This window comes from Flavobacterium sp., from assembly GCF_040402895.1.
Taxonomy (GTDB): Bacteria; Bacteroidota; Bacteroidia; order Flavobacteriales; family Flavobacteriaceae; genus Flavobacterium.
Genome location: NZ_JBBALR010000002.1, coordinates 115,343 through 346,028, shown reverse-complemented (window position 1 = coordinate 346,028; position 230,686 = coordinate 115,343). Strand labels below are relative to the sequence as shown.

General features: G+C 30.7%; 215 protein-coding genes, 6 tRNA genes and 1 other RNA gene (2 of these 222 cut by a window edge). 103 read left to right on the top strand and 119 right to left on the bottom strand.

Translation table 11 applies throughout. The features are described 5' to 3' along the window. The 3 genes from ABWP60_RS03665 to ABWP60_RS03655 form a co-directional block, all read left to right on the top strand. On the top strand, window positions 1–27 hold the end of the coding sequence (locus ABWP60_RS03665; RefSeq protein ID WP_353148654.1) for a type I phosphomannose isomerase catalytic subunit. The gene continues 933 nt to the left of window position 1, outside the view; only the last 27 of its 960 coding nucleotides appear in the window; its start codon lies beyond the left edge, outside the window; its stop codon occupies window positions 25–27. Between the two features lie 57 nt (window positions 28–84). Continuing rightward, window positions 85–354 (top strand): hypothetical protein, encoded by a 270-nt coding sequence (locus tag ABWP60_RS03660; RefSeq protein WP_291242188.1) that lies wholly within the window; start codon window positions 85–87, stop codon window positions 352–354. A 75-nt stretch (window positions 355–429) separates the two neighbouring features. Beyond that, window positions 430–503 (top strand) — tRNA-Thr (locus tag ABWP60_RS03655). 102 nt (window positions 504–605) lie between these two features. Here ABWP60_RS03655 and ABWP60_RS03650 read toward each other — a convergent pair. Next, window positions 606–992, bottom strand: a complete 387-nt coding sequence (locus ABWP60_RS03650; protein WP_353148650.1) for a PUR family DNA/RNA-binding protein — start codon at window positions 990–992, stop codon at window positions 606–608. A gap of 70 nt (window positions 993–1,062) precedes the next feature. After that, the gene (locus ABWP60_RS03645; protein ID WP_353148648.1) at window positions 1,063–2,826 is read right to left on the bottom strand and encodes an ABC transporter ATP-binding protein; all 1,764 of its coding nucleotides are present in this window, start codon (window positions 2,824–2,826) and stop codon (window positions 1,063–1,065) included. A 176-nt stretch (window positions 2,827–3,002) separates the two neighbouring features. Here ABWP60_RS03645 and ABWP60_RS03640 point away from each other — a divergent pair, with 176 nt between their 5' ends. From ABWP60_RS03640 to yajC, 4 genes are all read left to right on the top strand, one after another. Further along, window positions 3,003–4,109, top strand: a complete 1,107-nt coding sequence (locus ABWP60_RS03640; protein WP_353148645.1) for a Glu/Leu/Phe/Val family dehydrogenase — start codon at window positions 3,003–3,005, stop codon at window positions 4,107–4,109. Between the two features lie 81 nt (window positions 4,110–4,190). Beyond that, window positions 4,191–5,132 (top strand): transcription antitermination factor NusB, encoded by a 942-nt coding sequence (gene nusB / locus ABWP60_RS03635; protein WP_353148642.1) that lies wholly within the window; start codon window positions 4,191–4,193, stop codon window positions 5,130–5,132. A 10-nt stretch (window positions 5,133–5,142) separates the two neighbouring features. After that, complete coding sequence (locus ABWP60_RS03630) at window positions 5,143–5,577, top strand: DUF1573 domain-containing protein (protein ID WP_353148639.1); 435 nt, start codon at window positions 5,143–5,145, stop codon at window positions 5,575–5,577. Window positions 5,578–5,584: 7 nt separating this feature from the next. After that, complete coding sequence (gene yajC, locus ABWP60_RS03625; RefSeq protein ID WP_353148636.1) at window positions 5,585–5,857, top strand: preprotein translocase subunit YajC; 273 nt, start codon at window positions 5,585–5,587, stop codon at window positions 5,855–5,857. A gap of 110 nt (window positions 5,858–5,967) precedes the next feature. On the opposite strand, the gene pepT is transcribed toward yajC, so the two are convergent. The 5 genes from pepT to ABWP60_RS03600 all read right to left on the bottom strand — a co-directional run bounded on the left by pepT (window position 5,968) and on the right by ABWP60_RS03600 (window position 12,345). After that, a complete protein-coding gene (pepT, locus tag ABWP60_RS03620) occupies window positions 5,968–7,215 on the bottom strand; it encodes a peptidase T (protein WP_353148634.1) in 1,248 nt (415 codons plus the stop codon). A 209-nt stretch (window positions 7,216–7,424) separates the two neighbouring features. Continuing rightward, a complete protein-coding gene (locus ABWP60_RS03615) occupies window positions 7,425–8,828 on the bottom strand; it encodes a hypothetical protein (protein WP_353148631.1) in 1,404 nt (467 codons plus the stop codon). Between the two features lie 60 nt (window positions 8,829–8,888). Further along, window positions 8,889–9,884, bottom strand: a complete 996-nt coding sequence (locus ABWP60_RS03610; RefSeq protein WP_353148628.1) for an energy transducer TonB — start codon at window positions 9,882–9,884, stop codon at window positions 8,889–8,891. Between the two features lie 103 nt (window positions 9,885–9,987). Next, window positions 9,988–11,214, bottom strand: a complete 1,227-nt coding sequence (locus ABWP60_RS03605; RefSeq protein ID WP_353148625.1) for a Glu/Leu/Phe/Val dehydrogenase dimerization domain-containing protein — start codon at window positions 11,212–11,214, stop codon at window positions 9,988–9,990. A gap of 69 nt (window positions 11,215–11,283) precedes the next feature. Further along, the gene (locus ABWP60_RS03600) at window positions 11,284–12,345 is read right to left on the bottom strand and encodes an anhydro-N-acetylmuramic acid kinase (protein ID WP_353148621.1); all 1,062 of its coding nucleotides are present in this window, start codon (window positions 12,343–12,345) and stop codon (window positions 11,284–11,286) included. A 96-nt stretch (window positions 12,346–12,441) separates the two neighbouring features. Between ABWP60_RS03600 and ABWP60_RS03595 the strand changes: the two genes are divergently transcribed. Continuing rightward, window positions 12,442–13,581 carry an acyl-CoA dehydrogenase gene (locus tag ABWP60_RS03595; protein ID WP_353148618.1) on the top strand — a complete coding sequence of 380 codons (1,140 nt, stop codon included), beginning with the start codon at window positions 12,442–12,444 and terminating at the stop codon, window positions 13,579–13,581. Window positions 13,582–13,634: 53 nt separating this feature from the next. Here ABWP60_RS03595 and ABWP60_RS03590 read toward each other — a convergent pair whose 3' ends face one another. Together ABWP60_RS03590 and gldJ are read right to left on the bottom strand one after the other, a co-directional pair. Then, window positions 13,635–14,918, bottom strand: a complete 1,284-nt coding sequence (locus ABWP60_RS03590) for a UDP-N-acetylmuramoyl-tripeptide--D-alanyl-D-alanine ligase (RefSeq protein ID WP_353148615.1) — start codon at window positions 14,916–14,918, stop codon at window positions 13,635–13,637. A gap of 62 nt (window positions 14,919–14,980) precedes the next feature. Beyond that, window positions 14,981–16,696, bottom strand: a complete 1,716-nt coding sequence (gene gldJ, locus ABWP60_RS03585) for a gliding motility lipoprotein GldJ (RefSeq protein WP_353148612.1) — start codon at window positions 16,694–16,696, stop codon at window positions 14,981–14,983. 192 nt (window positions 16,697–16,888) lie between these two features. Here gldJ and porU point away from each other — a divergent pair, with 192 nt between their 5' ends. The 8 genes from porU (at window position 16,889) to ABWP60_RS03545 (ending at window position 28,769) form a co-directional block, all read left to right on the top strand. Continuing rightward, on the top strand, window positions 16,889–20,752 hold the full coding sequence (gene porU, locus ABWP60_RS03580) for a type IX secretion system sortase PorU (protein WP_353148609.1): 3,864 nt from the start codon (window positions 16,889–16,891) through the stop codon (window positions 20,750–20,752). Between the two features lie 91 nt (window positions 20,753–20,843). Further along, entirely contained in the window at window positions 20,844–22,010 is a 1,167-nt protein-coding gene (gene porV, locus ABWP60_RS03575) for a type IX secretion system outer membrane channel protein PorV (protein ID WP_353148606.1), read from the top strand. Between the two features lie 350 nt (window positions 22,011–22,360). After that, window positions 22,361–23,362, top strand: a complete 1,002-nt coding sequence (pdhA, locus tag ABWP60_RS03570) for a pyruvate dehydrogenase (acetyl-transferring) E1 component subunit alpha (protein WP_353148603.1) — start codon at window positions 22,361–22,363, stop codon at window positions 23,360–23,362. A gap of 3 nt (window positions 23,363–23,365) precedes the next feature. Beyond that, complete coding sequence (locus tag ABWP60_RS03565; RefSeq protein ID WP_353148600.1) at window positions 23,366–24,967, top strand: dihydrolipoyl dehydrogenase family protein; 1,602 nt, start codon at window positions 23,366–23,368, stop codon at window positions 24,965–24,967. Window positions 24,968–25,071: 104 nt separating this feature from the next. After that, complete coding sequence (locus ABWP60_RS03560) at window positions 25,072–26,325, top strand: NAD(P)/FAD-dependent oxidoreductase (RefSeq protein WP_353148597.1); 1,254 nt, start codon at window positions 25,072–25,074, stop codon at window positions 26,323–26,325. Between the two features lie 75 nt (window positions 26,326–26,400). Next, on the top strand, window positions 26,401–27,084 hold the full coding sequence (locus ABWP60_RS03555) for an SDR family NAD(P)-dependent oxidoreductase (RefSeq protein WP_353148594.1): 684 nt from the start codon (window positions 26,401–26,403) through the stop codon (window positions 27,082–27,084). Window positions 27,085–27,095: 11 nt separating this feature from the next. Then, window positions 27,096–27,695 carry a SprT-like domain-containing protein gene (locus ABWP60_RS03550; RefSeq protein WP_353148591.1) on the top strand — a complete coding sequence of 200 codons (600 nt, stop codon included), beginning with the start codon at window positions 27,096–27,098 and terminating at the stop codon, window positions 27,693–27,695. Between the two features lie 15 nt (window positions 27,696–27,710). Next, window positions 27,711–28,769 (top strand): mannose-1-phosphate guanylyltransferase, encoded by a 1,059-nt coding sequence (locus ABWP60_RS03545; protein ID WP_353148588.1) that lies wholly within the window; start codon window positions 27,711–27,713, stop codon window positions 28,767–28,769. Window positions 28,770–28,808: 39 nt separating this feature from the next. Here ABWP60_RS03545 and ABWP60_RS03540 read toward each other — a convergent pair whose 3' ends face one another. After that, window positions 28,809–29,153: a hypothetical protein gene (locus ABWP60_RS03540; protein WP_353148585.1), complete on the bottom strand. Its 345-nt coding sequence runs from the start codon at window positions 29,151–29,153 to the stop codon at window positions 28,809–28,811. Window positions 29,154–29,325: 172 nt separating this feature from the next. On the opposite strand from ABWP60_RS03540, the gene ABWP60_RS03535 reads away from it, so the two are divergent. Together ABWP60_RS03535 and ctlX are read left to right on the top strand one after the other, a co-directional pair. Then, the gene (locus ABWP60_RS03535) at window positions 29,326–30,240 is read left to right on the top strand and encodes a dimethylarginine dimethylaminohydrolase family protein (RefSeq protein WP_353148582.1); all 915 of its coding nucleotides are present in this window, start codon (window positions 29,326–29,328) and stop codon (window positions 30,238–30,240) included. Window positions 30,241–30,262: 22 nt separating this feature from the next. Then, window positions 30,263–31,201: a citrulline utilization hydrolase CtlX gene (ctlX, locus tag ABWP60_RS03530; protein ID WP_353148579.1), complete on the top strand. Its 939-nt coding sequence runs from the start codon at window positions 30,263–30,265 to the stop codon at window positions 31,199–31,201. Between the two features lie 84 nt (window positions 31,202–31,285). Here the strand turns inward: ctlX and ABWP60_RS03525 are convergent, their stop codons facing one another. Next, window positions 31,286–31,927 (bottom strand): MarC family NAAT transporter, encoded by a 642-nt coding sequence (locus tag ABWP60_RS03525; protein ID WP_353148576.1) that lies wholly within the window; start codon window positions 31,925–31,927, stop codon window positions 31,286–31,288. Window positions 31,928–32,036: 109 nt separating this feature from the next. Here ABWP60_RS03525 and ABWP60_RS03520 point away from each other — a divergent pair, with 109 nt between their 5' ends. After that, a complete protein-coding gene (locus ABWP60_RS03520) occupies window positions 32,037–32,393 on the top strand; it encodes a CoA-binding protein (RefSeq protein ID WP_353148573.1) in 357 nt (118 codons plus the stop codon). Here ABWP60_RS03520 and ABWP60_RS03515 read toward each other — a convergent pair. Next, window positions 32,377–33,882: a sodium:solute symporter gene (locus ABWP60_RS03515; RefSeq protein WP_353148570.1), complete on the bottom strand. Its 1,506-nt coding sequence runs from the start codon at window positions 33,880–33,882 to the stop codon at window positions 32,377–32,379. The two genes, ABWP60_RS03520 and ABWP60_RS03515, sit on opposite strands and share 17 nt — an antisense overlap. Before the next feature lie 131 nt (window positions 33,883–34,013). Here ABWP60_RS03515 and recR point away from each other — a divergent pair, with 131 nt between their 5' ends. The 3 genes from recR to ABWP60_RS03500 all read left to right on the top strand — a co-directional run bounded on the left by recR (window position 34,014) and on the right by ABWP60_RS03500 (window position 37,095). Beyond that, window positions 34,014–34,634, top strand: coding sequence for a recombination mediator RecR (gene recR, locus ABWP60_RS03510; RefSeq protein ID WP_353148567.1), 621 nt, complete (start codon window positions 34,014–34,016; stop codon window positions 34,632–34,634). Between the two features lie 44 nt (window positions 34,635–34,678). Further along, on the top strand, window positions 34,679–36,067 hold the full coding sequence (locus ABWP60_RS03505; RefSeq protein WP_353148564.1) for a UDP-glucose 6-dehydrogenase: 1,389 nt from the start codon (window positions 34,679–34,681) through the stop codon (window positions 36,065–36,067). 389 nt (window positions 36,068–36,456) lie between these two features. Beyond that, window positions 36,457–37,095, top strand: a complete 639-nt coding sequence (locus tag ABWP60_RS03500; RefSeq protein WP_353148561.1) for a peptidoglycan-binding protein LysM — start codon at window positions 36,457–36,459, stop codon at window positions 37,093–37,095. Here the strand turns inward: ABWP60_RS03500 and ABWP60_RS03495 are convergent. From ABWP60_RS03495 to dnaA, 3 genes are read right to left on the bottom strand one after another with little or no spacing between them, the layout of a single operon-like run. Continuing rightward, complete coding sequence (locus tag ABWP60_RS03495) at window positions 37,092–37,829, bottom strand: SAM-dependent methyltransferase (protein ID WP_353148558.1); 738 nt, start codon at window positions 37,827–37,829, stop codon at window positions 37,092–37,094. The genes ABWP60_RS03500 and ABWP60_RS03495 overlap by 4 nt on opposite strands. A gap of 38 nt (window positions 37,830–37,867) precedes the next feature. Beyond that, the gene (locus ABWP60_RS03490) at window positions 37,868–38,329 is read right to left on the bottom strand and encodes a low molecular weight protein-tyrosine-phosphatase (RefSeq protein ID WP_353148555.1); all 462 of its coding nucleotides are present in this window, start codon (window positions 38,327–38,329) and stop codon (window positions 37,868–37,870) included. Window position 38,330: 1 nt separating this feature from the next. Continuing rightward, a complete protein-coding gene (gene dnaA, locus ABWP60_RS03485) occupies window positions 38,331–39,761 on the bottom strand; it encodes a chromosomal replication initiator protein DnaA (RefSeq protein ID WP_353148552.1) in 1,431 nt (476 codons plus the stop codon). 213 nt (window positions 39,762–39,974) lie between these two features. Between dnaA and ABWP60_RS03480 the strand changes: the two genes are divergently transcribed. Next, entirely contained in the window at window positions 39,975–40,379 is a 405-nt protein-coding gene (locus ABWP60_RS03480; RefSeq protein ID WP_353148549.1) for an acyl-CoA thioesterase, read from the top strand. 114 nt (window positions 40,380–40,493) lie between these two features. On the opposite strand, the gene ABWP60_RS03475 is transcribed toward ABWP60_RS03480, so the two are convergent. The 3 genes from ABWP60_RS03475 to ribD are packed head-to-tail and all read right to left on the bottom strand — an operon-like array spanning window position 40,494 to window position 42,758. Beyond that, window positions 40,494–41,117: an IMPACT family protein gene (locus ABWP60_RS03475; RefSeq protein ID WP_353148546.1), complete on the bottom strand. Its 624-nt coding sequence runs from the start codon at window positions 41,115–41,117 to the stop codon at window positions 40,494–40,496. Window positions 41,118–41,119: 2 nt separating this feature from the next. Beyond that, on the bottom strand, window positions 41,120–41,722 hold the full coding sequence (locus ABWP60_RS03470; protein WP_353148543.1) for an HAD family hydrolase: 603 nt from the start codon (window positions 41,720–41,722) through the stop codon (window positions 41,120–41,122). Next, window positions 41,715–42,758: a bifunctional diaminohydroxyphosphoribosylaminopyrimidine deaminase/5-amino-6-(5-phosphoribosylamino)uracil reductase RibD gene (gene ribD, locus ABWP60_RS03465; RefSeq protein ID WP_353148540.1), complete on the bottom strand. Its 1,044-nt coding sequence runs from the start codon at window positions 42,756–42,758 to the stop codon at window positions 41,715–41,717. The genes ABWP60_RS03470 and ribD overlap by 8 nt, the downstream gene beginning before the upstream one ends. A gap of 37 nt (window positions 42,759–42,795) precedes the next feature. Here ribD and ABWP60_RS03460 point away from each other — a divergent pair, with 37 nt between their 5' ends. Together ABWP60_RS03460 and prmC are read left to right on the top strand one after the other, a co-directional pair. After that, the gene (locus ABWP60_RS03460; RefSeq protein ID WP_353148537.1) at window positions 42,796–43,278 is read left to right on the top strand and encodes a GNAT family N-acetyltransferase; all 483 of its coding nucleotides are present in this window, start codon (window positions 42,796–42,798) and stop codon (window positions 43,276–43,278) included. Window positions 43,279–43,348: 70 nt separating this feature from the next. Beyond that, the gene (prmC, locus tag ABWP60_RS03455) at window positions 43,349–44,215 is read left to right on the top strand and encodes a peptide chain release factor N(5)-glutamine methyltransferase (RefSeq protein WP_353148534.1); all 867 of its coding nucleotides are present in this window, start codon (window positions 43,349–43,351) and stop codon (window positions 44,213–44,215) included. Window positions 44,216–44,288: 73 nt separating this feature from the next. Here the strand turns inward: prmC and ABWP60_RS03450 are convergent, their stop codons facing one another. Further along, the gene (locus ABWP60_RS03450; RefSeq protein ID WP_353148873.1) at window positions 44,289–45,530 is read right to left on the bottom strand and encodes an ABC transporter permease; all 1,242 of its coding nucleotides are present in this window, start codon (window positions 45,528–45,530) and stop codon (window positions 44,289–44,291) included. A gap of 284 nt (window positions 45,531–45,814) precedes the next feature. Between ABWP60_RS03450 and hisS the strand changes: the two genes are divergently transcribed. From hisS to ABWP60_RS03435, 3 genes are all read left to right on the top strand, one after another. After that, window positions 45,815–47,185 carry a histidine--tRNA ligase gene (gene hisS / locus ABWP60_RS03445; protein WP_353148531.1) on the top strand — a complete coding sequence of 457 codons (1,371 nt, stop codon included), beginning with the start codon at window positions 45,815–45,817 and terminating at the stop codon, window positions 47,183–47,185. Window positions 47,186–47,271: 86 nt separating this feature from the next. Continuing rightward, window positions 47,272–48,630 (top strand): MATE family efflux transporter, encoded by a 1,359-nt coding sequence (locus ABWP60_RS03440; RefSeq protein WP_353148528.1) that lies wholly within the window; start codon window positions 47,272–47,274, stop codon window positions 48,628–48,630. A gap of 60 nt (window positions 48,631–48,690) precedes the next feature. Then, the gene (locus ABWP60_RS03435; RefSeq protein WP_353148525.1) at window positions 48,691–48,921 is read left to right on the top strand and encodes a DUF8828 family protein; all 231 of its coding nucleotides are present in this window, start codon (window positions 48,691–48,693) and stop codon (window positions 48,919–48,921) included. A 75-nt stretch (window positions 48,922–48,996) separates the two neighbouring features. On the opposite strand, the gene ABWP60_RS03430 is transcribed toward ABWP60_RS03435, so the two are convergent. After that, window positions 48,997–50,562 carry a protein adenylyltransferase SelO gene (locus ABWP60_RS03430; RefSeq protein WP_353148522.1) on the bottom strand — a complete coding sequence of 522 codons (1,566 nt, stop codon included), beginning with the start codon at window positions 50,560–50,562 and terminating at the stop codon, window positions 48,997–48,999. Window positions 50,563–50,646: 84 nt separating this feature from the next. On the opposite strand from ABWP60_RS03430, the gene ABWP60_RS03425 reads away from it, so the two are divergent. Beyond that, window positions 50,647–52,131, top strand: coding sequence for an aminotransferase class V-fold PLP-dependent enzyme (locus ABWP60_RS03425; protein ID WP_353148519.1), 1,485 nt, complete (start codon window positions 50,647–50,649; stop codon window positions 52,129–52,131). A gap of 34 nt (window positions 52,132–52,165) precedes the next feature. Here ABWP60_RS03425 and ABWP60_RS03420 read toward each other — a convergent pair whose 3' ends face one another. Then, window positions 52,166–53,038: a lysophospholipid acyltransferase family protein gene (locus ABWP60_RS03420; RefSeq protein WP_353148517.1), complete on the bottom strand. Its 873-nt coding sequence runs from the start codon at window positions 53,036–53,038 to the stop codon at window positions 52,166–52,168. Window positions 53,039–53,156: 118 nt separating this feature from the next. Between ABWP60_RS03420 and ABWP60_RS03415 the strand changes: the two genes are divergently transcribed. Next, complete coding sequence (locus tag ABWP60_RS03415; protein WP_353148514.1) at window positions 53,157–53,795, top strand: rhomboid family intramembrane serine protease; 639 nt, start codon at window positions 53,157–53,159, stop codon at window positions 53,793–53,795. 60 nt (window positions 53,796–53,855) lie between these two features. Here the strand turns inward: ABWP60_RS03415 and ABWP60_RS03410 are convergent, their stop codons facing one another. The 6 genes from ABWP60_RS03410 to ABWP60_RS03385 all read right to left on the bottom strand — a co-directional run bounded on the left by ABWP60_RS03410 (window position 53,856) and on the right by ABWP60_RS03385 (window position 58,007). Beyond that, window positions 53,856–54,218 (bottom strand): hypothetical protein, encoded by a 363-nt coding sequence (locus ABWP60_RS03410; RefSeq protein ID WP_353148511.1) that lies wholly within the window; start codon window positions 54,216–54,218, stop codon window positions 53,856–53,858. Between the two features lie 293 nt (window positions 54,219–54,511). Beyond that, window positions 54,512–54,592 (bottom strand) — tRNA-Tyr (locus ABWP60_RS03405). A 147-nt stretch (window positions 54,593–54,739) separates the two neighbouring features. Beyond that, window positions 54,740–55,186, bottom strand: coding sequence for a TlpA family protein disulfide reductase (locus ABWP60_RS03400; protein WP_353148870.1), 447 nt, complete (start codon window positions 55,184–55,186; stop codon window positions 54,740–54,742). Continuing rightward, window positions 55,153–55,893 (bottom strand): DUF4369 domain-containing protein, encoded by a 741-nt coding sequence (locus ABWP60_RS03395; RefSeq protein WP_353148508.1) that lies wholly within the window; start codon window positions 55,891–55,893, stop codon window positions 55,153–55,155. Before ABWP60_RS03395 ends, ABWP60_RS03400 begins: the two co-directional genes overlap by 34 nt. Window positions 55,894–56,055: 162 nt before the next feature. Continuing rightward, the gene (locus ABWP60_RS03390) at window positions 56,056–57,069 is read right to left on the bottom strand and encodes an SIMPL domain-containing protein (protein ID WP_353148505.1); all 1,014 of its coding nucleotides are present in this window, start codon (window positions 57,067–57,069) and stop codon (window positions 56,056–56,058) included. A 26-nt stretch (window positions 57,070–57,095) separates the two neighbouring features. Further along, window positions 57,096–58,007 carry an SIMPL domain-containing protein gene (locus ABWP60_RS03385; protein ID WP_353148502.1) on the bottom strand — a complete coding sequence of 304 codons (912 nt, stop codon included), beginning with the start codon at window positions 58,005–58,007 and terminating at the stop codon, window positions 57,096–57,098. A 160-nt stretch (window positions 58,008–58,167) separates the two neighbouring features. On the opposite strand from ABWP60_RS03385, the gene ABWP60_RS03380 reads away from it, so the two are divergent. The 8 genes from ABWP60_RS03380 (at window position 58,168) to ABWP60_RS03345 (ending at window position 63,645) form a co-directional block, all read left to right on the top strand. Further along, a complete protein-coding gene (locus tag ABWP60_RS03380) occupies window positions 58,168–59,100 on the top strand; it encodes a hypothetical protein (protein WP_353148500.1) in 933 nt (310 codons plus the stop codon). 1 nt (window position 59,101) lies between these two features. Then, window positions 59,102–59,683 carry a hypothetical protein gene (locus tag ABWP60_RS03375; protein WP_353148497.1) on the top strand — a complete coding sequence of 194 codons (582 nt, stop codon included), beginning with the start codon at window positions 59,102–59,104 and terminating at the stop codon, window positions 59,681–59,683. Further along, on the top strand, window positions 59,683–60,225 hold the full coding sequence (locus ABWP60_RS03370) for a hypothetical protein (protein WP_353148494.1): 543 nt from the start codon (window positions 59,683–59,685) through the stop codon (window positions 60,223–60,225). Before ABWP60_RS03375 ends, ABWP60_RS03370 begins: the two co-directional genes overlap by 1 nt. Next, on the top strand, window positions 60,212–60,358 hold the full coding sequence (locus ABWP60_RS03365; protein ID WP_291242906.1) for a hypothetical protein: 147 nt from the start codon (window positions 60,212–60,214) through the stop codon (window positions 60,356–60,358). Before ABWP60_RS03370 ends, ABWP60_RS03365 begins: the two co-directional genes overlap by 14 nt. Next, a complete protein-coding gene (locus ABWP60_RS03360) occupies window positions 60,358–60,582 on the top strand; it encodes a hypothetical protein (RefSeq protein WP_353148491.1) in 225 nt (74 codons plus the stop codon). Before ABWP60_RS03365 ends, ABWP60_RS03360 begins: the two co-directional genes overlap by 1 nt. Next, a complete protein-coding gene (locus ABWP60_RS03355) occupies window positions 60,569–60,952 on the top strand; it encodes a YchJ family protein (protein ID WP_353148488.1) in 384 nt (127 codons plus the stop codon). The genes ABWP60_RS03360 and ABWP60_RS03355 overlap by 14 nt, the downstream gene beginning before the upstream one ends. A 62-nt stretch (window positions 60,953–61,014) precedes the next feature. Next, window positions 61,015–62,121 (top strand): vWA domain-containing protein, encoded by a 1,107-nt coding sequence (locus tag ABWP60_RS03350; protein ID WP_353148485.1) that lies wholly within the window; start codon window positions 61,015–61,017, stop codon window positions 62,119–62,121. A 63-nt stretch (window positions 62,122–62,184) separates the two neighbouring features. Continuing rightward, a complete protein-coding gene (locus tag ABWP60_RS03345) occupies window positions 62,185–63,645 on the top strand; it encodes an AAA family ATPase (RefSeq protein ID WP_353148483.1) in 1,461 nt (486 codons plus the stop codon). A 71-nt stretch (window positions 63,646–63,716) separates the two neighbouring features. On the opposite strand, the gene ABWP60_RS03340 is transcribed toward ABWP60_RS03345, so the two are convergent. After that, window positions 63,717–64,919: an aminotransferase class I/II-fold pyridoxal phosphate-dependent enzyme gene (locus ABWP60_RS03340; protein ID WP_353148481.1), complete on the bottom strand. Its 1,203-nt coding sequence runs from the start codon at window positions 64,917–64,919 to the stop codon at window positions 63,717–63,719. A gap of 159 nt (window positions 64,920–65,078) precedes the next feature. On the opposite strand from ABWP60_RS03340, the gene ABWP60_RS03335 reads away from it, so the two are divergent. The 4 genes from ABWP60_RS03335 to ABWP60_RS03320 all read left to right on the top strand — a co-directional run bounded on the left by ABWP60_RS03335 (window position 65,079) and on the right by ABWP60_RS03320 (window position 68,856). Continuing rightward, on the top strand, window positions 65,079–65,534 hold the full coding sequence (locus tag ABWP60_RS03335) for an Lrp/AsnC family transcriptional regulator (protein WP_353148479.1): 456 nt from the start codon (window positions 65,079–65,081) through the stop codon (window positions 65,532–65,534). Window positions 65,535–65,633: 99 nt separating this feature from the next. Continuing rightward, complete coding sequence (gene lpdA, locus ABWP60_RS03330; RefSeq protein ID WP_353148477.1) at window positions 65,634–67,037, top strand: dihydrolipoyl dehydrogenase; 1,404 nt, start codon at window positions 65,634–65,636, stop codon at window positions 67,035–67,037. Window positions 67,038–67,162: 125 nt separating this feature from the next. After that, window positions 67,163–68,428 (top strand): Y-family DNA polymerase, encoded by a 1,266-nt coding sequence (locus ABWP60_RS03325; RefSeq protein ID WP_353148474.1) that lies wholly within the window; start codon window positions 67,163–67,165, stop codon window positions 68,426–68,428. Then, window positions 68,422–68,856: a LexA family protein gene (locus tag ABWP60_RS03320; protein WP_353148471.1), complete on the top strand. Its 435-nt coding sequence runs from the start codon at window positions 68,422–68,424 to the stop codon at window positions 68,854–68,856. Before ABWP60_RS03325 ends, ABWP60_RS03320 begins: the two co-directional genes overlap by 7 nt. 32 nt (window positions 68,857–68,888) lie before the next feature. On the opposite strand, the gene ABWP60_RS03315 is transcribed toward ABWP60_RS03320, so the two are convergent. Next, window positions 68,889–70,349 (bottom strand): TonB-dependent receptor, encoded by a 1,461-nt coding sequence (locus ABWP60_RS03315; RefSeq protein WP_353148468.1) that lies wholly within the window; start codon window positions 70,347–70,349, stop codon window positions 68,889–68,891. Window positions 70,350–70,614: 265 nt separating this feature from the next. Between ABWP60_RS03315 and ABWP60_RS03310 the strand changes: the two genes are divergently transcribed. From ABWP60_RS03310 to ABWP60_RS03300, 3 genes are read left to right on the top strand one after another with little or no spacing between them, the layout of a single operon-like run. Then, the gene (locus tag ABWP60_RS03310) at window positions 70,615–71,382 is read left to right on the top strand and encodes an MBL fold metallo-hydrolase (protein ID WP_353148466.1); all 768 of its coding nucleotides are present in this window, start codon (window positions 70,615–70,617) and stop codon (window positions 71,380–71,382) included. 8 nt (window positions 71,383–71,390) lie between these two features. Further along, a complete protein-coding gene (locus ABWP60_RS03305) occupies window positions 71,391–71,879 on the top strand; it encodes a hypothetical protein (protein ID WP_353148464.1) in 489 nt (162 codons plus the stop codon). Window positions 71,880–71,881: 2 nt separating this feature from the next. Then, a complete protein-coding gene (locus tag ABWP60_RS03300; RefSeq protein WP_353148461.1) occupies window positions 71,882–72,361 on the top strand; it encodes a hypothetical protein in 480 nt (159 codons plus the stop codon). 103 nt (window positions 72,362–72,464) lie between these two features. On the opposite strand, the gene ABWP60_RS03295 is transcribed toward ABWP60_RS03300, so the two are convergent. Together ABWP60_RS03295 and ABWP60_RS03290 are read right to left on the bottom strand one after the other, a co-directional pair. Beyond that, window positions 72,465–72,860, bottom strand: coding sequence for a hypothetical protein (locus ABWP60_RS03295; RefSeq protein WP_353148458.1), 396 nt, complete (start codon window positions 72,858–72,860; stop codon window positions 72,465–72,467). A 1-nt stretch (window position 72,861) separates the two neighbouring features. Continuing rightward, window positions 72,862–74,637, bottom strand: coding sequence for an AMP-dependent synthetase/ligase (locus ABWP60_RS03290; RefSeq protein WP_353148455.1), 1,776 nt, complete (start codon window positions 74,635–74,637; stop codon window positions 72,862–72,864). A gap of 107 nt (window positions 74,638–74,744) precedes the next feature. Between ABWP60_RS03290 and ABWP60_RS03285 the strand changes: the two genes are divergently transcribed. Both ABWP60_RS03285 and ABWP60_RS03280 read left to right on the top strand, forming a co-directional pair. Then, a complete protein-coding gene (locus tag ABWP60_RS03285) occupies window positions 74,745–76,682 on the top strand; it encodes an LTA synthase family protein (RefSeq protein ID WP_353148452.1) in 1,938 nt (645 codons plus the stop codon). Between the two features lie 42 nt (window positions 76,683–76,724). Beyond that, complete coding sequence (locus ABWP60_RS03280) at window positions 76,725–77,315, top strand: dual specificity protein phosphatase family protein (protein ID WP_353148450.1); 591 nt, start codon at window positions 76,725–76,727, stop codon at window positions 77,313–77,315. Between the two features lie 108 nt (window positions 77,316–77,423). Here the strand turns inward: ABWP60_RS03280 and ABWP60_RS03275 are convergent, their stop codons facing one another. The 5 genes from ABWP60_RS03275 to ABWP60_RS03255 all read right to left on the bottom strand — a co-directional run bounded on the left by ABWP60_RS03275 (window position 77,424) and on the right by ABWP60_RS03255 (window position 81,346). Beyond that, complete coding sequence (locus ABWP60_RS03275; protein WP_353148447.1) at window positions 77,424–78,197, bottom strand: TSUP family transporter; 774 nt, start codon at window positions 78,195–78,197, stop codon at window positions 77,424–77,426. A 70-nt stretch (window positions 78,198–78,267) separates the two neighbouring features. After that, the gene (tpiA, locus tag ABWP60_RS03270; RefSeq protein ID WP_353148444.1) at window positions 78,268–79,017 is read right to left on the bottom strand and encodes a triose-phosphate isomerase; all 750 of its coding nucleotides are present in this window, start codon (window positions 79,015–79,017) and stop codon (window positions 78,268–78,270) included. A 124-nt stretch (window positions 79,018–79,141) separates the two neighbouring features. Further along, window positions 79,142–79,633: a thioredoxin-like domain-containing protein gene (locus ABWP60_RS03265; protein ID WP_353148441.1), complete on the bottom strand. Its 492-nt coding sequence runs from the start codon at window positions 79,631–79,633 to the stop codon at window positions 79,142–79,144. 51 nt (window positions 79,634–79,684) lie between these two features. Further along, window positions 79,685–80,746 carry a MauE/DoxX family redox-associated membrane protein gene (locus tag ABWP60_RS03260; protein ID WP_353148438.1) on the bottom strand — a complete coding sequence of 354 codons (1,062 nt, stop codon included), beginning with the start codon at window positions 80,744–80,746 and terminating at the stop codon, window positions 79,685–79,687. A 60-nt stretch (window positions 80,747–80,806) separates the two neighbouring features. Continuing rightward, window positions 80,807–81,346, bottom strand: a complete 540-nt coding sequence (locus tag ABWP60_RS03255) for a DUF1599 domain-containing protein (protein WP_353148435.1) — start codon at window positions 81,344–81,346, stop codon at window positions 80,807–80,809. 47 nt (window positions 81,347–81,393) lie between these two features. Here ABWP60_RS03255 and folP point away from each other — a divergent pair, with 47 nt between their 5' ends. After that, a complete protein-coding gene (gene folP, locus ABWP60_RS03250; RefSeq protein WP_353148432.1) occupies window positions 81,394–82,215 on the top strand; it encodes a dihydropteroate synthase in 822 nt (273 codons plus the stop codon). 56 nt (window positions 82,216–82,271) lie between these two features. Here folP and rlmH read toward each other — a convergent pair whose 3' ends face one another. From rlmH to ABWP60_RS03235, 3 genes are all read right to left on the bottom strand, one after another. Then, a complete protein-coding gene (gene rlmH / locus ABWP60_RS03245; protein WP_353148430.1) occupies window positions 82,272–82,745 on the bottom strand; it encodes a 23S rRNA (pseudouridine(1915)-N(3))-methyltransferase RlmH in 474 nt (157 codons plus the stop codon). Between the two features lie 69 nt (window positions 82,746–82,814). After that, entirely contained in the window at window positions 82,815–83,531 is a 717-nt protein-coding gene (locus tag ABWP60_RS03240; RefSeq protein ID WP_353148427.1) for a YebC/PmpR family DNA-binding transcriptional regulator, read from the bottom strand. Between the two features lie 83 nt (window positions 83,532–83,614). Further along, the gene (locus ABWP60_RS03235) at window positions 83,615–84,151 is read right to left on the bottom strand and encodes a DUF3575 domain-containing protein (protein ID WP_353148425.1); all 537 of its coding nucleotides are present in this window, start codon (window positions 84,149–84,151) and stop codon (window positions 83,615–83,617) included. Window positions 84,152–84,309: 158 nt separating this feature from the next. Between ABWP60_RS03235 and ABWP60_RS03230 the strand changes: the two genes are divergently transcribed. Further along, window positions 84,310–85,980, top strand: coding sequence for an RluA family pseudouridine synthase (locus ABWP60_RS03230; RefSeq protein WP_353148422.1), 1,671 nt, complete (start codon window positions 84,310–84,312; stop codon window positions 85,978–85,980). Between the two features lie 84 nt (window positions 85,981–86,064). Here ABWP60_RS03230 and hutI read toward each other — a convergent pair whose 3' ends face one another. Beyond that, on the bottom strand, window positions 86,065–87,303 hold the full coding sequence (gene hutI / locus ABWP60_RS03225) for an imidazolonepropionase (RefSeq protein ID WP_353148419.1): 1,239 nt from the start codon (window positions 87,301–87,303) through the stop codon (window positions 86,065–86,067). Window positions 87,304–87,351: 48 nt separating this feature from the next. On the opposite strand from hutI, the gene corA reads away from it, so the two are divergent. The 5 genes from corA (at window position 87,352) to arsB (ending at window position 91,208) form a co-directional block, all read left to right on the top strand. Then, window positions 87,352–88,416, top strand: a complete 1,065-nt coding sequence (gene corA / locus ABWP60_RS03220; protein ID WP_353148416.1) for a magnesium/cobalt transporter CorA — start codon at window positions 87,352–87,354, stop codon at window positions 88,414–88,416. Between the two features lie 89 nt (window positions 88,417–88,505). Beyond that, the gene (locus ABWP60_RS03215; RefSeq protein ID WP_353148413.1) at window positions 88,506–88,829 is read left to right on the top strand and encodes an ArsR/SmtB family transcription factor; all 324 of its coding nucleotides are present in this window, start codon (window positions 88,506–88,508) and stop codon (window positions 88,827–88,829) included. An 18-nt stretch (window positions 88,830–88,847) separates the two neighbouring features. After that, window positions 88,848–89,456 (top strand): arsenate-mycothiol transferase ArsC, encoded by a 609-nt coding sequence (locus ABWP60_RS03210; RefSeq protein ID WP_353148410.1) that lies wholly within the window; start codon window positions 88,848–88,850, stop codon window positions 89,454–89,456. A gap of 6 nt (window positions 89,457–89,462) precedes the next feature. Then, window positions 89,463–90,167 carry an arsenate reductase/protein-tyrosine-phosphatase family protein gene (locus ABWP60_RS03205; RefSeq protein WP_353148407.1) on the top strand — a complete coding sequence of 235 codons (705 nt, stop codon included), beginning with the start codon at window positions 89,463–89,465 and terminating at the stop codon, window positions 90,165–90,167. Between the two features lie 6 nt (window positions 90,168–90,173). After that, window positions 90,174–91,208 carry an ACR3 family arsenite efflux transporter gene (gene arsB / locus ABWP60_RS03200; RefSeq protein ID WP_353148404.1) on the top strand — a complete coding sequence of 345 codons (1,035 nt, stop codon included), beginning with the start codon at window positions 90,174–90,176 and terminating at the stop codon, window positions 91,206–91,208. Between the two features lie 151 nt (window positions 91,209–91,359). Here arsB and ABWP60_RS03195 read toward each other — a convergent pair whose 3' ends face one another. The 8 genes from ABWP60_RS03195 to ABWP60_RS03160 form a co-directional block, all read right to left on the bottom strand. Then, window positions 91,360–91,794: a hypothetical protein gene (locus ABWP60_RS03195; protein WP_353148401.1), complete on the bottom strand. Its 435-nt coding sequence runs from the start codon at window positions 91,792–91,794 to the stop codon at window positions 91,360–91,362. A 190-nt stretch (window positions 91,795–91,984) separates the two neighbouring features. Next, window positions 91,985–92,443 (bottom strand): hypothetical protein, encoded by a 459-nt coding sequence (locus ABWP60_RS03190; protein WP_353148399.1) that lies wholly within the window; start codon window positions 92,441–92,443, stop codon window positions 91,985–91,987. A 310-nt stretch (window positions 92,444–92,753) separates the two neighbouring features. After that, window positions 92,754–93,839, bottom strand: coding sequence for a serine hydrolase domain-containing protein (locus tag ABWP60_RS03185; protein ID WP_353148396.1), 1,086 nt, complete (start codon window positions 93,837–93,839; stop codon window positions 92,754–92,756). Window positions 93,840–93,885: 46 nt separating this feature from the next. After that, window positions 93,886–94,659 carry a nucleoside triphosphate pyrophosphohydrolase gene (mazG, locus tag ABWP60_RS03180; RefSeq protein ID WP_353148393.1) on the bottom strand — a complete coding sequence of 258 codons (774 nt, stop codon included), beginning with the start codon at window positions 94,657–94,659 and terminating at the stop codon, window positions 93,886–93,888. Between the two features lie 182 nt (window positions 94,660–94,841). Further along, entirely contained in the window at window positions 94,842–95,264 is a 423-nt protein-coding gene (locus tag ABWP60_RS03175) for a DUF5606 family protein (protein WP_353148390.1), read from the bottom strand. A 93-nt stretch (window positions 95,265–95,357) separates the two neighbouring features. Then, on the bottom strand, window positions 95,358–95,945 hold the full coding sequence (gene def / locus ABWP60_RS03170; RefSeq protein WP_353148387.1) for a peptide deformylase: 588 nt from the start codon (window positions 95,943–95,945) through the stop codon (window positions 95,358–95,360). Window positions 95,946–95,996: 51 nt separating this feature from the next. Continuing rightward, entirely contained in the window at window positions 95,997–97,187 is a 1,191-nt protein-coding gene (locus ABWP60_RS03165; RefSeq protein WP_353148384.1) for a serine hydrolase domain-containing protein, read from the bottom strand. Beyond that, on the bottom strand, window positions 97,187–97,615 hold the full coding sequence (locus ABWP60_RS03160) for a PH domain-containing protein (RefSeq protein ID WP_353148382.1): 429 nt from the start codon (window positions 97,613–97,615) through the stop codon (window positions 97,187–97,189). The genes ABWP60_RS03165 and ABWP60_RS03160 overlap by 1 nt, the downstream gene beginning before the upstream one ends. A 131-nt stretch (window positions 97,616–97,746) precedes the next feature. Between ABWP60_RS03160 and ABWP60_RS03155 the strand changes: the two genes are divergently transcribed. The 6 genes from ABWP60_RS03155 (at window position 97,747) to ABWP60_RS03130 (ending at window position 103,418) form a co-directional block, all read left to right on the top strand. After that, the gene (locus ABWP60_RS03155) at window positions 97,747–98,586 is read left to right on the top strand and encodes a 1,4-dihydroxy-2-naphthoyl-CoA synthase (protein ID WP_353148379.1); all 840 of its coding nucleotides are present in this window, start codon (window positions 97,747–97,749) and stop codon (window positions 98,584–98,586) included. Between the two features lie 309 nt (window positions 98,587–98,895). Then, a complete protein-coding gene (menA, locus tag ABWP60_RS03150) occupies window positions 98,896–99,807 on the top strand; it encodes a 1,4-dihydroxy-2-naphthoate octaprenyltransferase (protein WP_353148376.1) in 912 nt (303 codons plus the stop codon). Window positions 99,808–99,834: 27 nt separating this feature from the next. Continuing rightward, a complete protein-coding gene (locus ABWP60_RS03145) occupies window positions 99,835–100,512 on the top strand; it encodes a metal-dependent hydrolase (RefSeq protein WP_353148373.1) in 678 nt (225 codons plus the stop codon). 42 nt (window positions 100,513–100,554) lie between these two features. Continuing rightward, window positions 100,555–101,745: a tetratricopeptide repeat protein gene (locus ABWP60_RS03140; RefSeq protein WP_353148370.1), complete on the top strand. Its 1,191-nt coding sequence runs from the start codon at window positions 100,555–100,557 to the stop codon at window positions 101,743–101,745. Window positions 101,746–101,823: 78 nt separating this feature from the next. Next, a complete protein-coding gene (locus ABWP60_RS03135; RefSeq protein ID WP_353148367.1) occupies window positions 101,824–102,858 on the top strand; it encodes an o-succinylbenzoate synthase in 1,035 nt (344 codons plus the stop codon). 68 nt (window positions 102,859–102,926) lie between these two features. Next, entirely contained in the window at window positions 102,927–103,418 is a 492-nt protein-coding gene (locus tag ABWP60_RS03130; RefSeq protein WP_353148364.1) for a CIA30 family protein, read from the top strand. 32 nt (window positions 103,419–103,450) lie between these two features. On the opposite strand, the gene ABWP60_RS03125 is transcribed toward ABWP60_RS03130, so the two are convergent. From ABWP60_RS03125 to meaB, 11 genes are all read right to left on the bottom strand, one after another. Beyond that, the gene (locus tag ABWP60_RS03125; protein WP_353148361.1) at window positions 103,451–103,843 is read right to left on the bottom strand and encodes an SRPBCC family protein; all 393 of its coding nucleotides are present in this window, start codon (window positions 103,841–103,843) and stop codon (window positions 103,451–103,453) included. A gap of 67 nt (window positions 103,844–103,910) precedes the next feature. Next, window positions 103,911–104,324 carry a Holliday junction resolvase RuvX gene (ruvX, locus tag ABWP60_RS03120; RefSeq protein WP_353148358.1) on the bottom strand — a complete coding sequence of 138 codons (414 nt, stop codon included), beginning with the start codon at window positions 104,322–104,324 and terminating at the stop codon, window positions 103,911–103,913. A 115-nt stretch (window positions 104,325–104,439) separates the two neighbouring features. Then, window positions 104,440–105,648 carry a peptidylprolyl isomerase gene (locus tag ABWP60_RS03115; RefSeq protein WP_353148356.1) on the bottom strand — a complete coding sequence of 403 codons (1,209 nt, stop codon included), beginning with the start codon at window positions 105,646–105,648 and terminating at the stop codon, window positions 104,440–104,442. A gap of 11 nt (window positions 105,649–105,659) precedes the next feature. Beyond that, window positions 105,660–106,736: a peptidylprolyl isomerase gene (locus ABWP60_RS03110; RefSeq protein ID WP_353148353.1), complete on the bottom strand. Its 1,077-nt coding sequence runs from the start codon at window positions 106,734–106,736 to the stop codon at window positions 105,660–105,662. Between the two features lie 8 nt (window positions 106,737–106,744). Further along, the gene (gene gldI / locus ABWP60_RS03105) at window positions 106,745–107,293 is read right to left on the bottom strand and encodes a gliding motility-associated peptidyl-prolyl isomerase GldI (RefSeq protein WP_353148351.1); all 549 of its coding nucleotides are present in this window, start codon (window positions 107,291–107,293) and stop codon (window positions 106,745–106,747) included. A 10-nt stretch (window positions 107,294–107,303) separates the two neighbouring features. Further along, on the bottom strand, window positions 107,304–108,326 hold the full coding sequence (locus tag ABWP60_RS03100; RefSeq protein ID WP_353148349.1) for a DHH family phosphoesterase: 1,023 nt from the start codon (window positions 108,324–108,326) through the stop codon (window positions 107,304–107,306). Continuing rightward, window positions 108,326–108,697 carry a fluoride efflux transporter CrcB gene (crcB, locus tag ABWP60_RS03095; protein ID WP_353148347.1) on the bottom strand — a complete coding sequence of 124 codons (372 nt, stop codon included), beginning with the start codon at window positions 108,695–108,697 and terminating at the stop codon, window positions 108,326–108,328. The genes ABWP60_RS03100 and crcB overlap by 1 nt, the downstream gene beginning before the upstream one ends. A gap of 94 nt (window positions 108,698–108,791) precedes the next feature. Further along, window positions 108,792–109,646 carry an ABC transporter permease gene (locus tag ABWP60_RS03090; protein ID WP_353148344.1) on the bottom strand — a complete coding sequence of 285 codons (855 nt, stop codon included), beginning with the start codon at window positions 109,644–109,646 and terminating at the stop codon, window positions 108,792–108,794. A 47-nt stretch (window positions 109,647–109,693) separates the two neighbouring features. After that, the gene (locus tag ABWP60_RS03085) at window positions 109,694–110,590 is read right to left on the bottom strand and encodes an ABC transporter ATP-binding protein (RefSeq protein WP_353148341.1); all 897 of its coding nucleotides are present in this window, start codon (window positions 110,588–110,590) and stop codon (window positions 109,694–109,696) included. 49 nt (window positions 110,591–110,639) lie between these two features. After that, complete coding sequence (locus tag ABWP60_RS03080) at window positions 110,640–111,104, bottom strand: DMP19 family protein (RefSeq protein ID WP_353148338.1); 465 nt, start codon at window positions 111,102–111,104, stop codon at window positions 110,640–110,642. A gap of 57 nt (window positions 111,105–111,161) precedes the next feature. Next, window positions 111,162–112,244 carry a methylmalonyl Co-A mutase-associated GTPase MeaB gene (gene meaB / locus ABWP60_RS03075; RefSeq protein ID WP_353148335.1) on the bottom strand — a complete coding sequence of 361 codons (1,083 nt, stop codon included), beginning with the start codon at window positions 112,242–112,244 and terminating at the stop codon, window positions 111,162–111,164. A gap of 221 nt (window positions 112,245–112,465) precedes the next feature. Between meaB and ABWP60_RS03070 the strand changes: the two genes are divergently transcribed. Next, entirely contained in the window at window positions 112,466–113,869 is a 1,404-nt protein-coding gene (locus tag ABWP60_RS03070; protein WP_353148332.1) for an FAD-binding oxidoreductase, read from the top strand. Window positions 113,870–113,874: 5 nt separating this feature from the next. On the opposite strand, the gene ABWP60_RS03065 is transcribed toward ABWP60_RS03070, so the two are convergent. Next, window positions 113,875–114,264, bottom strand: a complete 390-nt coding sequence (locus ABWP60_RS03065; RefSeq protein ID WP_353148329.1) for a hypothetical protein — start codon at window positions 114,262–114,264, stop codon at window positions 113,875–113,877. A gap of 383 nt (window positions 114,265–114,647) precedes the next feature. Here ABWP60_RS03065 and ABWP60_RS03060 point away from each other — a divergent pair, with 383 nt between their 5' ends. After that, the gene (locus tag ABWP60_RS03060; RefSeq protein ID WP_353148326.1) at window positions 114,648–114,848 is read left to right on the top strand and encodes a hypothetical protein; all 201 of its coding nucleotides are present in this window, start codon (window positions 114,648–114,650) and stop codon (window positions 114,846–114,848) included. A 93-nt stretch (window positions 114,849–114,941) separates the two neighbouring features. Next, on the top strand, window positions 114,942–116,573 hold the full coding sequence (locus ABWP60_RS03055) for an ABC-F family ATP-binding cassette domain-containing protein (protein WP_353148323.1): 1,632 nt from the start codon (window positions 114,942–114,944) through the stop codon (window positions 116,571–116,573). A gap of 42 nt (window positions 116,574–116,615) precedes the next feature. On the opposite strand, the gene ABWP60_RS03050 is transcribed toward ABWP60_RS03055, so the two are convergent. From ABWP60_RS03050 to ABWP60_RS03015, 8 genes are all read right to left on the bottom strand, one after another. Then, window positions 116,616–117,062: a sterol desaturase family protein gene (locus ABWP60_RS03050; RefSeq protein ID WP_353148321.1), complete on the bottom strand. Its 447-nt coding sequence runs from the start codon at window positions 117,060–117,062 to the stop codon at window positions 116,616–116,618. A 55-nt stretch (window positions 117,063–117,117) separates the two neighbouring features. Beyond that, entirely contained in the window at window positions 117,118–117,957 is an 840-nt protein-coding gene (locus tag ABWP60_RS03045; RefSeq protein ID WP_353148318.1) for a phytoene/squalene synthase family protein, read from the bottom strand. Window position 117,958: 1 nt separating this feature from the next. Further along, entirely contained in the window at window positions 117,959–119,419 is a 1,461-nt protein-coding gene (crtID, locus tag ABWP60_RS03040; RefSeq protein ID WP_353148315.1) for a bifunctional phytoene desaturase/3,4-desaturase, read from the bottom strand. A 17-nt stretch (window positions 119,420–119,436) separates the two neighbouring features. After that, a complete protein-coding gene (locus ABWP60_RS03035; protein WP_353148312.1) occupies window positions 119,437–120,336 on the bottom strand; it encodes a MerR family transcriptional regulator in 900 nt (299 codons plus the stop codon). 91 nt (window positions 120,337–120,427) lie between these two features. Next, window positions 120,428–120,509, bottom strand: a tRNA-Leu gene (locus tag ABWP60_RS03030). Window positions 120,510–120,552: 43 nt separating this feature from the next. Further along, window positions 120,553–120,625, bottom strand: a tRNA-Lys gene (locus tag ABWP60_RS03025). 44 nt (window positions 120,626–120,669) lie between these two features. Further along, window positions 120,670–120,742 (bottom strand) — tRNA-Lys (locus ABWP60_RS03020). 44 nt (window positions 120,743–120,786) lie between these two features. Next, window positions 120,787–120,859 (bottom strand) — tRNA-Lys (locus ABWP60_RS03015). A gap of 201 nt (window positions 120,860–121,060) precedes the next feature. On the opposite strand from ABWP60_RS03015, the gene ABWP60_RS03010 reads away from it, so the two are divergent. Continuing rightward, complete coding sequence (locus ABWP60_RS03010) at window positions 121,061–121,576, top strand: shikimate kinase (RefSeq protein ID WP_353148309.1); 516 nt, start codon at window positions 121,061–121,063, stop codon at window positions 121,574–121,576. Here ABWP60_RS03010 and ABWP60_RS03005 read toward each other — a convergent pair. The 3 genes from ABWP60_RS03005 to ABWP60_RS02995 are packed head-to-tail and all read right to left on the bottom strand — an operon-like array spanning window position 121,568 to window position 123,010. Continuing rightward, window positions 121,568–122,065, bottom strand: a complete 498-nt coding sequence (locus ABWP60_RS03005) for a phosphoribosyltransferase family protein (protein ID WP_353148868.1) — start codon at window positions 122,063–122,065, stop codon at window positions 121,568–121,570. The genes ABWP60_RS03010 and ABWP60_RS03005 overlap by 9 nt on opposite strands. Then, window positions 122,066–122,644, bottom strand: a complete 579-nt coding sequence (locus tag ABWP60_RS03000; RefSeq protein WP_353148306.1) for a class I SAM-dependent methyltransferase — start codon at window positions 122,642–122,644, stop codon at window positions 122,066–122,068. It abuts the gene before it with no gap. 3 nt (window positions 122,645–122,647) lie between these two features. Then, complete coding sequence (locus tag ABWP60_RS02995) at window positions 122,648–123,010, bottom strand: RNA-binding S4 domain-containing protein (protein WP_353148304.1); 363 nt, start codon at window positions 123,008–123,010, stop codon at window positions 122,648–122,650. Window positions 123,011–123,098: 88 nt separating this feature from the next. Here ABWP60_RS02995 and ABWP60_RS02990 point away from each other — a divergent pair, with 88 nt between their 5' ends. The 4 genes from ABWP60_RS02990 to ABWP60_RS02975 all read left to right on the top strand — a co-directional run bounded on the left by ABWP60_RS02990 (window position 123,099) and on the right by ABWP60_RS02975 (window position 127,095). Next, complete coding sequence (locus ABWP60_RS02990) at window positions 123,099–124,040, top strand: FKBP-type peptidyl-prolyl cis-trans isomerase (protein WP_353148301.1); 942 nt, start codon at window positions 123,099–123,101, stop codon at window positions 124,038–124,040. 77 nt (window positions 124,041–124,117) lie between these two features. Then, window positions 124,118–124,933 (top strand): 2,3,4,5-tetrahydropyridine-2,6-dicarboxylate N-succinyltransferase, encoded by an 816-nt coding sequence (locus tag ABWP60_RS02985; protein WP_353148298.1) that lies wholly within the window; start codon window positions 124,118–124,120, stop codon window positions 124,931–124,933. Continuing rightward, the gene (locus tag ABWP60_RS02980; protein WP_353148295.1) at window positions 124,933–125,973 is read left to right on the top strand and encodes a glycosyltransferase family 9 protein; all 1,041 of its coding nucleotides are present in this window, start codon (window positions 124,933–124,935) and stop codon (window positions 125,971–125,973) included. Before ABWP60_RS02985 ends, ABWP60_RS02980 begins: the two co-directional genes overlap by 1 nt. Then, window positions 125,974–127,095 carry a glycosyltransferase family 4 protein gene (locus ABWP60_RS02975; RefSeq protein ID WP_353148292.1) on the top strand — a complete coding sequence of 374 codons (1,122 nt, stop codon included), beginning with the start codon at window positions 125,974–125,976 and terminating at the stop codon, window positions 127,093–127,095. Here the strand turns inward: ABWP60_RS02975 and ABWP60_RS02970 are convergent. From ABWP60_RS02970 to ABWP60_RS02945, 6 genes are read right to left on the bottom strand one after another with little or no spacing between them, the layout of a single operon-like run. Further along, the gene (locus tag ABWP60_RS02970; protein ID WP_353148289.1) at window positions 127,061–127,813 is read right to left on the bottom strand and encodes a glycosyltransferase family 2 protein; all 753 of its coding nucleotides are present in this window, start codon (window positions 127,811–127,813) and stop codon (window positions 127,061–127,063) included. The genes ABWP60_RS02975 and ABWP60_RS02970 overlap by 35 nt on opposite strands. Then, entirely contained in the window at window positions 127,803–128,633 is an 831-nt protein-coding gene (locus ABWP60_RS02965; RefSeq protein ID WP_353148286.1) for a glycosyltransferase family 2 protein, read from the bottom strand. Before ABWP60_RS02965 ends, ABWP60_RS02970 begins: the two co-directional genes overlap by 11 nt. Window positions 128,634–128,639: 6 nt before the next feature. Continuing rightward, a complete protein-coding gene (locus ABWP60_RS02960) occupies window positions 128,640–129,422 on the bottom strand; it encodes a polysaccharide deacetylase family protein (RefSeq protein ID WP_353148283.1) in 783 nt (260 codons plus the stop codon). Further along, entirely contained in the window at window positions 129,419–130,351 is a 933-nt protein-coding gene (locus tag ABWP60_RS02955; RefSeq protein ID WP_353148281.1) for a glycosyltransferase family 2 protein, read from the bottom strand. Before ABWP60_RS02955 ends, ABWP60_RS02960 begins: the two co-directional genes overlap by 4 nt. Beyond that, window positions 130,351–131,508, bottom strand: coding sequence for a glycosyltransferase family 87 protein (locus ABWP60_RS02950; RefSeq protein ID WP_353148278.1), 1,158 nt, complete (start codon window positions 131,506–131,508; stop codon window positions 130,351–130,353). The genes ABWP60_RS02955 and ABWP60_RS02950 overlap by 1 nt, the downstream gene beginning before the upstream one ends. Then, window positions 131,505–132,224, bottom strand: a complete 720-nt coding sequence (locus ABWP60_RS02945; protein ID WP_353148275.1) for a lipopolysaccharide kinase InaA family protein — start codon at window positions 132,222–132,224, stop codon at window positions 131,505–131,507. The genes ABWP60_RS02950 and ABWP60_RS02945 overlap by 4 nt, the downstream gene beginning before the upstream one ends. Window positions 132,225–132,299: 75 nt before the next feature. On the opposite strand from ABWP60_RS02945, the gene ABWP60_RS02940 reads away from it, so the two are divergent. From ABWP60_RS02940 to ABWP60_RS02925, 4 genes are all read left to right on the top strand, one after another. Next, window positions 132,300–133,262, top strand: a complete 963-nt coding sequence (locus tag ABWP60_RS02940; protein ID WP_353148272.1) for a WaaS/CpsH family glycosyltransferase — start codon at window positions 132,300–132,302, stop codon at window positions 133,260–133,262. Beyond that, the gene (locus tag ABWP60_RS02935) at window positions 133,259–134,269 is read left to right on the top strand and encodes a WaaS/CpsH family glycosyltransferase (RefSeq protein ID WP_353148269.1); all 1,011 of its coding nucleotides are present in this window, start codon (window positions 133,259–133,261) and stop codon (window positions 134,267–134,269) included. Before ABWP60_RS02940 ends, ABWP60_RS02935 begins: the two co-directional genes overlap by 4 nt. Then, entirely contained in the window at window positions 134,269–135,222 is a 954-nt protein-coding gene (locus ABWP60_RS09570) for a WaaS/CpsH family glycosyltransferase (protein WP_502904802.1), read from the top strand. Before ABWP60_RS02935 ends, ABWP60_RS09570 begins: the two co-directional genes overlap by 1 nt. Before the next feature lie 68 nt (window positions 135,223–135,290). Next, a complete protein-coding gene (locus tag ABWP60_RS02925; RefSeq protein WP_353148263.1) occupies window positions 135,291–136,262 on the top strand; it encodes a glycosyltransferase in 972 nt (323 codons plus the stop codon). Here ABWP60_RS02925 and ABWP60_RS02920 read toward each other — a convergent pair. Beyond that, window positions 136,255–136,905 (bottom strand): hypothetical protein, encoded by a 651-nt coding sequence (locus tag ABWP60_RS02920; protein ID WP_353148261.1) that lies wholly within the window; start codon window positions 136,903–136,905, stop codon window positions 136,255–136,257. The two genes, ABWP60_RS02925 and ABWP60_RS02920, sit on opposite strands and share 8 nt — an antisense overlap. Before the next feature lie 511 nt (window positions 136,906–137,416). On the opposite strand from ABWP60_RS02920, the gene ABWP60_RS02915 reads away from it, so the two are divergent. The 5 genes from ABWP60_RS02915 to ABWP60_RS02895 all read left to right on the top strand — a co-directional run bounded on the left by ABWP60_RS02915 (window position 137,417) and on the right by ABWP60_RS02895 (window position 142,251). Next, the gene (locus tag ABWP60_RS02915) at window positions 137,417–138,496 is read left to right on the top strand and encodes a DegT/DnrJ/EryC1/StrS family aminotransferase (RefSeq protein ID WP_353148258.1); all 1,080 of its coding nucleotides are present in this window, start codon (window positions 137,417–137,419) and stop codon (window positions 138,494–138,496) included. Continuing rightward, window positions 138,490–139,137, top strand: a complete 648-nt coding sequence (locus tag ABWP60_RS02910) for an acetyltransferase (protein ID WP_353148255.1) — start codon at window positions 138,490–138,492, stop codon at window positions 139,135–139,137. Before ABWP60_RS02915 ends, ABWP60_RS02910 begins: the two co-directional genes overlap by 7 nt. A 2-nt stretch (window positions 139,138–139,139) precedes the next feature. Further along, on the top strand, window positions 139,140–139,706 hold the full coding sequence (locus ABWP60_RS02905; RefSeq protein WP_353148252.1) for an L-threonylcarbamoyladenylate synthase: 567 nt from the start codon (window positions 139,140–139,142) through the stop codon (window positions 139,704–139,706). A gap of 74 nt (window positions 139,707–139,780) precedes the next feature. Then, window positions 139,781–141,196, top strand: a complete 1,416-nt coding sequence (locus ABWP60_RS02900; protein WP_353148249.1) for a CCA tRNA nucleotidyltransferase — start codon at window positions 139,781–139,783, stop codon at window positions 141,194–141,196. A 38-nt stretch (window positions 141,197–141,234) separates the two neighbouring features. Continuing rightward, window positions 141,235–142,251, top strand: a complete 1,017-nt coding sequence (locus ABWP60_RS02895) for a COX15/CtaA family protein (protein WP_353148246.1) — start codon at window positions 141,235–141,237, stop codon at window positions 142,249–142,251. Window positions 142,252–142,522: 271 nt separating this feature from the next. Here ABWP60_RS02895 and ABWP60_RS02890 read toward each other — a convergent pair whose 3' ends face one another. From ABWP60_RS02890 to ABWP60_RS02830, 13 genes are all read right to left on the bottom strand, one after another. Then, window positions 142,523–144,481, bottom strand: coding sequence for a DUF349 domain-containing protein (locus ABWP60_RS02890; protein ID WP_353148244.1), 1,959 nt, complete (start codon window positions 144,479–144,481; stop codon window positions 142,523–142,525). An 83-nt stretch (window positions 144,482–144,564) separates the two neighbouring features. Next, window positions 144,565–145,323, bottom strand: coding sequence for a shikimate dehydrogenase family protein (locus tag ABWP60_RS02885; protein WP_353148242.1), 759 nt, complete (start codon window positions 145,321–145,323; stop codon window positions 144,565–144,567). Window positions 145,324–145,328: 5 nt separating this feature from the next. Then, on the bottom strand, window positions 145,329–145,973 hold the full coding sequence (locus tag ABWP60_RS02880) for a VTT domain-containing protein (protein WP_353148239.1): 645 nt from the start codon (window positions 145,971–145,973) through the stop codon (window positions 145,329–145,331). Window positions 145,974–145,981: 8 nt separating this feature from the next. Next, a complete protein-coding gene (locus ABWP60_RS02875) occupies window positions 145,982–147,376 on the bottom strand; it encodes a tetratricopeptide repeat protein (protein WP_353148866.1) in 1,395 nt (464 codons plus the stop codon). A gap of 203 nt (window positions 147,377–147,579) precedes the next feature. Continuing rightward, window positions 147,580–148,770 carry an aspartate aminotransferase family protein gene (locus ABWP60_RS02870; RefSeq protein ID WP_353148236.1) on the bottom strand — a complete coding sequence of 397 codons (1,191 nt, stop codon included), beginning with the start codon at window positions 148,768–148,770 and terminating at the stop codon, window positions 147,580–147,582. A gap of 32 nt (window positions 148,771–148,802) precedes the next feature. Beyond that, complete coding sequence (locus ABWP60_RS02865; RefSeq protein WP_353148234.1) at window positions 148,803–150,497, bottom strand: OstA-like protein; 1,695 nt, start codon at window positions 150,495–150,497, stop codon at window positions 148,803–148,805. A 211-nt stretch (window positions 150,498–150,708) separates the two neighbouring features. Then, the gene (locus tag ABWP60_RS02860; RefSeq protein WP_353148231.1) at window positions 150,709–151,980 is read right to left on the bottom strand and encodes an adenylosuccinate synthase; all 1,272 of its coding nucleotides are present in this window, start codon (window positions 151,978–151,980) and stop codon (window positions 150,709–150,711) included. A gap of 38 nt (window positions 151,981–152,018) precedes the next feature. After that, window positions 152,019–152,456 (bottom strand): Fur family transcriptional regulator, encoded by a 438-nt coding sequence (locus tag ABWP60_RS02855; protein ID WP_353148228.1) that lies wholly within the window; start codon window positions 152,454–152,456, stop codon window positions 152,019–152,021. A gap of 103 nt (window positions 152,457–152,559) precedes the next feature. Beyond that, window positions 152,560–154,779: a RelA/SpoT family protein gene (locus tag ABWP60_RS02850; protein WP_353148225.1), complete on the bottom strand. Its 2,220-nt coding sequence runs from the start codon at window positions 154,777–154,779 to the stop codon at window positions 152,560–152,562. Window positions 154,780–154,962: 183 nt separating this feature from the next. Beyond that, window positions 154,963–155,751: a TrmH family RNA methyltransferase gene (locus tag ABWP60_RS02845; RefSeq protein WP_353148223.1), complete on the bottom strand. Its 789-nt coding sequence runs from the start codon at window positions 155,749–155,751 to the stop codon at window positions 154,963–154,965. 111 nt (window positions 155,752–155,862) lie between these two features. Next, window positions 155,863–157,179: an amidohydrolase family protein gene (locus ABWP60_RS02840; RefSeq protein WP_353148220.1), complete on the bottom strand. Its 1,317-nt coding sequence runs from the start codon at window positions 157,177–157,179 to the stop codon at window positions 155,863–155,865. Window positions 157,180–157,260: 81 nt separating this feature from the next. Further along, window positions 157,261–160,284, bottom strand: coding sequence for an amidohydrolase family protein (locus tag ABWP60_RS02835; protein WP_353148217.1), 3,024 nt, complete (start codon window positions 160,282–160,284; stop codon window positions 157,261–157,263). 96 nt (window positions 160,285–160,380) lie between these two features. Further along, on the bottom strand, window positions 160,381–162,174 hold the full coding sequence (locus tag ABWP60_RS02830) for a T9SS type B sorting domain-containing protein (protein ID WP_353148214.1): 1,794 nt from the start codon (window positions 162,172–162,174) through the stop codon (window positions 160,381–160,383). 126 nt (window positions 162,175–162,300) lie between these two features. On the opposite strand from ABWP60_RS02830, the gene ABWP60_RS02825 reads away from it, so the two are divergent. Genes ABWP60_RS02825 through ABWP60_RS02815 form a run of 3 tightly spaced genes read left to right on the top strand, consistent with a single transcriptional unit; the run spans window position 162,301 to window position 165,650 of the window. Beyond that, complete coding sequence (locus ABWP60_RS02825; RefSeq protein WP_353148211.1) at window positions 162,301–163,284, top strand: GNAT family N-acetyltransferase; 984 nt, start codon at window positions 162,301–162,303, stop codon at window positions 163,282–163,284. Next, window positions 163,281–164,360: a DegT/DnrJ/EryC1/StrS family aminotransferase gene (locus ABWP60_RS02820; RefSeq protein WP_353148208.1), complete on the top strand. Its 1,080-nt coding sequence runs from the start codon at window positions 163,281–163,283 to the stop codon at window positions 164,358–164,360. The genes ABWP60_RS02825 and ABWP60_RS02820 overlap by 4 nt, the downstream gene beginning before the upstream one ends. Further along, on the top strand, window positions 164,361–165,650 hold the full coding sequence (locus tag ABWP60_RS02815) for an O-antigen translocase (RefSeq protein ID WP_353148205.1): 1,290 nt from the start codon (window positions 164,361–164,363) through the stop codon (window positions 165,648–165,650). Here the strand turns inward: ABWP60_RS02815 and ABWP60_RS02810 are convergent. From ABWP60_RS02810 to ABWP60_RS02785, 6 genes are all read right to left on the bottom strand, one after another. Continuing rightward, the gene (locus ABWP60_RS02810) at window positions 165,575–166,165 is read right to left on the bottom strand and encodes a hypothetical protein (RefSeq protein ID WP_353148202.1); all 591 of its coding nucleotides are present in this window, start codon (window positions 166,163–166,165) and stop codon (window positions 165,575–165,577) included. The two genes, ABWP60_RS02815 and ABWP60_RS02810, sit on opposite strands and share 76 nt — an antisense overlap. 844 nt (window positions 166,166–167,009) lie before the next feature. Further along, window positions 167,010–168,155: a glycosyltransferase gene (locus ABWP60_RS02805; RefSeq protein WP_353148198.1), complete on the bottom strand. Its 1,146-nt coding sequence runs from the start codon at window positions 168,153–168,155 to the stop codon at window positions 167,010–167,012. A gap of 87 nt (window positions 168,156–168,242) precedes the next feature. Further along, window positions 168,243–170,711, bottom strand: coding sequence for an endopeptidase La (lon, locus tag ABWP60_RS02800; RefSeq protein ID WP_353148195.1), 2,469 nt, complete (start codon window positions 170,709–170,711; stop codon window positions 168,243–168,245). Window positions 170,712–170,894: 183 nt separating this feature from the next. Next, a complete protein-coding gene (locus ABWP60_RS02795) occupies window positions 170,895–171,476 on the bottom strand; it encodes a hypothetical protein (RefSeq protein ID WP_353148193.1) in 582 nt (193 codons plus the stop codon). 30 nt (window positions 171,477–171,506) lie between these two features. Then, entirely contained in the window at window positions 171,507–172,799 is a 1,293-nt protein-coding gene (locus tag ABWP60_RS02790) for an MFS transporter (protein ID WP_353148863.1), read from the bottom strand. 57 nt (window positions 172,800–172,856) lie between these two features. Then, on the bottom strand, window positions 172,857–173,672 hold the full coding sequence (locus tag ABWP60_RS02785; protein WP_353148190.1) for a M48 family metallopeptidase: 816 nt from the start codon (window positions 173,670–173,672) through the stop codon (window positions 172,857–172,859). A 95-nt stretch (window positions 173,673–173,767) separates the two neighbouring features. On the opposite strand from ABWP60_RS02785, the gene ABWP60_RS02780 reads away from it, so the two are divergent. Genes ABWP60_RS02780 through ABWP60_RS02770 form a run of 3 tightly spaced genes read left to right on the top strand, consistent with a single transcriptional unit; the run spans window position 173,768 to window position 176,517 of the window. Then, a complete protein-coding gene (locus tag ABWP60_RS02780; protein ID WP_353148188.1) occupies window positions 173,768–174,631 on the top strand; it encodes an alpha/beta fold hydrolase in 864 nt (287 codons plus the stop codon). A 55-nt stretch (window positions 174,632–174,686) separates the two neighbouring features. Further along, window positions 174,687–175,535 carry a transketolase gene (locus ABWP60_RS02775; RefSeq protein ID WP_353148185.1) on the top strand — a complete coding sequence of 283 codons (849 nt, stop codon included), beginning with the start codon at window positions 174,687–174,689 and terminating at the stop codon, window positions 175,533–175,535. A gap of 28 nt (window positions 175,536–175,563) precedes the next feature. Further along, window positions 175,564–176,517: a transketolase family protein gene (locus ABWP60_RS02770; RefSeq protein WP_353148182.1), complete on the top strand. Its 954-nt coding sequence runs from the start codon at window positions 175,564–175,566 to the stop codon at window positions 176,515–176,517. A 72-nt stretch (window positions 176,518–176,589) separates the two neighbouring features. Here the strand turns inward: ABWP60_RS02770 and ABWP60_RS02765 are convergent, their stop codons facing one another. The 3 genes from ABWP60_RS02765 to ABWP60_RS02755 form a co-directional block, all read right to left on the bottom strand. Continuing rightward, window positions 176,590–177,453: a bestrophin family protein gene (locus ABWP60_RS02765; RefSeq protein ID WP_353148179.1), complete on the bottom strand. Its 864-nt coding sequence runs from the start codon at window positions 177,451–177,453 to the stop codon at window positions 176,590–176,592. A gap of 80 nt (window positions 177,454–177,533) precedes the next feature. Next, window positions 177,534–179,636: an ATP-dependent DNA helicase RecG gene (gene recG, locus ABWP60_RS02760; protein ID WP_353148176.1), complete on the bottom strand. Its 2,103-nt coding sequence runs from the start codon at window positions 179,634–179,636 to the stop codon at window positions 177,534–177,536. A gap of 140 nt (window positions 179,637–179,776) precedes the next feature. After that, a complete protein-coding gene (locus ABWP60_RS02755; RefSeq protein WP_353148173.1) occupies window positions 179,777–181,375 on the bottom strand; it encodes a family 16 glycosylhydrolase in 1,599 nt (532 codons plus the stop codon). 138 nt (window positions 181,376–181,513) lie between these two features. Between ABWP60_RS02755 and ABWP60_RS02750 the strand changes: the two genes are divergently transcribed. Continuing rightward, on the top strand, window positions 181,514–183,595 hold the full coding sequence (locus ABWP60_RS02750; protein WP_353148170.1) for a M1 family metallopeptidase: 2,082 nt from the start codon (window positions 181,514–181,516) through the stop codon (window positions 183,593–183,595). A gap of 5 nt (window positions 183,596–183,600) precedes the next feature. Here the strand turns inward: ABWP60_RS02750 and ABWP60_RS02745 are convergent, their stop codons facing one another. Then, window positions 183,601–184,125, bottom strand: a complete 525-nt coding sequence (locus ABWP60_RS02745) for a DUF7935 family protein (protein ID WP_353148167.1) — start codon at window positions 184,123–184,125, stop codon at window positions 183,601–183,603. A gap of 157 nt (window positions 184,126–184,282) precedes the next feature. On the opposite strand from ABWP60_RS02745, the gene ABWP60_RS02740 reads away from it, so the two are divergent. Genes ABWP60_RS02740 through ABWP60_RS02730 form a run of 3 tightly spaced genes read left to right on the top strand, consistent with a single transcriptional unit; the run spans window position 184,283 to window position 188,449 of the window. After that, complete coding sequence (locus ABWP60_RS02740) at window positions 184,283–185,395, top strand: hypothetical protein (RefSeq protein WP_353148165.1); 1,113 nt, start codon at window positions 184,283–184,285, stop codon at window positions 185,393–185,395. 60 nt (window positions 185,396–185,455) lie between these two features. Then, the gene (locus ABWP60_RS02735) at window positions 185,456–187,789 is read left to right on the top strand and encodes an ATP-dependent helicase (protein WP_353148860.1); all 2,334 of its coding nucleotides are present in this window, start codon (window positions 185,456–185,458) and stop codon (window positions 187,787–187,789) included. Between the two features lie 39 nt (window positions 187,790–187,828). After that, a complete protein-coding gene (locus ABWP60_RS02730; RefSeq protein ID WP_353148162.1) occupies window positions 187,829–188,449 on the top strand; it encodes an L-threonylcarbamoyladenylate synthase in 621 nt (206 codons plus the stop codon). A 50-nt stretch (window positions 188,450–188,499) separates the two neighbouring features. On the opposite strand, the gene ABWP60_RS02725 is transcribed toward ABWP60_RS02730, so the two are convergent. The 3 genes from ABWP60_RS02725 to prfA all read right to left on the bottom strand — a co-directional run bounded on the left by ABWP60_RS02725 (window position 188,500) and on the right by prfA (window position 192,115). Further along, window positions 188,500–189,432, bottom strand: coding sequence for a LysR substrate-binding domain-containing protein (locus ABWP60_RS02725; protein ID WP_353148159.1), 933 nt, complete (start codon window positions 189,430–189,432; stop codon window positions 188,500–188,502). A gap of 170 nt (window positions 189,433–189,602) precedes the next feature. Continuing rightward, window positions 189,603–190,976, bottom strand: coding sequence for a DUF5723 family protein (locus ABWP60_RS02720; RefSeq protein WP_353148156.1), 1,374 nt, complete (start codon window positions 190,974–190,976; stop codon window positions 189,603–189,605). A gap of 65 nt (window positions 190,977–191,041) precedes the next feature. Then, entirely contained in the window at window positions 191,042–192,115 is a 1,074-nt protein-coding gene (gene prfA / locus ABWP60_RS02715) for a peptide chain release factor 1 (protein ID WP_353148153.1), read from the bottom strand. Between the two features lie 186 nt (window positions 192,116–192,301). Between prfA and ABWP60_RS02710 the strand changes: the two genes are divergently transcribed. Beyond that, complete coding sequence (locus tag ABWP60_RS02710; protein ID WP_353148150.1) at window positions 192,302–194,533, top strand: TonB-dependent siderophore receptor; 2,232 nt, start codon at window positions 192,302–192,304, stop codon at window positions 194,531–194,533. 224 nt (window positions 194,534–194,757) lie between these two features. Then, on the top strand, window positions 194,758–194,928 hold the full coding sequence (locus tag ABWP60_RS02705; RefSeq protein WP_353148147.1) for a hypothetical protein: 171 nt from the start codon (window positions 194,758–194,760) through the stop codon (window positions 194,926–194,928). A gap of 58 nt (window positions 194,929–194,986) precedes the next feature. Here the strand turns inward: ABWP60_RS02705 and ABWP60_RS02700 are convergent, their stop codons facing one another. Then, on the bottom strand, window positions 194,987–197,437 hold the full coding sequence (locus tag ABWP60_RS02700) for a TonB-dependent receptor (RefSeq protein ID WP_353148144.1): 2,451 nt from the start codon (window positions 197,435–197,437) through the stop codon (window positions 194,987–194,989). Window positions 197,438–197,529: 92 nt separating this feature from the next. Continuing rightward, a complete protein-coding gene (locus ABWP60_RS02695) occupies window positions 197,530–197,871 on the bottom strand; it encodes an ArsC/Spx/MgsR family protein (protein ID WP_353148141.1) in 342 nt (113 codons plus the stop codon). 57 nt (window positions 197,872–197,928) lie between these two features. On the opposite strand from ABWP60_RS02695, the gene ABWP60_RS02690 reads away from it, so the two are divergent. Beyond that, complete coding sequence (locus ABWP60_RS02690) at window positions 197,929–198,831, top strand: CPBP family intramembrane glutamic endopeptidase (RefSeq protein WP_353148139.1); 903 nt, start codon at window positions 197,929–197,931, stop codon at window positions 198,829–198,831. Further along, window positions 198,831–199,862 (top strand): AMP-binding protein, encoded by a 1,032-nt coding sequence (locus ABWP60_RS02685; RefSeq protein ID WP_353148136.1) that lies wholly within the window; start codon window positions 198,831–198,833, stop codon window positions 199,860–199,862. The genes ABWP60_RS02690 and ABWP60_RS02685 overlap by 1 nt, the downstream gene beginning before the upstream one ends. A 28-nt stretch (window positions 199,863–199,890) precedes the next feature. On the opposite strand, the gene ABWP60_RS02680 is transcribed toward ABWP60_RS02685, so the two are convergent. The 4 genes from ABWP60_RS02680 to dnaX form a co-directional block, all read right to left on the bottom strand. After that, a complete protein-coding gene (locus ABWP60_RS02680) occupies window positions 199,891–201,516 on the bottom strand; it encodes a M1 family metallopeptidase (protein ID WP_353148133.1) in 1,626 nt (541 codons plus the stop codon). A gap of 66 nt (window positions 201,517–201,582) precedes the next feature. Continuing rightward, complete coding sequence (locus ABWP60_RS02675) at window positions 201,583–203,211, bottom strand: acyl-CoA carboxylase subunit beta (RefSeq protein ID WP_353148131.1); 1,629 nt, start codon at window positions 203,209–203,211, stop codon at window positions 201,583–201,585. Between the two features lie 3 nt (window positions 203,212–203,214). Continuing rightward, on the bottom strand, window positions 203,215–203,742 hold the full coding sequence (locus tag ABWP60_RS02670) for a DUF8439 domain-containing protein (RefSeq protein ID WP_353148128.1): 528 nt from the start codon (window positions 203,740–203,742) through the stop codon (window positions 203,215–203,217). A gap of 116 nt (window positions 203,743–203,858) precedes the next feature. Continuing rightward, window positions 203,859–204,944, bottom strand: a complete 1,086-nt coding sequence (dnaX, locus tag ABWP60_RS02665) for a DNA polymerase III subunit gamma/tau (protein ID WP_353148125.1) — start codon at window positions 204,942–204,944, stop codon at window positions 203,859–203,861. A 210-nt stretch (window positions 204,945–205,154) separates the two neighbouring features. Between dnaX and rnpB the strand changes: the two genes are divergently transcribed. The 4 genes from rnpB (at window position 205,155) to ABWP60_RS02645 (ending at window position 210,557) form a co-directional block, all read left to right on the top strand. Further along, an RNA gene (rnpB, locus tag ABWP60_RS02660) (RNase P RNA component class A) lies at window positions 205,155–205,468 on the top strand. A 109-nt stretch (window positions 205,469–205,577) separates the two neighbouring features. Then, window positions 205,578–206,222: a DUF47 domain-containing protein gene (locus tag ABWP60_RS02655; protein ID WP_353148122.1), complete on the top strand. Its 645-nt coding sequence runs from the start codon at window positions 205,578–205,580 to the stop codon at window positions 206,220–206,222. Window positions 206,223–206,231: 9 nt separating this feature from the next. Further along, on the top strand, window positions 206,232–207,863 hold the full coding sequence (locus ABWP60_RS02650; protein WP_353148119.1) for an inorganic phosphate transporter: 1,632 nt from the start codon (window positions 206,232–206,234) through the stop codon (window positions 207,861–207,863). A gap of 150 nt (window positions 207,864–208,013) precedes the next feature. Then, entirely contained in the window at window positions 208,014–210,557 is a 2,544-nt protein-coding gene (locus ABWP60_RS02645) for a zinc-dependent metalloprotease (protein ID WP_353148117.1), read from the top strand. Window positions 210,558–210,634: 77 nt separating this feature from the next. Here the strand turns inward: ABWP60_RS02645 and prfB are convergent. After that, window positions 210,635–211,730, bottom strand: a protein-coding gene (gene prfB, locus ABWP60_RS02640; protein WP_353148114.1) for a peptide chain release factor 2 whose coding sequence is annotated in 2 segments (ribosomal slippage) — window positions 210,635–211,666 and window positions 211,668–211,730 — 1,095 coding nt in all. Because the reading frame shifts where the segments join, the coding sequence is not laid out codon by codon here. 46 nt (window positions 211,731–211,776) lie between these two features. Here prfB and ABWP60_RS02635 point away from each other — a divergent pair. Then, complete coding sequence (locus ABWP60_RS02635; RefSeq protein ID WP_353148112.1) at window positions 211,777–212,802, top strand: threonine aldolase family protein; 1,026 nt, start codon at window positions 211,777–211,779, stop codon at window positions 212,800–212,802. Window positions 212,803–212,890: 88 nt separating this feature from the next. On the opposite strand, the gene ABWP60_RS02630 is transcribed toward ABWP60_RS02635, so the two are convergent. The 5 genes from ABWP60_RS02630 to ABWP60_RS02610 are packed head-to-tail and all read right to left on the bottom strand — an operon-like array spanning window position 212,891 to window position 216,997. Then, on the bottom strand, window positions 212,891–213,631 hold the full coding sequence (locus ABWP60_RS02630) for an acyl-[acyl-carrier-protein] thioesterase (RefSeq protein WP_353148109.1): 741 nt from the start codon (window positions 213,629–213,631) through the stop codon (window positions 212,891–212,893). Beyond that, window positions 213,615–214,550, bottom strand: a complete 936-nt coding sequence (gene miaA / locus ABWP60_RS02625) for a tRNA (adenosine(37)-N6)-dimethylallyltransferase MiaA (protein ID WP_353148107.1) — start codon at window positions 214,548–214,550, stop codon at window positions 213,615–213,617. Before miaA ends, ABWP60_RS02630 begins: the two co-directional genes overlap by 17 nt. A gap of 16 nt (window positions 214,551–214,566) precedes the next feature. Beyond that, on the bottom strand, window positions 214,567–214,884 hold the full coding sequence (locus ABWP60_RS02620) for a YbaB/EbfC family nucleoid-associated protein (RefSeq protein WP_353148104.1): 318 nt from the start codon (window positions 214,882–214,884) through the stop codon (window positions 214,567–214,569). A gap of 35 nt (window positions 214,885–214,919) precedes the next feature. Further along, window positions 214,920–216,038 carry a GTP cyclohydrolase gene (locus tag ABWP60_RS02615; protein WP_353148102.1) on the bottom strand — a complete coding sequence of 373 codons (1,119 nt, stop codon included), beginning with the start codon at window positions 216,036–216,038 and terminating at the stop codon, window positions 214,920–214,922. Then, the gene (locus tag ABWP60_RS02610) at window positions 216,038–216,997 is read right to left on the bottom strand and encodes a transporter (RefSeq protein ID WP_353148099.1); all 960 of its coding nucleotides are present in this window, start codon (window positions 216,995–216,997) and stop codon (window positions 216,038–216,040) included. Before ABWP60_RS02610 ends, ABWP60_RS02615 begins: the two co-directional genes overlap by 1 nt. Window positions 216,998–217,091: 94 nt before the next feature. On the opposite strand from ABWP60_RS02610, the gene ABWP60_RS02605 reads away from it, so the two are divergent. From ABWP60_RS02605 to ABWP60_RS02590, 4 genes are all read left to right on the top strand, one after another. Continuing rightward, on the top strand, window positions 217,092–217,349 hold the full coding sequence (locus ABWP60_RS02605) for a DUF4834 domain-containing protein (protein WP_353148097.1): 258 nt from the start codon (window positions 217,092–217,094) through the stop codon (window positions 217,347–217,349). Between the two features lie 60 nt (window positions 217,350–217,409). Next, window positions 217,410–219,845 carry a YfhO family protein gene (locus ABWP60_RS02600; protein ID WP_353148094.1) on the top strand — a complete coding sequence of 812 codons (2,436 nt, stop codon included), beginning with the start codon at window positions 217,410–217,412 and terminating at the stop codon, window positions 219,843–219,845. A gap of 6 nt (window positions 219,846–219,851) precedes the next feature. Further along, window positions 219,852–221,159 (top strand): glycosyltransferase family 4 protein, encoded by a 1,308-nt coding sequence (locus ABWP60_RS02595; RefSeq protein WP_353148091.1) that lies wholly within the window; start codon window positions 219,852–219,854, stop codon window positions 221,157–221,159. Between the two features lie 84 nt (window positions 221,160–221,243). After that, window positions 221,244–222,719, top strand: coding sequence for an oligosaccharide flippase family protein (locus tag ABWP60_RS02590; RefSeq protein ID WP_353148088.1), 1,476 nt, complete (start codon window positions 221,244–221,246; stop codon window positions 222,717–222,719). A gap of 47 nt (window positions 222,720–222,766) precedes the next feature. Here ABWP60_RS02590 and ABWP60_RS02585 read toward each other — a convergent pair whose 3' ends face one another. Then, on the bottom strand, window positions 222,767–223,444 hold the full coding sequence (locus ABWP60_RS02585) for a hypothetical protein (protein WP_353148085.1): 678 nt from the start codon (window positions 223,442–223,444) through the stop codon (window positions 222,767–222,769). A gap of 265 nt (window positions 223,445–223,709) precedes the next feature. On the opposite strand from ABWP60_RS02585, the gene ABWP60_RS02580 reads away from it, so the two are divergent. From ABWP60_RS02580 to ABWP60_RS02570, 3 genes are all read left to right on the top strand, one after another. Further along, window positions 223,710–225,452 carry a M23 family metallopeptidase gene (locus ABWP60_RS02580; RefSeq protein WP_353148083.1) on the top strand — a complete coding sequence of 581 codons (1,743 nt, stop codon included), beginning with the start codon at window positions 223,710–223,712 and terminating at the stop codon, window positions 225,450–225,452. 2 nt (window positions 225,453–225,454) lie between these two features. Beyond that, on the top strand, window positions 225,455–227,923 hold the full coding sequence (locus ABWP60_RS02575; RefSeq protein ID WP_353148080.1) for a TonB-dependent receptor: 2,469 nt from the start codon (window positions 225,455–225,457) through the stop codon (window positions 227,921–227,923). Window positions 227,924–228,027: 104 nt separating this feature from the next. After that, window positions 228,028–228,723, top strand: a complete 696-nt coding sequence (locus ABWP60_RS02570; RefSeq protein ID WP_353148077.1) for a hypothetical protein — start codon at window positions 228,028–228,030, stop codon at window positions 228,721–228,723. A 3-nt stretch (window positions 228,724–228,726) separates the two neighbouring features. Here ABWP60_RS02570 and ABWP60_RS02565 read toward each other — a convergent pair whose 3' ends face one another. Both ABWP60_RS02565 and ABWP60_RS02560 read right to left on the bottom strand, forming a co-directional pair. Then, window positions 228,727–230,556 (bottom strand): ABC transporter ATP-binding protein, encoded by a 1,830-nt coding sequence (locus ABWP60_RS02565; RefSeq protein ID WP_353148075.1) that lies wholly within the window; start codon window positions 230,554–230,556, stop codon window positions 228,727–228,729. After that, on the bottom strand, window positions 230,556–230,686 hold the end of the coding sequence (locus ABWP60_RS02560; RefSeq protein ID WP_353148073.1) for a phospho-sugar mutase. Its footprint extends 1,597 nt past the window's final position; 131 of the gene's 1,728 nt are visible here — the last part of the coding sequence; its start codon lies off the right edge, out of view; its stop codon occupies window positions 230,556–230,558. The genes ABWP60_RS02565 and ABWP60_RS02560 overlap by 1 nt, the downstream gene beginning before the upstream one ends.

Here is a 230,686-nt window from a genome sequence, read left to right as displayed (position 1 = left end):
GCGTCTCTATTGGAAATTACAATTTAATTAGCAGCGTATTAATATATTGTTTACTTTTGCATCATAATTTTTAAAAATAAGAAAATGGCAAGCGTTAAAAACTTGAAAAAAGAAATTAACTACGTTTTAGGAGATATCTTAAACATAGTATATATTTGGGAAATGACTTCAACGGGAAAACCAACTGAATCTTCAGAGGCTTTAGTAGGAGACATTTACGATACATTTGATGCATTAATGGTTAAAGTAAACCAAAAAAATGTTGAAAATAAAAAAGCACATTATAAATTAGTTAAAGAAGAATTCGAAGTTGCTGCAAATCAATTTGTTGCAAAAGTGAACGAATTAAACTAAAAAAAATCGCAAAAAAAACAATTATTTTTTTGCAAATTAAATTATCAAGACTATATTTGCACTGCAAAATGAGTCGCCGGTGTAGCTCAGCTGGCTAGAGCAGCTGATTTGTAATCAGCAGGTCGTGGGTTCGAGTCCCTCCACTGGCTCAAAAAGGCAATCGAAAGATTGCCTTTTTTTATTTGTATTTATTGTAATTAAAATTAAAAAATAAAGGATAAAAAAAATGCTTTCCTAAGAAAGCATTTTTTTTAAATATCATCAAAATCTATATCTGTATAACTGTTTGAAGATGTTGAAGTAGGTTCTTCAGAATTTGAATATTCAGCTATTCCAGATTCTTTTTTAAAATCTTTTTGGTGTCTTTCAGAAATTACTTCTTCTCCTTTATGGTTAATAACATAGTTAGTCATTTCGCTTAAAATTTCATTAAAAGAAGTAAAATCTTCTTTATATAAATAAATCTTATGTTTTTTGAAATGATAAGAGCCATCTTCTTCTGTAAATTTTTTACTTTCGGTAATGGTGATATAATAATCGTCGGCTTTTGTAGCTCTTACATCAAAGAAGTAGGTTCTTCTTCCTGCTCTTAATACCTTAGAAAAAATGTCTTTTTCTACTAATTCTTTGTCATTCATAAACCTTCGTTGAATTATTAGTTGTTTTCGTGTTTCAAAAATCTAAAAAAAAACATTACAAAACAATTTTTTAAGCATTTTCTTTTTCAGAAAGTTGTTTTATGAATAAATCTTTATAAAATCCATCTTCATTAACTAAACTTTCGTGGGTGCCTTCCTGAATAATTTTTCCTTCGTCTAAAATTATAATTTTATTTGCATTTTTTGCCGTAGCGGCTCGGTGCGTAACAATAATAGTGGTTTTGCCTTTGAAAATAGTTTTAAAATTGGTAATAATTTTTCCTTCTGTTTCAGTATCTACTGCACTTAAACAGTCGTCCAGAATTAAAATAGGTGCGTCTTTTATGATAGCTCTAGCAATAGAAATTCTCTGTTTTTGTCCGCCAGATAAAGTAATTCCTCTTTCACCTAAAATAGTTTCATATTTATTAGTAAACAATTGAATATTATCATCTACAACTGCCATTTTTGCTGAAGCTAAAATTTCTTCATCAGTTGCGTCTTCTTTGCCGAATTTAATATTATTTTTTATGGTATCCGAAAACAAGAACGGATCTTGTGTGACGATACTCATACTTTTTCTTAAATGATATAAATCGTAATCTGCTAAATCTTTGTCATCAATTTTAATTTTAGAAATTCCTTCAACGTCATGAATTCGGGCTAATAATGACAATATTGTTGACTTTCCAGCGCCTGTTTTTCCTAAAATTGCAATGGTTTCTCCTTTATTTATTGTAAAGCTTATATCGGTTAACGCTTTTATATTGGTGTCATCATAAGTGTAATTTACATTTTCAAAAATTATTTTCCCTTCAATTGGAGTGGTAATTGTTCCTTTATTTTGTATTTCAGGTTGTTCTTTTAAAAATTCATTAATTCTTTTTTGTGACGCTTCCGCTTCTTGGACTAATGAAGAAACCCATCCAATTGAAGCCACTGGCCAGACTAACATTCCAATGTATAATAAAAACTTTGCAATTACACCAATATCTTTTATCTCACCGCTAACATACATTTGTCCGCCAACAAAAATTACAATTAAATAACTTAATCCAATTAATAATATCATCAGAGGACCGAATAAAGCATTTGTCATGGCTAAGGCTAAGTTCTTTTCTTTACTAATTTTAGATAATTTGATAAATTCGTTATTTCTATCTTTTTCAAGTGCATAGGCCTTAATTACTCTAATGCCTGAAAAAAATTCTTGGGTAAACGAAGATAATGTAGACAGGTTTTCTTGATATTCCGTACTTTTTTTATTGATTCGTTTACTTAAAATAAAAATACTATAGGATAAAATTGGTAACGGAAGCAAACAATAAATCGTTAGTTTTACATTTATTGCCGACATACTAATAATTATTGCTGCAAATCGGATACATGTGTTTATTGTATACATAACAGCTGGCCCTACATACATGCGTACTTTTCCAACATCTTCACTAATACGATTCATTAAATCGCCTGTTCTGTTTTTTTTGTAAAAATTTTGAGAAAGATTTTGGTAGTGATTGAAAATTTCATTTTTAAGATCAAATTCAACATAACGAGACATTACAATTAAGGATTGACGCATTAAAAAAGTCAAAAAACCTGCAATTAGGGTACAAATTAATATTAGCACTATATTTTCTAATAAATCTTTTTTTAGTAATGAAGTGTTTTTATTTTCAGATTTTAAGTATAATTCAATTAAAGTTATAGATTTTCCAACTAATTCCGGAGTGTATAAGGCAAATATTTGAGCTACAATAGTAATGACTATTCCAAACAAAAAGTGATATTTATATTTTATGAAATATTTATTTAAATATTGTAATTCTTTCATTTAAAGTAAAGTAATTTAAAGTAATTGTAATTTTGTCAAAAAAACATGCTTTTTTTTTAGTTTATTGTATATCAAGCATTATTATTGTATTCGTAAAAATAAAATAAAAAACAAGAATTATATATAATTTATCCATATTTTTGCGCATTATTATTGATAAAAAGTCAAATATACACATGATAGCAGATATTATAAATACAAATGAACTACATAAAGTAGATCCAGTTTTTGGTCAAATTTCTTTTGACGGACACGAACAAGTTGTTTTTTGTAATGACAAAGATACAGGATTAAAAGCAATAATTGGAATTCATAACACTGTTCTTGGTCCTGCACTTGGTGGTACTAGAATGTGGAACTATGCAAACGAGTGGGAGGCATTAAATGATGTGTTACGATTATCTCGTGGTATGTCGTTTAAATCTTCTATTTCTGGATTGAATTTAGGTGGTGGAAAAGCAGTTATTATGGGTGATGCCAAAACTGAAAAAACACCTGAATTGATGAGGAAATTTGGAGAATATGTGAACTCTTTATCAGGAAAATATATTACAGCCGAAGATGTGGGAATGGAAACTAAAGATATGGATACCGTTAGAGAAGTAACTCCGTACGTTACGGGAATTTCTGAAAGTAAAGGTGGTTCTGGAAATCCTTCTCCAATTACAGCATATGGTGTTTTTATGGGAATGAAAGCGGCTGCTAAGCATAAATTTGGAGTAACTACTTTAGCTGGAAAAAGCGTTTTAGTACAAGGAATTGGGCATGTTGGTGAAGTTTTAGTACAACATTTAACTAATGAAGGTGCAATTGTAACTATTTCTGACATTAATGAAAATAGATTACAGGAAGTGGGTTCAAAATATGGTGCTAAAATTTTTAGTGGAAACGATTTATATAGTTTAGATGTTGATATTTATGCTCCATGTGCTTTAGGTGCAACTATTAATGATGAAACCATTAGCAAAATCCAAGCTAAAGTAATTGCTGGGGCGGCTAATAACCAACTTGCTAATGAAGTAATTCATGGCAAATTATTAAAAGAAAAAGGAATTTTATACGCTCCCGATTTCTTAATTAATGCAGGTGGTGTAATTAATGTGTATTCGGAGTTGGCAAATTTAACATCGGCACAAGTTATGGAAAAGACAGAAAATATTTATAACACTGCAATGGATATCTTTACCTTATCAGATATTCAAAATATTACTACACATCAAGCAGCATTAAATATTGCTCAAAAAAGAATTGATGACAGAAAAAAAGAATTACAAAACAAATAATTCTTTAAAATAAAAAATTGTAAATTTGTCCCGAAATAAAACAATAATTATTTCGGGATAATTTTTTTAAAGTTCTTAGCCATGCTTAACAGAAGACATTTTAGAGTAAAAGTGATGCAAACCATCTATGCCATGCATAGACACGAATCAGATTCATTAGATACAGAGGAAAAATTTTTATTTCAAAGTATAGAAAATTCTCAAGATTTATATTTAGTAATGCTTTCCATTTTCAATGAATTACAACTCAAAGAAAAAGCATATTTAGAACTAGCTTCTAAAAAACATCTGGCTACAAAAGAAGAACAAAATCCTAACTTTAAGTTTGTAAATAATAGCTTTTTTAAAATTTTAGGAACTCATACTGCCTTTTTTGATAAAGTAAAAGAGAGAAAAATTGACAATTGGAAACGTAATGACGATTGTATTATTTTTCTATTAGAATCGATTAAAACTTCCGATTTATACAAAAGATATATGGCAGTTGAAACCTCAGAATTTAAGAAAGATATTTTCTTTATTTACGATGTTTTTAATGAGATAATTGCACCAAATGAAAAACTTTACGATTATTTAGAAGACTATAAAATTACATGGGTAGATGATATTCCTGTAATTAACACCTTACTTTCTAAGCAAATAAAATCGATAAAAAGTTTTGATGATTCTATTGAATTACCAGTTGTTTTTAAAGATTTAGACGATAAAGAGTTTGTTAGAAATTTATTTAGAAAAACAGTTTTAAATGAATTAGAATTCGCTACTGCATTTGAAAATAAAACACCAAATTGGGATAAGGAACGGATTGCTGAATTAGATACTATTATTCTTAAAATGGCCATTTGCGAATTGTTAAAATTTCCTTCAATTCCAGTAAAAGTTACCTTAAATGAATATTTAGAAATCGCTAAAGAATATTCTACACCAAAAAGTAGTATATTTATCAACGGAATTTTAGATAATTTAGTGAAAGATTTTCAAGCCGAAAATAAAATTAATAAAGCGGGTAGAGGATTGTTATAATTTAATGAATATGAAAAACACGATTAAAATTTTTGTTGTAACTACAATGTTAATAACTTTATCATGTAAAAAAGAGATTTCACCAGAAGAAAATTTAATGCTTAATGTGCAAAAAAATGCTGATGCACCAAAAACGAAAGTAGCATTTGATAAAGAGGTTCACGATTTTGGTGAAATTAAACAAGGTGAAGTAGTCTCTACTACTTTTACTATTAAAAATATAGGTGAGAATGATTTGTATGTATTAGAAGCTCATGGTTCTTGTGGTTGTACCGTTCCTGAAGTTACAAAAGAAGCTATAAAGCCCGGAGATTCAGCGCCAATTCATGTGAAATTTGATTCTAACGGAAAGTCTGGTGAAGTAACAAAATCAGTCATGATTACCTGTAACACAGCAAAAATTGTTGAAACTATTAGTATAAAAGCAAGTATAAAATCTAAATAAAAACGATATGAATCCAATGTTAATTGCACAGTTAGTATTAATGATAGGAGTATTTTACTTCTTAATTATTATGCCTAAAAACAAAAAAATTAAATTAGAAAAAGAATTTTTAACCCATTTAAAAACAGGTGATAAAATTATTACTATCGCTGGAATACATGGTAAAGTTTCTGAAATTGCTGAAACAACAATTGTTATGGAAACCATGTCGGGTAAATTAAAAATCGAAAAAAGTTCCATCTCTGCAGAAATGAGTTTAAAACTAAATGAAAAAAAATAGTTTTAAATTACAAAAAATAAATTCCAAATTCCAAACTGTACAACAGTGGAATTTGGAATTTTTATTTTATGCTACATCCATTTTAGGATTTGGAATTTTTAAGTTGTAATTTATTTCTTATTCTGAATCGCGTTTAATTCTGCAATTTTCACAATTACTTCAACCGCTTTTTGCATACTTTCTACAGGAACATATTCATATTTACCATGAAAATTGTGACCACCAGCAAAAATATTTGGACAAGGTAATCCCATATATGATAAACGTGAACCATCAGTACCTCCACGAATAGGCTTAATTAGTGGTTTGATGTCTAGTTCTTTCATAGCTTGTTCGGCAAGTTTTACGATATGCATTACAGGTTCTACCTTTTCACGCATGTTATAATATTGATCTTTTATTTCTAAAACGGCAATAGCTTCGCCAAATTGTTTTTTGTATTTCTTGTTGATTTTCGAAACTACTTCTTCAACATACACCTTTCGTTTTTCAAATTTCTTACGATTGTGGTCTCTAATTATTACTTGCACTAAAGTTTCTTCAATACTACCTTGAATATTTGTAACGTGATAAAAACCTTCGTAATTTTTTGTTGTTTCAGGCGTTTCGTCTTTCGGTAATTTTGCAATAAATTTATTCGCTAAAAGCATAGAATTTATCATTTTTCCTTTGGCATAACCAGGATGCACACTTTTTCCTTTGAACTTTATTTTTACACCAGCCGCATTAAAATTTTCATATTCAAGCTCGCCAATTTGACTTCCGTCCATAGTATATGCCCAATCTGCTCCAAATTTTTCTACATCGAAATGATCTGCACCACGACCAATTTCTTCATCTGGTGTAAAACATACTTTTAAAGCGCCGTGTTTAATTTCTGGGTGTTGTACTAAATATTCCATCGCAGTCATTATTTCTGTAATTCCTGCTTTATCGTCTGCACCAAGCAGCGTAGTACCATCTGTAGTAATTAAAGTTTGCCCTTTATATAGTAACAAATCTTTAAAGTAAGAAGGAGAAAGAATGATGTTTTTTTCTTCGTTTAAAACAATATCGCCACCATCATAATTTCTAATAATTTGTGGTTTTACATCTTTTCCAGTAAAATCAGGTGTTGTGTCAAAATGCGAAACAAAACCAATTGTAGGTACTTCATACTCTAAATTACTTGGTAAAGTTGCCATTACATAAGATTTGTCGTCTATGGAAACATCTGACAACCCTATTTGTTTTAACTCTTCAACTAATTTGTTTGCTAAATCCCATTGTTTAGCTGTGCTTGGAGTAGTGTTAGATTCTGGATCCGATTCTGTATCCACTGTAACGTATCCAATAAATCGGTCAATTATATGTTGCATCTGTTTTGTTTTTTATAGTGATGCAAATATAAATGTTTAAGTTTAAAAGTTTAAAAGTTTAGAAGGTTTATTTGGGTATTCCTAATATTTTGCAGCTAACTTCGGAACTATTTATTTTTTATTAAAGATAATATCTCTTGCGAAAATTAAATGTGAACTTACTACAAAATTCGCAATTGTTTGAAACTGCTGATTTTTGCCTTTTTTTGTCAATATTTGTTTTTTACACTATTTGAAAAACTACCCGAACTTTCTTTACTAGAATAATTGATTTGAATACCATATTCTTTGTCTTTGCTAAGTTTTGAGCATTTTACCAAAAAGGTGTTCAGCCCTATTTTTGATTTTGCATTTTGTGTTCCTAGTACTTTTTCAGTTTCCAAATCGTTGATTTTAAATTCAACGTCTGTTATTTCAGCAAAGTAAATTTGAATTTCAACTTCATAATTAGATTTACTTATAATATCTCTAATATTTGTTTTGTCAGTAATTAATGTTCTTTCTCTTTTTTTGCCTTTCTCAATTCCTTTAATTTTAGAATACGTAATTATTCCTTCTACATTTCCAAATTCTATATATGGCACAGGGAAAAATGGTAAAATATAGTATCTGTAATGGTCATTGCTTTTTGTTTGAATAATTTTGTAAAGTGAATTTTCAGTTTCTTCAATTTTATCCACTCCTTGAAGTGAAAAATGTTTTTCATTATCTAAATCTATGATTTTTAGTTCGGTTGAAAAGTTCTTGTATGGAACAAACTGAGAACCTGAATAGTAACCACTATCCGTAAGATTGATTAAAAATTGTTCCGAATTGTCTTTTGAGCCACTTAAATAATTATAGCCTTCAACTTCCATTACCAAAGATTTTCCTTTGTCAGTTATTGTATCGCTAACATATTTGAAGTTCTTAAATTGTTTGTCCTCATATTCCGCCACATTTGTTGTGTCATTGTACCATTTTCTTCTATAAAACAGTTGTATTTCATCTCCTTTTTTTATTTCAAACTTTGTTGAAGCTTGATAATTGTTTTTAAGACCATCACTAATACTATTATAATTGTCTCCAAATAGTTGTTTTATATAAAATTCACCATTACTATGAACAGCAAGAGTTTTTAGATCTGAAATTAATATTAAGTAAATTTCATTATTTTTTTTATTAAAATATTTTCGTGGAGTTTTTTCTGTTGGAATTAGACTATCTCTTGGTAAATTATTTCGGGTGTCAATAAATTCTATATCAATTGATGTTTTTTTACCAAAAAGGGTCGCAGTTTGTTCCTTGTTAGTTTTATAATTTACATTATGAATTAAGTTTAGTTTATTGTCAAGTAATGTAAAAAATCCGTTTTCAAAAGTTTCGTAATAAATGTTCCTTTCTCTTTTTTGAGAATAATCTGTAAAATCTTCTGTGAGGAATTTTCTATAACTTATATTACTTATTAGAGTGTCTTTTAAATCAGTCCTTGTTTGAAGTCCTATATTTTTATTTACTTTATTAAAATATGTTGCTTTCAAATATATTTTTGAATTCGACAATTCACTTCTCGAACTTTGTCCAAAAGAAAAGCAAGAAATTAATAATGTCAAAATTGTAATTATCTGTTTCATTTTATAGCTTCGATCTAATAATACACATATCTAATTTATATTTGAATTTTATATTAGATATTAATTAGTAAAATTATAAGTAATTGTACCTACTTGTTTTTCTGCAGCGGTATCACTTGGTGTCCATTTTGTTTTTCGAGCAAAGTTTTTAGCTAAAGCAATTAAGCAAGCATCTCCCGTTGTCCCTCTACCATTAGACACTCCAATAGTATTACCAGCTTTATCAACGGTAACCTCAATTACTACTTTTCCAAAAGAATTACATTCGTTACCAACTACAGGTTGACTAATATTTCTTCTTCCAGCTAAACTATAATTGGCACCACCTTTGCCACCACTTCCATTTCCGCCACCTGAGCCAGAACCATTTCCTGCTCCGGTTCCCGTGCCGTTTCCTGTTCCATTTCCACCGCCTGTTCCACCGCCAGAACCACCACCGCCATAGTAGCCGTTGGAATTCGTATTGCCATTTGCGGAACCTTGATTTCCATTAGAATTGCTATTTCCGTCGCCACCTTTATTTTTACCTTTAATCATGTTGCTTAAAGCACTATTGGTCTTTTTTACAGGCGTTTTAGCTGTTTCTACTGGTTTGGTTTCCGTTGGCTTTTTCTCTTTAGGTTTATTTTTTGATTTTGGTGGAGTAGGCACATCGGCACCTACATTATCTTGAGTTAAGATGTCTTCAGGAGTTGATTCTTCTGGTTCTGAAGCTACATCTTTCATATTTACTTCTAAGGTTTCATTTAAATAATCATCACCTTTTCCAAAATCGGTATCGCCATAATTTAGGGTAACGCCACCTCCGCCACCACCTTGTGCAATTAGCATTTGGGTTTTTCCGTAAGGAGGCCAAAATCGCACAAAAAATAGTAAAAGCATAATGCAGACTACAGAATGCGTAGTAATGATAATAGATTTATTTGAATCAGAAAGTGTTGATTTCTTTAAGAAGTGGACTAACAACCAAACAGAACCAATAAAAACAACTAACAATAGCAAGGTGAAATAACCCTGCTCATAGAGTAATTTTAATAATTTTATGATTGATCTCATTTAGGTTTTTTTATAGTAACGATTAAAAGTAATAAAAATTGTTGAAACAAAAAAAACTAGGTTCAAATTAGTTTAAACCTAGTTTTTAATTATTAAGGTATTTTTATACTAATTGTTTTAAAGCAATTTCATAGGCTCTAGCACTAATGTTAGTCTTGCTAGTATTTACATCAAATGTTTTTTGAATGGCTTTTCCTATAATTTCTGAAGCATCCTTAAAAATAGCTTCATCTGTCATTTGTACTTTTTTCTCCATAAAGTAAGCAAAAACTCTTGCCATTCCACAGTTTGAAATAAAATCTGGAATTAAACTTACTTTATTGTCTGTTTCTTCCATAATTGGTCCGTAGAAAATTGCTGCGTCTGCAAAAGGAACGTTAGCACCACACGAAATAACTTCTAAACCATTTGTAATCATATTTTCTACATTGTCTTTAGAAACAATTCTTGAAGCGGCACATGGAGCAAAAATATGTGCGCCAATTTTCCAAATTTTATCATTGATTTCAGCAAATGGAATCATTTGGTCAGAAACCAATTTGTTACCCTCTTTATTTCTGAATAATTCTGTAATTTCTTCAAATGTAAATCCGTTTTCGTTAAGCACACCACCATCTCTGTCAATAATCCCAACTACTTTTGCTCCCATTTTAGCTAAATAAAAAGCGGCTGCAGAACCTACATTTCCAAAACCTTGAACAATGGCTTTTTTTCCTACAACACTTCCGCCATAAATTCCGTAAAAATGCTTCACGGCTTCGGCAACACCATAGCCTGTAATCATATCGGCAACAGTATATTTTTTAGATAAATCTGGAGTAAATTCTCCATTTTCAATTACTTTGATTACACCTTGGCGTAATTGTCCGATTCTATTGATTTTATCTGCTTCGCTTGGTTTAAAATGTCCATTAAAAACGCCTTCTTGAGGATGCCAAACACCACATTCTTCTGTCATAGGGATTACTTCGTGTATTTCATCTACATTTAAATCGCCACCCGTGCCATAATAATTTTTCAATAAAGGAGAAACCGCTTTGTACCAACGCTCTAAAACCCCTTTTTTTCTAGGATCTGCTGGATCGAAATTAATTCCAGATTTAGCGCCACCAATCGCAGGACCAGAAACTGAAAATTTTACTTCCATAGTTTTAGCTAATGAAAGCACTTCGTTTTGATCTAATCCTTTTCTCATTCGGGTACCACCACCTGCGGCGCCACCACGTAATGAATTTATGACCGTCCAACCTTCTGCTTCTGTTTCAGGATCTTTCCAATTGAATACAATTTCTGGTTCTTTATTTTCGAATTTATGTAGTAAATCTTTCATGTTTTGATTTAAGGATTTTGATTTATTTTGCAAATATAATTGTAAAAAATGATTGCGAGAAATTATTAGTTAAAATACTTCGCCTGAGCTATGATTATGTGTAGCACCTGTTACACTTGCTAAAACGTTAATTTCGTTTCGTAATTTTAGCACGCCAAGTAAGGCAAAAATTAAAGCTTCTTTAAATTGTATGGTTTCTTCATCCGGAATAATTACATCAATAGTTGGTAAGTAGTTTTTTATTCTTTCGATTAAAAATTCGTTGTATACGCCACCACCTGTAATTAATAGTCTTCCAGTTTTTTGTTGTAATATTTTGCCAATTTGAAGGGCAATATGCTCTGTAAATGTTCGCATTTTGTCTTCGGTAGAAATAGAATAGCTTTCTAATATTGGTAAAACGGTTTCTTTTACAAATTCAAACCCTAAAGATTTTGGATAGGCTTTTTGATAAAAATCTAACGTATTCAATTCGTCAAATAATGCTGCATTTATATTTCCAGATTCCGAAATTTTACCTTTATTGTCATATTCTAGACCGAAAGTATTGGCATAAAAATTTAAAACGGTATTTACAGGGGAAATGTCAAAAGCAATTCGCTCGTTATTTTTTTCAAAAGAAATATTTGAAAAACCACCTAAATTTAAACAATAATCGAATTCGGAAAATAAAATTTTATCGCCAATTGGAACTAAAGGCGCACCTTGTCCACCAAAAAGTACATCTTGTACTCTAAAATTACAAATTACTTTTTCATTTGTGATTTTTGCAATTTCGGGTAAATTTCCAATCTGAAGGGTGAACCCATTTTCTGGCTGATGCAAGATAGTATGTCCGTGCGAACAAACCGCATCAAGATTTGAAAGGTTGTTTTTGGCAATGAATTCTGAAATAATATTTCCAAGTAAGTTTGTATATTCAATATTTAACTCTGAAAGCTCAGTCTTACTAAAATGAATTCCATTTTTTAGTTTTGAAATCATTTCATTAGAATAAGAAATAGTAGCACATTCAAATATTTGATAGGACCATTTATTATTATTTATTTCAAAATTTACATGCGCCAAATCTACTCCATCTAATGAAGTGCCTGACATTACGCCGATAACGTTATAGTTGTGCTTAAACATGGGTTAAAAATACAATTTCTTATTGAAAATTTCATATTATTTACCTACATTTGACCGAAATTTTTATGATATATTCAATTAACCTATAGTAAAATAATGGATTTTAAATTAAATGAAGAACAATTAATGATTCAACAAGCGGCAAGAGATTTTGCTGTTACAGAATTATTACCTGGTGTTATTGAAAGAGATGAACATTCAAAATTTCCAACTGAGCAAGTTAAGAAAATGGCGGAACTTGGTTTTATGGGAATGATGGTAGATCCTAAATATGGAGGTGCTGGATTAGATAGCGTTTCTTATGTTTTAGCCATGGAAGAAATTGCTAAAGTGGATGCCTCTGCTGCGGTAATTATGTCTGTAAACAATTCATTAGTTTGTGCTGGTTTAGAAAAATATGGTTCGGAAGAACAAAAAATTAAATATTTAACACCTTTAGCAAAAGGCGATGTTATTGGTGCTTTTTGTTTGTCCGAGCCTGAAGCTGGATCTGATGCGACTTCGCAAAAGACTACTGCAATTGATATGGGTGACCATTATTTATTAAATGGTACTAAAAATTGGATCACAAATGGAGGGACAGCTTCTACTTATTTAGTAATGGCACAAACAGATGTTTCAAAAGGGCATAAAGGAATTAATGTTTTAATTGTAGAAAAAGGGATGCCTGGTTTTGAAGTGGGGCCTAAAGAAAAGAAAATGGGAATTCGTGGTTCGGATACGCATACACTATTATTTAATGATGTAAAAGTCCCAAAAGAAAATAGAATTGGTGAAGATGGTTTTGGTTTTGCCTTTGCCATGTCAACTTTAAATGGAGGTAGAATTGGGATAGCTTCTCAAGCATTAGGAATCGCTCAAGGGGCTTATGAATTAGCATTGAAATATTCACAAGAACGAGTAGCTTTTAAAAAACCTATTTTTCAACATCAAGCCATTGCGTTTAAATTAGCTGACATGCATGTGAAAATTACCTGTGCCAGATTACTAATTCATAAAGCAGCAACTGAAAAAGACTTAGGACAAGATATTGCACATTCGGGTGCTATGGCAAAATTATATGCGTCTGAAATTGCTTTAGAAGTAGCTAATGAAGCGGTTCAAATTCATGGTGGTAATGGTTATGTAAGTGAATATCATGTGGAACGTATGATGCGTGATTCTAAAATTACCCAAATTTATGAAGGTACTTCAGAGATTCAAAGAATTGTAATTTCTAGAGGTTTGGTTTCGTAATATTAAAATATAATTATATAATAAAAAAGGCAGCCAGTTGGTTGCCTTTTTTATTATAACATTTCTAAAGTTCTTTCTAAACTCATTCCGCGGGAACCTTTTATCAATAGAAAACTATTTTCTGTTTTTTGATTTATAAATGCGTCTTTAAAAGATTCAAATGTGTCGTTAAACTGCATGTTTGAATTTATATTTTTATGAGCATAAAAATCTTTTCCTATAAAATAAAAATTAATATCTGTTTGATTGGTACAAAAGTCAATTAGTTTTTGGTGTTCCTCGGAACTTTCTGTACCTAACTCAAACATATCTCCTAAAATAGCGATTTTATTTTGCTCTTGTAATTGAAAGAAATTGGTTAACGCTGCTAGCATACTACTAGGATTTGCATTGTAAGCATCCAATATTATTTTGTTTGAATTTTTTTCTATTAATTGGGAACGATTATTATTTGGAATATAATTTTCTAAACCAAATTTTATTTTTTCATTTGAAACGCCAAAATGTTTACCAATAGTTATTGCTGCATTTATATTATTAGCATTGTATAAACCTATTAAATGAGATTGAATAACGGTGTTGTCAAACTCGATTTTCACCATTGGATTGGTTTCTATATTGGAAATGGAAACAAAATTTTCAGGAGTATTTAAACCAAAAGTAATGCTAGTTATATTTTTTGTTTTTTCATTTTGAATGGCATCATCGGTATTTACAAATGCTGCTTTTTTATTGAATAATAAATACTCGTATAATTCACTTTTACCTTTAATGACACCCTCAGTTCCTCCGAAACCTTCTAAATGCGCTTTTCCGAAATTGGTAATATATCCAAAATCGGGTTGGCAAATACCGCAAAGCATTTCAATTTCTTTTTGATGATTCGCACCCATTTCTACTATGCCTATCTCGGTACTTGCATCAAATGAAAGTAGCGTTAAAGGAACACCAATATGATTGTTTAAATTCCCAACAGTTGCTTTGGTATTATATTTTTGAGAAAGTACAGCGTGGATTAGTTCTTTGGTAGTGGTTTTTCCGTTACTTCCAGTTAACCCAATTATAATGATATTAAGCTGATTTCTATGGTAATTTGCTAAATTTTGTAATGTGTCTAATGTGTTTTCTACTAAAATAAAACGTTCGTCTATTTGGTATTCCACTTCATCAATAATTGCAAATTTGGCACCGTTTTCTAATGCACTTAGCGCAAATTTATTACCGTTAAAGTTGTCGCCTTTAAGCGCTACAAACATATTGTTCGAGTTGATTTTTCTGTTGTCAGTTGCAATACCAGTTGATTGCAAAAAGTAGTTGTAAATTGTTGCTATTTCCATACTGCTAAAATAAAAAAAAGCCCTTTAAATATAAAGGGCTTTTGTATATTATTTAAGAAATATTATTTCTTAACGTTTCCTCTTGGTGTTTTCTTGTTAGATTTTGGTCCAACTTTAGACATGGCACATCTAAATCCGATATAGTCTGTTGCCATATCTTGAGGGAAATATCTTCTTGAAGCTGGATCTAACCAATAGGCTCTATCTCTCCAAGAACCTCCTTTATACACTCTAACATTATCGTCTACTAAAGTAGTTCTGTTGTTAGAATCGTCAAATTTTCTTACTTGATTTCCTGCGCTATCTGCTGAAATTTTGTGTATAGGAGATTTGTACATTCTTTGATTTGGATCATCTTTTTTAGATGCTTCTTCATCAGTTGATCCAAAATCAAAATATCTAGTTGATTGTCTGTCTCCATCTCTATAATTTCTGTTATCAGAAGTAGAGAAGTTTTGTCTTAAATACGTTTCGTTTTCATCAACTGGTACTTGAGCAATAGTTCCTGGGAAATTTCTAGCAATTACTTTTCCGGTACTTAATGTATCGTATTTAATATTTTCACTAGTAACCATTTCTACAGTTCCATCTTCACCAATTTTGTTTTTAGTGTAAACGTTACCTCTAAAGTAGTTAAAATCGTTTCCTTCATCATCAATAATTGGTCTGTAAACATCTTGCACCCATTCTGCAACGTTACCAGCCATATCATATAAACCAAAATCATTTGGAGGATAAGCTTTTACGTAGTTTGTGATATCTGCGCCATCATCTGACCATCCAGCGATTCCACCATAATCTCCTTTTCCTTGTTTAAAGTTAGCCAATTGATCACCTCTTAATTGTCTTTTACCTGAACGAGTATATTGGCCTTTCCAAGGGTATTTTTTTTGTCCTTTGTAAATATTGTATTCTCTGTTTCCAACTAACGCTAAGGCTGCATATTCCCATTCTGCTTCTGTTGGAAGTCTGTATTCTGGTAAAATTATTCCAGAACTTCTTTGTGCATACACATTTTTAGCTTCGGTTGTAGTAGCTGCTCCAGACTTTTTACTTGGGGCTTTTTGTCCCATTTGTTTTTTTAATACAATATCTTCTTTTCCGCCAAAAGTTTTTGAAGGCGAATTGATGTAGGCTTCAGTATCAAAGTTTGAATCTGCTGTTACTTCTGCACTGATTTTATTTCCTTTTTTAAGGTATCCTTCTTTTTCAAGGATATTTTCGTTTACACGATTGGTTCTCCATTCACAAAATTCAGTAGCTTGAATCCAATTTACTCCAACTACTGGATAGTTAGCATAAGCGGGGTGTCTTAAGTAGTTATTTGTCATCGTTTCGTTATAGCCTAAACGATTTCTCCATACTAAAGTATCTGGAATTACACCATTATAAATATTTTTGTAATTGTCTTCTGTAGGAGGGTAAACTGATTTTACCCAATATAAGTATTCTGAATACATCATATTTGTAACTTCTGTTTCATCCATGTAAAAAGACTGAACGTGTTGCTTTGTTGGGCTGTTGTTCCAATCATGCATTACATCATCTTCTACTTTACCCATTGTGAATGTTCCACCTTCAATTGAGGTCATTCCAGGAGGGGTTTCTTGCTTTTTAAATTTAGTATTGTATTGGAAACCACCTTTTTTATCGTTGATTTGCCATCCAGTTGCGCTTGAACCACCTTTAGTGCTTCCGCTTTTGCTACAGCTGGTAAAACCTATTGCTACAGTTAACGCTAGCAACAATTTTAAAGTCATAATTTTAGTAACTTTCATACTTTTGTAGGTAAAAATTTAAGTGTCGCAAGATAGTAATAAACCATTAATATGCAACAAAAAAATAAAAAAAAATTAAACAATAATTTTACTTGATATAGTTTGAAACGAAAAATCGTGTTAAATATTGTATAAAGTTATTTAAAAATTCATTATTTGCAATATTTTAGTTTATTTTGCGTTATTATGTGCATGAAAAAAAAATATTTATTATTTCTACTCGCTACTTTTTTGAGTTTTGCTCAAAACACAAAAGACTTTTCATTGGTATGGAATAATAATGCTCCTTTTATTATAGGTGAGTCAAAGTATAATATACCACAATTTCAATCTGAAAATTTTGAATTTAACGAAACCAAAAAAACAATTACCTATGTTAATAATTTTAAAGTTCCAGGATTGGTTTCGGAAGGCGCTGCCTCAATTGAAAATATCCTATATGAAACCATAGATGAATCAAAATTAAGTGGTTTGGATATTTCCAATATTTCCTCGAAAATTGATTTTAAATCGTTTTCATCTTATGCTAGAAATGACGCCATTCTTTCTTTTACTTTTCATCCAATAATTAAAGACAATTTAGGTTATAAAAGGGTAAAATCTTTTACAATAAATTATTCTATATCTAATTTTAATAGGTCTTTTCAAAACACTACTTCTATTCAAAACTCAGTTTTAGCTTCGGGGTCTTGGCACAGATTTTATGTTGAAAAATCGGGGGTTTACAAACTAAGCAAAAGTTTTCTTCAAAGCATTGGAGTAAATGTGGCAGTAGATCCAAGAACTATTAAAATATATGGTAATGGAGGTAGAATGTTGCCTTTGTTAAATAGTATTACTTATCCGATTGATTTAGAAGAAAATGCCATTCAATTTACAGGTGAAGAAGACGGAGTTTTTAATGAAAATGATTATATTTTGTTTTATGCAGAAGGCGTCGATACTTGGAACGAAGAAAGTTTAACACATGTAAATCAATTTGCAAATAGATCATATTATTATGTAACTACTAATGGTTCGGCTGGAAAAAGAATCCAAGCCTATAACGAGCCCGTGGCTTCATCCACTTTATTTCTTTCAAATTACGATGGCTATCAGTTTCATGAAGTAGATTTGTTTAATGCCGGAAAAATCGGTAGAAGATGGTTTGGTGAAAAATTTGATCTAGATGACAACCAGACTTTTCCATTTGTATTACCAAATTATACCTCAGGTACTCCTGTAAATTTATCTGCGAATTTTGCAGCGGTTTCATTTGTTTCCACTTCATTCAAAGTAAAAGCTAATGCGGTTGAAGTTGGAACCGTTCCAATAAACGCAGCTACGGGATCGGCTTTAGGTTATGAAAACATTCTTAATACTACTTTTATTCCAACTTCAAACGCGGTAACCATCGATGTATCATACATAAATAATGGAGTACCTTCTTCAAAAGGTTATTTAGATTATATTATTTTAAAATACAACGCCGAATTGAAAGGGAATGGCAAACAGTTTTTATTTTCTAATCAATTAGTAAAAACAAATATTGGTGTAGGACAATTTACCATTTCTAATGCTTCAAGTGTAAAAGCGGTTTGGGATGTTACAGACATCTATAATGTTACAAAATTAGATAATACCCAAAATAGTTTGTCTTTTAAATTGACTTTAGGTCAAGATAAAAAGTTTGTTGCTGTTGATTATTCTGATGTTTATTTTCCTTCAAAAGAAACAGAAACTAATGTGGCTAATCAAAATTTAAAAGGCTCCATTTTCAAAAACAATCAAGGTGTTTTTCAAGATATTGATTATTTAATTGTAACTCCAACTAGCTTGGTGACACAAGCTGAAACTTTGGCTAATTTCCATAGAAATAATTCAAATATGAATGTTAAAGTAGTTACGCTACCTTTAATATACAACGAATTTGGAGGTGGAAAACAAGATGTTGCCGCAATTAGAAATTTTGTTAAATACGTATACGATAATGCTTCAAATACAGCTAATAAAGTTAAATATTTAAATTTATTTGGCGATGCATCTTACGATTTTAAAGATAGAATTCGAAACAATACTAATATAGTACCTGTTTTTCATGGTTTTGAAGTGTCTCAATCATTAAATCCAAATAATAGTTCAAATTTTTCTTTATTTTCTTCTTTTATGTCGGATGATTTCTTTGCGCTAATGGATAACAATGAAGGAAATATGCAAGCTTCGGCAGATTTAATGGATCTAGCAGTAGGAAGAATGCTTGTTTCTTCAAATACGCAAGCTTCAGAAATGGTAAACAAAGTAATTGAGTATCATGATGAAAAGTCCTATAAACGATGGCGAAATAACCTAGTGTATTATGCAGACGATCCAGACCCTTTTTTATCGGGGGATTATTTGTTGCAAAAGGATTTGAATGAACTTGCGGATGACGTTTCAGTAGCTAATCCTTTTTTTAATAGCGCTAAAATTTTTACTGATGCCTATGTACAAGAAGTAAGTGCTGGTGGACCAAGGTATCCACAAGCCAAAAAAGCATTTATTGACGCCATCGAATCAGGTGCATTGGTGTTAAATTATTACGGACATGGTAATGAAGAGAGTTTTGCGGTAGAACGTATTTTTGAAAAATCAGATGCACAAGTACTTAACAATAGATATAAATATCCACTGTTTATTACGATCACTTGCGAATTTACCCGTTTTGATGATCCAAATCGTCCAACGGGTGGAGAATATATGTATTGGAATAAAGCTGGTGGTGCTATTTCATTATTAGCAACAACTAGACAAATTAGTCAATCACTCGGTATTGAGTTAAATGAAGAAATTTATAATAATTTGTTCACTATGGAAAACAATTCCTATATTTCCATTGCAGAGTCGCTTCGTCGAGCTAAAATAAATATTGGTGGTTCAAATAAAAGAGTCGTTTTTTATATTGGAGATCCCGCTTTAAAATTAGCAATTCCAAAATCAAAAGTAGTTTTAACAAAAGTAAATGGTGAAGACATAAATACTACAACACTTGCTTTGCAAGCTTTGTCTTTTGCGACATTAACAGGTGAGGTTTTGGATGAGAACAATGCCTTGATTGCCAATTATAATGGTGATTTAGCCGTACAAGTTTATGATAAAAATTTGAGTAGAATAACATTAGATAATGATAATGCTTCATTGCCACCCTATAATCAACCTAAACTAAATTTTGTGAGCTTAGGAGAAGTTATATACAGAGGAAATGCATCTATAGTTAACGGAAAGTTTGAGTTTAGTTTTATCGTACCACAAGATATTCAAATTCCTATCGGAAATGGTAGAGTGAGTTTTTACGCAAAAAGTAATGCTCCAACTTTACAAAATCAAACAGGTTATAACGCTCAAATTAAAGTTGGAGGTGTAAATACAGCAGCTCCATCTGATACAATTCCACCTAAGTTAAAATTATATATGAACGATACGAATTTTGTAAGTGGAGGGATTACAAATGAGTCACCAATTTTTTTAGCTTTTCTTGAAGACGAAAACGGAATCAACACAGCAAGCGGAATTGGGCATGATATTGTTGCTATTTTGGATAATGATGAAAACAATCCTTATAATTTAAATGATTATTACGAAACAGAAACAGATAACTATAAAAAAGGAAAAGTTACCTATCCGTTCCGAGATTTAACCCCGGGTTTACATACTATTTTGTTTAAAGCTTGGGATGTATATAATAATTTAGTTACGGCTGAAATTCAGTTTGTGGTCATTGGTGATGGCGATTTAGAATTACAACATGTTTTAAATTATCCAAATCCGTTTGTAAATTATACCGAATTTTGGTTTAGTCATAATCGCCCTTTTGAACCATTGGATGTACAAGTTCAGATTTTAACCATAACGGGCAAATTGGTAAAAACAATTAATCAAACTATTGTAAATGAAGGGTTTACTTCAAGAGATATTAAATGGGATGGAAAAGATGATTTTGGTGATAAAATCGGTAAAGGCGTATATGTATATAAAGTTACGGTAAAATCGGCAATCACAGGTAAAAAAACAGAAAAAATAGAAAAACTTGTAATCCTATAAAAAAAATGTATATTTGTCAAATCACTATAAAAACTTGCATATTGAAATAAAAATACATCTGAAATAAATAACTATTAACTTAATCAAACAGATGAAAAATCTATTTAAATTCTTATCAATTATCGTAATTGCTCAGTTAACTCATGCACAAGATAGAGTTATTACAACTGCAGTCCCTTTTTTATTAATTGCAGCAGACGCGCGTTCCGCAGGTATGGCCGACATGGGTGTAGCCACTTCTGCCGATGCGTATTCGCAACAATACAACCCGTCAAAATATGCCTTTTCCAAACAAAAGCAAGGGTTTTCTGTAAGTTACACGCCTTATTTGACTAGTATTGCAAACGATATTTCTTTAGGGCAAGTAACATATTTTAATAGATTCAATGAACGTATGGCTTTTTCTGGTAGCTTGCGTTATTTTGGTTTTGGAGAAATTCAATTAGCAGATGATGCAGGAACCCTTTTGTCAACTGTAAATCCTAATGAATTCGCACTTGATGGATCATATTCATTAAAACTTAGTCCAGAATTTGCCATGGGTGTGTCAGGTCGTTACATTCGATCTAATTTAAAAATTGCTAATGCAACTACTGATGTTAAACCTGCAACTACATTTGCAGTTGATGTGTCAGGTATCTATCAATCAGAAGAAGAAGTATATGATAGTTTCAATGGGAAATGGAGAGCTGGTTTTAATTTTCAAAATTTAGGTCCAAAATTATCTTACGATAATGATTTATTAAATGAAAATTTTATTCCAGCTAATATGAGATTGGGAGGAAGTTTTGATTTTATTTTTGATGATTATAATAAAGTTAGTTTAATTGGAGAAACTACAAAATTATTAGTACCAACCCCACAAAACGTTACAGATTTAAATAATGACGGTGATATTGATGCAACTGATAAATCAATTAATAATCAAAATTATAGGAATATAAGCTGGACAAGCGGTATATTTAAATCTTTTGGAGATGCACCAGATGGTTTTTCGGAAGAATTAAAAGAATTTACTTGGGCGTTAGGTGCGGAATATTGGTATCAAGATTCGTTTGCTTTAAGAACGGGTTACTTTAGTGAAAGCGTGGAAAAAGGTGCTAGAAAATACTTAACATTAGGTGCTGGTTTTAAATATAATATTGTTAAAATTGACGTGTCTTATTTGTTCTCAGCTTCTAAAGTTAGAAATCCACTTGAAAACACTTTACGATTTTCTCTATCATTTAATTTTGGAGACGAATACGATGATAATTAATAGAGTATAACATTTAATTAAATCCAAATTCAATTTTTTTTGAATTTGGATTTTTTTTTAAAACAAGTGAAAGTTATTAAAAATCTCTTTTGAAAATAATACGATTAGAAACAAAATTGTTTGTCTTTGAATCGTTTGATGAATTATCAAATTCAGAAAAAAACAATACATAAATTTAATTCTTTAAAAAAAATATTGCCTTTTATGTTTGATAAAACGAATCTATAACGATTTCGTGAGTAAAAAATAAAATAAATTGATTATTTTCTTAATTTAAACAGTAATAAATTTTTAGAATAAAATACGTTGTAGTATTTTTGTGGTTCGTAAAAAAAAATAAATAGTTATATATGAAACCAATTACAAAAGAAGTATATCTAAAATGGTATGAAGACATGCAGTTTTGGAGAAAGTTTGAAGATAAATTAGCAGCCTTATATATACAACAAAAAGTAAGAGGATTTCTTCATTTATACAACGGACAAGAAGCCGTTTTAGCAGGTGCATTACACGCTATGGAATTAGGCGGAAAAGATAAAATGATTACCGCTTATAGAAACCACGTGCAGCCAATTGGTATGGGTGTAGATCCAAAAGCAGTTATGGCAGAATTATTAGGTAAAGTTACTGGTACTTCAAAAGGTATGGGTGGTTCTATGCATATTTTTTCTAAAGAACATGGTTTTTATGGAGGTCATGGAATTGTTGGTGCTCAAATTCCTGTTGGTGCAGGTATGGCTTTCGCCGATAAATATTTTGAAACCGGCGGTGTAACATTGACTTATTTTGGAGATGGAGCAGCACGCCAAGGGTCATTACATGAAGCATTTAACATGGCTATGTTGTGGAAGTTACCGGTTGTTTTTATTTGTGAAAATAACGGATATGCTATGGGAACTTCAGTAGAAAGAACTGCCAATCATACAGATATCTGGAAGTTAGGTTTAGGATACGAAATGCCTTGCGGACCTGTAGATGCGATGAATCCTGTAAAAGTAGCCGAGGCTATGCATGAAGCTATGGAACGTGCTAGAAGAGGGGAAGGTCCTACCTTTTTAGAGATGAAAACGTATAGATACAGAGGACATTCTATGTCTGATGCACAACACTATAGAACTAAAGATGAAGTAGAAGAATACAGAAAAATTGATCCAATTACACAGGTTTTAGATATTATTAAAGAGAAAAAGTACGCTACGGAAGCAGAAATTGAAGTAATTGATCAAAGAGTAAATAATTTAGTAGATGAATGCGAAAAATTCGCTGAAGAGTCTCCATTTCCAGAAGCACAACAATTATATGATGTGGTTTACGAACAAGAAAATTATCCATTTATTCCTCACAGACTATAAATTATGGCAACAGTAATTACAATGCCCCGTTTAAGTGATACCATGACAGATGGCGTGGTAGCCACTTGGTTGAAAAAAGTGGGTGACACAATAAAAACAGGTGAAATTTTAGCAGAAATAGAAACGGATAAAGCCACTATGGAATTTGAATCATTCTATGATGGGGTTTTATTACATATTGGTATTCAAGAAGGCGAATCTGCTCCGGTAGATTCATTATTAGCCATTGTTGGAAAAAAAGGTGAAGATATTTCTGGATTAATAAATGGAAACCTTACAACTCCAGTAGTTGAAGAAGTTAAATCAGAAGCATCTGTTGCAACTCAAACAAAATCAGAGATTCCTGCAGGTGTAAAAGTAGTAACTATGCCTCGTTTGTCTGATACTATGACAACGGGTACGGTAGCGACTTGGTTGAAAAAAGTAGGTGATACCGTTAAAGAAGGTGATATCTTAGCTGAAATTGAAACAGATAAAGCTACAATGGAATTTGAATCTTTCAATTCAGGTACTTTATTATATATTGGTGTTGAAGAGGGTGGAACCGCTCCAGTAGATACAATTTTAGCAATCTTAGGACCAGCTGGAACAGATGTTACAGGTATAGCTGCTAGCTTTACAGTTGGTGGAACAGTTGAAACTCCAAAAGAGGAAGTTGTTAAACAAGACACTAACCCAACACCCAATATCCAACACGCAACAACCTATACAAATGACAGAATTTTCGCATCTCCTTTAGCTAAAAAAATGGCGCAGGACAAAGGGGTGAATTTATCTCAAGTTAGAGGTACCGGTGAAAATGGAAGAATTACAAAATCAGATGTAGAAAACTTTACTCCATCAGCTGCTAGTACTCCGGTTCAAGCCGTTTCAGATGCAACTAATGCAGTTTCAGCTGTGAAACCTTTTGTTCCAGCTGGAGAAATGTTCCAAGAAGAAATTAAAAACTCGCAAATGCGTAAAACCATTGCGAGACGTTTATCAGAATCTAAATTTACAGCACCGCATTATTATTTAACAATTGAGTTAGACATGGATAATGCGATTGCTTCAAGAAATATGATTAATAGCTTGCCAGAAACCAAAGTATCTTTTAACGATATGGTTATCAAGGCTTCTGCTATGGCATTGAAAAAACATCCACAAGTAAATTCACAATGGAGAGAAGATGCTATGGTAATTAATCATCATGTAAATATTGGTGTGGCTGTGGCTGTTGAAGATGGTTTAATGGTTCCAGTATTAAAATTTACAGATCAAATGAGTTTAACTCAAATTGGTGTAAGTGTAAAAGATTTAGCAGGAAAAGCGAAATCAAAGAAAATTCAACCAGCCGAAATGGAGGGAAGTACCTTTACCATTTCTAACTTAGGAATGTTTGGAATTCAATCCTTTACTTCAATAATTAATCAACCCAATTCAGCTATTTTATCTGTAGGAGCTATTATTGAAAAACCAGTAGTTAAAAATGGACAAATTGTAGTGGGTAACACCATGACAGTAACTTTAGCTTGCGATCATAGAACGGTAGATGGGGCTACAGGCGCTAAGTTTTTACAGACTTTTAAAGCGTTTATGGAAAATCCGGTTACAATGCTAGCCTAATTTTTTTTATAAAATTTATACATACAATTCCCGTCTTGTGAAAATTCTTGACGGGATTTTTGGTTATTAGTAGCTTTATTATTAGTTTTAAAAAAAGGTAAATTATGTCAACGAAACCAGCAATACTAATTATCGGAGCAGGAATTTCAGGATTAACTGCTGCAGTTTACTTACACCAAAAAGGGTACAAGGTTCAAATTTTAGAAGCAGCTGATAGAGCTGGTGGTCGTATTAAAACCGATAAAATAAATGGATTTTTATTAGATAGAGGTTTTCAAGTATTTCTAACAGAGTACCCTGAAGCTAAGGCTCTATTAAATTACGAAAAATTAGCTTTGAAAAAATTTCTTCCCGGGGCTACTGTATTATACGATGAGGGTAAGTTTGAAATTGCAGATCCTTTCAGACGGCCATCAGCATTTTTATCTACACTTTTTGCTCCTGTGGGTACTTTAAAAGACAAATTGAATACTTTCTTTTTGAAAAAGAAGTTAGTACAAAATACACTTCCTAAAATTTTTGAACAATCAGAGATTGAAACGGAAACCAAATTAAAAGAATATGGTTTTAGTGAGAAAATGATCGAAAGATTTTACAAACCTTTTTTCTCAGGTATTTTTTTAGAAAACGACTTAAAAACATCTAGCAACATGTTCGATTTTGTAATGAAAATGTTTTCCGAAGGAGATGCCGCAGTGCCAGAATTAGGTATGGAAGAAATTCCTAAACAGCTGGTTCAGTTACTTCCAAATGATTGTATTTTTTATAATCATAAAGTCGAAACGATTAAAAAAAATTCCATTCATTGCGAAAATGGCACTACGTTTTTAACAGATAAAATAATTATTGCCACCGAAGCTATAGGTTTAGCAAAAGACTATATTTCTGTAAGCAAGCAAAATTTTCATCAAGTTACTAATGTATATTTTGAGGCCAAATATGCACCTACAAAAAAAGCAGTGGTAATTTTAAATGCTGCGACTACTAAAAAATGGGTAACTAACTTTACTGTTATGTCTAATGTATCAGCTAAATATGCTCCAAAAGGAAAGGTTTTGATTTCTATTTCCTTAAATGGAATACCAACGGACGACGACATTACATTGTCACAAAACATGAAAAATGAATTAAAAAAATGGTTAGGCAATCAAGTTGAAGATTGGAACCTGTTAAAAGCGTATCGTATCAAATATGCTTTACCTAATCAAGATAGTGTTCTCGATGAATTGAGTAGTTCACAAATGAAAATAAATGAAAATCTATTTATTTGTGGAGATCATTTATTAAATGGGTCCATAAATGCCGCAATGAAATCTGGCCGATTATTAGCGGATTATATTCAAGAACATTACAAATAATTAGTTATTTTTGCTTTACTAGAATGGGGTTAATTTACCTTAGGAAAAAAAAATAAACTCACAATAACGAAAATAATGCAAAATAAAAACATAATAATAACAGGTACTTCTAGAGGAATCGGATATCAAATGGCCTTACAGTTTGCTAATGCGGGTCATCAAGTTTTAGCCATTTCTCGTAAAACACCTCAACTTTTAATTGAACACAAAAATATTACGTGTTTATCAATTGATATTTCAGATGAAAATCAGTTGCTACAAATACACAAGTTTATATCAAAAACTTGGCAAAAAGTAGATGTTCTAATTCATAACGCAGGGAGTTTACTGCATAAAAATTTCACTGAAATTACTTCACAAGAATTTCAAAATATATATAAAGTAAATGTTTTTGCTGTTGCAGAATTAACTAAAATATGTATTCCATTTATGGAAAAAGGGAGCCATGTTCTTACTATAAGTTCTATGGGAGGCATACAAGGAAGTATGAAATTCGCAGGACTTTCAGCTTACAGTTCAAGTAAGGGAGCCGTTATCACCTTGTCGGAATTATTAGCTGAGGAATACAAAGAAAGAGGAATTGCATTTAATGTTTTAGCTTTGGGCGCTGTCAATACAGAAATGTTACAAGAAGCTTTTCCGGGTTATGAGGCACCACTTTCTGCAACTGAAATGGCAGATTATATATTTAATTTTGCCCTTACGGGAAATAAGTATTATAATGGTAAAGTACTACAGGTAAGTGCATCAACACCTTAAAACCTATTTGTTTGAACGTATTACAAAAATATTTACCCGAACATGCCGTGGAACCCGTTTTTGAATTGATAAAAGCGAATCATGTGCATTTAAAAATTGTAAATGAACGAAATACACGTCATGGTGACTATCGGAGACATCCTGACGGTTTTCATCAAATCACGGTTAATGCCAATTTGAATAAATACCGATTTTTAATGACGTTAATTCATGAAATCGCTCATTTGGTTGCCTTTGAAAAATATGGTAGAAATATTTTACCACATGGAACCGAATGGAAAATAACCTTTCAACATTTAATGATTCCGTTTATTCGTCCGGAAATATTTCCGCAACGAATTTTACCATTAATGGCAAGACATTTTAGAAATCCAAAGGCAAGTTCAGATACAGATGCTACTTTGTCTTTAGCTTTAAAACAATTTGATGAAAGAAATACAGAGAATAATTATATCTTTGAAATTCCATACGGTAGTACATTTAGAATAAAAAACGGAAAAGTTTTTAAAAAAATTGCCTTGCGTGTGAAACGATATGAATGTTTAGAAATAAGTTCAGGAAGATTGTTCTTATTTCAACCTAATGCAGAAGTTGAAGTGATTTCAAATTAAAGAAATTCAATAAAAATGAATAAAAATTATTATGCCATTTTAATGGCTGGTGGAGTTGGTTCTAGATTTTGGCCAGTTAGTACAGCTGAATATCCAAAGCAATTTCACGACATGTTAGGAACGGGAGAAACCTTAATTCAGAAGACATTTAGTCGCCTAGCGCAAATTATCCCAAAAGAGAATATTTTAATATTAACCAATGAAAGTTATAATGCTATTGTTTTAGAACAACTTCCTTCCGTAAAACAAGAACAAGTTATTTTAGAGCCAGCCATGCGAAATACCGCTCCTTGTATTTTGTATGCTTCGTTAAAAATAAAAAAACAAAATCCAAATGCCTTAATTTTAGTTGCGCCAAGTGATCATTGGATTGAAGACGAAATGCAATTTGCTGCAAATTTAAAACAATCTTTTTATCATTGTGAAACGCAAGATACTTTAATGACATTAGGAATTTTACCTACTTTTCCAAATACAGGATATGGCTACATTGAGTATGATAAATTAGATTCTAGAATAATAAAAAAAGTAGTTCAATTTAGAGAAAAACCGGATTATAAAACTGCACAAAAATTTATTCAAAGTAGAAATTTTCTTTGGAATGCTGGTATATTTATTTGGAGTGTAGCTTCAATAACCAAGGCTTTTGAAAGTTTTCAACCCAAAATGTATGCAGATTTCTTAAAAGGATGGGATAGCTATAATACACCAAATGAAAAAATGTTTATCGCTGAAAATTATCCGTTAGCTGAAAATATTTCTATTGATTATGCTATTTTAGAGAAAGCACCAAATGTTTTTGTTTTAGCAGCAACTTTTGATTGGAATGATTTAGGAACTTGGGGTTCTCTATACGATAAATTAGATAAGGATGAATCTAATAACGCTATTGTAAATGCTACGGTTTATTTAGAAAACGCTTCACATAACATTATTAGAACAGAAGTGAAAAAATTAGTAGTTATTGATGGTTTAAAAGATTATATTATTGTTGATAAAGAAAATGTGCTTTTTATTTATCCAAAATCAAAAGAACAAGACATAAAAAAAATAGTTGGAAAATTAAATTTATAAAAAAAAGCTTCAGATTATTCTGAAGCTTTTTTATAAAGGTTATTCTTTGGTATCAACTATAGGTTTATTTGGAGTGGCTTTTTTAATTGCCGCTTTTTTAACTGGGGCTTTTTTAACTGGGGCTTTTTTCACAGCTACTTTTTTTGTAGTACTTTTTTCTGTGGTTTCTTTTTGTGTAGCACTTTTTAGAGGTGCTTTTTTTACAGGCGCTTTTTTTGTTTTAGGCTTTACTGCTTTTGGTTCAATATTTTCTGTAATATTTTTATTTATTTCAACAGCTTTTTCAGACTTGTGCTCTGAAATTTCTGATTTTTTTTCAATAGTATTTTCTGAAGTTTGTTTAGCTTTTCCAAATAATGAGCTAAAAAAATTTAATAATCCCATAATAATTTAGTTTTAAGTTTCGCCAAAGATAAGTAATTGGAAATCAATACACAAAATAAAATTTTCACAAATTTTTAGTTGTTTTATATTTTTAGTTTAAATTTTTGTTGAAAACCAAGATTCTAACTTTCTCCATATCAATCAATTTTCTATATTTGTAAAAAACAGTTTTATGTTGTCATTAAATGTAAAGAACGAAACCTCACGATTAAGAGTAGTTGTACTTGGAACAGCTATTAGCAATGGGCCAACACCTACGATTGAAGAAGCTTATGATCCAAAATCATTAGAACATATCAAGGCAGGAACGTACCCCATTGAAGCTGATATGGTTGCTGAGATGGAAGCTTTTAATATGGTTTTTCAAAAATATGATGTAAAAGTTTATCGTCCTGAAATTATTGAAAATTACAATCAAATTTTTTCAAGAGATATTGGTTTTGTAATAGAAGATGTTTTTATTAAAGCCAATATTTTACCCGATAGAGAAAGAGAATTAGAGGCTATTCAATACATAATTGATAAAATTGATCCTAATAAAGTAGTCCGTCCACCAGAGGATGTTCATATAGAAGGCGGCGATGTAATGCCTTGGAATGACTACATTTTTATTGGTACTTATAAAGGTTCAGATTATAAAGATTATATTACAGCCAGAACTAATTTGAAGGGAGTTGCTTACATACAAAATTTGTTTCCTAATAAAAAAGTAAAAGCTTTTGATTTGGTAAAATCTAAAATAGAACCAAGAGATAATGCTTTACATTTAGATTGTTGTTTTCAGCCAATCGGAACTGATAAAGGGATAATTTACAAAAGTGGTTTCCGTGAGGAAGCGGATTATATGTTTTTAGTAAATTTGTTTGGTAAAGATAATTTGTTTCATATCGAAAGAGAGGAAATGTATCATATGAACTCCAATATTTTTTCAATAGCTCCAGATGTAATTGTATCTGAGAAAAATTTCACAAGATTAAATACTTGGTTACGCAAAAACGGTTTTACAGTTGAAGAAATTCCTTATGCCGAAATTTCAAAACAAGAAGGTCTATTACGATGTTCTACTTTACCATTAATTAGAGATTAAGAATCTTATAACAAAACAAATTATGAAACAAACTACCAACACCATAGTAATGATTCGTCCTGTGGCGTTTCGTATGAACGAACAAACTGCTGTAAATAACTATTATCAAAAAGTTTTAGATGATATAACGCCAGAAACGGTAAATTTTAAAGCAGTGCAGGAGTTTGATGCCTTTGTTGAAAAATTAAAAAGTGTAGGTATACATGTAATTGTAATTCAAGACAAGAAAGAACCTGACACACCTGATAGTATTTTTCCAAACAACTGGATTTCTTTTCATGAAACTGGCGATGTAGCTTTATATCCAATGTTTGCAGAAAACAGAAGATTAGAACGAAGAGAAGATGTTTTAGATGTTTTAGAAGATAAAGGTTTTGAAATAACTGAAATTATGGATTATACTTCTGCAGAAGAAGATAATGTGTTTTTAGAAGGAACAGGAAGTTTGGTTTTAGATAGAGAATTTAATAAAGCGTATTGTGCACTTTCTCCAAGAGCTGACGAAGAATTATTTATCGAATTTTGTGAAGATTTTGATATGTCACCCATTATTTTTGAAGCCTTTCAAACCGTAAATGGCGAAAGAAAAGCGATCTATCATACCAATGTAATGATGTGTATTGCGGAAACGTTTGCCGTAATTTGTGCCGATTGTATAGATGATAAAAAAGAACGTAAAATGGTTTTAGAAAACCTTAAAGCAGACGGTAAAGAAATTATTTTAATAACAGAAAAACAAGTAAATAATTTTGCAGGAAATATGTTACAAGTTCGTGGTGCAGCTGATAAACGATATTTGGTAACGAGCAATTCAGCATATCAAAGTTTAACAAAAGCACAAATAGATAAAATTGAAAAACATTGTGAAATTTTACACGCTAGTTTAGATGTTATTGAAGCGTGCGGAGGCGGAAGTGCTCGTTGTATGATGGCTGAGGTTTTCTTACCGAAAGTAGAATAAATATAAATGGTTAAATGCTTAAATTCTAAATTTCAACACTATTCAGTTGGAATTTGGAATTTTTATTTTTGGAATATTCTAAATTTATATTCCTCTAATGATACTTAAAACAGCGCTAATAATATATTGAATTCCTATGGCAATAGTTAAAAATCCGATGATTCTTGATATCGCAACAATTCCTGATGAGCCTAATATTTTTGCTAAATAATGCGCACTTCGTAATACCAAATAAATTAATATAGCTACAGCTAAAATGGCAAAACATGAAAATAAAATTTCCGATGAGGAAATAGAAGCATCTGTTTCTGTCAATTCTTGATAATATGCTATTAATAAAGAAATAGATCCAGGGCCAGCAAGCATGGGCATTGCTAAAGGCGTAAGTGCAATATTTTGACGCATTTCCACTTCTTTTTGTACCTTTTTATTAATTCCTTTGTTTTTGCTAAAGTTTCCATTTAATAAAGAAAATCCTGAACTGGCAATAATAATTCCACCAGCAATTCGTAAAGCAGTAATGGTAATTCCAAAAAAAGACAATACATACTGCCCAACAAAAAACGAAATAAGTAAAATTACAAATACATTAATTGAAGTGATTAAAGAGGTTCTTGATCGTTCCGAAGAAGAATATCCTTGCGTTAATCCTACAAAAATAGGCACAGTTCCAATAGGATTTAAAACAGAAAATAAGGCGGCAAATAAATAAATAAAAATGTCCATAGTTTTTTTGCAAATATATCACGTTGCTCAAAGATAGAATTTATAATATAATTATTTAAATGTAAATTAAAAAACATTTTGTAAATTAGTTCAACTAAAAACCCAATAGATGAAAACACTTGTTATAGGAGCTACAACAAATAAAGATAGATATGCTTATAAAGCCATACAAAGTTTAATAAATAAATCACATCAAGTAGTTGCTATTGGTGCTAAAGAGGGCATGGCTTTAGATGTTAATATTGAAACAATAAAATTTCCATTTACTGGTGTGGATACCGTTACATTATATTTAAATCCAAAGAATCAAGAAGAATATTATGACTATATTATTTCATTAAAGCCAAGACGTGTAATATTCAATCCAGGAACTGAAAACCCAGAATTTTATGAAATATTAAAACAAAATAATATCGAATTTGAAGTAGCTTGCACGTTGGTTTTATTAGCTACAAATCAGTATTAATTTTATCTTTTTTACTTATTAAGTATAATCCAATAAAAGTAATCATACCATTTACAATTATTAGTTCTTCGGCAAAAACATATGGAATTAATTTTGGTGCTTCCGCATCAATTCCAGAATTTGCACTAATTAAAAAGGTTATAGCAGGCGATAACAAACAAATAAATGGCACCAATTTATCTTTTACAGAACGGTTTTTGACTAAAATTCCAAAAGCAAATAAACCTAAAAGTGGCCCATAGGTATAGGATGCAACTTTAAAAATTAGTTTAACAACGGATTGATTAGTTAACGAATTAAAAATTAAAATCACTATAAATAGGGCTAACGAAAATCCAATATGGACTAAATGTCTAGTTTTTACAGTATTTTTTGTTTCTTCTTTTTTCTCCATTCCTAAAAAATCTATACAAAATGAAGTTGTTAATGCGGTTAATGCAGAATCTGTTGTGGCAAAAGTGGCTGCGGTTAATCCTAATAAAAACACCACTGCTGGCACTAAAGCAAAATGATTGAATGCAATTTCAGGAAATAATAAATCGGTTCTCACAGCATCATTTAGTGTAGGAACTGGAATTTTGTTTTTAGCCGCAAATAAATATAATAATGCACCAACACTCAAGAAAAACAAATTGATGATTACAAATATCCCGGTAAACGTAAACATATTTTTTTGAGCTTCTTTAATATTTTTGCAGCTTAAATTTTTCTGCATTAGGTCCTGATCTAAACCAACCATGGCAATAGTTACAAAAACTCCTCCTAAAATTTGTTTTACAAAATGTTGCCCGGAACCAATAAAATCTTCAAAAAAGAAAATTTTTGAATATTCTGAGGCATCAATTACTGCAATAGCCTCACTAAATCGAAGGTTTAAACTATCGCAAACAAAATAAATGGTAAAAAAAACGGAACTTACTAAGAATAAGGTTTGTAAAGTGTCTGTAATAATAATTGTTTTTAATCCGCCTTTGTATGTATATGCAAAAATTAATCCTAGACTAATCAAAACAGTCGCCCAGAAGGGGATCCCATAGGTATTGAAAACAAAATGCTGCAAAACTAAAACTACTAAATACAATCTAAAAGCCGAACCGATTGTTCTACTTAATAAAAATATAAAAGAAGCCGTTTTATAACTAAAATACCCCAAGCGCTGTTCAATATAGGTATAAATTGAAGTTAAATTAAGTTTGTAATATAAAGGTAATAATACTGTGGCTACAATAATAAATCCAATGGCATTCCCTAATATAAATTGAAAATAAGCAAATTGATTGGCCGCTACAGCGCCAGGAACAGAAATAAAGGTAACACCTGAAAGTGCCGTCCCAATCATTCCAAAAGCTACTAAATACCATGGCGATTTACTATTTGCCTTAAAAAAAGTATCGTTACTACTTCCTGATTTTTTGTTCATGAAATAGGAAATTCCAAACAGAACAATGAAATACGAAACAAAAAATAGTAGAATTGTTATTGGTTGCATAATTTTTTTTACAAAAATAACAGAATAATCTTTATACTTGTTATTTTTATAAAAATTAGCACAAAATAAAATCTTAAAAAACCTATTTGTATTTATGCAAATAGGTTTTTTCTTTTTAATATATTTGCAAAATGGAATTTTCGTCAAAGTTATTGGAAAATGCAGTTAATGAAGTAGCAATGTTACCGGGTATTGGTAAACGAACGGCTATGCGATTGGTATTGCATTTGCTAAAACAACCTGCAAATCAAACGCAATTATTGACAGATGGACTAACTAAAATGCGAAATGAAATTATTTATTGTCAAAATTGTCATAATATTTCTGATTTTGCAGTTTGTGAAATTTGCAATAATCCATCAAGAGACCATTCAATAATTTGTGTAGTTGAAGACGTTAGAGACGTTATGGCTATTGAAAATACTAGAATGTATAAAGGAATTTATCATGTTTTAGGTGGAAAGATATCACCAATTGAAGGTATTTCACCTAGCCAATTAAATATTAATTCTTTAGTTGAAAAAGTAAAGGAGCAAAAAGTTATAGAAATTATTTTTGCGTTGAGTTCCACTATGGAAGGTGATACTACAAATTTTTATATCTTTAAGCAAATTAAACCATTTTCAATAAATGTGTCAACAATTGCTAGAGGTATTTCTGTTGGTGACGAATTAGAATATGCAGATGAAGTTACGTTAGGAAGAAGTTTATTACAAAGAATTCCTTTTGAATCTTCTATGAAATCTATTTAGGGTTTCTAACAAAAAATATAGTTAAAGATAAACATAATTATAAGATGATTAAAAATATTTGTTGTATTGGTGCAGGTTATGTTGGTGGTCCAACTATGGCCGTAATTGCTCAAAAATGTCCACATATTAAGGTGACTGTTGTAGATTTAAATCAGGATAGAATTAATGCTTGGAACAATGAAGATGTATGTTTATTACCTATTTATGAACCCGGTTTAGATGCGGTTGTAAAAGAGGCAAGAGGAAGAAATTTATTCTTTTCCACTGAAGTAGATCAAGCAATTTATGAAGCAGAATTAATTTTTATTTCAGTAAATACACCCACCAAAACCTATGGAGTAGGAAAAGGCATGGCTGCAGATTTAAAGTATATCGAATTATGTGCCAGACAAATTGCTCGTGTAGCAAAAACAGATAAAATTGTTGTTGAAAAATCGACGTTACCAGTTCGAACAGCCCAAGCCATAAAAGATATTTTAGATAATACAGGAAACGGTGTAGACTTTCAAATTTTGTCGAATCCTGAATTTTTAGCAGAAGGAACAGCAATTGAAGATTTGTTTGCTCCAGATAGAGTGTTAATTGGAGGAGATAGTACAGTTGAAGGCCAAGAAGCCATTCGTAAATTGGTTGAGGTGTATGCAAATTGGGTAAACAAAGATCTTATTTTAACAACAAATGTTTGGTCATCCGAATTATCAAAATTAACAGCAAATGCTTTTTTAGCGCAGCGTGTTTCCTCAATTAACGCGATGAGTGAATTGTGCGAAAAAACAGGTGCCGACGTAAATGAAGTAGCAAAAGCCATTGGTTTAGATAGTCGAATTGGCTCAAAATTTCTAAAATCATCTGTAGGTTTTGGTGGATCTTGTTTTCAGAAAGATATTTTAAACTTAGTGTATATCGCTAAATCCTATGGATTAAATGAAGTTGCCGATTATTGGGAGCAAGTAATCATTATGAATGACCATCAAAAGCGACGTTTTTCTAATAATATTATAAGTACCTTGTATAATACTGTTTCTGGAAAAAAAATAGCTTTTTTAGGTTGGGCCTTTAAAAAAGATACCAATGATACTCGTGAATCTGCTGCTATTTATGTGGCAAATGATTTAATAAGTGAACGTGCAAATATTGCCGTTTTTGATCCGAAAGTTGAAGAAAATCAAATTCTTTCGGATTTAAATTATTTAGAATCTCGTTCAGAAGAAGAAAATAATAAGTACATTTCAGTAGAAAAAAATGGTTACGACGCATGTAAAAATGCTCATGCCATTGCTATTTTAACAGAATGGGATGAGTTTAAAACTTACGATTGGCAAAAAATATATGATAATATGTTGAAGCCTGCTTTTGTTTTTGATGGAAGAAATGTATTAAATAAAACAGAATTAGAAAAAATTGGATTCATTTATCAAGCAATTGGGTCCTAAAATATGCTTTTTTATTCCCTTCATTTTGCTGTTTTTTACCAATAATTTTTATTTTATATTGGTTTGTTTTCAATAAAAATAAATCATGGTAAAATAGTTTATTAATATAGCAAGTTATTATTTTTATGCTTGTTTGGATTGGCGTTTTTTTTATTATTACTTTTTTTTTCTAAATTTTTGGTTTTCTCTTAAGGCCTACTAATCAACATTTTTATACCAAAATTTGACCGTTTCTGTATCTTAATAAAAAGTTAATTACTTGATTTTCAGAAAAATAATAAAAAAAGTTATATCTTTGTCAAGTTAATTCAATTGGAGTGGTATGATTTATGTCAATCAAACACAATGTAAAAAATGATTTTTTTTACCCTTTTGAGAAATAAATTTACATGAGAAAAGACATTTTTTATTTTGGAGTTGCCCTTGCATTTATTGTAATAATTAGCTCTGGTTTTAGTGCATTTAAAGAGGAATCTGTAACAGGATTTCATATCGATGATTCGGAAGTTTACGAGTATCGAGTACCTTCAAAAGACGAATCGGTCAAGTTGAATTTTTCTATACCTTATTCAGGAAATACTTTTATCGGATTCACACAAGCTATAGGTGTAAAAGAATCTGCTGGTATTTACACTTTGGTTAATCCTTATGGTTATATGGGGAAATATCAATTCGGAAAAAGCACTTTAAGACACATTGGTGTTTACAACTTCAAAAACTTTCTTAATAATCCTATCTTACAAGAAAACGCTTTTTATGCCTTATTGTGCATAAATAAATGGGAGTTAAGAAAAGAAATTAAAAATTATTCGGGTAGAATAATTAATGGAATCAAAATTACAGAATCGGGATTGTTAGCGGCAGCACATTTATCAGGTGCAAGTTCAGTAAAAGCTTATCTTAGAAGTAATGGAAAAAATGGTTTTAAAGACGGATTTGGAACTTCTTTAAGATCTTACATTAAAAAATTTAATGGATATGATACTTCTAACGTAATATCAAATAGATTCGCAAAGGTAACTGATTAATTTTTTTGAATAATAAAAATACAAGGTCGATTATGTAAATCGACCTTTTGTTTTTTCCAGTCGTTCACCGTTTTTGTTTTTATATATTCTGTCGGTAGCGTAACATCGCATGCTATACATAAATTAGTTTGCGGATGAAGTGTGGTTAAAATATCTTCTAAGAATTTATTATTTCTATACGGCGTTTCCATAAAAAGTTGCGCCTGATTTTTTTCTTGAGACCATTTCTCTAAATTTCTCAAGGCACTTTTCTTTTCGTTTTTATCAATAGGTAAGTAGCCAGTAAAAGCAAAATTTTGACCGTTCATGCCGCTAGCCATTAATGCTAAAAGAATAGAACTTGGTCCTACTAATGGGACTACTTGAATTCCTTTTTCGTGAGCTAATTTCACAATCACAGCTCCTGGATCAGCAACTCCAGGGCATCCGGCTTCACTCATTACACCCATACTTATACCGTTTAATAGCGGTTGAATCATCTCATTATGTTCGCTAACTTCAGTATGTTTGTTTAAGGACCATAATTGTAAACTAGGTTGCGATTTATCTGGGCAAATTGCTTTGATACATTTTCTAGCCGTTTTTTCATTCTCAACTATATAATTATCTAAAAGTTCAATACATCTTCTAATGGTTTGTGGTAAAACGTCGTTAGGATCAACTGATACTTCACCAGGATTGGATAAAGTACAAGGGATTAAATATAATTTACCATATGTTGAAGTTGAATTCATTGTATATTTTTTAGTAAAGAAAATGAGTTTAAATAAAACTAATTTGATTTAATTTTTGAAGCAATTATGGTACATACTTCTTCTAATAAATGAAAGACATGTTCAAAATCTTCCATTTCACCGTAATATGGATCCGGTACTTCAAAATTATTGTTTGTGTGTAATTCTTTTAAAATTACTTTTACTTTTTGTTTGGATTTTTCATCAGGTGCTAAATCAATTACATTTCTGTAATTTGAGGTATCCATTACATAAATATAATCAAAAGTTTCAAAATCAGATTTCGTAATTTGTCTACACTTTTGTTGGCTTATGTCTATGCCGAATTTTTTTGCAGTTAAAATAGAACGTTTGTCTGGCGCCGCACCAATATGATAATTAGCCGTTCCGGCACTATCAATAAAATAATCTTGTTTTGGGAGTTTTGATTGTAAAATACCTTCTGCTAACGGTGAACGACATATATTGCCTAAACAAACCATTAAAACCTTGGTGGGCATTTTATATACTCAGCTTTTTGTTAATGTCTTCCACAAACTTTTTAAATTGTTTGTCGGTAGCCACTAAATTGTCAACTGTTTTTACAGCATGCAATACGGTTGCATGGTCTCTATCGCCAATTTGTGAACCAATATTTGCCAATGATGCTTTTGTGAATTTTTTAGAAAAATACATAGCTAATTGACGCGCTTGAACAATGTGACGTTTTCTGGTTTTCGATTTTAAAGTTTCTGTATCTAATTGGAAATAATCGGAAACCACTTTTTGGATATAGTCAATAGATATTTCACGTTTGATATTTTTCACAAACTTCTCTACAACTTGCTTAGCTAGTTCTATGTTAATCTCACGTTTGTTAAATGAAGATTGTGCAATTAATGAAATAATAGCCCCTTCTAATTCTCTTACGTTTGATTTAATATGTTTTGCTACGTATTCTAAAATTTCATCCGGCATTTCAACACCATCACGGTATAAGATATTTCTTAAAATAGAAATTCTTGTTTCATAATCGGGTTGGTGTAATTCAGCAGACAATCCCCATTTGAAACGAGATAATAAGCGTTGCTCAATATCTTGCATGTCTACAGGTGCTTTGTCTGAAGTTAAAATGACTTGTTTGCCGTTTTGGTGTAGGTAATTGAAAATATGAAAAAATACATCTTGTGTTCCCGCTTTTCCAGATAAAAATTGGACATCGTCAATAATTAATACATCAATAAGTTGGTAGAAGTGAATGAAATCATTTCTAGTATTTTTCTTTACAGATTCGATATATTGTTGCGTGAAAATTTCAGCAGAAATATATAAAACGGTTTTCTCAGGGAATTTATCTTTAATTTCAACTCCAATTGCGTGTGCTAAATGCGTTTTTCCTAAACCAACGCCACCAAAAATTAATAATGGATTAAATGATGTACCACCTGGTTTATTAGCTACAGCCATACCTGCGCTTCTTGATAATCTATTAGAATCGCCTTCTAAAAAATTATCAAAACTATAATTTGAATTTAATTGAGATTCGATTTTTACATTTCTGATACCTGGAATAATAAACGGATTTTTCAATTCCGGATTTTTATTCACAATCGGCACATCAATTTCTTGTGTTTTCACCGAACTGCGATAGGTACTTGGAATTTGTTCAGTAAATGGAAGTTTGTTACCAGAAGTGTTTTCCATTTTAATTTTATACACTAGCTTTGCTTGGTTTCCAAGTTCTTTAGTTAAAGCAGTTTTTAAAATAATTACAAAATGTTCTTCCAGCCACTCGTAAAAGAATTTACTAGGCACTTGAATGAGTAAGGCATTATCTTCTGAAAGGCTTATTGCTACAATAGGTTCAAACCACGTTTTGTAGGCTTGTTCCGTAATGTTGTCCTTGATAAAGGACAAGCAATTATTCCAGACAGATTTTGCTGCATTAATCATAATTTGTTGTAATTTTTAAAATTTTCTAAACCTAATTTGAGAAAAATAAGAGTAAATCTTTATTTTTGCGTAGATATTTATTGGGAGAGCAAATATGTGAATAAAATTATTTAAAAAAAAATCAAAAGCTATTGTAATTTAAAAAATATTATTGTATATGATTTTTTTAATTATAAAAAATAAAAATTTTAAGCCATAAATATAAATAAAATAATGAGAGAACACGAATTTTATGTACGAGTTAGGTATGCAGAAACCGATCAAATGGGAGTGGTATATCACGGAAATTACGCTCAATATTTTGAAATGGGTCGAGTAGAGTGGCTAAGAAATTTAGGAATTTCCTACAAATGGATGGAAGAAAACGGCGTAATGCTCCCGGTAGTTTCTCTTGAATTAAATTATAAAAAACCAGCTCGTTATGACGACGTATTGCGAATAAAAACTATACTTAAAAGTCAGAGCACTGTAAAAATAGAATTTGATTACGAAATATTTAATGAGCAAAATCAATTATTAACAACCGGCTATTCGATGCTTGTTTTTGTTGATATGAAAACCGGAAGACCAATTATACCACCAAAATACCTTTCAGATAAAATTGGTGAAATATTATAACAGATAAAATTAAAATTGATCAATTGTTTAATAAAGTTTAAAAGGAGTAACTTCAGTGGATTTTTTTAAATATTACTTTTAATATCTCCTCAAAAAAATAGTAAAACTAATTTTTTATTTCTCAATTTCTTCAATTTCAATTTCAAATAAAGATTTGAAAATAGCAACGATTTCTTTGGCATTTTTTTTCCTTGTAGCAATCTGAATTTCGCAATTCATTTCCATTTTCTGTTGAACAATTTGAATGTTTTTCTCTTTGATAATTCGCATTACTTTGTTCATGTTTTTATAATCAAAAGTAATTTTGAACTGTTTGTCAATGGTTTTTTCAATGATATTTGCTTCCGCTAATGTGAGTTGAGCCGTAATTTTATAAGCTGAAATTAATCCACCAACGCCTAATTTTACGCCGCCAAAATAGCGTACAACTACTACTAATACATTAGTGATTTCAAAGGATTGTATTTGCCCATAAATAGGCATTCCAGCGGAATTACTTGGTTCGCCATCATCGTTAGCTCTAAACTTAATATTTTCTGTCCCAATTTGATAGGCAAAGCACCAATGTCGTGCTGAAAAATGATCTATTTTTAATTGATCAAGGTGTTTTTTAACTTCAAGTTCTGAAGTAATAGGGTAAGCATAACCAAAAAATTTACTGTTTTTTTCTTTAAATAAAATATTTTCAACTGAAATTTCAATGGTTTTATAGGTGTCTTTAATTTGAAAATCTTGCAATTTTATAGTATTTTTTTATCGAATAAATTGGTTACATCTTCTTGTCCTACAAGTATTTGCCAAGTATTTATGCCTAAAGTTCTTGCAACTTCAATATGTTCAATAGAATCATCAACAAAAAGGGTCTTTTTTGGATTTAGATTATTATGCTTCAAAATTAAGTTAAAAACTGCTTCATCTGGTTTTCTTATTTTAATTTCATAGGAAAAATAAACTTTATTAAAATGGGCATAAAATTCTCTTGCAAAAGTTAAACCTACTTGATGTTCAAATGTATCAATATGTGTTGGATTCGTATTGCTTAATAAAAATATATCGTACTTGTTTTGTAGTTTTTCTAAAAATTCTAATCGTTCTAGAGGAAAATCACCAATAATAGCATTCCAAGCTTCTCTAATTTCTACAAGCTCGGCATTTGGCAGGTCCTTCTGAATGGTTTCCATAAATTGCAATTCATCTATTTTGCCTGTTTCAAATAAAATAGCAGCGGCTTTTAAATCGTCCGTCCAAGCGTTTAATCCTAATTTTTTAAACGCATCAGCACTCGCTTGATGATTCAAGTTTAAAAATACATCTCCTAAATCAAAAATTATCGCTTCAATCATAATTTATGTATGTTTTTAGTTGGTTATTTTTAATTTTTATAGTTCTTTCGGGAATAAAATTAAATTCAGGACGTTTTACGCCCTCTAAAATTTTTGTCTCAGCTATAAAAACCCTTGCTTCATCCCATAAATGGTTATTTATAAATTGTTGCAAGGTAAATGTGCCGCCTTCGATAATAACAGATTGAATGTTTTTTTCAAATAAATGAGTTAAGATATTAGAAATCAAATGACTATCAAACTGTATACATTCATAAGCGATATTTATCGAATGTACACAATTTTCTTGTTCCGTAAAAATTATTGTCGGATTTTTTTTGTTTTTTACATTAAATCCATCCGGAATTTTATTAGATTTATCAATAATAATTCGAGTGGGATGCTCTCCAAACCAATCTCTAGCATCTAAACTTGGATTGTCATTTAAAACAGTTGTCGTTCCAACTAAAATAGCTTGTTCTTCCGTTCTATATTTATGTGCCAATTGCCTAGAATAGTCGTTTGAGATAGCAAAAGAGGTCTTTGAATTAGGTAAAAAAGGCGCAATAAATCCATCTGCTGTTTCTGCCCATTTTAGTATAATATAAGGTCGCTTTTTGTTGTGAAATGTAAAAAATCTTTTATTCATTCTCAAACATTCTGCCTCTAAAACATTTAGTACAACTTCGCAACCGGCTTGTTTTAATTTTTCAACACCTTTTCCGGCCACTTCTGAAAAACTATCGATACAACCAATCACTACTTTCGGAATTTTATGTTCGATAATTAAATTTGCACACGGAGGTGTTTTTCCAAAATGACTACACGGTTCTAAACTTACATAAATGGTGCTTTTGGAAAGTAATTCTTTGTTTTTTACAGAATTAATGGCATGTACTTCTGCATGTGGTTCACCCGCTTTTTGGTGCCAACCTTCCCCAATAATTTTTCCATTATATACAATTACGCTTCCTACTAACGGATTAGGGTATGTGGTGCCTAAACCATTTTTAGCCAATTGCAAACAGCGTTTCATGTATATTTCATGCTCAATCATCTTACAAATTTAGTACTTTTACATTTTATATTTGCAAATGAATTATATAATAAGAGAAATTGAACCGAAAGACAATTTGAAAATCGCAGCCGTGATAAGAAATGTCTTTGAAGAATTAGATGCTCCAAAAGTAGGAACTGCTTATGCTGATCCGCATTTAAATACTTTATTCGAAGTATATCAAAAAGACAACGAAATTTATTTTGTATTAGAAAATGACGAAATTATATTAGGAGGTTGTGGAATTGGAAATTTAGTGGATGCCGAAATTAAAATATGCGAATTACAAAAAATGTATTTAGCAAAAGAGGCTCGTGGAAAAGGAATTGCAAAAGAATTAATGCAAAAATGTTTAATATTTGCTAAACAAGTGGGTTATGATAAATGCTACATTGAAACTTTACCATTTATGAAAGATGCGCAAAAATTATATGTAAAATCAGGCTTTACATACATAGACGGACCTTTAGGTGCTACAGGACATACTACTTGCGATGTTTTTATGATTAAAGATTTGTAAAATGTTTAATACAGATTTGCACAAATTTTCACCAATTAATTTGTGGTAATTGGTGTTTAAAAAATATAAAATGAATATTAAAAGTTTAAAAACGTATTTTTTTACTGAATTGCAAACCATTCAGGAAGATGCAGAAATAGAAAGTTTCTTTTTTATTTTGACGGAATTTCTTCATAATTTAAAAAGAATTGACGTTTCTCTACATCCTGATTTTGAAGTTTCTGAGACAGATTTTGAAAAATGGCAATCCATAATTTCAGAACTAAAAACCGAAAAACCAATTCAATATATCACTGGTGAAGCCTGGTTTTATGGCTTACGATTTGAAGTCAACGAAAACACGTTAATTCCACGTCCTGAAACAGAAGAATTAGTAGAATGGATTGTTGATGGGTTAAAGATAAAAGGTAAAGGGCAAAGGGTTTTAGATATCGGTACAGGTTCGGGTTGTATTCCAATTGCTTTGAAAAAAGAAATTCCAAGTGCCCAAGTTTCAGCAATTGATATTTCAGAAAAAGCACTCAAAATGGCTCGTAAAAATGCTTTAAATAATCAAGTGGAGGTGAATTTTATTCAACAAGATATTTTACAAACTTCAAATCTTCAAATTTCCAAATCTTCAAATTTCCTTTTCGATGTTATTGTTTCCAATCCGCCATATGTTCGAAATTTAGAAAAGCATGAAATAAAAAAAAATGTGTTAGATTACGAACCGCATTTAGCCTTGTTTGTAGATGATTCGGACGCGTTATTATTTTATAGAAAAATTGCTCAATTGGCATTGAAAAGCTTAACACCAAACGGAAAATTATTTTTTGAAATCAATCAATATTTAGCAAAAGAAACGGTTGAATTAGTAGAACAATTAGGTTTCAAAAACATTGAATTGCGCAAAGATTTTATAGGTAATGATAGAATGATTTGTTGTGGTTTATAATTTCAATATTCAATATTGAAAATTCGTTGTTTAAAATTACGAATAACGAACTTGGAACAACGAATTTTGAAGTTTATTCATAACGCAACGCTTCAACAGGATCTAACTTAGAAGCTTTAATTGCAGGATACAATCCAGAAATAATAGTTACAATAAATGTAGTAACAAAAGCTGCAATTATTGCCATCCAAGGTATTACAAACTCAAAACCAGCTACGGAAGCAATTAATGTACCGAGTAACAATCCTAAAATTATTCCAATTATTCCACCAATCTGGCTGATGACAAAGGTTTCGGTAAAAAATTGCCAAGCAATGGTAATACTTTTTGCACCAAGCGCCTTTCTTATACCAATTTCTCGTGTTCTCTCTGAAACGGAAACCAACATTATATTCATCAATGCAATTGTAGATCCAAAAATAGTTATGGCGCCAATAGCAATTGCTGCAATGTTAATTACGGCAATATTTTCTCCTAATTTCTGAATTAAATCGTCGCTGCGTTTGATGCCGAAATTTTCTTTCTCAACCGGATTTAATTTTCTAACACGACGCATGGTTACTATCGAATTATCAACGGATTCGTCTAATAATTGTTTGTTACTAATTTTTACAGCTATATCATAATTTATATTTGGCTGCGAAAAAATAGAACGTGCAATTTGAATGGGAAGTATAATTCGTAAATCTTGATTATTTCCGAAAGTCGCCCCTTTTTCTTTCAATAATCCAATTACTTTAAATTTAGCACCTCGAACAGAAATAGTTTTGTCTATAGGATTAACACCTTCAAACAACCCATCTTTAAAGTTGGCACCAACAATACATACATAATTATTGTTGTCTACGTCAAAGGAATTAAAATTTCTACCCGATTCCAAGTCGAAACCATTATTTGGAATAAAATTTTCGTCAGCTCCTAAAACGGTAATTTCTGGATCTGTTTTTTTGTTGTCAAATTTTACTTCTGCATTCGCTGAAGCTGTAAAGGATAATGAAGTGGCTGTAAAAGGAAAGTTAAATTTATCTTTAAATGCTTTAGCTTGTGGATAACTAATAATTGGATTTATTTTTTGAGCACCGTCATTTCGGCTAATTTGTTCCGAAAAATCATACTGACTTATAGAAAATGTATTGGCACCCATTGAAGCAAAATTTCCAAATAGATTATTTTCTAAAGCTTTGGTTAAAGTTAAAATTCCTACCAAAAAAGTAATCCCAATAACAATAATAAAAACTGTTAAAAAGGTTCGCAATGCCTGACTTCTAATAGAGTCAATAGCAATTTTTGTGTTTTCTTTAAATAATCCAATCATGTCTATTTGACTACCTTTTGTTTTAAATGTTACATGATTTTTGAAAAGAATATAGAAAATAGAGTATAGAGTAAAGAATATAGATTTTGACATATTTGGAACACAGATTAAACAGATTTTATAAATTATTAAAATTTCTTAAATCTGTGTGGTCAATATTCTTGATTCTATAATTGATATTGAACTTTTTCCTTAGCTCATTTTTTCAATTGTCATTTAAAAGTAAGATATTTGCAATTCAATAATTGATAATTGGCAATTTGCCGCATCAACACAGTACTATTATGGCATCCAAACCTAGTATTCCAAAAGGAACTCGCGATTTTTCATCTACAGAAGTAGCTAAACGGAATTATATATTTTCTATTATAAAATCTAATTTTGAACAGTTTGGTTTTCAACCTATTGAAACCCCTTCTTTTGAAAATTCGGATACATTAATGGGAAAATATGGAGAAGAAGGCGATAGATTGATTTTTAAAATATTGAACTCGGGAGAGTATTTAGATAAAGTTTCAGTAGAAGATTTATCTGTAAAAAATACTAAAAAAATTACTGGTCAAATCTCAGAAAAAGCATTGCGTTATGACTTAACTGTGCCTTTTGCTCGTTATGTCGTACAGCATCAAAACGAATTAGAATTTCCGTTTAAGCGATACCAAATACAACCCGTTTGGCGTGCGGATAGACCACAAAAAGGCCGTTTTAGAGAATTTTTTCAATGCGATGCCGATGTGGTGGGAAGCAATTCGCTTTGGCAAGAAGTGGAATTTGTACAATTGTACGATACCATTTTTACTGCTTTAGGTTTAAAAGGTGTACACATAAAAATTAACAATCGTAAAATATTATCTGGGATTGCAGATGTAATTGGTGCTTCAGATAAATTAATTGATTTTACGGTTGCGTTAGATAAATTAGATAAAATTGGAGAAGACGGTGTAAAAAAAGAAATGCTTGAAAAAGGTATTTCTGAAGCAGCCATTGAAAAAGTACAGCCGCTTTTCAATTTTACAGGAACCATTCCTGAAAAAATAGAAAAATTAGCCACGCTTTTAGCATCTTCAAATGAAGGTTTAAAAGGTGTTGAAGAGTTGAAATTCATCTGTAATGCTATTAATGAATTGGGTTTACAATCAGCAAATTTAGATGTAGATGTTACATTAGCTCGTGGTTTAAATTATTATACAGGTGCCATATACGAAGTAGGCGCTCCAACTGGTGTCGACATGGGTTCGATAGGTGGTGGAGGTCGTTACGATGATTTAACTGGAATTTTTGGATTAAAAAACATGAGTGGTGTGGGAATTTCTTTCGGATTAGATCGAATTTATTTGGTTTTAGACGAATTAGGTTTGTTTCCAGAAACAGTAACCACAACTTCAAAAGCGTTATTTATAAATTTTGGTGAAGCTGAAACACTATTTTCCTTAAAAGCCATTTCCCAAATAAGACAAAATAATATTAAAGTCGAAATGTATCCAGATGCGACTAAAATGGCTAAACAATTTCAGTTTGCTGAGAAAAAAGGCATTCAATTTGCAGTTTTAGTTGGTGAAGAAGAAATCAAACAAAATCAATATAAAATTAAAGATTTAGTTTCTGGTGAACAAGAAACGGTTTCGTTAGACCAATTAATAGAAAAATTAAAATAAATTACTAGATAGATAGACAGATTTCAAAGATTAAAACGGATTTTAATTTGTGAAAATCCGTGAAAATCTGTGTAAAATAAAATAGAATGAAAAAATATTTCAAAGAATTCAAATACAATTTCAATTTAGCGTTACCTGTTATTTTAGGTATGGTCGGTCATACGTTAGTTGGAGTAGTAGATAATATTTTTGTAGGACAATTAGGTTCTACAGAATTAGCTGCGGTTTCTTTAGGAAATAGTTTTGTGTTTATTGGAATGTCTATTGGAATTGGATTTTCTACAGCCATCACACCAATTATAGCGGAATTTGATAGTACAAAAGATAGAGAAGGCGGAAGAACTGCTTTTCAAAACGGATTAATTTTATGTACCATTTTAGGTTTTGGATTGTTCTTTTTGTTGTTTTTTGCTAAACCTTTGTTGTCCTATATGAACCAACCAGCAGATGTAGTAAAATTGGCCAAACCGTTCTTAGATATTGTTGGTTTCTCATTGGTGCCTCTTGTGATTTTTCAAGCATATAAACAATTTGCAGACGGTATGAGTGAAACCAAATATTCCATGTATGCCACAATTTATGGAAACATTATCAATGTAGTAATTAATGCTTTATTGGTTTTTGGATTGTTTATGTTTCCAAAAATGGGAATTGTAGGATCTGCGATTGGAACATTATTAGCACGTGTATTTATGGTCATTTATATGCACTATATATTGTCTAAAAACGAAAAATTCAAATCTTTTTTCAAGTATTTTGGTTGGCAATCTTTTCAGAAAAGTGTTTCAGATAAAATTATTAAGTTGGGAATTCCTTCCTCATTACAAATGTTTTTTGAAGTCGCTTTATTTACAGGCGCCATTTGGTTATGTGGTATGATTGGAACAACCAGTCAGGCAGCCAATCAAATTGCGTTAAGTTTGGCTTCGCTAACCTTTATGTTTGCTATGGGATTAAGTGTTACTGCTATGATTCGAGTGGCCAATCAAAAAGGATTAAATGATTATAAAAAATTAAATACGGTAGCCCATTCTATATTTCTAATGGCGATTATTTTAGAAATTATTTTTGCAGTGGTTTTTATGTTAGGAAGCCAGTTTTTTCCTTCGTTTTTTGTAAATTCAGAAATGGCATTAAATGCATCTGAAATTAAAGAAGTACTTTCTGTATCATCAAAATTATTAATAATTGCTGCATTTTTCCAAATTTCAGACGGAATACAAGTAGTAGTTTTAGGCGCATTACGTGGTTTACAAGATGTAAAAGTGCCTATGTATTTAACCTTTGTAGCCTATTGGATTATTGGTTTTCCAATATCTATTTATTTAGGTTTATATACAAATTTAAAAGCCGAAGGCGTTTGGATTGGCTTATTAGCCGGATTAACAGCTGCAGCACTAATGCTTTATCTAAGATTTAGATTTCTATTAAAACAACATAGATAAATATCTTAAAAAGATTTGTACTTTTGAAAATTGAAAATTTATAATTCAAAATTTTAAAAAATGGAATTACCAAAATTTGTTATAGGAGACAACACCGATTTTCCAGATGATATTTTTATCATTCATTTAGAATATCCGCGATTTTTTATCAATCTTAAAGATGATTCTGTAGAATTTTTAGAAGATGTTGAAGAAGAAGATCAAACCGAGCTAGAAGCCGAAATGGAACATTTAATTACCCTGGCCGGTGAATTTTATGACAGAGAAATGGAACGTTACGAAAAAGCATAAATAAAAACCGATAGTTAATCTATCGGTTTTTTTAATCTAACAACCTAACAATCTAAGAAGTCTAATAAGTGTATACTAAGAACTACAACTTAGCATAGAACTTCCAATTTTTTCTCTTGCCCAATCGGGTCTTTTAGCAAACCATTTTTCAAATTTGGGTTGTTCCTCATACGGATCCAAAAGCAGTTGGTATAATTCATTTAATAACGAATAATCTTCTTTTTCTGCCAATTCAATCGCCATTTGAGCCATATAATTTCGCAAAACATATTTCGGATTAACCGAATTTTGAAGCGTTTTTCGGTCGTTATTTGAAAGGACTTCTTTATTTAAAAGTGTTACATAATTTGCAAACCAAAAATGCCAAGTTTCTAAAATAATTCCTGTAACTTCTTCAGGTTTGTAAAACGCGTCCGTAATTTTTGCTACACAAGCTTCACTTGTATCTGTTTTTTCAATCTGATTTAAATTTCTAAAAAAAATCGTATAATCTGTTTCCGTTTGCTCTAAATTATAAAGCAATTGTTGAATCAGATTTTCGTTTTCGTCATTTTTTAATGTAATACCGAGTTTTTTCAGCATCATTTCTAAAAAATCTTCCTCGTATTTTTTGGCAAAATCATTTAGAATTTCTTCCAAAGGCTCCGCTTCTTCAATTAGCGGATATAAAGCATTTGCTAATTGGTATAAATTCCATAAAGCAATATTTGATTGGTTGCCAAAACGGTATCTTTTGCCTGCTGCATCTGTTGTATTTGGTGTCCAATTCGGATTGAAATCTTCAAGCCATCCGTAAGGTCCGTAATCAATTGTAATGCCGTGAATACTCATATTGTCGGTATTCATTACACCATGTACAAAACCTACACGTTGCCAATGTAGTATTAATTGTCTTGTTTTTTCGGCAACAGTTTTAAAAAATGTAAGGTATTTTTCTTTTCCTGTTATATTAATTTCAGGATAATAATTTGTAATCGTATAATCGGCAAGTAATTTTAAATTTTCAATATCATTTTGAGACGAAAACAATTCAAAACTTCCAAACCGAATAAAACTTGGCGCAATTCTACATACAATAGCTCCTTTTTCTAATGCGGCATTTCCATCATACATAACATCTCGAACCACTTCATCGCCAGTAGAAACTAAAGATAACGAACGGGTTGTTGGAACGCCCAAATGAAACATAGCTTCACTACACAAATGTTCTCGAATAGACGATCGTAAAACCGCCAAACCATCAGCGCGTCTGGAGTAGGGTGTAGGGCCAGCACCTTTTAATTGTAAAGTAAAAAGCTGATTGTTATGTTCAATTTCTCCAAGTACAATTGCTCTTCCGTCTCCAAGTTGTCCTGCCCAATTTCCAAATTGATGTCCGGCATAGTTCATAGCAAATGGTTTAGCATTTCCTATAATTTCGGATCCAGAAACCAAATTTAAAAACGATTCAGATTGTACAAAATCATCCGAAAAACCAATTAAATCTTGAACTTCTTTTACCAGATGAAGTAGTTTTGGATGACTAGGTATTTTTGGTTTTACAAATGAAAAAGCAGCATTATTTACTTGACGCGTAAAGTTTTCTTCAATAGGATCTGAAGGCAAATTTGTGGTAAACTTATGAAGAAACTGAATTGACATGGGTTTTTAATAATTTACAAAGTTACAGAATAAAATTTTTATAAAATATTTAATAAAATGTATATTTGTACCAAATTTCATAGCATGATTGCAATAGAAACAAAATCTAAGTTAGAAACTTATTTTCAGCAGTATAGAAAAGATATCATTGGTATAAATCAATCTTTTTTGTCGCCATTTGGAGAACAAAACATTGTTTATACAGATTGGACAGCAAGCGGCCGATTGTATCGACCAATTGAAGAAAAACTAATGAATACTTTCGGACCTTTTGTAGCTAATACGCATACAGAAACTTCTATTACAGGAACAGCTATGACAATGGCATATCATGAAGCGCGTCATATTATAAAAGACCATGTAAACGCAACCGACAACGACGTATTGATTACAGACGGAACGGGAATGACAGCGGTAGTAAATAAATTTCAGCGTATTTTAGGGTTGCGAATTCCTGAAAACTTAAAAGAATATACCACCATTCCAAATGAAATTAAGCCCATTGTGTTTATTTCACATATGGAGCATCATTCTAATCAAACTTCTTGGTTAGAGACTATTGCTGATGTGGTAGTGATTCCAGCGGATGAAAACGGTTTGTTTTCTATAGATAATTTTACAAAATTAGTACACCAATATAAGGATAGAAGTTTTAAAATTGCCTCTATTACATCATGTTCTAACGTAACGGGAATAAAAACTCCTTATCATGAAGTAGCAAAAATTATGCATCAAAATAATGGCGTTTGCTTTGTTGATTTTGCTTGTTCTGGACCTTATGTGGAAATTAACATGCATCCAGAAGATAAAGAAGCGTATTTAGATGCTATTTTCTTTTCGCCACATAAATTTTTAGGCGGACCAGGTTCTTGTGGTGTGATGATTTTTAATAAAGAATTGTATAAAAACAACATTCCAGATTGTCCAGGTGGTGGAACAGTTTCTTGGACCAATCCATGGGGAGAACACCAATATATCGACAATATTGAAGACAGAGAAGATGGTGGAACACCAGGTTTCTTACAAGTAATCAAATCCGCACTTGCTATTCAGTTAAAAGAGAAAATGGGGGTACAACACATCTTAGATAGGGAACACGAATTGGTAGACTATATTTTTGAACGATTAGCACCAATTGAAAACATAAATATTTTAGCAGCAGAGCACAAGGATAGGTTAGGGGTAATTTCATTTTACATTACCGATTTACACTTTAATTTAGGTGTAAAATTATTAAACGATAAATTCGGTATTCAAGTTCGTGGAGGTTGTAGTTGTGCAGGTACATACGGGCATTATTTACTGAATGTCAATCAAGAAACATCAAATTCTATTACTTGCAGTATTAACGAAGGTGATTTAACCAATAAACCAGGTTGGATTAGAATGTCAATTCACCCTACAACTACTTCAGAAGAAATTCAGTTGGTTTGTGATGCAATTATTGATGTAGCAGAAAACTTCACCACATGGCAAGAAGATTACGTGTATCATCCTACTAAAAACGATTTCAATCATAAAGACGATACCAAGCCAGAAGTAGCTATGGTGAAAAGTTGGTTTCATTAACATAAAAATTATTTTTTACAACACCCAACACCCATTACCTCATATGCTTCCAACGTTTATGCGTCCATAAGTAAAATTCTGGTGCCTCATAAATTTGTTGTTCTACTAATTTTAGGAAATTATCGGTGATTTCATAATTTGGAACATCTTTTGTATTTCCATCCGATAGCACTTCAAAACTAGCTTCATAATACCCACGTTTTAGTTTCTTTGTCTTTAAGAAAATCACATTCATATCGTATTTTTTGGCTAACATTTCGCCTCCGGTATGCACAGGAACTTCAATACCCATAAATTTTTGCCAGTGATGGGTAGCACTTAATTTAGGAGACTGATCACTAACTAAACCATAAACGCTAAACGTTTTGTTTCTATAATTTGATGCCATCGTAGGAATGGTTTCTTTACTATCGATTAAATGGCTTTTAAATTTAGAACGAATTTTTCGTACTAATTTATCAAAATACGGATTGGCTAATTTTTTATATACGCCATAACCCTTGAAGTGAATATGATAATTCATAGAAACGGCCCATTCATAACTTGCATAATGCGCACATAACAAAGCAATACTCTTTTCTTTTTTTTCTAAATCATAGTACACTTCCATATTTGAAAAGGTGTAGCGTTTTTCAATTTCTTTTTTTGAAATAGATAATGTTTTTATCATTTCAAGAAACAAATCGCACAAGTGAGCGTAGAATTTTTTCTCAACAACCGCTCTTTCTTTTCCAGATAGATGCGGAAGTGCTAAGGCAATATTACCACGAACCACTCTTTTTCGATATTTAAAAATGCGATAAACAAGAAAGTATACACAATCAGATAATAAGTACAATACAGGAAAAGGTAGTATAGAAATTATCCAAATGAAAGGGTAAATGATAAGATATAATAGAAATTGCATGAATGTTTTTTTTACAAATATACATGTTTTGTAATTTCTTAGAAAATTATGACATAATATGTTTTTTTATTGATTTTTCAATATTTATAGTACCTTTAGCTTCATTAAATTATTTGATATGTATTCTGTTTCCACCATTATTATTGCAATTACAACCTTGGCTACGTTTATGGGTTTGTCTAATGCTACATTTTTTGATCGTTTTAAATTCAACATTTCAAAAATTAAATCAGGCGAACAATTTCGAATGATTACTTCTGGTTTTTTACATGCCGATTGGTTTCATTTTGCATTTAATATGTTTAGTTTTTGGAGTTTTGCCAATTTTTTAACTCAAGAATTTAGTACTACAAATTTTCTAATTATTTATTTTGGAAGTATGTTAATCGGTAGTTTGTTAACCTATTATATTCATAAAAATGAGCTCCATTATTCTGCTATTGGTGCTTCTGGAGCAGTAACAGGAATTATTTATTGTGCCATTTTGTTGTATCCAGAAATTGAGCTAAGAATGTTTTTTGCCATCCCTATTCCGGGATATATTTTTGCGTTTCTATATTTGGGGTATTCCGTTTATGGTATGAAAGGAAGATACGATAACATTGGGCATACCGCACATTTGGGTGGTGCTATTGGCGGTTTAATAATAACATTACTTTTGGTACCAAGTTTGTTTCAATCCCGATTAATTTTTATTGGTATTTTATTAATCCCAATTGCGGTTTTGATGTATTTAGTAAAAACCAAAAAATTATAAATTTGTTTAAAAAATTTGAATTCTAGCTAGTCAGCTTTTGAAGGTTATTTTTTTTATTTATCAAATTTTCAATTTTTTGTTTTCGGTAAATTCTACTCGATATTTTATCTCACAAATTTTAATTGATTTTTTATTTTTTATAAAGACTAAAACTAATTTGAAATCATCTATGGCAACATATTCAGATAAATTTGATAAATCTATTTTGTACTTTTTTTCAATTTCTTCAGGAATTGAATAAGGATAAATTATGAAGTAATTATCCCATTCAAAATCTGTTAAATTATCTAAATCGATAGGTTTCTTTTCTTTTAAATATTCTGATTTTATCTTGTGTGTTAAATCTCTATCAAAATTTAACTGAATAAAAGACTCACAAGAAGTTAACGTTACACTAAAAATTATTAAGAATGTTTTTTTCATATTTTTTATTTTTTTTCTGCTTTTTTCCAAGCAAAATAACGTCCAACTTGTATATGAATATATCTTAAAATTATAGTTTTTACTTTATCAAAAATATCAAAAAAATCTTACAAATCATCAATTGGGCTTTTAATTTGTATAAGTGATTAGTAGTCCTGATTTTTTTTAACTCATTAGTTTAATAAAAAGAAACTACTTCTTAGATGGTTAATAAATTCGCCTTGGAAAGATTATGTGAGTCGTTTTTTACCAACTTTATAAACAAAAAAAGCACCTCGTTAGAAGTGCTTTAGTGGGGAGAGCAGGATTCGAACCTGCGAAGTTTTCACAGCAGATTTACAGTCTGCCCTCGTTGGCCGCTTGAGTATCTCCCCAGGCCATTTCTATTGCAAATATAGAATTGTTTTTTATTGTGGCAAACTTATTTTTATGTAATGTATAAAATTTTTATAACGTTCTGGAAATTAATAGCATAAAAAAATCCCATTTAATTCTTTCAAACTAAATGGGATAATTATTTATTATTTTATACCTAATATTTCTTTTATTTTAGCTTTTAATTCTTCGCCGCTAAGGTTTTTAGCTACAATATTTCCTTTTGCATCTAATATAAATGTGGCAGGAATTTGATCAACTTCATATGCCGTTGCAATAGGATCTTCCCAACCTTTTAAATTAGAAACCTGAGTCCACGTTAATTTATCTTTAGCAATGGCTGCTTTCCATTTTGCAGCCTCTTCATCTAAAGAAACGCCAATAATATTTAATCCTTTACTGTGCAATTCATTATAAATGGCAACTACATTTGGATTTTCTGCTCTACAAGGTCCACACCACGAAGCCCAAAAATCAATAATAGTAACTTTTCCTAACGATTCTTTTAACGAAACGGTTTTGCCATCTGTCGTTTTTGCAGAAAAATCAGGCGCTTTAGTTACTTTTTTTTTTCTGGAGCCGCAGCTTTTAATTGTGCGTCCAATGCTTTTTTTACGTTTTTACCGCTTTTAGTTCCGTGTAGTTTTTTGTCTAATTTATCAAAAGCATCTTTGGCCTCTTTTCCTTGCATCATTCCTCGGCTAACATAATTTTCTAAAAACAACATTGAAAGTATTGAACTCGGATTGTTTTTCATAAAATCTTTAGATTTTGCATCCATCTTTGCAGAAATAGACTGCGCTAGTTTGCCATATTCTTGATTTAATTGCGTTTGAACCGCTACATCATTCGTTTCCATAGCTTTTTTCATTGCCTCATTATTGTTTTTCTGAAAATCCATTATCGGTTTGTTAATAATAACCGATTCATCTGTATATTTTTGAAACAAGTCATTGTCAGTTGTTCCTGAAATTCTAGATTTCTGAATGTCTTTGATATCAAAAGCAATTTCTATCGTACCACTTTCAATAATAAAAGGAAGTGCTTTTTTTGATTGATATTGTGGGTCAATTACACCATCAATACTAATAATTCCAATTTCTGGAAGTTCACTTTTTCCTTCAAATTCAAATTTTCCTTCTTTGATTTCTACTGTATCCATTGCTATCGGGCCCATTTCACCAGAACCTTCTAAAAATACTTTGGTGCCGTCTTTCACTCCTTTTGCTGTTCCTTCAACTTTAAATTTATTGCAAGAAATTAATATTAATGCCGAAAATAATAGTACTACTTGTTTCATTGTTTTTTTTCTAAATGGTTATCCTGAAAAATTCAGTTTTTATTTTTAATAAATGCAAATGTAGTATTTTTTTAGGATTTATAAAATCTTACTAAAACATAAAATCCTCAACTTAAATGAAAATTAATTTAAAGTTGAGGATTCATGAATTGATAGTTATTATTATAGGGCGAGTGGCTTAATATCTCCGGTTGCTGTAATTATATAATATCTATTATTTCTTATAATGGTGTTTTTTGGAAGTTGGTCTTCACGTAATTTGATTCGAATGGTTAAATCGTAAAATATTTGAATGGTTGGTTCTGTTATATCTGCATTTACCACAAAAGTGTGTGATTTTGCTAGCGATGCGTCATAAAACTGCGTAGTATTTTTTCTAATGTTGTTGACTTGACTATCAGGTGAAAAGTTGGTTGCTGCCTGACTATAAGCCGTATATGCTTTGTAACTTTCCATTGGGTATAAAGTCGTATATCCTTCTACTAATGTTTTTTCTTTTTTAAACAAATCAGTATTCATAATGGCAGAATAATTGGTTAGCATTTGTTTATATTCCTCTGATGCTTTAAGTTGTAACACATCTCTAATATGATCTAAATTACTGGTTACATAATCTACTTTTGCTAAATCATAAATTTCTTGTTTGGCACAAACATTCATGATTTTGTTTAAATCGTTGGTGTTCTTAAACTTTATGATTAGATTTTTTTTTAATTCAAACCCACTAGGTTTTTCGTTATATGTTTTCGGATTAAAAAGTTTTTTTGTTACCTCATAATCATACATAGGTACAAAGGATATCATATCTGTAATCACATCAATTTCAGGATTAAATGTTTTCAGTTGTTGCATTACAGCTTCTAATCTTTCGTCCATTAAATTCGTAACTTCTTCTGCGGTTTTTCCAACTTGTAATACGCTAAACACGGCTTTCTGACAACTTGCTTTTTCATTGTAAATTCCTTTTATGTTAATCACCATTTCGTTGTCATTACTATATGATGTCTGAATTGTAGGTACATCCCGATTGTGGTAGGCATTTGGATTTTGATAATTGAAGTTGCCACTCATTTCTTTTTTTGAAAGATCCTCCTGATTTACATTTCCAGAATGTTGTGCAACTAAAGTAGCACTTACTACTAATGCTACTGCTAAAAGTGTGTTTTTTGATTTCATAATTAATTGATTTTTAAGGATTAAAATTATTTTTTATTTTGGTTTGCTAATTTTACTGAGATGTTTATGGTTAGAATATATTGTACGCCAACTTCAGTTTCTGCGGCATGTATGACTTTGTCAAAACCTCTACAATCTATTCCGTTGTAATAATAGGTAGTATTTTTTCTTTCTTTTTTGATGACCCTAGCGGTGTAATTATTGTAATTTGTTTCAAATTCAGTAGTTTCAAACGCTTTGTATTCATTGTATTGGGTTTCCGGAAACACAAAATAAAATTGTTCACTCATGTTTACTTGACCGGTTTCAGTTCTATTAAATGCCCGTAAGTATTTGTCTTTTTTTGATCTGCAAATTTTCAAAGCTTCGTCAAAAATTTCATCATGAATAGCAGTTAAATCATCATTTAAATAGTCAACTTTTACGATATCATAAATTTTAAATTCTGCTGCAGTTTTTATAATTAAATCAATGTTTTCCAACCTATTTGTTGCGATAATTATGTTCTTTTTAATCTCAAATCCTTTTTCATATTCTTTAATAGTATCTCTAATAAATTGGTTGTCGTATATTTTTGATTGTGAAATAAAATCTACAGAAATAGCTTCTTTTTTTATTCCAAAATATTTTAATTTCGAAATTAAATCGGAAATTCGATTGTTAATTTGATTGTCGCAGGAAATGGACGATTTACTTTCTTCGTTAACACCCAGAGTAATTAGAAATTGATCTGCTTTTTGATTCAATAAGACTTTCGTTGTTATGAATAACATCGAATCATTCATAGTAATATTTGGACTTGTATTTATTATAGTTGTATTTTCATTTCTATGATACGTATTGTTTTTATCTTTATAAATTTGATTGCCGCTAATTTGCGCGAATAAAGAATTAGACAATACGTGCATTGCAATTAATAAGGGAATTTTAGCATTCATATTAGTTTGTTTTAAAAGTTTAACAAGGCAAACATATCACAACACCAAAATTTTTTCTTGGTAAAACCACTGTATTAGTAATGTAAAGTATTTTCAGTACATTTACAGCCGTTTTACAGTAGTAAAAAAAGAAAGAACTACTACTTTTGAAAAGCAATTTATGACCGATTTAGAACTATTTTATCAACTTAAAAAATGCGTTTTGGTGCAATACCAAAACAGCTATCCTTATTTTAATGGAAGTTGGAAAAGTTTTAGTACCCAAGATATTTTGAATCTAATTGATGACATACAACTTACAACTAAACAGACGGTTAGCGAAAAGTGGATATATACCCATTTGAAACCTGAAACCAACCAAAAACTACCACGAAAGGATATGTTAGATATTTTAAGTGTGTATGTTGGAAAATCGGGTTGGGATGAATTTGTTTTTAATAATAATGTCAATAAAAATGACAATAGCAATAACAATAATAATAGCAATAGCAATAACAATAAGAATGTAGGGTTTGGTTTCAGTAAGAAATTTGGAATTTGGATGATGTTTTTAGGTAGTTTAAGTATTGGATTTTTTATTTGGAAGTTCGCCTCAAAAGAGGAACAAAAATTAGAATTTCAAAATAGTTTTACTAAAGATTCTATTGCAAAAGATGAAGTAAAAGCCTATATTGTTGAAGATACTGTAGAAAAGCAAATTGACATAAATTCTTCCACTTTTAAAATAGATAAAGCCACTAAAGTAGTACTTAAAAGCCCATTTTATAAGCCAAAAGAAATCACTATTTTGCCAAATGAACCAATAACTAGTGTAGAACTAAATCCAAACGATTACGCCATGATGCTAAAAGCTTTTATGAAAAGCGACATTAAAGATTGGCAAACCAGAAAAGAACAACTAAATAAAATTTTATCGGACAATTTAGAAGTAATGGTGATGTTACAAAATAATTTAGGAGCGGAATATTTTAATAAACAAGAATTTTCTCAAAAAGTAATTTTACCTACAGCATCCTTGAAAAAATTAAAAATTGTTGAGTTGAAACAAGAAAATGACAATAAAATATCTTTTTTAAGATTAACAACAGAATAAAATGAAACAAATTATTTACTATAGTTTATTAATTTTTCCACTATTATTATTTGGACAAAGTTCTGATAAAAATCAATCTCAGAAAGAAGCGGTTTCATTAACACAAGAGGTTTCTAAAAAAACAATGAATTCCAATTCAATTGCTGTTAATTTTAATTCTAAAGTTATTTCAGCTTACGCGACTCAAAGCGAGCAGCTAATAAGAGATTTTTATACTTATTTAGCGATGTATAGTCAATTGGACGCTATCGATTTACTTAAGGAATTAGACACTACTATTACGCAACTATTTTTATCAGATAAAGTTTTGGTAGAAGATTTTATAACAGGTTCAAATCAGAAAATAACTCTTGAACAAGCCTTACAATTTTGTAAAGAGAATAAGTTAGTTGTTAGTGTTAATGACATCCAAAACATTGCTGTAAACGAAAATAGTTTCAATATTAAATATCAATTGTTAGTTACAAACAAATCAGTAACTAAAACGTATAATTTTACTCAAAAAGTATACTTCTTTCCAGTTCAAAAGTCATTTGGATCAAATAAAAAAACAGTTTGGGAGTTAAAATTAGGTGAGTTTTAATGTATAATCGTACTAATTTTCACAAACATACCTTTTGCCTGTTTCAGCAAGTGGAAAGTACTGCTTTGGTAGATTTGAAATTGGGCTATAAAAGTACTTCTGGAAGTACCTATTATTTTACAGAATTGGGTGTTTATCGAAAATCCAATCATTGGGGAAGAGCTGCCAATTGCAGATGGAGATTGATTCCTAATTCTAGCTACAAAAATCAAACAGAAATTATTGGATTTGCGAAATGGACAGATTTTTATCCAAATAATGAAACAGAAAAATTGTTTTTTATTGTAATTGATATTGACAATAACGAAGTCCATTTTAATCATAAAGACCATCCAAATTATAATCATCAATTACTCAGAAACGCATCGGATATAGCAAAAAGGATTAAAGAAATCAAAATTGTATTAAAAGATTCTTCTTGGGCGAAACACCTAGTTTTCGATGATTTTGAAGTAATTAAATCGAAAATGCTAACAGAATTGACTAATACCAACGAAAGTTTCGTAAATTTGAAGAAAATTTTGCAACATGGGAAGAAATAATGCCATAAATAAAGACAAGCATAAAAAGCAATTGGACAATCATTTGAAGAAAATTCAAAAAACAAAACAAACGTCTGCAGCTAAAAAAGCGTCTATACTTGAACAATACAAGCAATCGCTTAAAAACCAGTAATGCATTCTCAACAACTAGTTAATTTAAAGCCAAAAGTTCAAACAATTATTGATTTGTTAGCAAAAAAAGATTGGGATATCGCCCAACTTTTGCTGCTTGAAGTGAGTGAGGAAGTGGAAAATTTAATTGATGAAGTGGTGTCAGATGACCATTTAATTGAATTAAGTAAATATCAGGTTTTGCTGAAACATTTAGCACTTAAAATCCAAAATGGAAGACTTTAATCTTTGTCCTTGTGGCAGCCATATTAGCATCCAAGAATGTTGTTTGCCCTATATTCAGGAGCACGTAATTGTACCCACAGCTGAAAAATTAATGCGATCCAGATTTACAGCATTTTGTCTTCATAATGCCGAATATTTATATAACACCACACATATATCTCAAAAAAAATATACGAATAAATCAGATATTTTGACTTGGGCAAAACAAAATATTTGGCAAAAATTAGAAATTCTAAACAGTACTGAAAATACCGTAGAATTTAAAGCCTACTTTTTCGATGAAAACAAAATCCCACAAATCCATCACGAAAAATCTACATTTATATTTTTTCAAAATAACTGGTTTTATGTGGACGGTAAATTTTATTAGTTTTAACTAAAAATTAGCAATCGTTTTCTTGTAATTAAAAACTAACCTTGTAATTTTATAACATGAAAAAAGGGTTTTATTTTAAATCGTATGAAAAGCCATTTAAGACACCGTTTGAAGTCCTTTTTGGTGTTTTTAAAGAATTAATTGTACATACTTCTGGTGATTTCGACGAAGCTATAGATTGGCTTCGGGAACTTGATGCCGAATACAAATTAACCACTCCAGACTATTCTATTGAAGATTTTATTGAAGATTTAAAGAAAAAAGGTTTCATTCGTGAAGAAATAATGGGCGATGGAACGGGTGAAGTTACTATTACTTCAAAAACGGAACGTCTTATTCGTCAAGCCGCTTTGGACCAAATTTTTGGAAATCTTAATAAATCGGGTAGTGGCAATCACAAATCGAAACAACTTGGAGGTGGCGATGAACTTACGGGCGAACTTAGAAGTTATAATTTTGGCGACGCTTTAGATAGAATTTCATTAACAGAAAGTCTAAAAAACGCGCAAATCAATAATGGAATAGGTGATTTTCAACTTACTGAAAATGATTTGGTAATTGAAGATACGCACTACAAATCTCAAATGAGTACTGTTTTAATGATTGACATTTCTCATAGTATGATTTTGTACGGTGAAGACCGAATAACTCCTGCTAAAAAAGTAGCTATGGCGCTAGCGGAACTTATCACTACTCGTTATCCGAAAGACACCATTGACATTTTAGTTTTTGGTAACGATGCTTGGCCAATTTCTATAAAAGAATTACCTTTTTTAAAAGTAGGACCCTATCATACCAATACTGTTGCTGGTTTGCAGTTGGCAATGGACATGCTGCGAAGAAAACGCAATACCAACAAACAAATTTTTATGATTACTGATGGAAAACCTAGCTGTGTTCGGGAAAAAGATGGCTCGTATTACATGAATAGTAATGGCTTAGACGAATATATTGTTGAAAAATGCTACACACAAGCCGCTCAAGCCAGAAAATTACATATTCCAATTACCACTTTTATGATTGCTAACGATCCCTATTTGCAACAATTTGTAGATAAATTTACGGAAGCCAATCAAGGAAAAGCCTTCTACACGGGTTTAAGCGGTTTAGGAGAAATGATTTTCCAAGATTACGAAGCGAATAGAAAAAAGAAACTAAAATAAGCAACATCAAATAATAAACGAACATAAAACAGCATCTGCTAATTTACGGTTAAAAATACAACTATGATACACATAAAAACATTAGGGGAATTGATACAATCAGGATATCAATCTAAAAACATAAAAGAAGAGTTACGTACGAATTTAAGAAATAAACTAATAGCCAAACAACCAACCTTTACAGGTGTCCACGGTTTTGAGAATTCTGTTATTCCAGAATTAGAACGTGCTATTTTATCACGTCATAATATTAATTTATTGGGGTTACGCGGTCAAGCAAAAACACGTTTGGCTCGAAAAATGGTCGAACTTTTAGACGAGTACATTCCGTTTGTTACCGGTTCTGAAATTAATGACGATCCGTTACATCCAATTTCTCGTTTTGCAATAGATTTAATTGCTGAAAAAGGAAACGATACGCCTATTTCTTGGTTACACAGAAGCGAACGCTTTTTCGAAAAATTAGCGACTCCAGATGTTACAGTTGCCGATTTAATTGGTGATGTAGATCCAATAAAAGCCGCCAATTTAAAATTATCCTATGCCGATGAGCGTGTGATTCATTTCGGAATGATTCCTCGTGCCAATAGATGTATATTTGTAATCAATGAATTGCCTGATTTACAAGCTCGTATTCAAGTAGCCTTATTCAATATTTTGCAAGAAGGCGACATTCAAATCCGTGGGTTTAAATTAAGAATGCCTTTAGATTTACAATTTATTTTTACTGCAAATCCAGAAGATTATACCAATCGTGGAAGTATAGTAACGCCTTTAAAAGACAGAATTGGTTCGCAAATATTAACACATTATCCAGAAACTATTGAAATTGCTAAAATTATTACTACGCAAGAAGCTAAATTAGACGAAAATCAAACGTCTTTAGTGCATGTGCCTAATTTAGCAAAAGATTTGTTAGAGCAAGTAGGTTTTGAAGCAAGAGAATCCGAATTTATAGATGCGAAAAGTGGGGTTTCAGCACTTATGAGTATTACCGCTTATGAAAATTTGATTAGTACTGCCGAACGCAGAGCCTTATTAAACGGAGAAGAAAAAACAACGGTTCGTTTGTCTGACTTTTTGGGAATTATCCCAGCCATAACTGGAAAAGTAGAATTGGTTTACGAAGGCGAACAAGAAGGCGCTGGAGTAGTAGCACAATATTTAATTGCCAATGCGATTCATACTTTTTTTCCAGGTTATTTTCCTAAAATTGAAAAGTTAGAGAAACAAGATGTATCTACACCATACACCGAAGTTACGGAATGGTTTTTCAACGAATCCGGTTTTGAATTAACGGATGATTGTTCTGATGAAGCATACAGAAATATCCTTGATGAGGTACAACCATTAGAAAAATTAATTAAAAAATACCAACCAGAAATTCCTATTTCAGACATCTATTTCCTTAAAGAATTTATCCTTTGGGCCTTAGTGGAATATAAAAAACTATCAAAGGAAAGAACCGAAGATGGCTTTCAGTTTAAAGATCCCTATTCGAAGTTTATTAGTAAATTGTCTTAAATGTTAAAACTTAAATAAAAAAATCCGTCCAGAATTACTTCGGGACGGATAATATATTTTGAATATGTTTATTAAAGTATATGTAATTCTTTCATGCAAGCGTGCATACTTTGGTACGTTCTTTCAATATCGTTATCTAAACCTATAGAAAAACGAATTAATCCATCTGTTAAACCCATTTCTGCTTGTTCATCTAATGGAATTTCAGAAGAAGTGGATGTTCCTGGTGCACTAAAAAGCGTTTTGTAAAAGCCTAAACTTACCGCCAAATAGCCTAAGTTTCTCTCTTGCATTAATTCCATTAAGGCATTGGCTTTTTCTAAACTTCCTACGTCAATAGTCATCATGCCTCCAAAACCATATTCTGGATTAATCATATTTTTATATATTTCATGACTAGGATGACTAGCCAAACCTGGATAAACAGTTTTTATGCCGTCTACTTCAAACTTATGTGCCAAGTACATGGCATTATGACTGTGTTGCTTCATTCTGATATGAAGTGTTCTTAAGTTTTTCATTACTGATGCCGAACGCAAACTATCCATTGTAGGACCTAACAACATACTGGCACCAGAATTTACGTTTTTTAAATCGTTAATGAAGTCTTGACTAGCACACGTTACACCACCTACTGTATCTGAACTTCCGTTGATGTATTTTGTTAAGGAATGAATCACAATATCCGCACCTAATTTTGCCGGCGATACCGATAAAGGTGAAAAAGTGTTGTCCACTACCAATTTAAGGTTATGTTTTTTTGCAATCTTGGCTAATGAAGCAATATCGGCTACTTCTAACAAGGGATTACTCACTGTTTCACAATATAAAACTTTAGTTGCTGGGGTTATGGCAGCTTCTACAAGGTCTAATTTTGTAATGTCAACAAAAGTAGTTTTTATACCCAATCTTGGTGTAAAATTTTTCAAAAAGGCATATGTTCCACCATAAATGGTTCTGCTAGAAACCACGTGGTCTCCTTGTCCGCAAAGTTGTAAAATTGTTGGCGTAATAGCGCCCATACCAGAAGCAGAAACATTAGCGGTTTCAGTGCCTTCCATTGCTGCTAACGCTTTATCTAAATACAAATTACTAGGTGAAGAATGTCGGGAATATAAATAACATCCTTCTGCATTACCCTCAAAGGTATCAAACATAGTTTTAGCTGAAAGAAACGTGTAGGTAGATGAATCGGATATAGAAGGGTTTACCCCTCCAAATTCGCCAAAATACTGTAAATCTTGTATGTTGTCGGCTGGATTAAATTTACTCATGATGATTTAGTTTTATCTATCAAAATTCAAAATAATAAATTAAAATTTCAATAAGTACCTTAAAATTTAGTTTATTTATCTGTAATATGTATTAATGATAGATTATTTATCATTAATTTTGGTTTTTTATGTATTTTTACCAAATAAATTACGACACGTATGGATGCAATTGATAAAAAATTATTAGAATTGATGCAAATCGATTCAAAAAAAACAACAAAAGAATTGTCTGGTAAATTAAATTTATCTGTAACCGCAGTGTATGAACGCATAAAAAAATTGGAACGTGAAGGCATTATTAGTAAATATGCTACCATTTTAGATAAAACTAAGATAAATAAAGGATTTGTAGTGTTTTGTCACGTGAAATTAATTAAACATTCAAGAGACTTAATTTCCGAATTTGAAAAAGAAGTAGTAACACTAACGGAAGTTTTAGAATGTTTTCATGTAAGTGGCGACTACGATTATATTCTGAAAATTTGCGTAAAAGATATGGAGGAATATAGAGAATTTATGGTTACTAAGTTAACCACTTTGCAGCATATTGGTAGCACGCATAGTACTTTTATGATTGGAGAAGTGAAAAATTCTACTTCATTTGTGTTGAATTAAAAATAGTAAAGTTTTTTCGCAAAATAGCGATACATATTTATATAAAAACTTTACTTTTGTACTTTAAAAACATACTATAACATTTTATAAAATATATTTATGAGTCAATTTGATGTAACCATTATTGGTTCTGGACCTGGAGGATATGTAGCCGCTATTCGTTGTGCACAATTAGGATTTAAAACAGCAATTATTGAAAAATACGCAACGCTTGGTGGAACGTGTCTGAATGTAGGATGTATTCCATCAAAAGCATTATTAGCCTCCTCACATCATTATGAAGAATTGCAACATTTTGCAGACCACGGAATTGAAGTTTCTGGTGAAGTAAAAGTCAATTTAGAAAAAATGATTGCCAGAAAACAAGCGGTTGTAGATCAAACTTCTGGTGGTGTAAAATACTTAATGGATAAAAATAAAGTTACTGTTTTTGAAGGTTTAGGTTCTTTTGAAAGCGCTACTTCTGTTAAGGTATCTAAAGCAGACGGTACTTCAGAAATCATCGAATCAAAAAATATCATTATTGCTACAGGTTCTAAACCTTCCTCATTACCTTTTATCAAATTAGATAAAGACAGAATCATTACTTCAACGGAAGCTTTAAAATTAAAAGAAGTTCCAAAACATTTAGTAATTATTGGTGGTGGTGTTATTGGAATTGAGCTAGGACAAGTATATCTTCGTTTAGGCGCTCAAGTTTCTGTAGTAGAATTTATGGATAGAATTATTCCAGGAATGGATGCTTCTTTATCTAAAGAATTAACAAAAGTATTGAAAAAACAAGGTATGAAATTTTATACCTCACATAAAGTACAATCTGTGGATAGAGCAGGAGACAAGGTTACTGTAAAAGCAGAAAATGCAAAAGGAGAAATCATTACATTAGAAGGGGATTATTCTTTAGTTTCAGTAGGTCGTCGCCCTTATACGGATGGTTTACATGCAGAAAAAGCAGGAGTAAAAGTTACTGATAGAGGGCAAATTGAAGTGAACCATCATTTACAAACTTCAGCAGCTAATATTTATGCAATTGGAGATGTAGTTCGTGGTGCCATGTTAGCGCACAAAGCGGAAGAAGAAGGTGTTATGGTCGCAGAAATTTTAGCCGGACAAAAACCTCATATCGATTATAATTTAATTCCTGGTGTAGTATATACTTGGCCAGAAGTGGCAGCTGTTGGAAAAACAGAAGAGCAATTAAAAGCTGAAGGCATCGCGTTTAAAGCGGGAAGTTTTCCATTCAAAGCATTAGGAAGAGCTAGAGCAGGAGGCGACACGGACGGATTTGTAAAAATATTAGCCGATGCCAAAACAGATGAGGTGTTAGGGGTTCATATGATTGGTGCACGTTGTGCGGATTTAATTGCAGAAGCGGTTACCGCAATGGAATTTAGAGCATCTGCAGAAGATATCTCAAGAATGTCACACGCACATCCTACTTTTGCCGAAGCCATTAAAGAAGCCGCTTTAGCAGCAACAGCAAATAGAGCGTTACACGTGTAATTAAATAGATTTCAGATAATAAACCCCAAATTTTATTAAGGAATTTGGGGTTTTTTGTTTTAAAATATTTCGATTGTTAATAAATTTTCAATCTATTTTCCAAGTCAAAATTGTACCTTTACGCTATGTTTGCATTGGTCGATTGTAATAACTTTTATGTGTCTTGTGAGCGTGTTTTTCAACCTCAATTTCAAAAAAAACCAGTTGTAGTTTTATCTAATAACGATGGCTGTGTGATTTCTAGAAGTGATGAAGCTAAAGCGCTAGGCATTGCTATGGGTGTACCTGAGTTTCAAATTAGAAACGAAATCAAACAACATCAAATCGCTGTTTTTTCATCCAATTATGCGCTGTATGGCGATTTAAGCAAACGTGTCATGGAGGTATTAAGTGCTTTTACACCAGATATCGAAAATTATAGTATAGACGAAGCTTTTCTTAATTTTAAAAATACCAATACAACTAATTTTGAAACTTGTGGTTTGCAAATGAAACAACGGGTGCAAAAATGGATTGGATTGCCAGTTTGTATTGGTTTTGCCGAAACGAAAGCCCTGAGTAAAGTCGCCAACAGAATTGCTAAAAAGTTTCAAGTTAGAACAGGTGGTGTTTATGTTATTGATTCCGAAGAAAAACGAATCAAAGCCTTAAAATGGACAAAAGTTGAAGATATTTGGGGTATAGGTTTCCGGTTGTCTAAAAAAATGAAGGCTTTTGGAATGGTTACGGCTTATGACTTTACGGCACCACATAATGAAGATTTTATTAAAAGAACCATGGGCGTGGTAGGAAAACGACTCCGTGCGGAACTTTTAGGGCAATCTGTATTAGAATTGGAGCAACAACCAGAAGCCAAAAAAAACATAGCGGTAACGAGAACTTTTGAAAAATCAATAACCAATTTAAGCGAATTGAAAGAGCGCGTTTCTACTTTTGCAACAGTAGCTTCCGAAAAATTACGTATACAAAAATCGTGTTGTTACGGTTTGGTTTTGTATCTCAGAAAAGACAAGTATAAAGCAGGTAATGAACGTTATAATTTTACCCTTTACGAAACGATGCCTTTTGCCACACAATCAAGTTTAACAATAAGTACAACGGCTATTAAAATGTTAGAAAAATTGTTTCAGCCTGGCGAAACTTATACAAAAGCGGGAATCATTATTTCGGATATTATTCCGCAAGATCAAAAGCAATTTAATTTATTTGTAGAAGAAAATCCGAAACACGAAAAATTAATGAAAGTAATGGATGACATCCGAAAGAAAACCGGCGAACGAAAAATCCGACTCGGGAATCAAGATTTACAACGCACTTGGAAAATGAAGCAAAATTTTTTATCCAAAAAATATACCACAGATTTTAAAGAATTATTAGATATAAAATGTTAGCACAAAATAAATTATTGTTTTTTATTCCAAATACGGAAAGCAATATAGAAATGCCTTACATTTCAAGCGGAATTAAAGCTGGATTTCCTTCTCCAGCAGCAGATTTTGACGGCACACGAGTAAGTATTGATCAAATAGTAGTAAAAAATGCGTTGGCTACTTTTTATGCTAAAGCGAATGGAAATTCTATGACGGGTGCCGGAATTGACGATGGCGATATTTTAGTAATCGATAAAAGTATAGAACCTCAAGACGGAAAAATCGCCGTTTGTTTTATCGATGGCGAATTTACCGTGAAACGAATTAAAGTACAAGAAAATAGTTTACTCTTATTACCAGAAAATAAACTCTTTGAACCCATTGAAATTACAGAGGAAAATAATTTTATTATCTGGGGAATTGTCACTTTTGTAGTGAAAAAATTGTAAAAAAAATCCTGAATTTATCAGGAATTTTTAGTTTATGACTTGGCTAATTCTTTTTCTTTTTGATAGCCAAATAAATGGTCTTTTTTAATGATTTCTGCGGTACCATCTGGTAGCATATCTTCCCAGCCAGATTCGCCTTTAGCAATCATTTTTAATATTTTTCTAGAGAAAATATCTAAAGTTTTGGCATCGTAAGTTTCTATATCGGTAACTTTTCCGTTGTATTTAAAGAACTTATACAATTCTTTCATTCTTGGATGCACTTTTAAGTTTTCTGAAGTAATAATTTCACCCGTTTCTGGATCTTTCATCGGATATAAATACACTTTTAAATCTCTGTAAAACAATTTACCAAATGCCTCTAAAATTCCACCAGACATATGACGGTAGTATTTCTCATCAAAAATTTCTACTAAATTACTCACACCCATTGCTAACGCAGTACGTGATTTTGTAAAAGAGGAGAAATATTCTAATACTTTATAATATTCTTGAAAGTTAGAAATCATTACCGTTTGACCTAAAGCACATAAAAGTTCTGCTCTATCTAGGAAATCTCTTTCGTCAATTTCACCTTCTGCTTTTAAGTTAGAAAGCGTGATTTCGAAAACCACAAAAGTATTTTCTTTACTTACTTTATTTTCTTGTATAAACATCTCGTAAGATTGCTTATACATATCCATATTTACTTTAGTTACAGGTCGGAAACTACCACGTAACGCTAAAATATTTTTTTTGTATAAAACAGCTGCTGGTAAAATATTTTTTCCTTCCGGATTAAACATTACAGCATCTGTAAAACCGTATTTTACCAATTGTAAACTCATTAATCTGTTGTCTACATCTGCAAAACTTGGTCCTGAGAAATTTATAGTATCAATTTCAAGTTGGTCTTTTTCTAAATGGTCGTATAAATAACGCAATAATTTTTTAGCATCATTGTGTTTGTAAAACGCACCATAAATTAAGTTTACGCCTAAGATACCTAAGGTTTCTTGTTGCAAACGCGCATCATTTTCTTTAAAACGAATGTGAATTAAAATTTCATTATACGCTTGATCGGGTTCTACTTGAAATTTAATTCCTACCCAACCGTGTCCTTTAAATTGTTTTGCAAAATCAATAGTGGCTACGGTATTCGCATAACTAAAAAACATTTTATTTGGGTGCTTGTCTCTTTTTAAACGATCTTCAATAAGTTTCGTTTCGTGCGTAAGCATTTTTCTTAATCGGCTTTCTGTCACATATCTTCCATCTTCTTCAATTCCGTAAATGGCATCACTAAAATCTTTATCGTAGGCAGACATCGCTTTTGCAATCGTACCAGATGATGCACCTGCTCTGAAAAAATGCCTCACCGTTTCTTGTCCGGCACCAATTTCAGCAAAGGTTCCGTAAATATTTTCGTTTAAATTAATACGGAGTGCTTTATCCTTTGTAGAAGGAATTTGTTCAATTGCTTTGTCTCCTCTTAATGTGATTTCAGTTCTCATTTATTCAAAATGTGTTTTTAAGCAAATTAAATTACTATGCAAAGTTAATAAATTATAGGTTTTAACAAGAGTATTTTGTTATTTTTGTAAAAAAGAAATTACTATCATAACAATATAGTAACACTTAACTAAAAATGTAGAAGGTAATCTTTTTAGTGTATCAAATACATAAATATGAAATCGCCATTAACAAAAAGTTTGTGCAAGCAAACACCGAAGATTAAAAAGGCGATAACCGTTGTTACCGCTAAAAAAAATTAAACATATGAAATTATACTTCTTAGGCACAGGTACCTCTCAAGGCATTCCAGTAATTGGAAGTACACATTTTGTTTGTTTGAGTGAGGATGTAAAAGACAAACGATTGCGCGTTGCAGTTTGGATACACGACGAGGATTTTTCTGTAGTAATTGATTGCGGTCCCGATTTTCGACAACAAATGCTTACCAGTACTTGTTCGCATATAGATGCCTTGCTTTTTACGCACGAGCACGCAGACCATACAGCTGGTTTAGATGATATTCGTCCGTTTTATTTTAAACAAGGCGACATTCCAGTTTACGGACATTCGCGCGTGTTGCAAAATTTAGCTAGGCGATTTGATTATATCTTTGAAAAAGATAATAAATATCCAGGTGCACCTTCTGTGTTGCCCATTGAAGTAATAAATAATCAGAATATAACGATTAAAAATCAGACTGTAATTCCAATCAATGCGATGCATGGAACTTTACAAGTTTTTGGGTACAGAATAAAAGATGTTGTATATTTAACGGACGTAAAAACCATTGAAGATTCTGAATTAGAAAAACTTAAAAATGTGGAGGTTTTGGTTATCAATGCATTACGATTTGAACCACATACAACGCATTTTAACATGGAAGAAGCGATACAATTTATAAATTTGGTGCAACCTAAAAAAGCGTATTTAACACATATTAGTCATATTTTAGGATTGCACGAAGAGGTACAAAAACAATTGCCAGATAACGTTTTTTTGGCTTACGATAATTTAGAAATAGAAATAAAATAAATATAAAAATGAAAAAAAGTTTATTGCTTTACGGAATCGTATTTTCAGTATTAATTAATATTTTTCAATTTGTAAATTCTTCAAACATCTTGAAAAGAAGCGAAGAAGTGTCTACAATTAGTAAAAAGGAATTAAAAAAAGCACAAGATACCATTGCGAAATTACGTGACAATGATACGTTTTCCTTAGCCACTAATGAAAATGCGCAAGAGTATTATTTTGAATACGATATAAAAGCATTACAAACTAAAGTAAAAGAAGATTTAACTGCTTTTAACGCGGATAAAAAAGGAAATAAATATGTTTCTTACGATCAAATCGGCGACAATCCGTTTTTGATTAATAACATAAAAATTTTAAATCATAGATGGATTATTGCTAATTTTTCTGATGGTAAAGTTTGGGGTGAAGTGCTGATTAAATACTTTCATAATGCCGATAAACCTACCGAATTTGAAACCGTAGAAACCTTAATTTATCAAGAAACCCTAAATTAAAAATGAAAAAACTTGTATATATTTTAGTATTGACATCGCTATTTTCTTGCGATTATATTTTAAAGAATCCACCAAAAGATACCACGGAAATGGATTCTATCGTGAAGAATCAGGTGAATGATGATAAAAACGAAAATGGTTGCGATTTAAAAGCGGGCTATAAATGGTCAAATATGTACAAAAAATGTGTACGTGTTTTTGAAGAAGGCTACCGCTTAACTTCTATTGAAAGAGATTCATTAGCCAGAAGAAAAAATGCCTTTTTCTTTGTGGAAGAAGATAGCCTAATTGCGGAAGTTTTCTTACCAGATTCTAAAGAATCCATTGTTTTTAAAAGAGAAAGTGAAGACCAAAACTTCAAATATAAAGACTTCGAATTCCGAACCAACAAAGGTTTTTATTTGTACTACAAAGAAACACTTATGTTTCAACCTGCTATTCCTGTAGATACTAAAGTTTTAGGAAAAGACGAAGAGCATTAGTTTTTTGGGTGTAAGGTTAAGGGTTAAGGGTAAAAGTTGATTTCTGCAGAATAATTAATTTATTTGTTTTGAGATACTGAACTTGTTTTAGTATCTACATTTACTAGTCAACTCTATGATATGTCATTGATCTGCAATGTCGCACTTTTCCCTTTTCATCGGGGCAACTATAAAACCAAATTTGACGAAATACAATCTTTATTAAACCGTCATTCATGCTTTGGTCACCGTCAATTTGAGTAAGTCTAAAAAAACCTTTTTCTTTTTTGAATGTCCCTTTTCTTATTTCTACCATCCAGTTTTTATAATCATTTGTAGTGTCTGTTATTTTTTTCGAGTATTTGCGATTTACAAAAGTGAAATTGTCATATAATTCCATTTCATATACCAAAGTATCATTATCTTTTTCGCCAAGGTGTAATGTGTATGTTTTTTTCGAATTTTGTGCAAATCCAGAAAAGGACAATAAAAATATAATTACAAAAAAAAGTTTTTTCATTTTAGGATTGATAAATTTTATCGTAAAGGGTTTGGTATTTCTCTTTGATAATTTTACGTTTCAATTTCATAGTTGGCGTTAAATGCCCTGCATCTATTGACCAAATATCTGGCGTTAATTCAAAACGTTTTACTTGTTCCCAATTACCGAATTTTTTGTTGGCTTTATCAATATCTTCTTGAATACGTGCAATAACTTTTGGATTGTTGCAAAGGTCTTCATTAGAATTTCCTAAGTCAACTTGGTGTCTTATTGCCCATTCTTTTACAAAATCAAATGCCGGTTGAATGAAAGCGGCTGGCATTTTTTCGCCATCGCCAATTACCATAATTTGCTCGATAAAACGAGATTGTTTGAAGGAATTTTCTAATACTTGTGGCGCAACATATTTACCACCAGATGTTTTAAACATTTCTTTTTTACGATCGGTGATTTTTAAGAAACCATCGGCATCAATTTCACCAATATCTCCAGTATGGAAATAACCGTTTTTAATTACTTCAGCAGTTTGTGCTTCATCTTTATAATACCCAATCATTACGTTTGGCCCTTTACAAAGAATTTCTCCGTCTTCTGCAATTTTAACTTCTACATTTTCAATAACTCTACCAACAGTTCCAATTCTGAATCCGCCATTTCGCATATCGTTTACTGAAATTACAGGGGACGTTTCCGTTAATCCGTAGCCTTCCATTACTGGAATTCCAGCGGCTGTAAATACTTTTGTTAAACGCGTTTGTAAAGCTGCACTACCTGAAACTAACATTTCCAATTCGCCACCCAAACCTTCTTGCCATTTAGAGAAAATTAACTTTCTGGCAATGGCCAATTTGAAGTTGTACAAGGCACCATTTTCATTATAAGGTTTGTAATCCATACCTAAATCTAATGCCCAAAAGAATAATTTCTTCTTAATTCCCGTTAAATCAGCACCTTTTGCGTAAATTTTATCGTATACTTTTTCTAAAAGTCTTGGTACAACTGACATTACGTGCGGATGTACTTCTTTTAAATTGTCAGATATTTTTTCAATGCTTTCTGCAAAATAAATGGATATTCCACCATATTGATACAAATACGTTAACATTCTTTCGAAAATATGGCAAATAGGCAAGAAACTCAACGCACGCGTACTTCCTTTTCGTAAAGGCATTCGTTTATCTGAATTTAAGACATCAGAAACAATGTTGTCGTGCGTAAGCATTACCCCTTTTGGTCGGCCTGTAGTTCCTGAAGTATAAATTATGGTTGCTAAATCGGAAGGCAAAACAGCACTTTTACGATTTTCTACGTCATTTTGATTTGAGGCATCGTTACCTGTTTCTAATAAATCACTCCATTTTTTACAACCGGAAATTTCGTTAAACGAAAAAATATCTTGTAATAATGGAATATTAGCGTGTACCGCTTTTAATTTTTCATATACTTCTTGGTCGGATACGAAACAGTATTTTGCTTCAGAATGATTTAGAATATATTCGTAATCTTCAGAAGATATGGTTGGATAAATTGGCACGTTTTGTGCCCCAGTTTGCAAAATTCCAATATCTGAAATATGCCATTCTGTGCGGTTATTTGAAGAAATGATAGCAATTTTATCATTTTTATTTACTCCTAAATGTAATAAGGCTCTTGATAAGGCATTGGCTTTATGGATATATTCTTGTGTAGAAGTTTTAATCCAATCAGTACCATTTTTAGTTACTAAAGCATCTGGTAAGTTGTAATTTTCTAATTGAAAATAAGGAAAATCAAAAAGTCTTGTTATGTTTTGCATATTATTTTATTTTAAACTGCAATTTATGAAAAAATAGAACTTTATAAAAATTTTTAACTGTAAAACTTTGATTATTGTTAATTTTGCATCAATTAAACTTTAGTTAAATGAAATCATTTTTCAGATTAAATGAATATTCCGTGTTATTTTACCGAATAGCACTAGCTTATTTGTTTTATTTTATAGCAAGAATTTTATTTTATGCCTATAATAGTGATATTGTTGAAGTAACGTCTATATCGGAGTTTTTACAGATATCGTATCATGGTTTAGTTTTTGACACCACCGCCATTTTATATGTAAATGGGCTATTTATTTTATTGTCTATTTTACCATTTTTTATAAATACAAAACCTAACTATCAAAAAGGATTGTTTTATTTGTATTTCATATCAAATTTATTTTTTTTCGCCTTTAATTTTGTAGATTTAATCTATTACAAATACAATTTTTCTCGTTTAACGCTTGCTGCTTGGGATTTGCTAAAAAATGAAGAAGCAAAAGGCGGCATGTTATTTAGATTTGTAATTACCTATTGGCACGTGTTTTTGTTGTTTATAGTAGTATCAGCTTTTTGGATTTTTTTGTATCAAAAAGTAAAAGTAAAGCATAATTTAGTAGAGAATGCCAAGATAAAATATGTTGCCAAATCTATTTTTGGTGTGTTAGTTATTGCCACTTTATGTATTGGTGGGATTCGAGGCGATTTCAAGAAAAGCACTCGACCAATTAATTTAGTTGATGCTAATAGATTTGTAAAGAAATCGCAACAAGCGGATTTAGTTTTAAATTCAACTTTTTCGTTTCTAAGAACGTTAGGTGTACAATCTTTTAAAAAAACAGATTTTAACATACCAGAATCTGTTGTTAATGCTAATTTTCAACCAATTAAATTGTACGATTCTAATGCTCCAACCACACCAAATATTGTATTAATAATTACAGAAAGTATGGGAAGAGAATATATTGGTGCGTTTAATAAAAACACAAAAATTAAGGATTATGTAAGTTATACACCATTCATTGATTCGTTAGCTACAGAAAGTTTTATTTATACAAATGCTTATGCCAATGGGTATAAATCCATTCATGGTATGTCGTCTATAATATCTGGGATTCCTTCTTTTAAAGATGCCTTTACATCTTCTCCGTATGCCAAACAAAACATAGGTTCTATGGTTTCCTGCTTAAAGAGTAAAGGGTATGATACTTCATTTTTTCATGGCGCACCAAACGGTTCGATGGGATTTTTAGGATTTGGAAATATTTTAGGATTTGACCATTATTATGGTATGAAAGAATATAGAAATGATGCCGATTTTGATGGTTCGTGGGGAATCTGGGACGTGCCATTTATGCAATTTATGAATAAAACAATAAGCCAAAAGAAAGCACCATTTTTTAGTACCATTTTTACGGTTACTTCACATGAACCCTACGTGGTGCCTGCTGAGTTTAAAAATAAATTACCAAAAGGAACCAACCCTATGCATCAGCCTGTAAGGTATACAGACTATGCTTTTAAAAAGTTTTTTGAAGCTGCTAAAAAGCAACCTTGGTTTGAAAATACTATATTTATTATCACCGCAGATCATTGTAATTTAGTGAATTATTATGAAGAATACTATCATAAAATAATGAATAGATTAGCTGTTCCTATACTTTTTTATTCTCCAAAATATAAACTGAAAGGGGAAAGTAATGAGTTGGCACAACATATTGATATTTTTCCAACTGTTATGGATATTATTGGATATAATAAACCATTTAGAAGTTGGGGAAGAAGTTTAATGGATAAAAAACAAGGAATTCAACCTTTTGTAATTAATTATAATACAGGAATGTATAACTTTGCCAGAGGAAATTACGTTTGTGCTTTTGACGGAAAAGTTGCCGTTGGTTTTTATAGTAAAGAAGATAAAGAACAATTGCACAATTTAATTGGAAAAAGAAACAAAGAAATGAATGATATGGAAACGGCTTGTAAAGGGTTTCTTCAGGATTATTTTAATAGAATTATTGATAAAAAGTTAAAATATCAATAGCAATTTCAAAATTCAATAACAAAAAAAAAGTAAAAGACTTATATGTTTAAAAAGAATAAAAAAATAATAACGATATTACTTTCAATTTTAATAATTGGAGTTATTTTCTGGGCAAAGCGCTATTTTTATGATTATAAAATAAATCATAATTTAAAAGTAATTTCCGAAGGAAAAGTCTATAAAAGTGGCGTAATTCCACCTGAAGACATTGCCGATTTTGTAAAAGAACACCATATTAAAAGCATTATCGATTTACGTTTTCCAGGAACCGGTGACGATGTGAATAATCCAGAAATTCCAGTAGAACTTATTGCAGAAAAAGAAGCAGCTGCTAAAATCCAAGGATTGAATTATTTCAATATTGGCTCAGATCAAGTGCCAAAACCTGAAAATTTAGACGCTTTTTTTAAAGTAATGGACAATAAAGCAAATTATCCAGTATTAATTCATTGTTTTCACGGTGTGGGAAGAGCCGAAATGTATTCCGCCATTTATCGTATAGAATATGAAAATTGGGAGAGAGAAGAAGCCAGAAAAGAAACCCGTTTTCTAACGAAATTCAGTTCTTTTGATTTAGGAAAACCAAAAGGCGATTTTTTGCATAATTATGTGAAAAGGGAAGACAGAAGATAGAGTATAGAAAAGAGATAGTATAAATAGAATCTGAAATAAGTTCAGATTGACAAACTTTTTAATTTAATCTGTGCAAATCTGTTAAATCCGTATAATCTGTGTACCTATTTAAACAATCCCAAACCCCAAAGCAATCGCAAACACAATAATCATAAGTGCCACAATTTTCTGAACGGTGTTTATGGTTATTTTTTTTATCAATTTGTTTCCAATATACACACCTATAAACGCAGCAAGTGTTGCAATAATTACTAAGTTGATATTTAAATTATCTTTCACTTTTGAAATGTTGGTAAAATACACGGATATCCGACTTATATCAATCAGGCACGCGATACTCACACCAGTGGCAATAAACGCTTCTTTAGACAACCCCACTTTCGTTAAAAACGCACTTCGTAATGCACCTTGATGCCCTGAAAGTCCCCCAAAAAAGCCACTTAATATACCACCAATAGGCAAATACTTTTCTGGAAATTGCAGGTTTTTTAGTTTTGGAAGTAACTCAAATAAAGCGAAGAAAATAAGTAAAATAGCCACAATGCTTTTCATTATTGTGATTTGAAAAACGGAGTTGTTAATTGTATATTCGGCTATAATAGTAGCATAAGTAATCTTATCTAAAAGCAGTGCACCAAGAAAAGAAAAAAGCAAAGCAGGAAGACCAAATTGCAATACGATTTTCCAAACAATATGTTTTTTAACTAAAACGAATTTAAATGCATTGTTCAAAAAATGCACAATCGCTGTTAAAGCAATCGCCACATCGACAGGAAAAAACAAAGCAAGAGCAGGTAATAATAAGGTTCCCAATCCAAAACCAGAAAAGAAGGTTAGGGCAGATGCAAGTAATGCTACAATTGGGATTAATATGTATTCCATTATAAGCTAAAAGTTAGAATGTCTTAAAGTTAAAAGCTTTACAACTTTCAATTTTAAGACATTTGACTTATTATATTCCAGAAATAATTCCGAAAAAATCGTTGGCGTTTAATGCTGCACCACCGATTAATCCGCCGTCTACATCTGGTTTTGAAAAAATTTCTTTGGCGTTGTCTGGTTTTACACTTCCACCGTAAAGAATGGAAACATTTTCTGAAATGTCTCTTCCAAACACTTTATCCACTAAATTTCTAATAAACAAATGCATTTCTTGTGCTTGTTCCGGAGAGGCGGTTTCACCAGTTCCAATTGCCCAAACAGGTTCGTAAGCCAATACAATATTTTTCCAGTTTTCTTTCGAAATATGAAACAAACCATCACGTAATTGGTATTCTACAACGTTAAAATGATTGTCGCTTTGTCTGTCTTTTAATTCTTCGCCAAAGCAAAAAATAACAGTCATATCGTGTGCCAATGCGGTATCTACTTTGTTAGCTAATAAGGCATCATTTTCGTGAAAATAAGCTCTCCTTTCACTGTGTCCTAAAATTACAGTGTTAACGCCAATACTGGTTAACATTGATGCGGAAACTTCCCCTGTAAACGCGCCACCTTCTGCCTGATGCATATTTTGGGCTGCGATTTTAATATTAGAACCGGCAACTAATTCAACGGCTTTTGCTAAATAAGGAAAAGGAGTCGCTAAAATAACTTCAGCTGTATTACTTGGTTTATTGTTTTTAATTTCATTGATTAATTCAATGGCTTGCGGTAAGGTTTTGTTCATTTTCCAGTTACCGGCTACGATGTTTTTTCTCATTTTTTAATTTAGTTATAACATTTTTTTTTGAACACAGATTGGAGAAATTATTAAAATTATTAAAATTATTAAAATTTCTCCAATCTGTGTTTTAATAAATAAGGCTTGTTTTGGTTATAATATTTTATTTAGATGTTTCTATACTTTTAATGATTTTATCAAAGTCTTTTTCGATGGCGCGGAACAAAACAATTTTTCCTTCTTTGTTAATTACTATAAAACGAGGAATCCAATCCAATTTTATTGAAGTTCCAAATTCACCTTTCATTCCATCTGGAATTAGATAATTTTCGCCCGTAACCTCATGTTTTTCAATTCCGCTTTTCCAAGCATCAAAAGTTTTATCACAAGATAAATTTACAAAAGCAACTTCTGGATATTTGGCTTTTAAATCCTTAACCTGGGGCATGTTTTTAACACAGTCTGAACACCAAGCTGCCCAAACTTCAATTACCACAGTTTTGCCTTGGTTTTGTTTTAAAATCTCTTCAAAAGAAATCGCTTGATTATCAGAGTTGATTAATTTTGCGGTTAAACTTTCTTTTGAAAATTCAGTTTGTGCTTGACAAGATGTTAATCCAAGACTTAATGCTAATGTAGCTATGATTTTTTTCATAATATTTTGTTTAATAATTTATTGAAATTGAAATTTGGAATTTGTTATTTATTATTTGTATATAACTTTTTCTAATGCTTTACTGTTAAATGATTTTTCCGCAATTCCATCGTAAAATTTAATTACGTTTCCGTTGTATAAATACACAACGCCGGGTGTGTCTTTTCCTGTACCTAATTTTGTCCAAAATGGAATAATATCAATCACTTTATATGGAAATTGTTTGCCAGCATATTTAAAGAAATCTGGAATTTTTTCCGCTTCTTCATCCATAAAAACAATTTGTACTTGTGGAAAATCTTTATGTTTTTTTTGTAAAGCGTGTAAATCTTTTGCTGCATCACGGCAATGTTCGCAACCTGGAACGAAGAAACACAATATTTTTTGTCCTTTGTCGATATCTGTATATAAGTCAGCATAACCTGAAACCGCTTGTTTTGGACCCACTTCTTTTTTAACTTCTTCAACCGCTTTTTCTGTTATTATTTTCGAGGAATCGATGGTTTTAATTTCCTCGATTTTTACTGAATCCGTTAATTTTGATATCGAATCAGTTGAAATATTGATATTGTCATTGCTATTTGATATTGATGTTGAACTCGCTTTCATGGGTGCCAACATAAATAAGCCTAAAATACAACCTAAAGTCACAGATATTAACATCCAAATATTCGATTTTTTATCGTTCTCTAAAATTTTCCATAGCCAAATTAATAATCCAACTGCGATGATATTTTTAATAATGGCTTCAATTGGTGTCATCGGAATTAATTCACCAAAACAGCCACAATTCCCTGAATTTCCGCCACTTAAAAAAGCAACATAACTCAAATGAATGATGAAAACACTCAACAAACCAACTGTTGCAGGAATCGTTATGCGTTTTAAGAAATGATTATTAAGTAATAAAAAGCCAAGAGCAAATTCAATTCCAATTAATATTCTTGAAAAATAGGGTGCAAGTGAATCTGAGAATCCTAAAGTATACAATTGTTTTACTTCAAAAGTGGAAATTGCAAAATAAGGCGACGGATATAATTTGGCAATCGCTGAAACTATAAAAAGTAAAGCAACTACTATTCTGATACTCCAAGAAATATTTTTTTTGTTCATTTTAATGTGTTTTAACAAATATAAACAGGCTTTTTGATAATTTTTGTTAATGAGATGTTATTAAAATTTTCCCATCAAAATCAAAGCAAAAACCGAATAGTTTATCATATCTTGATAATTGGCATCAATTCCTTCAGAAACTAATGTTTTTCCTTGGTTGTCTTCAATTTGTTTCACGCGTAATAACTTCTGAATAATCAAATCTGTAAGAGAACTTACACGCATATCGCGCCAAGCTTCCCCATAATCGTGATTTTTATCTTCCATTAATTCCTTTGTGATTTCAATTTTATGATTGAATAATTTTATGGCTTCATCGGCTGATAAATCCGGTTGAGAAGCAATTCCTTTATCCATTTGTATTAATGCCATTACGCAATAATTAATAATCCCAATAAATTCTGACGTTTCATCTTCATCAACTTTTCTGACGTCGTTTTCTTGTAAACTTCTTATGCGTTGTGCTTTAATGAATATTTGATCGGTTAATGATGGCAAACGTAAAACACGCCAAGCCGTACCATAATCGTGCGCTTTTTTTGTAAATAATTCTCTGCAAATTGCTATAACTTTGTCGTATTCTTGTGAGGTATTGCTCATTATTATTTTATATTTGTATCAAACTTCAAATATAAGTAAAAAATACGATGTCAACAATAAACTGTAAAGGAACGCTCATCAACTTATCAACACCTAAAGTGATGGGAATTGTTAATGTGACGCCAGATTCATTTTTTGATGGTGGAAAACTTACAAATTCTAATGAAATTTTATTTCAAGTAGAAAAAATGTTGCGTGATGGTGCTACTTTTATTGATTTAGGTGGCTATTCTAGCAAACCAGGAGCCGAATTTGTTTCCGAAACGGAAGAATTGAATCGCGTGATACCAATTGTAAAGTTATTAGTTGAAAAATTCCCGGATATTTTACTTTCTATTGATACTTTTAGAAGTGAAGTTGCCCAACAGGCTATTGAAAATGGTGCGGCAATGATTAATGATATTTCTGCTGGTCTGTTAGATGAAAATATGTTAGAAATGGTTGCGAAATTGCAAGTTCCGTATATTATGATGCACATGAAAGGCACGCCAAAAACCATGCAAAGCTTGGCCAATTATGACGATTTACTAAAAGAAATGAATTTTTATTTTTCGGAACGAATTGCAAAAGCGAGAAGTTTTGGTTTAAATGATATCATCATTGATCCTGGCTTTGGCTTTGCGAAAACCTTAGAACACAATTACGAATTACTACATAATTTAGAACTATTACAATTTCACGATTTACCTATTTTAGCAGGAATTTCAAGAAAATCAATGATTTATAAAACATTAGATTCTTCACCAGAAAATGCGTTAAACGGAACGACATTTCTACATGCTTTTTGTTTACAAAAAGGCGCGACTATTTTAAGAGTTCACGATGTAAAAGAAGCGGTGGAATGCGTGAACCTGTATTTACGATTTTAGATTTTTAGATTTGGGATGGCTTGAAATCGTAAATCAAAAATCGTAAATCTAAAATTTTATTGGTGGTGATATGGTTCGTTATTCAAAATGGTAAACCCTCTATAAATTTGTTCAATTACAAATAAACGTACCATTTGATGTGAAAAAGTCATTTGCGATAAAGCCACTTTTCCTTGTGCCTTTTGATACACTTCTTCTGAAAATCCGTAAGGCCCACCAATTACAAATACTAAGGTTTTAATTCCGGAGTTCATTTTCTTTTGTAAAAAATCAGAAAATCCAACACTTGTATGTTCCATTCCGTTTTCGTCCAATAAAATTAATTGGTCAGTTGGTACTAATTTTCCTAAAATAAGTTGTCCTTCTTTTATTTTTTGTTCCGATTCCGATAAATTTTTTACGTTTTTGATATCCGGAATTACTTCCAAATCGAACTTAATATAAAATCCCAATCGCTTGGTATATTCTTCAATTAAAGCGTTTAGATTTTTATTGTCTGTTTTGCCTATGGCGATAAGTTTGATGTTCATTTTGAGTTTTTTTAAACAAAAAACTCCAGATTACTCTGAAGTTTTAAAATGTAAACTTTAAATAGAATACTAATTTTCCAACATAGTATGAAACACGTTCATAACGTCATCGTCTTCTTCAATTTTTTCTAATAATTTTTCAACATCTGCAACTTGCTCTGGTGTTAATTCTTTAGTTACTTGAGGGATTCTATCAAATCCAGAAGATAAAATTTCTAAACCTCTAGATTCTAATTCTTTTTGAATGGCTCCGAAACTTTCAAAAGGGGCGTACATTAAAATGCCATCTTCATCATCAGCGAAAATTTCTTCTACTCCAAAATCAATCATTTCTAATTCTAATTCGTCAATATCCTGTCCAGCAGCTGGAATTCTGAAATTACAAGTATGGTCAAACATAAATTCAACCGAACCTTGCGTTCCCATTGTTCCGTTGCATTTGTTGAAATAACTTCTAATATTCGCAACGGTTCTGTTGTTATTATCAGATGCCGTTTCAATTAAAATGGCAATTCCGTGTGGCGCATATCCTTCAAATAAAATTTCTTTATAGTTTGCGGTATCTTTATCCGTTGCTTTTTTAATGGCACGTTCTACGTTTTCTTTTGGCATATTTACTGCCTTTGAGTTTTGTATAATAGCTCTTAAACGCGAGTTAGCTTCCGGGTTTGGACCTCCTTCTTTAACCGCCATTACAATATCTTTACCAATTCTGGTAAATGCTTTAGCCATTGCTGACCAACGCTTCATTTTTCTTCCTTTTCTGAATTCAAACGCTCTTCCCATTTCTGTATTGAGTTTATGTATTAATTTTTTGCAAAGGTATGCGTATTTTTTTTAATGTTATTTTGGATTTTTGTAATATAATTTTAGAAAGAATAACCAATAGAAACTCCTAAACGAACTTTTAATCCTTTTATATTTTCTACATCAATAGTTACAGGGGCTTTTACAGAATTTGCTTGTAATCCTCCATGTAAATCAATAACAAATCCATTAGACTTGTTTTTATTTCCAATAATCCATTGATTTCCTACAATTCCACCGACCCCAATTTGTGTAATGTTGTCTTTTCGACCTCCGTTATTTTGTTTTCTATTTGCATCTACAAATTGACCAACTGGAGCAATATAAAAACCTTCAAAAGTAGTGTTGTTACCAGAAGTAAAGAATTTGTATTTTAATTCAAAACCAATTGCATTAAATGGGTTTTTGTTACTATCATCATTAATGTTGAATCTAGATGTTGCAATTGAAAATTCAACACTATTATTATTCTCAATTTTTTCCTCGTAACTTAGTTCAATTCCATTATAAAAAAAGCCAATAGGATTTAATTTTATTGCTCTTTGTTGAGCAACTACAATTGTTGAAAAAAATATAAAAAGTATAGTAAGTTTTTTCATTGTACTTATATTATTGTCTTGCAAAAATAAAATAAGCAAGTAGTAAAAAAAAATGTTTGACCTTTTTTTTTGAGTTTATAAATTTTTAATTCATAAGTGCGTAATTTTTTGAAATTTGATATTTTATTTTTGGAATTTTTAAATGTTATCTTTGCGACATGCAAAATCAATTTTTCCAACTTTTTAATACCGATATTTCAGGAATTTCTTTACCTGAAAAATTCACGTTTCCATTTTATTATCAGCCACATAAATTGAGTGAAATTGCAGCTACCTCTTTGCAAGATTATTTAGCAACTCAATCTAATTTTCATCATAATTTTGGATTAGATGCTACTAAGAAAGGTTTGGTCATTGGAAAAATGTTTGGTGTTTTGGTTTGTCAAAATGAAAAAGGGGAATTAGGTTATTTATGGGCGTTTTCAGGAAAATTAGCAAATGAAAATCAGCATCTTTATTTTGTACCTACGGTTTTTGATATGTTAACAGAAGACAGCTTTTTTCGTAAAGAAGAAGAAGTACTAAATGTTTTTAATCGTACCCTTGAAAATTTGGAAAATGATGCGAATTACTTACAGGCTTTAGCGTCTTTTAATCAAGCAAAAATTCAAGCAGAAACCGAATTGCAACAGCAAAAAACTAGAATAAAAGAGCAAAAAATCCTTCGTGACGAAAAGAGAAATCAACTAGAAACTACTTTAAGCAAAGAAGCTGTAGCACTTCTTAATTTAGAATTATCAGAAGCCAGTAAGCAAGAAAGTATTTTGTTAAAAAAAATGACCAAATATTGGAAATTGACGTTGCAATCTTTAGAAGAAAAAGTAGCCGTGTTTACAAATGAAATGAATCAATTAAAAGAAGACCGAAAAACAAAATCGGCTCAATTGCAACAAAAATTATTTTCAGAATATTCTTTTTACAATCAATATCAAGAGAAGAAAAGTTTAGCTGAAATTTTTAATAATAATCCGCCTGCTGGTGCTGGAGAATGTGCGGCGCCAAAATTATTGCATTACGCTTTTCAACATCAATTAAAACCTATTTGTATGGCTGAATTTTGGTGGGGACAATCGCCAAATTCTGAAGTGCGCCAACACAAGCAGTTTTATCCATCGTGCAAAAGTAAATGCGAACCTATTTTAATGGGGCACATGCTAAAAGGTATAGAAATGGAAGAAAATCCATTTATTATGAATCACGCGGAAGGAAAAGATATTGAAATTGTGTACGAAGATGAAGTGATGTTAGTAATCAATAAGCCTACCGAGTTTTTATCGGTACCTGGAAAAACCATTTCAGATTCGGTTTATGCACGAATTAAGGAGAAATATCCGAAAGCCACAGGTCCTTTAATTGTACATCGGTTGGATATGTCCACTTCTGGAGTTATGCTTATCGCAAAAAATGAAGCTACAGCCGTACAACTGCAAAGTCAGTTTATCAATAGAACCATTAAGAAACGCTATGTCGCTTTATTGGATGGTTTATTGGAACAATCTCACGGATATATTGATTTGCCTTTGCGAGTTGATTTAGAAGACAGGCCCCGACAATTAGTGTGTTACGAACACGGAAAATCGGCACAAACCAAATGGAAAACTATTGAAGTTAAAAACGGTAAAACGAAAGTTCATTTTTATCCCATTACCGGAAGAACCCACCAATTAAGAGTTCACGCTTCTCATAGTTTAGGATTACACACACCGATAGTTGGCGACGATTTATACGGTACGAAAGCCGGTAGGTTGCATTTGCACGCCGAATATATTCAGTTTGAACATCCGATTTCAAAGGAAATTATGGAGTTTATTGTGGAAGCGGAGTTTTAGGTTTTTTTTACTGCAAAGTCGCAAAGGTTTTCGCTAAGTTTTTGTTTAGATTTTATTTTACAATCCATTAAATCTGCGTACCTATTAATTAAAAATTTCCCCATTCAACCAAACACTATCAATCAAATTTGTAGCAAAACAATACGGAATTTCATAAAAACTATGCAAAGGTTTCGTAATTATCAAATTGGCTTTTTTACCTTTTGTAATACTTCCGTGCGACTCACTTAAATCCATGGCGTAAGCGCCGTTAATTGTGGCGGCGTTTATGGCTTCTTCTGGAGTCATTTTCATTTTGATACAAGCCGTAGCAACCACAAAATGCATATTTCCCGAAGGTGTTGTTCCTGGGTTAAAATCCGAAGCTAATGCTAAAGGTAAACCTGCTTTCAACATTTGTCTGGCTGGTGTATAAGGAATAGAAATAAAATACGAACAACTTGGTAACGCCACAGGCATACAATCAGCATTTTTTAAAACTTCAATATCTTCATCGGTTACAATTTCTAAATGGTCGACACTTAACGCTCCGTTTTTCACACAAGCTTTAATACCGTCTATGGCTGTAAACTGATTTACGTGAATTTTTGGTTTTAAACCATATTTTTTTCCAACTTCCATAATTTGAATGGTTTCTGAAACACTAAAATAACCCGTTTCTAAAAATGCATCAATATAATCGGCTAAATTTTCTGCTGCGATTTTTGGTAGCATTTCGTTAATTATCAAATCGATATACGCTTGATGGTTTTCTTTGTATTCCGTTGGAAAAGCGTGTGCGCCAAGGAAAGTTGCTTTTATCGCAATAGGATAGTTTTCTTTTAGTTTTTTTATAACGCGTAACATTTTTAACTCGCCTTCTACGGTTAAACCATATCCTGATTTAATTTCAACCGCTCCGGTGCCTTGCGAAATGACTTCTTCCAAACGCTTTTTCGATTGGTTGTAAATCTCTTCTTCGGATGTTTCATTTAATTTCTTAGCTGAATTTAAAATGCCGCCACCACGATTGGCAATTTCTTCGTAGGACAAGCCATTTATTCTATCTACAAATTCGCCACTTCTATTTCCAGCGTATACAATATGTGTGTGACTGTCGCAAAAACTTGGCATTACAATTTTTCCAGTTGCATCAACAATGGTTACATTTTTTATTTCTGGACAGTTTTCCATCAAACCAAAATCTGAGATAAGATCATTTTCCAAAACTAAAAAGGCGTTTTCTAAAATGGGTAAATCCGCCATTTCCGAACCTGAAACTTTTTTTATTGAAGTTGCTCTAACTTGGAGTAATTGTTTTATATTTATAATAATGGTTTGCATAAGAAATAGTTATATTTGTAAAAGGTAAAAATACTTATTTAATATAAAGTGCGAAAACTATTATACAAAAAAGGTCGAAAAGTTGTACCTACTTTAATTGAGTACACAGGTAAACACATAAATGTTAAACCCAAAATGCAGCTATTTGTGTACAATTCAGAGGAATTATCTGAATTTGAAGACATAAAAATATCTCAGTTAGATAAACATTTAGACCCGGCCAAAAACAATTGGATCAATCTACACGGATTGTCTGATGTTGCTTTGATAAAAGAAATTGGCATCAAATTTAAAATTGATGATTTTATTTTAGGTGATATTTTAAATATTCTGAAAAGATCAAAAGTTGAGGAGTACAATCACACACTATTTTTTAATATTAAGTCCTTACTTCCAGATCCTAAAGGTATTGACGTGGAGCAAATTAGTTTTATTTTACGTGATGGATTATTATTTTCGTTTCAGGAAAAAAAGAGCGATTTCTTTTTGCATATTCGAGAAAGAATGCGCCAACATGCCGGAATTGTTAGAGATAGAAAAGTTGATTATTTACTCTATTTGCTTTTAGACGCCGTAATGGAAAACTTTTATATTACCATAGAAAGTGAGGAGCAAAAAATTGATGCCGTTATTGATTTAATTAAAACCAAACCCAATCCAAAAATATTAGAAGAAATAGAATACCATCGAGATAATTTAAACTTTTTACGTCGTTCTATAGTACCACTTCGCGATTCTTTATATTCTATAAAAAGCATTAAAGATGATGATGTTTTTAATGTGATTACGTTTGAAAATTATACTTTTTTCTCTCGTTTGCATCAAAAATGCTTGGAATTATTAGACCAAGTGGATGCCGATTTGAGTTCATTGGAAAGTGCTTCATCGTTTTATTTTTCATTGCAAAGTCATAAAATGAATGAAGTAATGAAAACCTTAACAGTAGTTTCAGTATTCTTTATGCCGTTAACATTTGTTGTAGGTGTTTACGGAATGAATTTTGACAATATGCCCGAGTTACATTGGAAATATGGCTATTTTTATGTCGTGGCAGGTATGTTTCTTTTGTTTGTATCCATGATTATTTATTTCAAAAGAAAAAATTGGTTTTAAATAAATTCACTTAAAATGTTTCTTTTTTTACAGAAACATTTTTTTATTCATGTTATTATCGTAATATTGCAATATATAAATAGGATACAATGGGAATTACAAAATCTGAGTCTTTTACAAACGAACAAAACGATATGGCCAACTTGTTTAAAGCTATGGCAAATCCGGCTAGAGTTGCTATAATTCAATATTTATTAAAGGTTGATTCTTGTATTTGTGGCGATATTGTAAACGAATTACCATTAGCACAACCAACCATTTCTCAGCATTTAAAGGAATTAAAAAATGCCAATATCATACAAGGTACTATTGAAGGAAAGTCTATTTGTTATTGTTTAAACAAAGACGTTTTTGAAACCATTGGGCGCTATTTTATGGGTATGTATATTAAGTTAGATGCCAAATGTTGTTAATTTTAAATTGCTGAAAACATGTTCAATAATCTATCAAAAACCATTGAAATTGTAAAAGAAATTCCAGTTTCAATAGAAAGACAAGCAGTATTACAACCTTTAGTGGATTACATACAAAACAAAGTCAATCTTCAAGAAGAAATTCGGTTGAATTTTATTTGTACGCACAATTCTAGAAGAAGTCATTTGTCGCAAATTTGGGCACAAACTATGGCGTTTCATTTTCAACTTCAAAATGTATTTTGCTATTCTGGCGGAACAGAAGCTACAGCAATGTTTCCAAAAGTAGCTGAAACCTTAACGAATCAAGGATTTGAAATTCAAAAAATTTCAGATACAGCAAATCCCGTTTATGCTGTAAAATTCGATGAAAATCAACATCCCATTATTTGTTTTTCAAAAACATATTTTGATGATTTTAATCCGAAAACCAATTTCTCAGCTATTATGACTTGCAACAATGCAGACGAAGGTTGTCCTATGGTTTTTGGTGCGGAAGCGCGATTTTCATCCAAATACGACGACCCAAAAGCTTTTGATGGAACACCAGAAATGAATGAAAAATATACCGAAAGAAGTTTACAAATTGCAAGCGAAATGCATTTTGTGTTTTCTAAAATAAATTAAATTAAAATGAAAAAGTTATTCAATACATCGTCAAAAGTGTTTTTTAGTTTTTGTGTAATGTTACTTTTCACAAATGCCACAGCACAAAAATCTGAACTTAATTCAAATTTATTACTTTATTGTCAATCGCTAGAATCCGAGTTTAATTTAATTTCTGAGGAACGAAAACTTGACTTAATAGAAATTTCAAATTTTATTTTAGAGCAACAAACTAACCATAAAAAAATTAATTTACTTTTTGTTTGTACAAGTAATTCTCGAAGAAGTCATATGGCACAAGTTTGGTCTCAAGTTGCTTCTTATTATTATAATATTAAAGACGTAGCTACTTTTTCTGGTGGCACGGAACAAACAAGAGTGAATAAAAATGCTATTTCAACTTTAAAAAAAGCTGGCCTTCCTTTACAGTCTAACCAGCAGAGTGATAATCCGATTTGGACCGCTACTATTGGCGAAAATTTTCCTCCATTAGTTTTGTTTTCTAAAGTGTATACGGATGCTACAAATCCAAATGCAAATTTTGGAGCCATTATGGTTTGTTCAGAGGCTAACGAATCTTGTCCAATTGTGCCAGGTGCCGATTTTCGTCAGGGTTTGCCTTATCAAGATCCAAAAATTTCTGACAATACACCACAACAAACTGAAAAATATGACGAAAGATGCAGGCAAATTGCTAGAGAAATGTTTTTTGTGTTTTCTCAAATAAAATAAATTATTATGAAAAAAAGATTAGGATTTTTAGACCGATTTTTAACCTTATGGATATTTTTAGCGATGTTAATTGGGGTTTCCATTGGTTATTTTATACCAAATTCATCCGATTTTATTACATCTTTTTCATCAGGAACCACTAATATTCCTTTGGCTATTGGATTAATTTTAATGATGTATCCGCCATTAACCAAAATTGATTTTTCAAAAGTGCCAAAAATGTTTGAAAAACCAAAATTGCTCACCGCTTCGTTTCTTATTACATGGATTGTAGGGCCATTTTTAATGTTTTTGTTGGCGACTTTTTTCTTACAAGACGAACCCGAATACATGACAGGCTTAATTATTATTGGGATTGCACCATGCATTGCTATGGTTATCGTTTGGAACGAATTGGCCGAAGGCAATCGCGAATTAACCGCTGGTTTAATTGGAATTAATAGTTTGCTCCAAGTTTTCTTTTTTAGTTTGTATGCGTATTTTTATCTTGAAATTATGTTGCCTTTGTTCGGAATCAAAGGGTTAGAATTAAATATAACCATTTTAGAAATTGCAAAAACCGTGGGAATTTACTTGGGTATTCCTTTTGCCTTAGCTATGGTGAGTCGTTTTGCTATAAAAAAATATATTGGTGAAACTTTCTTTAATCAAAAGTTTATTCCTTTTGTGTCTCCAATTACATTAATTTCATTGTTATTTACGATCGTAATTATGTTCAGTTTAAAAGGCGAAATGATTGTAAATTTACCTCTGGATGTTATTAGAATTGCTATTCCGTTAGTAATTTTCTTTGCGATTATGTTTTTCTTAATGTTTTTTGTGGCTAAAAAGATGGGTTCCAATTACCGTGATGCGGTGGCGTTATCGTTTACGGCATCAGGAAATAATTTTGAGTTGGCCATTGCGGTTTCTATTGGGGTTTTTGGTATCAATAGCGGCCAAGCTTTTGCGGGAGTTATAGGGCCTTTGGTAGAAGTACCGGCTTTAATTATTTTAGTAAATGTGGCGTTTTGGTTGCGAAAAAAGTATTTTAATAAGTAATACAAGTTGATTTTACTTATTCTTTTTTAATCTAATGATGTAAACCTCGGTACTGATTATTTTCTAGCAAGATAATATTTCTTGCGAGAAATAAACGTGTATTTACTATAAAATTCGCAATCTTGCCAAACGCCTGTTGTGTGCAGTATTTTTAATAATTTCCAGTTCGAATTAAACTATCTCGATACTTATAAATATCATCATAGTTAACAGTTATTGTTCGTTGATTTTTTATCACCAGCAAAATTTTTGAATTTCTTTTTTTCGCTACTGAATCTCCAACATTTACTATTTTCCATATTTTATCTTCGTTTTCAAATATTTTTGTTGAATCTTTTAATTGAAAATATGCAAAATTATGATTCGATTTATCTCGTCCTTTCTTAATAATTCTACCAAAAAATTCTTTTTCGTAATCTTGTTTTCGCCATTCCTTATTTTGTTCATAAGAATTAAAAGTAAAAACAATATCGTCTTTCACAAATGGAAATATGAGCAAAAAACCTATTAAAAAGAATAAAACAAGATAACTCTTGTCAATTTTCTCAAAGTCAATACCATTTTTCCATAATTCTTTTAATGACATATTTTTGTTTTCAGGCGGTTAGTCAATATTGCACACAACGTTTCGCGGCTTCATGAAGTGGCGATGAACCAACACAAAGCCTTCACTAATATAAACAAAACTTTTAATTAAAAACCTTTCAAATTTCTGATAAATCCCGTGCCTCGCCATTTCTTGAAACCGCTGTTAGCAGTAGTTTTATTGGATACAGTTATTTTAAAAGATTATTCCAATAGAAAGTATATCCTAATAGTGTTGCAGAAAATGTTGTATGTCCATCTTTTTCTTCGGCAGTCAAAACTAAATTATAACTTTCATTGTTATTGTCAACGTAAAATACTTTAAACGTACCGTCAATCTTTTTCACGTGTATAATTCTTTGAAATCCTCCAGACTTTAGTTTTTTGTAAATATCATTTCCACCAAATTTATTTACAGCTAGAAGGCAGTCGGGGAAATTTTCAGTTTTGATATATCCAAGAGAAGTACTATCATCTATGTTTGCAAAAAATAATTCTGACCCTTTATTTCCTACATATAAATCTTTATGTCCTACATGTTCATATCCAGTAGACAATGGCAAATCGCCTAGAAATTTTGGATTTTGACTTTGGCTGTATGAGTATCCACCAAAAACGATTAACAAAATAATAATGTAAATGTTTTTCATTTCAGTTCAAATTTAATTATATAGTTCGATGTTCTTAAAAATTACTGCTAACTTATATATATGCGAAATAAAGTTTCGTTTATACACCCATATTTGGGTAGCTATGCGAATGTTTTGTTTCGCTTTTTATTAAAATCAAATATAATTATTTTTTCTTGCAAATCATCAAATGGGCTTTTAATTTGTTGCAACCTTTTTTAATACTACCACTATTTTGTAGAAAGATTCATTACTATCAAACAAGAGTAAAGTAAAGGGAAAAGTCTATATTCTTTTCTCTGTAATCTAAAAATCTTACTAATCTAAAACTCTAATTCAACACCGCATTAATCTTCTGCCAAAGCACTTCATCAAAATTAGAAAGTGCTAAGTTACTGCTGTCTGCGGCTTCGCCCATACGTATGATGACTAATTTACGGCTAGGCACGACGTAAATTTTTTGGTCGTTTTTTCCTAATGCGCAATACATATCTGCAGGAGCGGTGGAAATTAGGCTACCATTAAATTGTAATTGACTTTGCGGTAAATGAAAGCTGCTTTTTCCGTTTAACCACCACAAATAGCCGTACGCCAAATTAATTGGTTGCGAAGTGGTAGTGGCAGCATTCAAATAACTGGAGTTAATAATTTGAGCGCCACTCCAATTGCCATTGGCTAAAGCCAGTAACCCAAAACGAGCCATACTTCGGCTGTTGCTCCAATAGACACTTAGTGCTGTTGGGTCGGTTACCCAAGCGCCTGTCATTCCAATTGGGTTGCGTAATTTGTTGTTAAAATAGTTGTCCCACGTTTGGTTGGTGGCAGTGGCTACTACATTTTGTAATTTAACATATACATTATGGTAGGCCCATCGGGTACCTGCATCGGCTACGTATTGTAAATTATTGGGTGTAACCGTATCGCCCAAAGCATCGTTTAACCCAGAATTCATACTTAATAAATTCTTGCAAGTAATTAGGTTTTCCTTGGCTATTGGGGCACTTGTCCAACCTGTTCCTATATAATCAGATACTTTGTTGTTAATGTTTAAAAATCCTTCTTGTGCTGCAATCCCTGTAACGGTAGCGGTTAATGTTTTTCCAGCACTTGCCCAATACCATGGCGTAGTAGCAGTATGCCCGTTATAATATTTTTCTAAAACTATTTTTCCATTGGATAAAACAATAAAACTTTTTGAGTTTTTTTCAATTAAGTAGGCGTCAAGTGCCGCAATATTAGCCGTGTTCCATCCCAAACTTTCAGGTGATTTGGTTTCCCAAGTTCCTGTATTAGGTGGGAAATACATCGCTTCTTCTGGTGGCGACACACAATCACATTCCGTTTCATCACAAGAGATGAATAGGATGCTAAATAGTAGACTACTTAGACGGATTAGATTTCTTAGATTTTTAGACATTTTAGACATTTTAGAATTATTAGATTGTTAGATATTTTCCTTAACCTTAAACCCTTTTCGCTTCTTCCCAAAACACATCCATTTCGGCTAAGGTCATATCCGATAACGGTTTGCCTAATTCGGTGGCTTTGCTTTCTAAATATTTAAAGCGGTGGATGAATTTTTTGTTGGTGCGTTCTAAGGCATCTTCTGGGTTGATGTTTAAAAAGCGGGCGTAATTTATCATAGAGAATAAAACATCGCCAAATTCGGCTTCTATTTTATCTTGATTGTTAGCGGCTATTTCGACTTGTAATTCGGCAATTTCTTCTTGTACTTTTTCCCAAACTTGATGGGTTTCTTCCCAATCGAATCCTACGGCTTTTACTTTATCTTGAATTCTGCTAGCTTTTACTAAAGCAGGTAAACTTTTCGGAACGCCTTCTAAAACGGAAGTTCTGCCTTCTTTTAGTTTCAGCTTTTCCCAATTCTGTTTTACTTGTTCTTCGTTTTCCACAACAATATCTCCATAAATATGCGGATGACGGTCTATTAATTTATCGCAAATACCATTGGCCACATCAGCAATGTCAAAATCATTGGTTTCCGAACCTATTTTGGCATAAAACACAATGTGAAGCAACAAATCGCCCAGTTCTTTTTTTATTTCAGGCAAATCATGGTCTAAAATAGCATCACCTAATTCATACGTTTCCTCAATGGTAAGATGACGCAAGCTTTCTAACGTTTGCTTTTTATCCCACGGACATTTTTCACGTAAATCGTCCATGATATCTAGTAATCTTTCAAAGGCTTGTAGTTGTTGTGCTCGTGAATTCATTTTTTAAATTTTTAGATTTTTAGATTGCTAGATTATTAGATTTGTTAGAGTTTTAGATTATAGACTTATATCTTATGCCGTAAACCCCAAACCTTTACCCTTTACCCAGAACCCAAAGTTAAAAAAAATATCCCAAACTAAATTAAGAATGGGATATACTATATTTTTTTAACTGAAAAAACTTATTCAGCGGTTTCTTCTTTTACTTCTGCATTTAAAGCCTCAAAAGTAACATAGCCCTTAGGTTGTAAAATATTATACCAATTGAATATTTTTTTAATATCCGAAGTGTATACTCGATCTTCGTCATATTCTGGTAAAATTTCACGGAAATAGCTCTTTAATTTGTCGTCTGTTTCTTTGTGTGAAATAGTAGCTTCTCCGTTTTCTTTGGTAGCTATTGATTTAAAAATATCAATTAATTTTACTTCTTCATTGTAAGCAAACACGGCAATTTCAGTTAATAAACTAACATTACTTCTTAAACTGACGGTTATTTTTTTACCATCTAATAAAGATTCTGCCACAAATCCAGAACGGGTTTGTACTTTTAATTCGTAAAGTCCTGGTTTCCCAGAAATGGCTAATATTTTTTGAAAACTCATGGGATATAATTTAAATGTGAGCAAATATATATTTTAAAAAATGAATTTCCAATTTGAAAATCTAAAATAAAATATAAAATTTTTAGGTCGGATTTATTTAATTTTTAAGTTGGCAAATTTCATTCTATAATCGGGTCTGGCTTTGCCTTCCATAATGTTTTGCAGTTTTTTACCTACTAATTTTTTCTTTAACATAGAAAGGTGGTCGGTAAATAAAATACCTTCAATATGATCGTATTCATGCTGGATAACGCGTGCAATTAAACCGCTATACATTTCGGTTTTTTTTACAAAATTTTCGTCAAGATATTCAATAGTAATGGTTTCATGTCTAAAAACATCTTCACGCACATCCGGAATACTCAAACACCCTTCGTTGAAACCCCAAATTTCTCCTTCTTCTTTTAAAATTTTAGCATTAATAAAAGTTTGTTTAAAATCTTTTAATGTTGCTGCTTCTGTTTTAGAAATATCATCGCTATCTGCAAATGGCGAAGAATCAATTACAAACAAGCGAATTGGTAAGCCCACTTGAGGTGCAGCTAAACCCACACCATAAGCGTTATACATGGTTTCGTACATGTTACTTAAGGTTTGCGTTAAGTTTGGATATTCTGGTGTAATGTCTTCACAAACTTTTCTTAAAACAGCTTCGCCATATCCGTATATAGGTAAAATCATGGTTTCTTTTTTTTTGCAAAATTAGCAAATTTTCTTTTAAAAGAGTAAATATTATTCGTTGGCGCCGCCAACATCACTATTATCTAATTTTATTGGGTATTTGGGGTTAAATAACGCTAAAAATTTCTTAGTTTTATAGGTATTGTAAGTCATTTTGTTAGACAAAGCAATAATGGTAACTGTATCTGTTTTTTGAGTAATATAGGATGAGGTATTGCCATGCCACCATCCGTTATGATACGTTAAGGGTGGTGCTTCAGGCCATTCTCGTAATCGAATACCTAAACCGTAATTTTTTTCTCCTTTCGATTCGTAACTGTATCCTTTAAAAATTTCTTTTTTTAGCTTTTCGCTAAAAAAGTTATCCGAATACGTGGCTAAGTCAAATTTTAATAAATCGCGTGCCGAAGAATAAATGTTTTTATCGCCATAAACCAAATCCAAATGGTCAAAAGCCAAACGTAATCGGTTTGATTTATAAGTTTGACTTACCGTGTCGTGGTGTTTTTCGTAATCAAATACAAACGTATTTTTCATTCCTAATGGTTTAAAAAGAAGTTCGTTCATGGCTTCATGATAACGCATTCCAGAAACTTTTTCAATGATTAACGCCAACAACGAATAGTTGGTGTTGCAATACGCAAATCGGGTGCCCGGTTTACTTTCTAAATGAATTTTACCGGAATTTATTAGTTTTAAAATGTCTTGATTGGTAATTTTTTTAGAGCGATCCCATTTTACATCACGTTCAATAAAATAACCATAATTACGCAATCCACTTCTGTGATTTAAGAGCATTCTTACTGTGATATCTTTATGATAAAAACCGTCAAGATATTTAGTAACTTTATCGTCTAAACCAATTTTTTCTTGGTCAACCATTCTTAAAATTACAGCGGCCGTTAATACTTTACTTACAGAAGCGATGTGAATGGGCTTGTTTTTCCCGTTTTTATCGTCTTTTTCTTTGTAGGCAAAACCTTCGTAGTCTTCAAATAAGATTTTTCCGTTTTTTGCTACTAAAAACTGACCATAAAAGTCATTTTTATTTATCAATTTATTATATTGATAGCTAATTTCTTTTTTCTGTTTCTCGCAATACGCGGGATCTAATTCGTTAAATACCACAAAAAAATCGCTTTGTTCATTTTGCGTGCCATTGTTTTTTGAAAATTCAGATGCTTTGTCTTTGCAAGATAGAATGAATAAAGTAAGGCATAAAAGGGAAAGACGTATTCTCATTATTTTCTGATTTCTATAGTTGGATTTTGTTCGATTAACTGCTCAATAAATTGGTCTCTATTGTTTGGCGATATAAAAATGTCGTCGTATTTGTGATACACAATCTCAATACCTTTGTGATGAAAGCCCGGTTTGTAAAAATTAGTTTTCATTATAGAATTAGAATATTTTATAGTTCTAATTTCTGAAATTTTAATTTTTGTTTTGTAAAAAAACATCGAAATAACCAATAGGTTTTCTTGAATTTCGTAATACGTAGTAAAAAATGTAACTGAAATTAATACACTTAAAAATAAAATTAAAATTCCAATTGGTGCCAAAACCATTTCAATAGGATCTCCTGAAAAAATTGCAATAAGCGATATAATTAATGCAGGAAAAAGGGGTATAAAAAAATTAATTTTACTAAAGTCCGATTTGTATTTCATGTAGTGTTTTGCTTTTTTTTTTAAGACAAATTACATTCTCTAAATATTAATTAAGTACGATCCTGTAAAAATGTCTGCTGCTTTTGCAAATTAAAGTATTTTTGAAGTATTTTTGATAAAAAATTAATAAAATGTCAACTATCAATTGGAAAATCGTAAAAGAATACGAAGATATCACGTATAAAAAATGTGATGGAGTGGCGCGTATTGCCTTCAATAGACCAGAGGTGCGAAATGCTTTCCGTCCAAAAACAACTGCCGAATTATTAGATGCTTTTAAAGATGCGCATGAAGATACTTCTATTGGAGTGGTTTTATTATCAGCTGAAGGTCCATCTTCTAAAGACGGAATTTGGAGTTTTTGTAGTGGTGGAGATCAAAAAGCAAGAGGCAAGCAAGGGTATGTAGGCGAAGACGGTTACCACCGATTAAATATTTTAGAAGTGCAACGTTTAATTCGTTTTATGCCAAAAGCAGTAATTGCTGTGGTTCCGGGTTGGGCTGTGGGTGGCGGACATAGTTTACATGTGGTATGCGATTTAACTTTAGCAAGTAAAGAACACGCCATTTTTAAACAAACGGATGCCGATGTAACTAGTTTTGATGGGGGCTATGGATCGGCATATTTAGCTAAAATGGTAGGTCAGAAAAGAGCCAGAGAAATTTTCTTTTTAGGAAGAAATTACTCGGCACAAGAAGCCTACGACATGGGTATGGTAAATGCTGTGATTCCTCATGATGAATTAGAATCAACCGCTTTTGAATGGGCGCAAGAAATATTAGAAAAATCGCCAATGTCTATCAGAATGTTAAAATTCGCCATGAACTTAACTGATGACGGAATGGTAGGACAACAAGTTTTTGCTGGTGAAGCCACACGATTGGCATACATGAGCGAAGAAGCTTTAGAAGGCCGCAACGCTTTCTTAGAAAAAAGAAAACCTAATTTTGAGAAAAAGTACATTCCTTAAATGAGTGTAGGGTAAAGGGTTTTGGGTAAAGGGTATAAGTAAAAAGTAAAAAGTGTTCACAAATAAAAATCCTCTTTTAGTTTTAAGTAGTTCAGTGCTTTTGTTTTGGTTACTTTCTAAAACAATTGATGTATATCAGATGACTTTTTTAGGAGTGCTTTATGAAATTATTTGGCTTCCAATGTTAGTCATGTTGTTTGTTTTACCAATAATTAATACTTATTCATTGTTTAAAATCAAAAATAGTTTAATGTCCTATTTTAGTTTGGCATTAAACATAATTACAATTGTAATCGTTTTCTTAGTTTAATGAAAAACACAATACAACCTTGGATTCAAGCGGCACGCTTACGAACGTTACCCTTATCTATTTCTGGAATTTTGGTAGGTAGTGCGTATGCGTATTACCAACATAAATTTGATTGGATTATTTTTGTGTTGGCATTATGTACCACATTGTCTTTTCAAATATTATCTAATTTTGCTAATGATTATGGCGATGGCATAAAAGGTACAGATACCAATAGAATTGGCGAAAAACGCTTGGTTGCTTCAGGTGAAATTACTTCAAATCAAATGAAAAAGGCAATTATAATCAACGGAATCATAGCGTTTGTATTAGCCGTTTTATTAATTTATTTTGCTTTTGGACAAGAAAACTTTTTGTATTCGTTTACATTTTTAGTGTTAGGTATTGCTTCTATCGCTGCAGCCATAAAATATACTGTTGGAAATAATGCATATGGATATAGCGGTTTTGGTGATGTTTTCGTTTTTATTTTTTTTGGATTAGTAGCCGTTATTGGAAGTAATTTCTTATACTCTCAACATATCGATATTAAATTATTTCTTCCCGCCACAGCTATAGGAATGTTAAGCACCGCTGTTTTAAACTTAAATAATATGCGCGATATAGAAAATGACCGAATCGCAAATAAAAATACGTTAGTGGTAAAATTTGGATTGAAGTTTGGACTTTGGTATCAAAGAGTTTTGGTTTTTATACCAATATTATTATACATTATATTTTCATTTAATTTTAAAAATGGTACACCAGGATTTTCATTTTTATTTTTATATTTAGCAATATCACACAATAAAACGATAACAAAAATAGTTGAAAAAAATTCTCCAAATGAATTTGATCCGCTATTAAAGACTGTCGCATTGACAACTTTTTTGTTTGCCATTTTATTGTCATTAAAAATAATTACATCGTAAATCTTGACGATTAAATAAATAGTAACTATGAAAATAACTTTTTACGGACATGCGTGCTTGGGCATTCAAATCAATGACATTCATATTTTGGTAGATCCTTTTATTACAGGAAATGCAAAAGCGTCGCACATTTCAATTGATGAGATGGAAGCCGATTATATTTTGCTAACACACGCACATCAAGACCATATTTTAGATGTAGAAACCATTGCCAAACGAACAGATGCGGTAATTGTTTCTAATTATGAAATTGCTTCACATTATGGAAATAAAGGGTTTCATTATCATCCGATGAATCACGGAGGAAGTTGGGATTTCGAATTTGGTAATGTCAAATATGTAAACGCGATTCATACCTCCTCTTTTCCGGATGGAAGTTATGGTGGGCAACCAGGTGGATTTGTAATTGAAGGCGAACATAAAAACATATATATTGCAGGCGATACGGCTTTAACAATGGATATGAAATTAATTCCGCTTCGTACCCAATTAGATTTGGCCATTTTGCCAATCGGAAGTAATTTCACAATGGATGTGGAGGATGCTATTATCGCTTCAGACTTTGTAGAATGCGATAAAATACTGGGCTATCATTATGATACTTTCGGTTATATCGAAATTAATCACGAAGACGCCAAACGAAAATTCTTTCAAAAAGGGAAAGATTTAATGTTATTAGAAATAGGACAAAGCATCGATTTATAAACTCTGGTATCAAAATTGCTCAACAATAGAAAAAACTATTTCATGAAAAAAATATTCTTATTTCTTCTTATTGCTCAAATTTCTTTCGCTCAGAAAGATGGTTTTTGGGATAAAGAACGCGCGTTTACTAAAGAAATTAAACTTTCATCAGGCAACCGAACGTTAGTAAAAATTGACGATTTACCCGAAGGAGCATCCGAATTTGTATTCCGAATTTTATTAATTGATGAAAACGGAAAAATCACTACTAGTTTAGCATCTATATTAAAAGCCATTCCAGATCCTACTGGTATTAGTCAAGGCACAGCAGGTGCAATTGTGTTAACGAATTCGCTCTCTGGCGAGGATACTTGTGTGTATGGTATTTACACGTCTGAGAAGGCTGGAAATCAGTTTTTAAAAGATGGAAAGTTAGAAACGGCTTGCTATTATAAAAAAGACCCTATAAATAAAGACAGTAAAGTGATTTCAATTAAAAATACCAATTGTTTTGAAAACGCACCTTCAATTTGGTTTGGTTTTGAAAATAAAAACTGGGTATTAAGTACCAAAATTGTATTGGAAGTGGTTTCTTGGATAGATTATTCAGCCAGTAGAGGTTGGAATTTAGAAACAAAAAAAGAACTTTTAACAGAAGCTGAAAAAGTAACTACAGTTAAAATGGTGGCAAATAAAAATAATTATTTAGCTACGTTTTTAAAAGTTTTTACAGCAAAATATAAGTATAGTGAATACAAACAATTACTTGCTATTGAAAAAATGAATGCAATGCAAAGTATCGCTACCGAAAGTTTAGCACAATCAGGAGAATTACAAAATTATTTAGATAAAATTAGAAGTGCTTCTTTCGATTTGTTTAAGATAGGAAAATCAGAGGAAGCCATCACATTAATTCAAAAGGAAATTATCGATAAAAAATACGCTAAAGACAATGATTACAGTGCTTTAGGAGATATTTATTTATTCAATAAGCAATTTGTAAAAGCCGAAGAACAATATAAAAAAGCTATTGATAAAAACACTTCAGAATTAAGATACCAATTAAAATTAGCACATGTTTTTATGTTTTCTAATAAAATTGGCGAAGCAAAAGACATTCATAAATTGTATAAAGACAATAATATTTCGGCAAATAAAAGTTGGATAGCACAAACCAAATATGATTTTGAAGATTTCGAGAAAAGAGGATTTTCAACCGATAATTTTAAAAAAATACTAAGAATCCTAGAATAAAAGTTAATAACAAAATCCCAAATCCCAATTCGTTTTCGTTAAGTTTGGAATTTGGAATTTTTTAATTTGGAATTTTAAATGCACGCTACCTACAAAAAATACATCCTAAACTTCAAACGTCCAAGTGGCACCTCTCGTGGTGTGATGACGGAAAAAGAGACCTGGTTTTTACTATTGGAAGAAAATGGTAAAACTGGAATAGGTGAGTGTGGATTGTTGCGAGGATTATCTATTGATGACCGACCAGATTATGAAGAAAAGTTGCAATGGGTATGTGAAAATATTCATCTCGGAAAGGATAAATTATGGGAGGCACTTATTGAATTTCCTTCTATTCAATTTGGTGTAGAAATGGCATTTTTGTCTTTGCAAGCTATTTCTCCATTTGAATTATTTCCTTCTGATTTTACCAAATCTAAAGATTCAATTTTAATTAATGGATTGGTTTGGATGGGTGAGGAAGGCTTTATGAAACAACAAATTGAAGAAAAATTAGCGGAAGGTTTTACCTGTATTAAATTAAAAATTGGTGCTATAGATTTTGAAAAAGAATTGGGATTATTGCTATTTATTCGTCAAAATTTTGATGTAAAAACCATTGAAATACGTGTAGATGCAAACGGTGCTTTTACTTCAAATGAAGCTTTAATAAAATTAAATCAATTATCTGAATTTGAATTACATAGCATAGAGCAACCTATTCAAAAAAACAATACTGACAAGATGTCAGAACTATGCAAAACCACACCCATTCCAATAGCGTTAGACGAAGAATTAATTGGTGTTTTTAAATATCAAGATAAAGCAATGCTTTTAGACGCCATACAGCCACACTATATTATTTTGAAACCAAGTTTTATTGGCGGCATAAAAGGTAGCTTAGAATGGATAGAACTGGCGGAAAAACGAAATATTGGCTGGTGGATTACTTCTGCTTTGGAAAGTAATGTGGGTTTAAATGCGATTGCACAATTTACATACACGTTACATAATAAAATGCCACAAGGATTAGGAACCGGCGGTTTGTATACCAATAATTTCGATTGTCCTTTAGAAATTAAAAACGGGCAATTATTTTATAATTCTAGTGTCAATTGGGATTTTATATTGTAAGTTTACAAATATTACACACAAATTAAACCGTTATGAAGTTACTATTTTTACTTTTTTTAAGCTTTTATATGAACACGATTTCAATTTATGATTTTTCTAAAAACTCAAAAGTTTCCGATTGGATAATTGTTGATGACGTAGTTATGGGTGGTCGTTCCAATGGCCGTTTTTCTTTAGACGAAGATGGGAATGGCGTATTTTCGGGTACAGTTTCTACTGAAAATTATGGTGGATTTTCGTCTGTAAGATATCAATTTGACAAAATTAATACAGTATCTGATAGTAAAATTTCTATAAGACTGAAAGGCGACGGTAAAGAATATCAAATTAGAATTAAAGACAAAATATCAAAATACTATTCTTATATCACCACGTTTAAAACTAATGGTAATTGGCAAGAAATTAGTATCAATATGAAAGATTTATATCCATCTTTCCGTGGGCAAAATTTAGATTTACCAAATTATAATAGCAACTCTTTTGAAGAACTAGTGTTTTTAATTGGCAATAAAAAAAATGAATCCTTTCAGTTAGTAATTGATAAAATTGAGCTGAATTAGATTTACTTAAATCTAAATTCGTAAATCGTAAATTACAATTTATTCATATTACTAGCCAAAGTTTCAATAAACTTAGTGATTGGTCCTTTTACCATCATTGCCATCATTGCATTAAATTCACCTTCAAAGAACAATTGTATATCTGTTGCGTTTTCTGAAATAGCATCTATTTTTGCAGTTAAAGTAAACGGTAATTTACTTGAAGCGGCTCCTAAAACTATTTCTGAATTTGGCGTGCTTGCTTTTTTTACTAATTTAATTTCTGGCATGCCTTTTAAACCAAATTCAAAGCAATTTTCATCAATAACTTCAAATTTTGCCATATTTTCAGGCATTAATTTTTCGAAGTTTTTAATATCTGATAAGGCATTAAAAATATATTCTGCAGATTTTTCTACGTTTGTTTTTGGACTTTCTAAATTCATAATGTTATATTTTTTGTTTCAGGTTTCGTAAATCTAAATTCGTAAATCTTATATTTAAATTTACGCTTTATTTTTTGTAATTCAAATAATCTTGCAATAGTATTGTTGCGGCAATTTCGTCTATTAATCCTTTGTTTTGGCGTTGTTTTTTCTTTAAACCGCTATCAATCATAGTTTGAAAAGCCATTTTTGAAGTAAAACGTTCATCTACACGTTCCATTTTCATATTTGGAAATTCGGTATGAAATTGCGCTATAAATTTTTCTATAATTTCTGAACTTTCACTTGGCAAACCGTTCATTTGTTTTGGTTCTCCGATGAGTACAGTTTCTACATTTTCTTTCGAAAAATAGGTTTTTAAAAAAGCAATTATATCTGTAGATGGAATAGTGGTAAGTCCGCTTGCAATAATTTGAAAGTCGTCTGTAACCGCAATTCCAGTTCGTTTTAGTCCGTAATCTATGGATAAAATTCGTGCCATTTCATTAATTTAAGTACAAAAGTAAGTAAAACCCAATGTAAATGTATGAATTTGACAAATAAAAAATCCCACCTTGAAAACTCAAGATGAGATTTTAATATTAATATTTCTGTATTTATTGTTTTGCAGTTGGTAAACTTTCTAAAATTTCCACTTCAAAAATGATATTACTATTTGGTGGGATTACATTTCCGGCACCTTTTTCTCCATATCCTAATTTAGCTGGAATAAAGAAAATTGCTTTATCATTAAAATTCATATTGTTAATTCCTTCTAAAAATCCAGGGATTAAACCACCTTTACTTCCGTATTTAAATGGAAAAGGTTGGTAGCCGTTTTGATTGGCTCTGTTTTGGTCAAATTTACCGTACATTTTGTTAATGGCTTCGTAGCTACTGTCAAAAAGAGTACCATCTTCTAAATATCCTGCATAATGCACATAAATATCTTTTCCTTCTGTTGGTTTTACGCCTGTTCCTTTTTGTAAGATGCTATATTGTAAACCAGAAGCTGTAGTTGTAGTTTTTGCTTTTAAGGCTGCTAATTCAGCAACTTTAGCTGCTAAAAGAGGACCTAATTTTTCTTTCATTTCTTTATCAGCAATAGCTTTTGCTTCCGCATCTTTTTGTCTTTTCTCAGCTTCTAATTTCGCTGCAGCTTCTGCCTTAATTTTGTTTTCTTCTGCTTCTTTTTTATCTAATTCAGGTTTTATTTTCATGTATTCTGAAAATACTTTTTCGGCATTGAAAGCTTTAGCTAATTTTCCTTTTCTAACGATTACCACTTTTTCAATTACATCATCTTGAGCAATTGCATCAACCACTTTTTGTCCTTCAATAACATGCCCAAAAATACTATGCTTGTTATTTAACCAAGGCGTGTCTTTATGTGTGATAAAAAACTGAGACCCATTTGTTGCAGGACCTGAATTTGCCATTGAAAGAATTCCAGGTTTGTCGTGTTTTAAGCTTGGATCAAATTCGTCCTTAAATTTATATCCAGGATCTCCGGCCCCAGTTCCAAGTGGACAACCACCTTGAATCATAAAATTAGCAATAACTCTATGAAATTTTAAACCATCATAATAAGGTTTTCCTTTTCTTTCGTTGGTTACAAATTCATTTTTACCTTCGGCTAGTGTAATAAAATTAGCTACAGTAATAGGTGTTTTTACATACTCTAATTGTAAGGCAATTTTACCTTTGTTGGTATATATTTCTGCAAATATACCTTCCAAAACTACTTGTTTTGGTTTCGCATTTTTAGTTTGTGCTGACGAAATAGTGGCTGTTAAAGCACACAATAGTAATACTAACTTTTTCATGTTTAAATAATTTATTGTTTTTCTAATAGTTCTACTTCAAATAAAAGCGTAGCATTTGGTGGAATTGCACCATAGCCTTGCTCGCCGTAACCTAAATGACCGGGAATTAATAAGGCCATTTTATCTCCAAATTTCATATTTTCTAATCCTTCAATAAACCCAGGAATTAAGCCAGTTTTACTGCCGTAAGTAAATGGAAATGGTGCATATCCGTTAGCTTCTTTTCTGGCTATATCTAATACGCCATTTTCTTCAGCAACTTGGCTATAACTTGTGTCAAATAGAGTGCCATCTACAAAAAAGCCGGCATAGTGTACAAATACTTCTTGGCTATAAACGGGTTTTTTTCCTTTTCCTGAAGAAATTAATTTATAAATTAATCCTGTTTTGGTTTTGGTTCCTGTTGCTTTTAAATTTTCAATTTGTGCTACTTTCTTGATTTTTACTTGATCCAGTATTTTTTGTAATTCAACTTGTTTGTCAAAATATTCTTTAAAAACTTTAACTGCGTCGAATTTTTTGGCAGCATCCCCATTTCTGATGATTTTTACAGTATTTATTTTATCGCCAACCACAATTGTATTCACAATATCTAATCCTTCTACTACTTCGCCAAAAACACTGTGTTTTCTATCCAAATAAGGTGTTTGATCTGTTGTTATGAAAAATTGAGAACCATTTGTATTAGGTCCTGAATTTGCCATGGATAAAATCCCAGCTTTTCCATGATTTAATTCTGGATGAAATTCATCTTTAAATTTGTAACCAGGTCCGCCTTGTCCTGACCCTAAAGGATCTCCACCTTGAATCATGGGAGGATTTGCTTCTACTCTGTGAAACGTCAAACCGTCGTAGAAATGAATGCCCTTATATTTTGCGTTGACATAATTGTTTTTTCCTTCAGCTAACGTAATAAAGTTTGCTACGGTAAAAGGCGCTTTTTCGAATTCTAATTTTATAGTAATATCACCCTTAGAAGTTTCAATTAAAGCATATAAGCCATCGGATAAATTGCCGTTTTTAAATTTACTTGTGCAAGAAAGAAAGAGGGTACTAAAAAAAAGGGATGCTAGAAGTATCTTTTTCATTTTTTTAATTATTCAGGGGTTTCTGATTTTATTTCATTTAACGTTACCAGACAAATAATTGGCTGATTGGTTCCTATTTTTTTATCATCACCGTGATAACCGTATGCGGATTGTGAAGGAAAAATAAATTTCACTTTATCGCCTTTATGCATAAGTTTGATCCCATTTCTTAAACCACTCATGATGTTTTGTTTGTCTACATGATAGGTTTGGGTTTTTAATTCTTCGGCAGAATAAATAGTATTTCCGTATAAATCTGTAATTTCATAATCAAAATTTACTACGTCTCCTTTTACTGGAAATACATTTTCCGTACTTTTATTTTCATATGCATACCAAAATCCTTTTTCAGACCGATTATAAAGGAATGCGGTATCTTTTTGAATGATTTTTGCGATGGCTAGTTTTTCTTGTTCATTCAATTTTTTATTTCTATCAATAGATTCTTTCATAAAAGTTCCTGAAGAGTGAGAAATGGGTTGACGTGCTTGTTTTTCAGAGCATGAAGCAATGAAAATGGTTAGCGCAACAACTAATAAATGTTTGAATATATTCATTTTTGTTAGTTTATTTTTTTTCGATTGCTAAAATAGCAATAAATTTAGTTATTGTGTCGTCTAAACTATCAAAAGATTTTCCACCAGCTGCATTTTTGTGTCCACCACCATTAAAATGATTTCTAGCAAACTGATTTACATCAAAATTACCTTGCGAACGGAACGAAATTTTAATTATTTTTTCTTCTGAAACTTCTGTAAAAAATGCTGTAAAATCAATATCTTTTATTGTTAAACCATAATTTACAATACCTTCTGTATCGCCTTTTTTTACTTGTAAATCGTTTTGTTCTTGTTGCGAAAGTGCTATATAGCTGGTTTTGTATTCCGGTAAGACTTTCATATTAGAGAGTGCTTTTCCTAAAATTTGAAGTTTATTGTAATCGCCATTATCGTATAAATTTACATGAATTTGCGAATTATTCACGCCAATATCAATTAAATTAGCTACAATACGATGTAAGTTCCCTGTAGTTCTTGGAAAACGAAATCCACCCGAATCTGTTGCAATTCCGGTGTATAAACACGTGGCTGCATCTAAATTTATGTAGTCGCCAAGTTCTAATTTTTGGATTAATTCATAAACCATTTGACAAGTGGAACTATATTCGATGTCTGAAAACATATATTTTGCATAGTTATCCGGTTTCTCGTGGTGGTCAATCATTATAAAAGTTGTAGAAAGTGTTTTTAAAACCGTTTCCATTTGTTCGCCCGTTCGATGAAATGCATTGAAATCTAAAGTAAAAATTAGTTCAGCCTCCTTTAAAATAGAAGTTGCTTTATTGGTATGTGCGCCTTCAAAAACTAAGGTTGCTTCATTTGTACCCGGAATCCATTCCAAATAATCTGGAATTTCATTGGGTACAACAACTGTAATTTGGTGGTTTAATTGTTTTAAAATATGATATAATCCAAGCGTTGAACCCATAGCATCACCATCCACATTTCTATGCGGAATAATAGCAATTTTTTTAGGAGTTGCTAAAAGTTGTTTTATTTCAGAAATTTGACTTTCGTTTATATGTTGCATTAGTTGAATAGTTTAAAACCAATTAGTACACCTAAAAAACCAATAAAAATCGATGATATTGTGTATAAAAGCGCTAAGTTATAATTTTGATTTTGAATGAATTGTATGTTTTCTAAACTAAATGTTGAAAAAGTAGTAAATCCACCACAAAATCCTGTTATTAGTAAAAGTTTAAACGTTTCATTTTGTAAATTATTTTTCTGAATATATCCAAAAAGTAAACCAATTAGCAAACAACCTAAGGCATTTGCAATGAAAGTGGCCCAAGGAAATTGTGTCGTGTTATTTTTAGTAAGTAAATAACTTAATAAATATCTGGACACACTGCCAATTCCGCCGCCCAGCAGTACCAAAAATATATTTTTTATCATTTAATTAAAGTAATTATGATTTCTGCAAATATACTTTAATGGTACATTTTATAAATAATATTTTAAATTAAAAATATAACATTAAGATATAATACTATAAATCTCGTTTTTTAAGGATGTAAAAGGATAAAAACAAGAATAAGCATGTCCAAAATAGTACTATGGCAATACTAATAGGCTCTACAGCATAATTTTTTTCAATAGTTGCGCCAACAGTAGTGGTAACCGATTTTACAAAATTTAATCTCGTAAAGGGCTCTACAATTAAATTTGACATCGATTCTAAAGGAAATAATTTTTTTAAAAAATCAATTGGAGTGGTGTCTTTATCTAAATGTGTATAGCCTAAAATTTGATATTTTAAGATGGCATGACCAATGTTTTCAACTAAAAACCAAATAAAAATAAACCCTAATGTAAATGCAGATCGTTTAATTAACAAGGCAAGAAATAAACAGAAGGAGAAAAACGCTAAATGCTTTAAAAAGTAAGCAAACAAATATTCTAAATCAGAAAAAATGATGCCTATTTCTGTAAAGGAAGAGTATTTTAAACCTAAAATCAAACTAATTACAAAAACTAAAGTGGTAGAAACTAATGAGAATAATAATATGGTATACACTTTTGATAATAAGAACTCTTTTTTTGACATGCCATCAATTAAGTTTTGTTTTAATGTACCATAACTGTATTCATTAGCAATCATTGAAACTATAATTACAGCCAAAAATATTTTCAACCAAGAGGCAATATAAGTTGTGAAATGCCAAATATATGGAAAATTGAAAAAGCCACTTTTAGCGGCTTCAAATTTAAACACACCAAAATCAAATTCAATTAAAGCTACTGTAGCTAATAAGGATAGCGATAAAAAATAGACTATGGTTAGTATTCTGCTAGCTTTGTTTTGCCAAATTTTTTGTAATTCTATAGCAAGTAATCTTTTCATTTTTTTGGGTATAAGGTTTTAGTTATTGGAATTTGGGTTTTGGAATTTTACTTCTGTTTCGTTAATTCTAAAAATTGCTCTTCTAAACTGTTTTTACGTTTCACTAAATGCGAAAGTGTGATATTTTGTTTAAATAACTGCGAATTTAATGCTGCTGCATCCAAATTTGCATTTAAATACACCAATACTTTTGAATCCTCTTCTTCTATTTTTTCAATTTGAGGAAACAATAGTAACGCGGTTTTTAATTGCGCTAAATTATCTGATTCTAACTCAAAAAACCCTTCATTTGCTGTTATTCCGTCAACCATTCCTTGGTATAAAGTAACGCCATTTCGTATCACAATAACATGTGAGCAGACTTTTTCTACTTCATCTAATAAGTGAGAAGCCAAAAGAATTGTTGTGCCTTGGTTGGCAATAATTCGAATTAAATCTCTTATCTGTCTAATACCTTGAGGATCTAAACCATTTGTTGGTTCATCTAAAATTAATATTTCTGGATCGTTTAAAAGAGCTGAGGCAATAGCCAATCGCTGTTTCATTCCTAAAGAAAAGGTTTTAAATTTACTATCTTTTCTTTCTAAAAGACCTACTAATTCTAACTTTTCAGAGACTTTTGTAAAAGGAATATTTTTTATTTTGCAGACTAATTTCAAATTGTCTTCTGCTGACATATAAGGGTAAAAGTTGGGACGTTCGATAATCGCGCCAACTTTTTTAAGGGCTTCATGTGTGGTATGTGCCCCATCAAACCATTCAAAATCGCCAGATGTTTTGTTTACTACGTTTAATACTATGCCCAAAGTAGTTGATTTTCCGGATCCATTAGGTCCTAAAATCCCATATACATTTCCTTTTTTTATTTCAATAGAAACGTTATTTACCGCGTGAACTTTGCCGTATTTTTTATGAAGATTGCTTATTTTTAATATAGTTTCCAATAGGTTTATATATTTAATTTAATTGTAAGTCGCAAGAAACGTAATCGTGTTACACGAATTCGTTTAGAAATTTCGTCTTGTTTTTTCGAATATACGCTACAATAAGTGCAACCACATCTTCCTCTTCTTCAGTAAAGAAAACTTCATCTAAATCTTCCCATCCGGATATAATTTTTTCGTCAAGTTTGGCAATAACTTCTTGTCTTTTTGCTGTGTTTTCAGAATACTTAACTGTAAATAATTGAAAAGCTTTAGTAAGTAATGTGGCTGTTTTAGGAGCTTCAATCTCTTTATACGCTTGGATAATTTCAGCGGCAAAATCGCCACTTTCATTATTAAAGAAATAATGCAAACCGCCTTCATTCATGGCTGCTTCAAAAATATCTATAAGTACAAATGTTTTTTCAGCGTGGTTTAAATCTGTTTTTTGTTTTTTGTCCCAAATATGAGTACCAACTGCTTCAATAATAGCAATTTCATCTTCTAATTTTAATACGGTTTCAATATTTTGCATATAAAATGGTAAAGTTTGTTTTGTAAAGAATTGTATAATTTGTAAAAATTTATTCTATTATTTCTTAAAAAGTTCTAATAAATATTTGGCGCCTACAAAAGGAGATATTTCGTGTTGTACTACTTGTTTTTTTACAGATTCTAATTGTTTTATTATTTCTGGATGCTGATAAAAGCTATTTTTCAGCTGTTCATTTATAGTTTCCATCATCCAATATTGGTTTTGTGCTTCTCGGTTAGCATTAAAATAACCAGAATCAGTGGTTTGAGAAATGTAAGCTATAATAATCGAATATACTTCAGCTATACCATCCGAAGTCAGCGAACTGCAAGTGGTAACTTTAGGTTGCCATCCTGAATCTTTCATTGGAAACAAATGCAAGGCTCTATTGAATTCTATTTGCGCCATTTTTGCCTTTTGTATGTTGTCCCCATCCGCTTTGTTTATTACTACTGCATCTGCCATTTCCATAATACCACGCTTAATACCTTGTAGCTCATCACCAGCCCCCGATATTTTTAATAGCAAAAAGAAATCTACCATACTGTGTACCACAGTTTCACTTTGTCCAACGCCAACGGTTTCAATAATAATGGTATCAAAACCACAGGCTTCACATAAAATAATGGCTTCCCTAGTTTTTCTTGCTACTCCACCTAAACTTTCACCGGAAGCACTTGGTCGTATAAAAGCATATTCATCTTTTACCAATTCTTCCATTCGGGTTTTGTCTCCCAAAATACTTCCGTGACTTAATGTGCTACTAGGATCAATAGCTAAAACCGCTACTTTTTTTCCAATGCTGGTTAGGTATTTCCCAAACGCTTCAATAAAAGTACTTTTTCCTACACCTGGTACACCCGTTATTCCAATTCGAACAGAATTATTCGCATAAGGCAAACAACCATTTATGACTTCATTGGCTTTCTCAAAATGGAGTGGGTTGGTGCTTTCAATTAAAGTAATAGCTCTGCTCAAAGCTACTTTATCGCCTAAAATAATTTTTTCAATCAACTCAGCCGCACTAACTTCTTGCTTTCTAAACGCTTGAATGTGCTTTGCTACCTGAGAACTTACAATTTCAGGTTTAATTATTCCGTCTTTTTCGGAAAGTGCAGATATTTTATTATTTTTACTCAATTAAAATTGCTTTGTGTAAAAGTAATAATTTTTTTTAAATGAAGCCATTCCTGCTCTCCGCTAAATCTTATATTTTACTCTTTAACAAGTAAAATATAAGGATACCGCTTCTATCAGGGCTAGGGCATCAGTGTTCAAAAGAAGTAAATTTAATTTCAAAAAACAAAAAACTATTTACTATTCGATTCCTTCGAAATTTAATGGTAATAAAATATATAATTATGAATTTCAATACCGAAGCTTTTCAAAAATTAACAACCATAGTAGGCGAAAATTATATTTTTATAGATGCCGAAACACGCTTGCATTTTGGTCATGATGAAACCGAAGATTTATCATTTCCACCACAAGTAGTTCTTAAACCAGCCAATGCACAAGAAATTTCGGAAATTTTAAAAGTAGCCAATCAATATAAAATTCCAACGACTCCAATAGGTGCTAGAACAGGATTAAGTGGTGGTGCCTTATCTATTTTTGGAGGCATTGGTTTGTCTTTAGAACGATTAAATAAAATTATTGAAATAGACGAAAATAATTTGCAAGTCACCACAGAACCAGCAGTAATTACACAAGTATTACGAGAAGCAGTTTCCCAAAAAAATCTTTTTTATCCAGTAGACCCTAGCAGTATGGGAAGTTGTTGGATAGGAGGTAATGTTGCCGAAAATGCAGGTGGCGCTCGTGCGGTAAAATATGGTGTTACTAAAGATTATGTATTGAATTTAGAAGTGGTTTTGCCAACGGGTGCTATTATTTGGACAGGTGCCAATACATTAAAAAATTCAACGGGTTATAACCTTACCCAATTGATAGTGGGAAGCGAAGGTACTTTAGGGATTGTAACCAAAATTGTTCTAAAATTAATTCCGAAAAACACACATAATGTATTGCTTTTGGTCCCATTTTATAAAGCTGAACAAGCTTGTGAAGCGGTTTCTGCTATATTTAGAGCTGGTATTGTACCGAGTGCCTTAGAATTTATGGAGCGTGATGCCATAGATTGGTCGGTTAAATATTTAGAGGGTATTTCAGTAGATGTTAAACCTGAACATCAAGCCCATTTATTAATTGAAGTAGATGGTAATTACCCTGAAATTTTAATGCAAGAAGCAGAAAAAATATTGGTAGTGGTAGAACAATTTGAAATCGATGAAGTGTTGTTTGCGGATACAGAAGATCAGAAAAATGCCCTTTGGAAAATGCGTAGAGGTGTAGCTGAAGCCGTTAAAGCAAACTCTATTTACAAAGAAGAAGATACGGTTGTACCAAGATATGAACTGCCAAAATTATTAAAAGGAATTAAAGAAATCGGTTCAAAATACGGATTTCAATCGGTGTGTTATGGACACGCCGGTGATGGAAATTTACACGTGAATATAATAAAAGGTTCTATGTCTGACAGCAATTGGAAAATAGAAGTACCGAAAGGAATTCGAGAAATTTTTGAATTAACAGTTTCCCTAAAAGGCACCTTGTCAGGAGAACATGGCATTGGTTTGGTGCAAAAAAACTACATGGATATTGCTTTTAACAAAGGTCATTTGGAACTCATGGAAAGAATAAAAGCTGTTTTTGACCCAAATAACATATTAAATCCTGGGAAAATTTTCCCTGACGAGTTGTAAAAGTATTATTTCTTCAAATATTCCAACAAAACAGGATCTGCGTTTTTAAACGTATTGTCCATTTCAGTAATTGAGGCAATTCGTTTTTTGTTAAGTTTTATCAAAATATCTTTTTCTGTAGTAAATAAAATTACAGTTAAAAACGGATTGTTTAGGTATTGATTTAAAAGCAGTATTAAATCCTCAATAGGTTTTATTTCTATAATCTCTTCCGATAAATATCTAAACGTTACATTGAATTTTAAAGTATTATTATCTATAATCGTACGAAAATAAATATTTGTTAATTCGGTTTTTCCAATGGTTTTACCTAAGGTTAGCTTAGCAAAAGTACCATTAGATAAACTGGTTTTTAGGCGGTCGTATATAGCATTTATTTGTTCAGAATAGTTCATTCAATTTTTTTGTAAAAGTACTAAAAGTTTATAATAAAAAAATCCTCAATTATTTCTAATTCAGGACTTGATTTCTTAATCTCTTTTAGGATTGTTTTTTTTATCTCGTTTTTCTTCCTTTTTCTCTTTTGGAGTTTTTAAAGGTTCTTTCTTTTGTCCTTTTTTTGCGTCTTGACTTTTAGCCATGATTTTTGAATTTTCTAATTACTTCGCATTATTTGTTTTGTAAATATAACTTCTTTTATTGAAGTGCAACCTATTCAAATCTGGTTTTACTTATAATTTATAATAAATTGTCACACAATAATTTATTAATCTTTCAATTTTGCCTAAAATTATTGAAATAGACTATATTTGCACCTCAAAAATCCAAATACATAAACATGGGACTAATAAAGATATTTTCTGGAAAAGAAACTATAGCTAAAAAATTACAAACTGCAGTTGAAGCTGAAAATGTAATGGTGACACAACGAGAAAACAAACAAAATTCAGGAAATACAGCTATAATTGAATTGTTTATTGAAGAAGACGATTTTATGAAAGTGAGAGATGCAATTGAAGATTTTAAAATGAATATGTAATGGTAGTAATTAGTGATTAGTAAATAGTGAAAAGTTTTATATAATTTACAAATCCTTTAATCCTTTACCCAAAACCTTTTACCTTAAAATAAAATGATTACAGTTAATGATATCGCCGTTGAATTTGGCGGAACCACTCTTTTTAGCGAGGTTACTTTCGCCATCAATGAAAATGATAAAATTGCCCTTATGGGTAAAAATGGCGCAGGAAAATCAACCTTATTGAAAATAGTTGCTGGAGAAAGCAAACCTACACGTGGCAGTATTTCTGCACCAAGTGATGCAGTAATTGCTTATTTGCCGCAACATTTATTAACATCCGATAATTGTACCGTTATGGAAGAAGCTTCTAAAGCTTTTGCGGACGTGTTAAATATGAAAAATGAAATTGACGAAATTAATGAGCAATTAACCATCAGAACGGATTATGAAAGTGATGCGTATATGAAATTAATTGAACGCGTTTCTGAACTTTCTGAAAAATTTTATGCGATTGAAGAAGTAAATTATGAGGCAGAGGTAGAGAAAGTTCTAAAAGGTTTGGGTTTTGAGAGAGAAGATTTTACTCGATTAACAAAGGAATTTTCTGGAGGTTGGAGAATGCGAATTGAATTGGCGAAAATTTTATTAAAAAAACCAGATTTAATTCTGTTAGATGAGCCAACCAATCATATGGATATAGAAAGTATTCAGTGGTTAGAAGATTTTTTAATTAATTCGGCAAAAGCAGTAATGGTCATTTCCCACGATAAAACATTTGTAGATAATATTACAAATCGTACTATTGAAGTTACAATGGGAAAAATTTACGATTACAAAGCCGTATATTCTGAATATTTAGAATTGCGAAAAGACAGAAGAATTCACCAACAAAAAGCTTTTGACGAGCAACAAAAGTTTATCGCAGACAATCAAGCATTCATAGATCGTTTTCGAGGTACATTTTCTAAAACAGATGCGGTGCAATCTCGTGTTCGAATGTTAGAAAAAATTGTACCCGTTGAAGTGGATGAGGTAGATACATCGGCATTGAAGTTGAAATTCCCGCCATCGCCACGTTCAGGACAATATCCGGTTGTAGTTGAAGATTTATCAAAAAAATACGGCAATCACGTGGTATTTAAAAATGCCAATATGGTTATTGAAAGAGGGCAGAAAGTAGCTTTTGTTGGAAAAAATGGGGAAGGAAAATCTACCATGATAAAAGCCATAATGAAGGAAATTGAATTTGAAGGCAAACTAGAAGTGGGACACAATTCTCAAATTGGTTATTTTGCACAAAATCAGGCCTCATTGTTAGATGGTGAAATGACAATTTTTGAAACAATAGACCAAATTGCAGTTGGTGATGTACGCACTAAGATTAAAGATTTATTAGGGGCTTTTATGTTTAAAGGTGATGATATTCAAAAGAAAGTTAAAGTGCTTTCTGGTGGAGAAAAAACACGTTTGGCTATGATTAAATTATTATTAGAACCTGTAAATGTTTTGATTTTAGATGAACCTACCAATCATTTAGACATGAAAACCAAAGATATTATTAAAGATGCTTTACGCGATTTTGATGGCACCTTAATTTTAGTTTCACATGACCGTGACTTTTTAGATGGCTTAGCTACAAAAGTGTTCGAATTTGGAAATAAACGTGTTAAAGAACATTTTGAAGATATCAAAGGATTTTTGGCCTACAAGAAAATGGAAAGCTTAAAGGAAATTGAAAAATAGAAATATATTATTTATAAAAAAAGCTCCAAAAGGAGCTTTTTTTTATGCATTCTTATAATGTTTAAATGGAAATAATAACATTCCAAAACATTCTCCTTGATGTTTTCCAATATGTTTATGGTGCATTTTGTGTGCACGTCTTAAGGCACGAGCATACTTATTATTTGCGTTTCTAAATAATTTAAAACGTTGGTGAATAAAAATATCATGTACCAGGAAATATGTTAATCCATAAGCGAAAATCCCTAATCCAATTGCCAATCCGATATCCAATATTCCGTTTTGCCATAGGAAGAAAAACGCCATGCTTACTACTGCATAAAAAATAAAGAACGCATCATTTCTTTCAAACCACGAATCGTGATCTTTTTTGTGATGGTCGGCATGTAAACTCCAAAGAAATCCATGCATAATATATTTATGCGTAAACCACGCCATAAATTCCATCATAAAAAAAGTGATAAGAAACACTACAATATATAACCACATAATTTTTTTATTTTAAAGTTTTAATGTTGAAAATTAATGCTTTTTAAGTTACTAATTAAAGTAAATTTAATCGATATTTTACATAACAACGCGCTAATAATTCTACTTTCTGGTAATCCGGTACTCTGATTCTTGTATTTTTTATTTCAGTAGAAGGCGTCGTTTTTAAACGCGTTAACAAACGTTTGTAATATCTGTATGCCGTGTATACACCAAATTTAGCTTCAATAGGTAAACGTAAAATTCCTTCGTAAGCCATTTTAAAATCTGCTTCAATGTCTTCTATTATTTCTTTTTTTGAAGTTTCTGTTAGTTTATTCAAATCGGTATTTGGAAAATAAGTACGATTTAAACCTTCGAAATCAGCTTTTAAATCTCTCAAGAAATTCACTTTCTGGAAAGCAGAACCTAATTTCATGGCTGATGCTTTTAGTTCTTCGTATTTTTTTTCATCGCCATTTACAAAAACCATTAAGCACATTAATCCAACTACATCAGCACTTCCATAAATATATTCATGATATTCTTCTGTGGTTTTGTATTCTTGTTTTACTAAATCAAGTCTCATGCTTTTCATGAACGCATCAATCAAATCTTGACTAATATTGTGTTTATTAACCGTGTGTTGAAACGAGTTTAATATAGGATTTAAACTAATTTTATTCTGAATAGCATCTTCTAATTCGTTTTCAAATTTTTCAAACAAATCTTCTTTGTTGTAGTCATGGAAACTATCTACTATTTCATCAGCAAATCGAACAAAACCATAAATATTATAAATATCTTGTCGGATTGATGGCGCTAGCATCTTTACCGCAGATGAAAAGGAGGTGCTGTATGCTTTGGTAACTTTAACGCTACATGCGAAAGAAACGGTATCAAATAATGCCTTCATATTATTGGTATTTTTTTATTAATTGAGAAACTAACTTGCCTGATATTAATGCTGGTGGAACACCAGGTCCAGGCACGGTTAATTGTCCCGTAAAATATAAATTTTTAACTTTTTTACTTTTTAATTTTGGTCGTAAAACGGCAGTTTGTAATAATGTATTTGCCATTCCGTATGCATTTCCTTTATAGGAGTTGTATTCTGATTTAAAATCTTTTACACAAAAAGATTTTTTAAAGATAATGTTTTTTCTAACACTTTGTTTAGTAATGAGTTCAAATCGACTCATTATTTTTTCAAAATAGATTTCTCTTACTTCTTCAGTATCTTCTAAATCTGGTGCAATTGGTATTAGAAAAAAGCCATTTTCGCAACCCTCTGGAGCCGTTTCTTTATTTGTTAAAGAAGTAAAATTAGCATAAAATAAGGGTTCAGATGGCCATTCTGGATGGTCGTAAATTTCAACTGCATGTTTCTCAAAATCAGAATCAAAAAATAAATTATGATGACACACATTTTCTAATTTCTTATCAAAACCAACATAAAATAATAGGGAAGAAGGTGCAAATGTTTTTTTGTTCCAATACGCTTCAGAATATTGTCTGTTTTCACTGGGTAACAAAGTTTCAGTATGATGGTAGTCCGCACCCGAAAGCACAACATCTGCTTTTAAAATTTCATTATTTATTTCAATACCAGTAGCAGCATTATTTTCTATAATTATTTTGGAAATAGTAGCATTTGTGTGATACGTTACACCTAATTCAGTACCTAATTTCACCATGGCTTGTACTACATCAAAAAAACCATTTTTTGGTTGCCAAGTTCCTAAGCCAAAATCGGCATAATTCATAAAACTATAAAATGATGGGGTATCTGAAGGTTTTGCACCCAAAAACAACACTGGAAATTCTAAAATTTGTTGTAAGTTTTTGTTTTTTATTTTTTTACGAACATCTCTTTTTATGTTTGAAAAAAATTGGTCGATTTTAAGTGCGGTTTGCGGTGTAATTAATTCTAAAATACTTTCGCCAGGTCTATATACCAAATCTTTTATAGCAATTTCGTAATTTTTTTTAGCGTTGTCAATAAATTCGTTTAATTTTCTACCGCTTCCTTTTTCTATTTTTTCAAAATCGGATATAATGGTATTTAAGTCCTCAGATACGTCAAAATGTGTTTCGTTTTCAAAAAATACTCTGTAACCGGGATTTAGCTTTTCTAAACTATAATAATCTGAAGGTTTTTTATTGAAATCTGCAAAAAAACTTTCAAAAACATCGGGCATCCAATACCATGATGGGCCCATATCAAAAGTAAATCCGTTTGCAGTAAATTGTTGTGCACGACCTCCTAAGCTGGAGTTTTTTTCAAATACAGATACTTTATTTCCTTCTTTGGCTAAATAACAAGCCGCAGCTAATGATGAAAATCCAGAACCTATAATGTGTATTGTTTTTGGCATGTAGGTGTATTTATGATTTACAAAGTAAATAAAAAATCTTTAATATTTTCGATAGTTTTAATATTTATAGGTAGTTTAGTTTTATCTATAATCTGTGCTTTTCTTCCAAAAATCAGAAGTTCGTTTGAATTTTCTTTTAATATGGTATTTTTAAAAACCTGAATGTAGTTTTCTATTTCATCTTCATTTGGCTCTACAGTTAAATAGGTAATATACGTTATTTTCTTAAAATGATTATTTAATTCTAATAAATTTTCAATTGGTAAACTTCTTCCTAAGTATACAGAATGATGTCCTTTTGTTACTATTTCATGATGTAAAAATAAAAGTCCTAAATCATGAATTTCATTAAATGGTAAGTATAAAATATACGTTTGATCTGAAACGCTATCTTGTTGAATTTGATATTTCTCAATTTCAATTAATATTTTTTGTTTTATTAAATGAGAAATAAAATGTTCGTGTGCAGGTGATATCGTATTTGTGGTCCATAAAACACCTATTTCTTCTAAAAGAGGAATAAATGTTTCAAAAAATACAGTGCTAAAAGTTTTCTGACTAAGTAATTCATTGTACGTTTTTACAAAAAGTGGCTGATCAAAATTTAACATTGCCATTTTGAAACTACTTAAAACATGATTATTTACTGTTTTTTCTGTTTGAATTTTAACAACAAATTTTTCAATTTCTATCTGATTTAGTTTAGATATTTTAGAAATTTTATATCCAAAATTAGTTAATAAAACAACGTTTAAAAGTTTTTGAAGATTTTTTAAATCGTACAATCTAATATTAGTGTCTGTTCGCATAGGCTCAAGTAGATTGTACCTTTTTTCCCATATGCGAATAGTATGTGCTTTAATACCAGAAAGGTTTTCTAGGTCTTTAATACTGAATGTAGATTTTATATTGTTCATTTTTTTATTAAAAAGATTAAACAAAAATACATAAAAAAAAGAAACAATTGCAATAAAATGAAAAAAATCTTGCAAATGCAAGATTTTAAAGTGACCATAATGGGATTCGAACCCATACGCCTTGCAGCACCACCCCCTCAAGATGGCGAGTCTACCAATTCCTCCATATGGCCGAAAATAAAAAAAGAAGCTAAGCTGGTGCTTAACTTCTTTTTGTGACCCCGCTGGGATTCGAACCCAGGACCCCTACATTAAAAGTGTAATGCTCTACCAGCTGAGCTACAGAGTCGTAGCAATGAAGTGATAATTTTGTTTATTTTTGAAATATTTTTGTGACCCCGCTGGGATTCGAACCCAGGACCCCTACATTAAAAGTGTAATGCTCTACCAGCTGAGCTACAGAGTCGTAGCAATGAAGTGATAATTTTGTTTATTTTTGAAATATTTTTGTGACCCCGCTGGGATTCGAACCCAGGACCCCTACATTAAAAGTGTAATGCTCTACCAGCTGAGCTACAGAGTCTAAAAACTATTTCTTCATTGCGGGTGCAAATATATGAGGATTTATTTATTTCGCAATAGCTTTTTTGTAATAATTTTATATTTTTTTTTAATTTATTTATAACCCCTTAGTTAAGAAGTGTTTGATGTGTTTTTGGTTTAAATTATGGTAAAAAATTCATTATTTTATTATACTTTTATACCGTAAAATTTCTGAATAATTATGAAAATAATTCTTATCGGCTATATGTGTTCTGGAAAAACAACTATTGGAAACCTACTTTCTGAGTCGTTAAAAATACCTTTTTATGATTTAGATGCGATTATTGAGCTGAATGTAAAGGCGACAATAAATGAAATTTTTGATCAAAAAGGTGAACTTTTCTTTAGAAAAAAAGAAAGAGAAGTGTTAATATCATTTTTAAATAATACAGATCATTATATTTTGGCATTAGGTGGCGGTACACCTTGCTATTATGATAATTTTAATTTGTATCAGAATCAGGAAATAAAGAGTTTTTATTTGAAAGCATCAGTTTCTACTTTATTAGAACGTTTGGAAACACATAAAAATAATCGACCAATAATAGCGAAATTAAATGATGAGGATCTAAATGAATTTGTAGCAAAACATTTATTTGAGCGCAATTATTTTTACAACCAAGCTCAAACTGTTATAACAATTGACAACAAAAATGAACAGGAAATTGTTTCAGAAATTGTTTCTAAATTAGCTTAAATACACGTAAGAATTTTGTTCTTCAAAAACTACTTGTACGTGTTCTTGTAATGAAGTAGATAATGATAATCCTTTAAAATCCGCTTTTACTGGATATTTTTTATGATTTCTGTCAATTAAAACGGCAGTTTTAAATTTTTTTAAGGGTACGTTTAGGAAATGTTTAATAGCATAAATTAAGGTCGCGCCAGAATTTAATACATCATCAACTAAAACTAAGTTTTTATTAGCATAAGCTTCTTCAGGTAATGATGTGGTAATCGTATCAGAAGGGTTTTGCTTGTTGATATTTACTTCACAAATAGTAATTTTTATATCGCTTATTATTTCTAATTGTTTGGCAATTTTTTGTGCAAAAACAAACCCACTACTAGAAATTCCTGCAATAATTAATTCAGAATCGTTAGCAAATGTTTCGTACACTTGATACGCAATACGTTTTGTTTTGTGTTCTATTTCTTTATGAGATAAAATTATGTGTTGCATGATTTATTTTTTTTCAAATGTAAAAAACAATTCTTTATTTACTCTAGGTTTTATAGAATTATATGCATTATCTAATGTTTTTATTGAAAACGTATTAGAAAATAAATTTATATATTCCTCTTGGCTTCCCCCAAAAGGCGGCCCCTCTTTAGTTAATGGAAAATTAAATAATAATCCAGAAATTTTACCTTTTTTGGATAACAAATCATACATTTTATCCACATATTTAGGTCTTAAACTCGGCTGTAAGGCACAAAAGAAGGTTTGTTCTATAATTAAATCATAAGTACCAGTATGATTAAAAAAATTATCGTGAATTAAATGTTTTTTTAATGATTTATTTCTTTTTATAATGGCATCTAATGGGTGTTTTGCATAATCTAAAACGAAGACATTTTGAAAACCATTTTCAATTAAATAATCCAATTCATAAGCATTTCCTGCCCCAGGAATTAAAATACGGCTATTTTTATCTTTTAATTGGTCAATATACGCTTTTAATGGAGTTGAAATTTCTACTATATCCCAATTTGTAGTTGCTGATTTGTATCTTTCTTCCCAATATTCTTTATTTAACAACATCTTTTATTCGGTATACTCGTCAATATCTCTACGGTCTTTTTTCGTTGGTCTTCCTTCACCTTTAGCTCTATAATGTTCTTTTGAAAGTTTAATTAGTTCTAAATGTTCAAAGGATTCTGGCGGTGTTTCATCTTTTCTGTATAAATCTACAATTTTTGCTGCTACTCTACTTGGTGGAATGTCTAAAACTTTAATACTGTAGTTTATTTGGTCTCTTCTAAGCGTAATTTTGTCTAAAGGAAACACATCTCTTGATGCTTTTGCTTTTACATTATTTACAGAAACATGTCCTTTTTTTATTGCTTCAGCAGCTAAACCTCTTGTTTTAAAGTACCTGATACACCATAAATATTTATCTATTCGCATAAAAATCAAAAATGAATGTTAATATTTGTACAAAAATAAATGAAAATCGTATCTTGCCACCACTTTTTTAAATTAAATTTTATTCAAAATGAAATTATCATTAAGATTATTGCTTTTATTACCTTTTATATTTGTCATGGTAGGATGTCCTGAAGATGATACAACTGAACCAATTCAATTAAGATCTTATTTAGATGTTTACAATGAAGATATTACAGAAATTGAGGATTTTATGGAATCTCACTACATTACTGTAGATGCTAACTTTAATGTTTCTTTTACAAAAATTACAGCTACAACACCAGGGACACCAATTTTTGATGCATTAGATACTTCTACCAGCCAAAATAATCCAGCAAAACCCTTGAAATTAAAAACCATCTCAAAAGAAGGTGTAGATCATAAATTATATTTTTTAAAACTTAATGAAGGAGCAGGTTCTAAACCTACAAAATTAGATTCTGTTTTTACTGCATATAAAGGTTATAAAACGGATCTGTCAAGTTTTGATGCAGCGTCAAGTCCTACTTGGTTTCAATTACAAGATGTAATTCAAGGTTGGCAAGAAGTTTTCCCAGAATTTAAATCTTCTAATGGACAAAATATAAATCCTGATGACGGAACTGTTACTTTTAATAATTTTGGAGCTGGTGTAATGTTTGTTCCATCAGGCTTAGCTTATTTTAATGGAACTGGTGGAGGTGCAATTGGTTCCTATACACCAATTATTTTTACTTTTAAATTAATGAATGTTCGATATAAAGATCATGACGGGGATAAAATTTTATCGAAAGATGAATATGGTGGACCCGCATCAGGCACAGCATTAGACACCGATGGTGACGGAAAACCAGATTATGCTGATTTTGATGATGATAATGATGGAAAATTAACTAAAGTGGAACTTTTTGATGTTATTCCAGTAATTCAAAAGATTAACGGATATTATAATTTTAATGATATTCCTGATTGTAATGGAAATCGACCAGCAATAACAAAAAGAAAACACTTAAGTAATTCTTGTCAATAATATTTAAATCCTGCTAAAAGCAGGATTTTTTATTTGTAATACTAATTTGAAACTTTATCTTTGTTAAAAATAGTATTATGACAAACTTACAATCAATCATAGAAAAGGCATGGGAAAACCGTGAACTTTTGCAACAAGAAGCCACACAAAACGCCATAAGGGAAGTTGTTGATTTATTAGATAATGGTTCACTTCGTGTAGCAGAGCCTGTTGCAAATGGCTGGCAAGTAAACGAGTGGGTAAAAAAAGCGGTTGTAATGTACTTTCCCATACAAAAAATGGAAACCCTAGAAGCAGGTATTTTTGAATATCACGATAAAATTCCGTTAAAGCGAAATTATGCCGAAAGAGGAATTCGAGTAGTGCCAAACGCTGTAGCGCGTCATGGGGCGTATATTTCATCTGGTGTAATTTTAATGCCTTCGTATGTAAACATAGGCGCTTACGTAGATGAAGGAACAATGGTAGATACTTGGGCTACAGTGGGAAGCTGTGCACAAATTGGAAAACATGTTCATTTGAGTGGTGGAGTAGGTATTGGTGGCGTTTTAGAACCTTTACAAGCTGCACCTGTAATTATTGAAGATGGTGCATTTATTGGTTCTCGTTGTATTGTGGTAGAAGGCGTAAAGGTAGAAAAAGAAGCCGTTTTAGGTGCCAATGTGTGTTTAACCGCTTCTACTAAAATTATCGATGTTACAGGTGCTGAACCAATTGAATACAAAGGAGTTGTACCTGCAAGATCTGTAGTAATTCCTGGAACGTATACTAAGAAATTTCCTGCTGGAGATTTTCAAGTGCCTTGTGCTTTAATTATCGGACAAAGAAAAGCTTCTACGGATTTAAAAACTTCTTTAAACGATGCTTTACGCGAATATAACGTAGCCGTATAATGAAAATTTTAGTAATTCAGAAAAAAAGAATTGGAGATGTACTAACAAGTACTATTATTCTGGAAGCCCTCAAAGCGCGTTTTCCAGATGCTGAATTACATTATTTAGTGTACGAAAATAGTTACGCCGTTGTAAAGAACAATAAATTTATTGATAAAATAGTTGTTCTTGATGAAAAATCAAGAAAGGGAAAGTTGGCTTTTCTTGCTTTTTTATTTAAAATAAGAAAAGAAAAATACGACATCGTTATTGATGCTTATGGAAAACCAAATAGCGTGATATTAGCTTGGTTTTCAGGTGCAAAAAAAACAATTTCGTTTGAAAAAAGGTATTCCAAATTACTTCTAACAGATGTAATTAATAGAAATATTGCTTCAGAATCAAACGCATCCAAAGCTATCGAACACAGAATGGCTTTATTAAAACCACTAGGAATTGATTTTAATTTAATTGCTCCAAAAATATTTTTATCTGAAGAAGAAATCAGTATTGGTAAACAAAAACTAATGGATGCCAAAATTGATATTTCTAAAAATATACTTATGATTAGTGCTTTAGGTAGCCAGGATATCAAAAATTATCCATTGCACTATATGGCGGAAGTTTTAGATTATATCGTGGTTCAAAAAGAGGTGCAGATTTTGTTTAATTACCTTCCCTGGCAACAAAATCAGGCAATTGAAATATATAATTTATGTAATGAAACTACTAAAAATAATATATTCATTGATTTTTTTCAAGAGGATTTACGTGAATTTTTAGCTGTTTTATTTCATTGTAAAGCATTAATTGGCAATGAAGGTGGCGCTGCAAATATGGCAAAAGCATTAGAAATACCAACTTTTAGTATTTATTCTCCGGGAATTACGAAAACTAGTTGGAATATATTTGAAAACACAACAACCAATATTTCTGTACATTATGACGATTATTTAGACAAATTACCTAGCGAAGGCGATTTATTTGAAAAATACAGTAAATTTAAACCCAATTACTTTTTCGAAAAGCTGCATGATTTTTTAAATTTTAATTGTAAGTAAATGAATTTTGGATTTGAAGCCAAACGTGTTTTTCATAATAAAACTGGATTGGGAAATTATAGTAGAGATTTAGTTCGGATTTTAAGTAATTATTTTCCTGACAACATCTATTTTTTGTACAATCCTAAAAAGAATAAAAAAACGCTATTCGTATCAAATAATACGAATGTATTCGAAAGAAATCCGGTATCAAAATTCAATCAAAAATTTAAAAATTATTGGCGACAAAATACGGTAGTTAAAGATTTGATAAAGGATGAAATTGTTTTATATCATGGGCTTTCAGGAGAATTGCCTTCAGGTTTGTCTAAAAGAGGGATTAAATCGATAGTTACTATTCACGATTTAATTTTTGTTAGATATCCTAAATTATATTCTTTTTTTGATAGAAAAATTTATTTTTATAAGTTTAAAAAAGCAGCCATTAATGCAGATTTAATTATAGCAATTAGTGAACAAACAAAAAAAGATATTATTTCGTATTTAAATATTGATGGAAGTAAAATTGTTGTAGTTTACCAAGGTTGTCAGGATGTTTATAAAAAAGAGTATACAGAAATAGAAAAGCAACTGGTTTCCAAAAAATATAATTTGCCACAAAAATTTGTTTTAAACGTAGGAACAATAGAGGAGAGAAAAAACGCATTAACTATTGTAAAAGCCATAAAAAACTTACATATCGATTTAGTTTTGATAGGAAAGCAAACAGATTATACGGATAAAATTCACCAATATATAATTGATAATAAATTAGAAAAACGAGTTCATTTTTTAAAAGGTTTATCTAACACAGACTTGGCCATTATTTATCAATTAGCGACAGTTTTTGTTTATCCATCACTATTTGAAGGGTTTGGTATTCCAATAATAGAAGCATTATTTTCAAAAACACCAGTGATAACAACAAAAGGCGGAGTTTTTCCGGAAGCAGCTGGGCCTAATTCGTTATATATTGAACCTTTTGATGTGAAGGATTTAACCGACAAAATTGCACTTATTTTAGAAGATTCGTCACTTGCTTCAAAAATGAAAGAGGATGGGTTTCAATTTGTTCAGCAATTTAATGATGAAGAAATTGCAAAAAATATTATGAATTGTTATCAGCAAGTTCTTTCAACCTAGCATATTTAAGATAATTGCTAAATGCGGCAAAAATACTCCATGTAAACCCTTCATACCCATTAAGGAAATTGCGTTGCAATATATAATATCTAATAAAATCAAATGGGAATTTGATAATTATTTTTGATATACTGCTTTTTTTCTTTTTTTCGTAGAGTAATTCACCACTTAACATCGCATATTTAATTTGCTTTTGTATGGCAGTATTTATGTCAAAAACTGTATAATGAAGCATTTCCTGTTGAAGTTTTCCAATTATACCATTTACTTCAATGGTTTCGTGTACTTTGTTGGGAGTAAATTTTCCGAAATTTTTATTAAAAAATCTTAAAATAGGTCGTTTACTTTCGGCGCCATATCTAAAAATTTTATTTAAAAAAACATGTGTTCTTGGAATGGTATATGCCTTTACATTTTCTTGGTGATGTATGTTGTGAATTTCTGATATTAAGGCATCTGACAATACTTCATCAGCATCTAATGATAAAACCCAATGGTGTGTTGTTTGCTCCAATGCAAATTGTTTTTGTAATCCAAAATTCTCGAATTTATGTGAAATTACTTTTGCCCCAAATGATTCGCATATAGAAACGGTAGCATCTGTACTTCCAGAATCGACAACAATTATTTCATCAAAGGTTTTTAATTTTTCTAGACATTTAGAAATAATATGTGCTTCGTTATATGTTATAATAAATATTGAAATTTTATGCTTCATTGTTCAAATATTTAGTTAAACCATTTTGTATCGCAATCACTTTATTTTGTTTGTTAAATTGCCTTATGTTGTTGTTTTTTTGCCAATTATCTTTTGTGGCATAACTTCTATTGTGATTTAAATGCAAACAAATGGCGCTATATCTAATTTGTTTACTTCTAACGTTGTTGTGAAATAGCCGTTCGCCTATTTCTCTATCTAAACCACCATATTTCATGTCTTCATTAAATCCATTTACGGCTATTAAATCTTCTTTAAAACAAGAAGTGTTGTGACCATTGAATGTTTTTTTTGTGGGTGTTATCCAATTCATAAAATAGGCAAAAAACTTATTTTTGGTTAATTTTATTAATTTATAATTCCATTTTAAGCCATTTTCCAAAAGCCATTTGGTTTGAAAACAAGTTTGATTTTTTATGTCAGTTTCAGAAATAGAATTAGATACAAAATCATTTAATTTAAAGTAACCACCAGATAAAAAACTTCCTTTTTTTTGATATTTTAAATGGGTAGCTACAAAATCATATCGTGGAATACAGTCTCCGTCTGAAAATAAAATGTACTCGCAAGATGCTTTAACAATGGCTTTATTTAAGATTTTAGTTTTTTGAAACCCTTCGTCTTTTTGCCAGACATGAATAATTGGATTTTTAAATTTAGTTTGAAATTTTTCAATTAAATTTTTTGTTTCATTTGTAGATCCATCATCTGCAATAATTAATTCAAAATCTATATAAGACTGCATAGTATAACCCCATAAAACTTTTTCTAGCCAAGTTTCAGAATTATAAGTAGTAAGTATTATGGAAATTGCACTCAAATAAGATTATTTTAAATTTTTTAAAATTAAAAATTCTTTGAAAGTACCAAATATATATTTTTTTTCTTTCATGGTTTCTATGAAACTGTTTAATCTTTCTTTCATCGCTTCACCAGAATTTTTACTTATATATTTAGGAAAATTATATATGGCTTTATTATTTAAAGGAGTAAATTCCCAAGGATGAAAATAGATATTTAAATATCCGTCATTTTTATATGTCCATTTAGCTATGAATTTGTAAATACTTAAAGGTAAATTATGAAAAGATAGCCAGAATAAAGGAAATCGAATTAAAGGACTTACAGATACCGGTATTTGCCAAACATTGTGCAATTTAAAATAGGTTCGGGGTTTGTCTAAATGATTATATCTACCTGGTAAAAATGTTGGATTAATAGATGAATTATAAAGGTATCCAGCTTTTTCGATTTCTCGTTCATCTACTGGATACATTCTAGGCATTCTAAAGCCAACAACTTCTAAATTTGAAAGTGCTTCTAAAGCATCTTTAGATTGTTTTAAATGAGCCACTTCAAAATTACTGTGATAGTAGGTGTGAGATGCTAATTCATGCCCTTCATTACTAATTCTTTTAATTAAATGCGGTACTTTTTCAGCAAATACAACTGTTGAAAAAAACGTAGCTTTAATTTGATGTTTTTGTAACAAATTTAAGATAATTTCAGTTCCTTTTTCAGAAACAGCTATTTGATTTTCAAATGAAATATTTCTACCATACTCAAAAGGCATGTCAAACTCTTCTATGTCAAAACTAAGTAAAATCATTTGTAATTGGTACTACTTATTAAATAATTTGGTCTTCCTTTCGATTGCATAAATAATTTACCAATATACATTCCAACAATTCCTAAAACAATTAAGTTTAATCCACCAAAAAATACAATTGTAGTTATTACTGATGCCCAGCCAGAAATCGATTGATCAAAGTATAGACTATATGTTACATAAAAAATAAAAAATACTATTGCAATAGCGGATAATCCCATTCCTAAAAACATAGCTAAATATAAGGGCTTTGTACTAAATGATGTTATACCTTGAATTGCTAATTTAAATAATGCTTTTTTTGAATAACTAGTATTCCCATTTATTCTTTCATCCGGTGTGTAGGGGATTCCTTTTTGTTTAAAACCAACCCATTTAATTATACCTCGATAAAATATTTCAATTTCATTTAATTCTTTTAAAACGGCAACAACTTTTTTGTCTATTATTCTGTAATCAGAAACACCAACCTCTAACTCTAATGACGAAATTTTCTTCAAAAAAAGCCAAAATATTTTTGAAGATAATTTATTAAAAATATTAACGTGTGGATTATTTTTTTCTCTGTAAGCATATACAACTTGATAACCATTTTCCCATTCTGAAATTAATTCCGTTATTAATTCGGGAGGATGTTGTAAATCTGCATCTATTGTAATCGCAGCATCACAATTAGCATAATCAAATCCAGCTTTCAATGCACTGTCTTTACCAAAATTTCTAGAGAAAGAGATAAATTTTAAACTTTTATCAATTAATGATTTTTCATTTAAAACATCAAATGTGCTATCCTTACTACCATCATCAATAAAAATAATTTCATAAGAAAAATTAAGTTTGCTCATTACTAAATGAATTGACTCAGATATTAAGTCAATATTTTTTTCTTCATTATAACAAGGAATAATAAATGAAATCTTTTTTTTCATTATTTCGTAATTAAGTATTGTTTTGAAAATTGAGTTGTTATTAATTCGTAAGTAATTTGAAACCAAATTATGACACAAGGTAATGCTTTTAATCCATAAGGTTTTATATATGTTTCTTTAATATACTTTGGAAATATATCGGAAGGCGAAAAACTTGTTAATAACATAGCAAATATAAACAAAAACCAGGTCCATTTTGTTTTTTCTTCTTGAATAACAAACCAAATGGCGACACCTGCAAATGCGATAATATAAGTTGGACTCTCCGATCCCGAACTAAAAATAACGGTAAAAATCAACACAGATGACAATAATAATAATTGAAATTTTTTGTTCGAAAACATATTAAATCTTAAATAAGGCAATCCAAAGAGCAATAAACCAGGAATTAAAAATAGCATATTTGAAAGATGTGGCAAATTTAAAGTTTTTCTAACGATTCCCATGATTGAAATGTCTTGCATAGAAGTTAAGGACGCATTTTCACTATTTTTTTCTACTAATCTGGCAAACCATTCTGAATAACTATTAATAATAAATTCAGGTGAAGAAATTGTCATTGGTAATACAAAAAACACAATTGACCAAATTGCTAACGAACCAATAAATTTGATTTTATTCTTTGAAAAGAAGAAAAACGCTAAGCCAACAATGCCGTATAATTTTATGAATGTCCCTAAAATAATTAAACAAGCAGACCAAAAATCTTTCTCTTTTTCAATTAGCACATAAGACAAAATTATGATACTTGTCATGATTGGATTAAATTGTTGTCCCAAAATAGCGGTTAAAAATTCATGAGCACAAATCCATAAAATTAGGTTGATTTTAGAGCTTTCTATGTTAATTTGACTAATTGCATAAAATAATACTAAAGCATTAAATACGCACCATAAAACCATACCAACACCATCTGTTAAGAGTGCAAAAGGCGCAATAAAAAGACTAAAAATAGGTCCGTAATGGTTGTGATCAAAGTATAAATTTGGATACGTTGCATATAATGATTTTTGTTCTAAAGTATGATAAAAAACGTTTTTAAAAATAAGGTAATTGTTGTAGTTGCCTATAAAATATTGTTTTATTGCAGAAATTAATGCTAATAAAATCCAAATAGCCATTATTGTTTTTTTATTATTTAAAAGTTTTGCAATCATAATCCTAAACTTTTTTTGAAATTACTTTTTATAAGTGATTTATTAAAAAAAGTATCTGTGTATTTCCACATTAATTTAAAAACTTCTTCTTCTGGTTTGTTATAAAGTTTTGCATATTCATAGCTTATAACCTGAACCATATATTCTGAAGGAGTTAATCTACAAAGGTTTTTCATTCTTAAATTGAAATCCATTTCTTTATGAAATGTCATTCGATTTAAATCAATTAGAAAAAAATCAAAAGTACCCGATTTATTTTTTTTAATTAAAGTATTTCCTGGAGAATGATCTTTAAATTCAATACCTGCTTCGTGTAATTGGAAGCAAAAATAGGCTAATTGCTTTAAAATTTCATCAGTATCGGGATTGTCCACGCCAAATAAATCTTTAAATACATAATCTGGTGTAATGTGTTCGCAAACATAGTAACTATCTAAAAGACGTAAATAGGTTTTGTTTTCATAATACCCAATTGGATTTGGAGTTCCTATGTTTTTTTGTTTTAAAATTGTAGCAAATTCATAAGATCTTCGAGCTTTGGATTTTCTGAAATATCTATAAATAATTCCATTAAATAGTATTGGGATTTTAAAAGATTTTATATTTAAAACAATTGTATTGTAAGGAAATGTTTTAATGATATTCCTTTTTCCTGCAACTAGTAAATCGCCTTCGGTTCCAAAATTTTTAATGATGTTTACTATCGATTTATCCATAGGTTGTATTTGATTTACAAATGTAATTGAAATCTTTGTAAAAAAACAATATCTTTGTTTTTTAAAAATGTATATATGTTACATAAAATTGCTGTAATTAGTTTTGATCATTGGAATTATGATGCCCATATTGTTACTGCTTTACAAAAAAAAGGAATAGAAAGTTTTCATATAAAAATTGGTGATTTTAAGTATAAAAATACCTGGGAACGCATACTAAATACATTTAGTAAAGTCTTTTTAGGAAAAAACCCTAAACTAAAAAAACGTCAAGAATACATCCTTCAACAACTTCAAGAAAAGGGTTTTCAAAATCAAATTTTAGTAATTAATCCAGATTTAATTGATTTAGAATATCATTTAGCAATTAGAAAATATACTGATAAATATATTGCTTATTTGTATGATAGTGTTTCAAGATGTCCGGTAGAGCATCTTTTAGAGGGTGTTTTTGATAAAATATTTTCATTTGATAAAAATGATGTTTTTACTTATGGATTTTCAGAAACTACAAATTACATCTATTTTCATACTCCTGAAAAAGAGGCCATACAAAAGCAAAATTTTGTATATATAGGTTCAATAGACAATAGACTAAAAATTTTGAATGATTTTGGTGAACAAATAAAAAAGCATCAACAATCTTTTCTTTTTTATGCCATCGGAAAAAAAGCATTTATCAATAAACTGAAACAATTATTTTTAGGAAAATATAAGAATATTATCTTTAAAAAGAAACGATTTACTCAAATTGAAACATTAAAAATGTATGCAGAAAGTGAAATTATTGTCGATTTAGTTCGTGATAATCAATCGGGTTTAAGTTTTAGAATTTTTGAAGCTTTGGGTTTGCAAAAAAATCTAATTACTAATAATAAATCCATAACCACTTACGATATTTATAATTCTGGAAAAATTGTTTACTTTGATAATTTATTTAAACCAAATAAATTTTCATTTAATAAAGAAAATTATTCTAATGATATAATAAACAAATATAGCATAGTTAATTTTATTAAAAATATTTTTCAATTATGAAACAACAATCATTTCTTGTTATGATGACTTCCGATGTTAAAATATGTAATTCGGTCAAAGAAAATTTAGAATTTTTAAATTATCATGTTGTTCTTATTGTAAATGATGATTTTAAATATAAAAGTATACAAGATAAATTAGTTAATTTTTATAGAAAAGTATTTAAAAAGGACAAAAGTTATAAAAGACAATTAATTAGAACTTATGAAGAGAATCATAACCTATTTTTATTGGAGCAACAAAAAATAAATTTTGATTTTACATTAGTAATAAGACCTGATAAATTTAGTTTAAAAGTTCTCGAAGCAGCAAAAATAAAATCAAAAAAAATGGTTGCTTATCAATGGGATGGTATGTCGAGATTTCCAGAAGTTACAGAAACTATTGATTTTTTTGATAAATTTTATGTTTTTGATGAAAATGATATTGAAAACAGCTCTAAAAAATTATCTTACACTACAAATTTTTATTTTGATTGTTACTCTTCTTTATTTCAAAAGAAACCTATTTATGATGTTTATTTTATTGGATCTTATGATTCTAGAATTAACGATTTAATAAGTATTTGTGACAAATTATCAGGTTTAGGTTTAAAGTTAAATATTTTATTAGCTACATCTCCAAAAAAAGACTTAAAAAAATATAAGTTTATAAAATATATTAAAAAATCGTTAACATATTACGAAAACTTAGAATTGTTATCACAATCTAAAATGATAATTGATCTAGCGCATAAAAATTTGCATACAGGATTGTCTTTTAGAACATTTGAAGCTATTGGGTATCAAAAAAAATTAATTACAACTAATCCTATAGTTGAAAAATACGACTTTTATTCCCCACAAAATATTTTTATTGTAAATCCTAATTTTGAAGGATTGGAAAAATTTATAAATGATGAATTTACTCCTATAAATGAAGAAATTAGAAATAAATATTCATTTAGTAATTGGATAAATTTTATTACAAATCAAGAACCTTTCCAGGAAATTAATATTTTTAAATAATGAAAAAAAAGATGTTATTTATATTTCCAAATTATTATGGTTTTGATGAAGTTATTTATCAAGGTTTTATTTCATATACTAATTATGAAATTAATAGGATTAATACAAACGAAGAATTTACATATAAAAATATTTGGCAAAAGATTTTAAATTTATTTTCAAAATTTATTTTTAAAAAAAATTTAAAACATTATTATTTTAAACAAAAAAAAATAAAAAATAATATAAATAAAGAAAAAAAATATAATTTAATATTTGTTAATAGACCAGATTTGTTATCAATTGAAAATTTAAAATTATTAGAAAGAAAATCTGAAAAAAGGATTGTTTATTACTGGGATAGTTTTGAGAAAATACCAGCAACAAAAAATACGATGATTTTTTTTAATAATCATTTCAGCTTTGATACTAACGATTGTACCAATTTTAAAATGAATCTCATTTCTAATTTTTATGTACCCACAAATTACAATGATTCCGTTTTATATGATTTTTATTTTTTAGGAACTTATGACCAACGATATTCTCAAATTACTACTATTTTTAATAAATTAATTAATAGAGGTTTTGCATGTGGTGGTTATATCTATTCAAATAAATCAGAAAACATTATTAATAAACAAGATTATTTAGAATATTCAAATGAAATAGTTCCTTTTAAAGATTCTTTTTTATTTGCAAAAAGAACAAAATTCATTTTAGATATTGCTCATGAAAATCAATCCGGATTATCTTTTAGGATTTTTGAAGGTATATGTTTGAGAAAAAAAGTTATTACTACAAATAAAAATGTTGTAAATTATGACTTCTATGATATGCAAAATATTTATTTATTAAATGATATTAATGAAGAGATACCAGATTATTTTTTAGAATTGCCATATAAAGAATTAAGCATAGATATTTATAATAAATACAGTTTGAAATCGTGGGTGAACACAATATTAAGATAACAAATAAGATATTATTTGTATGTCCCGAAAATAAAATTGCAATTGGGGGTGAAAAACAAATTTATAGAATGGCTGAAGTTTTAGCTGAATCTGGTTATCAATCTTTTGTTTTACATGAAAACAAAGGATTTAAATTAAATTGGTTTGATTCTAAAGCGCGTTGTTTATATAGCAAATCTTTTTTTTATTTATTAAGAATTTCACAATCTTCAAAAATTAGAAGTAAATTTAAAATTAAATTAAAATTTATTTTAAATTTATTTAAAGATAAAATAGCTAAAAATGTAATGATTAATGAAAATGATATTTTAGTGTTTCCTGAAATATATTTAGGTTATATTAATTCTCTCCAATTAAAAAATAAGATTGTTATTTTTAATCAAAATTGTTATTATACTTTTTTAACGTTAAATAATACTAATTACAAAATTAATAATCATATAGCAAATATTACTGTTTCAAATGATTCACTAGATTATTTAAATTTGTTTTATAATGAAGTTAAAAATTATAGAATAAGATTGGGTATAAATTCTAATATTTTTTCTTTAAACGAAATCAAAAAGAAACAAATTTGTTATATGCCAAGAAAGTTAAATGAAGATGTAATTCAAGTTATTAATTTATTAAAAATAAGAAATGTATGTAAAGATTGGGAGTTTATTCCAATTGACAATATGTGTGAAAATGAAGTCGCAGAAACTATGAAAACTTCATCGATATTTTTAAGTTTTAATTATAAAGAAGGATTTGGATTACCACCTGTTGAAGCAATGTCTTGTGGTTGTGTAATTGTAGGTTATTCTGGCAATGGTGGAAACGAATATTTTAATTTGCCATATACTTTTAAAATAGTAGATAGAAATATAAAAGAATTCGTATTAAAAGTTGAAGACTTAGTTTCTAATATTGATAATCAAACGTTTGATATGAATAAATTAAGTAAAGAAATTTCTAATAATATAATTGAAACTTATAATTTAAAAATTGAAAAAGAAGATATAATTAATGTTTGGAAAAATATATTTAAATCTATTTAAAATCATAATCACCAACAAAATATGATTTTAGATTATTGTTTAATTTATTCAAACTATAAATTGTATTAAAAAATTCACGTATTTTTTTGCTTCTTTTGTTATAAGTAGCTTCATTATTATGTTCAGAAATTACGTTTTCAATTTTTTCTAGTAATTCTTCATATGAATCAAATATAGTATTAAAATCATTGTATTTTTCATTAAAAAAAACATCATTTTTTACCGCAAAAGATATACTTCCACTAAAATAGGGCTCGACAAAATAACCATCTAATCCTTCTCCAAATGTAAAAACAAATTTTGCCTTACTAATTAAATTTTTGTAATCATCATATTTGATATTTTTTATAATTTTAAACTCATAATTTGGTAAAATATTTTTTAAGTGATTAATGATGTCAATACTTTTTAAAGGTGTTTTGTAAATAGAATGCTCAATTTCATCAGGTGAAAACAATATAAGATTTTCTTTTTCATTAAATGTTTTAAAAAAATACGGTGTTGGAGTTAACCATGGCGATATTAAATGTAAAGGAACATCATATTCAATTCTTTTCTCGATACTAGCATACTTTTCGTGCGCTACTGTCATTGTAATGTTGTTCGTGATATTTTTTAATAAAGTAATACCGTTTTTTGACATTAAAAAATCATTTTGATTTAAAATGTTAATTTTTATATTTTCCTTACCTATTTTATTAAACCAACTATGAAAGTATTCTGTTTTATTATTATTTTCAATTATAGAATTAATAAATATTTCGGGTAATTGAATCTCTAATTTTTCAATTTGTTTATATCTTTTAATTATATATTTTAAATTAAAAAGAACTAAATCATTTTTAAATTGTTTGTATCTGTAATTATAACTGGTATATTGAGGTAAATATACAGTATAACAATCACTGCCATGTATGTTTTTTAATTTTAAAGTTTCATTAAAAATTGAGCATATAGAGAGTAATCCACCACTAATTGAATTTATTTCAGAAGGTATAAAAAATAAAATTATTTTTTTAGATTTTTTAGATTTTTTAAAAAAACGTAATCGAAAAAAAAATGATAGTATTTTTATTTTTCTTCGTTTAATTTTATTTATTAAATACATGTTTTTTTTACAAATTTAAATCTTTATTTTTACAAAAAAAATATAAATGATATATGTAACAAAAACATTTTTACCATCAATTGAGTCATACCAATTGTATCTTAAAAGAGCATGGGATAAAGTATGGTTAACAAATAGAGGGGAATTAACGTTAGAGCTTGAAGATAAAATAAAGCAAAAATATAGTACTACAAATTTAATTATTACCAATAACGGTACAATTCCACTACAAATAGCACTTAAATTATTAGGTAATCAGGGTGATATTATTACAACGCCATTTTCATATGTTGCCACTACGTCTGCTATTCTTTGGGAAAATTGTACTCCTGTTTTTGTAGATATTCATCCTGAATATTTGTCTATAGATGAAACAAAAATTGAAGCTGCTATTACTTCAAAAACAACGGCCATTTTAGCTACTCATGTTTTCGGAAATCCCTGTCATGTTGAAGAAATTGAAAGAATTGCTAAAAAGCATAATTTAGCTGTAATATACGATGCTGCACACTGTTTTGGAGTAACTTATAACGGAACTTCAATTTTTAATTTTGGTGATGTAAGTACATGTAGTTTTCATGCTACTAAAATATTTCATACAGGTGAAGGTGGTGCAATGTTTTGTAATGATGAAAATTTGTTTCAAAAACTTTTTTATAGTCATAATTTTGGTCATAACGGACCTTTGGAATTTCACGGTTTAGGAATTAATGCTAAAATCTCAGAGTTGCAATCAGCAATGGGATTGGCTGTGTTTGATGAATTGGATTTTATTTTTTCTGAAAGAAAAAAAGTTGTAGATTTTTATTTAAATCATTTAGATTTCACACAAATTTCTACAATCAAAATTAGAGAAAAAACACAATGGAACTTCAGTTATTTTCCTGTGATATTTAATTCTGAAGAAGAGTTATTAAAAGTTCAAAATAAACTTAATGAATCAGAAATATACCCAAGAAGATATTTTTACCCGTCTTTAAATACTATTGATTTTGTAAAAGGCGAAGCCATGCCAATTTCAGAATCTATAGCATCAAAAATTTTATGTTTACCTTTGTTTGTAGGTTTGGAAAAACAAGATTTAGAAAAAATTACAACTATTATTAATACCACAGTAGCATGCTAATAATTGGTGCAAAAGGATTTGCAAAAGAAGTTTTAGAAATTTTTAAGCAAAAAAACCAAATAGATAATTTATTTTTTTACGATGATGTAAATAAGGATATTGGAACTTTATTATACGATGTTTTTCCCATTTTAAAATCAATTGAAGAAGTCGAAAAACTATTTGCTGATGGTGATTCTAATTTTATTATTGGAATTGGAAATCCAATACTTAGATATAAATTAGTTAAAAAATTTGAAAGTATTGGTGGTAAATTATCAACATTGATTAGTCCTTTTTCTCATATTGGAAGTTTTGGAAATTCAATTGGATTGGGTGCGAATATTATGACAAATTCAGTACTTACAAACGATATTACTATTGGAAAGGGTGTGTTAATTAATTTATCATGTACTATTGGTCATGATGTTTTTATAGATGATTTTGTAGAGCTCTGTCCAGATGTTAATGTTTCGGGAAATTGTAAAATTGGTAAATTCACTTTTATTGGCACTAATAGTACTATTTTACCTAATGTACAAATTGGTTCAAACGTAATCATTGCAGCAGGTTCTGTAGTAACCAAAGATGTACCAGACAATTGTATGGTAGCTGGTATACCTGCCATAATTAAAAAAGAATTACCAAAATTAGAAATATAAACATGGATATTAATACCGAAATTCACAATGCTTATGAAGTCATTAAAAATGGCGGAATTATTTTGTATCCAACAGATACGGTTTGGGGAATTGGTTGCGATGCCTCCAACGAGAAAGCTATTGCTAAAATATATGCGCTAAAACAACGTGAAGAAAGCAAAAGTATGATTTGCCTTATGAATGGAGAGAAAATGATGTATCATGTTTTTGCGAAAATTCCTGAAGTAGCTTGGGAAATTTTAGACCATTCAGAACGACCAACAACTTTAATTTTGGATCAACCAAAAAATGTAGCTAAAAATATAATTGCAGAAGATAATACCTTAGGAATCAGAATAGTAAAAGAACCTTTTTGTTTTAAATTAATGGAACGCATGAAACGACCTTTAGTTTCCACCTCTGCAAATATATCTGGAGAAGCTACGCCGATGAATTTCAAAGAAATTTCTCCAGAAATTATAAAAGGAGTCGACTATGTTGTAAATTTGCATCACGATAAAGTTTGCAAAAAACCATCAGCAATTATCAAATTAACATTAGATAGCCAGGTAAAGGTGATTAGAAAATAATAATTTGAAGATTTGAAGATTTGAATTTATCCCAATTTTCAAATTAGCTAATTTTCAAATTTTCAAATTAAAACATGAATTACAATCAACATTTAGAAAATAAAATTTTCAAAATCATTTCGCAAGCCGCACAAGATCTTCATATGGAATGCTATGTGATTGGTGGATTTGTTCGTGATATTTTATTGGATAGAAATCATAAAAAAGACATCGATATAGTTGCAGTGGGCAGTGGTATTGAATTAGCTTTAAAAGTTTCCGAATTACTTCCAAACCAACCAAAAGTACAAGTTTTTAAAAATTACGGAACAGCCATGTTACGTTATAAGGAAATGGATATTGAGTTTGTAGGTGCAAGAAAAGAATCTTATACACACGATAGTAGAAATCCTTTAGTAGAAAATGGGACATTAAAAGATGATCAAGAACGTAGAGATTTTACCATTAATGCAATGGCTTTTTCTCTGAATTCTGATGATTTTGGAGCTTTAGTGGATCCATTTAATGGTGTTGCCGATTTAGAAAATAAAATTTTAAAAACACCATTAAATCCAGATATTACCTATTCCGACGATCCTTTGCGAATGATGCGTGCCATTAGATTTGCTACCCAATTAAATTTTGAAATTGAACAGGAATCAATAGCCTCTATTACAAAAAACGCAGCTAGAATTTCAATTATTTCTGGTGAGCGAATTGTAGAGGAATTAAATAAAATTTTGTCATCAGAAAAGCCATCTATTGGATTTTTACATTTGTTTCAAACAGGTTTATTGGACCTAATTTTACCTGAATTGACGGCTCTTAATAATGTAGAAGAAGTAGAAGGGCATACTCATAAAAATAATTTTTACCACACGTTAGAAGTAGTAGATAATATTTGTCCAAATACAGAAGATGTTTGGTTACGCTGGGCGGCATTATTACACGATATAGGTAAAGCACCCACAAAAAAATTCAATAAAAAGCAAGGTTGGACGTTTCATGGACATGAATTTTTAGGTAGTAAAATGGCAAAAAAAATCTTTGAAAGACTTCATATGCCTTTGAATCAGAAAATGAAGTTTGTTCAAAAAATGGTTATGATGAGTTCACGTCCCATTGTAATAGCTGAAGAAATTGTTACTGATTCAGCCGTTCGTCGCTTAGTTTTTGATGCTGGAGAAGATATAGAAAATTTAATGATACTTTGTGAAGCGGACATTACCACAAAAAACAGTAAAAAATTCCAAAAATATCATAATAATTTTAAAATTGTACGTCAGAAAATAGTTGAAGTAGAGGAGAAGGATCGAGTTCGTGTGTTTCAGCCACCAATTTCTGGAGAAGAAATTATGGAACTATTCGGATTAAAACCAGGTCGTGAAATTGGTGTTTTAAAAGAAGCTGTAAAAGAAGCCATTTTAGAAGGCGAAATTCCAAATGAATACGAAACGGCAAAAGAATTTGTTCTTAAACGTGCTGAAAAAATGGGCTTAAAAAAAATGTAAATAATCAAAAATAATTTATAAATCTGCAGTCTTAACAAATGAAAAAATACTTTCTTGCAACAGCAAAAACCGCTTTAATTTTAGTATATCTTGTAATACTTGCAGGAGCTTTGGTACGAATGACTGGCTCAGGAATGGGTTGTCCGGATTGGCCAAAATGTTTCGGTTATTATATTCCACCCACAGAACAAAAAGAACTTGAATTTACACCTAATAAAGCCTACGATGAAGGACAAGTTATTATTAAAGACGAAGGTTTACTTGTAGCAAAATCTGATTTTACAGCAGCTACTTCTTTTTCAGAAAATAATTGGGAAGCTTATACCAAACACGATTATGCTATTTTTAATCCAGCACATACTTGGATAGAATACATCAATAGATTGCTTGGTGCTTTGGCAGGAATTGCCTGCTTTGTAACATTTATTTTCGCATTTGGTTATTGGAAAGAAAACAAAAAAATAGTTGCCTATTCTCTTTTGGTTTGTGTATTAATGGGCTTTCAAGCTTGGTTAGGAAAAACAGTGGTTGATTCGGTGTTAAGTCCTGTAAAAATTACAACTCATATGTTAACTGCCTTTTTAATTGTAGCGTTACAGTTGTATGTTATATATGTGGTTTCGGATAAAAATAGAGTTAGAAAATACGATAAAAAGTTTAATATAACACTTGTTGTAGTACTACTTCTTACTGTTGTCCAAGTAGTTTTAGGAACGTATGTTCGTGAGTTCATAGATACGGTTGAAAAATCCGGAGCTCCAAAATCGTTTTGGTTGTTACATCCTGAAATCACCTTTTATTTTCACCGAAGTTTTTCAATTGTTGTCTTTTTGGCAAATTTATTTTTACTCCTTCGAAACAGAAATCTTCAATTGGGATTTGAAAAAGTTAATTGGGTAATACGAATATTAATTTTTGAAATTATTCTAGGTGTTGTTATGGTTTATGGTGATTTTCCTTTTGGAAGTCAGACTTTACATTTGGTATTGGCAACCTTCTTATTTAGTGCACAATTTTATTTGCTTTTAGAAAATAATAAAACAGAAAAAAATTAATATTAATTTTTGGCTTGACTTATTGAAACTGCTCTTGTTTGATAGTATCGAATGGATTAGGCCTTTTTTAAAATTCAGTTCATATTTTAGTCATTAATAGTTATATAAAATAGTATTCAAAAAGCTATACATTATTTAAAATACTAACTAGCTAAATTATAAAATTATATCTAACCCAACTGTCGTTTTTTAATGATGATTTGTAAGTTTGATCATTTTAGAAACAAAAAAGACTGCTATTGCAGTCTTTTTTAATGTAATGAATAAAGAATTAAATAGTATTTAATTTTTTTAACTTGTCTTTCCAAGTTTGTAATTCCTCTTTATGTTTTTCAATATTCTTTTGCACTTCTTTTACAAAAGGATTATTCCCTTTTGCATTACTAAAAAAGCCAATGTTGTTCTCCAACTGATTGATTTCTTGATTCAATTCATCAATTTTTCTTTTAATAAAAATTTGCTCGTTTGCAAGTGCTCTTTGGTCGTTTCCTTCCGAAAGTTGTTCTAAACGATTACTGAATTTCATCATTTCAGAATCTTTTTTAGATAAACTTAGTTTTTCAAATAAAGCATCTAAAATTTTATTGAATTTCCCTTCAATGTGTCGACGATTTTGAGGCACTTTACCAAATTCTTTCCATGCGGCAATATGGGCTTTAATGGCGTCTAAATCTGTTTTATGATCGCCTACAAGTTCAAATGCACGCACGATTTCTAAGTATTCTTTTTTCTTTTCAAACGCTTCAACTTCTACACTTATTTCTTCTTTTCTTGATTCGTGTAATCTATCAAAATAGGTATTACAAGTTTTTCTAAACGTTTCCCAAATTTCATCTGAAAGTTTTCTTGGTACATGACCAATTTTTTTCCATTCTTCTTGAATTTGCTTCATTATTGGAGTGGTAGCATCAAAATCTTCTGTATCAATATTAGCTTTGGCTTTTTCAATTAAGGCTAATTTTAATTCTAAATTACGATTTTGCTCGTTTTTTATATCCTTGTAAAATGAATTTTTTGTAGCATTAAACGCACGAACGGCATTTTTAAAATTACTCCAAGTAACTTCAGTAGCTTCTGCTGGCACTCGTCCGGCTTTAAAGAACGCATCGCGAAACGCTTCTAATTTTACAATTTGATTTTGCCATTCTCCGTGGTTTGTAACTTTTTCAGTGCTTAAAGCTATTACTTCAGCAATAATTTCATTTTTTCGAGTTAAATTTTCTTGCTCTTTTTCTTTAAATTGTTCCGCTAATGCTTCGCGTTTATCGTGAAGAATTTTAGTTATTTCGCTAAATTCTTGCCAAATTTTTTCTCTATTTTCTTTATCAACTGGCCCGATTTCTTCTTTCCAAACACGGTGTAATAACTGTAATTCTCTGAAAGATTTAGTCACATCTGGTTGTTCAACTAAAACTTTTGCTTTTGCAATAATTTCTAACTTCTGTTCTAAATTATTTTTAAAATCAGCATCTCTAATTTCTCTATCTAAATGTACAATTTCGTAAAATCGGTCTACATGAAAATGAAAATTATTCCAAACTAAATTATACTTGTCTTTTGGTATTGCTCCAGAGTTTTTCCAACGTTCTCTAATGTCGTTGAATTTTTTAAACATTTCTGAAATATTAGAATCATTACTAGCAATTAATGCTTTTAATTCTTCTATTAAAGCTGTTTTTTCTGTTAAATTATTTTTTAATTGATTTTCAATATTTTTAAAATTTGCATTTCTCTTGTTACGAAAAGTATCTAACAATTGATCAAATTTTACTTTTATAGGTGAATGATATTCAAATTCTGTAGACGTTTCATTTTCAGCAAAAAAGGCCACTCTTTTTTCTTCAAGTAATTGGTGAAATTGATTTAAAAAGGCTTTTTTGACATCTTCAATTTGATTTTTGAAAGCTAAGACTTTTTCATGGCCTACAAGAGTTGCCAATTCATCAACTAATTCTTCTAAAGAAAGTTTTTCGTAATCTTTTACTTCAATTTCTAAATCAGTTTCAATAGAACCTTCTTCGCTGGCTTCGGCCAAATGATTGTCTATTTCATCTTGTACGGAAACGGTTGTTTCTTCTTCTAATTTTTCCGAAATCGTTTCATTATCAGTAGCTTCCAAAACTTCATTTTCTATTTCAGTATCCTCTGAAATGGGAGTATGGTTTTCAACTGAAGTTGTTTCTTCTTGTCCGTCTGCCTGTTGCAGGTTATCATTCAATTCTTCTAACATATTTTGATGCTTAAGTTAAGGGTTCGAAGATAACTAAAGAGGTGGAAAATACAAAGAAATTGTATTAAAATATCAAATTAATGTTATTTGTTCCAAATTAACCATGCTTTTTCTGCTTGATTAATTAGCATTTCGTGACCATTTTTTGTTACAGCACCTGATTTTTTTGCTTTTTTCAAGAAAGTACTTTCTTCGGGATTATATACTAAATCAAAAGCAATATGTTTAGACGTAAATAAAGTATAATCTAATTTTGGAAATTCAGAAACATTAGGAAATGTACCTAAAGGTGTTGTATTTACAATTATTTGATATTCATTGAAAATAGCTGCATTAATTTCATTGTATCCTATTTCGTATTCAGTTGGATTTCGAGATACAAAATCAAACTCAATATTTAGTTTTTTTAAGGCAAAAGCTACGGCTTTACTGGCTCCGCCTGTTCCTAAAATTAACGCTTTTTTGTGGTTGTTTTTTAATAATGGTTTAATTGATTTTTTGAAACCATAAAAATCCGTATTATACCCTTTAAGCTTTTTGTTTTTGGATATAGAAATACAATTTACCGCTCCAATTTTTTTCGCATTTTTTGAAATTTTATCTAAATACGGAAGTATACTTTCTTTATACGGAATGGTAACATTTAAACCAACTAAACCTTTAGTTTTATCAATAATTTCAGTAATTTCTTTTATATTTTTAATATCATAATTTTCATATTCACAGTTATGAAAATGATTGGTTGTAAATTTTTCGGAAAAATATTTTTTTGAAAAAGAATAACTTATGTTTTTACCTATAAGTCCAAATTTACGCTGCTTTTTATTTAATTTATTTTTCATTTCCGTTATGCTTTATTAAATTTGGATTTGAAAATTTTAATAAATATAGGCAACACTGAAACCAAAACAATTCCTAAAACAAGTTTTTCAAAATTGTTTTTTACCACCTCAAATTGTCCTAAAAAATAGCCTAGAAGTGTAATTCCAGCTACCCAAAGTACAGCACCTAAAATACAATTTAGAATGTAATTTTTATATTTCATGCTTCCGGCTCCAGCCACAAATGGGGCAATTGTTCTAACAATAGGTACAAAACGAGCCATTATTACCGCTTTTCCACCATTTTTTTCAAAGAATACCTCTGTTTTTTCAATATATTCTCTTTTAAGAAAAAGGATTTTCTTTTTTTCTTTTATTAATTCTCCAAATTTATGTCCTACAAAATAATTTAAATTATCACCAAGTAAAGCCGCAAGAATTAATAATGGTATAATGATAAGTAAACTCAATTTTCCTGTTGTAGCAGCAATAACTCCAATAGCAAATAGCATGGAATCACCTGGTAATAATGGCATTATTACAAAACCAGTTTCGATAAAAACTACTAAAAATAATATAAAATAAATTAGTGTATTATATTGATCAATTAATTGAGTAATTACGGTTAATGGATCCTTTAAAAAATGCAATAGAAAGTCGATAATTTCCATGAATTGGCTTATAATGTATGTTTTTTAATACTATTTTGTACAGTTTCGCATTCCCAAACGTGTGGGAAGGCATCTTTTAATATGTAATTTTTATGAAAATCGATGGTTAAAGCTATTTCTAATGCTTCGATGGCGTTAGTTTCCTCTTCAATATTGTAAAATAAGCCCACTAAACGATATAAAATCTCGGCTTCATTAGGATATAATTCTTTAGCTTGATTTAAGATTTCGAAAGCCGCATTTACTTCGCCTAAAACATATAATACATCACTCCAAAAAAGAAAATTTTCTAACGCCACATCGCCGTTTTCAAATGCTTTTCGGTAGCCTTCTTCTGCTTCTTCAAAGAAATTTAAAAATTGATTGATAGAAGCATATCTTCTCCAATATAATGGATTTTCACCATCAATTCCAATTGCTTTATTAATATAGTATAATGATTTTTGGTAATTTTCTTGTTTGATGTAAAAATCAGTAATAGCTAACCAGGCTTTATCCAATAAGGGATCTTCATGAACGGTTTTTAAGTAAAAAATTAGAGCTTGTTCATTATTTCCAAGTTTTTCGTAACATTTTCCAATTCGCAAAAAAGCAAAAGAAGTAGGATCGTCTAATTCAATTGTGATTAAATAACAATCAATGGCTTCTTGATAGTGCTGAAGTTTTTCTAAAGATTTTGCTTTTTCTAAGAATGCCCCCAAAAAACGTTCATCAATAAGACAAGCATAATCAAAAGCCCAAATGGCTTTTTCATAATTTTTTAAAGCATAAAATTGGCGTCCAAGTTGATGCCATGCGACTTCACTGTAAGGATTTTTGTCAATAAATTTTTCTAAATACACGATTGCTTCTTGATTTTGATCTAAAAAATCAAAGCAATATACTACATTATACAAAGCTGAAAAATCGTCTTCATCATTCTCTAAACACAAAATAAAGTTTTCTTTGGCCAATTCTAAGCTATCCATAAATAGATATTCCATTCCTATCATGGAATAAATATCGGCTTCATCATCTGTATAGCGAAGCGCAATTTGTAGATGTTCAATAGCTTTTTCGTGTTGGTCTCTTTTGGAACAAATATTAGCACGCTGAATATAAACTTCTTCATTAGTAGGCTCCAATAATGCTATATCGTTTAAGATTTTTTCGGCCTGTTCAATTTTGTCATCGTAAATTAATAATTCAACATGAACCAGTTTCAAGCCATTTGATTTTGGATGTTGTTCTAAACCCAATCGGAGCGCTCTTTTTGCTAAATTTATTCGCCCCGTATCCATATAGTGTAAAACAATGTCTTCAAATTCTTCCGAATCAAAGAAAAAAACCTTGTTGGTTTTTAGCATAGATTCGAATTTAGAAAGTGACAAACTGTTTTCTTTCTCTTCTTCATTAGAGCTCATATTCATAGCAACAACTTTTTAAAAGTTACAGTAATAAAATTACGTAATTTAGTGTTAGCAATTTCTTTGCCAAGTGTATCTTTTGAACAATTTAATTAACAAAAATTAAGTTCAAATACAGTTGTTAAGCAACACAGTTCTGAGAAATTATATTAATTTTTAAGATTTCTTAAATCTGTGTTTAAAAAATTAATATTTAGGTTTTAAAGATTCAAAGCATGCACTTCGTCCATAACTTCTAATAATAATTTACAACCTTCTTCAATTTCTTGATTGGAAATGGTTAATGGAGGTGTAATTCGGATGGCTGTTCCTTCAAATAGTAACCAAAATAATATTAAACCACGTTTATGGCATCTTAAAATAATTTCGTTTGTAATAGTTGCGTTTTTTGTCATGGCGGCAAGCATTAGTCCTTTTCCACGAACTTCAGTAATTAAAGGTTGTACCAATAATTTTCTGAAAAGAATTTCTTTTTCTAGTGTTTCAGCTATTAAATTCGTTTCCGTAATTTCTTGTAATGTTGCTAAACATGCCGCTGCAATAACGGGATGTCCACCAAAAGTAGTGATATGGCCTAACTTCGGATTATCGTACAATAAATCCATATGTGCTTCGGAAGCAACAAATGCGCCAACTGGCATGCCGCCGCCCATACCTTTTCCGATGACTAAAATATCTGGTACACAATCGTAATTTTCAAAGCCGAATAATTTTCCAGTACGACCAAATCCGGGTTGAATTTCATCTATGATTAACATCGCACCAACTTCAGTACATCGCGCCCTAACTTTCTTTAAAAAATCGTTTTGAGGTTGAATAAATCCTGCGCCACCTTGAATAGATTCTAAGATAATTCCCGCTGTTTTGGTTGTGATTTTCTGTATGTCTTCTTCGTTATTAAATGTAATGAAATCTACATCTGGTACTAATGGTCTAAATACTTGTTTGCGTTCTTCAAAACCCATCACACTTAAACTTCCCATTGTATTTCCGTGATACGCATTATGACAGGATATAAATTGACTTCTACCAGTCACTCTTCGGGCTAATTTTAAAGCGCCTTCTGTAGCTTCTGTACCCGAATTTACCAAATACGTTTTTTTTAAGGGATAGGGAAGATGTTCGGCTAATAATTTACAATATTCTGTTGCTGGATGTTGGGCATATTCGCCGTACACCATTACGTGAGAATATTTGTCTAATTGGTCTTTTATAGCATTGTTGACACGCTCATTTTGATGTCCTAAACTACATGCAGAAACACCTGCTACAAAATCTAAATATTTATTCCCAGCAGTGTCGTAAATATAAGACCCTTTAGCATAAGAAATTTCCATAGCTAATGGGTGAGGAGAGGTTTGTGCTTGATATTTAAAGAAATCGTTTATCATTTTATTGGGTTTTAGGTGAAAGGTTATAAAATTTACTGCTTTTTACTTTTCACTTTTTCCTTTTTACTTCCTACTTTTTTCCCATAATCGGTTGTTTCTTTTAACACAGTCATAGGTTTTTTTTCTTCTTTTTCTTTCTTTTTTGTTTCGATTTTTACTTTCTCGTCGATAGTTTTTTCTTCAGCTGGAAAAATATCTTCGATAGTATTTATTTTTTCGTCTATTCGCCAAATGAAACCTCGAAGTTGCCTTGCGTTCTTCGGAAATTCTTTATCCGGATAAGTATCGCTTAAAATTTGTTTGAAAGAAGTTAATTCTAAAATTTTATTGTTTTCTAATTGCATATTGATACTACTTGAAACCCCTTTATCGATTCCAACCATTTCATTTTCATCGTTATACATAAAATAAATTTTTTCGGTATTTTTGATTAAATCTACTTCATATAATTTGTTATCTCTAAACTTTCCGTATAAAAATTGCCCTTTCACTTGATTGAAATTGTCTTCACCAATAGTGTCTTTTTGAATTAAAAAAGCATTATTGAGTATTTTTAAGGAATCTAATTTCTCGGTTTTATTATTTCCAATTAAATGAATTACATCACCTGTCATTTGGTTATCGGCATTCCATATTACAGGTCTTCCGATAAGTTTTGTGAGTTGTGTTTTGTTATTCGAATGTATAGAGTCGCATTTGCCACTCATATCCGTTTTAAAGAAACGTACGTTGTTAAACGCTCTAATGGTTCTATCTTCTTGCGGACCCGTAACCAGTATTTTTTTTCCGTGTAAATACATTGTATCTTTTTCTACTAATGTTTTTACTAACGCTTTTTTGGTAATAAACATCGAATCTTTTTTGGTACCGCCAATATTTCGATATACTTCTGCGTAATGTCCGGTAGCAATCATATTATTAATTGTATCCGTAATTTTTACATTATTGGTCGCTTTTGCAAAATTTTTCTTTCGATCGTAATTGATAATATCGCCTTCTACTTTCCGATTATTATAAACGATATTAGATTTATCTAAAAGCCTTCCAACATCATTTTTAGTGTCATAAAATCCGTTTTCCGTATAAATTACATTCTCTTTACTAGTAATGGTACTTGGTCCGTAAACGTAGGAGTGACCTGAGTTGTCGTAAAATTCTAAATTATTGGTTTTAATACTAACTTGCGGATTCAAAACGGTAACTGCCGTTTTGAAAACATATTTTTTATTATTTATATAATATCTACCAGACTTACTTTTTAAAGTATTTTCTTTATTTAGTATGGTTCCCCAACTTCTATAAAAGGCTTCTTGTTTATTTCTGTCAAAGTAAATAGTATCGGTTGTTAAATTAGAATCGGGCGAACGCAAATTCACATTTCCAGTTGCAAATGCTTGAAGCGTTTTTCCATTATATTCCGCATATCGACTATTCATTACAATAGTATCGCCTTGATTTAATACAACGTTTCCAAACGCTTTTACATAATCTTCGTCGGTGTAATGATACGCTTTATTGCAATTAATTAATACGCCATTATGTTGTACTTGCACATTTCCGGTAAATATAATAGCACCTGGAATTTCATTTTGATTTTTATCGATAAAATCAGAATGTAAAATTTTTATTCCATTTGGATTTGATGGCGCAATAGGTTGATTAATAATTTGAGCATTTCCAACCCAAATAAAAAACACCAAAACGACAGCAGATATATATTTTCTCAATTTCTCAATTTTTTGTCAAATTTAAGTAAAATGTAGAATAATGAATGCGTATTAAGAATATTTTATGGTTTTTTTGATAGGAACACAAATGTTAAGGATTTTAAACGATAAAAAATAATAAACCGCAGATTTCAGATTTTGAATAATCTGCAATATGCGGTTTTTAAATGTGAGATTCTGAAAAGAGTTCAGTATTACTAAATTATAAAACTTATCTTGTAATAGTCTGCGTTCTATCAGGCCCTACTGAAACTACTTTTATTGGCACTTCTAATTCTTTTTCAATGAATTCTATGTATTCTTTTAATTCTGAAGGTAATTCTTCATACGTTGTCATTCCAGTTAAATCGGCTTGCCAACCTTTCATTTCTGTGTAAATTGGTTGCACGTTTTCGGGTTCAATGTTGAATGGAAAATGTTTTAAAACTTCTCCTTTGTACTTGTATGCGGTACAAATTTTAAGTGTTTCAAATCCGGATAAAACGTCACCTTTCATCATGTACAATTCGGTTACACCATTTACTTCTACAGCATATTTTAAAGCCACTAAATCTAACCAGCCACAACGACGGGCCCTACCAGTAACTGAACCAAATTCGTTTCCAATTTTTGCCATATTGGCACCCACTTCGTCAAATAATTCAGTTGGAAAAGGTCCGCTTCCTACACGAGTGGTGTAGGCTTTAAAAATTCCAAAAACCTCTTTTACTCTGTTTGGTGCAATTCCTAATCCTGTACAAGCTCCAGCTGCAGTAGTGTTAGAAGAAGTTACAAATGGATAGGTTCCAAAATCAACATCTAATAAAGAACCTTGAGCGCCTTCTGCTAAAATGGTTTTTCCTGCTTTTAAAGCTTTGTTTAAATATTCTTCAGAATCAATGAAAGTCAATGTTTTTAATTCTTCCACTGCTGCGAAAAATTCAGCTTCCATTTCTGCTAAATTATATTGCAAATCTACATCATAAAATGCTATCATGGCTTCGTGTTTGTCAGCTAAAGCACGGTATCTTTCTTTGAAATCAGCCATTTCTAAATCGCCAATTCGTAAACCATTTCTACCGGTTTTATCCATGTAAGTGGGACCAATTCCTTTTAATGTAGAACCAATTTTTGCTTTTCCTTTTGAAGCTTCTGAAGCGGCATCCAGTAAACGATGCGTTGGTAAAATTAAATGTGCTTTTCTTGATAAAAATAATTTTGATTTAATATCTAAATTAAATTTTTCTAATCCTTGAATTTCTGTTTGAAAAACCACTGGATCCATTACCACACCATTTCCAATGATATTTACATTGTTTTTATGAAAAATTCCAGAAGGAATGGTTCTTAAAACGTGTTTAATTCCATCAAATTCAAGTGTATGTCCTGCATTCGGACCGCCTTGAAAACGCGCAATAATATCGTATTTTGAAGTTAATACATCGACGATTTTTCCTTTTCCTTCGTCACCCCATTGTAATCCAAGTAGTAAATCTACATTCATTGTGTTGTTTGCTTTGAATGGACAATTGTCCTTATTTATTAATTCTTTTTTGTTCCGTAAAAATACAAGGAATGTGTTTCTATATTAATTCCAAACATCTCTTCCATAGTTTGTTTAATTTGCTGAATACGAGGATCGCAAAATTCAATTACTTCTCCCGTATCCGTTAAAATAATATGGTCGTGTTGTTTATCAAAATAAGACTTTTCATAATGTGCTTGATTTTGCCCAAATTGATGACGACGAACTAATTTACAATCTAATAATAATTCGATAGTATTGTATAAAGTTGCACGGGAAACACGATAATTTTTGTTTTTCATTTTGATATAGAGTGATTCAATATCAAAGTGTTCTTTATTTTCGTATATTTCTTGAAGTATGGCATAACGTTCAGGCGTTTTGCGATGTCCTTTTTCTTCAAGGTATTTTGTAAAAACGTTTTTTACCGTTTCTTGATTTTGATTGATATCCATTTTAAGTTTAAATGAAAGAAATGCAAATATAGTAAAAAGTGATTAGTGAAAAGTAAAAAAATATTTTAATTATTAACGTAAGTTATCTTTCAATTTCATTTATTTAACTATTATAAACTCTGGTAACTTTATCAATGCCTTCCACGGTTTTAATATTCTCAATTAACTTTTTAAGAATGACATTATTTTGCACCATTACTGTAATTTGTCCTTTGAAGATACCCGCTTCAGAATTTAAACTAATACTTTGAATATTAACATGCATTTGATTTGAAATGACTTTGGTTAGTTGATTGGTTAAACCCAGAACATCCATTCCTGTAATTTTTAAAATAGCATTGAATTCTTCTTGAGTAGAATCAATCCATTTGGCTTGAATGATGCGGTAAGCAAAGTTTGATTGTAAACTAATCGCATTTGGACAGTCCATTTTATGTACTTTTATTCCTTCATTTATGGTAACAAAACCAAAAACAAGATCACCTGGAATTGGACTACAACAATTAGAAAAATTATATTCTAGTTTACTTTGTTCTACTCCAAAAACTAATAAATCAAGTTGTTCTTTTGAATTATATTTTTGATTTTTTTCATCTGATGAACTGGTAGTTCTTTTGATTGTTTTTTTAAAGAAGTTTACTAAAGTATTGCTTTTTTGTGCGGCATAATCACGTAATTGTTGGTTTTCAATTGCCCCAATTCCAACACGATAAAATAAATCTAGACTGGTTTTTAATTTGAAATAATTTACTAGTTCATTAATTGAATTTTCGTTTAATGTTATTTTTAAGTGACGTAATTTTCTGGTTAAAATTTCTCGACCTTCTTCTCCGATTTTTTTAATGTCTTCATTTAATACATTCTTGATTTTAGTTTTTGCACGGGACGTGGAAACATAATCCAACCATTGAATTGTTGGTTTTTGATTTTGCGAAGTAATAATTTCAACCTGATCGCCACTATTTAATATATGATTTAATGGTACTAATTTTCCATTTACTTTTGTACCTCGCGTTTTCACGCCAATTTCAGAGTGAATACTAAAAGCAAAATCTAGTGAAGTAGCTCCTTTTGGTAACGATTTTATTTCACCTTTTGGTGTAAAAATGTATATTTCTTTAGCATATAAATTCAGTTTAAAATCTTCAACAAAATCTACAGCATTATTATTCGAATTTTCAAGAGCTTCTTTTAGTTGGTTTAGCCAAATTTCTAAGCTGTTTTCTTCTGTTGTATTATTTTTATATTTATAATGTGCTGCGTAACCTTTTTCTGCAATTTCATCCATTCGTTCACTTCGCACCTGAATTTCCACCCAACGCCCTAAAGGTCCCATTACAGTAATGTGCAACGCTTCGTATCCTGTAGATTTTGGTGATGAAATCCAATCACGAAGACGACTTGGACTTGGTTTGTAATGGTTTGTTACTACAGAATAAATTTTCCAAGCTAAGAATTTTTCATCATGTAGGTTTGATTTGTAAATAATTCTAAGTGCAAATTTATCGTAAACTTCTTCAAAAGTTACCCCTTGCAACTTCATTTTTCTTCGGATGGAGTAAATCGATTTTGGTCGACCTTTAATAATAAAATCAATTCCTTCCGGAGTCATAGATTGACTTAAAATGTCTGAAATAGATTTAATATAGGTGTCTTGCTCTTCTTTGGTTTCTTTAATTTTACTGACTATATCTGCGTAAACTTCTGGTTCTGTGTATTTTAAACCTAAATCTTCTAGTTGTGTTTTTATATTATAAAGCCCTAATCGATGTGCTAATGGCGCATAAATATACAAGGTTTCTGATGCAATTTTTGCTTGTTTATAGTCAGACATTCCGTCCATAGTTTGCATATTGTGCAATCTATCGGCAAGTTTTATTAAAATTACTCTAACGTCATCATTAAGCGTAAGCAGCATTTTTCTGAAATTTTCTGCTTGAAGCGAAATTTCTTGGTCGTTTTTTACTTTCGGAATTTTGGTTAATCCTTCAACAATTTTAGCAATTTTAGGATTAAACATTTTTTCAATGTCAGAAATAGTAATGTCGGTATCTTCCACCACATCATGAAGCAGGGCAGAAGCAATACCTGTGGCACCCAAACCAATTTGTGAGGCTACAATTTTTGCAACAGCAATAGGGTGAAAAACATACGCTTCTCCAGATTTTCTTCTTTGTTCTTTATGCGCATCCACTGCCACATCAAAAGCCTTCCGAATTATTTTTTTATCATCAGCTGTTAAACTTTGATAACTAATACGAAGTAACTCTTTATATTCATGGGCAATGGCTTTGTTTTCGGCTTCTAAATCAATCTCTATCATATTCCATTTTTGAAGAATATAAAAATAGTGTTTAAAATTTAGATTTCAAAAAAGTTTTTAAAAAAATACTATGTAGCTAGATTAAAAGTTTTGAAACACAGATTTAAGGAATTATTAAAATTTTTAAAATTTCTTAAATCTGAGTTTTTTTATTGACACATTGACTAATTGATAATTGTCTCATTAAAACCCACGTTGTCTTTTGGCTTCGAATAGTAAAATAGCCGCTGCTACCGAAACATTCATAGAATCGATAATACCTTGCATCGGAATGTTGATGTTTTTAGTTGCATTTTTTCGCCAAACCTCTGTGATTCCCGTGGCTTCCGTTCCCACAACTAAAGCGGTTGGTTCGTTGTAATTTTGTGTGTGATATGTGGCTGAATCTTGTAAAGTCGCACAATAAATATTTATGTTGTTTTCTTTTAAATATGCAATTGCTTCCTCTGAAGTCGCCACGGCAATTTGACGTGTAAATAAACAACCCACACTCGAACGCACAATGTTTGGATTGTACATATCCGATTTTGGATTGGCTATAATAACGGCATCAATATTGGCTGCATCAGCGGTTCGTAATAAAGCACCTAAATTTCCTGGTTTTTCTAATCCTTCTGCGACTAAAATTAAAGGGTTTTTAGATAATTTTAAATCGGATAATTGTAATGATTTCGATTTAGCAATAGCGATAATTCCTTCAGTTGTATCGCGATACGCTAATTTTTGATAAACTTCTTTCGAAATTTCTATTTTAAGATGTTCAGCTATTTCTATTTGTAGATTTTCGGATTTTCCAGACAATTCTGGATAAAAAAGTACTGTTTCTAATTCGTAACCGCCTTTTACGGATAATTCAATTTCACGTTGTCCTTCAATAATAAACGTTCCCGATTGTTTGCGTGCTTTGGCTTTTTCTTGCAATACAACTAAGTTTTTGACAAACGGATTTTGAATGGATTTGATTTGTTTCATTATGAGTGACTAAGTTGCTGAGTATCTAAGTTACAAAGTTATCTTTTTTAAATATAAAAACAAAGTCGCAAAACGAATGGCTTTGCGACTTTTAAATTATTAATTTGTGATTTAGTTTTTCACTTCCGATTTTGAGGAACCTTCCCTTTCAAACTTCCCTTTATATCTTTCGTATAATTCGGTTTGGTGACTTTCTAAACTAATTTGTCGTCCATCAATAAAAGCGTGAGCTAATTTGTTTGTTTTCATATCTAATGCATCCCCTTCTGAAATAAATAGGGTAGCGCTTTTTCCAGCTTCTATGGTTCCAAATTTAGCATCAATTCCTAAAATTTTAGCGGTGTTTGATGTAATTAATTTAAGTGCCTCTTCTTTATTCATTCCCCAAGCGGCACAAGTACCGGCGTAAAACGGAATATTTCTCGTTTGCATACGTTCCATATCACCAGAATTTTCTAAACCAACTACAATTCCTTTTTCGGTTAAAATTTTAGCAATTTTGTAGGGTAAATTTACATCTTCATCTTCCGAATTTGGAACGTCGTGCACTCTTCTCAATAAAACAGACACATTATTTTCTTTTAATAAATCGGCAATTTTATGTGCATTATAGCCACCAATAATGACTAATTTTTTAATATTGTTTTTCTTTTTGAATAAGATAATATCGGTAATTTCTTTTTCACCATTTGCGTTTACAAACAACGTTTTTTCGCCACTTTGTAACCCATTCATCGCATCATAAGGAATGTCTTTTGTTTTTTTATCTGATTTTAAATAATTAAACGCATTGTCAAAAAACTGTTGAATGCCTTTGGTTTGCTCGTCATATTTTTTGTTAGATTCTATGCCACCTGGTTCTGCCCACCATCCTAATCGTGCATAACTATTTGGCCATCGCATATGAATTCCGTCATTTTCTTTTATCACTGCGTCTTCCCAATTCCAAGCGTCAAATTGAACCACAGAAGAAGTTCCAGAAATTCTTCCACCACGAGGTGTAATTTGGGCAATTAAAACCCCATTTGGTCTTGCTGATTCTGTTAGTTTTGATTCGGAATTATATGCAATTAAACTTCTAATATGTGGGTTAAATTCTCCAATTTCACTTTCGTCATCTGAAGCTCTTACGGCATCAATTTCCACTAATCCTAAAGTAGAATTTGGTGCAATGAAACCCGGATAAATATGCTTTCCATCTGCTTGAATCACAATATCGTGTTTGCCGATTTTAGTTACCGTTGCATCTGAAACGGAAGCAATTTTTCCATCCACAATGGATATTAAACTGTTTTCTTGAACTTTTCCGTTACCTAAATGTGCCGTTCCACCAATGATTAAAATTGATTTCGTTTGCTTTGGCGCTGGCGTTTGTTGTGCAAAACTAATTAAAGTAGTTAGTGCTAGTATATATGTTAATTTTCTCATTTTATATTAATTTTTAATAACACAGATTTTTGAAATTATTTTAATCTGTGAAATCTGTGTTGAAAAATAGTGTAATACTTATTAATTATTGTATTTAGCGTGAAATTCTCTACATTTTTCACCAAGGGTATCACAGTGGTAATGTCCGCTCGATTTTTTCTTTGGTTCTTGAGTTTTTAATCCTTTGTTTTTAGCTTCTAACATTAAATTAATTAATTCATTTCTCTCTTTTTGCACCGTTTCATTTTTGGCATTTTCTTGATCCAAATCGAAGAAAATAATTCCGTCAACAATAGTTTTTTCTACAGTAGCATAAATCGTTAAAGGATTGTCAGACCAAAGCACCACATCGGCATCTTTACCCAACTTTATACTTCCAACTTTATCATCCACTTGTAATAATTTAGCAGGATTTAAGGTTACAAAATTCCAAGCTGCTTCTTCTGTTACACCACCATATTTTAGTGTTTTTGCTGCTTCTTGGTTCAATCTTCTTGACATTTCAGCATCGTCAGAATTGATTGAAACGGTTACACCAACAGTATTCATTAATGCTGCATTGTATGGAATGGCGTCATTTACTTCAAATTTATAACCCCACCAATCTGCGAAAGTAGAACCTCCAACGCCGTGTTTAGCCATTTTGTCTGCCACTTTGTAACCTTCTAAAATATGAGTGAATGTTTGAATTTTAAAATTATATTTTTCAGCTACTTTTAGTAACATATTTATTTCAGATTGCACATAGGAATGACAAGTAATGAATCGTTTTTTATTTAAAATTTGACTTAAGGTTTCTAATTCTATATCAAAACGAGGTGCAATTTTACTTTTGTTTGTATTGTATGCCTCCCATTCTTTTTGATACGCCATTGCACGTGAAAAATAGTCTTCATATACCTGTTCTACACCCATTCTGGATTGAGGGAAACGTAGTCTTTCAATATCACCCCAATTTGATTGTTTTACATTTTCACCCAAAGCAAATTTGATGTATTTAGGTGCATCTTTAACTAACATTTCATCTGGATTGTATCCCCATTTTAACTTGATAAATGCAGCTCTACCACCAATCGGATTGGCAGAACCATGTAATAAGTTAGCAGATGTTACCCCACCAGCTAAATTTCTGTAAATGTTAATGTCTTCAGAATTTACAACGTCTTCAATGGTAACTTCAGCCGACGAATTTTGTCCGCCTTCATTTACTCCATTTGAAATGGCAATGTGCGAATGTTCATCAATAATACCTGCGGTTAAGTGCTTGCCTGTGGCATCAATAACTTTTCCTTTTTGAGGTAAGTTTTTGCCAATTTTAATAATTTTTCCGTTTTCAATTAAGACATCGGTTTCTTTTAAAATTCCCTCTTTTTCTCCTGTCCAAACTGTGGCGTTTTTAAATAATATTGTTTCTTGTTTGGGTTTAGTTAAATTTCCAAAAGCTATATTTGGAAAAGTAACTGGATAAAAAACGGGTGTTTTCTTATCTTCTTTTTTATCAGTTGCAGTATCTTTTTTTAATTCAGTAGTTACTGGTTTTTTAACAGCACTCCAAGCTACTTCTTTTCCGTTTTCTAAAAAGGCTTTTCCAGAAAAACCGGTCTCAGATTTTAATCCAGAAATTCTTATAAATTTCGATGAAATAGTATCTTTTCCTCTAACAACCATCGTAATCCAAGGATCGTTGTATGTAATTTTTGTTCCGAACTCTATTTTGTCTTGCGAAATTTTAGCTTCTAATTTTGTGATTTCACCTTCAATGGCTAAATTGTAAGTGTTGGAATCTAAAATTAAATCGTATTTACCTCTAATATCTGAAGGTTGTATTTTTTCAATTATAAATCTATTTCCTTGCACCCAATTTTCTTGAATTGTGTTTTTTGATTCGAAAATATCACCACTCACGATAATAAAATTTGCTAAGTTTCCTTTTTTTAAGGAACCAATGTTTGTTTGGTTTACAATTTTTGCAGGAATTTCCGTTAATGCAGCTAATGCTTTTTCTTTAGGAAAACCAAATTCTACGGCTTTTCTTAAGTTAGTTAAAAAGTCTTTTGAATTTTTTAAATCGGCAGTTGTTATTGCAAAATTAATATTGTTTTCAGCAAGTACTTTAGGGTTATATGGCGCTTGATTCCAAAATTTCATATCAGACAAAACCACTTGTTCTGCTAAAAAAGAATCGGAAACGTCATAGGCATCAGGAAAATTAATTGGAATAATAAATGAAGCATTTGTTTTTTTAATTTCTTCGATACGTTCTAATTCGTTTCCGCTACCTTTAATTAGGTAATTTATTCCGAATTCGTCACCTATTTTATCTGCTCTTAAGATATTTAATTTATCGCCAGCATTAAATATTTGCACCAAATTTTTATTTTGATTAAATACTTCTAATGAAATATCTTTTGTTTTTGAGCCTCCAGCAGCATACCAATTAGCATCATGATAAAACTGACGAATTAATGCCATACTTCCCATCAAAGAAGAAGGGTAGGATTGTCCGGAAAGCGAACTTCTTTTAAATGTTAAGTGTTGTGATATTTTATTATTTAAAATTCTAACACCATTATTTTCGATGTCATTTAATGTCCAAAGTAATCCTGTTCCGGCTACAATTCCATCGTTATTAAAACTTAAAACTGTTCCAAATCCAGTTTCTCTTAAATCTTTCGCCGTTTTTTCATCATAATTTAAGTTCTCATATGCATTAAAATCGGCTCTAATGTGGTCATTCCAATAGTACCCATTTCTTTCAGAGTCGTATTGTGGTGATCTTGAATTTCCTGATTTTCTTTGTGGTTTTTGAATTCCAAATTCAGTATATAAGTCAATAAATGAAGGATAAATGGTTTTTCCTGTAGCATCAATTATTGTTGCGTTTTTAGGAATTGAAATTTGTGTTCCGATTTCTAAAATTTTATCGCCTTCAAATAAAAGCGTTGCATTTTCAATTTTAACTATTGAAGAGGAGTAAATAGTTGCATTAGTAATTGCAACTGGATTTTTATAGGTTTGTTTGACCCCATCATTTTTTGGAAAATAATTTTGGCTAAAACCTAAATTGATAGCTAATATTGCTAGCAGGACATTAAATATTCGCATAGTTTTTTGTTTTTTGTTGGCTAAAAGTATAAAATTTATTTGAGACAAGTTACTTTTTAAAATTATAGTTATAATTTTAAGTTTTGTTTACATCTGCTATCTTCTTAAATATAAATAACCAGTTATTGGTTTTGGATAATCAGGATCATTAAGATACAAAATGTAGTAATAGGTTCCACTTGGCGCTTCATTATTTCCCATTGTATTTTCTGAATACCCATTCCAATCAGGTTTATTGTTATTTCCAGTCCATAATAATCTTCCCCAGCGGTTATAAATTTCTAACTTAAAATGTATAAAAATATCTCGTAATCCTTCAATAAAAAAGAAATCATTTAAACCATCATTATCAGGTGAAACAGCGTTATATACTATAGGTTCGCAATTTTTTGTAAATAATTCAAACGAAGTTAAGCTGTAACAACCATTTTGTTCATCGTCTATTCTAACCCAAATAGTTTTTGGAGTTTGTAATGCTTCAAAATTATTTAAAAATAGTATTTGATTGGTGAAATTTAAAGCGTCTGCTTCAGAAGAATAAAATGTACTCAAATGTCCTGGATTTGTTTTTACGGAACCTTCATACTCAGAAAAATCGAAGCTACCTTTTGTTAATCCTAAATTGCAACTTACAAGATCATCAAGAGCATTGAAATTTGGAGAAACTTTAAGTTGTAATGGTAAATTAAATGTGTTATTAGTTTCCGATATTTCATTTACAATTCCGGTTCCATTGCCTATATCGTCAACTTTTGCAATAAAATTAAATTGCAAAGGAATGTTTGAAGGGATTGTTACCAAAATAGTTCCTGTTTCAGATCCATTGATTGGAATGGTGTTTTGCGTAAAAGACGAACCAACAACTATATTATCAGCATAAAAAGTAATTGGCGTGTTAGCAGGTAAACTGGCTGTAGAATTGTTATTGGTTACAATATAATTAATTTGAAGTTGCCTTTCATTACAACTTAGTATAGGTGCAGGAAAAGTAATTCGTGCATCGGGCAACTGACTGTTCAATTTGGTTACTATTGCATTAATCATTACATAATCTTGCCCTGAAGTCAGCTGAATTAATGCCGAAGTATCTCCTATATTTATGTTATTTTGGATGTTATAAATGTCCAAATCCATATTATATAATTGATTGGAATTTGTAATCGAATTAGTGCCATTGAAAGCATTGTTTCCTGGATTTAAAGGCGGATTACTAATTATATTTCCATTAATTCGCAAGGTTTCGTTTACTTGAATACCGGAGTCACCTTCCCAAGCTAAAAAACCAATTTTTGCATCTACATTATCAATAACATTTAAAGCATTTAAAGGCACGTTTAAAAAATTTTGAAAAAAAGAAACCACTTGCATACCATCGTATACGTTCAACTGATTTAAAGGTAAAGAAGGATTTTTATAGACTACAATTAAAGCCCAACCTGCAAAATTGGTACTGTTTTGCGCATGTAGCGATATGAAAGAACTTACATCTAAGTCTGAAAGCGTATAGGTACCATTTCCGGTGGCTTGAACTAGAGAGGTAACATTAGCAAATGCGCTAAAAAAATTAAAGGATTGTCCTTGTGTTAATGTATTTGAAAACGTTCTGGTTGCCGTTATATCTGTTCCATTTAATTTGACATTAAAGTCGCCAGTTCCACAACCTGCCCAATACAGATAAGCACTTTCAATACTATCATTTGGATTAAGTGCCAATGTAGCGGAAGATGTTGTTAAAACCGCTGGTGTAGTTTGAAATGAATTTTCAATAGGATTTAGTGTGTTTCCTACAAATGTAAAGTCATATCTCCCATTAAATTGGTTATATAAACCAATATTTTGAGAAAATGAAAATTGTAAAATAAACATAAAAAAAACAAGTGATTTTTTCATCAAGAGGTTTAAATATTTAATATTTATGCTTAATAATTTTACCAAAGTAATAAATTTTACTAATTTCCCCAAAGATTTAAGATACGAAATTCCTATTTTTCAAAATTTGAATACTTAAAATCAATAATGGATACTTATAAAATAGTAAAATATACTTCCGAACATTATAATTTATGGAATGACTTTGTAGCAAAAGCTAAAAATGCTACATTTTTGTTTCATAGAGATTTTATGGAATATCATTCCGATAGATTTGAAGATTATTCATTGCTTATTTTTGATGAAAAAGATAATTTAATAGCACTTTTACCGGCAAATAGAGTAGGTGACGAAATATATTCGCATCAAGGTTTAACTTATGGCGGGTTAGTTTTAGATTCAAATTGTAAACTTTCGGAAGTGATACAGCTAAATTATCAGCTAATACACTATTTATTTGATGCTGAAATTATAAAACTTCATCTAAAGGTAATTCCAACTATTTATAATTCATTTCCTTCAGATGAAATGGAATATATTTCCTTTTTATTAAAAGCCAAACTAACCAGAAGAGACGCAATAGCAATTGTGGAATTAGGAAATAAAATTACTCCTTCTAGAGTTAGAAAGCGAGGTATTGAAAACGGCGAAAAACATCAGTTAAAAATTGTTGAAGAAACCACTTTTGATTTGTTTTGGAAGGAATTATTACTTCCAAATTTAGCACAAAAATATCAAACAAAACCCATTCATACTTTAGAAGAAATAACCTATTTAAAGTCAAAATTTCCAAAATTAATTAGGCAATTCAATGTGTATTTTGAAAATAAAATTGTTGGTGGTGTTACCGTTTTTGTTACTAAAAATGTAGTGCATCCACAATATATTTCGGGAAATATGGCATTCAATACTAAATATGGTGGATTAGATTTTTTATATAATCACTTAATTAACAGTGTTTTTAGTAATTATAAGTATTTTGATTTTGGTATTTCTAATGAAAATAATGGTTTACAATTAAACGAAAGTTTACATTATTGGAAAGAATCTTTTGGAGCAAGAACTATTGTTCAAAATTTTTATGAAATTGAGACTAAAAATTATGTAAAATTAAAGCAGGTTTTGATATGATAAAATTTTTAGATTTACATAAATTAAACAAGCCATTTGAGGCCCAATTTTTATCTAAAACGGCAGCATTTTTAGATAAAGGTTGGTATATTTTAGGTGATGAAGTGAAACAATTTGAACAAAGTTTTGCTACATTTTCTCAATCAAAGCATTGTATTGGAGTTGGAAACGGATTAGATGCTTTAGTGTTAATCTTAAAAGCTTATATTGAATTAGGAAAATTAAAAAAAGGTGATGAAATACTTGTTCCAGCCAATACCTATATAGCTTCTGTTTTAGCAATTTTGCAAGCCGATTTACTTCCTGTTTTTGTAGAGCCAACTATTGAAACGTACAATATCGATCCCAATTTAATTGAAGAAAAAATTACTTCAAAAACAAAGGCCGTTTTAGTGGTTCATTTGTATGGTCAATTAGCCGAAATGGATAAAATTAATGCTATTTGTGACTCTCATAATATACTTATTATTGAAGATGCTGCTCAAGCTCATGGGTTAACTTTTATAGGAAATCACACGAGAGCATTTAGCTTTTATCCCGGAAAAAACTTAGGTGCTTTAGGCGATAGTGGAGCGATTACAACCAACGATGATACTTTAGCAGAAGTTTTATTTTCTCTAAGAAATTATGGTTCTAACAAAAAATACCATAACGATTTTATTGGAATAAATTCTCGTTTAGATGAATTACAAGCGGCATTTTTAAACATTAAGTTGCCACATTTATATACTGAAAATGAGACGCGAAAAAGAATAGCAAAACGTTATTTATCTGAAATTAAAAACAAAAAAATTGAATTGCCAATTTGCAACAATTTCAATGAACATGTATTTCATTTATTTGTTATTCGTACAGAAAATAGAGATGATTTACAAGAATATTTAAATTCTAACGGAATTGAAACCGTTATTCATTATCCCATTCCGCCTCATAAACAAAAAGCATTACAGGATTATAATCATTTGAATTTGCCAATAACAGAAAAAATTCATGATGAAGTTTTAAGTTTACCTATAAGTTCTGTTTTGCAAGAAGCTGAAATTACCCATATTATTGCTACTTTAAATTCCTATTAATTGTCAGAAATTAAGAAAATAATTCAACAACCTTTATTCAAAATTACTTCTTTGAATAGTATTCATATTTTGTTGAAATTAATTTTTGGTTTTAGTACTTCTAAGGCGTTAGCTCTTTTTGTTGGTGCAAACGGAATGGCATACGTAGGAAACTTTAGAGCTTTTTTAAATGTAGTTGAAAACTTTTCCTTACTCGGAATTCAGAATGCGATAATAAAATATGTATCTGAATATCAGCACGATAAAACTAAATTGAAATCGGTTTTAGCCACTTTTGGATTGTTGCTTTTATCTTCTTCAATTGCAATTAGTTTCATCTTGATTTTTGGTGCCAATTATTTGTCAAAACAACTATTTAATCAATCTGAAATGTATGGTTTTTTGTTTTATATTTTGGCTATTTTATTTCCATTATATGTTTTTTCAACGTATTGTATTTCAGTAGTTAACGGTTTTCAGGAATATAAAAAGGTTATTTATATTCAGATTATTTCAAGTGGTATTGCGTTAGTATTTTCGTTGTTTTTAATCTATTATTATTCCACATTTGGCGCTTTGGTTTCCTTAGTTTTAGCACCAGTTTTTGTGTTTTTTGTTTGCTTGTTCTATCTTAAAAATCTTATTTCAATTTCTGATGTTTTTTCCTTTTCATCTTTTGATTTTTCGGTTTTCATAAACTTGTCTGAATATGTGTTGATGGCCTTGGTTTCAGGTGTAATTGGTTCATTCGTATTATTGGAAATTCGTACCGATATTGTTACAATAACGGGATTACAAAATGCCGGTATATATGAAGGTTTACAACGGATTTCCTCGTATTATTTATTATTTGTTTCTTCGATAATGACAATTTATTTTTACCCAAAATTAGCTGCAAAAAATTCAAATTTAAAGGAAATTATTTTTAATTATTTAAAAACGATTATTCCACTTTTCACTATTGGTTTAGTAATTATTTATTTTTTGCGAAAATTAATTATTCAAGTTTTGTTTTCTTCTGAATTTGAAACAATGGAATCGTTATTTCTATGGCAATTACTAGGTGATTTATTAAAAGCAATTTCTCTAATTTTTGGAACCATATTAATTGCAAATAAAAAAACAAAGACGTTTATTATTACAGAAATAATTTCTTTATGTATCCTATATTTTTCATCAAATTGGATGTTACACACTTTTGGAATTAACGGAATAGTAATGGCTCACACCTTTACTTATTTCATGTATTTGTTAGTAATGTTTTTTATATTTTTTAAAAAAATGAAAAGTAATAACAGCACAATTGGATAAAATACAATATGAAATCTATCGCCTTGCGTACTTGAAATTCCTGAAATAAAAAAAACGTAACTAAAATATAATGCAAAAACTAAGACAATTTTATTATGTTTTTTAAAAGTTACAATAAAATACAACGCTAACAGTAATCCAAATAGGGTTATTAATTTGTTTTGCCATTCTGTTATTTCTGAAATAAGTTTTATTTTTACATCATAATGTTTCTCATTTTTAATGTTTTTCAGATATTGAAGTCGTGAACTAGATGTTTTTGTATTTTCTTCCACATCATCAATATAAGCCTTAACCATATAATATGTGTTATTTCTAATTTGGAAAATTAAATCTTGATATGCAATACTTTTTTGATTTTTAAAGGGTTGACTAAATATGAAATCAGCGCGTTTATTACTGTTTTGATTTAGTCTTTTATTATTTTTTAAACAAATTGCTTTACTTCCTAAGTAATTATAATAGGTAACAGCATCAATATAACTTATTGTATAATTACCATATTGCTCTTTCATTTTAGTAATTTGAAACAATAGTAAAGTTATTGGTACTATTAAAACTAGTATTCGTTTAATGTTCCAAATTTTATAAATCTTAAATAAATAATATAGAAAGATACCAATCGAAAAGTAAATGATACCTGGTCTAATTAATATTGTAAAAAGAAATAATGAAATAGCGTAAAATAAATAATCTGTTTTACTTAAAATATAATATTTCGCCAAACAATAAAAAGCAACTAAAATAATAAAAATAAAAGGTATCTCTGAAAGTATTTCATTTATATGAAGACTTATACCAAAATATGTTAAAAGTAACAAACTGAAATAAAAAGACTTTTTTTTATTGAAAAATAAAACACAAATTTTAAAAAAATAAATTATGATACCTACATAAAATAAAATATTAATGAAAATAACATAATTATATAAATCTAAATATTTATCATAGCCAAATAGTATCGGAAAACCATAAATTAGTGACATTCCAATTGGTCTGTAATAATGAACTTCAAAATTTTTAAATAAATAAATTGCAGATTCTAAATAATTCTCACAATCTACACATAAGTCATTTTGAGAATATAAGGATAGAAATAAGTTAATTAGTAATATTGAAAATAAAGTAAATACAATTAAAAGGTATTCGTATTTAAGTTTTGAAAACATATTTTTTTTGTTAAAAGTAAACAAAATAAACAAAAAAACTACCTGTTTTTAATTTAGCGAGTGTAAAACGTTTACTACTTATAAAAATTGAAAATTATCATTTTTTATATCGATAGAACTTACTTTAAAGTATAAAAATAATTGTAATGATGCATTTAGAGCTACTTATTAAATATTAAAATAAGATTTATTATGTTTGTAACCAAAGCGTTACATACTTTTGAGCTTGCGTAACATAATGATGTTCTTTATTTATGAATTGAATGGCATTTTTACCAATTCGATTAATTTCTGAAGGATTTTCAATTAAACAAGATAGTTTTTCTACTATATAATCTACGTCGGGCAAAGCATTTATACCTACTTCATCTTCTTGTAAATTATACCAATTTAAAAACTCCGTTTCTGCGCCAGTAAATACTACTTTACCTTTTGCCATGGCTTCTAAAGCATTATATCCTTGATCCAAACCATAAACCTGATCTAAAATGATGTTTGCTTTTTCAAAATGTTTTTGATAATCTGTATAAGGTAAATCTCTTGTAATTTTAATCTCAACTAAATTTGGGTATTTTTCTTGAATAATTACAAGTGCTTTTTCAAAAAATGAAGTTCCCTTTGTGTATGAATTCCCTGAATTTATCCCTAAGAAAATAGAAATTTTTGCAGAAATTGTAGTTTCACTACTTCCAATTTTATCAATATTTATAGGATTTGAAATCAACCCTAAATATTTTGGATTGCCAATAAGTGGCGCTACATAATCCAAATCGGAAGCGATGACACCAAAACTATTTTCATATAAAAAGTGATGAATTTTTTGATGCGATTTGGTTAAAAAATCAAAAAAATAGGCATATTGTTTTTTGGCTTCTGGAACACCTTCAAAGTACGGATTCATTAAAGAGTATCTGTCTTTTTTATTTAGCATATGTGAAACGGTCATGTAGTCTATTCCGCAACACATTAAGAAAATCTTATTGTTTTGTTCGAAAATGCGTTTCAATAAAAATAATTCTAACTTAGAAATAGTTTGTATAGGTCTTTCATTAATTAACTGCACTACATCAAAGTTTTTCAACTTTTTAGAAATCCACCAAAATCGAATGCCATGTTCTAATAAAGCCAAATCGAATTTAAACATTCTAAACCAAATTTGTCTTGGAATATTTCCTACTTTCGATTTAAAAAAAGCAGCACGAATACTAATATCTGCTGGAAAATTTTTAAATCCATCGCCATTATTCACCAATACAACTTCATGGCCTAATGCCAAAAGTCCTTCCTTTAATGAATTGTGTAACCGACTAAATTCTCCAACAAGTAATATTTTCATTATTTGATTTTAATATTTCAAATATAAAGAAAAAACCTATATGTTTTATTTCATATAGGTTTTAGTCTGATTTTAAAATTTTGAAATTTAATTTAACTTTTTAATGTCAAAAGTTACTGCGTTTTTTACTTTTTCTTTCAAAATAGCTATGTCAATTACTTCTTTCATAGTATCAACATAATGAAAAGTTAAACCAGCTAAATAATTGGCATTAATTTCTTCAATATCTCGTTTGTTTTCTTTACACAAAATAATTTCTTTAATATTGGCACGTTTTGCAGCTAATATTTTTTCTTTAATTCCACCAACAGGTAACACTTTTCCACGTAAAGTAATTTCACCTGTCATGGCAATATTTTTCTTAATTCTATTTTGTGTAAAACTAGAAACCATTGAGGTTAACATGGCAATTCCAGCACTTGGACCGTCTTTTGGCGTAGCGCCTTCTGGTACGTGAATGTGAATGTTATATTGGTTTAAGACATCAGATTCAATATTTAATTGTTTAGAATTTGCCTTAATATATTCTAGTGCTATTGTAACCGATTCTTTCATAACAGTTCCTAAATTTCCAGTCATAGTCATTGCGCCTTTTCCTTTTGAAACTAACGATTCAATAAATAAAATATCACCTCCAACGGATGTCCAAGCTAAACCAGTAACTACACCTGCTGTATCATTATTTTCATATTTATCACGTTCCATTCTTGGCGATTTTAATACTTCAAGAATATCAGCATCTGTTACTTTTTTATTATAGTCTTCTTCCATAGCTACAGATTTTGCAGCATGACGCACCATTTGAGCAATCGTTTTATCTAAACCACGAACACCAGATTCACGTGTATAACCCGTCACGATTTTTTCTAATTGTTTTTTACCAATTTGTAAATCTTTTGTAGTTAATCCGTGTTCCTTTAATTGTTTTAGCAACAAGAAGTTTTTTGCGATTTCAATTTTTTCTTCAATGGTATACCCCGACATATTAATTATTTCCATTCTGTCTCTTAACGCCGGTTGAATGGTGGATAAACTATTAGATGTGGCGATGAACATTACTTTAGATAGGTCGTAACCTAGTTCTAAAAAATTATCATGGAAATCGCTATTTTGTTCTGGATCTAAAACTTCTAATAGCGCAGAAGATGGATCGCCATTATGACTGGAAGATAATTTGTCAATTTCATCTAAAACGAAAACTGGATTTGAGGTTTTGGCTTTTTTTATGGATTGAATAATTCTACCTGGCATCGCACCAATATAGGTTTTACGATGTCCGCGAATTTCAGCTTCGTCACGTAAACCACCTAAAGAAATACGCACATATTCTCTTCCTAACGCTTCCGCAACCGATTTTCCAATTGAGGTTTTTCCCACACCCGGAGGTCCGTATAAACATAAAATTGGCGATTTCATATCGTTTCGCAGTTTCAGAACGGCCAAATGTTCAATAATACGTTTTTTTACATCTTCTAAACCAAAATGGTCTCTATCTAAAATTTGTTGTGCTTTTTTTAGATCAAATTTATCTTTAGAAAATTCGTTCCAAGGCAGTTCTAAAAATAAATCTAAATAATTTCGTTGTATTCCAAAATCAGGTGAATTCGGATTAGTACGTTGTAATTTATAAATTTCTTTATCAAAATGTTCCGCCGTTTTCGCATCCCATTTTTTACTTTTTCCTTTATTACGCATTTCTTCAATTTCAGCATCATGCGAAACGCCACCCAATTCTTCTTGAATGGTTTTCATTTGTTGCTGTAAGAAATATTCGCGTTGTTGTTGGTCTAAATCAAATCGAACTTTAGATTGAATATCGTTTTTTAACTCCAATTTTTGAAGTTCTAAATTCATGTATCGCAACGTTTCTAAAGCGCGTGCTTTCAAATCTACAATACCTAATAAATATTGCTTATCTGAAACATTTAAATTCATATTTGAAGACACAAAATTGATTAAAAACGGATTACTCTCAATGTTTTTAATTGCAAAAGTGGCTTCTGAAGGAATATTTGGACTCTCTTTAATAATTTCAATTGCTAAATCTTTAATTGATTCAATTATAGTTGAAAATTCTTCATCTTTTTTATTCGGACGCACTTCATTTACTTCCTTTATTGTGGCTTTAAAGTATGGCTCAGTTTGAGTAAATTCATTAATTTCGAAACGCTTTTTTCCTTGAAGAATAATGGTTGTATTTCCGTCAGGCATTTTCAAAACACGCATAATTTTGGCAACGGTTCCTATATGATGAATTTCATCTGAAGTAGGATCTTCGTCTGCTTCATTTTTTTGGGCTACTACACCAATAATTTTACCGGCTGCATTGGCATCGTTTATTAATTTGATTGATTTGTCTCTACCAGCCGTTATTGGAATAACCACTCCAGGAAATAATACGGTATTTCTTAAGGGTAAAATGGGTAAATCAGCAGGTAATTTCTCATTGTTCATTTCCTCCTCATCTTCTGGAGTCATTAATGGAATTAATTCTGCTTCTGAATCTAATTCTTGAAGCGACAAATTGTCAATCGCTACTATTTTATGGTTTGGCATATCTATTTATAAGTCATTTTGTCATTAAAAAAGGGACGTAAATTTACAACTATTTTTTTTAATTGACGTAAGTCTCAATAAAAACAGCAAATACATATTAATTTACATTTTTAGTAGTCAAGATGTATGCCATAAAAAATATCCCGAACAATATTCGGGATATTATAAGTATATAAAATGATATTATTGGAATCTAGGAACCTCAAATATTCCCTCAGAAATTGTATATAATGCTGTACTTCCTCCTTTTTTTATTGTTCCAGAAAAAGTACCTATTACTTTACCTGGATTAGTTGGATTAGCTACTAAAGTAGTTGATGACAAGGAAGATATATTAGCATTCATAGTACCACCAAATGCAGACGTAAAGGTATCGGCTGTAAAATTAGGATAATACTTTAAATAAGTAAATCCTTCATTAGTTGGACTTGAACTATTAAAAATAAAGTTACCAGTTGATGCATTAGGAAACTGAATAATAATTATTAATTTTGGAAAAGAATTTTCTAATAATGATAAATTTAACATCCCTTTATTGTTAATTGCAGCGTAATTTCCTCCGCCATTTTCAGGATTTTGTAACGTTCCTTCCCACTGATACAAAACCCCGTCTAATCTACAACTCCATTTATAAATACCTGAAGAATTTGTAGTATTATTGTTAGAAGTGTCCAGTGAGGAATCTAATGGTTCAGTTACGCATGAATTTAATGTAAGAGCAATAGCAAATAATACAAAGAATTTTAAAGTTTTAAATGATTTCATAATTAGTATATTAATTAAACAAATATAAAATTATTTTTTTATTTTTAGTGTTCTAAAAAGTAAAATAACACCAATTACAAAAAATAACACTAAAAATAAAATAGCATTTCGCATACTACCAGTAATTTGGTTGATGCTTCCGTAAAGTAACATTCCAATTACAATTCCAATTTTTTCGGCAACATCATAAAAACTAAAAAAAGAGGTGGTGTCCTTTGTTTCTGGCATTAATTTAGAAAAAGTAGAGCGTGAAAGCGATTGTATGCCTCCCATAACTAAACCTACAATTCCAGCAACCAAGTAAAACTGAATGGGTGCTGTAACAAAAAAGGCACCTATGCAAATAAATATCCAAATAGAATTAATGCCAATCAACGTTTTAATGTTTCCAAATTTTAAAGCTAATTTTGAGGTTAAAACAGCTCCCAAAACCGCAACCAATTGAATCATTAATATACTAACAATTAAACCTTGTCTTTTTTCATCTGCATTTCCCCAATTGATTTCTTGTTCTCCAAAATAAGTAGCTACAAGCATTACCGTTTGCACGGCCATGCTATAAATGAAAAAAGCAATTAAAAAACGTTTTAATGTTGCGTCTTTAAAAAACAATTTTTGAACTTTCTTAAGTTCATTATATCCATTAAGTACTATCGAAAAAGTTAGCGGATGCTTATTTTTATTTCCTTTTGGCAAATAATAAAAAGTATATTGACTAAACGCAATCCACCAAATTCCTGTAAAAACAAATGATAATTTCATAGCATGAATAGCTTCTTCATCTGTTCTTCCAATAATTAAATACAAGCAAATAACAAGTAAAATAACACTTCCAATATAGCCTAATGAAAAACCTTTGGCGCTTAATTTATCATGTTGTTCTGTAAAAGCAATATCTGATAAATACGAATTATAGAATACTAAACTTCCCCAAAAACCAACCAATCCAAAATAGAAACAACACATGCCAAATACTATGTTTTCTTTGGTAAACCAATATAAACCAATACAAGAGGCAGCACCCAAGTAACAAAAAAATTGCATAAATCGTTTTTTATTTCCCAAATAATCAGCAATTCCTGACAAAATTGGAGAAAAAACGGCTACTGTTAAAAAAGCAAAGGATGTAATAAAGAAAACTAGTGAGGTAGCTTTAATATCCATTCCATACATTTCAATATTAGGGTGTTCTTTAGTGAATAAAAAACCAAAATATAATGGAAAAATAGAGGAAGATATTACTAAGGAATAAACCGAATTTGCCCAATCATAAAATGCCCAAGCGTTTAATAATTTACTATTTCCTTTTTCTAATTGTTGCATCATATATAAAATAAAAATCCCGATAAATATCGGGACTAATATAAGATAATATTTTTATTATTTAAAAGTAACTCCAAATTTAGCAGCTTCTGCTTTTGCCTGAGGAAGTAATGCAGTTAATTCGTTTATTCTTGTTTGGTTACTTGGGTGGGTGCTTAAAAATACTGGAGGTGCTTTTCCTTCAGATTGTATTGACATTCTTTCCCAAACTTTTACGGCATTGATAGGATCATATCCTGCAATTGCCATTAATGTTAATCCAATCATATCGGCTTCACTTTCATGCGCTCTGCTAAACGGTAACATACCACCCACAGTTGATGCAGCTCCATAAGCCTGCATGGCTTCTTTTTGATATTTTGGTGCATATTTTTCAGCAGCAATAGCAGCACCAACAGCGCCAACTTGTTGTAATAAACCAGCGCTCATACGTTGTTGCCCATGATTTGCTAAAGCATGTGCTACTTCGTGTCCCATAACGGCAGCAATTCCAGCATCGTCTTTGCAAATAGGTAAAATCCCAGTATAAAAAACAATTTTACCACCAGGCATACACCAAGCATTTACTTCTTTACTTTCTACTAAATTGTATTCCCATTTGTACTCATTTAAATAATCTGATTTTCCATTGGCAGTTAAGTAGCGTTCAGAAGCTGTTTTAATTTTCATACCAATGGTTTCAATCCGTTTCGCATCTGAAGTTCCTTTTAAAACTTTATTTTCAGATAAAAACTGATTGTATTGCTGAAAAGCAGATGGAAAAATTGCACTATTTGGATAAAACGCCATAGTGCTTTTTCCTGTGAACGGGTTTTTTGCGCAAGAAACCACAAGAATTCCGGTTACGATAAGTGATTTTAGAAGTATTTTCATGATGTAAAATTTGGTCTAACAAAGTTATTCTATTTTTTGTTTAATTCAAAAATCATACCATACTATAATTGATTACTTTTGTATAAAAATAACACATGCCGAATAAAAAATCTTCAAATACGAATCAAGTTCCTAAAATTATCGTTTTAATTGGGCGGTTTTTATATCGAATTTCCCCAATTTTAGCAGAAAAATTTGCTCGAAAATTATTTATTACTCCAATAAAACATAAAATTCCGAAAAGAGAGTTTCAAATGGAAGCTACTTCGCAACAAACTAAATTATTTGTGCCTTCTATAAATAAAGAAATTGTGGTGTACGCTTATGGAAATTCGAGTAAAAAAATACTTTTGGTTCACGGTTGGTCGGGTAGAGGAACTCAATTGGTTAAAATTGCCGATGCCTTTATAGAAAAGGAGTATTCTATAATTAGCTTTGATGCTCCTGCACACGGAAAATCGGGTACAAAAACCACTTTAATGCTCGAATTTATCGAATCTATTTTAGAAGTTGAAAAAGCATATGGTCCTTTTGAATATGCAGTTGGGCATTCATTAGGAGGCATGTCTATTTTAAATGCTATAAAAAAAGGATTGCATGTAAAAAAAGCTGTAGTAATCGGCAGTGGAAATAGCGTCATTAATATTGTGAATACATTTATTGAAAAAATTGGCTTACCAAATGATGTAGCTGTTTTGATGAAAAATAATTTTGAAAAAAAGTACCATTTTGAAATGGAAAGTTTTTCAGCATATGTTGCAGCTAAAGAAGTTAAAATTCCAGTTTTAGTTATTCATGATTCGGATGATAAAGATATACCGGTTTCAGAAGCATATCATTTGGCAGAACACCTAACGGATAAAGAAATATTAATAACCAATACTTTAGGACATAGAAAAATATTGGGCGATTCAAAAGTAATTCACAAAATTGTTGAATTCTTATTGATAAAAAAATAAATTCACATTAGTTTAAACAGATTATTAAATTTATTTTTGCAAAAAACTTTTTACAATGACACAACAAATTTCTAATTTAGAACAATTTACACAACAAGTTCGAAGAGATATTCTTAGAATGGTTCATGCAGTTAATTCAGGTCATCCAGGTGGTTCTTTAGGCTGTGCAGAGTTCTTGGTAACCCTGTATCAACACGTTATGAAAAGAAACGAAGGCTTTGATATGAATGGTGCTAATGAAGATATTTTCTTTTTATCAAACGGACATATTTCTCCTGTTTTTTACAGTGTTTTAGCTCGAAGCGGTTATTTTTCAGTATCGGAATTGGCAACTTTTCGAAAATTAAATACGCGTTTACAAGGGCATCCAACAACTCATGAAGGTTTAGAAGGTATAAGAATGGCTTCTGGATCTTTAGGGCAAGGATTATCAGTTGCAATTGGAGCTGCTCAAGCAAAAAAACTTAACAAAGATACAAATTTAGTCTATGTTTTAACTGGTGATGGTGAATTACAAGAAGGTCAAAATTGGGAAGCAATTATGTATGCGTCTGCTAAAAATGTAGACAACTTAATTGCAACTGTCGATTTAAATGGGCAACAAATTGATGGTTCTACTACGGATGTATTAAACATGGGTAATGTAAAAGCGAAATTTGAAGCATTTGATTGGGATGTTTTAGAAATTAAAGAAGGGAATAATATCGAAGCCATAATAAACGGTATGGCAGATGCAAAATCTCGTACAAGAAAAGGAAAACCAGTTTGTGTGTTATTACATACAGAAATGGGTAACGGTGTAGATTTCATGATGCATACACACGCTTGGCATGGAAAAGCTCCAAGTAATGAGCAATTAGAAAATGCCTTGAATCAAAATCCTGCTACTTTAGGAGATTATTAATAATGCTTTGTGCTTATAGCTAAAAAATATGAAAAAATACGAAAACACAGGAAGTAAAGATACGCGTTCAGGATTTGGAGCAGGAATGACCGAATTAGGACAAAAAAACCAAAATGTAGTAGCACTTTGTGCCGATTTAATTGGTTCGTTAAAGTTTGACGATTTCAAGAAAAATCATCCAGAGCGTTTTTTCCAAATCGGAATTGCGGAAGCCAATATGATTGGAATTGCCGCAGGTTTAACCATTGGAGGAAAAATTCCTTTTACTGGAACTTTTGCAAACTTTTCTACTGGAAGAGTATATGACCAAATTCGTCAATCTGTAGCTTACTCAGATAAAAATGTAAAAATTTGTGCTTCTCACGCGGGTTTAACTTTAGGAGAAGATGGCGCTACGCACCAAATTTTAGAAGATATAGGTTTAATGAAAATGTTACCTGGAATGACAGTAATTAACACCTGCGATTACAACCAAACAAAAGCAGCCACTTTGGCTTTAGCAGATCATCATGGACCTGCTTATTTACGTTTTGGACGTCCGGTAGTGCCTAATTTTATGCCTGCAGATGAACCTTTTGTAATTGGAAAAGCCATTTTATTAAACGAAGGTAATGACGTAACGATAATCGCAACTGGACATTTGGTTTGGGAAGCACTATTAGCAGCTGAAGAATTAGAAAAACAAGGCATTTCTGCTGAAGTGATTAATATCCACACCATTAAACCTTTAGATGAAGAAGCTATTTTAAAATCGGTTGCTAAAACGGGTTGTGTAGTTACTGCTGAAGAGCACAATATTTTAGGTGGTTTAGGAGAAAGTGTTGCCAGAACGTTAAGTTTAAATACTCCAACTCCACAAGAATTTGTAGCTACTAATGATACTTTTGGAGAAAGTGGAACGCCAGAACAATTAATGGAAAAATACGGATTAAATAGCACAGCTATTATTGAAAAATCATTAAAAGTGATGGCTAGAAAATAATATTTATTTTATATTTAAAAAATTCCCGTCTCGATTTTATCGAGACGGGAATTTTTGTTTTTAGTCAACAGGTTATAAAATTTCTTCCACATCTTTTTTAATGTTACTTGCTATTTTTGCAGTAGGTAAATCGTTTTCATCTCCGCCAAAAGGATCTTCAATTTCTTCGGCAATTAATTCCAAACTTGCCAACACATAAAAAATAAAAACCACGACTGGAATAACATAATATCCTAAACTGAATACGTATCCAAAAGGCAGTGTCATCACATAAAAGAAAATAAATTTTTTTATAAATGCGCTATAAGAATAAGGTATTGGTGTGTTTTTAATTCGTTCACAAGCGCCACAAACATCTGTAAACGATTGTATTTCTGAATTTAATATAATTAATTGATTTCCAGTTATTTTATTTGAATTGTATAGTAAATTTATTTTACTAAAAATCATCTTTGCTACTTGGTTGGGTTTGTGTTTGGTTAGATCAATTTCTAAATCTAAACCTTCAAATAAAACCATTCCTACTTCTTCATTACTTAAATGTTTTGCTAAGATAGATGCGTAACCTGGAATTACTTTTTTGAAATAAATTTTATCAGCTTCATTATCCAAAATGGAGGCTAATTTAATGGCTAAATTTCTTGAATTATTAACCAAACTTCCCCATAATTTTCTTCCTTCCCACCATCTATCATAAGCGGTATTGGTTCTGTAAGCCAGAAGTAATGACAGCACAAATCCGACAGTTGTATGCAATATGGAAATGTTTTTAACATGACTATTTTCTTTTAATTTGAAATAATGTATTTCAAAATAACAGATGGCGCCAGAATAAACACCAATTAAAATCATCATTGGAATTAATTGACGAAAGGTATCCGATTTATGAAATCGAAAAATAAAAGTAATCCAGTCTTTTGGGTTATATTGTACCATGATTTTATGTAAAAATGTTTTTCTCTAATAAATTTATTAAATCTATATTCTATTTTCTATACTCTATATTCTTTTTTCCATTACGAAATGTAATTCCAAATACTTTTCTTTTTGCTGATTTCCATAAATACTGCTTTTAATTTAGCATGTTCAGGTAAATTCATACTTGGATCTTCTTTAAGTAGTTTTACCGCAATATGTCTTGCTACCTGTAAAATGTCTCGGTCTTTTACCAAATCTGCAATTTGAAGGTTTAATATGCCACTTTGTTGTTTTCCCATAATATCACCTGGGCCTCGAAGTTTTAAATCGACTTCTGCAATTTCAAATCCGTCATTGGTTCGTACCATGGTTTCCATTCGGGTTTTGCTGTCTTCGGATAATTTGTAATCGGTCATTAAAATACAATAACTTTGTTCGGCACCACGACCAACGCGTCCTCGTAACTGATGTAATTGTGACAAGCCAAAACGCTCGGCACTTTCAATCACCATTACGGAAGCATTTGGAACGTTTACACCTACCTCAATTACTGTTGTAGCCACCATAATGTTGGTTTTTCCTTCCGCAAAGCGTTTCATTTCTTCCTCTTTGTCTGCTGGTTTCATTTTACCATGCAAAATAGAAATGGAATAGTGTGGCAAAGGAAAATCACGAGAAATACTTTCATAACCATCCATCAAATCTTTGTAATCCATTTTTTCTGATTCTTGAATTAACGGATATACAATATAAATTTGTCGGCCTTTGGCAATTTCATCTTTTAAAAATTTCCATACTACCAATCGCTTACTATCAAATCGATGAACGGTTTGAATTGGTTTTCGACCTGGAGGTAGTTCGTCTATTATTGAAATATCTAAATCCCCATATAAACTCATCGCTAAAGTGCGTGGAATTGGAGTAGCGGTCATGACTAAAACATGAGGTGGGATTTCCGATTTCCTCCAAAGTTTACTTCGTTGTTCTACACCAAAACGATGTTGTTCATCGATTACAGCTAAACCTAAGTTTTTAAATTGGACCTTATCTTCCAATAAAGCATGTGTACCGATAATTATGTCTAACGTACCGTTTTCTAATTCTTCATGAATAATTCTTCGTTGTGCAATTTTCGTAGAACCGGTTAATATTCTGATGTTAATATTTAAATCTTTAGCTAATTCGGTAAGGCCATTAAAATGCTGATTTGCCAGAATTTCTGTCGGCGCCATTAAACAGCTTTGAAAGCCGTTATCTTTTGCAATAAGCATACACATTAAAGCAACTATGGTTTTTCCGGAACCTACATCACCTTGAAGTAAACGATTCATTTGTGCATGACTCCCTAAATCGTTTCGTATTTCTTTTAATACTCTTTTTTGAGCATTAGTTAATTCAAAAGGTAAATGATTGTTGTAAAAATTATTAAAATTTTCACCAATAATTTCAAATGGAAACCCTTTTATTTTATGTTTTCGAATTAAATTTTTAGTGATTAATTGCAGTTGAATAAAAAACAATTCTTCAAATTTTAATCGAAATTGTGCTTTGGCTAATAGTTCATGATTTTTTGGGAAATGTATATTTAGTAACGCTTCTTTTTTTGAAATTAGTTTTAATTCTTCTATAATAGAATCGGATAATGTTTCTGAAAATAACTGATGCGTTTCTGAAAACAATTGCATCATCATTTTATTGATTACTTTATTGGTAACTCCTTTGTTGTTAAGCTTTTCAGTACTTGGATACACAGGTTGCATTACACTTCGTAATGTGGTTTTGTGCTCTTCCAACAATTCCATTTCTGGATGGGCCATATTGAAAACGGAACCAAATTGCGTGACTTTTCCAAAAATAACATAAACCGTATTGAGTTTTAAACTTTCTTTTACCCATTTTTGTCCTTGAAACCAAACCAATTCCATTTGTCCTGTGTCATCTAGAAAAGTAGCGACTAATCTTGATTTTCCTTTTCCTTGGTCGATGGTTTTAATATGAACCACTTTTCCTACAATTTGAACTTCTAAATTGCTGTTTATTAGTTGGTTGATTTTAAAATACCGCGTTCTATCGATATATCGATTGGGGTATAAATGGATTAAATCGCCATATTTATGAATATTCATTTCTTTGCGAAGTAAGTCGCCACGTTGTGGCCCAACGCCTTTTAAATATTCAATGGGAGTTTCAAGTAGATTCAAAGTCTAATTCTATTTTTGTAATTCAAATTGAATTTTGAACACAGATAAAAGAAATTAAATGAATTTTTAAAATTTTTCTAATCTGCGTTTAAATACACATGAAAAGCGAAGATAGGTATAAATTCTAAATTTTGAAATTATTATTTCTTTATAAATTTATAGGTATTATTGTCACTTTCAGAAATTAGTTTAACTAAATAAATTCCGTTTTGATAATTAGAAACATCAATATTCGTTTCATTCGTCAATAAAATACAAGAATGTAGTTTTTGCCCTAATATTGAATATATTTCAGCTGTTGGATTTGTGTTCTCTAGGTTTAAAATGGTTAATTTATCCGAAACTGGATTTGGAAATAATTTAATTCTTTCAGAATTTTGAAAATTAGTGGTTGCTAATGCAGCTTCTTGATACACTCTAACATAATCTACTTCCATTGTAGATTGAACAAAACTAGAAGAAACACTAGGTTCTATAGCAACATTTAATAAAATATACTGTTCCGCATCAAAAGGCCAGGTATATTGGTTTTTTATTGTTGGATTATAAATTAAGTGATTTACACCATCTACACTAAAAGTAATACTTTGTGCATTCCATTCCATGGCATAGATATGAAAATTATTTGAAACCCCTGCTTTGTATTGCGAATTAGTAGTGTATTCGCCAATGCTTAAATTCCCATTTATAGGATGATGAACCGCACTTGAAATTATGTTTTGATTGGTTCCCCAGTGTTCCATAATATCTATTTCACCGCAGGCAGGCCAATTAGTAGTTCCGTGACTAGCCGTCCAATATCCGCCGGGTTCAATAATGTTTTTGCCTAACATCCATATTGCAGGCCAAGTTCCAGCACCTGTTGGTAATTTGGCACGAACTTCAACTCGTCCATATTTAAATGCAAATTTAGAGTTTAATCTGGCTGAGGTATATTGTTTGGTTTGATTTTGTTGTGTTAGGGTTTGTTTTTTGGCTGTAATTGATAAAATTCCGTTTGAGCAATAAGAATTGGTCTGACTGTTGGTATAATGCTGTAATTCGCCATTATACCAGCTTGTTCCGTTAGGTAATTGTGTTTGATGAAACCAATTTAAATTATTTACAACACCATTAGTTGAAAATTCATCACTCCAAACTAAATTAGTACAAGTTGAAATGGCTCCAGAATATAAAAAATCATCAATATAAGCCATTACGTTTGAGTTGTTGTTTTCACCATTTATTTGGATTAGTACACGATTAAAATCCCATCTATTTAATGGGTTTTGTGAATTTGGATCCAAATTAATAAATGCATCTGTACCAAAATTAAAAGTAATGGTTTGCCATTGATTCAAAACGATAGGTTTAATAATTTCACATTGTGTAGACCAAGGTGTAGCTGAAGTTCCATTTTGAAGTTTTAATGAAACTTGATTGTTTTGATTTCCTGTAATACCGGATGAAGGCACATATATTTTTAATGAAAATTCACTACTTGTTACTAGATTAAAATTAAACCCAGCATCAAAACGAACGTTTGCATATTGTCCACCAATGTCTGAATATTTAAGGACTTTTGATGATAAATTTGTTCCTGTAGGAAAAGGATTAGTGAAATTTGTATCTATCAAACAGTCATCGCCAAACCATGAAGTTATTGTACTATTTCCTTCAAAATTGTCTTGGGAAATTTGTGCTTGAGAAAATAAACTAACTTGTGATAACAATAATAATATTGAAAGTAGGTAACGCATAATATTTTTTTTCAAAAATAGTATTTAATTTAGCACAAAATAAAATCATAACCTATACTAAAACTATACAAAATAAAATCTTAGTAGACAATTTATGTGTTTCGTTAATTAGTATCAATGTTGTAAATAAAATAATAAATGCGCTATATATTTCTACTTTTTTCCATTCTAAACTTTTCGCAACAAACGAAATATGTTGATTTTTTGACGTGTAATGCTTCGTTGTATCCAAATTTTAATGAAAAATCAATTTCTGGAAGTGTAACTTACGAATTTAAAGTAAAACAAATTATAGATACTATTAAAATCGATGCTAAAAACATGGAGTTTTCAGAAGTTATGATTAATGATAAATTGGTGAACTTCAAAAATTTAGGAAAAACATTGGATTTATTTGAAGGGTTTTCTAAGGGTAAAAACAAACTAACGTTTCTATATCATGCAATACCGAAACAAACGCTTTATTTCATAGGACAAGATGATACTAGGCAAATTTGGACGCAAGGTCAAGGAAAATATACCAGTCATTGGTTGCCGAGTTTTGACGATGTTAATGAGAAAGTAATTTTTGGGATAACTATTAACTATTATGTTGATATGGATAAATTTGAATATGAACCTATTGCGTTATCTAATGGTAAATTGAATTTTGAGAAAAGCACTATAAGCTGGAGTAGAGGCGTAAACGATATTACAAGAAATTATCAAATGCAAAAACCAATGTCGTCTTATTTAGTAATGCTGGCGTTTGGAAATTTTGTTAAGGAAGAAGCCAAAAGCAAATCAGGAACCCCTTTAGAATTCTACATAGATAAAAATGATTATTCAAAATTCGAGCCCACGTATCGTTATTCTAAACAAATTTTTGATTATTTAGAACAAGAAATTGGCATGAAATACCCATGGAAAATTTATCGTCAAGTACCAGTTAGAGATTTTTTATATGCTGGTATGGAAAACACGACTTCTACTATTTTTGCCCAAGATTTTGTAGTGGATTCGATCGGTTTTAATGATAAAAATTATATCAATGTAAATGCACATGAATTGGCTCATCAATGGTTTGGCGATTTAATAACAGCCCAATCAGGAAAACATCATTGGCTACAAGAAGGTTTCGCTACATATTATGCTCTTTTGGCAGAAAAGGAAATTTTTGGTGATGATTATTTTTATAACGAGTTATACGATTATGCTCTGCAATTGAAAAGCGCAGCCAAAACCGACACAATTCCTGTGATGAATGAAAAAGCGAGTTCCCTATCATTTTATAAAAAAGGAGCCTGGGCGTTGCATACGTTACGTGAAGATATCGGTGCGAAAAAGTTTCAAAAGGCAGTAAAAAAGTATTTAAAAAAATACCAGTATAGAAATGTAATTACCGATGAATTTTTGGCTGAAATAAAAAAAGTTTCAAAAAAATTTGATACTGAAAGTTTTAAAAGCAAATGGTTGGAAACTGCTGGTTTTGATATGGTTTTAGCAGAAAGATATCTTTTGAAAAACAAATCGGTTGCGACATATATTCAACTAACAAAAGAGAAAAATGACATTGAAAACTATAAAGCAATTTTACAATCGGATACCTATTTTCCTATAAAACAATATATTTTCTACAAATTAGGTAATTCTACTTTTAATGATAAAAAAGAATTGATTGATATTGGTATGAAACAAAACGTATATGTTCGTCAAGCCATTGCCGAAACGATGACTGAAATACCAGATGAATTTCAATCGCAATATGAAACTTTTTTAGACGATGATTCATATAAAACAAAAGAAATTGCTTTGATAAATTTGTGCAATAATTTTCCAAATCAGTCATTTGAATATTTAGAAAAACTAAAAAACATATCTGGCAATAACGATAAAAGTTTACGAGTAATTTGGTTAAAACTTGCGTTAAATACTGATAAATATAATGACAATAAAAAAATGTATTTTGATGAATTATTAAATTATGCTTCAAATAATAATGAAAGTAGTCTTAGAGAAAATGCTTTGGAAGTTTTATTGGAAATATATCCAAATAATTCTAATGTAATTCAAGCTTTGTTTCAAGCAACCACGCATCATAAATGGCAATTTACAAAATTCGCAAGAGAGAAAATTCGAACCTTGTTAAAACAGCCTGATTTTAGAAATCAAGTAGAAAATTTAGTTAAAACTGCAGATGAAAAAACAGCAACTCTGTATTTAAAATTTTTGAAAGAGTAAAAATATTAAAAAACCCTTTTCAATTCTTCCTTGATAAAACTTATTGCTACGGCGCTTGCGCTTTCTGTTTGTGTGAGTTCTTGAAGTAGTTTTGTACGTAATTCTTCCCCAGTTTTTACTTCACCTTCAATAGAAAATCTTCTAATTTGAGTAATAATACTGTTTTTGGCTTTTAAAATAATTTCCCAACTTTCTGTAGTAAAATATATTTGTTGCGCAATATTGTGTTCGTATTCAGTTTGAATAGTATGTACTAGAAGTGTTGCGTAACTTTGAGGATCTAAACTATTCGGTTCTACACGCATCATTAAGTTAATTGGATTGATGCGTTCTAAAAATAATACGATACGCTCATAAGCTTGTAATCTAATGGGTAACCCTAAGCGCTGATTTTCTCTAAGTAATTCGAATTTTCGTTTGTTTTCTTCGTTTTTGAAAAATTTATGTAACAAACCAAACGCTACCCCGCCAGTAATAATTGCAGGTAATGTATATGTGGCAATTTCTAATAACTTTACTTCTATGTTCATCGCTAGTTTTTTTACAAATCTAAAATATTTTTTTAAATAAAATAAATCCATTTATAATTTCTTATATTTGTTAGTATGTCAGCGTGTTAGTATGAAGAATTTGGTTTTTTTCGGTTTGATTCTTTTTTCTTTTTTGTCGTTTTCTCAGACAAAAGAGGTGATATTAGTATTTAAAGATAAAGTGTCTGGCGCTTTAATTGAAAATGTTGCTGTTGCAATTTTAAGAACAGATGAAAATTTTCAAAGCAATAAAGAGGGAGTGGTGAAATTTAATTTAAATAAACCTTCTAGAATTAACATTAAGCATACCGAATATAAAGAATTAAATATTAATTCGGCTACTTTGAAAGATGCAGAAACGGTGATTTTTTTAGATAACATTTCTCAAGATATTGAAGATATTGTGATTACTAATCGTCAATCTTTTAGCATACTCAAAACATTGATTATCAAATCAATGAATAAATTAACAGCTCCCATTAATTTAAAAATATATTCCAGGGAATTTTTTAAATACAATAACGAATATACATCTTATTCTGATGGTTTGGTGAATTTTTGTTTGAAGGATAAACCCAACAAATTTGCCGCTGATATTTTAGTAGAACAAAACAGAACGTATAATTTAATAAACAACGAAAAAATTGAAAAAAAGACATTAAGTTATAATATGTATGACATCATTCAGAATTATTATGATTTTAAATATATTACCAATTTAGCCGAATCAAAAGCGAAAAAAAAATTTGATTTTGAAATAAAAACGGTGAAAGGAAAAGCAGATTTTTATCAAATGGTAATTGTTCCAAAACCAGAAATTGAAGAGTTTTTACCAACCGTAACTGTAATATATGATAATAAAAAGAATATTATCTTAGAATTAGAATATTTTGTAGAACCCAATCGATTTGATTATTCAGATGTTTCTAACTTGAAAGTCGTAAAAGGAAAAATATTCAATTCCACTTTTAAAGCCTTATATATTTTAGATGGTGACGATTATTTTTTAGCCAGTACAAAAGAAGAAATAGGGTTGATGGTAAAAGATAAAAAAGAGGTCGAAAATAAGGTGGAAATAGTCAATTATTTAATTACCACACAACATAGTAGAAAATTTGTGCCTTATGAAAAAGAAGATGTTTTCAAAGAAAAATCTTTAATTAATAAGAAAAACGCCATTATTACTGAATATTGGGAAACCAATTCCGGTTTGTTATTAACTTCAGAAGAAAAAAAAATTGTTGATAATTTACAGTTAAAAGACAATTAAAAAAAGATAAAATCCCTTCAAAATCTGTATTTTTGCTTTCCTAATTATCCTATTTTGGCCATACAACAATACATAAATCAATTAAATGAGGCACAACGTGCGCCAGTTTTGCAAAAAGATGGTGCTATGATTGTTATTGCGGGTGCTGGTTCAGGCAAAACACGTGTGCTTACCGTTCGAATTGCTAACTTGATGTATCAAGGTGTTGATGCATTTAATATTTTAGCCTTAACTTTTACGAATAAAGCAGCTCGTGAAATGAAAAAACGTATTGCTGAAATTGTGGGAAATAATGAAGCCAAAAACCTTTGGATGGGTACATTTCACTCTGTTTTTGCAAAAATTTTACGAAGCGAAGCGGAAAAATTAGGTTATCCTTCCAATTTTACTATTTATGATTCTCAAGATTCTTTACGTTGTTTAGGTGGCATTATTAAGGAAATGCAATTGGATAAAGAGGTCTATAAACCCAAACAAATTTTAGGTAGAATTTCACAATATAAAAACTCACTAATTACGGTTCGTGCCTATTTTAATAATCCCGAATTACAAGAAGCCGATGCGATGAGTAAAAAACCTCGTATGGGTGAAATTTACAATAATTATGTAGAACGTTGTTTCAAGTCGGGTGCGATGGATTTTGACGATTTGTTATTGAAAACCAACGAGTTATTAAATCGTTTTCCAGATGTTTTAGCGAAATACCAAGATAGATTTAGATATATTTTAGTTGATGAGTACCAAGATACTAACCATTCACAATACCTAATTGTAAAAGCACTTTCAGATAGATTCCAGAACATTTGTGTGGTGGGAGATGATGCACAAAGTATTTATGCGTTTCGTGGTGCGAATATCAATAATATTTTAAACTTTCAAAAAGATTATGAAGGTGTAAAGATGTTCCGATTGGAACAAAATTATCGTTCCTCTAAAAACATTGTAGAAGCGGCAAATAATGTTATCGATAAGAATAAAACCAAGCTGGAAAAGATTGTTTGGACAGCCAATGATGACGGACCTAAAATTAAAGTCCATCGAAGTGTTACAGATGGAGAAGAAGGTCGTTTTGTAGCCGCAACTATTTTCGAACAAAAAATGCAAAACCAATTGCCGAATTCGCATTTTGCAATTTTGTATCGTACCAACGCGCAATCTCGTGCTATGGAAGATGCGTTGCGAAAAAGAGATATTCCGTACCGAATTTATGGCGGATTATCGTTTTATCAACGTAAAGAAATTAAAGATGTATTATCTTATTTGCGATTGGTAATCAATCCGAAAGACGAAGAAGCGTTAGTTCGAGTAATAAATTATCCAGCAAGAGGAATTGGCGATACAACTTTAGAAAAACTTACGGTAGCGGCCAATCATTATAAGCGTTCCATTTTTGAAGTGATGGAGCATATTGATAAAATCGATTTAAAATTAAACTCTGGTACAAAAACCAAGTTGCAAGATTTTGTGACGATGATAAAAAGTTTTCAAGTCATCAATGAACAACAAGATGCCTTCACGTTAACAGATCACGTAACGAAGAAAACAGGTTTAGTGCAAGAATTAAAAAAAGACGGCACACCAGAAGGAATTGCTAGAATCGAAAATATAGAAGAATTATTAAACGGTATTAAAGATTTTACCGAAGGTCAAAAAGAAATTGATGGCGCGCGTGGTGCTTTAGCAGAATTTATGGAAGATGTGGCATTGGCGACAGATTTAGATAAAGACACAGGCGATGATGATAGAGTGGCATTAATGACCATTCACTTAGCGAAAGGATTAGAATTTCCACACGTTTTTGTGGTAGGAATGGAAGAAGATTTGTTTCCAAGTGCGATGAGTATGAATACACGAAGCGAGTTGGAAGAAGAAAGAAGATTGTTTTATGTAGCCTTAACTCGTGCCGAACATCAAGCGTATTTAACATATGCGCAATCGCGTTACCGATGGGGAAAATTGGTAGATAGTGAACCATCACGTTTTATTGAAGAAATTAATGATGAATATTTGGAATATATGAATCCGATAGATTCGGGTTATCGATACAAACCAACTATGGATATTGACATATTTGGAGATGTGGATAAATCTAAATTGCGATTAGCGAAACCAACTGCAGGAACGCCACCAGAATATATTTCCAAAAACGAACCTGTTTCGTCTACTAATATTAGAAGATTAAAACCTTTGAATAGCGGTGTTAGTCCATCGAAAAACAATGTTACAGATGCAAACTTAGCTGTTGGAAATATAGTGATGCACGAACGTTTTGGAAAAGGTGAAATTGTAGGTTTAGAAGGTGTAGGAGCAGACAAAAAAGCGGAAATACGTTTCGATGTTGGTGGCTTGAAGAAGTTGTTGTTGCGATTTGCAAAGTTAAATGTGATTGGGTAACGCTTAAAGCAATAAGCTTTCAGCATAAAGCAAAAAATAATGGCGGAATTCATAAAAATATACGAAGACAAACCAAGTGAAACGGCTATTAAAAAAGTAGTGGAAGTTTTAAAAAATGGTGGATTGGTCATTTACCCCACCGATACCGTTTATGGTTTAGGTTGTGACATTACCAATTCTCGTGCGTTGGAAAAATTAGCGAAAATTAAAGGTGTGAAGTTAGAAAAAGCGAATTTTTCTTTTGTCTGTAGTAGTTTAAGTAATATTTCCGATTATGTTAAGCAAATTGACACATCTACTTTTAAAATTTTAAAACGAGCGTTACCTGGTGCCTACACGTTTATTTTACCTGGAAATAACGACTTACCAAAAGACTTTCGTAAGAAAAAAACAGTTGGAATTCGAGTGCCAGATAATAATATTGCCATTCAAATTGTAGAAATGTTAGGCAATCCAATTGTTTCGACATCTATTCATGATGAAGATGAGGTAATTGAATATTCCACCGATCCGGAATTAATTTTCGAAAAATGGCAAAACCAAGTCGATTTAGTTATTGATGGCGGTTACGGAGAAAACGTAGCATCAACCATCATCGATTTAACCGGTCACGAACCAATTATTATAAGAGAAGGTAAAGGTGATGTAAATGTGATTTAAATTTCATATTTTAAATCGTAAATGGTAAATCGTAAATGGTAAATCGTAAATTACTTAGGACTAATAATTTCCACATCACTAAACGCAATCGCACCTCTAACTACACCTTGAATGGTTGTTTTTAACGCATCGATTATATGAATTTTTAATTCGTTTTTAGAGAAAATTAAACTCACTTCTCTGGATGGTTTTGGGTTAGCAAATTGCTTAATTTTAGTTTTGTTTTTCTCGTTTAAATCTAACGTGTGTAAATAGGGAAGTAGGGTAGTACCCAAACCTTCATCAGATAATTTAATTAAGGTTTCAAAACTGCCACTTTCCAATTGAAAATGATTTTCACCTATAAAATTATTCGTTTTACATAAATTTAAAACACTATTTCTAAAGCAATGTCCGTCTTGTAAAAGCAATATTTTTTCCACATCTAAATCAGCAACTTCAATTTCTTTTTTTACTTTATTGATACTATTTTCTGGTATATAGGCTACAAAAGGTTCGTAATATAGCACAATTTCCTTAAGTTTTTCTTCATTTAAAGGCGTAGCGGCAATAGCACAATCTAAATGACCATTTTTAAGTTTTAAAATTATATCTGCAGTGTTTAACTCTTCTACAATTAAGTTGACTTTTGGATACTTTTTAATGAATGTATTTAAAAACATAGGAAGTAATGTAGGCATAACCGTAGGTATCATACCAATACGAAAATCGCCACCAATATATCCTTTTTGTTGGTCTACGATGTCTTTAATTCTATTAGCTTCGTTAACTATGTTTTTTGCTTGCGTTACAATTTTGCTTCCTACTTCTGTTAAACCGATTGGTTTTTTTGTTCTATCAAAAATTTGGATGTCTAATTCTTCTTCTAATTTTTGAATTTGCATACTTAATGTAGGTTGCGTAACAAAACATTTTTCGGCAGCTAATGTAAAATTTTTGTTTTCAGCAACAGCTAAAACGTAGTATAATTGGGTAATGGTCATGATATCAATATATGTGATAAAAGTAGAAATTTCTATTGTAAAAAACTATTACTTAATAAAAGTTTATAAAAAAAACTCTGAAAAAATATTCAGAGTTTTGATAAAATATAAATTGTAAAATGTAAAATCGTTTGATTAAAATTAGTCCTGCAAAATGTAAAATAAGTTGGTTAGTTTTTTATTTTATCAAAATCAATATCTTTAATTTTTTTTTGATAAATAGGAATTTTTAATCCCAAATAGCCATCAATTGCTCTTGTTTCAGAAAGCAATGCGCTTACAACAGAACCAGAGCCTACAAATAATGGACCTACTCTAAATCCAAAACCAGCTTGTAAACCAGAATATTCTAAATAACTAATAGGTGCATATACACTCAACCATTTTACTTCATACCGAGGTGTTAAGCTTACGTTGTTATTAATATATGATGAGTTTTTAACTTTAGCGGCAACAGCACTAAAATCAGTATTTAGGTTCAAATAAAATCTTTTGTTCATTTTCCAATCTGCATTTAAATGAAACGCAGTTGGTAATTTAAATTTCACTGATTTTATTTGATTTATCGTAGTATATAAACTATTAAAATTTGAATTGGCATTGTATTCTGCGTCAGTGTATGTTGTGTTTACGTCATAAAAACTTACAGTTGCATCATTATAATTAATAGCACCAATATCGGTAATTGAGAAACCCAATTTAAATTTGTATTTGTTTTGATCTTTGAAATAGCTTGTTTCGCCATCTTTATCACTGTTGTTATATTTTTGATGATTTGGACGATATTCATAAGTAAATCCTAAATCAGCACCAAAACCGGTTCCTATATTATCTGTAGGATTATCAAAATTGTCAAGGGAATTCAAATTTCCCACTTCTAAACTTCCGGAAGATGTATAGGTACTCGTATTTGGATTGCCTGTGTAATTATACGCCATATTAATATTGTTTGCTTTTGCATAACCCGAATAAACACCTACTAAATATTTTGCAGAAAAACCACCTTTTAAGAAATGTTGGCCTTTATCCATTATAATTCGGGCATAAGATACGCCAACTTCTCCCCAAGAATTTGAGGCAATACTAAAATTTTGATTGTTTACTTGGTAACTAGCGTTATTTCCATCTTGAACATCATTTAATGTATTACCATTAATATTGCTTAAATGTGAAATTCCTCGAACTCTAGTAAATAATGCTATTGAACTTTTTTTATTTAAATTGAACATAAATGAAGGTCCAAGAACATCAAAATTTGTTAAAAAATTATTAGAATTAGTTGGATGTTGTTTTGCATCTCTTTCGAAATTATAATTACTTTTTACTAAGTCGAAAAACTTAACGCCATAATAATCGTTTGTAGCTAAAGCGCTAAATGAAAATAAGTTGATGTCTGCTCGATACCTACTATCTACAATATTTGCTGGATTGTTAAGTACTGAATGTACACCCGCATAATTATCGTTTAAATAACCAAAGTAGCTTTGAGCATTAACAAAATTTAAACAAAAGAATGTAAACGCAAATAGAATTTTATTTTTCATATGAGTAAATTTAATTTGTAATAACTAGAAAAAGTGTTTTTATAAAATTTAGAAATCGCAAATTCTTAATATACTTCCGATTCTTTTAATTTTTCAGTATTGGCAACTAATTGTAATTCGTCAATAAATTTATGAATTTTACCAGACATTACGCCGTCCATATCAAAAACGTCAACACCAATTCTATGGTCAGTTACACGTCCTTGCGGGTAATTGTAAGTTCTAATTTTAGCAGAACGGTCACCTGAACTAACTTGAGAAGTACGTGTTTTGGCATCTTCCTCTTGTTTTTTTGCTAATTCTTGTTCGTATAAACGAGAACGTAAAACAGTTAATGCTTTATCTTTATTTTTATGTTGCGATTTTTGATCCTGACATTGTGCAACTAATCCTGAAGGAATATGCGTCAAACGTACTGCCGATTTAGTAGTGTTTACAGATTGTCCTCCAGGTCCTGAAGAACAGAAGAAATCTACACGAACATCATTCATGTCAATTTGCACATCAAATTCTTCTGCTTCTGGTAAAACCATTACAGTAGCTGCTGAAGTGTGTACACGACCTTGAGTTTCTGTTTGCGGAACACGTTGCACACGGTGTACACCAGCTTCATACTTTAATGCACCATAAACATCTTCCCCAGTTACTTCAAAAATTACCTCTTTAAATCCACCAGACGTTCCATCGCTCATATCCACTACTGAACATTTCCAACCACGACCTTCGCAATATTTGGTGTACATACGGTATAAATCACCAGCAAAAATAGAGGCTTCATCACCACCCGTACCGGCACGAATTTCCACCATTACATTTTTTGCATCCTCGGGGTCTTTAGGAATCAACATAAATTTGATTTCTTCTTCTAATAAAGGCAAACGTTCTTTGGCTTCTTCTAATTGCATTTTTGCCATTTCAACCATTTCGGCATCTGAACCATCTGCAATTATTTCTTGTGCTTCTTTTACGTTAGCATCCAGAGTTATATATTCTTCACGTTTTTGAACTAACGCATTTAAACTTTTATATTCTTGGTTTAATTGTACATAACGTTTTTGATCGGCAATTACATCAGGTTGAATAATCAAATCTGATATTTCGTCGAAACGTTGTTTTACGTATTGTAATCTGTCTAACATCTCTTCTTATTTTGGATTACAAAGTTACAATTTTAGTTTAAAGTTTTAAAATATTACTTTCAAAACTTTTTCTTTTTGATAATCAATAACTTAGAATTATTATTTTTATTTATTCTAAATAAACTTGTTTTTTATAGTTTTGCGTTATACATTTGCAGTGTTATTTTAATTTATTCTAAATAAAAAATGAAGAAATTTATTTTAGTTTTTGCAATGTTTGTTGGAGTTCAATTCGTATTTGGACAAGTTGAAAATAGTTTTTCTAATGATTTTGCCTTCGATTTAGAGAATGATACCATTAAGAAAAAAGGCAAAGCGATTGAAGAAGTAGTAATTGTCAAAAAAATACAAAAGGGTTCTGTAACCGCCGGAAAGTTACCAATTAAAGCATTGGATTTGCCACAAGCAGTAGCAATAATAGATAGAGCAATACTAGAGCAACAACAAATTTTACGAATTTCGGATGCGCTAAAAAATACAAATGGCGTATATGTGTCTGGTGCCAGTAATACTTCTGGAAATAATCAGGAAGAATATGGTTCAAGAGGATTTACTTTTAGTGGTGGAAACACGTTTAAAAACGGCATTCGTTTTAATGGCTCACTAATTCCAGAAACGGCTTCTTTGGAAAGTATTGAAATATTAAAAGGTAGTTCGGCTTTATTATACGGAAATGTAGCTCCAGGTGGAATTTTGAATTTAGAAACTAAAAAGCCTAAATTTCAAACAGGTGGCGAAATAAGTTTTAGAGCGTCAGAATTTGATTTTTATAAACCAATTATTGATATTTATGGGAGTTTAGATAAAAGTCAAACAGCTGCTTATCGATTAGTAACAAGTTATGAAGCAGGAAATAGTTTTAGAGATGTTGTAACTAGTGAACGATTTTATATAAATCCTTCTTTTCAATTTAATTTGACTAAAAAAACCACTTTATTAGTAGAAGCTGATTATTTGAAAGATAGCAGAACGCCAGATTTTGGTTTAACTACAATTGATTATAAAGTTGTAGCGTTACCCAGATCTACTTTTTTAAATTTTGATTGGGCTACATTTGACAGTAAACAAGAAAGTATTGCAGCTACACTAAATCATAAAATAAATTCAAATTGGCAGTTGAAGGGAATCTTATCATATCAAGGTTTTACTACCAATTTATTATCCAGTTCAAGACCCAACTCAGGAAATCTAACTCCAACATCACCTAATAATAATTTAGTTCAAGCCAATGGAGACTGGATAAGAGGCGTACAAAAAGCAGATACAGAACAAGACTACATTTTTGCTGAAATAGATCTAACAGGAAATTTTAAAACTGGAAATATTAAACATTCCATTCTCATGGGCGCAGATGCTGACAAATCCAACACAGGAACTTTAAATTATTTAACTATAAATTATTTGGATAAAATCAATATTTTTAATCCAAGTCTGGTGATTGGTAAAAATCCAATTTACAGCGCTGCAACTATTCCACAATTAGATAAGAATACCTTTGCAGATGCGGCATTAAAACGCGCTGGATTTTATATACAAGATTTTATAGAACTAACCTCTAAATTAAAAGTTTTAACGGGTTTACGATACAGTTATTTGGAAAGCAATACCAATACAACTACTTTTACAACGAGTAGTAATGTTGAAACTAAAACGAATGACAATATTGTTTCGTCAAAATTGGGAATAGTATTTCAACCTACAAAAACCAATTCAATCTTTGCCAGTTATGCAGATTCATTTGTGTTAAATACAGGAACCGATAAAAATTTTCAAGCATTACCTCATTCAACTATTGATCAATATGAAATTGGTGTAAAGAACGAGTTCTTTAAAGGTCGATTAAACGCCAATGTAACGGGGTATAGTATCAATTTTGGAAATTTAGCTCAGACTGATTTTTCAAATGGAAATATAAATACAAATATTAAAGAATTAGCGGGTTCATATAGCAGTAAAGGAATTGAAATAGATATTTCTGGTAATTTTAAAAATTTTAGAGCTATGGCGGGTTATAGTTTTAACGAAACAAAATATACAAAAAGTAATATTTTCGATAAAGGCACTCAGTTGCGTTTTACACCAAAAAACACGGCAAATGCAAGTTTGTTTTATACGTTTGAGAATTTAAAATTTAAAGGGTTTGAAATAGGAATTCAATCCTCATATTTTGGAAAAATTCTAGGTGGAAGATTGCGTCCTAATAATGCATCTACTCCGGCTGAATTAGCAAGGAAGCCAATTCCAGTATCTGGTTTTTTGCAATTTGATGCTTCCATTGGATATACAAAAAATACTTTTTCGATTAGAGCAAAATTATCGAATATTGGTAATGTAACAAGTTATTATGTTTACGATGATAACACGGTTACACCTATTGCACCAAGAATGGTTTCAACAACAGTTTCGTATAAATTTTAAAAACAAAAAAGCAAAATTGATTTTAAAACCTAGAATCATTTCCTGTATATATGTAATTTTATAGTGCTTAAGTTATTTTTTTTAATTTAGTAGGAAATTCTATTTAAACTTTGAGTGTACAATTTTAAAATTAAAATAAAATCACATTAAAAAAGATATTATTTGTTAAAAATAAATTTATGATTTATCTTTGAACAGAATTCACAAATAAAATTCCGGAAAACATGTTTGAATTTGACCAGTATTTAGGCTTTATACTTTTCTTAACCATTTTAACTATAGGTTTTTGGTTAATGTTTTTTCTTGTAGGATTTGTTCAATATTGGATTGGCGGATCGTTAATAGAATTATACAAAGAAAAGAAAGCAAAAAAATTAGCTGAACAAGAAAAGTAATTTTCTTAAGTTAATAAAAAATCCCGATTCGAACGAATCGGGATTTTTTTATTTTGTGTTAGAATTCTCCGCCACCGCCTTCTTGTTGTTCTAAGCTTTTTGGTTTTATTTCTTTTTCGTTTTTCAATTTATTAAATCGGTAGGTAAACGAAACCGTAACTTGTCGTACTCTCCATTGCATTTCGCTGTAAGAATTTACAGTTGGTAATTGTAAATCTTGAATTCTTTTTCTGGAATTAAAAACGTCACTCACGTTAAGTGAAATAGTAGCTTTTTCTTTTAGCACATCTTTACTAAAAGCTAAATTCATACTCGCAATTCCTAATGTTTTACCTTGTGCCGTTTTTTGTCCTGCATTATACGTTCCATTAGTTTGCCAATCAATTTTGTATGGTAAATTTATTTTAGACGTTAATCGAGCGGTCCAAGTACTAGATTTGTAATTAAAATTTTGATTGACTAAAGTATTATTAGAATTAATAAATTGATAATTCCCTTTGGTTTCATTGTAAAAATAATTTACGTTTGAATTTAATTTCCACCATTTTTTTACAGTATAATTTAAGGTAACTTCCATACCAATTCTATTATCTTCACCTAAATTAAAAGGTGTGTTTATAATTACTGGAATTCCATTAACAAACAATCCACTTTCTTTTCGTACTGTTTGAAAAGCATCAGTAGTGTGATTATAATACGCTGAGGTACTAATTGTAGTTTTGTCCCATTTTCTTAAATAGCCAATATCAAATGCATCGGTAAAAGAAGGGTTTAATTTTGGATCTCCAATAAATAAATTGGTATTACTAGTGTACGATGAAAATGGATTAATAAATCGATCTCTTGGACGAGTAATTCTTTTACTATAGTTTAAGGAAATGTTTGAATCGTTATTTAATTCATATGTTAAAAATAAACTTGGAAAAAAGTTATTGTAATTTCTAGAGTTTAAATCGTTTGTTAATAACTGATTGATTTCTAAATTGGTATTTTCTAGTCGCAAACCTCCTAAAACCGATAACTTTTTAAAGAATTTAGTTCCTAATTGTGTATAAATGGCACTTACATTTTCAATGTACTCAAAATTATTAGTAAATCCAGGGATATTGGTATACGGATCATTTTGATTTATGCGTTCCAATACGGCATAATTACTAGTTGAATTCGTATAACTACCTCTATATCCAGCTTCAAATTGGATGTCTTTTTTTATTGGTAAAACGTAATCAGCTTGAATTAAATTTCGGTTTTGTCTACCAATTTTTGAGGTTTTTTCATCAGAAATAAAAGTATTTGTTTCTAAAATACTTCCATAAATATTTGAAAATTCATCTTCTTTATTTAATGAAAATGATGCATCAATAGTTAATTTGTGTCCGTCCTTTTTGAATTTCTTAATAAAGCTCGAGGTATATTCTATGGCTTCATTTTCGCTAAGAGATTCATTGTCTCTGAAACGCGTAAATAAAAAGTTGCTTCTGTCTAACGTGTAATTTTTATAAGTAACATCTTCAAAATTATTTCCTGAATTATTTCTATAATTTAAACTATTTGTCCAAGTTGCCGATTTGTCTTTGTTTAGAAATAATTCCATACCAAAATTAGCATTGATACCATCGCTAAACCTATTGGCTTTTCTGCGCTCTTCAATATAAGTGTTTGCTCCAAAATTCTCTTGATTAATCTTAGTTGTTCCAGGATTATTTCTGTCATTATAAGCTAACGTTGCAAATAAATTATAAGTGTCTGATTTTGAATTAATATTTGCAGAAATACCTTGGTTTTTTGGATCTCCAGCAGTTGCAATTACTGTTCCGTTGATTCCTTTGTTTTTTCCTTTTTTAAGAATAATATTCAAAATTCCACCACCACCTTCAGCATCGTATCTTGCGGATGGATTGGTAATTACTTCAACTTTTTCAATAGCATCGGCAGGTAGCATTCTTAAAGCATCAGCCACATTTATAGCTGTTGAAGGTTTACCATCAATTAAAACACGAACACTTTCGTTTCCACGCAAACTAATATTTCCTTCCACATCCACGGCTACACTTGGTATGTTATCTAAAACATCACTTACCGTTCCGCCTTTAACCATTAAATCTTGCCCCACATTATATACCTTTTTGTCTAATTTGATGTCAACCGACGTTTTTTCACTTCTGATTACGACGGTTTCAATTTGATTTGATTCAGATTCTAAGGCGATATTTCCCAAATTGGTATCTGAAGCAATAGTTTGATTTAGTTTTTCTTGCGTTTTATATCCAGGAAATTCGTATTTTAAATTATAAGCCCCGTTGTTTAATTCGATACTGAAATTTCCATTTGCATCGGAAGTACCTCCAGTAATAATTTTTTTAGTATCTGATTTTGAAATCGTAATTACAGCGAATTCTATAGGTTTTGTAGTTTCTTTATCGATAATTTTACCAGTAATAATTACTTTTTTTAACGAAATTTGAGAAATTGCAGATGAACTAACAAATAAGAAAGTTAGTAGTAGCATTGATTTTTTTAACAACATATTGTTTTTACATTTTACGCGACAAATGTAGTCTTTATTGTGATGAATTTTTATTAAATCTATGTTAAATGAATTTATAATATTGATTTGATTAATTCCGTTGGTCTTGCAATTACGGCTTTTTCGCCATGAATTACTATAGGTCTTTCTATTAGTTTTGGAAATTGCAACATGGCTTCAATAATTTCTATATCAGTTAGAGTTTTGCCTTTGAAATTTTCAATCCAATCTTTTTCCTTAACTCTTATTAATTCTATTGGCTTGATTTTTAATTTTTTTATAACCATTTCTAACTCAGTATAAGTAAACGTTTTTTCCATATAATGAATGGTTTCAAAAGGTTTATTAAGGTTTTCTAAGTAGCAAACACCTTCTCTAGATTTTGAACATCTTTTGTTATGATATATAGTAAACATAAATATTTTTTTTACAAAGGTAATAATTGTAATTTAGTGGACTTAAAAAATCGTAATATGTATATTGAACAATTGCAGAAGTTTAAAGTTAATTTATGGACATACGCAGTCATTCCCTGTCTTTTTTTAGCATTAATGGTAGTAAGTTATATTTCTTCAGAAGGTGTTGATACGAATGAAATAATGAAACAAATGATAAAGAAATCAGGGGTAAACGGTACTTTTGTTATGCTCGTAGCGCCATTATCATTTATGTTATTTATAGTTTTATTTTTTAACAAATTCATTCAAAATAATTCATTACGAGTATTAACAACGTCTCGAAAAAAAATTGATTGGTCTAGAGTTTTTTTTTCATTTGGACTTTGGGGAGGTATTACCATTTTAACAACTATTATAGGCTATTATACCGCTCCAGAAGATTATGTGATTCAATTTAATCCAGAAAAATTTGCTGTTTTTGTAGTATTAGCGTTACTTCTTATTCCATTACAAACTAGTTTTGAAGAATATTTATTTCGTGGACACATGCTTCAGGGATTAGGTTTAGCTACAAAAACAAGATGGGTGCCCTTAATGGTTACTTCATTTTTATTTGGAATAATGCATATTGGCAACCCAGAAGTAGACAAAATGGGTATGATTATTATGTTTTATTATATCGGAACAGGTTTGTTTTTAGGTATTCTAACTTTAATGGATGAAGGTTTAGAGTTAGCATTAGGATTTCATGCTGCGAATAATTTAGTTGGTGCGTTGTTAGTTACTTCAGATTGGTCGGCATTTCAAACGCACTCTATTTTAAAAGATATTTCCGTTCCAAGTGCTAATTTTCAGATATTTATTCCAATTTTATTTTTTTTCCCAATATTACTTTATATTTTTTCCAAAAAGTACAAATGGAGTAATTGGAATGAAAAACTTTTTGGAAAAATAAAACCATTACAAATAGAAGAATAATGAATCAAATTATTCATCCCGATTTTAAGTTAAATGGAAAAAGTTTTACTTACATAGAGCTTTTATCTGAAGCATTATATTTAAAGGAAAACGGGCAATTATTTGAAAAAGAAATCGGGAAATTTCTGTTAGATTGGTTAAATAATGAATCATTTGTTATGGTAAAAACGTCTGGTTCTACAGGACTACCAAAGCAAATTGTTCTACAAAAATCGGCCATGATTGCTTCTGCAAAAGCTACAGGTTTGTTTTTTAATTTAATACCTAAAAGCACTTCCTTATTGTGTTTGTCTGCAAACTATATTGCAGGAAAAATGATGTTGGTTCGTGCCATTACTTTAGGATTGCATTTAGATACAATTGATCCAACGAGTGCACCATTAGCTTCAAAAAAGTATAATTTTATTGCAATGGTTCCTTTGCAAGTGCAAAAATCGTTATCAAAATTACATTTGGTGGATAACGTATTAATTGGCGGTACACAAGTGAGTTATAGTTTATCAGAAAGTATTCAAAAAACCAATTGCAACGCTTTTGAATCATATGGAATGACGGAAACCATTTCGCATATTGCCATAAAGAAAATAGGAGAGTTGTATTTTACTGTTTTACCAAATGTAACTATATCAATGGATGAAAGAAGTTGTTTGGTGATTGAAGCATTAGAACTTTCTAAAGAAAAAATTATTACTAATGATATTGTAGAAATCCTAAATGCGACTCAATTTGTTTTAAAAGGACGAATTGACAATGTGATTAATTCTGGAGGCATCAAAATATTTCCTGAAGAAATAGAAGAATTGATTGGAAAACACATTTCTGTGCCATTCTTTATTGGCAGTAAACCAGATGAAATTTTAGGCGAAAAAGTAATTCTAGTGATTGAAGCCAAGCCATTTTCTATTGAAAACAATCTCTTTTCTGAATTATCAAAATACCAAATACCAAAAGAAATTCTTTTTTTAGAGTCATTTGTAAGAACAGAAACGCAAAAAATCAACAGAAAGAAATCTTTGGAAAAACTAATGTAAGTTACTTATTCCAAATAATATAAAACAATTATTTTCTTTCCACTTTAATATAAAACTGATTGGTTTTGACAGAAATATCTTCCAAAACCAACTTTTTATCTACTTTAAGTTCTTGATTTTCAGTCGTGGTTTGTAAACGTATTGTTTTTTCGTTAATGATAATATCTACAGGCATTTTAAAATCGGCACTTACATTTTCCCATTTATAATTTAATTTATTTCCAGATTTAGATAAAACCAATTTCGGAATTTTTGTAGTTGTTAAATAGTGCTGAAATACGGAAGTTAAATCTATTCCGCTTTCTTTATTAAAGAAATCAATTACGGTTTTTGTGTCAATAATTTGTTTTTTATAGGTTTCAGAGTAATTATATAAAAGTTTCCACCATTTAACATCATCATTAATAATGTGTCTTATTGTATTTATTAGTAAGGCGCCTTTATAATACATATCACCACTTCCTTCACGGTTGACACCAAATTGACCAATAATTGGACGGTCGTTTTGCACATTTCTAGCTTGGCCGTTTACATATTTTATGGCTTCATCATAGCCTTTAATACATTCAATGAATACGGTTTCGGTATAGGTTGTAAATCCTTCATGAATCCACATATCGGCAATATCTATACTTGTAATACTGTTTCCAAACCATTCGTGTCCGGTTTCATGAATCGTAATATAATCGAAAAACATTCCGGCACCTGTTCCTGATAAGTCCATTCCAAGATACCCTTTTTTGTACTTATTGCCATACGCTACAGCACTTTGGTGTTCCATACCTAAATAAGGCGTTTCCACTAATTTATAACCATCTTCAAAAAACGGATATTTTCCAAATTTCGATTGAAAGCAATTCATCATCGGTTTCACATCATTATCAAAATGTTTACGAGCGGTTTCTTCGTTGAAACGCAACACATAATAATCTAAATCTAAACCTTCATGATTATCGTGAATATGAACATAATCACCAATGTTTACTGTAATGTCATAATTGTTAATTGGGTTTTTTACTTCCCAATCCCATCGCGTGTAGCCGTCTTTTAAATCGGTTGAACCCAAAAATCTTCCGTTGGAAACATTCATTAATCCGTTTGGTACGGCTACTTTTATGCTGGCACCATTATCTGGTTCATCGGTTTGAGAATCTTTACACGGATACCACAAACACGCACCAGTTCCTTGTACCGCCACACCAATCCAAGGATTTTGCTTTTTATCTTTTGTAAATACAAAACCACCATCCCAAGGTGCATTTTTTGCAATGATAGGATTTCCAGAATAGTTGAATGTAAGGGTTTGAGTTGTTCCCTTTTTTAATTCTTCAGGAAAATCTATGAAAACAGCGTTGAATTCTCTTTTGTAATTTAACTTTTTATTGTTCCAAACTATAGATTCAATTTTCATGTTCTCAAATAAATCGACTTGAATTTTTGACGTGTTATCGTCAATTTTAAAAATGATTTTGTTATATCCAAAAATTGATTTTTCTGTAGGATCAATTCTAATATCTAAATCATATCGCAACACATCATAACACGTTCTTTCTTCACGAAGTCCGCCTTGTAGCGAATCTTTACGAGAAAATTCTTGCGCTTTCATTTGATTGAAAACGAATAGAAAAAGGGAAAATAAAAGTAACTTTTTCATTATTTAAAAAATATTAGAGCTAAATAAGTTTGCTTACAATTTTTAAAAATACCGCAACACTGCCAACTAAACTTGTATCACACCTAAATTAAATTTCTTTTCAATTGGTGCGTGGTTGGCGGCTTCAATTCCCATAGAAATCCAAGTTCTGGTATCTAATGGATCAATGATAGCATCTGTCCATAATCTGGAAGCCGCGTAATAGGGAGACACTTGTGCGTCATATTTGGCTTTAATTTTATCAAATAATTCTTTTTCAACTGCTTCATCAACTACTTCTCCTTTATTTTTTAAAGAAGCGGCTTCAATTTGTGCTAATACTTTTGCGGCTTGCGTACCACCCATAACGGCTAACTCAGCACTTGGCCAAGCAAAAATTAATCTTGGGTCGTAGGCTTTTCCACACATAGCATAATTTCCAGCACCGTATGAATTTCCAACTACAACTGTAAATTTTGGTACAACAGAATTGGCTACTGCATTTACCATTTTGGCACCATCTTTAATAATACCACCGTGTTCCGATTTACTTCCTACCATAAATCCTGTTACGTCTTGCAAAAAGACTAACGGAATTTTCTTTTGGTTGCAATTGGCAATAAATCGAGTGGCTTTATCTGCACTTTCCGAGTAAATTACACCACCAAACTGAATTTCACCTTTTTTAGTTTTTGAAACCAAACGCTGATTTGCCACAATTCCAACAGCCCATCCATCAATTCTGGCGTAACCTGTAATTATGGTTTGTCCGTAACCGGCTTTGTATTCATCAAATTCTGAATTATCGACCAAACGCTTGATAATTTCATTCATATCATATTGATCGGTACGTAATTTAGGTAAAATTCCGTAAATGTCTTTGGGTTCTAATGCAGGTTTTACAGGAGTTTCTCTGTTAAATCCAGCTTTGTCGTAGTCGCCAATTTTAGAAACAATACTTTTTATTCTGTCTAAAGCATCGGCATCATCTTTGGCTTTAAAATCGGTAACTCCAGAAATTTCGCAATGCGTTGTAGCACCTCCAAGTGTTTCATTATCAATAGTTTCGCCAATTGCGGCTTTCACTAAATAACTTCCCGCTAAGAAAATACTTCCTGTTTTGTCTACAATTAAAGCTTCGTCACTCATAATTGGCAAATACGCGCCACCAGCTACACAACTTCCCATAACAGCAGCAATTTGGGTAATTCCCATACTACTCATAATGGCGTTGTTTCTGAAAATTCTACCGAAATGTTCTTTATCTGGAAATATTTCGTCTTGCATAGGTAAATAAACTCCTGCAGAATCTACCAAGTAAATAATTGGTAAACGATTTTCCATAGCAATTTCTTGCGCTCTTAAATTCTTTTTTCCGGTAATTGGAAACCAAGCACCAGCTTTTACTGTAGCATCATTGGCTACTACAATACATTGTTTTCCTTTAATATACCCTATTTTTATGACCACACCACCGGAAGGGCACCCTCCATGTTCTTCATACATACCATCTCCAACAAAACCTCCAATTTCAATGCTTTTAGTGTTGTCGTCAAACAAATAATCAATACGTTCACGAGCCGTCATTTTGCCTTCGGCATGCAGTTTATCAATACGTTTTTGACCGCCACCTAATTTTACTTTCGCAAATTTTTGTTGCATATCTGAAACTAATAACTTGTTGTAATCTTCGTTTTTATTGAAATTAATATCCATATTTTATAAGTCTAATTCAAAAGTTTGTCTAAATAATTCAATGTTAGGATTTAACTCCTTAAAATGTTTGTATTTTTCTTCGTTGGTATAAATTACTTTAGGTTTGTAGGTTTCCATTACGGTAATTTTAATTTTAACATCGTAGTTACGTAAATTGGTTTTCAAGTAGCTAATTAACTCTGAGTTTGTATTTTCAAAATCTTCTTTAGAGCCCTGATTTGGAAATTCTAATAAAATATTGGTTCCCATTAAAACGGGCTTGCTTAATCGCATATAACTTGCGAATAACTTTTTTCCTTTACTTTCTAAAATTTCAATGTAATCGTTCCAATGTTGTATCGCATCTTCTTGTGAGAATGGATTGGCTAGATGTTCACCAACAGCTTGTGTTTCTGTTTTCGCTAAATTTGAACTATCTACTTTTTGTTTTAATCCTTTAATAGATAAAGAAGAAACTCTACTGCTAGTATCTATAATTGGAGTGAACTTTTGCTGTATTTGTTCAATTTTTGTTTCCACTTTTTCTTCCACTTTTGGAATTTCTTCCTGAGAAACAGCTTCTATTTCAGGAACTGAAACAACTGGTGGTTGAATTGAGATTGTTGAAGTTTGAATTTCTTTCGATGTATGAAAGATATTGGATGGAATTATATAGTACTTAGCTTTTTTTTTTCGGCATCATGTGTTAATGAAGCCAATTGCATAAGTGTAAGTTCCACAAACAATCGTTGGTTTTGACTCACTTTATATTTTAAATCACATTCATTAGCAATAGAAATTCCTTGTAATAAAAACTCTTGCGAAGCATTTTGTGCCTGAATTGCAAATTCTTGTTGGGTTTGTTCACTGACTTCTAGTAATGAAAGCGTTACAGGATTTTTACAAACTAATAAATCTCTGAAGTGCGAAGCTAAACCTGAAACAAAATGGTGTCCGTCAAATCCTTTCGCTAAAATATCGTTATACGTTAAAAGTAATTGAGGAATATTGTTTTCTAAAATTAAATCGGTAACTTTTATATAATAATCGTAATCTAATACGTTTAAATTTTCAGCAACCGCTTGACGAGTTAAATTATTTCCGCAGTAGGAAACCACTCTATCAAAAATAGACAACGCATCACGCATGGCGCCATCTGCTTTTTGCGAAATGATACGTAAAGCTTCTTCTTCAAACTGCACATTCTGATTTTGAGCAATTTCCATTAAATATTCTTTTGTGTCGTTTATGGTAATTCGTTTAAAATCGAATATTTGACAACGAGATAATATTGTAGGAAGAATTTTGTGCTTTTCTGTAGTGGCTAAAATGAAAATAGCGTGTTTTGGTGGTTCTTCTAATGTTTTTAAAAATGCATTAAATGCCGAAGGAGAAAGCATGTGTACCTCATCAATAATGTACACTTTATATTTACCTGTTTGTGGAGGTATTCTTACTTGGTCGATGATACTTCTAATATCATCAACACCATTATTAGACGCAGCATCTAATTCAAATACATTGAAAGAGAAATCTTCATTTGGATCATCGTATCCATCTTGGTTGATTTTTCTGGCTAATATTCTGGCACAAGTTGTTTTTCCAACACCACGAGGACCTGTAAAAAGTAATGCTTGCGCTAAATGGTTGTTTTCAATTGCATGCAACAAAGTATTGGTTATAGCAAGTTGCCCAATAACATCTTTAAATGTTTGAGGTCGGTACTTTCTAGCTGATACTATAAATTGTTCCATAGTGAATTATTGATAGCAAATATAGATTTAAAAAGTGAAAACTCAAAAGTGAAAAGTGAAAAGTTATTAAAAATTTGTTATACATAAACATTACAACACAGATTGAAGAAATTTATAAAATTTATATGATTTCTTCAATCTGTGTTTCTAAATAATATTCAGAAAATCAATTTAATTAATAAAAAAACACCTAATTTAAATTAACTTTGCCATGCAGACCGCCTTATCGCTCCGATTTATCGGGGAGGAAAGTCCGGACACCACAGAGAAGCATAGCGGGTAACACCCGTCTGCCGATACTTATCGGTAAGGACAAGTGCAACAGAAAGTATGTACAGGTTAAGCTGTAGTGAAAACAGGTAAACTCTATGCGGTGAAATTTCAAGTATATCAGCATGTAAGGGCTTCTCGTCCGTTGTTGAAGGGTAGAAAGATAGATTCCGCGAGTAATTTCGGAACTAGATAAATGATAAGGGTTCCGATGTATCGGAATACAGAATCCGGCTTACAGGTCTGCTTTTTTTTAATATTTTTTTGTAATTAATTTTAATTACTTAATAACTTTTATCGAATTAACTTTAAGTTAATATTAGATTGTTAATTTTGCTTAAAAATTTTAACAATTATAAAAAAATGGCATTAAAAGATATTTTAAATTTTTTCTCTCCTAAGGACAAAACTTTCTTTCCGTTATTTGATCAAGCTACTAATAAATTAACAAAACTTTCTGAGTTTTTACATGAAGCAACTAATGCTACTAAAGAAGATAGAGAAGTTTATTTTAATAAAATTGATGAATTAGAAGAACATATCGAACAGATATCTCATACCATGAATTTAGAGCTAAGTAGAAACTTTATTACTCCTTTTGATAGAGAAGATATTCACGCTTTAATGACAACAATTGAAGATGTTTCAAGTAATTTACAAGAAGCATCAAACAGAATCAGAATGTATCATGTTGAAAAAATCAGCAAATCTATTAGAAAAATTACAGAAATTAATTTAGAAGCTTGTCAACTTATTACAGAATCTGTAAAGGAATTAAAAGAAATGAAAGATTTTAAAAATGTATTTGAATGCGTGAAGAAAATCAATAAATTAGATAGAAAATCAGATTCTGTTTTTGAAAAAGCCATTTCAGACATTTTTGAAAACGAACCAGAAGTTAAAAATATTATTAAATATAAAGAGGTATTAGCGTCTTTAGATAAAGCTACAGATAAATGTAAATCTGTGGCTAGAGTTTTAGAAGCCGTTGCAGTTAAACATTCTTAATAAAGTACTATGTTTACACTTTTAATAGTAATTATTATAATTGCTTTGTTATTTGATTTGGTAAACGGATTTCACGATGCGGCCAATTCAATTGCAACAGTTGTTTCTACAAAAGTATTAACACCAACTCAAGCTGTGGTTTGGGCCGCTTTTTTTAATTTAGTTGCGTACTGGGTGTTTGATATGAGTGTAGGAAATACGGTAGCTAAAACAGTTGATAATTCTGCAATTACACTTTGGGTTATTTTAGCTGGACTTATAGCCGCAACGCTCTGGAATTTATTAACTTGGAAATTAGGTATTCCGTCTTCTTCCTCCCATACACTTATTGGTGGATTTGGAGGAGCTGCAGTGGCTCACGCTGGTTTTGATGTTTTAAATTCTACAGAAATTTTAAAAACAATTGCATTTATATTTTTAGCTCCAGTAATTGGGGGTCTAATTTCCTATTTAATTGCAATGGTTACCATTCAAAGAAAATTTGTTATAAAAATTACTATTTCAATTTTAGTTTCAGTCCTTACAGTTTATGTAACTTACAGTTTAAAAGATGCTTTAGATATTAAACCAATTATGATTTGGATAATTGGAGTACTTTTAGGACTTTTTTTAGTGGTTTATTGTTGGTATGAAATCGTTCATGGTAAAAACCCATCGCATACCAAAGAAGGAAATATGTATAAAAAATTACAATTACTTTCTTCAGCCGCTTTTTCTTTGGGTCATGGTGGTGCCGATTCTCAAAAAGTAATGGGTATTATTTGTGCGGCTTGTATTGTATATGCAAATTCTTACAGAAGTGGTGCAGATTCTGATATGCCAAATTTCATTAAAGAATATAACTTATTACATACTACCGAAATTTTACAAATAAAATACAGTAATGAAGAAGGAAATTTGAAAAAATTTAAACCTTCTGTTGGTGTTTTTAATAGCGATACAATTTACTTGGACGGAAAGAAAATAGTAGATGTTTCCTCAAACGAAACTATTTATTCTGATGAAAAGCTAACCACTAAAGTTTCAAAAACGAATCCATTTTTAATGGCATTGGAAAACGAAAAAGTAAACGTTAACAACTTTGAAAAAGTTTCTAAAAAACTAGCAAATCTTGAAGTGTATTCGGATAAAAAAGAAGTTAAAGATGTCGTAACTAATGAAGTGATTTTTAGTGATAATAAGTTAAATCCAAAATATAGATACGCAAAAATTTTCTCAAAATATATTGATGAAAACGGAAATCTTTTGGAAGGACACAAATTAGAAACTAAAGTAACTAAAGAAACTATGCCAACTTGGATTGCTTTTGGATGTTATTTAATGATTGGAACAGGTACTTTAATGGGGGGGTGGAAAATCGTTAAAACTATGGGAACCAAAATCACTAAGGTAACTCCATTAGAAGGTGTTTGTTCTGAAACCGCAGGTGCTTTAACTTTATTTACTGTTTCTCAAATGGGAGTACCCGTTTCTACAACACATACCATTACAGGTTCTATTATTGGAGTAGGTGCTACCAAACGTTTAAGTGCGGTAAGATGGGGTGTAACCATTAGCTTATTATGGGCTTGGATATTAACCATTCCAGTATCTGCAATTATTGGAGCATTATTATATTATATAACAACATTCTTTTCGTAAAAAAAATACGCTATGTAAGAAACCGATTTTCATTGAAAATCGGTTTTTTTGTATAATCATTTGTTAAAATTAACAAAAAAATTTTAGCATTGAAGTAACATAAATGTATATTTAGAGTCAAATAAAAAAACTAACTCAAAAAATAGTATTATGTTAAAAAAATCAATACAAATTTTATTTTGCTTTTTACTTTTAAGCACTTTTGACAGTGTAGCTCAAAAAAAAGACCAGAAAAGCAAAAATACTCCTACTGCACCACCCGCTGCTGATGCTAAAAAACCAGAAGCCAAAAAGGAACCAAAACCTTACAAAAAAGTAATTGATTCTACAGCCGTTACGCAAAAAGGACTAATTGATGTTCATAAAGTAGCAGATAAATATTTATTTGAAATTTCTGAATCGTTAATTGGAAAAGAAATAATGACTATAACCCGATATTCTAAAACACCAGCTGGTGGCGGAATTTTTGGTGGTGAAGAAATTAATAGACAAGTAGTTCGTTTTGAAAAAGGAATGAACAATACTATTTTATTACGTTCTATTACCTATGTAATTATGACTCCAGATGAGGATAAACCCATTACAAAGTCGGTAAAAAATTCTAGTGCCGATCCAATTATTGGAATTTATGACATTTTAGCATATAAAAAAGACGAAACAGGTAAAAACAATGTTGCTAGTGTTATTGATATGACTGCAGCTTTCGATTCGGATTTACAAACGTTTTCTTTGAATTCAATTAACAAGCAAATGTTAAGCATTCAGGCGTTTCAAAAAGACAAATCGTTTATTCAATTTGTAAAAAGTTTTCCAATCAATACGGAAATTAGAACTACAAAAACATTTTCTACAGTAGCGCCTCAAATTTCAAGAACGCCTACGCCCAAAATAGGTGTCGATTTTCCAGCAGCTCTAGACGCGGGTGTAGTTACTATGGAATTAAATACATCGTTTATTTTATTACCAGAAAACCCAATGCGAAAAAGAACCTTCGATAAAAGAGTAGGTTATTTTGCTAACGGATACGATGTTTTTGAAGAAGACTCTCAAAAAGCAGATACAGATGTTTTTGCCGTTAGATGGCGCTTAGAACCAAAAAATGAAGAAGATGCTCAAAAACAAAAAAATGGCGAATTAATTGAACCAAAAAAACCAATTGTTTACTATTTAGATCCCGCAACACCAGATAAATGGAAACCATTCATTAAACAAGGTATTGACGATTGGCAAGTAGCATTTGAATTTGCAGGTTGGAAAAATGCCATTCGTGGTGAATATTGGCCAGAAAACGATCCAACGATGAGTTTAGAGGATGCACGTTTTTCGGTATTAAGATATTTTGCTGCCGAAATTCAAAATGCTTATGGACCTAATGTTCACGACCCAAGAACAGGTGAAATTATGGAAAGTCATATTGGTTGGTACCATAACATTATGAGTTTATTGCGTGATTGGTATTTAATTCAAACAGCTGCGGTAGATCCAAATGCAAGACATAAAAAATTAGATGACAAATTAATGGGCGAATTAATTCGTTTTGTGGCGGCTCACGAAGTAGGACATACACTTGGATTACGTCATAATATGGGAGCAAGTAATGCTACTCCAGTAGAAATGTTAAGAAATCCTGAATTTCAAAAGAAAAACGGACATACGTCATCAATTATGGATTATGCACGTTTCAATTATGTAGCACAACCTGAAGATAATGTAAAAGATTTATTTCCAAGAATTGGAGATTATGACAAATGGGCAATCAAATGGGGCTATTCATATTTTAAAGATGCTGCCGATGAAAAAGTGGAAAAAGCATTATTAAATGAAATGACCAAAGATGCTTATAAAAACAGAAGACTTTGGTTTGGTACGGAAACCAATCCTTACGATCCACGTTATCAAACAGAAGATTTAGGAGATAATTCTATGAAAGCATCTGCTTATGGAATTAAAAATTTGAAAAGAATTTTACCTAATCTTACGGAATGGAGCAAAGAAAACGGAGAAGATTATTCAGAATTAGAAGGATTATATAATTCGTTAGTTGGACAATTTAGAAGATACATGGGGCATGTAACTAAAAACGTAGGTGGCGTTTATGAAAATCCTAAAACCTATGACATGGCCGGAAATGCCTACGAAGTTACGCCGTCAGCTATTCAAAATGAAGCAGTGGCATTCTTAAATGAGCAATTGTTTAAAACGCCAACTTGGTTATTAAATCAAGATATTATTTCTAAAATAAAAGGAGATGTTGGAGTAGATGCCATTAAGAGTATGCAAGATGCAACTTTGTCAAGTTTATTATCTAACGATAGATTGGTTCGATTAATTGAAACATCTTCATTAAATAAAGCCAATTATTCCGTTGATGAATTAATTTCAGATTTAAGAAGAGGTATTTTCTCAGAATTAAAAGCGAATGTTGCTATTGATATCTACAGAAGAAATCTTCAAAAAGTATTTGTAAGTAGAGTTATTGACGTTGCGTTAGCTGATAAAACGGCTATTGGAAATTTTGATGGAAAAAGAATTAGTGTTTTAGATACTGATATTCCTTCTATTGCTAAAGGACAATTGGTGGAATTAAAAGCACAATTAAAAACTGCAAGTGCCCTTTCTACAGATCGTTTAACTAAATTTCACCTTAATGATTTGGTTGCGCGTATAGAAAATGCAATGAAACCAAAGCAATAATATTTATATCTATTAAATTTTAAATTCGACCTGTTAAGTTTTTCAACTCGACAGGTCGAATTTTTTTATCTAATTTGTTAGTCTTCTTTTTGTCCCATCATCATTAAATAGGCCTTTAAAAACCCATCAATTTCACCGTTTAAGACGGCTTCAGAATCGGAAGTTTCAAATCCAGATCGCACATCTTTAATTAGTTTATACGGATGTAAAACGTAATTTCTAATTTGCGAACCCCATTCAATTTTCATCTTACCGGCTTCAATATCATCACGTTGTGCCAATTGTTTTTTCAATTCAATTTCATACAATTGTGATTTTAACATTTGTAACGCACGCGACCTATTGTCGTGTTGCGAACGCGTTTCCGAACATTGAATCTGAATACCTGAAGGTTTGTGATATAATTGAACTTTGGTCTCTACTTTATTTACATTTTGTCCTCCAGCACCACTAGAACGGGCTGTTGTAATTTCAATATCTGCGGGATTAATTTCTATTTCAATGGTATCATCCACCAAAGGATACACATACACCGAAGCAAATGAAGTATGTCGCTTGGCATTACTGTCAAAAGGTGAAATTCGTACCAAACGATGCACACCGTTTTCTCCTTTTAAGTATCCAAAAGCAAAATCACCTTCAATTTCTAATGTTACGGTTTTTATACCGGCAGCATCGCCTTCTTGATAATTCAGTTCTTTAACTTTATAGCCTTGCTTTTCGGCCCACATCAAATACATTCGCATCATCATACTTGCCCAATCGCAACTTTCTGTTCCACCAGCACCTGCGGTAATTTGAAGTACAGCACTTAAATTATCACCTTCTTCCGAAAGCATATTTCTAAATTCTAAATCCTCAATATGGTTGATGGTTTTTTCAAAAATGGCATCTAATTCTGTTTCAGAAACGGCGTCTTCTTTATAAAAATCATACGTCAGTTGCAATTCTTCAGCTAAATCTTCACAATGTGTGTAGTCGTCTACCCATTTCTTTTTCGAACGTAAATTTCTTACTACAATTTCTGCTTGTTTGGCATGGTTCCAAAAGTCGGGAGCAAAGGTTTTTTCTTCTTCGTTAGATATTTCTACAAGCTTGGCATCAACGTCAAAGATACCTCCTTAACGCACCAAGGCGATTAATAATGTCTTTAATTTGTTCGGTATTTACCATTTTATTTGTAGTTTTACAGAACAAAAATAGACTATTTATACGATTTATGGAAATTAATTTATTCAGCGATACGGTTACCAAGCCCACTCAAGAAATGTTGCAATTTATGTTTAACGCGAAAGTGGGTGATGATGTTTTTAAACAAGATCCGACAGTTAATGAATTGGAAGCATCCTTAGCTGATTTATTTGGCAAAGAAGCCGCTTTGTTTTTTCCTTCTGGAACGATGGCAAATCAAACCGCTATTAAATTACACACCAATCCGGGTGACGAATTAATTTGCGATAAATGGGGACACGTTTTTTTATACGAAGCGGGTGGAGTAGCTTTTAATAGTGGCGTTTCATGTAATTTAATTGATGGAAACCGAGGTATGATTACAGCGGAGCAAGTAGAAAAAGCAATAAACGATCCTGAGTTTTATCACGCACCAATGACTAAGGTAGTATGTGTTGAAAACACTACAAACAAAGGCGGCGGCGCTTGTTACGATATAGAAGAATTAAAGAAAATAAAAGAAGTTTGCACCAAACATAATCTAAAATTTCATTTAGACGGCGCCCGACTTTGGAATGCTTTAGTAGCTAAAAAACAACATCCAAAACTGTATGGCGAATTGTTTGATACCATTTCTGTATGCTTGTCAAAAAGTTTAGGTGCACCAGTTGGATCGGTTTTGTTAGGTACAAAAGAAGATATGAAACGAGCGCTTCGAATTCGAAAAATATTTGGTGGCGGTATGCGTCAAGCGGGTTATTTAGCTGCAGCTGGAATGTATGCGTTACAAAATAATATCTCACGCTTAGAAGAAGATCATAAAAAAGCAAAAGAATTAGGTAGTATCTTAGAAACGCTGCCATTTATTTATAAAGTGGAACCAATTGAAACCAATATTGTAATTTTTAAACTAAAAAGTGATGTCAATGAAATGCAATTTATTGATAAACTAAAAGAAAAAAACATCAATATAAGCAATATGGGGCAAGGCAAATTACGAATGGTTACTCACTTGGATTACAAACAAGTAATGCACGATTATGTAAGGGAAGTTTTGAGTAAAATTAGTTTTTGATAGGTAATCAGATTTTACAGATTTTGTCGATTTTACAAATTAATATTAATAAATCTGTTCAATCAGTTAAATCTGTGTTGCCATAATTTTAAATCTCAATTTCCAAAGCAAAACAATTTTTTCCTTCTTTAGTAATTAAGAATGAATTTCCTGTGTGATGAATTTCAATCACATCATTATAATTTAATTCTTGTAAGTAATTTAAGTTTAATGCTTTAATTGAATTACTTAAAACCATTTCTACATTAGCAACATCCAAACACCATTCTAAATATTTAACATTATTGGCGTGATTTACAATATCAATATCAGATAAAATAATTTTTCTTTCGTTTTTATAGGTAAATACTTCTGGAATAGTTATTTTCTCAATGGGTTGTGAAATACTGTCTGTTTCAAATTTTTCAAAATGCGTATGTGGTAATGCTAAATTATCTGGTCGTCTGGTAGTTGTATTTATTACCACCCAAAAAGTTTCGCAACCTATAAGTTTTTCTTCGTTTAAATACATTTCTAAACAACGAATGGAGCGCGAATTTTCTAAGGTTTTAATCCAGGTTTTTATGGTGATAACATCTTTCCATTTTGGTAATTTTGATATTTCAATTCGCATTCTACTTAACACCCAAGCTTGCTGATGTTGTTGCATGTCTAAATAGCTAATGCCGCCTAAGTCAGCATGAATGCCTGCAACTATTTGAAATAAATTACAAATTTCGGTATGTTTTAAAAACCCATTAGGATAGCAATGTTGAAAACCAATTTCAAAATTTTGTTTGTATATAGAGGTAAAGTCTTTAAAAATTGGCATTTTATTGATGATTAACATTTAGAATTTTTGAATAGATACCTTGAATAATTTCATTTTTATCGGTTCCATAATCATACCAAACCGCATTTTCAGTACGCTTAAACCAAGTCATTTGTCGTTTAGCAAATCGGCGTGTATTTTGTTTGATTTGTTCTTTGGCAAATTCTAATGTACATTTTCCTTCAAAATAATCGAATAATTCTCTATAACCAACGGTTTGTAAAGCATTTCGTTCTTTATGCGGAAGTAATTGTTTTACTTCATCAACCAAACCTGCTTCAAACATTAGTTCGACACGTTGGTTAATTCGGTCGTACATAATTTCTCTATCCGATTCTAAACCAATGATAATAGGAGTGAAATTGCGTTTGCTATTTCTTTTTCCAATAAAATAGGAATAGGGTAGGCCACTTCCAATACAAACCTCTACAAAACGTTTCATTCGTTGCGGATTTTGTAAAGTTTGCGGATTTTCTTTTTCCAGTTTTTTATAATAATCCGGGTCTAATTCTTGTAATTTATGCTGTAAAAATTCGATACCTAATGCATCAAATTTAGAATTGATTTCAGTACGAATATCCTCATCAATATCTGGAAATTCATCGAAACCTTTTAAAACGGCATCTACATACAAACCAGAACCGCCCACCATAATTTGGATGTTGTTTCTAGCAAAAAGTTCGTCTAATTTTTCAAGCGCTTCTGTTTCAAAATCACCAACGGAATACTTTTCAAAAATCGATTTATTTTGAATAAAATGATGTGTTGCAGAAGCCAATTCAACTTCCAAAGGAACAGCGGTTCCAATATACATTTCTTTAAAAAACTGTCTACTATCGCACGAAATAATTTCGCACCCAAAATGTTGAGCCAAAGCAATACTTAAGGCAGTTTTTCCTATGGCTGTGGGTCCGATAATAGTAATGAGATAGTTCAATTTTTAAAATTTATTTTTAACTAAACATATCCATTCCTGGAATACTTGGCATTCCTGATTGCGCTACGGCAGCCATTTCTGCTTCGTTTACGTTAGTAGCTTTTGTAATGGCTTTATTTAAAACGGTAACTAAATAATCTTCTAACATTTCTTTGTCTTGCAATAATTCATCCGAAATTTTAAAGTTTTTAATTTCTCTGTTAGCTGTTAAAGTCACTTGTAATAAACCGTCATTACTTTGTTCGTCTACTAAAACGCTGTTTAATCTGGTTTTAGTTTCTTCCATTTTTTGTTGGGTTTCTTTTAATTTACCCATCATTCCCATTAAGTCCATTTTATTTTGTTTTAATTTTTTTAATTCTTTTTTTATTACAATTCTTTTATAAATGTACAGCGTTTTTTATGATATTCTGGATCAAAATTTTTCCATAGATTGTGTACGGCGTGATTGTCTTCTAATTCTGGTGTTCGAATGCAATTTACTACTCCAATTTTCTTAAAACTGATGTGGTTTTCATTAAATAAAATTGCCGTAACGCCTTTACTTTGGTACTCAGGCAAAACGCCAATTAAATAAAATACAGCAGTTTTACATTTGTTTTTTGCTTTTAATAAATGTAAGAATCCTGTTGGAAATAATTTGCCTTTTGCTTTTTGTAGTGCTTCAGCAAAATCGGGCATTACAATACTAAATGCTACCATTTTGCCTTCTTTATCCATTACAAACTTAATAAATTCTGGATTGATAAACGAAATGTATTTCTTTTTAAAATATTCAATTTGTATGCCGTTAATAGGCACAAAGGATTGCAAAGTGGCATAACTTCCGTTGAATAACGTAAACATTTTGTCCACATATGGCATGATGTCTTTGGTTTTTGTAAAATTCAAATGGGTTAAATCGTATCTTTTTTCAATCATATCAGCTACGCGTTGAAAATTTGTAGCATCAATATTTGAAAAAGGAAACTTACTTTCTAAATATACTTTTTCTTTAACAAAGCCCAATTGCTCAAAATGTGTCGCGTAATAAGGAAAATTATACCAAGTTATCATTAAGCCTTTTTCCTCAAAACCTTCAATTAAACAGCCTACTTTATCCAAATTTGAGAATCCCATAGGACCTTCAATATTTTCTAAATTATGTTCCTTTCCAAAAGCAATTACTTTGTCTAACAGTGCTTTTGTTACTTCAACATCGTCAATTACATCAAACCAACCAAATCGCACTTTCTTTTTGCCTAAAATATTCACTTCATCCCAATTGATAATGGCCACCACACGACCTACAATTTTATTGTTTTTGTAAGCTAAATAAAAATGTGTATCTGCCGTTTGAAAGACAGGATTTTTGGTTTTATCAAAGCTATCTAATTCTTCTTGAATAATTGGCGGTACCCAATATTTGTTATCTTTATACAACTCGAAAGGAAATTTAATAAATTCCTTCAATTCTTTTTTCGAGAAAATTTCTTTTATTTCTATCATTATTCCACCCCGTCTTTTCTTTTGTTTTTCGCTGCTTTTTTGTCCATTTTCTTATCCATTTTACTTCTTGTGCCGGGTTTGTCCATTTTTACTTCTTTGTAATTTTTAGTAAAACGCCAAGTGAAACCAACACCACCATAAAATATTCCTGGCGTGTTTTTTATACTGGTACCAATGGATGCATCAAATTGCATATCTTTTTTATGCAAATAAGCAGCCCCTAATCTGAAAATGCCATCACTATAATATTTGCCATTATACGCTTGATTTTCAAGAAATACGGACAAATTTTGATTGATTCCGTGTGTTACTGTTAAAATATAATCGATACTAGCAAAATCTGTACCTATTTTGTTGTAAATTAAGTTGGTTACCAAAACCGTTCTGTCTCCAAAATGATTTTGAGCAATTGCCATTACTTTCGGACTAAATTTTGCTTCCACTACAGAAGTATTTGTAAACAAATTAGTTTCAGTAAAGTTGAAATTGGCACCAGCATAAGCAGAAAACGCAGGAATAAATTGTTTCCATTTGAATCGATGATTGGCTTTCCAACTGTAAACATTTGGTTTTTCAGGACCATTTTTAAAAGGATCATAAATTAAATATTTTGCACCAAAAGTCGTTTGTCGTAAGGCACTTCTGCTTGAAGTAACATCAAATTGTTGATACGAATCTTTTTGGTATTGGATTTCGGCAATAATTTCTAACTCTTCTTTCCAAAAACCATAACGTACAGCTAAATCGGCAAAATATCCTTTTGCGTTATAGTTAAGCTTATCGTGATTTTCAGTAATGTAATTTACACCTGTTTCTGTTTGTATGACACTTTTACCAACAGAAAACGCCATCATAGATTTTCCAGGACGGTTTGAATTTACTTCATCTGTATATTGTGCATTAGCAATTGACGCTAGCAATATGGTTGCTATACAAACAACTTTTGTGGGAAATTTCATAAAGATTTATTTAAAATTCAAATGTAAATATTTTATCATAATTTTAAGTATTAGATTTGATATATTCCTTATTTTTGACAAAAAAAATATAATTATGGATACAGCAAGTGTGCCGGGATTTATTAGAACCATATTCTACATCATTTTGTTTTATTATTTATTTAAGTTCGCCATGCGATTGTTAGCACCGTATTTGATGCAAAAAGTCGCGAAAAAAGCAGAAGAACATATTAAAAAGCAGTTTGAACAACAGCAACAAAACTATCAATCCACATCGGAAAACAAACAAGAAGTTCCCAAAAAAGAAAAAAAAGTAGTTGGTGATTATATCGATTATGAAGAAGTTGAATAATTTTCTCCGTTAACGCGGAGATTTTTTTATTTTTGTAGGATATTAATTTTAAGAAGTAACATGAAAAAATTAGAAAAATTTGCTCCCCATCTATATGCCATTTTTGGTTTTATTGTAATTGCTATTATTTATTTTTATCCTGTATTGTCTGGGAAACAAATAATGCAATCAGATATTGCACAATATACCGGAATGGCAAAAGAACAAAACGACTTTAGAAATGAATTTCATGAAGAGCCGTATTGGACAAATAGTGCGTTTGGTGGTATGCCAACGTATCAATTAGGTGCAAAATATCCTCATAATTATATTAAAAGTTTAGACAGTGCCTTACGATTTTTACCTCGTCCTGCCGATTATTTATTTTTATATTTCTTAGGTTTTTATTTGTTATTAATGAGTTTAAAAATCAAACCGTTACAGGCCTTTTTTGGTGCTTTAGCTTTTGGTTTTTCTACCTATTTGATTATTATTTTAGGAGTAGGACATAATGCAAAAGCGCACGCAATTGCTTATATTCCTATGGTTTTAGCCGGAATTATTTTTGTTTTTAGAAAGCGATATGTACTCGGTGGAATAGTAACCATGCTTGCTGCTGGATTAGAAATTCAGGCCAATCACTTCCAGATGACGTATTATTTCTTATTCTTATTTGCTTTCGTAATTGGATTTTATATTTACGAAATTGTTAAAGAAAAAGATTTCAAACATCTATACAAATCATTCGCGATATTAGGTTTAGGCGCTATTTTGGCAATTGGCGCAAATGCAACAAATTTATTAGCCACAGCCGAATATGCTAAGTATTCAACTAGAAGTGATAGCAATTTAACTTTTGATGAAAACGGTAAAAAGAAAACCGATACCAATGCCATGAGTTACGACTATATTACGCAATATAGTTATGGAGTTGCCGAAAGTTTAAATTTAATTGCACCAAAATTATTTGGTGGATCAAACGCAGAAGACTTAGGAGCTACTTCTTCAATGTATCAATTTATAGTAGGACAAAATGTTCCAGAAACGGAAGCCAGAGATTTGGTAAAACATATGCCAACGTATTGGGGTGATCAACCAATTGTTGCTGCACCAGCATATATTGGAATTGTGGTATTTTTCTTAGCTATTTTGGCTATGTTTTTAGAAAAACGGAAAATTAAATATGCTTTAGCAGGCGCAGTTTTACTATCTTTATTGCTTTCATACGGTAAAAATCTTTCTGTAGTTACAGACTTCTTTATTAATTATATGCCTATGTATAATAAATTTAGAGCCGTTTCGTCCATTCAAGTAATATTAGAATTATGTATGCCTGTGTTAGCCATTTTAGGTTTGTCGGCATTTTTAAATGCTGATGAAGCTGAGCGAAAAAAACCTTTATTATATTCAGTAGGAATTGTTGGTGGTATTTTAATCGTATTGTTTTTAGGAAATGGTATGTTTGATTTTACTTGTGAAAATGATAAAATGTATGCCCAACAATACGGTCCTGAATTTATGAAAGTCTTAAAAGAAGACAGAGCAAACATGTATATGTCTACCATTTATCGTTCGTTAGGATTTTTAGCTGTAGCATTTGGAATATTATTTTTCTATACGAAAAAAACGTTTTCACACTCAACTACAGTTATATTGATTGGATTCGTAATGGTGTTAGATTTATTTGTAGTTGCGAAAAACTACGTTAAAGCCGATGATTTTGTTTCGAAAAGTCAAATAGAACGACCTTTTGGCGAACCTACTGAAGCGGATGCCATTATATTAGAAGACACCACTCATTTTAGAGTTTTTGATGTGGATGGAAATATGAATAGTGCAAGAGCATCTTTTTATCACCAATCTATTGGAGGATATCACGCGGCAAAACCAAAGAAAATGCAAGAACTATTCGATTATCAAATTGCTAAAAACAATTTTGAAGTATTGAATATGTTAAATGCGAAATATATTTTAAAAACCAATGAAGAAGGCAATCCACAAGCTATAGAAAATTCTAATGCGAATGGAAGTGCTTGGTTTGTGTCAAAAGTGAAAGTGGTTAATTCTGCAGATGAAGAAATGAAAACTTTGGATAAATTGAAAACGAAAGAAGAAGCTACTTTTATGAAACCAGCTTTAACTAAAGGTGTTTTTAATTTTGAAACGGGTAAAGATTCGACTTCAACTATTGCATTGACGTCTTACAAACCAAATCATTTAAAATACGTTTCAAACAATGCTAAAAATGGTTTCGGTGTATTTTCTGAAATGTATTACGAAAAAGGCTGGAAAGCTACTTTAGACGGAAAAGATGCTGAAATTTTAAATGTAAATTATGTATTACGTGGTTTAGAAATTCCAGCAGGAAAACATACTATCGAGTTTAAATTTGAACCAGAAGTAGTAAAAACAGGAAGTACAATTGCTTTGATATCCACTCTTTTAATGCTTATCGCTATAGGTTTAGGGTTATTTTATTGGAAAAAACAGAATCATAAATTGGCTGAAATAAAATAAGTAACTTTGAGTACAACTAAAGTTTTAATCATCACCTATTATTGGCCTCCAGCAGGTGGGCCTGGCGTACAACGTTGGTTAAAGTTTGTAAAGTATTTACCTGATTTTGATGTAGAACCTATCGTATATATTCCAGAAAATCCTAGTTATCCGTTACTTGATGAAAAATTACTTTCGGACGTTTCTGACAAAACAGTTATTCTTAAAAACAAAATATTTGAACCATACGCTTTGGCTTCTTTTTTATCGAAAAACAAGACAAAGAAATTAGGGGCTGGCATCATTACTCAAAAGAAAAAGCAATCGTTTATAGAAAAAGCAATGCTTTGGATTCGTGGAAATGTTTTTATACCAGATGCTCGCGTTTTTTGGGTGAAACCTTCCGTGAAATATCTTAAAAAATACATACAAGAAAACAATATTGAAACCATAATAACTTCGGGTCCGCCACATAGTTTGCATTTAATTGGCTTAGATTTAAAAAAGCAACTAAACATAAATTGGATTGCTGATTTTCGGGATCCGTGGACGACTATTGGTTATCATAAAGAACTTAAATTGTCAAAGTGGGCGCGTGCCAAGCACAAAGCATTAGAAAAAGAAGTTTTAACAACTTGTGATACTATTTTAGTAACTTCACCCACTACAAAAGTAGAATTTGAATGTCTTACAAATCAACCTATTGAAGTCATTACAAATGGATATGATGTAGAGAAAATTGAAAAAAAATCTTTAGATGAAGCGTTTACTTTAGCACATATTGGTTCGTTTTTATCGGAAAGAAATCCGCAAATTTTATGGGAATCTTTATCGGAATTAATCAACGAAAATGAAGAATTTGCAAATTATTTTGAATTAAAATTAATTGGAGCGGTTAGTAAAGAAGTTATACAATCAATTTCTGATTATAAATTGGATAGTTTCGTACAAAATTTAGGTTATGTTTCGCACGAAGAAGCTATAATGCATCAAAGAAGTTCACAAGTTTTATTGTTAATTGAAATTGATTCTGAAGCTACTAAATGTATCATTCCAGGAAAACTTTTTGAATATATGGTTTCAGAAAGACCTATTTTAGCCATCGGACCTAAAAACTCTGATTTTGAGAATATCATAAACCAGACAAATACGGGCGTTTTTTATCAATATAACGAGAAATACGAGCTAAAAAGTCAAATTTTAAGCTATTTTAATCAATATTTGGATAAAAACTTAAAAGTAAATGCAGTCGGTTTACAGCAATATAGCAGAAAAAGTTTGACTGAAAAGTTGGCTAAAACAATATCAAAATTCAATGGTAAAACAAAAGGTTAACAACAAAGATTGCAGAAATAATTAAAATCTAAAATATCTAAATAATCTAACCTTCTAAAAATCTAGCAATCTAATAATCTAAATATGGGTATCGTTATTAAACAATCTATTAAAAACACCATCATTACTTTTATTGGTTTTGCTATTGGTGCGATTAATGTTTTGTATATGTATCCTGTTTTTTTAGGTAAAGAGTATTTAGGATTAACCAATTATGTTTTATCAGCCGCTAATATTTTATATCCAATTTTGTCATTTGGAATTCAGAATACCTTAATTAAATTTTTCAATGAAAATAGTAAAACAGAAGCAGAATTAAGCAGTTATTTTAGTTATATGCTTTTGTTGCCATTACTCATAGTTATTCCGTTTTTTGCTTTGTTTTATCTTTATTATGAAAATATTGCATTATATGAATCCTCTAAGAATAGCATTGTTTATGTTTTTGTGTGGGAAATTCCAATAATTGCCTTGTTTATAGGTTATTTTGAAATTTTTTATGCTTGGTTGCGTGCGCACATGAAATCGGTTTTCGGCTCTTTTGTAAAAGAAGTTTTTGTTAGAATATTAATTACTCTTTCGCTTTTTGCTGTTTATTTTAAATGGATCACGTTATCAGAATTTATTCATTCTTTGGTTTTGGTTTATGGGATTAGTTTATTGGTTATCATTTATTATGCCAATAAAGTAAAGCCCATTCAACTGAATAAAAAATTTCCAAAAAAAACGAAGTCTATTTTTGTGTTTACCGTTTTCATTATTTTATCGGCAAGTGTAGCCAATATGCTTTTAGATATTGATAAATATATGATAAATCAGTTTTTAAAAATCGAAAATATCGCCTTTTATTCTTTGGCTGTTTATTTGGCAATGGTAATTTCAGTTCCCCAACGTGCAATGCATCAAATTACCTATCCAATAACAGCAAAATTAATTAGTGAAAACAAATGGCAGGAATTAAATGAGTTGTATAAAAAATCTTCCGTTACACTTCAAGTTATTGGTGGGTTGATTTACATCGGAATTTTAGTAAATATCAAGCAATTGTATGAAATTTTGCCTGATGAAGGCTATGATCAAGGATTGTTTGTGGTTTTTACTATTGGTTTATCGAAATATTTTGATGTTATTTTAGGTAATAATAACTCTATCATTTTTAATTCAAAATATTACAAAACGGTGTTACTCTTAGGGGTATTATTGGTTTTTGTAATCGTAGGATTAAATTTAATTTTTATACCAAAATACGGAATAAATGGAGCGGCTTTGGCAACATTGATCGCTATTGGAATGTACAGTTTAGCCAAGCTATTATTCGTGGTTTTTAAAATGAAATTATTTCCGTTTACTAAAAACACAATAGTTTCATTTGTTATTACTGTAGTGTTGTTTTTTGCATTTTATTTTTGGGAATTTCCATTTCATCCGATAATTAATATTGGCTTAAAATCGATACTTATTTCAATTTTATATATGACATTACATTTCTATTTCAAAGTATCAAGTGATATTAATTTTGTAATTAGAAATGGTATTGGAAAGTTTTTTAAAATAAAATAAAAAATCCCGCTTCGAATTATGAAACCGGATTTCTATACATTTTTAAATTAATTTCTTTTTCGTTCTTCGGTATCTTTTTTTATTTCATCGATGTCTTCTTTCTTCATTTTTTCTTTACTTCCATCTTTTTTGTAGTAGTAAAAATCTCCATCGTTTCCAGCATCATCATTATGATAGCTTCCTCCGTTATAACCAGCTGGACAAGGATTGTATTGGTAACCGTAATTCATTCCATTTACAAAACCAGTTACGCCAACTAATTGTCCGTGGTAGTTATAAAATAGTCTCATGCCACCAATTCTGGTTAAAGCAAAACTATTATACGTCATATAAACACTACCAATTCTTCTAATTCTTCCATAATAATCATAATTTACAAAAACACTACCAATTCTTCTGATTCTACCATAATAGTCGAACTCAATTTTAATGCCTCTGCTACCTCTTTCAATACTATTTGAGTTTGTAGGTGTACCACCTCGTCTAGCAATATAATTGTTGTTTCCAATATTGAAATCGAAATCGCCGGTTGGAAAAACATAAAACAAAATGCCTCTTTCTAAAAACACAATTGGTTCTGCATCTCTGTAATCAATAGCATAATAATTAGTATGCCCATTTTGGTGCCCATTTCTGATACCAAGTCTTTCAGTGCTAACTTCTTGAGCATAAACTGCGTTTAACAGGATTAAAAAACTGCCAACTAAAAATGTAATTTTTCTCATGATTTCTAAATTTTAATTGTTAAACATTTTATTAAATTATTTGTTATTTAACTATTTTCAATTGTTGTGCCAAAGCATAATATTTATATGATAACGATATGATAACAACTTGTTAATGATTTCTAATGTATTGATTATAAATATTTTATTTTAAATATTTAAAAAGCAGCACTTAATTTACCATCTGTTTTTTACAACATAAATTAAACTAATTTCTAAAATTTCTAAAATCTGTGTTTCAAAAAAACAAAAAATTTGACTGAAATTGAATTTAGTTTTTGTTGTTGCCTCTGAATTTACTATTTTAGCACAAATCAGAATAAGTATGCGGAAGTCTTTCTATTTATTATTTTTTATAAGCCATTTAGTTTTTGCTCAATATCCTAAGGATTACTTTCGCTCTCCTTTAGCTATTCCAATAAATTTATCTGGGACTTTTGGTGAATTACGTTCTAATCATTTTCATTCAGGTTTAGATATTCGCACCAATAATATTGAAGGATTGCCTGTTTACGCTGCTGCAAACGGAATGGTAGTTAGAATTAAAGTATCGCCATTTGGTTATGGAAAAGCGCTATATATAGCACACCCTAATGGATATACCACGGTTTATGGGCATTTACAGAAGTTTAGCGATAAAATAGAAGCGTACGTAAAAGAACAACAATATCGTCTGAAAAGTTTTGAGGTAGAATTATATCCCAGTAATATAAAAGTAGCTCAATCAGAAATTATTGCTTTGTCTGGAAATTCTGGTGGAAGTGGCGGACCCCATTTGCATTTTGAGTTTAGGGATTCCGCATCAGAAAAAATTATCAATCCAATGGCTTTTGGAATGAATAAATTGATTAAAGATGAAACAAATCCTGTGATTTCTAGTTTAATGGTATATCCTGCAAACGATACAATATCTGTAAATAAAAGCAGAAACCCAGTTAGTTTGTCATTACAAAAACAAGTTGATGGTACTTATTTAGCTACAAAAGTAGTTGCAAGCGGCAAAATTGGTTTTGCGCTTAATTCGTATGATTTATCAACTAATAATTACAATAAAAACGGAGTTTATAAAGTAGAAAGTTATTTGAATGGTTCTCCAAATTTTAAATACGAATTCGATACGTTTGCTTTTGACGAATCCAAACATATTAATTATTTTATTGATTTTAATGCGTTTAAAAAATTAAAGCAACGCTTTCAAAAATTGTTTATAAAAGAAAATTATCCTTTATCAATTGTTAATGGGAATTCTAAAAATGGTTTGATAGATGTTAAAACCAATGTTAATTATACCTATAAAATTGTAGTGTCTGATTTTCACGGAAATACCACTATTGTAAATGTTCCAATTTCTTATGAAAAAGCAATTCAATTTTCTGAAACATCAAAACCAGTAGCAAAAGAAAATTATTTTATTAAGTACAAATCAGAATATAATTTTGAGTTTGAAAAATCCACTGTTTATTTGCCACCAAATGCTTTATATGAAAATGCTACTTTAAATATTGTTGAAAAAGACGAGATTTTAGATATTGAAAATAATTTTGAAGCTATTCAAAATGGTTTTACTGTCACGTTTGATATTTCAGATTTATCTGAAGAAGACCAAAAGAAAGCCTTTGTAGGAACTGTTTCAGGGTATAAATTAGAATACAATGCTTCGTTTAAAAAAGCAACAAAAATTTCTGCTAAAGTAAAAGCATTTGCAAAATATAAAGTAGGTATTGATAATGTAGCACCTCGAATTTATAATCCTAATTTTATTGAAGGCAGCAATATATCAAAATTAAAAACGTTAAGTGTTTCTATAAACGATGCACTTTCTGGAATAGATAGTTATAACGCTTATTTAAATGATGAATGGATTTTAATGGAATACGATTATAAAACCAAAAAATTAATTCATAATTTTGAAGATGGTAAAGTAATTCCAGGAAACAATACCATCAAAATTGTAGTTACAGATAAATTGGACAATACAGCCACTTTTTTATCTAATTTTATTTATTAAATATGAGTTTAAATTTAAAATCCATTCGAATTTTATTATTTTTTGTTTTTATTTCTTCCGTTACGTTTGCACAAAAAGCCAGAATTAAAGGGATTGTTTTAAACGAAAATCAGTTGCCAATTGAAAATGTTTCGGTTGGTTCACCTACTTCAAATACAGTAACTAATAAAAATGGTTTTTACGAATTAGAAATAGCTGCAAATGTGGAAGTTACTATTTCGTATTACAATTCGTCATATAAGAAATCTACTTATAAAGTCAATTTAAAAACCAATGAAGATTTTGAATGGAATCCGATTTTAGGAACTTTTACTGAAACTATTGAAACCGTAGTAATTTCAGGAAAAAACAGAAAAATAAATGGAGCAACAGCGCTTTCACCCGTATTATTAAGACGAATTCCAGGTGGAAACGCTGGTGTTGAAAATTTGATTAAAACACTTCCGGGTGTGTATTCTAATAATGAATTAAGTACCTCTTATGCCGTTCGTGGTGGTAATTATGATGAAAACTTAGTGTATGTAAACGAAATTGAAGTGTATCGTCCTTTTTTAGTTCGTTCCGGACAGCAAGAAGGGTTAAGTTTTACCAATACCGACATGGTACAAAATATCGATTTTTACGCGGGTGGATTTCAAGCAAAATATGGAGATAAATTGGCTTCTGTTTTGGATATTGCGTATCGAAATCCTAAAACATTTCATGCCGGTTTTGAAGCCAGTTTTTTAGGTGGAAGCATTTTTGCCGAAGGCGTTTCTAAGAATCAAAAGTGGAGTAATATTACTGGAGTTCGCTATAGAAACAACTCACTTTTAGTGAAAAGTCAGGAAACACAAACCAACTATAGACCTTCCTTTTTAGATGTGCAATCACTGTTTAATTTTAATTTAAATACCAAGTGGAATTTTAGTTTTTTGGGTAATATCGCACAAAATAATTATATGTATCAGCCGACTTCTCGTCAAACGAATTTTGGAACTATAAGCGATCCAATTGCCTTATTAATTCAGTATGAAGGACAAGAAAAAGATACCTATACTACCTTTTTTGGCGCTATAAAATCTGTTTTTGAACCAAATAAAAACAATAAATACAAACATATTTCATCGGTATATCACACTGTAGAACAAGAATATTATGATATTTTAGCACAGTATCGTTTGGGTGAAGTAGATGCAAATATTGGTTCTGAAAACTTTGGAAACGTAGTGTTTTCTCGCGGAATTGGTTCACAACTTAATCACGCAAGAAATAATTTAGATGCTTTAATTGTAACGAATGAAATAAAGGGAAATCATAAATTAAATGCTGACAATACGATAGAGTGGAGTTTTAAACATAATTTCGAAAACATTAGAGATAGAGTAGTAGAGTGGGAAGTTATTGATTCTGCTGGATTTTCATTACCAAATCCAGAATTAGAATATATAAATGACCAACCTTATAATCCCTATTTTGGACCTTTAGCGCCATACCAAAACGTTCGTGCTAAAAACAATACCACAATAAATCGATTCAATTCCTATTTAAATTGGAATTATGAAGGTACGATTGGTTCGCATACGTATTATGTAAATGCTGGCGTTCGTGGGCAAAGTTGGATGGCATCAAATAACGGAATCTCTGGAAACAATCAATTTACATTTTCACCCAGAGCACAGTTTATTTTAAAACCAAATTGGGATAAAGAAATGGTTTTTCGCATTTCGGTCGGTGTTTATAATCAGCCTCCTTTTTATAGAGAATTACGTGCCAGCGATGGTACAGTAAATCCTAATGTAAAAGATCAAAAATCCATTCATTTTGTTTTTGGACACGATTATAGTTTTCAAATGTGGAACAGACCATTTAAATTAGTAAGTGAAGCTTATTACAAAACCATGACAGATGTAAATGCTTATACAATAGATAATGTACGAATTAGATATGAAGCAAATAACAACGCCACTGCTTATGTGTATGGTATTGATGGAAGACTTAATGGCGAGTTTGTTCCTGGGGTAGAATCTTGGTTTACGTTTGGGTATTTAAAAACAGAAGAAAATCAGGGTGGAAAAGGTTTTATTGCACGTCCAACAGACCAACGTTTGAAATTTGCTATTTTATTTCAAGATTATATGCCAACTATTCCAAGTTTAAAAATGTACTTAAATTTGGTATATAATACTGGATTACCAGGAGGTTCGCCTGCTTATGCAGACCCATATTTGTATCAAACAAGATTAAACGATTACAGAAGAGCTGATACTGGATTTTCTTATGTTTTTAAAGATGCAAAATTGGGTGGACATAGAAAATGGTTAGCTAATTTTTCTGAATTTAGTGTGGGCTTTGAAATTTATAATTTGTTTAATAATCAAAACTCGATTACCAATACTTGGGTGCGAGATGTCTATACAAAAACACAATACGGTGTGCCCAACTATTTAACCACACGAACGTTTAATTTGAAATTAAGTATGAGAATTTAATGTTGGAACTACAGATTATTGTGTTTTTTTATTTCTTTAATTCAAAAAAATAAAAACAAAGAATAATTGTATTTTAAGTATATTTGAAACTCAAAACAAAAACTATGAAAAATTATATTTATATCCTTTTAGCGTCAAGTTTGATGGTTTTTTCTTGCCAAGAAGAAAAAGTCAAACCAAAAGTAAAATATACCGGTAAAGATGCCAAATCCATTTTAAAAGACACTACCAAGTTAGAAATAGCAGATTTACCTATTCAGTTTGAAGGAAGCAATGTTTTGGTTTATGCTATTGGAAATTTAACCGTTGGCGATATAAATAGAAAAGGAAGTTATGAAAGCACCTCTGCATATGAAGGAGTTTCAGGTTTTCACGTTTCCAATTCAATGGAAAATGAAATTACAGGTTATTTACAAAATTTAAAATTTCAAGAAATTGGGTCTGATTCGTTACAAGTTTTATCTGATAAATTAATGCTAATTGAGCGTGTTTCGTATCTAAAAAACAATAAAATGTTAGTGTATGTTTTGGCTGATGCCGATACCAATCAAGACGGTTTGATTGATTCTAATGATATTAAGTCGCTTTATATTAGTACAGAATTAGGAAAAAATTTCACTAAAATTTCTACAGAATTACAAGAGTTGATTGATTGGAAACATATAGAATCGTCAAATAAACTATTTTTTCGAACCATAGAAGATGCTAACAAAAACGGCGAATTCGATAAAAAAGACAAAATCCACTATTACGTAATTAATTTAAAAGACAATAAAGTATCGGAATATTTTCCTTTATAAATCTTATTCTAAACTTTGTAAGGCTACTAACCTAGCGTATGTACCGTTTTTCGCAATTAATTCGGCGTGTTTGCCTTGTTCTACAATTTCACCTTTTTGCATAACAATAATGTTGTCTGCTTTTTGAATGGTTGATAATCGGTGTGCAATTACAATAGAAGTTCGGTTTTGCATCATTTTTTCTAAAGCATCTTGTACTAATTTTTCACTTTCAGTGTCTAACGCAGAAGTCGCTTCATCTAAAATCATAATTGGAGGGTTTTTTAATACTGCTCTTGCAATAGACAAACGTTGTTTCTGTCCTCCAGATAATTTTCCACCAGCATCACCAATATTGGTATCAATTCCATTAGGAAGTGAAGCTACAAACTCATAGGCATTAGCAATTTTTAAAGCTTCAACAAGCTCTTCATCTGTGGCACTTGGTTTTCCAATTAGTAAATTATTTTTTATAGATTCGTTAAACAGTATGGAATCTTGTGTAACCAATCCGATTAAACCACGTAAAACGTGCATATCCCAATCTCTAACTTCTACACCATCCACTTCAATTGAACCTTCTTGTATGTCGTAAAAGCGAGTTAATAAATTAGCAATAGTACTTTTTCCTGAACCCGATTGACCAACTAAAGCAATTGTTTTACCTTTTTCCACTTCAAAAGAAAAGTTTTTTAAAACATTTTCGTCTTGATAAGCAAAGTTGATGTTTTTTACAGAAATTCCATTTTCAAAAGTATGTTTTACAAAAGCATTTGGTTTGTTAACTACAATATTTTCTTGTTCTAACAACTCAAAAACTCTTTCTGCAGCAGCTAAACCACTTTTCACTTGATAAGATGCTTTAGAAATAGCTTTTGCAGGTGTAAGAATTGCGTAAGCTAAACCAATATATGCAAGAAATTGGGGCCCCTTTAGAGTTCCTTCCTCCAAAACCATAATTCCACCAAACCAAAGTAAAACTGCAATGGTAACGATACCTAAAAATTCGCTAAAAGGAGAAGCAAGATTGTTTTTGTTGGCAATACTAGTTGATAATTTTAATAATCTTTCTAGCGAATCGTTAAATTTTTGTATAAAAGAGTTTTCTGCATTATAACTTTTAACGACTTTTAATCCCGTCAAAGTTTCATCTAATGTTGAAATAAAAATACCCTGTTCTTGTTGAGCTCTTGTTGATTTTGCTTTTAAATTTTTACCAATTCTTGAAATAATAAATCCTGAAATTGGGATGAATATAAAAACGAATAAAGTTAATTTTACACTTATAGCTAACATCAAAAAAATTGAAAAAACAATTGTCAAAGGCTCTCTTACAACTAATTCTAGAATTTGAAAAAAGGAATTTTGAACTTCACCTACATCACCTAACATTTTTGTCATTACATCTCCTTTTCTTTGGTCAGAATAGAAAGAAATAGGTAAATGTATAATTTTAGCATATAACTTTTCACGTAAGTCTTTCAAAACACCATTTCTAAGAATTGTAATTTGCAAAGAGGCCAAATAATTAAAAATATTTTTTAAAAGTGCTGTAACAATTACTATACCAACTACCAACAATAAAGCATATTTAGCGCCATAATCGTCATTTAATTTTGTAATGTAGAACCCTAAATATTCTTGAGCATACTTATTAATTTCTAAAATTCCTGTAAATTTGGGTTTTTCAAAAACTACTTCAGTTTGTTTGAATAATACGTTTAATATGGGAATTAATGTTACCATTAATATAGAAGAAAAAAATGCATAAAAAACATTAAAAACAACATTTAAAACAGCATTTTTTTTATACTTTAAAGCAAAAGGAATTATTTTTTTTAAATTTTGATCCATTAGTTTAATTTCATTTCAGTGATGATATTCTGAATTTTAGTATCTAAAAATCTATTGGCTTCTTCGAAATCATTAGCTTCTTCTAAAATAGCATTGACACTAAAATAGAATTTAATTTTTGGTTCCGTAC

Coding starts and splice junctions, on each gene's coding strand:
- ABWP60_RS03660 (WP_291242188.1), top strand. CDS start 85: ATGGCAAGCGTTAAAAACTTGAAAAAAGAAATTAACTACGTTTTAGGA.
- ABWP60_RS03650 (WP_353148650.1), bottom strand. CDS start 992: ATGAATGACAAAGAATTAGTAGAAAAAGACATTTTTTCTAAGGTATTA.
- ABWP60_RS03645 (WP_353148648.1), bottom strand. CDS start 2,826: ATGAAAGAATTACAATATTTAAATAAATATTTCATAAAATATAAATAT.
- ABWP60_RS03640 (WP_353148645.1), top strand. CDS start 3,003: ATGATAGCAGATATTATAAATACAAATGAACTACATAAAGTAGATCCA.
- nusB (WP_353148642.1), top strand. CDS start 4,191: ATGCTTAACAGAAGACATTTTAGAGTAAAAGTGATGCAAACCATCTAT.
- ABWP60_RS03630 (WP_353148639.1), top strand. CDS start 5,143: ATGAAAAACACGATTAAAATTTTTGTTGTAACTACAATGTTAATAACT.
- yajC (WP_353148636.1), top strand. CDS start 5,585: ATGAATCCAATGTTAATTGCACAGTTAGTATTAATGATAGGAGTATTT.
- pepT (WP_353148634.1), bottom strand. CDS start 7,215: ATGCAACATATAATTGACCGATTTATTGGATACGTTACAGTGGATACA.
- ABWP60_RS03615 (WP_353148631.1), bottom strand. CDS start 8,828: ATGAAACAGATAATTACAATTTTGACATTATTAATTTCTTGCTTTTCT.
- ABWP60_RS03610 (WP_353148628.1), bottom strand. CDS start 9,884: ATGAGATCAATCATAAAATTATTAAAATTACTCTATGAGCAGGGTTAT.
- ABWP60_RS03605 (WP_353148625.1), bottom strand. CDS start 11,214: ATGAAAGATTTACTACATAAATTCGAAAATAAAGAACCAGAAATTGTA.
- ABWP60_RS03600 (WP_353148621.1), bottom strand. CDS start 12,345: ATGTTTAAGCACAACTATAACGTTATCGGCGTAATGTCAGGCACTTCA.
- ABWP60_RS03595 (WP_353148618.1), top strand. CDS start 12,442: ATGGATTTTAAATTAAATGAAGAACAATTAATGATTCAACAAGCGGCA.
- ABWP60_RS03590 (WP_353148615.1), bottom strand. CDS start 14,918: ATGGAAATAGCAACAATTTACAACTACTTTTTGCAATCAACTGGTATT.
- gldJ (WP_353148612.1), bottom strand. CDS start 16,696: ATGAAAGTTACTAAAATTATGACTTTAAAATTGTTGCTAGCGTTAACT.
- porU (WP_353148609.1), top strand. CDS start 16,889: ATGAAAAAAAAATATTTATTATTTCTACTCGCTACTTTTTTGAGTTTT.
- porV (WP_353148606.1), top strand. CDS start 20,844: ATGAAAAATCTATTTAAATTCTTATCAATTATCGTAATTGCTCAGTTA.
- pdhA (WP_353148603.1), top strand. CDS start 22,361: ATGAAACCAATTACAAAAGAAGTATATCTAAAATGGTATGAAGACATG.
- ABWP60_RS03565 (WP_353148600.1), top strand. CDS start 23,366: ATGGCAACAGTAATTACAATGCCCCGTTTAAGTGATACCATGACAGAT.
- ABWP60_RS03560 (WP_353148597.1), top strand. CDS start 25,072: ATGTCAACGAAACCAGCAATACTAATTATCGGAGCAGGAATTTCAGGA.
- ABWP60_RS03555 (WP_353148594.1), top strand. CDS start 26,401: ATGCAAAATAAAAACATAATAATAACAGGTACTTCTAGAGGAATCGGA.
- ABWP60_RS03545 (WP_353148588.1), top strand. CDS start 27,711: ATGAATAAAAATTATTATGCCATTTTAATGGCTGGTGGAGTTGGTTCT.
- ABWP60_RS03540 (WP_353148585.1), bottom strand. CDS start 29,153: ATGGGATTATTAAATTTTTTTAGCTCATTATTTGGAAAAGCTAAACAA.
- ABWP60_RS03535 (WP_353148582.1), top strand. CDS start 29,326: ATGTTGTCATTAAATGTAAAGAACGAAACCTCACGATTAAGAGTAGTT.
- ctlX (WP_353148579.1), top strand. CDS start 30,263: ATGAAACAAACTACCAACACCATAGTAATGATTCGTCCTGTGGCGTTT.
- ABWP60_RS03525 (WP_353148576.1), bottom strand. CDS start 31,927: ATGGACATTTTTATTTATTTATTTGCCGCCTTATTTTCTGTTTTAAAT.
- ABWP60_RS03520 (WP_353148573.1), top strand. CDS start 32,037: ATGAAAACACTTGTTATAGGAGCTACAACAAATAAAGATAGATATGCT.
- ABWP60_RS03515 (WP_353148570.1), bottom strand. CDS start 33,882: ATGCAACCAATAACAATTCTACTATTTTTTGTTTCGTATTTCATTGTT.
- recR (WP_353148567.1), top strand. CDS start 34,014: ATGGAATTTTCGTCAAAGTTATTGGAAAATGCAGTTAATGAAGTAGCA.
- ABWP60_RS03505 (WP_353148564.1), top strand. CDS start 34,679: ATGATTAAAAATATTTGTTGTATTGGTGCAGGTTATGTTGGTGGTCCA.
- ABWP60_RS03500 (WP_353148561.1), top strand. CDS start 36,457: ATGAGAAAAGACATTTTTTATTTTGGAGTTGCCCTTGCATTTATTGTA.
- ABWP60_RS03495 (WP_353148558.1), bottom strand. CDS start 37,829: ATGAATTCAACTTCAACATATGGTAAATTATATTTAATCCCTTGTACT.
- ABWP60_RS03490 (WP_353148555.1), bottom strand. CDS start 38,329: ATGCCCACCAAGGTTTTAATGGTTTGTTTAGGCAATATATGTCGTTCA.
- dnaA (WP_353148552.1), bottom strand. CDS start 39,761: ATGATTAATGCAGCAAAATCTGTCTGGAATAATTGCTTGTCCTTTATC.
- ABWP60_RS03480 (WP_353148549.1), top strand. CDS start 39,975: ATGAGAGAACACGAATTTTATGTACGAGTTAGGTATGCAGAAACCGAT.
- ABWP60_RS03470 (WP_353148543.1), bottom strand. CDS start 41,722: ATGATTGAAGCGATAATTTTTGATTTAGGAGATGTATTTTTAAACTTG.
- ribD (WP_353148540.1), bottom strand. CDS start 42,758: ATGATTGAGCATGAAATATACATGAAACGCTGTTTGCAATTGGCTAAA.
- ABWP60_RS03460 (WP_353148537.1), top strand. CDS start 42,796: ATGAATTATATAATAAGAGAAATTGAACCGAAAGACAATTTGAAAATC.
- prmC (WP_353148534.1), top strand. CDS start 43,349: ATGAATATTAAAAGTTTAAAAACGTATTTTTTTACTGAATTGCAAACC.
- ABWP60_RS03450 (WP_353148873.1), bottom strand. CDS start 45,530: ATGATTGGATTATTTAAAGAAAACACAAAAATTGCTATTGACTCTATT.
- hisS (WP_353148531.1), top strand. CDS start 45,815: ATGGCATCCAAACCTAGTATTCCAAAAGGAACTCGCGATTTTTCATCT.
- ABWP60_RS03440 (WP_353148528.1), top strand. CDS start 47,272: ATGAAAAAATATTTCAAAGAATTCAAATACAATTTCAATTTAGCGTTA.
- ABWP60_RS03435 (WP_353148525.1), top strand. CDS start 48,691: ATGGAATTACCAAAATTTGTTATAGGAGACAACACCGATTTTCCAGAT.
- ABWP60_RS03430 (WP_353148522.1), bottom strand. CDS start 50,562: ATGTCAATTCAGTTTCTTCATAAGTTTACCACAAATTTGCCTTCAGAT.
- ABWP60_RS03425 (WP_353148519.1), top strand. CDS start 50,647: ATGATTGCAATAGAAACAAAATCTAAGTTAGAAACTTATTTTCAGCAG.
- ABWP60_RS03420 (WP_353148517.1), bottom strand. CDS start 53,038: ATGCAATTTCTATTATATCTTATCATTTACCCTTTCATTTGGATAATT.
- ABWP60_RS03415 (WP_353148514.1), top strand. CDS start 53,157: ATGTATTCTGTTTCCACCATTATTATTGCAATTACAACCTTGGCTACG.
- ABWP60_RS03410 (WP_353148511.1), bottom strand. CDS start 54,218: ATGAAAAAAACATTCTTAATAATTTTTAGTGTAACGTTAACTTCTTGT.
- ABWP60_RS03395 (WP_353148508.1), bottom strand. CDS start 55,893: ATGAAACAAGTAGTACTATTATTTTCGGCATTAATATTAATTTCTTGC.
- ABWP60_RS03390 (WP_353148505.1), bottom strand. CDS start 57,069: ATGAAATCAAAAAACACACTTTTAGCAGTAGCATTAGTAGTAAGTGCT.
- ABWP60_RS03385 (WP_353148502.1), bottom strand. CDS start 58,007: ATGAATGCTAAAATTCCCTTATTAATTGCAATGCACGTATTGTCTAAT.
- ABWP60_RS03380 (WP_353148500.1), top strand. CDS start 58,168: ATGACCGATTTAGAACTATTTTATCAACTTAAAAAATGCGTTTTGGTG.
- ABWP60_RS03375 (WP_353148497.1), top strand. CDS start 59,102: ATGAAACAAATTATTTACTATAGTTTATTAATTTTTCCACTATTATTA.
- ABWP60_RS03370 (WP_353148494.1), top strand. CDS start 59,683: ATGTATAATCGTACTAATTTTCACAAACATACCTTTTGCCTGTTTCAG.
- ABWP60_RS03365 (WP_291242906.1), top strand. CDS start 60,212: ATGGGAAGAAATAATGCCATAAATAAAGACAAGCATAAAAAGCAATTG.
- ABWP60_RS03360 (WP_353148491.1), top strand. CDS start 60,358: ATGCATTCTCAACAACTAGTTAATTTAAAGCCAAAAGTTCAAACAATT.
- ABWP60_RS03355 (WP_353148488.1), top strand. CDS start 60,569: ATGGAAGACTTTAATCTTTGTCCTTGTGGCAGCCATATTAGCATCCAA.
- ABWP60_RS03350 (WP_353148485.1), top strand. CDS start 61,015: ATGAAAAAAGGGTTTTATTTTAAATCGTATGAAAAGCCATTTAAGACA.
- ABWP60_RS03345 (WP_353148483.1), top strand. CDS start 62,185: ATGATACACATAAAAACATTAGGGGAATTGATACAATCAGGATATCAA.
- ABWP60_RS03340 (WP_353148481.1), bottom strand. CDS start 64,919: ATGAGTAAATTTAATCCAGCCGACAACATACAAGATTTACAGTATTTT.
- ABWP60_RS03335 (WP_353148479.1), top strand. CDS start 65,079: ATGGATGCAATTGATAAAAAATTATTAGAATTGATGCAAATCGATTCA.
- lpdA (WP_353148477.1), top strand. CDS start 65,634: ATGAGTCAATTTGATGTAACCATTATTGGTTCTGGACCTGGAGGATAT.
- ABWP60_RS03325 (WP_353148474.1), top strand. CDS start 67,163: ATGTTTGCATTGGTCGATTGTAATAACTTTTATGTGTCTTGTGAGCGT.
- ABWP60_RS03320 (WP_353148471.1), top strand. CDS start 68,422: ATGTTAGCACAAAATAAATTATTGTTTTTTATTCCAAATACGGAAAGC.
- ABWP60_RS03315 (WP_353148468.1), bottom strand. CDS start 70,349: ATGAGAACTGAAATCACATTAAGAGGAGACAAAGCAATTGAACAAATT.
- ABWP60_RS03310 (WP_353148466.1), top strand. CDS start 70,615: ATGAAATTATACTTCTTAGGCACAGGTACCTCTCAAGGCATTCCAGTA.
- ABWP60_RS03305 (WP_353148464.1), top strand. CDS start 71,391: ATGAAAAAAAGTTTATTGCTTTACGGAATCGTATTTTCAGTATTAATT.
- ABWP60_RS03300 (WP_353148461.1), top strand. CDS start 71,882: ATGAAAAAACTTGTATATATTTTAGTATTGACATCGCTATTTTCTTGC.
- ABWP60_RS03295 (WP_353148458.1), bottom strand. CDS start 72,860: ATGAAAAAACTTTTTTTTGTAATTATATTTTTATTGTCCTTTTCTGGA.
- ABWP60_RS03290 (WP_353148455.1), bottom strand. CDS start 74,637: ATGCAAAACATAACAAGACTTTTTGATTTTCCTTATTTTCAATTAGAA.
- ABWP60_RS03285 (WP_353148452.1), top strand. CDS start 74,745: ATGAAATCATTTTTCAGATTAAATGAATATTCCGTGTTATTTTACCGA.
- ABWP60_RS03280 (WP_353148450.1), top strand. CDS start 76,725: ATGTTTAAAAAGAATAAAAAAATAATAACGATATTACTTTCAATTTTA.
- ABWP60_RS03275 (WP_353148447.1), bottom strand. CDS start 78,197: ATGGAATACATATTAATCCCAATTGTAGCATTACTTGCATCTGCCCTA.
- tpiA (WP_353148444.1), bottom strand. CDS start 79,017: ATGAGAAAAAACATCGTAGCCGGTAACTGGAAAATGAACAAAACCTTA.
- ABWP60_RS03265 (WP_353148441.1), bottom strand. CDS start 79,633: ATGAAAAAAATCATAGCTACATTAGCATTAAGTCTTGGATTAACATCT.
- ABWP60_RS03260 (WP_353148438.1), bottom strand. CDS start 80,746: ATGAACAAAAAAAATATTTCTTGGAGTATCAGAATAGTAGTTGCTTTA.
- ABWP60_RS03255 (WP_353148435.1), bottom strand. CDS start 81,346: ATGAGCAATACCTCACAAGAATACGACAAAGTTATAGCAATTTGCAGA.
- folP (WP_353148432.1), top strand. CDS start 81,394: ATGTCAACAATAAACTGTAAAGGAACGCTCATCAACTTATCAACACCT.
- rlmH (WP_353148430.1), bottom strand. CDS start 82,745: ATGAACATCAAACTTATCGCCATAGGCAAAACAGACAATAAAAATCTA.
- ABWP60_RS03240 (WP_353148427.1), bottom strand. CDS start 83,531: ATGGGAAGAGCGTTTGAATTCAGAAAAGGAAGAAAAATGAAGCGTTGG.
- ABWP60_RS03235 (WP_353148425.1), bottom strand. CDS start 84,151: ATGAAAAAACTTACTATACTTTTTATATTTTTTTCAACAATTGTAGTT.
- ABWP60_RS03230 (WP_353148422.1), top strand. CDS start 84,310: ATGCAAAATCAATTTTTCCAACTTTTTAATACCGATATTTCAGGAATT.
- hutI (WP_353148419.1), bottom strand. CDS start 87,303: ATGCAAACCATTATTATAAATATAAAACAATTACTCCAAGTTAGAGCA.
- ABWP60_RS03215 (WP_353148413.1), top strand. CDS start 88,506: ATGGGAATTACAAAATCTGAGTCTTTTACAAACGAACAAAACGATATG.
- ABWP60_RS03210 (WP_353148410.1), top strand. CDS start 88,848: ATGTTCAATAATCTATCAAAAACCATTGAAATTGTAAAAGAAATTCCA.
- ABWP60_RS03205 (WP_353148407.1), top strand. CDS start 89,463: ATGAAAAAGTTATTCAATACATCGTCAAAAGTGTTTTTTAGTTTTTGT.
- arsB (WP_353148404.1), top strand. CDS start 90,174: ATGAAAAAAAGATTAGGATTTTTAGACCGATTTTTAACCTTATGGATA.
- ABWP60_RS03195 (WP_353148401.1), bottom strand. CDS start 91,794: ATGTCATTAAAAGAATTATGGAAAAATGGTATTGACTTTGAGAAAATT.
- ABWP60_RS03190 (WP_353148399.1), bottom strand. CDS start 92,443: ATGAAAAACATTTACATTATTATTTTGTTAATCGTTTTTGGTGGATAC.
- ABWP60_RS03185 (WP_353148396.1), bottom strand. CDS start 93,839: ATGTCTAAAAATCTAAGAAATCTAATCCGTCTAAGTAGTCTACTATTT.
- mazG (WP_353148393.1), bottom strand. CDS start 94,659: ATGAATTCACGAGCACAACAACTACAAGCCTTTGAAAGATTACTAGAT.
- ABWP60_RS03175 (WP_353148390.1), bottom strand. CDS start 95,264: ATGAGTTTTCAAAAAATATTAGCCATTTCTGGGAAACCAGGACTTTAC.
- def (WP_353148387.1), bottom strand. CDS start 95,945: ATGATTTTACCTATATACGGATATGGCGAAGCTGTTTTAAGAAAAGTT.
- ABWP60_RS03165 (WP_353148384.1), bottom strand. CDS start 97,187: ATGAGAATACGTCTTTCCCTTTTATGCCTTACTTTATTCATTCTATCT.
- ABWP60_RS03160 (WP_353148382.1), bottom strand. CDS start 97,615: ATGAAATACAAATCGGACTTTAGTAAAATTAATTTTTTTATACCCCTT.
- ABWP60_RS03155 (WP_353148379.1), top strand. CDS start 97,747: ATGTCAACTATCAATTGGAAAATCGTAAAAGAATACGAAGATATCACG.
- menA (WP_353148376.1), top strand. CDS start 98,896: ATGAAAAACACAATACAACCTTGGATTCAAGCGGCACGCTTACGAACG.
- ABWP60_RS03145 (WP_353148373.1), top strand. CDS start 99,835: ATGAAAATAACTTTTTACGGACATGCGTGCTTGGGCATTCAAATCAAT.
- ABWP60_RS03140 (WP_353148370.1), top strand. CDS start 100,555: ATGAAAAAAATATTCTTATTTCTTCTTATTGCTCAAATTTCTTTCGCT.
- ABWP60_RS03135 (WP_353148367.1), top strand. CDS start 101,824: ATGCACGCTACCTACAAAAAATACATCCTAAACTTCAAACGTCCAAGT.
- ABWP60_RS03130 (WP_353148364.1), top strand. CDS start 102,927: ATGAACACGATTTCAATTTATGATTTTTCTAAAAACTCAAAAGTTTCC.
- ABWP60_RS03125 (WP_353148361.1), bottom strand. CDS start 103,843: ATGAATTTAGAAAGTCCAAAAACAAACGTAGAAAAATCTGCAGAATAT.
- ruvX (WP_353148358.1), bottom strand. CDS start 104,324: ATGGCACGAATTTTATCCATAGATTACGGACTAAAACGAACTGGAATT.
- ABWP60_RS03115 (WP_353148356.1), bottom strand. CDS start 105,648: ATGAAAAAGTTAGTATTACTATTGTGTGCTTTAACAGCCACTATTTCG.
- ABWP60_RS03110 (WP_353148353.1), bottom strand. CDS start 106,736: ATGAAAAAGATACTTCTAGCATCCCTTTTTTTTAGTACCCTCTTTCTT.
- gldI (WP_353148351.1), bottom strand. CDS start 107,293: ATGAATATATTCAAACATTTATTAGTTGTTGCGCTAACCATTTTCATT.
- ABWP60_RS03100 (WP_353148349.1), bottom strand. CDS start 108,326: ATGCAACATATAAACGAAAGTCAAATTTCTGAAATAAAACAACTTTTA.
- crcB (WP_353148347.1), bottom strand. CDS start 108,697: ATGATAAAAAATATATTTTTGGTACTGCTGGGCGGCGGAATTGGCAGT.
- ABWP60_RS03090 (WP_353148344.1), bottom strand. CDS start 109,646: ATGAAAAGATTACTTGCTATAGAATTACAAAAAATTTGGCAAAACAAA.
- ABWP60_RS03080 (WP_353148338.1), bottom strand. CDS start 111,104: ATGCAAAATATTGAAACCGTATTAAAATTAGAAGATGAAATTGCTATT.
- ABWP60_RS03070 (WP_353148332.1), top strand. CDS start 112,466: ATGAATTTCAATACCGAAGCTTTTCAAAAATTAACAACCATAGTAGGC.
- ABWP60_RS03065 (WP_353148329.1), bottom strand. CDS start 114,264: ATGAACTATTCTGAACAAATAAATGCTATATACGACCGCCTAAAAACC.
- ABWP60_RS03060 (WP_353148326.1), top strand. CDS start 114,648: ATGGGACTAATAAAGATATTTTCTGGAAAAGAAACTATAGCTAAAAAA.
- ABWP60_RS03055 (WP_353148323.1), top strand. CDS start 114,942: ATGATTACAGTTAATGATATCGCCGTTGAATTTGGCGGAACCACTCTT.
- ABWP60_RS03050 (WP_353148321.1), bottom strand. CDS start 117,062: ATGTGGTTATATATTGTAGTGTTTCTTATCACTTTTTTTATGATGGAA.
- ABWP60_RS03045 (WP_353148318.1), bottom strand. CDS start 117,957: ATGAAGGCATTATTTGATACCGTTTCTTTCGCATGTAGCGTTAAAGTT.
- crtID (WP_353148315.1), bottom strand. CDS start 119,419: ATGCCAAAAACAATACACATTATAGGTTCTGGATTTTCATCATTAGCT.
- ABWP60_RS03035 (WP_353148312.1), bottom strand. CDS start 120,336: ATGAACAATATAAAATCTACATTCAGTATTAAAGACCTAGAAAACCTT.
- ABWP60_RS03010 (WP_353148309.1), top strand. CDS start 121,061: ATGAAAATAATTCTTATCGGCTATATGTGTTCTGGAAAAACAACTATT.
- ABWP60_RS03000 (WP_353148306.1), bottom strand. CDS start 122,644: ATGTTGTTAAATAAAGAATATTGGGAAGAAAGATACAAATCAGCAACT.
- ABWP60_RS02995 (WP_353148304.1), bottom strand. CDS start 123,010: ATGCGAATAGATAAATATTTATGGTGTATCAGGTACTTTAAAACAAGA.
- ABWP60_RS02990 (WP_353148301.1), top strand. CDS start 123,099: ATGAAATTATCATTAAGATTATTGCTTTTATTACCTTTTATATTTGTC.
- ABWP60_RS02985 (WP_353148298.1), top strand. CDS start 124,118: ATGACAAACTTACAATCAATCATAGAAAAGGCATGGGAAAACCGTGAA.
- ABWP60_RS02980 (WP_353148295.1), top strand. CDS start 124,933: ATGAAAATTTTAGTAATTCAGAAAAAAAGAATTGGAGATGTACTAACA.
- ABWP60_RS02975 (WP_353148292.1), top strand. CDS start 125,974: ATGAATTTTGGATTTGAAGCCAAACGTGTTTTTCATAATAAAACTGGA.
- ABWP60_RS02970 (WP_353148289.1), bottom strand. CDS start 127,813: ATGAAGCATAAAATTTCAATATTTATTATAACATATAACGAAGCACAT.
- ABWP60_RS02960 (WP_353148283.1), bottom strand. CDS start 129,422: ATGATTTTACTTAGTTTTGACATAGAAGAGTTTGACATGCCTTTTGAG.
- ABWP60_RS02955 (WP_353148281.1), bottom strand. CDS start 130,351: ATGAAAAAAAAGATTTCATTTATTATTCCTTGTTATAATGAAGAAAAA.
- ABWP60_RS02950 (WP_353148278.1), bottom strand. CDS start 131,508: ATGATTGCAAAACTTTTAAATAATAAAAAAACAATAATGGCTATTTGG.
- ABWP60_RS02945 (WP_353148275.1), bottom strand. CDS start 132,224: ATGGATAAATCGATAGTAAACATCATTAAAAATTTTGGAACCGAAGGC.
- ABWP60_RS02940 (WP_353148272.1), top strand. CDS start 132,300: ATGTTACATAAAATTGCTGTAATTAGTTTTGATCATTGGAATTATGAT.
- ABWP60_RS02935 (WP_353148269.1), top strand. CDS start 133,259: ATGAAACAACAATCATTTCTTGTTATGATGACTTCCGATGTTAAAATA.
- ABWP60_RS09570 (WP_502904802.1), top strand. CDS start 134,269: ATGAAAAAAAAGATGTTATTTATATTTCCAAATTATTATGGTTTTGAT.
- ABWP60_RS02925 (WP_353148263.1), top strand. CDS start 135,291: ATGGCTGAAGTTTTAGCTGAATCTGGTTATCAATCTTTTGTTTTACAT.
- ABWP60_RS02920 (WP_353148261.1), bottom strand. CDS start 136,905: ATGTCAAAAAACGGTATTACTTTATTAAAAAATATCACGAACAACATT.
- ABWP60_RS02915 (WP_353148258.1), top strand. CDS start 137,417: ATGATATATGTAACAAAAACATTTTTACCATCAATTGAGTCATACCAA.
- ABWP60_RS02910 (WP_353148255.1), top strand. CDS start 138,490: ATGCTAATAATTGGTGCAAAAGGATTTGCAAAAGAAGTTTTAGAAATT.
- ABWP60_RS02905 (WP_353148252.1), top strand. CDS start 139,140: ATGGATATTAATACCGAAATTCACAATGCTTATGAAGTCATTAAAAAT.
- ABWP60_RS02900 (WP_353148249.1), top strand. CDS start 139,781: ATGAATTACAATCAACATTTAGAAAATAAAATTTTCAAAATCATTTCG.
- ABWP60_RS02895 (WP_353148246.1), top strand. CDS start 141,235: ATGAAAAAATACTTTCTTGCAACAGCAAAAACCGCTTTAATTTTAGTA.
- ABWP60_RS02890 (WP_353148244.1), bottom strand. CDS start 144,481: ATGTTAGAAGAATTGAATGATAACCTGCAACAGGCAGACGGACAAGAA.
- ABWP60_RS02885 (WP_353148242.1), bottom strand. CDS start 145,323: ATGAAAAATAAATTAAATAAAAAGCAGCGTAAATTTGGACTTATAGGT.
- ABWP60_RS02880 (WP_353148239.1), bottom strand. CDS start 145,973: ATGGAAATTATCGACTTTCTATTGCATTTTTTAAAGGATCCATTAACC.
- ABWP60_RS02875 (WP_353148866.1), bottom strand. CDS start 147,376: ATGAGCTCTAATGAAGAAGAGAAAGAAAACAGTTTGTCACTTTCTAAA.
- ABWP60_RS02870 (WP_353148236.1), bottom strand. CDS start 148,770: ATGATAAACGATTTCTTTAAATATCAAGCACAAACCTCTCCTCACCCA.
- ABWP60_RS02860 (WP_353148231.1), bottom strand. CDS start 151,980: ATGAATGTAGATTTACTACTTGGATTACAATGGGGTGACGAAGGAAAA.
- ABWP60_RS02855 (WP_353148228.1), bottom strand. CDS start 152,456: ATGGATATCAATCAAAATCAAGAAACGGTAAAAAACGTTTTTACAAAA.
- ABWP60_RS02850 (WP_353148225.1), bottom strand. CDS start 154,779: ATGATAGAGATTGATTTAGAAGCCGAAAACAAAGCCATTGCCCATGAA.
- ABWP60_RS02845 (WP_353148223.1), bottom strand. CDS start 155,751: ATGAAACAAATCAAATCCATTCAAAATCCGTTTGTCAAAAACTTAGTT.
- ABWP60_RS02840 (WP_353148220.1), bottom strand. CDS start 157,179: ATGAGAAAATTAACATATATACTAGCACTAACTACTTTAATTAGTTTT.
- ABWP60_RS02835 (WP_353148217.1), bottom strand. CDS start 160,284: ATGCGAATATTTAATGTCCTGCTAGCAATATTAGCTATCAATTTAGGT.
- ABWP60_RS02830 (WP_353148214.1), bottom strand. CDS start 162,174: ATGAAAAAATCACTTGTTTTTTTTATGTTTATTTTACAATTTTCATTT.
- ABWP60_RS02825 (WP_353148211.1), top strand. CDS start 162,301: ATGGATACTTATAAAATAGTAAAATATACTTCCGAACATTATAATTTA.
- ABWP60_RS02820 (WP_353148208.1), top strand. CDS start 163,281: ATGATAAAATTTTTAGATTTACATAAATTAAACAAGCCATTTGAGGCC.
- ABWP60_RS02810 (WP_353148202.1), bottom strand. CDS start 166,165: ATGAAAGAGCAATATGGTAATTATACAATAAGTTATATTGATGCTGTT.
- ABWP60_RS02805 (WP_353148198.1), bottom strand. CDS start 168,155: ATGAAAATATTACTTGTTGGAGAATTTAGTCGGTTACACAATTCATTA.
- lon (WP_353148195.1), bottom strand. CDS start 170,711: ATGCCAAACCATAAAATAGTAGCGATTGACAATTTGTCGCTTCAAGAA.
- ABWP60_RS02795 (WP_353148193.1), bottom strand. CDS start 171,476: ATGAAATCATTTAAAACTTTAAAATTCTTTGTATTATTTGCTATTGCT.
- ABWP60_RS02790 (WP_353148863.1), bottom strand. CDS start 172,799: ATGCAACAATTAGAAAAAGGAAATAGTAAATTATTAAACGCTTGGGCA.
- ABWP60_RS02785 (WP_353148190.1), bottom strand. CDS start 173,672: ATGAAAATACTTCTAAAATCACTTATCGTAACCGGAATTCTTGTGGTT.
- ABWP60_RS02780 (WP_353148188.1), top strand. CDS start 173,768: ATGCCGAATAAAAAATCTTCAAATACGAATCAAGTTCCTAAAATTATC.
- ABWP60_RS02775 (WP_353148185.1), top strand. CDS start 174,687: ATGACACAACAAATTTCTAATTTAGAACAATTTACACAACAAGTTCGA.
- ABWP60_RS02770 (WP_353148182.1), top strand. CDS start 175,564: ATGAAAAAATACGAAAACACAGGAAGTAAAGATACGCGTTCAGGATTT.
- ABWP60_RS02765 (WP_353148179.1), bottom strand. CDS start 177,453: ATGGTACAATATAACCCAAAAGACTGGATTACTTTTATTTTTCGATTT.
- ABWP60_RS02755 (WP_353148173.1), bottom strand. CDS start 181,375: ATGCGTTACCTACTTTCAATATTATTATTGTTATCACAAGTTAGTTTA.
- ABWP60_RS02750 (WP_353148170.1), top strand. CDS start 181,514: ATGCGCTATATATTTCTACTTTTTTCCATTCTAAACTTTTCGCAACAA.
- ABWP60_RS02745 (WP_353148167.1), bottom strand. CDS start 184,125: ATGAACATAGAAGTAAAGTTATTAGAAATTGCCACATATACATTACCT.
- ABWP60_RS02730 (WP_353148162.1), top strand. CDS start 187,829: ATGGCGGAATTCATAAAAATATACGAAGACAAACCAAGTGAAACGGCT.
- ABWP60_RS02725 (WP_353148159.1), bottom strand. CDS start 189,432: ATGACCATTACCCAATTATACTACGTTTTAGCTGTTGCTGAAAACAAA.
- ABWP60_RS02720 (WP_353148156.1), bottom strand. CDS start 190,976: ATGAAAAATAAAATTCTATTTGCGTTTACATTCTTTTGTTTAAATTTT.
- prfA (WP_353148153.1), bottom strand. CDS start 192,115: ATGTTAGACAGATTACAATACGTAAAACAACGTTTCGACGAAATATCA.
- ABWP60_RS02710 (WP_353148150.1), top strand. CDS start 192,302: ATGAAGAAATTTATTTTAGTTTTTGCAATGTTTGTTGGAGTTCAATTC.
- ABWP60_RS02705 (WP_353148147.1), top strand. CDS start 194,758: ATGTTTGAATTTGACCAGTATTTAGGCTTTATACTTTTCTTAACCATT.
- ABWP60_RS02700 (WP_353148144.1), bottom strand. CDS start 197,437: ATGCTACTACTAACTTTCTTATTTGTTAGTTCATCTGCAATTTCTCAA.
- ABWP60_RS02695 (WP_353148141.1), bottom strand. CDS start 197,871: ATGTTTACTATATATCATAACAAAAGATGTTCAAAATCTAGAGAAGGT.
- ABWP60_RS02690 (WP_353148139.1), top strand. CDS start 197,929: ATGTATATTGAACAATTGCAGAAGTTTAAAGTTAATTTATGGACATAC.
- ABWP60_RS02685 (WP_353148136.1), top strand. CDS start 198,831: ATGAATCAAATTATTCATCCCGATTTTAAGTTAAATGGAAAAAGTTTT.
- ABWP60_RS02680 (WP_353148133.1), bottom strand. CDS start 201,516: ATGAAAAAGTTACTTTTATTTTCCCTTTTTCTATTCGTTTTCAATCAA.
- ABWP60_RS02675 (WP_353148131.1), bottom strand. CDS start 203,211: ATGGATATTAATTTCAATAAAAACGAAGATTACAACAAGTTATTAGTT.
- dnaX (WP_353148125.1), bottom strand. CDS start 204,944: ATGGAACAATTTATAGTATCAGCTAGAAAGTACCGACCTCAAACATTT.
- ABWP60_RS02655 (WP_353148122.1), top strand. CDS start 205,578: ATGGCATTAAAAGATATTTTAAATTTTTTCTCTCCTAAGGACAAAACT.
- ABWP60_RS02650 (WP_353148119.1), top strand. CDS start 206,232: ATGTTTACACTTTTAATAGTAATTATTATAATTGCTTTGTTATTTGAT.
- ABWP60_RS02645 (WP_353148117.1), top strand. CDS start 208,014: ATGTTAAAAAAATCAATACAAATTTTATTTTGCTTTTTACTTTTAAGC.
- ABWP60_RS02635 (WP_353148112.1), top strand. CDS start 211,777: ATGGAAATTAATTTATTCAGCGATACGGTTACCAAGCCCACTCAAGAA.
- ABWP60_RS02630 (WP_353148109.1), bottom strand. CDS start 213,631: ATGTTAATCATCAATAAAATGCCAATTTTTAAAGACTTTACCTCTATA.
- ABWP60_RS02620 (WP_353148104.1), bottom strand. CDS start 214,884: ATGGACTTAATGGGAATGATGGGTAAATTAAAAGAAACCCAACAAAAA.
- ABWP60_RS02615 (WP_353148102.1), bottom strand. CDS start 216,038: ATGATAGAAATAAAAGAAATTTTCTCGAAAAAAGAATTGAAGGAATTT.
- ABWP60_RS02610 (WP_353148099.1), bottom strand. CDS start 216,997: ATGAAATTTCCCACAAAAGTTGTTTGTATAGCAACCATATTGCTAGCG.
- ABWP60_RS02605 (WP_353148097.1), top strand. CDS start 217,092: ATGGATACAGCAAGTGTGCCGGGATTTATTAGAACCATATTCTACATC.
- ABWP60_RS02600 (WP_353148094.1), top strand. CDS start 217,410: ATGAAAAAATTAGAAAAATTTGCTCCCCATCTATATGCCATTTTTGGT.
- ABWP60_RS02590 (WP_353148088.1), top strand. CDS start 221,244: ATGGGTATCGTTATTAAACAATCTATTAAAAACACCATCATTACTTTT.
- ABWP60_RS02585 (WP_353148085.1), bottom strand. CDS start 223,444: ATGAGAAAAATTACATTTTTAGTTGGCAGTTTTTTAATCCTGTTAAAC.
- ABWP60_RS02575 (WP_353148080.1), top strand. CDS start 225,455: ATGAGTTTAAATTTAAAATCCATTCGAATTTTATTATTTTTTGTTTTT.
- ABWP60_RS02570 (WP_353148077.1), top strand. CDS start 228,028: ATGAAAAATTATATTTATATCCTTTTAGCGTCAAGTTTGATGGTTTTT.
- ABWP60_RS02565 (WP_353148075.1), bottom strand. CDS start 230,556: ATGGATCAAAATTTAAAAAAAATAATTCCTTTTGCTTTAAAGTATAAA.